Raw genomic sequence first — 187,321 nt, forward strand, 5'->3', positions numbered from 1 at the left:
CGCGTGCTCCTGGGAGTTGTACGTCTGCGCCGTCACCGTGACGTCGAGGTCACCCGGTCGTCGTGCTCAACCCGTCCAATGCGACAACGAGGACGTGGTCGCGCTGCTCGGAGCGCGGGAAGTGCCCGGAGGCGATGGCGCTGGAGAGCCGCATCACGTCGTCGATCGTCACGTCGGCACGCACCTCGTGCGCCAGCTGCGCGCGCTCCAGCAGCGGTCCGCCCGCCGCGTAGAGCGCCCGCCGACACTCCTGGTACGCGGCGGACTCCCGGTTGAGGCCGGCGGCCAGAGGCTGCTTCGCTCCGATGTATTCCACGAAGCGCCGCAGCCACGCGTACAGGGCGGCACGGGGGGCCAGGGAGCCGACGTCTTCGGCCGCCTCGCACACCGCCTCGACCTCGGTGACGTAGACGTTCTCGATCAGCACCTCGCGGGTCGGGAAGTTCCGGTAGAGCGTCGCGATGCCCACGCCAGCGCGCCGGGCGATCTCCTCGAGGGGAGCGTCGGCGCCCTGCTCAGCGAAGGCGACACGGGCCGCCGCGAGGATCGCGTCGTAGTTGCGCGCCGCGTCCGCCCGGTGTGGGCGGGCCACGCGCAGGTGGGTGAGGGCCGTCACGGTGCCGATGTCTCCCAGTGCCAGCAAACGGAGGCCGCCTATCACTATAGTGATAAGTCGCCTCCACTTATCCGGAGGTCGCCTATCAGTCTAGCCCGAAAGAAGGCAGACCATGTCCCCGACTCCCGCCTCCCGCCGCGGGATCGCCCTGTCGCTCATCCTCGGCTCGCAGCTGATGATGACGCTTGACACCTCGATCATCACGACCGCGCTGCCACACGTGCAGCGGCAGTTCGGTTTCACCCAGTCCGGACTCTCCTGGGTGCAGAACGCCTACGTGCTGGCATTCGGCGGCCTGCTCCTGCTCGGCGCCCGGGCCGGCGACCTCCTCGGCCGCCGCCGCGTCTTCGTCGTGGGGATCGTCCTGTTCACCGCGGCATCCCTCGCCGCCGGTCTCGCGCTGAACGGAAGCTGGCTGATCACCGCCCGTGTTGCGCAGGGGCTCGCCGCCGCGCTCGCGGTGCCCTCCACGCTCGCCCTGCTGGTCGCCGACCACCCCGAGCCGGGGGCCCGCGCCAAGGTGATCGCCCTCTACAGCGCGGTCATCGGCGCCGGCGGCAGCGTCGGGATCGTGATCGGTGGAGTCTTCACCGACCTGCTGTCCTGGCGCTGGGGAATGCTCGTCAATGTCCCGATCGGCATCGCCATCGCGCTCCTCGCCCCGCGGTTCCTGGTCGAGACCGAACGCCGCCCCGGCACCTTCGACCTCGGCGGCGCGCTGACCTCCACCGCCGGCATGACCGCCCTCGTGTACGGCTTCATCCAGGCCGCAGCGGCCGGTTGGAGTGCGCCCACCACCGTGGTCTCGCTGGGCCTCGGCGCCGTCCTCCTGATCGCCTTCGTGCTGATCGAGCACCGGGCGCCGCAACCCATCACCCCGCTGCGGCTCTTCCGCAGCATGGAGCGTTCCGGGGCGTACGCCGGGCGGATCCTCATCGTCGGCGCGACCTTCTCCACCTTCTACTTCCTCAGCCAGTACCTCCAAGAGGTGCTGCACCTCAGCGCCCTGCAGACCGGCTTCGCGTACGTGCCCATCACCGGCATGTTCTTCGCCATGGTCTACGTCATCCGGCCCCTGCAGAACCGGCTCGGCCGTCCCATCCTGCTGGTGGCGTCTCTCGCCATCGCACTGATCGGCATGGCGTGGCTGTCCCGGATCTCGACCGAGTCCAGCTACTTCCCGGACGTGCTGCTGCCGCTTCTGGTGATCGGAATCGGTCAGGGCATCGCGATCATCCTGATGACCCAGGGCGGTGTCGTCGGGGTCGAGCCGCAGGACGCCGGCGCCGCATCCGGGCTGGTAAACGTCGCCCACCAGCTCGGCGGCTCGCTCGGCATCGCGGTCCTGACCATCGCGTACACCCGGGCCAGTGCGACGACCGACCCGACCGCCGGCTTCCACGCGGCCTTCACCGGCGCGGACGTCTTCTTCCTGATCGCACTGGCCTTGGCGGTCGTCGTGGCCATCGCGGGACGTCGTGCCCGGCAGCTCGCGGTTCTCCCCGCTGGCTGAGCGCGCGCGGGCTGTCGGGGCGGTCAGCCCGACAGCCCGCCCTCGCGCCGCCCGGGAGGCCGAGGGTGGTACTCGGGGCAGAGCTTCGCGCTGGCGAACGCCCCCTTCACCGCCGCGGAGAGCGCGGCCATGTCGTACGCGCCGTGGTGCCGCCGGCCGTTGATGAAGAACGTCGGGGTGCCGGTGACGCCGCTGAGGTCGGCGGAGTCGACGTCCTCGGCGACCCGGTCGACGCCCATCCGCTTCACCATGTGCTCCCGGAACTGGTCCGGGTCCAGGCCGAGCTGTACGGCGTAGCCGAGCACGTCGGCAGGGTCGAGTGCGTGCTGGTGCGTGAGGAGCAGGTCGTGCATCTCCCAGAACGCGCCCTGCGCCCCCGCCGCCTCGGCGGCCTCGGCCGCGAGTTGGGCGTGTGAGTGGACGTCGGTGAGCGGCAGGTGCCGCCACACGTACCGGATGTTGGCGAAGTCGGCCAGCAGTTCCCGGACCACCGGCTCGGCCTGCCCGCAGTAGGGGCACTCGAAGTCGCCGTACTCCACGACCGTCACCGGCGCCTCGACCGGCCCCCGCATGTGGTCGCGCTGCTCGTCGACCGGCAGCATCAGGTCGACGATCCCCTCGGTGACGCCCAGCAGAGCCCGGGTGCGCCGTGCCGGCGACAGTCGCCCGGCCGAGCGGAACACCAGCCAGGTGACGAGGGACGCGCCGAGCGTCGCGACGAGGATGCCGAGTTTCGCCTCGTCCAGGGCGGGACCGTTGAGCGCGTGGGTGGCGATCAGGAGGGCGACGGTGAACCCGATGCCGGAGACCGTGCCGACCCCCGCGACGGCGAGCCAGCCCACCGGCGGGCGGAACCGGTTGCCGCTCAGCCGGGCCACCAGCCACGACGTGGTCAGGATCCCGGCCGGCTTGCCGACGACGTACGCGACCACGACGCCGAGCGTGACCGGGGAGGTCACGGCCCGGGCCAGCAGCTCGCCGTCGACCACGATTCCGGCGTTCGCCAGTGCGAAGAGCGGCACGACCACATAGCTCGCCCACGGATGGAAGAGAGTCTGCAGCCGCTCGTTCGGCGACACCGCCGAGGTGAGCCCGGCTCGGGCCATCCGGGCGAGCTGCGGGGTGGGCTGTTCCCGGAAGAGGCGGAACTGGTCGGTTGCCCGCTGCAGGTCGCCGCGACCGGGGGCATAGGCGTAGGTCAGCAACCCCATCACCAGACCCACCGCGACCGGGTCGACACCGGATTTCGAGACGGCGACCCAGGCCGCCACCCCCAGCAGCGCGTAGATCGGCCCGAACCGCACGCCGCTCCCCCGTACCAGCAGGACGACGGCGAAGATGCCCACCGCGACGAGCAGCGCCATCGGCGAAGGATGCTTCGGGTAGGCGATCGCGAGCACCACGATGGCCAGCACGTCGTCGACGACCGCGACGGTCAGCAGGAAACCCCGCAGCCGGTCGGAGAAGCGCGGCCCGAAGACGGCCAGCGCGCCGAGCGCGAGCGCCGTGTCCGTGGCCATCACCGCCCCCCAACCCGCGGCGGTGGTGTGCCCGGAGTTGATCGCGAGATAGATCCCGATCGGCAGGAGCATGCCGCCGAAGCCGGCCAGCATCGGCAACGCCAGTCGACGCCGCTCCCGCAACTCGCCGATGTCGAACTCGCGGCGCAACTCCAACCCGGCCACCAGGAAGAAGAAGGTCATGAGGCCGCTGTTGACCCAGGTACGCAGGTCGTGTGACAGGGACCAGTCGCCGAGCTGGACCGACAACGACGTGTTCCAGAGCGACTCGTACGACCGGACGTGCAGATTGGTCCACGCGAGAGCCACCACCGCGGCGACCAGCACCAGCCGGGCACCCCCGGTCTCGGTACGCAGGAACGCGCGCAGCGGAGCGTTGAACCGCCCCTCCCAGGCGGTTCGGCTGCTCCATCCCCGGTGCGTGTCGTCGCTCGTCACGGAGACAATCCTTGTCGAACTGATCTCGACGCGGCGGTGAATCGTCCACCGCGTACGGCGTCGGTGGGGAGGGACCAACCACGCGATCATCGCGACCCGGCTCATGGTGTGGCTCGCCCAGGGCGGTGTCCCGGCGGAACACATCGCCCAAGCAGTCGGGCTACGCATACCGGGTCGTGACGGCGGCGTCGGTGGACGGATTCCAGACCTGGTCGTCTGGAGCAAGGCTCAGGCAGACGGCGTGTGGCTGCCGGTCGCCGACGTGCTCCTCGTGATCGAGATCGTCTCCCCCGGCTCCGAGGGGGTCCTCAACACGCGTCCGGAGGAGCACGGTCTCGGCTGAACGTGTCGTGACCCTCGTCAGGCGCGGGTGAGACGACCGTCCTGGTCGACGCGGAGGCGACCGCTGGTCACGGCGACGTGCAGCCCGTACCGGAGCAGTTTGTCGATCTTTTCGGTGCGGCGGCGATAGCCGAGCCGTTCCAGGCCGGCGCGCAGCAACCGCTCCTCGTCCATGCTCGGTACGCCCTGGAGTACGTGCACGAGGGCGTTGGCCACCTCCTCGGGTGGCACCTCCTCGAACGCGCGGTCGTTGCTCGCCTGCGTGACCCGGTACGCGCGGTACGTCCGCGGGTCGGCGTCCTCGGGCCAGGCGTACCGGCTCACGGTCGGGTGAGCGTGCAGGCGGCGGGAGTCGACGAGCGACAGGACGGCGACACGCCGGTCCTCCCGGGTCCGGAGGAAACCGAACCGGGCGAGGGCGAGGCGGGCGAGGCGGTGCTGCTCGATGGGTCCCTCCGCCTCGATGATCTCGCGGAGCGCGTTCCGCATCAACTCACGTACCCGCCGGTCGGTGGCCAGGAGGTCGAGGTCGGCCTGGTCGCCGAGCGGCGTGGGCACGTACGGCACGAACGGGCTCACCGTGCTGGTGTCCCCATCGGAGGCCGCCGTGACCTGGGGTGCGGTGGTCGCGGGTGCGGTGGCTGCGGCGGCGAGCGCGTTGACCGGCGGCGCCGAGACATCCGGGACGGGCTCGTCGTCCACGGCGAGGCGCGGCTGGGGCAGCTCGGCCGTCGCGGTCTGGTGCGGCGGCTCCACGTCCGCCTCGGAGCGCGGCTGCGGCAGCGCGATGGCCCCGGGCGGCGCGGCAGCCGCCGACGAGTCGGTTTCCGGTTCGGCGGTCGCGGGGGCGTCGGCCCGGGTGACCGCCTCGCCGACCCGGTCGAGCAGCGCCGACCGGTCGTGGATCCACGCCGGCAGCCAGAACCGCACGACCTCCGGCCAGCCCATGATCGAGCGCAGGAGCGCGGGCGCCGAGTCCCGGTCGGCCACCGTCGGGCGTGCGCTCCAGTCCGGGCCGTCGAGCATGACGGCGACCTGCCACCGTGGTGCGCCTGGTCGGCGTACCGCGATGTCCACGGTGAAGTCGGAAAGGCCGTGCGAGGTACGGACCTCGTGGCCGCGGTCGCGCAGCGCCGCGGCCACCTCGTCGCGGATCCGACTGCGCCGCTCGGTGCGGTCGGTGGCGAGGTCGCCCAGGCGCTCCGCGCCGGCGGCGGCCATCTCGCAGTACGCGCGCAGGTGCTGGGTGCCCAGCGCGGACGTGCGGGACAGGTCGATGTCGGACGGGTCGAAGGACGAGTAGAGGACGACCTGGCGGCGGGCGCGGGTGATGGCCACGTTGAGCCGCCGTTCGCCGCCGGCCTGGCTCAGCGGGCCGAAGTTCAGCGGAAGCTGACCGGTCTCCGGGCTGGTGGAGAAGGCCAGGGAGAACAGGACGACGTCCCGCTCGTCGCCCTGCACGTTCTCCAGGTTCTTCACGAAGATCGGCTCCGCGACCGCGCCGGACAGGTGCTCGCGGATGATCGGATCGGCGCTCTCCTCCAGCAGGTTGAGGATGAGGTCGCGCTGCTGGATGTTGAAGGTGACCACGCCGACGGACTGGGTGGCGGTCGCCGGGTCGTGCAGCCGCCGGGTGATGTCCCCGAGGATCGCCCGCGCCTCGACCTCGTTGGTGCGGGATCCGCCCCGGTCGTACCGGCCGTCGACGCGCCGCCAGCTGACGCCCGCCTCGCTGGCGGCACCGGGCGACGGGAGGCTGGACAGTTTGTTGTCGTAGTAGTAGCGGTTGGAGAAGGCGATGAGTGACTCGTCGTGACTGCGGTAGTGCCAGGAGAGCCACCGTTGCGGCAGTCCCGACTCGACGGCCTCGCCGAGAATGCTCTCCAGGTCCTCCGGCACGGGACCGTCACCCTCGTCGACCTCGTCCGGGCTGTGGCTGGCCTGCATGATGCTGCTCGGTGGCATCTGCCGGGAGTCGCCGACCACCACCACGGCGCTGCCCCGACCCATCGCGCCGATCGCCTCCGCCACGCGGATCTGCGAGGCCTCGTCGAAGATGACCAGGTCGAAACGTTGGCTCCCCGGTGCCAGGAAGTTCGCCGCGGACGCGGGGCTGACCAGAACGCACGGGGTCAGTGCGAGCACCGCGTCCGGGTACTGCTCGAACAGTTCCCGGAAGGACCGCCCGCCGCGCTTGCGGCGAAGCTCCGCCGCGAAGTCGGCGAAGCGGCCCCGCCGGTCGGTCGGGCTGAAGGGGCGGCGACGGACCAGCACCGACGGCAGCTGCGTGGGCAGCGCGGACCGCAGCTCACCGGCGGCCGCCTCGAACTGGCTGATCTCGTCGTCGTGCAGTTCCGCGTCGAAGTACTGCAGGCCGCCGGCCCGGACCCGCTCGGCGAGGGACGCCGTCGCGACTCCCCGCCGGTAGACCTCCTCGGCGAGACGCGCGGGCACCTCGGCACGCAGCAGTTGGTCCCGATAGTCGGTGAGACCGGCGGAGGCGAGCACGTCGGCGTGGGCCAGGACGGTCGCCCACCGGCGCAGCGGGAACAACTCCTCGCTCCGCAACTCGTGCAGCCAGGTCGCGCCGTCGCGCTGCCAGGCGTCCACCCAGTGCGCACCGGCGGCCCACCGGGCCAGCTCGGCCGCACCGGAGCGCAACACCCCGCGCCAGGCCCGCCACCGCGAGGCGAAGCGGTCGAGCACCACCGCGTCGGCATCGGTGCACCCGCCGTCGAACAGCTCCCAGGCTCGCGGGTGCCGGGTCAGGAGCGTGCGGCCCACCCGGGTCGCCTCGATCGCCTCGGTCAGCCGCTCCTGCGCGGCGGGGTCGGTGGGCTGCCACCGCGACAGCCGCAGCCCGCCCACCGCGCCGACATGCTGGTGGAGGGCCGCCGCCTGCGCCTGGGCGGCGACCAGCCGACCGGTGGTGACCTCCACCCGATCCACGTCGAGCGTCGCACCGGCGACCAGGTGCACCGCCAGCAGATCCGCGACGGCCTGCCGCCGCTTGCGCTTGCCGAACAGCTTCTTCGCCGCCTCCTGGGCCGCCGCGTGCCAGGCGGCCAGCTCCGGTCGAGCGAACACGTCCGGCCGGAAGGTGGCCAGCTCACCGGCGAAGCCCTGCCGGAAGGCCGCCAGGTCCGCCTGGAGCCGGGCCACCGCCTCGTCCCACCGTCGGTCGCCGGCGTGCAGGGTGGTCTGCCGGTCCGGCAGCAGTCCGCGTACGGCGAGCCAGGCGCCCGCCTGTAGCTCGCTCACCGTTTCCGGGGCGGGCAACGTCCGCAGCAGCTCGACCAGGTGCGGGTGGGCGGCGAGGTCGGCACGGAGGCGTTCGAGCTCACCGGCGATCTCGGTGACCGCGTCGCCGTGCAGCCCGTCGAGAGTGCGGCAGCCGCTGAGCGCCCACGGGTGCGCCGCCCGGAGTCGCGCCGATCGTGCGGCCGCCGGGAACTCCCGCAGGGTCGTCTCGACCTGTACGCGTGCCGGGGCGGGTGCGTGCAGGTAGGCCACCGGGATCGGGGCGACCGGGCCGTCGCCGTACGCCAGGGTCTGCTCGTAGGCCGACCAGAGCGACAGCCCGACGGGGTTGGCGGTGTGCACCTGGGCCGGGTAGTCGGCCAGTGGCGCGAGCCGCGTCCGGTAGGCCGTCTCGACGGCCGTCCACGTGCCGTCGCCGCCCTGGTCGTACTGGTCCAGTGCGTCGCGCAACTGCTGGCGGATCGCGTTGAGGGACTGCTTACGCCCGTGCAGGTCCAGCGCGAACGGCCCGAGGCCGACCTGCTTGAGGCGGCGCTTCACCACCTCCAGTGCGGCCTGCTTCTCGGCGACGAAGAGCACCGACCGGCCCGCGCCGACCGCCTGGGCGATCATGTTGGTGATGGTCTGGGACTTGCCGGTGCCCGGCGGACCCTCCAGGACGAAGGAGTGGCCGCGCTCGGCGCGCACGATGGCCTGCATCTGCGACCCGTCGGCGGGGATGGGCAGGTGCAGGTCGGCCTCGTCGACGGCGATCTCGACGTCGTGCTCCGGGCGGGCAGGATCGTCGAACGTGGCGCCGGAGGACTCGACCAGGTGCCGGACGACCGGGTTCTCCAGAAAGCGGGGCCAGTGGTCGGTGAGGTCCCGCCACATCTGGAAGGTGGAGAACTGCAACAGTCGAAGGCTGGCGGTCTCGTCGATGCGGTAGTTGAGCCGGTTGTCGAGCAGCCCGGCGTTGATCGCCGCGAGGGTCTTGGCGATGTCGATGCCGTGCTCGTCGAGGACCGGTCGCTCCAGCTCCGGGATCCGCACGCTGTGCCTGACCCGCAACCACTCGACCAGGCAGTGGTTCGGACTGGCGACCTCGGTGCCGTCGATGACCATCGCGTACGGGCGACGGCCGCTGCCGCCCTCGATGCGCACCGGCAGGAGGAACAGCGGCGCGTACGCCTCTCCCCCGGTCGTCTTCGTGTGCACCAGGGTGCCGATGGTCAGGTAGAGGTAGTTGCTGCCGGTCTCCTGCTCCATCGTGCGCGCCTCGCGTTGCAGCGCGCGCATCGCGGTCTTGTAGCGGGCGTCGGTGACCGCGCCGTAGACCCGCCGGTCGGTACGCAGCTCCCGGGTGAGGATCTCGGCGTCGAGGTCCTGCGCCCGACGCGTCCCGGCCAACTCGTGGACGTGACTGATGGCGTCCTGCGGGATGACCTGCACCTGGCGGCCGTCGTGGATGAGGTCGTCGAGCAGGGCCAACGCACCCGCCGGCACGTGCAGGTCCAGACCACGGCCCCGCTTGGGCAGGTTGAGCAGCGGATTACGCAGGCTCAGGTCGAGCAGCGACTTCTTCCACTGCTGGACGCGCGCCGGCGACCCGTCGGACTGCTGCGGCACCTCCTCGCCCTCGTCGGCGAACTGGCGCAGCCGCGCGGCGGCGACGCCGGGAGGCAGGTCGAGGGACGCTGTTGTCGCGGGCGTCGCCTCGGCTGTCTTCGGCGTCGCCTCGCTGTCTACCGCGGCGGGCAGGGGGCGGATCCCCGAGCGATGGGCCAGGTGCACGTCGACGACGCCCTGCACGCGCTCGCCGTCGCCGCGGAAGTGGCCGAGCCCGACGCGTACCGCCTCGGTGAAGGTCGCCGACTGCGCGCCCGGCCCGATGCGGGTCAGCTCGACCGGCACGGCCCGGCCCGAGTCCACCATGGAAACCAGCAGGTTGGTTTCGGTCACCGCGGCCGAGCCCAGCCGCTCCTCCTCCAGCAGGAAACCGCCGAACGCGTGCCCCGCGCCGATGAAGACGAGCGGGTGCAGCCCCGCCGCCTCCAGACACGCGGCGTACGTGACGGACAGGTCGAGGCAGTTGCCGAGCCGACCGTCGAGCACCGCCGCCGTCGTGCGCACCTTCTGGCCGGTGTTCTCGAAGGACGCCGGCAGGGTCTGGTAGGTGATCTCGAGTTGGCGCAGCGCCTCGTACACCGCGCCGGCGATCAGCGCCGCCCGCTCGGAGCCCTCCTGGTAGCCCTGCAGCGAGCCGGAGCCGGTCTTTGCGAGCAGGAGTTGGGCGGCGGCCCGTAGCACCGCCTCCACCGCCCTGGTGTTCGGCTGCACGAAAGCCGCCAGGCTGTCGTACAGGGCGGGGCTGTTGAACCACTCGTTGTGCGCCAACACCCTGGACGGGGCGACAAGCGTCAGTGCCTGCTCCTGCGCCTGCACCTGGAGGGTGTAGTCGACCGGGAACGCCTCGTCGGTGCGGTACAGCAGCGTGCGGTCGGGTGTGAAGTCGCGGAAGTCGTCCCAGCTCGTGCTCGCCCCGGGCCGTAACGGCTGGGTCAGCGTCCGTACCCACGGCTCGGTCAGCGCGCCGTCCGGACCGCGCAGTTCCAGCGTCAGTGTGACGTCGGTCAGCGGCACCACGCCTCGGTTGACGAGCGTGAGGTGACGGACCAGCGGCACCCGGTTGTGCACCAGGGCGGCGTTGATCGCCGGCTGCACGAGCAGCCCGACCTCGAGCTGGTCGTCGTCGGCGGTGAACTGCGCGAAGACGCTGTCGGACATGGCGTTTCTCCAGGTGGGGAGACCAGGTGGGCCAGCCTAGCGGCCACCTTGGCCGCCTGGGGGGATCCCCTCTTCGCGCCCGCTTTCAGAGGCGAGGCCGCGTCAGAGCCCAACTCGACGTCGGCCGCAATCTCTGTCAGCTCCTTCGGCCAGGCTGACGCACTGCAGAGAAAAGGACGGAGCTGACCACTCCACGAGTAACCCCCCTTCGCCAAGGCACTGCCCGTGCCATGGCCCCCGGGCCACGAACAGCGGGGATAGGCCGCGGGTCAGGCCTCTGGTTGTACGGCCTGCCCGTAGAACCAGCGGAGATGCTCGATGAGCGCCTCGCGAGCCTTAACGTTGACGAGGATGTCCAGAGGGAACCCGGGGCGGAGCGCGAGCTTGGCTGCCGCGATATTCACGCCCTCCAACTCGTTCAACCGCTCGCGGAATTGCTTCCGCAACTCGATGTCGTCGAACGGTGGCCGGGTGCTCAGGTGCTGGAACACTATCTCGAACTTACCGCTCGGGTAGATCGTCGCGGGCCAGATGTTGCCCAACTCGTGGTCCTTGCCACGCGCCATGAGGAAGCACGAGGTCTCGCCGCCGGTGCCATAGAACAACATGCCGCCCATCCCGGCCCAGGCTTCGAGCACCGCGACCGTGCCGTGCGCGACCTGCGCATGCTGAAGGTCCCTCAGCTGTTCGAGGAAGCGGTCGTCCAGCGGATTGTTATGTCGGGACCGTGGACGCAGGAGTTGGCCGGGCCCGTCCTGCTGCGGCATCCCGGCAAGTTGGGCCAGTTCCTCGACACCGATCCGCTGAGCCTGGCTGGCCCGACCATACGTGTCGAAGTCGACACCCTCCTCGCGCAGCAGGTCGTGCGGGTCGTCGGTGCGGGACGGCTCAAGCCAGCGGAAGTTCGGGGCTAGCACGCCCTCGGCCTGGAGCACCCGGTGTGCGTTCGGTGCGGCATGGTGGGCGAGCCGGGCACCGACAGAGACAGGGTGACTGCCGATCAGCGCGGCCAGATCACCGTACGCGGTCCACGAGCCGGCGGGCAGCGCGGCGAGCGCCGTCTTCATGACGTCCCAGGGCACCTCGGACTTGTTGCCCGCCTCCTCGGTGGGCCCGGGCCAGGTGGCGATGATCCGTTCGGCGAGCCCGTCGGCGCGCGCGTGGATCTCGGGGCGTCCCCAACGCTTCTGGTCGGCGATCTCCCGGCTGAGCGCGATCCCACTCTTGCCGAGTTGGGTCCGCTTGACAAGGAAAGAGCTGTTGCTCAGTTCCGAGTTGTAGCCGGTCAGGGTGAGGTTGCCCAACGTGTGCACAAGGGCCTCGTGCACCTCGGCGAAGCTCTCTTCGCCCTGCAGGTCCTCGCTCAGCATCTGCCGCCACTCCGCGGTCGGGCTCTGCGGCATGACGTGTTCGATGGTGAGCGACTGCGGCGCGACCGGCTCCTTGCTGCCGTACGACTCCTCCAGCCACTGAAGCACCAACTTGCGCTGGGTCGCCCGCCCGTTGAGGTAGAACGGGATGGACCGTACCGCCTCGCGCAGGCTGACGTCGGTGGCGTAGTACTTGCGGCCCACCGACAAGAACGCCCGGACCGCCTCGTCGACGGGCAGATCCTTACGCATGTCGGTCACGATGCGCAGCAGGACCCGGTTGATGCTCGCGGTGGCGCGACCGATGAGCAGACGGCGAATGAAGTAGCTCTCGACGTACAGCATCGCCGAGGCAATCTGCTCCGACGTCGCCGTTCCCTGCTTGCGGCGGTCCAGCAGGTGCAGCAGGAGCGGCAGGACGGTGGTGGTGTCCCAGGCGTTGAGCCGGGCCAACCGCCGCCGTACCTCCGGGTCCGGCTCCTCCTCGGGATGCAGGATGATCCGCAGGAGGGCGCCGAGGCGGCAGAATCGGCGCACCTCGGCTTCGATCTCCGCCTCGGTGTGCAGGCCGTTCAGCCTCGCCTGCTGCCCGACGTAGGTGTCGGTCTGTTTGACCTCGGGGTTGCGGTGCACCATGTCGAGCCAGAACAACTGCTCCATTTCCCCGGCGTCCAACTGCTTCTGCAGGGGGAACCACAGCGAGTCGTAGACCGCCTCGCCACGGTTGGGCAGGCGCATGAACAGGTAGTTGCGCAGCAGGTCAGCCTGGGTGAGTTTCAGGCCGGTGTTGTTGAGCGACTCGAAGATCCGATAGACGTTGTCGCCGGACTGCGCAACAACCGAGACCAGCGCCATCCCCGAGATGACCGCGTCCTCAATGCGTTCGATATCCAGCGGGTCGTCCGGGTCGTCGACGGCGACGAGTTGGGCCGCGAAGAACCGGTACGCCGCACCCACCTGGTCGCTGCCGCCGGCCTGAGGCGTCGCTTCGAGGCAGGCCTCGTAGGCGGTGCGGTCGGCCTGGGTGGGAACGAGCTTCAACCGATGAGTCGGCTTGTACTTGTTGATCAGGTATTCCTGGTTGATGCGGTCTCGGTGGTCTGGACCCTCATGTGTGGCGCGGTGGTCGCGGATGGCGCAGAGCAGAATGGACAGCGTGGTGAGACGTTGCTGACCATCCACCACAAGGAATTCGGAGACCGCCGGGCCTAGGGTGGGGCTGGGCGCGAGCACAAGCGAGCCGATGAAGTGCGTGAGGTTATGGTTTTCGACTCGCTCCTCGGCCAACTTACGGATGTCGTCCCAGAGTCGTCTGAGTTGCGAGTCCGTCCACGAGTAGGTCCGTTGGTACAGCGGCACCCGATACTGCTTCGCGCCTTCGAGCAACTCCCGCAGCGTCGTCTCGTGTGCCGCAACCATGTGCGCTCCCCTCGTCCCTGGCGTAATCCGGCCAGCCAACCAGACACCCGAATCGGATCAACGCCTCAGTCAAAAACGCGACTTCTCTGTTCGGCCACGGCAAGTCGGCGCGGTACCGAGTTCGCCGCACAGATGCTGACCAGCCTCAGCATCGCCGCCGGTCAGCGGGGGAGCTCCGCCTCGTCGGCGAGGACGCCTAGCCGGGAGCAACACCCGCACGTCTCTTCATCTCGGCACAGAGTTCAGTTCGCGCGATCGACCACCGGGAACGCCGGTCAACCCGCCCGGTAGGAGAGGTAGTAGCCCTCGTACGGCCAGCTGTGGAAGTTGTTGAGCTCGGACGCAGCGCCGGTGCAGTCGGAGGTCCGGTAGCCAGAGACGGATCCGAAGCCGTTCCAGCCGATCGCCCAGATCGCCTCGGCCGGGACCGGGCGGCAGATACCGTCGGGCGTGGCCTGCCTGCCGACGATGATCTGCGTGTAGGCCTGGTAGAAGACGAGGCCGGTGTCGGGAACCTTGAGCGTCTCGGCAGCGGCTGCGGGCGACGCCGGCATCGTCACGGCCAGTGTGGTGATCAAGGCGGCGGCGAGACCCGCAGCGATTCGGCTGGTAAATCTGCGCATGGGCTTCCCTTCCTAGCGGTGTTCAGGGACGGGACCGGAGCTCGATCAGCTCAGGGAGATATTTACTTGCATCGATTATGTTCCCCGTGTCAAGCAACCTGCCGCTGAGCGCTGTCGCTGAGCGTCCCGAACGCAGGGCTGGCTGCGAACTGGTCGCCTGCCATCCGAGCCGCGGGGGCGCTCGGAGGCGGCCGGGTCGGCCGGCGGCCGGTTCTTGACGATGCAACTTTCCCGCGGTAGCGTAAGTTAATTCATTCCCATCAATGGAAGTGGGTAGCTGTGCTGTTGAAACCCTTCGCCATCGCCGGGGTCATCGCAGGTGTGCTGGCCGTTGCACCCCCCGCCTCGGCGGCACCCCAGTCGGGGGCCGGCGTCTACCCGCCCGGGAACTGCCAGCCGGGCACATTCTGCGTCTGGCCCCACTGGGATCACCCGAACGGGGTTCCTACGGCGACTCCGTCCCTGGTGACCACCACGGAGTGGAGCGGCAATATCACGGGTTTCAACTACTACAACTACACGAACCGGAACGCCGAGATTAGCTGGTCGTTCACCACCCAAGGGAGGACCTTCACCGGCACGGACTGTGCTCCTCCTGGTGACGGATTCTTCTACGTTCCCATGACCGTGACGAAGGTGAGTTGGCGGACGCACGTCTGCTGAATCCCGCCGTCTTCTGCGTCGCCCGGGGTGCTCGTCCCGTCGCGTGTGCTCGACATTGACCCACCGTCGCCCCGCATCTCGTGCGGGTAGGGTCCCAATCATGACGATTCCCCACCTCACGGCAGCTGACGGGACCACCCTGCCGGCGATCGGGCTCGGCACGTACCGACTGAACGGCTCGGCCGGTGTCGACGCGATCGGGCAGGCGATCCGGGCGGGTTACCGGTTGATCGACTCGGCGGTGAACTACGAGAACGAGGGCGCGGTCGGCCGGGCCGCCCGGTCGGCGGGTGACGTGCGGGACGAGCTGGTCGTCACCTCGAAGCTGCCGGGGCGGCACCACCGCTACGACGAGGCGCTGACCACCATTGAGGAGAGTGTGTTCCGCACCGGTCTCGACCACGTCGACCTGTACCTCATCCACTGGCCGAACCCCAAGACCGACCTGTACGTGCAGGCGTGGCGGGCGCTGATCGAGGCGCGTGAGCGTGGCCTGGTCCGGCACATCGGGCTGTCCAACTTCCTGCCGGAGCACATCGAGCGGCTGGTGGCCGAGACCGGGGTCGCCCCGGTGGTCAACCAGATCGAGGTGCACCCGTACTTTCCGCAGCAGGAGGCGATCGACTACCACCGCGAGCACGGGATTTTGGTGCAGGGTTGGAGCCCGCTCGGCCACGGCAACGACCTGCAGGAGCATCCCGTCGTCGTGGAGATCGCGACGGCACACGGTGTCAGCCCGGCACAGACGATCCTCGCCTGGCACGTGGCTCGTCAGGTGATTCCGCTGCCCAAGGCCGCTTCCCCGCAGCGGCAGGTCGAGAACCTGGACGTCTTCGACATCAAGCTCACCGACGCGCAGGTCGAGGCCATCACCGCGCTGGGCCGCCCGGACGGGCGGCTCGCGGACCAGGACCCGGCGGTGTACGAGGAGTTCTGATCGCCCCGACCACGCTCGGCCTGGACCACGGAACGTGACGTCTGAGGGATCGGACGCGGTGGTGAGCGTGATGACTCACAGGCATCTTGATGCCGCACAGTCATCACGCTCGTCACCACATTGCCCGGCTGTTCCAGGGCGCTCGGATGTCGGCGGGACGAACGCTCAGACGAGCCCGCCGAGCGCCGGGTCGCTGATGCTGTCCTTGCCGTTTTCGACATGACCCGCGCAGCGGTACGCGAAGTCGGCGTCGCCCGCGACGGAGACCGTCAGGTCGTACCAGCCGTGGGTGCGGGCGAGCGCCCACGTCGCGCGCTCGGTCTCGCCGGGGCGCAGGGACAGCTTCACCGGGCGGGAGTTGTATCCGTCCCGGACGGTCACCTCGACCCGCTTCGACCCGCGGTTCTTGAGGGTGAGGGCGAGCTTGTAGTCCCGCTCGTCGTAGGCGGGGGCGACGTCGAGGTGGGACCGGCCGTCGGTGAACCGGCGGAAGAACCCGTTCGGCCCGTGCACCGACAGGTCGTAGCCGGAGGTGACCGGCCAGGTGTCGGTCAGGTGCTTGCCCGCCTCGACGGTGTAGCTGCGCGGGGCGTCCGCGCTGCCGGCCAGGCGGACCTGGAAGACCGCGGCGACCTTGCCGGAGTTGCGGAAGTCGATCCGGAGCGCGCCGTCGTCGACCCGGGCGTCGGCGTGCAGGGTGTACGGGATCGCGCGCGCCGGACGTACCCCGTGCTCCTGCTTCGGTAGCCGCTGGTCGGCCGGCGGGACCGGCACCTCGTCGGGGTGCCGGATCAGCTCCTCGGGCTTGAAGTCGTCGGTGTCGGGCAACCTGACCTCGCGCGAGCGGTTCGGGTGCCGGAAGTCGAAGGCCGTGGTCAGGTCACCGACGACGGCGCGCCGCCACGGGGTGATGTTCTGCTCGATCAGGTCCGGGCGGCCGTGCCCGAACCGCGCCTCCAGGAACTTGATCAGTGAGGTGTGGTCGAAGAGCTGCGAGTTCACGTAGCCGCCCCGCGTCCACGGCGAGACGATGACCATCGGCACCCGGATACCGAGGCCGTACGGCCCGGCCGGGTGGTCGGCGTCGCCCGGGAAGATCTCGTTGGTGGTGGGGACCGTCGACTGCCCGTGCTCGCGGGTCTGCGGGGGCGTCGGCGGGACCACGTGGTCGAAGAAGCCGCCCTCCTCGTCGTACGTGACGAAGAGCGCCATCTTGCTCCACACCTCGGGGTTCGAGGCGAGGATGTCGATGACCTGCGAGATGTACCAGGCGCCGAAGGCCGGCCCCCAGTTCGGGTGCTCGGTGTACGCCTCGGGCGCGGTGATCCAGGAGACCTCCGGCAGGCGTCCCGCCTCGACGTCGGCGCGGAAGTCGGCAAGCAGCGCCTCCGGGTCGCGACCCTGGGTCCTGATCTCCGTGCCGGTCTTCGCCTTCTCGGCCAGCGGCGTCCCGGGCTGCGCGTTCTGGTACTGGTGGAAGTAGAGCAGCGAGTTGTCGCCGTAGTTGCCGATGTACGGGTCGTTCGTCCAGCCCCACGACCCGGCGGCGTTGAGGCCGGTGCCGACGTCCTGGTAGATCTTCCAGGAGATGCCGTTGCGCTCCAGCCGCTCCGGGTACGTCGACCAGTCGTAGCCGGCCTCCGCGTTGGTGATGACCGGGCCGCCGCCCTTGCCGTCGTTGCCGACCCAGCCGCTCCACAGGTGATAGCGGTTCGGGTCGGTCGGCCCCATCAGCGAGCAGTGGTAGCTGTCGCAGACGGTGAACGCGTCGGCGAGCGCGTAGTGGTAGGGCAGGTCCTGGCGGGTGTGGTAGGTCATCGCCGTGACGCCCTTGTTCGGCACCCACCCGTCGAACCGGCCGTCGTTCCAGGCGGCGTGGCCGTCGTTCCAGCCGTGCGGCGGGTCCGGCAGGAAGGTCTGACCGAGATCCTTCACCTCGGGGCGGAACGGCAGCAACTCGTCGTCGCCGTTGGGTTGGTGCCAGACGTCCTTGCCGGACGGCAGTGTCGCCGGATGGGGGTCACCGAACCCGCGTACGCCGCGCATGGTGCCGAAGTAGTGGTCGAAGGAGCGGTTCTCCTGCATCAGGATGATGACGTGCTCGACGTCCTTGATCGAGCCGGTCCGGTTGTTCGCCGGGATGGCGAGCGCCTTGCTGAGGTCCAGCGGGAGCGCCGCGCCGATCGCGGGTGCGCCCATCGCCTTGAGGAAGGTACGTCGATCTACCGTGCCCATAACTCCGCCTTTGTGCGACCTGTCGAGAAACTGGCGACCGGACGCTATCGTCGACGGGTTGACGGCAGATGACAGTAGTTAGTTCGTTTTACGACCATTCGACGACCGGCTCCGCGCCGCGCTCGGGCTCATCCCGTGCACCCGCTTGAAGGCGGCGCTGAAGCCGAAGGCGTCCGCGTACCCGAGGTGTCTCGCCACGGCGGCGACCGTCGCCGTGGAGTCGGCAAGCATGTCGGCCGCCAGGGTCATGCGCCAGTCGGTCAGGTAGGTCAGCGGCGGTTCGCCGACCAACGCGGTGAACCGCGTGGCCAGTGTGGACCGGGAGACTCCCGCCTGCGCGGCCAGACTGGCCAGCGTCCACGGCCGGCCCGGCGCGTCGTGCATGGCGCGCAGCACCGGACCGACGGTGTCGTCGCCCAACGCCCGGTACCAGCCGGGAGCCTCGGCCTCCGGTTGGTCGAACCAGTCCCGCACCGTGCACACCAACAACCAGTCCAGGAGACGGTCCAGCACGACCTGCCGGCCGGGCCGACAGGCGTCGAGCTGCGCGTCCAGGTAGTCGCGTAGCGCGGCACAGTCCTGGTCGTCCGGGACGACAAGCACCGGCGGCAGCGCGCTCAGCAGTCGCTGGGGCACCAGAGCGCGCACGTGGTACACCCCGACCAGCAGCACCAGACGGTCGGCGGGATCCGTGCCCGCCGGCGCGGACGTGCCGGTGTGACCGCGCCGCACGTCCCGCAGCTCCCCCGGCTCGAAGCTCGACCGTGGCTCGGCGGAGAAGACGAACGGCGCCGGGCCGCGCACGGTGGCGGCCTCCCCGACCCGGACCAGGCGAGGCTTGTCGCTCTCGGGGTGGGAGATCCACCCCTCGCCGCGCATGGGCACACAGAGCGTCAGTGGGGCGCCGTCGGTGAACCGCAGCGCTCCCGGCGGAGTCAGCACCGACCGGCCGAAGGCCGCACCTTCGGCGTGCACGCCCCGCAGCAGACTGTCGAACGGGTCCATGACATCGACGATAGGTCGCCGACGACCGGGCTCGGACGATCGGACATGCGCGGCGTACGACAGCACATGGACCGGTGCGCGGCGGCCGAGTTGACTGGTAGCCATGACGACAGACGCGGGTTCGATCCTCGTGCTGGCCGGGACCGGCAAGACCGGTCGCCGGCTGGTGCGGACGCTGCGGGCGGCGGGTCAGCAGGTCCGGGCCGCCTCCCGCTCCGGTGAGGTGCGGTTCGACTGGTCGCGGCAGGCCACCTGGGGACCGGCCCTGGACGGAGTCTCGGGGGTCTATCTGCTGGCTCCGGAGGACCCCGCGTTGGCCCCCGGCTTCGTGGCACAGGCGGTCGACTCGGGTGTCGGCCGTTTCGTGGCGCTGTCCGGGCGCGGGATCGACCGGGTCAGCGACTTCTCCCCGGGCATGGTCGCCGCGGAGGAGGCGGTGCGGAAGTCCGGCGTCCGGTGGACGATCATCCGGCCGAACAACTTCAGCCAGAACTTCAGCGAGGACCTGTTTCGCCAACCGCTGCTCGACGGTCGGCTGGCCCTGCCGATCGGTGACACCCCGGAACCGTTCGTCGATGCCCAGGACATCGCCGACGTGGCCGCGACGCTGTTGACGTCACCCGGTCACCACGAACAGGTGTACGACCTGTCCGGTCCGCGTGCGCTCACCTTCGCCGAGGCGGTGGCGACGATCGCCAGGGAGTCCGGGCGTTCGATGCGCTACGTGGAGCTCACGGCGGAGCAGTACCAGGCCGAACTGCTCGCCGAGGGTTACCCGGAGGAGACCGCCACGGCGCTGAACGCCCTGTTCGCCGGGATGCGGGCGGGACATCTCGCCGAGCCGGCCGACGGGGTGCGTCGGGTTCTCGGACGTGATCCGCTCGACTTCGACAGCTACGCCGCTCGGGCCGCGGCGGCCGGAGCCTGGTCGTAGCTCCGGGAGCGTGCGAGCGGGGTAACGGGTGATCTGCCCGCATACCGGGAGCACCCCGACGTACGGTGAGATCGTGCCGACAAGAGACGTACTCACCAAGGCTGACCTGGCTGAGCTGCGCCGCTCGGCGCTCGGGACGGCCGACCCGCTGGGTGTCGCCGCCGACGTCGCCGAGGCGGCGGAGCAGGGTCGGCTGGAGGATCCGGACGACGCCGGGGACGCCCTGACCCTGGCCGCCGAGATCGCCGAGATCCGGGCGAGACCCGAGGCCGCCCTGCGCTACGCGGAGCAGGCCCTGGCGGCGTACCCGTCCGGGGACGACCCGCGCGCCGGGGTCGCCCGGACGCTGCGGGCCCGGGCGCTGTTCCGGGCCGGCGGTCGCGACGACGAGGCGATGGCCGAGTTGACCGCGCTGCGCCCGTCGCTGCTCACGCAGCCCGACGCCCCCGCCTACGTGAGCGCCGCGCTGGACGCGGGTGGTCGTTCGGCGACCGCCGAGACCTGGCTGAGTGAGGCGGTCGACACCCTGCTCAACGAACGCGCGAGCGCCGCGTCCGGACCGGCCAGCACCACGATCGACCCGGTGGTCGATCTGGGTCCGCCGGACGCGCCCGGTGTCGTCTTCTTCCTGCTGCAACAGCGGCACCGGGTACGCCGGAACCTGAACCTGCCGCACGATCGGCAGGACGACCTGGCGGACCGGTTGGAGGCCCAGCTGGTGCGCCGGGCCGGAGAGCGTCGGGACGCGGAGTCGGACCTGCTCTTCTGGCCTCGGGCCGAACTCGATCGGCTGCTCGCCGAGCACGCGACGCTCAGCGACGTGTACGGGCCGGACTGGGACGCGCATCGGGGCCGGCTGGAGAAGGAGCTGGTCCGGCTGAGGGACGCCGGTCAGGCCGGGCTGGGCGTGTTCCGCGCCACCGTGGACGGACTGAACGCGTTCGCCGGTCGACGGGACGGTGACCCGGGCGACGCGGCGGTCCGGGCGGGGTACGCGGCCGAGGTGCAGGCGCGACCCAGCGCGCGGATCGCCTGGCCGCCGGAGCGCAACGACGCGTGCTGGTGCGGCTCGGGCCTGAAGTACAAGAAGGACTGCCTGCCGCGCTCCCGGTAGCCGGGGGCGTCGGTGTCGTCCGCTGCGACATAATCCCGTCTGCGGCCGGGGTCCGGCTCCGGTGGCGAGTCGCGACCAGCAGCACTTCACGGTCACCTGGGCCGCCAGTGCCGAGCGGGTGGGCGTCCATCGAACGACAGGGGCATGCGGGCGATGGCTGAGGCTGTCGACCTGGCCGTACTGCGCTGCGACCGCTGAAGCCGATACTGCGCGGCGACCGCTGAACCGCTACGGTCCATCTCTGGACGATCGACGTCCACCTGACGCCTCCGGAGGAGACGCCGATGTTCGAGGAGTTCATGGGCATCCCCGCCCACCCTCTGGTGCTGCACGCCGCGGTCGTGTTCGTCCCGCTGCTGGCCCTCCTGACGGTCGGCTACGCGCTCGTCGCGCCGATCCGGCCGCACACCCGGTGGGTGCTGGGGCTACTCGCCGTGGGTGCGCCGGTCGCCGCCCTGCTGGCGAAGCTCTCCGGGGAAGCCTTCTTCGAGCGCATGCAGAAGGCCAACCGGATCACCCCGGAGTTCCTCCCGAAGATCGAGGCGCACCAGGAGTTCGGCGACATCACGTTCTGGGCGACCCTCCTGTTGGCGATCGTGACGCTGGCACTGGTCCGGTTCGTCCCGCCGCGCTCCGCCGACCCGAGCGCCACCGACGACCGGCGGCCCGGCCGCGCGCTGATGGTGGCGTTGCAGGTGCTGTCGGTGGTGGCCGCCGGCATCGCCGTGTACTACGTGGTCCGCACCGGCGACTCCGGCGCGAAGGCGGTCTGGGAGGGACAGTGACCCCTCAGGCCACCTCGTCGCGTACCCGCCAGGACACCGCGACGAGCCAGCCGGAGATGAGCACCGCTCCGACGGCGAAGCGGATGCTCGCACTCTCCTCGCTCCAGGGCAGGGCGGTGAGCACGAACGCGACGGCACCGCTGGCCGCGCTGTAGAGCGCCCATCCCCGGTGGCCCTGGCCCGCGAAGCGTCGGGCGATCAGCAGCCCGGCCGCGATGAGCGACAGGAACGCGGCCGCGCCGCACACCACGTGCAGGATGCTGCCCGTGCTGGCCTGCTCGGGCAACCCACGCGGGGCACCGGGCGGCCAGCCGAGCGCGGGATCGGGGACGAAGAATCCGCCGCCGACCATCGCCACCCCGTAGACGCCGACCAGCACCGGCACCACCGTTCCGGCCGGACCCGGGCGCAGTGCCCGCCACAGGCCCACCGCGAAGGCGACGGCCAGCACGCCGGTGCCCGCGAACGCGAGGACCTGCAACCAGCCGAGGTCACCGAGGGTGAGCGCGCTCAGCGCGTGCCGGCGCAGATCGAATCCGGATCGGGTGAACGCCTGCCCGAACGACAGGGCGGGGAAGAGAACGCCGGCGATCGTGCCGCAGCCCAGCAGGAGCCGGGTTGGACGAAGACGGGTCTCGGGGACGGTCGTCCGGGACGTCATGGGCGTACCTCTCGGATCGGCGTCACGTTTCACCGTCACGACGAACGGGGCCACCCCGGATCGACACTGCCCGGCGGCGAATCCGGCGGGGTGCTGGTGCGGCCCGGCCGTGAGCTCGGGCCGCACCAGCAGCGGTGACCGTCAGCCGGCGTGGTACGCCCGGATGATGGTCTGGTCGATGCCGCTACCTCCGTTCGCGGCGGCCTTCACCCGCAGCGAGACGGCCTGCCCGGCGCTGGCCTTCGGCAGGGCGACCCGGTAACTGTCGCCGCTCGCGGTGACCCGGGCCGACGTCCAGGTGGCGCCGTCGTCGGTCGAGGTCCAGACCTGGAACGACGTCACCCTCTGCGCCTTGACGCCGTGCGCCTGCCGGACGGCCAACTCGGCGGTCGCGCCGGTGACGTGGTTGGTGGTGTCCATGGGCAACGCGTAGTCCAGCGCGAGCAGCGGCAACGGCACGCTCCCCGTCCCGTCCGGCCCGGCGGACCGGAACGTCCAGGAGGTGTTGACCTTCGTCGAGATCGGCAGGATCAGGCTCGTGTCGACGTCGAGGTCCAGTCGGTAGTCCGCCATCCGCTGCGGCACGGTGAAGTCGGCGAGTGGCCGGTTCCGCTCGTCGACGAGCTTGCCGTCGCGGTACAACGACAGGGTGCGGTTCACGCCGATCGAGTCGCCCTGCAGGCAGTCGGCCCGCTGGTGCTGGTCGGTGAGGGTCACCAGGTCGATGTGCAGGTTGCCCCGGGTCCGCGACGGCGCGGTGGCGCAGCTGTGGCCGGCGCCGGCCGGGTCGTCGTACCAGCCGGAGTGCAGCGGCTGCCGCGCCCAGACCTTGGCCTGCCGGCTGCCCGGCTGGTAGCTGCGGGGCGCCTCCTGGGCCGACAGACCACCGTAGACGCCCTCGTCGGCCCAGAGGTAGCCGGGCGACAGGTAGTCGGTGCGGTACGGCGGCAGGTTGCCCTCGTGGGTCTCCGTCACCGGCACCCCGTCGGGTGTGAAGCCGCTGCGGATGAGCTGGGTGACCATCCCCTCCGAGTCGGCCTGGTGGAACCGTTCCTCGATCCGGGCGAGTTTCGCCTGCTCCGCCGCGTTCACCCGGTACGCCGGATCGGCCGGCACACCGTTCGGGTACTCGTGTACGAGGTTGTAGCGATACGGCTTCGCCGTGCCGGCCGGTGCGCCGAGGTTGACAGCGGCCCAGCTGCGCAGCGATCCGACACCGGGCTTCGGCAGTGCGGAACTTCGCACGGCCGTCGCGGTCCCGTATCCGCTGATCTGGTTCCACCAGGACAGACCGTTCGACGCAGTTTGCACGTTCGTGAAATCAATCTTGGTGGCCGTGGTGGCGACGCCGTCGACGGTGGCCGTCACCGGCTTGGCGCGCGCCGGGTCGAGCGTCACGCTCCGGTTGCCGGTGACGGTCAGGTCGGTCTCGCCGACGAGCGTCGTCTCCAGCACGTCGCTGTCCACGTAGTAGGCGACCGAGGCGCCGAGCACCGCGTACCGGCCGGCCGGGACCCGCAGCGTGAAGTCGTCGCCGGGCACACCGCCCGCCCCGCCGGCGAAGATCACCGGGTCGGTGAGGTTGGTGATCGCGAGATTGATCCAGCTCTCCGCGCCGTCCTTCAGACCGGACAACGGCTTCGTGTGGATCGTCAGGTCATAGCTGGGCGGCTCGACGTAGAAGCTCACCGGCGTGGTCGCGACCACCTTGCGGCCGGTGCGGGCGGTGACGGTGGCGAGGTAGAAGCCCGGCCGGGTGGCCAGCGCCGCGCGGTTGACCCGCAGGGTCGCCCCGGCGGTGCTGCCGCGCCTGACCGTCACCCGGTTCGTCGACAGCGACGCCGCGCCGCGCGGCACCGGCTGGCCGTCGTGGTTGACGACCGCCACGTCGAGGTCGAGGACCGTCGTCGCCGGGGTGGCCGCGCCGGTCCAGCTCAGCGTCGCATCGCTGGTCCCGGACTGCGGGTACGCGAACGTGCCGAGATTGACCACCGGCTGGTTGCTGGTCGGGCCACCGAGGGCGCGGACCGCGTTGAGCCGGCCGGCGCCGACGGCGTACGCGTCGATGCCGGTCAGCGGGTCGGCGGCGCCGACCAGGGCCGCCTTGAGCTGCGCACCGGTCCAGTCCGGGTGCCGCTGGGCGAGCAGCGCGGCGGCGCCCGCGACGTGTGGGCTGGCCATCGAGGTGCCGCTGATCGCCTCGTAGTGCTTGTCGATCGGGTCCTGCAGGTTGGTGCCGGCGGCCCGCGCGGCGACAATGTCGACACCGGGCGCGACCAGCTCGGGCTTGGCCACGTTGCTGGTGACCAGCGGCCCGCGGCTGGAGAAGTCGGCGAGCTTGTCGTTGCGGTCCACAGCGCCGACGGTCAGGGCGCTGGCGGCGGAGCCGGGCGACGAGATGGCCCCGCCACTGTTGCCCGCGGCGATGACGAACAGCGCGCCGGTCTGCTTGCTCAGACCGTCCACGGCGAGCGACAGCGGGTCGTTGCCGTCGTCCGGGTCAGTGCCACCGAGACTCATGTTGATGACGTCGGCTCGGGCGGCGGCCCACTCCATGCCGGCGATGATCCCGGAGTCCGCGCCGGAGCCGTGGTCGTCGAGGACCTTGCCGATCACCAGCTTGGCGTCCGGCGCCACGCCGCGACGCTGCCCGTGCGCGGCCGCGCCGGTGCCCGCGATCGTCGACGCGACGTGCGTACCGTGGCCGTTGTGGTCGACGGCGTCACCGCCCTCGGCGGTGAAGTCGGACCGGTCGGTGACCCGGCCGACCAGGTCCGGGTGGGTGAAGTCGGCGCCGGTGTCGAGCACCGCGACCCGGACGCCGACGCCGGTGTAGCCGGACTTCCAGGCCTCGGGTGCGGAGATCTGGCCCAGGTTGTGGTCGAGGTCCCGCTGCTGCCCGCCGCCGGTCAGCGCGGTGGCGCGGACCTTGCGGTCGAGCCAGACCTTCTTCGCGCCGGCGGTCAGCGAGTTGGTCGCCAGCTTCGCGGTGGCCGGGCTCTTCTTGGGTACGCGGCCGGCCACCGCGCCGATGCTGGGCAGCGGCAGTACGTCACCGAGCGCGGCGACCCGGGCGGTCGCGGTGGCGGGCTGCACGATGAGCGGCAGCTCCGAGGCGTTGTCGTCGTCGTACCCGTCGGCGATCAGCGTGGTGACGTCGAAGAGGTCGGGGTCGAGGACCGCGCCGATCTGGGACGCGACCCGGGCGGGGATGACGTGCAGGTGACCGTCGGGGCCACAGGTCTGGCGGATCACCGCGTTCTCGTCGGCCGGTCGGACGGTGGCGTGCGGGCATCCCGAGCCGGTGCTGCGGACGGTCACCACGTCACCGGTCAGCAGGGTGACGGTGTGGGTCTTGCCGTCGATCGAGGTGGCGGGTGGGCCGGTCCGGCCGATGCCGCTGGGTCCCGCCGTGGCCGTGCCGCCCGGTAGGGCGGTCAGCGTCGTGGCCGTGACGGCGACGGCCAACAGCCACCGTGTTGTCCTGAGCATGCTGCTCCTCGTCTAATGTGGACGAAAGCGCCTCTTCGGGCGACTTCCCGCAAGATCATATGCACGAGTACGTGATCTTCGAAGGTTCCCGACGACAGGTTTTTCCGCTGGTGGGGCCCGGATTTCCGCAGCGTGTCACCGTCCGGCTCGGTTCGATGACGTTTCGATTGCCGCCCACCTCGTCCAGAACAGCACATTGTGAATAAAGCGCACATCCCCCTCCGAAGGCATCGACGGGGTCCGAGCCCGGACCTAGCATGACCACGAATGGATCTTCGAGACAGCTTCCTGCCGAGACCCGGCACCCAGCCCAACCGAAGGGAGACGCGGATGCGTCGACCCCGCCATCTGGCACTACTGAGCGTCGGCGTGTCCGGCGCACTGGTCCTGACCGCAGCCGCCACCGCGACCGCGGCCCCGCCCACGACCACCACGCCCACCGGCATCGTGGTCAGCGATGGCATGACCCAACCGGTGTTCTCGCTCGCCGACGCGATCGAGGAGCGGGTGTTCGTCCAGACCCCGGTCGACACCGATCACGACGGTCGGCTCGACCGGGTGGCGATCGACATCTCCCGCCCCCGGGAGACCGCCACCCAGGGCTTCAAGGTGCCGGTCATCTTCGAGCACAGCCCGTACCGCAAGGGCACCTGGGGCGACGTGCCGTACCCGAGCGTGCTGGTCGACGACCTGCCGCAGAACGGTCTGGTCGACCGGTCCGGGCGGCGGGCGCTCGACGCGGGCACCCAGCGCGCCCAGGCGAAGGCCAACCTGCCCGGCTCGCTCGACGACTACTACGTGCCCCGCGGCTACGCGGTGGTGCTCGGTCAGAGCGTCGGCACCGGCGACTCCGACGGCTGCCCCACCAGCGGCGACCAGGCCGAGACGCTCGGCACCAAGGCGGTCATCGACTGGCTCAACGGCCGGGCGAAGGGGTACGACGCCAACGGCGCCCCGATCACCGCCGGCTGGACCACCGGCGCCGTCGGCATGACCGGCGTCTCCTACAACGGGACGCTGCCCAACCAGGTGGCCACCACCGGGGTCAAGGGACTCAAGACCATCGTGCCGGTCTCCGCCATCAGCAGCTGGTACGACTACTACCGGGCCAACGGTCTGGTCGTCGCCCCCGGGACGTTCCAGGGTGAGGACCTCGACATCCTCGCCCAGTACACCGCCGGGCAGGCCCGGGCCGAGGGTCCGTGCGCCGACGAGCTGGCCACCATCACCGCGGAGCAGGACCGGGTCACCGGCGACTACTCGAAGTTCTGGCGCGACCGCGACTATCTCGACGCCCGTAACGTCAAGGCCAGCGTCTTCGTCGTGCACGGCCTCAACGACTGGAACGTCAAGACCGAGCACTTCGCCGGCTGGTGGGACCAGCTCGCCAAGCGCGACGTCCCGCGCAAGATCTGGCTGCACCAGGGCGGGCACGGCGGGCCGGGCAGCAGCGCGTCGGTGACCCTGCCGAGCGGGCAGACGTGGACCTACAAGCAGACCGAGAACCGCTGGTTCGACTTCTGGCTGTGGAACGTGCGCAACGGCATCATGGACGAGCCGACCGCGGTGCTCCAGCGCGAGGACCGCGTCTACACCACGTACGCCAACTGGCCCGACCCGGCCGCGCGTACGGTCGGGTTGCGGTTCGCCGCCACCGACGCCACCGCCCCGGGCGCGCTCACCACGGGCAAGCCACCGAAGGCCACAATCGAGCAGAGCTTCGTCGACGAGGGCCGCACCATCCACCCGGACACCCTGGTCGCCAACCCCGACACGGCGAGCGCCAACCGGCTCGCCTACCGCTCCCCCGCACTGACGCAGGACGTCCGCATCTCCGGACGCCCGGAGATGCGGCTACGGATGGCGATCGACAACAAGCCGGACGCGAACCTCACCGCGTACCTGGTCGACTACGGCCCCACCGGGTCGACCGTCGCGCCGACCGTCGTGACCCGGGGCTGGATGGACCCGCAGAACCGCAAGAGCGCCGCCCGCACCGAGCCGGTCAAGCAGGGCAAGCTGTACGACTACCGGTGGACCCTGGAGCCGAAGGACTACATCTTCCCGGCCGGGCACCGGATCGGTGTGGTCGTCTTCTCCAGCGACCAGGAGTACACCCTGCTGCCGTTGGGTGGCACCGAACTGCGGGTCGCACCGAACGACAGCGAACTGCGGCTGCCGGTGGTCGGCGGGCGGAGCGTCCTGGGGTTCTGATCCCGTCCTCGCACCCAGGTGGGGCAGTCCGAAGCGTTCGGGCTGCCCCCTGCCGTTGCGCCGTTGCGCCGTGCGCCCCCGCGCCGCGCGCCCCGGCGCCGTCGCCGGTCGCGGCGACAGGCCGTTCCCTTGCATGATCGTGCTCGATCCTGGTTGTAGTGGTCTCGTCCGCACGGCGAGGGGCCTGTTTCCGGGATCGAGCACGATCATGGGGTGGGTGTCGTTGCTGCCCGGCTGCGATCTGAGGCAGCAGTCTCCCGGATCGTGCGCGCGTCGTGGCTTGCGTGGGGTGGGGGTGCCGGGGACCTGATGTCCGGTTCCGGGGGTGTCGGGGTGAGGTGGTTGTCTGGTTTCGCCCCCCGCGTCCTGAGGTCGGGGTCACCCGCACGGCGGAATCGGTGGCCGGGCGGGGTCGTTATACCTGGCAGCCCACCGCAGCAGTCAGGGTCGCGGAGCGCGGCAGCCGGCGGGAACATCCGGCAGGCCGCCCCGGTTACATCCCCCGCACGGCCGAGCACCACCACCGGCCAACCCCCGGGCAGGCGGAATGCGCCACCCCCGGTGGGAGGCGGAATGACCCGCCACCGCGAACGGTTACACCCTGTCCCGACGCCGACCCCTGCGGGTCGCCGGGCAAGAACCCCCCTCGCACTTCCCGCACGATCACCCACCCCCCGGGTGTGGTGTGGGCACCCCCGATGCAGAGGAGCACGCCATCATGCGTACCGATCTGATCCGTAAGACCGCCCTGACCGCCGCCGGCCTCGCCTTCACCGGCGGCGCCATCGCCGGACCCGTCACCACCGCGTTCGCCGCGCCCAGCACCGACAAGCCCACCACCCAGACCCAGAACGACCGTAAGGGTCACGGTGAGCGCGAACTGGGCGTGCGCTACGAGGCGCAGCCGAACTTCTACTACTGCGGCCCCGCCGCCACCCGAAACGCCCTGAGTGTGCAGGGCAAGAACATCAACGTCGACGACATGGCCAAGGAAATGGGCACCACCGAGGCCGGCACCAACAGCATCAACGACATCACCCCGGTCCTGAACAAGGAAACCGGCAAGACCGACGCCTACCACAGCGTGGAGATCAGCAGCCCCGACGCCAACGCCGCACAGACCGACCGGCTACGCGCCGACATCGTCACGACCGTCGACGACGGCCGCGCCGTGGTCGCGAACATCGCCGGCACCAGCACCGACACCGACGGCGGTGTGCACTCCTACGAGGGCGGGCACTACATCAGCGTCGTCGGCTACCGCGACAACGGCACCACCGTCAAGATCGCCGACTCCGCCGACCCGAACACCGCCTCCTACTGGATCAGCATCGAGCACCTCGCGGACTGGATCGCCACCCGCGGCTACGCCACCAGCTGACCCACACACCACCACCGCTTACACCGAAGGGCCGGACCCCACCACCGGGGACCGGCCCTTCGGCGTCGTCATTTCCGCCAACTGCGGTACGTATTGACAAGTTTCGACGCAGAGGTAAGGCTTGGGCGGCCGGTGAGAGCGCTCTCTCTTCCACGCTCCGCCGGTCATCACCAGTCCGGCCAGGGCAATCTCCGACGTCTTCGGCGGCGGCGCCGGAGCTACCCTGACCCGTTCCCCGACAGGAGTCACGAGATGGACAGGGCCGCACCCCTCTCCGGCAACCGCCGCCGACTGCGCCTCGCCACGGCGATCGGCGCTCTACTGGTGCTACTCGGCACGTACGTCGTCTCCACCACCGCACGGGCCGACGCCGCTCCGGTCGCCAACGCCATCCGGGTTGCCGAGTTCCCCGCCGACTGCACCTACAGCCACCGGCTGCCGGACGACCCGATCGTCTTCCCCGGCCTGCCCGGGGCGTCGCACATGCACAGCTTCTTCGGCAGCACGGTGACGAACGCCAACACCACCCTGCCCGACCTGGTCAACTCCCAGACCACCTGCAACCCCCGGGTGGATGTCTCGTCCTACTGGGTGCCGACCCTCTACCGTGACAACGTCCCGGTGGAGCCGGCGATCGCCACGTTCTACTACCTGGGCGAGGGCGTACGCTCCGACGTCGTCGCGAACACCCAGCCGTTCCCGCTCGGGCTGCGACTCGTCGCCGGCAACGCGAAAGCAACCGGGTCGAACGACAGCATCGCCCGGTGGTCGTGTCTGCACGCGGGACAGGTGGCGCCGTCGAAGAACTTCGTCAACTGCCCGTCCGGCACGATGCTGGAGTCGTACCTGGACTTCCCGCAATGCTGGAACGGCCGCGACCTGGACTCGTCGGACCACAAGAGCCACCTGGCGTACCCGGTGAACCAGGCCTGCCCGAGCACCCACCCGGTGCACGTGCCGAAGTTGCGGCAGGTGCTGCGGTACCCGGTCAACGGCGACCCGTCGCGGTTCCGGCTGGCCTCCGGGCCGGGCTACACGATGCACGGCGACTTCTTCAACGCCTGGCCGGTTGCGGAGATGGCCCGGCGGGTCCAGGACTGCATCCGTCCCGTCATCAAGTGCGGTGCCGACGGGCGACCGCTCTGAGCCGACAGGCGCATCCCGCGGCGGCGGGTCCGGTCACGCCGGGCCCGCCGTCCCGGGCGGGAGGAGGCCGGATGCGAGGAATCCCCGGGCGGGCGACCGGGTGCCTGCTCCTCGCGGCGCTACTGCTCGTCACCGCCTGCACCGGCGGGTCACCGACCGAGCCCGCGACAGCAACCACCACCACCGGGCCGACCACCACCACCGCGTCAACCACCGCGACGACCGCTACCGCACCCGTCGGCTCGGCGGGTCCGTTCAGCGCCACCGACATCGCGTGGCTTCAGCTGACGGTGGCGATGAACGAACGACTCCTGCCGGTGCTGGACCTGGTGTCGAGCCGGACCACCGACCCGGCATGGCGAACGTTCGCCGCTCGGCTCGGTACGGGACATCACGCCGACCTGAGTACGGCTCGACGGCTGCTTGCCGAGTCCGGCGCCCCGGCGACCAGTCCGCACGAGGGCCACGACATGCCGGGCATGGTCACCGACGAGGAGTTGACCGCGTTGCGGTCGGCCACCGGCGTCGCGTTTCAGCGGCGGGCCGGCCAGCACGTCCGAGCGCACCTGGACCAGGCGATCCGGATCGCCGCCGCCGAGCAGCGAGTCGGCACCCACCCCGCGACCACGGCGTTGGCCTCGGCGGTCATCCGGACGGGAAACACCGACCTCGCCGGACTCGGACGGCTCGACCGGCCGTGATGGCGGCTCGGGAGCGCCATGGAACCCATAGCGGTACGCAGCCCGCGACGTGGCACCGGAATGGTTTCTGTCATCCGGCCCGGCGTGTCGTGACGCAAACCTCTTGATCACCGGTGAAGGGGTGGGGTGCGGTGAGGGGGAGCTTGCGGCCTTGCCAGCGGGAGCGGAGCCGCCGGTCGTGGCTTGCGACGACGACGGCGCCCGGTCCGGTGCCGAGGGCCTCTTCCAGCTCGTCGCAGAGTCGCGGCGAGAGATGGTTGGTCGGCTCATCCAGCAGCAGCAACTCCGGCGGGTCGGCGACGAGCACGGCGAGATCGAGCCGACGACGCTGCCCGGCGGACAGGTCGGCAACCGGGCGGTCGAGGTCCGATGCGGCGAGCAGACCGAGTGACGACAGCGGCACGGCTTCGGCCCGTTCTTCCCCGACCGCGCGGGCGAAGATCTCCCTGGCTGTCCGGTGCGGATCCTCGAAGACGCTGTCCTGACCGAGCAGGCCGACGCGTAGACCCGGTCGCCGCCAAACGACTCCGGCACCGGTCAGGTGACCGGCCAGGACGGCGAGCAGAGTGGACTTGCCCGCTCCGTTGGGACCACTGACCAGAAGCCGGTCACGGGCCGCGAGGTCAAGGTGCGCCACTTCGAGCCGGCCGGGGACCTCCAGCCCGGTCACCGTGACGATGGGCTCGTCGCCGTTGCCGTTGGCGAGAACGGGCGCGTGGAAACGCAACGGCTCCGGCGGCGCGGGGACCTGGTCGCGTTCCAGCGTCTCCAGTCGGCGGGCGGCAGCGCGGACCCGGCGGGAGATCTGGTTCTGCACGCGGCCGGCCGTGTGCCCGTATCCCATCTTCTCGCTGTCGCGAGGGCCGCGGCCGTGGGCGACCTGGTGCCCGGTCACGGCGGCGGCATCGCGCAGCTCGGCCAGGAGCGCCTGTTCGTCGTCGTAGCGCCGACGCCACCGTTGCGCCTCGGCGCGCTTGGCCGCCAGGTATTCGGTGTAGCCGCCGCCATGGCGGACCGGCCCGTCGACCGCCGGGTCCAGATCGATGACGTCGGTGCAGACCGCGTCCAGGAAGGCCCGGTCGTGACTGGCCACCACGACCACCCCGGGCATGGCCCGAAGCTGGTCCTCGCAGAACGCCGCCGCCCCGTCGTCCAGGTGGTTGGTGGGCTCGTCGAGGAGCAGCGCGGCCGGCCGACGGATCAGCATCGCCGCGAGGGCGAGGCGGCCGCGTTGCCCGCCGGAGAGCGCGGCCAGCGTCCGGTCGTGCGGCATCCCGTCGAGACCGAGGCCGGCGAGCACCGTCCGGGCCCGTCGGTCGGCGTCCCAGGCGTCGCGGTCCTGCGCCCGCTCCAGAACTTCGCCGTACGCGGCCAGCAACCGGTCGTGCTCCGCGCCGCCCCCCGGCGAGTCGGCGAGCGCGACACCGATCCGGTTCAGCTCGGCGAGGTCCGCCCGGGCCTCGCGAAGCGCGTCGTCGAGGACCGTGGCGATGGTCGTTGACGGGGTGAAGGGCATCTCCTGGTGCAGGAAGCCGCACTCCGCCGGCCGGGAGACGGCGCCGGAGTCGGGTTCGTCGACACCGGCCAGGACCCGCAACAGGGTCGTTTTGCCGGTGCCGTTCTCACCGATCAGGCCGATCCGGTGACCGGGCGCGGTGGTCAGGGAGACGCCGTCGAGCACCCGACGGGTGCCGCGGATCCGCACCAGGTCACGGGCGATGAGAGCAGGTCGAACAGACATGGGGACCTCGGAGAAGGCAGATCCGGGCGCACACGGGTGGCCCGGCGGGAGCAGGGCATGACGACGGGGCCGCGGCGACGGTGGCGCGTTCACGCGCCTGTCGGCGGCCGGTCCGGGCTCTCACCCGGAGATGTCGTCGTCACCTGCCACGCCTGCTCCGATCTCTGGCAACTGGAGTCCGAGATTAGCTCACCGTCAGCGGCCCCGGCCACGGCTGGCGTTCGCCCGATCGTCCTCTCAGCCGGTCGCCAGCAGCCGGGCGATCGTCGCCGGCTCCGCCAGGTGCGGGAAGTGGCTACCGGGTAGCACCGTCACCGCGACCTCCGGCAGGGCATCCGTCAGCCAGGTCAGATAGCGGGGCGGTGGCTCGGACGAGGTCACCCACCGGTAGGGAACCCTCCGCTCGCCGATGGACCGCAGAGCGCGCTGCCGCTCGGTGGAGATCCCCTCGTCGGACCCGCTCAGGATCTCACCCCAGTAACCCAGCAGCAGGTCCGGTCGGGGATCGGTCGCGGTGGTGACGATCTCGCGTGCCTCGGCCGGCAGCGCCTCGATGCCCATCCCCGCCAGCATGCCGTCCCACACCTGCCGCCAGTCCGGGCCGCGCAGTGCGGGCTCGGCCTGGCGTACGGCCACGCCGAATGGGCCGGGCAACAGGATCTGGTCCAGATTCACCACACCGCGCACCGGGTGCCGGGCCGCGTACGTCGTGGCGACCACCGCACCGACCGAATGTCCCACCACGATCGGCTGGGCGAGGCCCGCCTCGGTCACCTGCTCGTGCACGACGTCGGCCACCTCCGCCATCCCGTAGGACTGCCGCCGGGGTGCGTCACCGTGCCCGGGCAGGTCGAGGGCGAGGACCTGCCGGGCAGGATCGATCACCGCGAGCTCGCGCCGGACCGGGTCCCACTGTCGCCGGTCGAAGGTGAGGCCGTGCAGCAGCACCAGAGGTGCGCGGTCGTCATCCGTCATGACCTCACCCTTCTACGTCCGGGCGCTCGCCCGCAGCGAGTCGATGGTGAGGTCGAGAACCGCCTCCAGGTGATCGATCTTGCCGGTGGAGAGGAGCAGCAGCACGCCGCCCTGGATGCCGGCCAGCAGCGCCGCGGCGGCGCGCTCGGCGTCCACGTCCGCGGCGATGTCGCCGGTCGACTGCATGTGCCGGATCCCCTCGGTGATCGCCCCCTGCCAGCGCCACATGAGCCCGGTCACGATCGCCTGCGCGCCCGGCGCGCGTCGGCCGGTCTGCCCGAGCAACCCGTTGAGCGGGCACTTCACGCCCTGCGCGAGGTACCGCTCGACGAGCCGGTCGCGCCACGCCAGCCAGGCCGGCCAGGAGGTCAGGTTGCTGAGCATCGGCTCCTGGTCGATGAGCACCTGGTCGGCCTCGTGCTGGGCCACCGCGAGCAGCAACTCCTCCTTGCCGTCGGGGAAGTAGTGGAAGAGCTGGCCCTTGCTGGTGCCGGTGCGGGCCAGCACGTCCTCCAGGCGTACCTCGTCGACGCCACGCTCGCGGACCTCGGCGGCGGCGCCGGTGACGATCCGCGCGCGGGTCGCCTCGCCCTTGCGGGTCAACGCCCGTGTCATGGGACCTCCTGGTCTGGACCTGCGGACCCAACCCTACTCAACTTTTGGACTTGCGGGTCCAAATTTGGCGAGCAAGGGTCTGGAGCGCGGTCCGATCCGGGCCGACACCACGATCGGGAGGGCACCACCGTGAACCACTACTACCTGCTCGGGCGGTCCGGCCTGCGGGTGAGCCGGCTGGCGCTGGGCACCATGAACTTCGGCGTCGACGGGTTCCACGCCCCGTACGGCAAGACCGAGGAGGAGGCAGAGCCGATCTTCCGCCAGTACCTGGAGGCGGGCGGCAACCTCATCGACACGGCGGACTTCTACACCGCCGGGCAGAGCGAGAGGATCCTCGGTCGTCTGATCGATCGCGCCGGCGTCCGTGACCGGCTCGTGCTCACCAGCAAGGCCACCAACACCGTCGACCCGACCGACCCGAACGCCAGCGGCAACGGCCGCAAGCACCTCACGCGGGCCGTGGAAGGGTCACTGGGCCGGCTCGGCACCGACTACATCGACCTGTACCTGGTGCACACCTGGGACCGGATCACCCCGGTCGAGGAGGTCGTGCACACCCTCGACGACCTGGTCCGCGCCGGCAAGATCCGGTACGCCGGGCTCTCCGACGTGCCGGCCTGGTACGCGGCCCGCGCACAGAGCTACGCCGAGGCACACGGACTGGCCCCGATGATCAACGTGCAGCTTCCGTACTCCCTGGTGACCCGGGGTGTCGAGGCGGAGTTCGTGTCGATGGCGCAGAGCCTGGGGATGGGGCTCACCGCGTGGAGTCCGATCGGCGGCGGGCTGCTCAGCGGCAAGTACCGGCGGACCGGCGAGGGCCTGAGCGGGACCGGGCGGTTGACCAACCCCGACGCCGCGGGTCGGGAGATCAGCCCCGGCGACTGGAAGGTCATCGAGGCGCTGGAGAGCGTGGCCGCCGACCTGGGTCGCAGCATGGCCCAGGTCGCGATCAACTGGGTGGCCACCCAGCCCGCCGTCGCCTCGGTGATCGTCGGGGCGAGCAGCTCCGAGCAGCTCGCCAGCAACGTCGGCGCGCTCGACTTCGAGATCCCGGCCGACGCTCGTCGCCGACTCGACGAGGCCAGCGCCCCGGACCTCGGGCTGCCGTACGGCATGTTCACGGCGCAGTACCAGTCCTGGGTGGTGAGCCCCGGCCTCGGCATCGGCGACAAGCCGGCGGGTTACGCCCCGCCGGTGTTCAACGGGGCCACCCAGCCCACCACGTGAGAGACCTGCGGACCGCGCGGAGCACCGGCACGGGCGACCGCCCGCGCCGGTGTCACCGCACGGCGACGGTCACGGCCGGCTCTGCTCGGGAAGCTGGTTGCCGTAGTAGGCGCCGGCGCCGTGCTTGCGGGTGAAGTGGCGGTCCAGCAGCCACTGGGGCGCGGCCGCCGCGGCGTTCAGCGACAGCGTCTTCATGGCCATCTCCGCGACCGCCTCGCAGACGATCGCGTTCTCCACCGACTTGAGCGGGTCCTTCGCCCAGGTGAAGGGGCCGTGGTTGGCGGCGAGGGCGACGGGGTTGGCCAGCGCCTCGGCCTCTCCCCCGATCAGTTCGATGATCGCCCGGGCGGTGTTGAACTCGTAGTCGTGGGCGCACTCCTCGGCCGTCAGGTCGCGGGTCACCCGGATCGGGCCGGCAAAGGTGTCGGCATGCGTGGTGCCGAGCACCGGCACGTCCCGTCCGGCCTGGGCGAAGGCGACGGCGTTCGTCGAGTGGGTGTGGGTCACCCCGCCGACGGACGGCCAGTGCAGGTAGAACGCGCGGTGCGTCTCGCTGTCGACGGAGGGCCGCAGCTCTCCGGCGACGACCTGCCCGGTCTCCAGATCCACCGGGACCAGGAGGTCGGCCGTGAGGTCCTGGTACGCCACGCCGGAGGGCTTGATGACGTAGATGCCTGCCTCGCGGTCGACCCCGCTCACGTTGCCCCAGGTCAGCGCGGCCAGGCCGGCCGAGGCGATGAGGCGGTTCGCGGCGAGGACTGCGGCGCGCAAGTCGGTTGATCCGGCCGTACTCATTGCAGGTGACGCCTTTCGGGTGGGGGTGGCATCCGCCGCCACGCGATGCGGTAGCGCGGCACGTTAGCGCTAACATCCTGCCCGGTCAATAGCGGGAGCGCCATGCCGGGTAGGGGTGACGCGCCCGCACGGGGCACGACACGGGCGCAGTTTAGACGCCGGCGCGACAGCGCGCGGGGGACGTCACTCGTCGACGCGGGCCGCCGGGGTGAGTCCGGGCGTCGGCGCCGGATCGTCCTCGTAGAGCGCGACGTACCGCCGGCGCAGCTCGGATCCCTCCGTGCCCAGCGCGGCGAGGTCGAGGATGTTGTGGCCGACGCCCAGCGCCTCGGGCAGGGTGCAGACCCGCAGCGGAATCGCGTTCGCGTCGGCGATCCGGCGGGGCACGGTCACCGCCCTGGCGAGGTCCACCACACCGTCGAGCGGACTGACGGCGACCGCGGCGGTCCGCAGACCGGTCCGGCGCGGCGGATTCGGGAGACTACGCGCGATCGTCAGGTACTGGGTGACGGCGGAGAGCGAGTAGCCGCGTGACGTGACGCGATCCGGGAGGAGGCGCCGCCCGTACAGCGTGATGAGCGGTCGGACCGCGAAGGCCGGCGCCTGACGCGGGTCCGGGCCGAAGAAAGGCGACAGCAACAGCAGATGCCGTACGACGTCGCCCGGCACCTGGGCCAGCCAGGCAGCCAGCACCGCGCCGCCGGAGATCCCCACGATGCCCACCTCGTCGCCGAGGCCCGCCGCGACGGCCAGCGCCCGGGCGGCGTACGTCGTCAGCTCGTCGGCCTCGACCCGGTGGTGGGCCCGCTCGTCGACGGTCCCGTGGCGCGGAGCCCGCGGAATCCAGACGTTGTACCCGCGGTCGAAGAACTCCTCGGCCAGCCCGTCGTACTGCTCGGGCGCGAGGGTGTATCCGTGCAGCAGCAGAACGACCCGGCCGGTACGGGAGCCGTGGCTCAGCAGGCGGCTCCGCGATTCCGGCCGGACCGCTGGATCCGCCGTCTCGGCGGCGATGATGGCCTCGGCGGCGCGGATGGCGGTGTCGAAGTCGAGCGGTGGCGACGGTGCGACGCGCAGCCCACGGCGGCGCGGTGGCCAGAGATACAGCCCGGCGACCAGCGCCAACCCACCGAGGGCGAGGGCGATGATCTCCGGCATGCCCCGATGCTGACAGGGGGGTGGGTCGGGGTCTGCCGAGGGGTGCGCCCCGGTGACAGGGCGCACCCCGGTCGGCTACTCCGGAGCGTCCCCTGGTGCGAAGACGATCCGGGAGCGCAACTGCCGGAACCCGGTTCGTTCCAGTTCCGCGAGCACCGCGACCTGGTGGGAGTCCACGTCGGCGATGATCTCCCGGGCACCGCCGGCGGCCAGCACCCGGACCGCCTCGACCAACAGCTCGGGTCGGGCCGCGTCGTCGAGCAGGCCGAGGTAGGCCAGCAGCGGGTAGCAGGCGTCTCCGGCCGTGCCGACCAGACCCACCGCCTCCCCGGCGTCCAGCGCGATCCGCCATTCCTCGGTCGCGTCGCCGAGCCAGGCCAGCGGGTCGGTGGCCAGGTCGACGCCGGCGACCGCTCGCGCGATCTCGACGCCGGTCAGCACGTCCGGCTCGGCGATCCGGGCCACCAGGGCGTTGATCTCCGCCGCGTCGGCGGGCCGCCGGAAGTCGTAGCGCCCGGAGGACGCCGGCAGCGGGGTGCCCGCCCAGGAACACCTGAGCCGCTCCCCCCGCTCGACCAGCCCGGCGAGCCGGGCCGCCGCCATCGGCGCCCGCACCACGGCCAGCACCTCGGGCCGACGCCGCCAGTGCGCCGGCAGCGCGGCGTAGTACCGGCCGGGGCCGCCGAGCGCCTCGTGGGCGGCGTGCAGCAACTCGGCACCCACCTCCGGCTCGGCGTCCAGATCGACGGCGCCTGGCGGGAGCAACCAGGCGGCCCGGCCGACCACCCGGCCGGCGCGCAGGGCGACCCAGGTGGTCTCGGGCCGGTAGCCGCCGCCGGCGATCCCGTCGGCGTAGGCGACCTGGCGCAGTTGGGGCAGCGGATCAGGCATGGAGTCGAACAGATTTTCCTCGCCCGCGACGAGCGGACGGATGACCAGATCAGTCATGGGTGGAACCTCCGGGAAGCGCGCGCCCCGGATCAGATCCGCGCGGACGCCGGAGCGCGGAGGGGGCGCAGAACATCGGACATTGTTCTGACCTCCTTCCAGCTCGACGGCGTGCCAGAGCACCATACGCGCGGCAGCCGTCGAACCGCAACGATGTGTCACAGGGTCGGGTTGGTCTCCGACCCACGCCGGTGGGCGCGCTGGTCGAACACGGCGATGCCGGCCAGGATCACCGCCGCCGAGGCCGCCACGGCGACCGGCGGGAGCAGCACCATCGGCAGCGCCGCCACGACCAGCGCCGCCGCACCGACGTACAGCATCCGGCAGCGTGGCGCGTATCGGTTCTCCTTCTCCAGGAAGCTCCGCCCGAACAGGAACAGCACCGGGCCACCGAACAGGATGACCACCAGGGCCCAGTCGATCGGCGGGTGCGGGTGCTCGATGATCTGCCCGAAGCCGACCGCCGTACAGATGATGCCCCCGACGATGATCAGCAGGCTGTAGCTCGCCCACCGGGACAGCTGAATCCCCTGCCCGCCCGGGGTCGCGGCCTGACCGGACCGGACGTGGTAGAAGTAGATCCGCCAGAACGAGACGGCCGTCACGAAGGCGGCGACGAGGGTGATGATCCCCGCCATCGTGAAGCCGGGAAAGCTGACGGCGGCACCGGCTTCGAGCACCACCTCGGCGAGGGCGATCATGAAGAACTGGTTGTACCGCTCCGCGAGGTGGACGTGGGAGACCGCGACCCCCGCCCGGTGGAACCACCCCGTGCCGAGCCACGGCACGGGCCAGGCCGTGGCGGTGCCGGTGAGCTCGATGGCGAGGGCGAGGGTCCAGAAGACGCCCCGACCGAGGCCGCCGCTGATACCGCCACTGATCCACAGCACGGCGGAGGCCGTGTGCCAGGTCAGCACCCGGGCCGCGAGCGTCCGACCGGGGTGGCCACGCAGGGCGAACGTCAGGAAGAGCGGTCGGCCGATCTGGATGATGACGTACGTGCAGGCGAAGACCACGCCGCGCCTGCCGAACGCCTCCGGCAACGAGACGGCCAGCACCAGCGTGCCGAACATCGTCGCCAGCAGCACGGCCTGCAGGTCCGCCCGGCGAGGGTCGTAGGTGCTCGCCAGCAGTGCGTTGAGCGACCAGATCATCCACATCGCCGCGAAGAACAGCACCGTCTGGCCGGCCTCCGACAGCAGCGTGTGCCGGACGATTGTCAGATCGTCCGCCACCCGCCCGGCGAGGCGGGCGAGCGCGAAGACGTAGACGATGTCGAACAGCAGTTCCAGGACGGTCGCGGAGTCGGGGCTCCTGCTGTCGCCGAGCCCGCGCAGCATCCTGGGGCGCGTCAGCACGGACGGCGGGACAGCTCAGCCGACCACAGCCGCCGGCACGGGAACGCCGGGGCGGTGACGGTGTTCGGCGACCTGCTCCGCTGCCATCGTCCCGGGCCCTCCCGCTGGCCGTACCGCCTGCTTCCTGTCTGCGTACTTTATCCGGATACGTGAGACTCTTCGTGGTTATGCCGGATCCCCCCGTGCGCGGACCGGGCCGATGCGGCCTCGCCCGTCGTGCCGCCATCGGCGGTACGGGCGATCATTCGCGCCGTCACGCCCCGGTAGGAGCGCGGGTCCACGGGGAGCAGCCACTGCCGTGCCCGGGTCAGCGGGCCGAGGTTGAGCCCCATCTCGTCGAGCACCTCGTCGATGTTGTGCATCGAGAACGGGATGATGTTCGTCCCGCGGGCGTGCCGCCCGTTGGTGCGCGCCGCCATCCAGGCCAGGCGGGTGCGGACCTCGTCGCGCATCCGGTCCTCGGCGGGCAGGGTGATCCCACCCCGCAGGTACGCGGCCGTCCACACCGCCGCCATCTCCGCGCTGAGCGGGCTGAAGAACGACGAGTTGTAGCCGGCGAACGTCAGCCGTGGCACGCCGAGGGGCAGGATCTGGCGGTAGAGCTGGAAGTTGCCCGCCTCGTCCTGCAACCGCGTGTGCAGCGCGTCGTCGAAGAACGGCACGTGCTGGCGGAAGCCGGTGCCGCAGATCACCAGGTCGGCGGGGAGCACCGTGCCGTCGGCCAGGCGGGCGGCGGGCCGACCGTCGTGGACAAGCAGTTCGGTGATCACCTGGTCGCGGTGCACGGCGATGCGGCCGTCGGCGACGCGCTCGAAGAAGCCCTCCGTGACGAGGCTGACCGTGCTGCGGGCGATGTCTGCGAAGCTGCCATTCGGCACCAGACCCAACTCACGCAGCTTGAGCTGCCTGGTCGCGACCGAGCCGACGCTGTCGACCATCCGTTGGCGCAGACCGTTGCCCGGACCGTGCAGGAACCGCTCGAAGCCCCTCAGGTGGAGGTAGCGGAACAGTGCCTCACCCATCCGGGTGAGCAGCAGGTACTTGTAGTTGAGCGCCCCGCCGAGCTTGCGGGGCATCTTCCAGAGCAATCCCCGGGCCACCACGTGGGTCTGGGCGGCGAGGTCGCTCAGCGGAACCGCCACGTCGCAGGACGACTTGCCGTACCCGACGACGAGGACGTTGCGGCCCCGGGCCGCCTCGACGTCGTGGAACTCCCCCGTGGCCAGGACCCGCCCGCCGGCGGCGGCGAAGGCCGCGTGCCCGTCGAACGACGGCACGACCGGGTCGGAGAAGATGCCGTTGGCGACGATCAGGTGGTCGTACCGCTGCACCGTCACCGGCTCCGATGCGCCCGCCGGCCGTGACGTGACAAGCCACCCGGTGTCGTCGTTGATGAGCTCGGCGGTGACGACCTCCGTGGACAGACGCAGCACGCCGGTGAGTCCGAACTTCTCCACGTAGCTCTCGAGGTACCGCTGGACCTGCTCGCCCGAGGGCCACTGCGGATAGTCGGTGGGCATCGGCAGGTCGGACAGGTGGTAGGTGCCCTTGTTGTTCTGCGTGTGCAGACCGGGATAACGCCGGGTGCGGCTCCACACCCCACCGACGTCGGGGGCCTTCTCGAACACGGTGACGTCGAACCCGCTCTGCCGCAGCACCTTCGCTGCGCTCAGACCGGCGAATCCGGCGCCGACGACGGCAATTCTCATGGCATCCTCCGAAGCGGGTCCACCACTGCGGTAGCGGTGGTGAGCGCACGCTAACGAGCGGGCCGGGACCGTCGCTATCCGCTGCGCGCGAGGTGTGTCCACTCCGCGCAGCCGGCCGGCCCGTGTCGGGTGTACGGCTTTGCGGCACTGCCGTTCCTAGTCCCGCCTTATGGTCAGCGCACCGAGACGCCCGGGAGGGGTCGGATGGATGCGGTGACGGTCCGGACGGACGACATCGACCAGGCCCGCGCCGAGGTCGGCAAGATCTTCTGTCCGCACCGACTCACCCCGCAGGCGGGCGTGCGCGCCGTTCAGTTGCGGATGGCGGCACGCCGGGTGGGCGGGGTCGGTGTCGTCGACCTGGACTACGGGCAGGAGGTCCGGATCCAACCCCCCGCCCTGGAGAGCTTCTATCTCGTCCAGATCCCCCGGGCCGGCAGCACGGTGGTCCGACACTCCGGCCACACCGTGACCTCGACACCCGACGTCGCCTCCGTCCTGTCCCCGTACGATCCCTCGGACATGCGGTGGTCCGAGGGGTCGCCGCATCGGATCTTCTACGCCGACCGGCGCGCCGTCGACCGGGAACTCACCCGTCTCCTGGGCCGCCCGGTGGACGACCCGGTCCGCTTGGACATCGGCATGGTCATGACCACGCCGAGGGCGCAGGCGTGGGCGCGTGGGGTGACGTTCCTCGCCGACGAGCTGGCACAGCCGACGGACGCGTCCCTGTTCGACCATCCGCAGGTCGCCGCCCGTTTCGAGCAGGGGCTCATCGGCCAGTTGTTGCTGGCCCACCGGCACAGCCATTCCGACCTGCTCGCCGAGCCGGGCCACCACGCCAACCCCGGGCGGCTGGTCCGCCGGGCCTGCACGCTGATCGCCGACCACCACGGCGAGGCACTGACCGTCGGTGATGTCGCCGAGGCGCTGCGGGTGAGCGTACGGACGTTGCAGGACTGCTTCCGGCGGGAGTTGCGGACCACCCCGACGGCGTACCTGCGTGCCTGTCGCCTCGACGCGGCGCACCGATCGCTGCGGGCGGCCGAGCCGGGGGTCTCGGTGACGACCGTCGCGCTGCGGCACGGGTTCGTGCACCTCGGTCGGTTCGCGACCGAGTATCGGAGCCGGTTCGGTGAGTCGCCGTCGGCGACCCTCCGTCGCTGACGATCGTCCGGCCGACCACCTTCGAAACTGTTATCCGGTCGCGTCTGGCAAGTCTCCTGAGGTGAGGTGTTGGCGGGATTCCCGCCAGCGGAGCATCGATCAGCGGTGCGATCACACGAAGGAGTCGAGACGATGCGCGCAACCGGCCCGGGTGAAGCGGACACCCCGAAAGGGTCCCGGGGAGTCCACGCGGAGCCCCGACGCCTGATGGTCCGTCGCCTTCCGATCGGCGTCTGGCGCCTGCGGTGGCCCCTCGCCGTGGCGGCCGCGGTCGCCGTACTGGTGACCGGGGTGGCCGTCGTGGCGCAACCGACCGCGCCGACGCCCGCTCCCGCTGCCACGCAGGCGCTCGACACGCCACCGTCGACGACGAGCCCGGAGTCCGGCGCACCCACCGCGACCACGCCCGCCGCGACGGCCAGCCCGGCCGGGGTGACCCCGACCCCCACGCCGACGACCAAGCCGACGGCGACGGCGACGCCGACGACCAGGCGTCCGGCCGCCCCGGCGGCGACCGCCGTGACCTCGAAGCGCAAGGGTGTCGGGGTGTGGACCTTCGACGGGGTCAGTCAGGCACTGGCCAGTTCCGGGGCGAGCTGGTACTACACCTGGGACGTCGCCCACCAGGGCGTCACCAGCCCGAAGAACGCCGAGTTCGTCCCGATGATCTGGGGCGCCAAGAGCGTCACCGCCAGCAACCTGGAGAAGGCCAAGCAGAACGGCCGCTACCTGCTCGGGTTCAACGAGCCAGACCTGAAGGGTCAGGCGGAGATGAGCGTGGAGCAGGCGTTGGAGCTGTGGCCGCAGCTGGAAGCGACGGGTCTGCCGCTGGGCAGCCCGGCGGTGGCCTGGGGCGGTGACCGGCCGGGCGAGTGGCTCGACCGCTTCATGGCCGGCGCGAAGCAGCGCGGTTACCGGGTCGACTTCATCGCCCTGCACTGGTACGGCGGTGACTTCACCACCGCCAACGCGGTCAACCAGCTCAGGTCGTACCTCCAGGCGGTGCACGACCGCTACCAGCTGCCGATCTGGCTCACCGAGTTCGCCCTGATCGACTTCTCCAACGGTGTTCGCTTCCCGACCCAGGCCGAGCAGGCCGCGTTCCTCAGCGCGGCGACCCGGATGCTGGCCGGCCAGTCCTGGCTGCACCGGTACGCGTGGTTCGGCCTGCCCGCCACCGACAAGGACCAGAGCGGCCTCTTCCGCACCGGCAGCGAGGCGACCGCCGTCGGTCGCGCCTACCAGGCCGCGCGCTGAACCGGATTCGCGTGGTCTCGCCAGGAGTGGCGCGGCTCGTAGCCCAGCACCCGTCGTGCCTTGTCGATGCTGAGGAGCGTCTCGTGCTCGCCAAGCTCCTTGCGGATCTCCACACCCGGGTAGACCTCCGCCATCAGGCTGGCGCTGGACCTGGTCATGACGGTGTCGGCGTTGGCGATGATGAAGACGTCGGCGCCGGGCCGGTCGTGGGCGAGCGCACGCTCGACCGCCTGGGCCCCGTCGCGGGCGTCGATGTAGCCCCACAGGTTCCACCGCCGCGCCTGGGGGTCGGCGTCGAAGGAGGGGAACGGCGCGTAGTCCTCGACGTCCATCACGTTGGAGAAGCGCAGACCCACCATGACCAGCTCCGGGTCCCAGCGGCAGAAGTGCCGGGCCATCTCCTCCTCAAGGGCCTTGTTCAGCGAGTACGTCGACTCGGGCCGCGGCGCGTACTCCTCGTCGACGGGCGCGTACGGCGGCGGGGTGTCGAACGGCAGCCCGAGCACCGTTTCGCTGGACGCCCACACCACCCGCTTGATCCCGGCCGCCCGCGCCGCGGCGAAGACGTTGTACGTGGCGGCGGAGTTGTTCGCGAACGTGGTCGCGTTGGACCTCAGCCCGGGGGCCGGGACCGCCGCCAGGTGCACGATCGCGTCGACCCCGCCGGCGTGCTCGTCGGCGCCCCCGGTGAACGCCTCCACCACCTGCCCGTAGTCGGTCAGGTCGGCCAGGAGGAACTCACCGGCCACGTCGCGCGGGTCGCGGCCGCCGGCGCGGTCCACCGCGAGCACGTCGACGCCCACGGCGCGCAGGTGGGCGACCACGGCCCGGCCGAGCTTTCCGGTGGCCCCGGTGACGACGACACGCCTGGGCAGTGCGGGGTTGCTCATCACCACATCCTCGCCCAAAGCGACCGCAGGCCCGCACGCGCCCCACCAACCTAGCCGCCGGGCGTGATGAGCCCGCTCTCGTACGCCAGGACCACGAGCTGGGTACGGTCTCGGACGCCGAGCTTGGTGATGATGCGGCTGACGTGGGTCTTCACCGTCAGGGGACTCATCCGCAGCGCCTGGGCGATCTCCGCGTTGCTCAGCCCGGTGGCGACCGAGGCCAGCACCTCCCGCTCGCGGGCCGTCAACGGGGCCAACCGTTCGGGTGAGCGCTGCGGCGGGCGTGGGCGGCGGGCCAGCTCGGCGATCACGGTGCGGGTCACGCTCGGGCTCAGCAGGGCCTCCCCCTCCGCCACCACGTGGACGGCCCGACACAGCTCCTCCCGGCTCGCGGTCTTGGCGAGAAACCCACTCGCGCCGGCCTGCAACGCCTCGAAGATGTACGCGTCGATGTCGTAGGTGGTGAGCACGACGACACGTACTCCTGCGGTGGCCGGGTCCTCGGCGAGCCGCCGCGTGACGGCGAGGCCGTCCAGGTGCGGCATCCGGATGTCGAGGAGGGCGACGTCGGGTCGGGTCTGTCGGGCGAGCCGCAGCGCCTCCGCGCCGTCCTGCGCCTCCGCGACGACGGTGATGTCGCCGTCGCGTTCGAGCAGACCCCGCAGACCGCTGCGGACCAGCGGCTGGTCGTCGGCGAGAAGCACCCGTACGCTCACCGGGCGCTCGCCGCCGTCGACTCCTCGGCCGGGGCGGACGGCAGGCTGGCGCGCACGCTGAAGCCACCGTCGGGTCGCGGCCCGGCGGTCAGGCTCCCGCCGACGCTGGCGGCCCGTTCGCGCATGCCGGTGAGCCCGTGGCCGGGCCGATGGTCCGCCACCGTCGCCTGCGGGCCGTCGTCGACGATGTCGAGGCGCACGTCCTCGTCGCCGTAGCGCAACGTCACCGTGACGGCCGCGTCGTCGGCGTGCCGCAGCACGTTCGTCACCGACTCCTGGGCGATCCGGTAGAGGGCCAACCCGACCGCCGGTGGCAGCGGCCGTGGGGTGCCCTCGCGGTGGAACTCGACGCGCAGGCCACCGTCGGCCGCACGGGCCAGCAGAGCCTCGATCATGGTCTCGTCGGGCACGGGGTGGCGGTCCGTCGCCGCCGCGTCGGAGGGGTCCCGCAACAGGCGTACGGCGGTCTCCAGCTCACCGATCGCGTCGGTGTTGACGCGGCGCGCGGTGTCGAGCAGCTCGCGGGTCGCGGCGGGATCGTCCTCGACCAGTTCCCGGGCCAGGTTGATCTGAATGCCGACGACCGCGACGGTGTGCGCGGTGACGTCGTGCAGCTCCCGGGCGATGCGCAGGCGTTCCTCCAGGACCTGCCGCGCCGACTCGCGCTCCTGCTGGTGGCGCTCGGCGGCGAGGCGGGCGCTGAACTCCTGGGCGAACAGCTCCCGGTGGCGGACCGCCGTGCCGGCGACGAGGGCGAGAGCGAGCAGGGCCGCCTCGCGGAACACCCCGTCGAACAGTTCGAGCAGCGGTACGCCGGCGTTGAGCACCCAACCGGCGGAGACGAGCAGCGTGGCACCTCCGATCGCCGCGCCGATCGTCGCCTGCCCGGCCCTCGCGACGGTGTAGAGGGGCAGCAGGAGTGGCCAGATCGGCGAGACGCTCGGCAGCTCGGTGAGGTTGTAACCCATGATCGCGATCAGCGACAGGACGAGCACGGTGACGGGTCGACGACGCCGGAAGAGCAGCAGACCGCCCAGCACCGCCCCGAGCGCGTACGCGGCGACGGCCGACGACGCGCTGGCCGGCTCGGCCGCCACCGAGGTCGCGATCGTGATGGCGGCGGCGCTGGCCAACGCGAGGAGGAGGTCGGCGGCACGCATGCGGTTCATCCTCCGTGGTGGGTGTGACCGCCGTCGAGGGTGACCGGTACGGAGGGTTCGTCCTGCGGCGACACGGTCAGGAACTGACCCATCATCCCGGCGTCCTCGTGGGCCAGCACATGACAGTGGAACATGTACGGCGTCCGGACGTCGGAGTGTTGCAGGAAGCGCACGGCCAGCCGGACGACGCTGCCGGGTGGCACGTAGACGGTGTCCTTCTCCCCACGCGACTCGGCGGCGGGCGGTTCGCCGTCGACGTCGAGCACGTGGAACGACGCGCCGTGCACGTGGATGTTGTGCGGGATCGACTGCCCGTTGACGACCTCCCACGCCTCCACCGAACCGGTCCGCGTCACGCGGTCGATCCGGGCGGGGTCCATCGTCGCGCCGTTGAGGAGGAAGTCGCCCATCTCCAGGCGGAAGGGCGCCGGCCGGGTCACCGTCGGCGCGGGCGCGGCCGGGGTCAGCTCGGCCGGCACCGGCGGGCTCGGCCGCAGCGGCTCGGCCGCCGTCATCTTGATCAGGTCGTGGGTGTCGCTGCCGCCCGCCAGCCGGCCGTAGAGCGGGTTCGCCCGCAGCGGCGCCGGGAAGCTGCGCAGGATGACCGACTCGCCGGCCCGGAACTCCACCACGATCTCGGCGCGCTCACCGGGTGAGAGGAGGAGCCGGCGCAGTGGCTGCGGCGAGCTGAGCAGCCCGGCGTCGGTCGCCACGAGTGTGAACTCACGGTCGTCGGTGAACCCGACGTACAGCATCCGGGCGTTGCAGCCGTTGAGCAGCCGCAGCCGTACCCGCTCGGTCACCACCTCGACGTACGGGTCGTAGGTGCCGTTGACCAGGATCTTGTCGCCGAGCAGGCCGGTGATGGTCAGGCCGCCGAACGTGAGGTCGGACTCGTCCAGGGTGCCGTCGTCGGCGATCTTGCGGTCCTGCACGATCAGCGGGACGTCGTCGACGCCGTACTCCTTCGGCAACCGCACGGCCGTGTCGTCGTCGACGATGAACAGCCCGGCGACACCCCGGTAGACGTGCGCGGCGGTGCTGTGGTGCAGGTGCGGGTGGTACCAGAGGGTCGCGGCCCGCTGCTCGATCGTCCAGCTCGGCCGCCAGGTGGCACGCGGCTCGATGGGCTGGTGCGGCCCGCCGTCCATCCGGGCGGGCAGGTGCATGCCGTGCCAGTGCAGCGACGTCATCTCCGGCAGGTGGTTCCGCACGTCCACGCTGACCCGGTCACCCCGGCTCGCCCGCAGCGTCGGGCCGAGGATCGGCCCGTTGGTACCCCAGGTGCTGGTGGTCGTGCCGGGCAGCAGTTCGGTGCGACCCGGGGCGAGCGTGAGCTGGAATCGTCGGACCCCGTCCGCCGCCAGCGACGGAGGCAGTATCGGCGGGATCCGGAGCCGGTTTCGGAACGTCAACGTGCCGACGTTGCTCCGCCCCGAGTCCGCCCACAGGTATCCGGCGAACCCGGCGGCGGGCAGGACGACCAGCCCGCCCACCGCGCCGAGCCAGCCGAGCACCCGGCGGCGGGTGCTCACCGGCGGACTCGGCGCAGGATGGCCCAGGCGACGAGCGCGAGGCCGATGATGATCACCCACCAGCCCAGGAGCACCTCGGGCATCGGCACGAATCCGGGGTCGTCCAGCCACACCTGTGGGGGGACGAAGAACCACCCGAGGTTGAAGACGACCCCGACGAGGACGATGGCCAGCCCGGCCCAGAGGCGGCGGCTGACGAGCAGCGGAGCAGGTTTCCCGTTCATGACGCCGACCGTACGAACCACCGGGTGGGGGTCACATCCGCTGCACGAGGTACTCCCTGCGATGTACCTGCCGGTCCACGCGTGATCGGAGCCCGCGGGTGCGTAACGTGCAGGGGTAAACGCCGACCCGACGAGGAGACTGCATGTCCAAGCCACCGCTTCCCGAGGCCGCGATCGCGATGCTCCGGAAGCCGAACCCGGCCGTGATGACCACGCTTCGCAACGGTGGTCAGCCGGTGTCCGCCGCCACCTGGTACCTGTGGGAGGACGGCCGGATCCTGGTGAACCTGGACGAGAGCCGCCGCCGGTTGCAGCACATCCGCAACGACCCGCGGGTGTCCCTGACCGTGCTCGACGAGGCCGGCTGGTACACCCATGTCAGCATCGTCGGGCACGTCGCCGAGCTGCGCGCCGACGAGGACCTGGCGGACATCGACCGGTTGTCGCTGCACTACACCGGCAACGCGTACCCGCGACGTGAGCGCGCCCGGGTCAGTGCCCTGATCGAGATCGACAGGTGGCACGGTTGGGGTTCGCTCAAGGACAACGACCAGGTCGGCTGACGGCTGATGCCGCTGGTCAGGGTGTGAGGCTGGCGGTGGACCGGGTGCCGGCGCGGGTCACCAGGTAGCCGAAGGCCGCCGCGGTGAAGAACATGACGATGCCGTAGACGGCACCCGGGATCGCCATCTGGGTGCTGTCGAGCAGCGCGGGGCTGAGCGCGATCGTGATGGCCAGGGTGCTGTTGTGGATGCCGATCTCGAACCCGGCGGCGGTCGCGGCGCGCCGGTCCACCCCGGCGAGCCGCGGCACCCCGTACCCGATCGCGAGGCTCAGCAGGTTGAACGCGAGCACGGCCAGGCCGACGGAGACGAAGTAGTCGGCGATGTTCTCCCGCTCGCCGAGGACGGCGCCGGCGATGACGGCGACGAGGACGACGACGGAGAGGATCCGGATCGGACGGTTCAGCCGTTCGGCGGCGTGCGGCACCCGGGCGCGGATCAGCATGCCGATCGCGACCGGGACGAGCACGATGGCGAAGACCTGCACCACCTTGTCGAACTGCAGTCCGATGCTGCGGCCGTCCGGCAGGAAGTACGCGGCCGACAGGTTGACCAGGATCGGCAGGGTGACCACGGCGAGCACCGAGTTGATGGCGGTCAGGGTGATGTTCAGGGCCACGTGACCACCGAACAGGTGGCTGTAGAGGTTGGCCGTCGTGCCGCCCGGTGAGGCGGCCAGCAACATCATGCCGACGGCCAACTCCGGTGCCAGGTCGAACGCGAGGACCAGTCCGAAGCAGAGCGCCGGCAGCACCAGCACCTGGCACACCAGCGCGATGACGGCGGCGCGTGGGTGCTGGGCCACCCGGCGGAAGTCCGTGCTGGTCAGGCCGAGACCCAGACCGAGCATGATGATGCCGAGGGCGATGGGCAGACCGATCAGGGTCAGGGCGGAGTCCATGGCACAACATCGTTACCAGCCGGTAACGCGTTAACAATCCCCCGTGTGGCCGGTCGACTCTTGACCGTGGAGTGTGATCGGCTTAACTTCATCAATCAGATAAGTGTCTTTACTAATTGTGCGTCAACCGTCGTGGGAGTGTGCCGATGCGACCATTCCGCCACCGCCGTGTCACCGCCGTCGTCGCCCTGGCGACCCTGCTGATCACCGCCACCCCGCCCCCCGCCGCCAGCGCCGGCGACCACCAGCAGCGCCGCGCCGGCTACCACCGGGTCGGCTACTTCACCCAGTGGGGCATCTACGGGCGAGCCTTCCCGGTCAAGAAGCTCGACACCTCCGGGGCGGCGAGCCGCCTCACCCACGTCAACTACGCCTTCGGCAACGTCAGTGAGGACGGCCGCTGCTACCTGGACGGCGGGCCGGGCGAGGGCGACGCCTGGGCCGACTACCAGCGTCCCGTCCCTGCGGAGGAGAGCGTCGACGGTGTCGCGGACGCCCCGGGGCAGGCGCTCAACGGCAACTTCGGCCAGCTCGCCAAGCTGAAGGCCAAGCACCCCAAGCTCCAGGTGCTGATCTCGCTGGGCGGCTGGAGCTGGTCGACGTACTTCTCCAACGCCGCCCGCACCGACGCCTCCCGCAAGGCGTTCGTCGCGTCCTGCGTCGACCTCTACCTCAAGGGCAACCTGCCGGGTGCCCCGGGCGCCGCCGCCGGCGTCTTCGACGGCATCGACCTCGACTGGGAGTGGCCCAACTGGGCGGGTGAGCCGGGCAACGTCATCCGCCCGGAGGACCGGGAGAACTTCACCAAGCTGCTGGCCGAGTTCCGCCGGCAGCTCGACGCGTACGGCCGCACGACCCGGACGCACCACCCGCTGACCGCGTTCCTGCCGGCCAACCCGGCCACCATGGACGCCGGCTACGAGGGCCGCAAGATCTTCAAGTACCTGGACTTCGCCACCGTGCAGGGCTACGACTTCCACGGCGGCTGGGAGGCGGTGGCCAACCAGCAGTCGGCGCTGCGCGTACCGGCGGGATCGCCGGACAACCCGGACTTCTCCGTCGAGGTGGCCATCGACGGCTGGATCGCCCGGGGCGCGCCGCGCGACAAGCTCGTGCTCGGCATCCCGTACTACGGTCGCGGTTGGACCGGCGTCACCGGCGGCGGCAACGGCCTCTTCGGGCCGGCCACCGGGCCGGCACCGGCCACCTTCGAGGCCGGCTACGAGGACTACAAGAACCTCAAGACCCTGGCCGGCAACGGCTACGCCGTGCACCGCGACTTGCGCGCCGGGCACGCCTGGCTCTTCGACGGTACGACGTTCTGGACGTACGACGATCCGGCGGTCGTCTTGCAGAAGACGCTCTACATCCGCCGGGCCGGCCTGGCCGGCGCGATGATCTGGTCGCTGGACGGAGACGACGACAACGCCACGTTGACCAGGACCATCGGCCTCGGCCTCACGACCTGGTAGGGGTATTCGATCCACCCGGCCCGCCGCCGGCCGACTCCTCGGCTGGCGGCGGGCCGGCGGGACCGTGCCGGGAACTGCCGCTGCGTCACGCCGTCGGGCCGCTGATACCCGACGTGCCGAGGTGGATGTCGATGTCGGCGGGCTCGGTCATCTGGTCGTACGCCTTGGTGCCGATGACCGAATGCCCGCTTTCCCTAGAATCGGGGCATGGCTCTGCGACCGGCTCATGTGAACATCAAGGCAGTCGATCCCGTCGCGGTCGGCGAGTTCTGGGCTCAGGCGCTCGGCTGGAACGCGTTCCACCCCGGCGTCACCACGTACGTCGGGCCCCGAGCCGAGCTCGTCTGGCCGGACCCGGACTTTCTGGGCATCGACATCGTCCCGGTCCCCGAGCCGAAGACAGCGACAACGAACCGCATGCGTCTCGAACTCGCCAGCAGCTCGCCCGGACACCGGGCCGAGCTGCTGGCCCGGTTGGAGAGGCTTGGCGCGAAACCCGCCGGCGCCGATCGGCTCGGCGCGTCCTGCGCCCTGCTGGCCGATCCGGAGGGCAACGAGTTCTGCGTACCAGGACCGCAGGAGACCGGCCGGGACACCGGCCCTATTTCCGCGGTGGTCATGGACTGCACCGACCCGCCCGCCATGGCTCGCTTCTGGAGCGCGGCGATCGACTGGCCCGTGGTTGCCGTCACCGGCGAGCGGGCCACCCTGCGGTCCGGCCGCGGCACCGGACCGGACCTCACCTTCGTCCGCGTCCCCGGCACCACGCCCACACTCGACCGGCTGCACCTCGACCTGCGGCCCGACACGGGCGACGACCAGGCCGCCCAGGCCGTTCGCCTGCGCGCGCTCGGTGCCGCCGATCTCGACGTGGGCCAGGGCGGCGACGTCTCCTGGATCTGCCTGACCGACCCAGACGGACATGAGCTCTGCGTCCTCGCCGCTCCCGGGGGCGAGTCCGGCTGATCAGGCCGGAACACCCGGGCGGTAGCGCTGGGTCGAGAACCCGACATCACTCCACTTCGGAGCGGTCTGCCGGATGTCCGCGCAGGGACCGATATCGGTCAGCGTGGTCCGGCGGACCGTCGACCCGTGAACGATCCTGGGGTACGGGCGGCGCGGTCGACCGGGTCGGGCGGCTCAGCTGTCGCTCGTCATGGCGGACGGTTGGCGATCGGGCAGCGCGCGCACGGCGGCCTCGATGAGCGCGGTCACCTGGTCCATGTCCCGCGCCTGACGGACGTCCACGTCGGCTGTCCACCCGTCGGGCCGGGCCAGCCGCACCGTCACGTCGTCCCGGCGGTGGATGAGCCAGCCGGCGACCGCCTGCACCAACACCATGGTGGCGCCCGCGTCGTCGACAGCGACCCGCAGCGGGTCCGTGCCGTCGGCCGGCGCCGCACCGGCCGGTGGCTGACTGGCCGGCGGCGACGTCACACCCTCGCGCAGCCGGTCCTCGGCGCGCAGCCAGGACGCCAGCGACCGCCGCGCATCGGCGGACGGAGAATCCGGATGGACCGAGAGCGCGATCATCTCCGACACGGCCTGCTCCTTCCAGACGACGATGAATCCACCCGTCATCCTGCCAGTCCGCATCCGGTCCGGCACGCCGAGTAGTGAACAGTGTCGATCAACCCTTGACCGTCGTGTCGGCCCGTTCATAGGCTCCGGCCACTGCGAGGCTGTTCCCGAGAAGGGAAACACGACACATGTCCCCATCGACGCGCCCGTTCTGGACGGTCCCCCCGAAGCGGCTGGCGAGTGCCGCCACGATCGCGCTCCTGCTCGGCCTGACTCCCCTGCTCGGCGGCACCTCGGCCGCGAGCGCCGCCCGCCCGTCCACCTGCAGCGACGACCCGACCGCACACCTGGGCACCGTGCCCGCACCGGAGGCCGTGTTCGGCTTCCCGCTCGGCGTGGGCCAGGAGCGGGTCGTCACCAACGAGGAGGTCCGCACCTACCTCGGGGCGGTGGACAGCGCCTCCGACCGGGTCGTCACCGGGGTGCTGGCCACCAGCGTGGCCGGGCAACCCCTGCCGTACGCGGTGGTGTCCAACGAACGCCACGTGCGGCCCGCCGCCCTGCGCCGGATCGCCGACGACGTACGGGACCTGCGTGATCCCCGTCGGACCAGCGCGCGGACGGCCGCCCGCACGGCGAAGGACAGCCCGGCGATCGTCTGGGTCACCGCGAACGTGCACGGCGGCGAGAAGAGCGGCACCGACGCGGCGCTCAAGACCCTGTACGAGTTGGCGGCGGGCCTGTCCTGCGAGGTCGCCCGGCGCAACGACAACCTGGTCACCATCATCGTGCCGACGCAGAACCCGGACGGCCGCGACGCGACCCGCCGGCAGAACGAGTTCGGCTTCGACCTGAACCGGGACTGGTTCGCCCGCACCCAGCAGGAGACCGACGGCAAGCTCGAACTGCTGCGCCGCTACCCGCCGCAGGTCTTCGTCGACGCCCACGAGATGGGTGGCAAGCAGTACTTCTTCCCGCCCAACGCCGACCCGATCCACCACGAGATCGCCGGCGAGGCGGTGGACTGGATCAACCGGATCGGCGAGGCCAACAAGGCCGGCTTCGGCTACAACGGCGCCTGCGACGACACCGCCTTCACCGAGTGCTATTTCAACTACGACACGTACGACATGTTCTTCATGGGTTACGGCGACACCGTGCCGACCACCGGCTTCGGCGCGGCCGGCATGACGTACGAGAAGGGCAGCGCGTCGGCCGTGGCCGACCGGGTGCAGCAGCAGTTCCACACCCAGTGGTCGACGTTGGGCTGGGCCGCCGCCAACAAGCGCGAGGTGCTCGACGGCTACTTCGACATCTGGACCGACGCCCTCGCCCAGGGCCGGACGGGCACCCTCGAACCGAACGAGGTGGTGCAGCCCACCAACGAGGTCCAGTTCCCGGTGCCCGACATCACGATCCGCTCGTATTTCCTGCTGCCCGACCGGCAACTCGCCGACGTCCGCCAACTCGTCGAGCGGCTGCGCCGGATGGACGTCGAGGTGTACGAGGTGCAGCAGGCGACCCGGGTCCCCACCGCACGGGTCTTCGGCGGGCGCAGCGCCACGAACGTGACAGTGCCCAAGGGCGCGTACTGGATCCCGATGGACCAGCCGCAGAAGCACTGGATCCAGGCCGTCATGGGCGAGGATCCCTACACGCCGTTCCCCTACTTCTACGACGTGTCGTCCTGGAGCAACCCGCTGCTGATGGGTGTCTCCACCATCTACACCGGCGACGCCGTCCGACCGAAGGCCCAGCTCGTCCGCGCGATCTCCGGCGGCCGGACCGCCCCGGCGTGGCCGTGGGGCTCGTACACGTACCCGCTCGACTCGGCGGCCGCCGCGGAGCTGACGTTCAGCCTGCTCGGTCGCGGCGTGCCGCTGGTTCGCGACCTGACGACCAGCCGGGTCGCCATCCCGGCGACCAAGCTGAGCCGCACTGTCGACGAGCTGGCCGAGTCGTTCGGGGTGACCCTCACCCCGGGCGGGCGGCCCACCGGCACCAGCCTGGCCCTGCCCGATGTCGGGCTCTTCCAGGGCACCGGCATCTCCACCACCGCAGGCTCGCACGGCGAGGCCCGCTACGTGCTCGGCAAGCGGTGGGGGCTCGACCTCACCCCGGTCACCACTGCCGACATCAACGACAACACCGAGGCGTTCACCGGTCGTACGGTGCTGCTGGTCCCGGACGGCAGCAGCGCGACCGGCGGTCTGACCGCCGCCGGCCAGGCCAACCTGCGCGCCTGGATCGCCCAGGGCCACACCTACGTGGGGCTGCGCAACGAGGGCACCCGGCTGGCCCGCGCCGCCGGGCTCACCTCCACCACCGAGAAGACCAAGCCGGCCGACTACCTGGTGATCGGCTCGCACCTGCGGGTCGACGTGGACACCGACAACCCGGTCGCCCTGGGCCGTCCGGCGGAGGACTTCGAGTTCAACAACAGCGACCCGGTCCTCAACCCGAGCACCACCGGCACGAACGTGCTCAGCTACCCGACGGGTGACACGTTCTGGGCCAACGGCTACACCGTCGGCGCGGACACCCTGAAGGGCACGGCCGCAGTGGTCGACGAGCCCACCGGCGCCGGTCGGGCGGTGCTGTTCGCGTTCAACCCGCTCTTCCGGGCGTACAACGAGAGTGGCCTGCACCTGGTGGCCAACGCGTTGCTCTACCCGGCGGGCGCGCCGGACGGCCGGCGCACGGCCGGTCTCGACCCGGCGCGCGCCAGCGCCGCCGCCGCGCCGGTCACCCCGGACCTCGGCGGCGGGTGGCGGCCGATCACCGTCGAGGTCGCGGCGAGCGACCTGCCGCGCGCCCGGGCCATCGTCGAACGCTTCACCACCGACGCGAGGACGTCCGCGAAGGGCACCTCGGTGTACGTCGTGATCCCCAACCCGCAGGGCCTCCAGGTCGACGAACACCCGTTCGCGAGCGATCTGGTACGCGCGCTCCGCGACGCCAAGGTGCCGCTGCGGTCGGTGGTCGGCTGACGAACCCGCACAGCGGAAGCGCCCGTCCCCGTGGTCTCGGGGGCGGGCCGCTTCGGTGTGTGTGCAGGGGTCGGTTACGACCGCCGGGCGACCTCGGTGACGAACGCCCGCCAGGCCACCGGCCCGAAGAGCAGAGCCGGCCCGGCGGGGTCCTTGGAGTCCCGCACACCGACGATGCCCGGCAGGTTGTCCGCAACCTCGACGCAGTCGCCACCGCTGGAGCCGCTTCGACTGGACTTTCGCCACGTAGCGCCGGTCAGGTCCATGACGTCACCACTTCCTTCATCAGCTCAGTTGACTGCCGCCGAGGTAGGGCCTCGTTCCGTACGGTCTCCCACTTCGATAGAAGCGTAGCCATGTCATCGTCGTTGTTGATGACCGCCCCGCCAAGCTGGTTCTCCAACTGGCCGACCCATTTGCCATCGGCGGCCCGCGCCAGGATGAACGGACCGGTGAGCCCGGCATGCATGCTCACGTCGCCCGGCACGACGTGGACACTGATGTTCGGACGCTCGACCAAGGTCAACAAGTGCGTGATCTGTCCGACCATGATCCCCCGAAAGTCCTCGCCCGCCCGTCGCAGCACCTCCTCGCCGATGACCGCAACGAATTGCGGTGCCTTCGGCTGGGTGAGGATCGACTGCCGGTCGAGCCGAGCCGCAAGTCGCTTATCGACATCCTCGTCACCTAGCGTGTCGTCGCAGCGAATGACCGCTCGGGCGTAGTGCTCGGTCTGGAGTAGGCCAGGAATCAGAGACGGTTGCCAGGACCGAAGCTGAGTCGCGACGCGCTCGGCGTCCAACCACGGCAGAAACCAGGATGGCGCCCCCAGGTTCGCCACCATGCGCTCGAAGAGGCCGCCGTTCTTGAGTGCCCGGTCCGCGCCCTTGATGAAGTCCATCGTCAGCGCCCGCGTCTCGCTCTCCACGGCACTGACGTGGGAGGCGCTGAAACCCGCGCCTCGGCCGAACGACTCCTGCGTCATCCCGGCGGTCCCTCGTGCCCGGCGGATCTCGGTCACGATGAACGCGGCGAGCGTGTGCGGTAAGTCGGCCATTCAGCACTCCCCAAACCAGAAGATCGACTACTCGTGCCAGTGCCCGGCGTAGACCGTCTCGTCAGCGCGGCCCGAGGCTGGCGACCGGGAATTCACCGTCCGAGCGTAGTGGTCTCCACAGCGGAGCGTCACCACCGGCGCGGCCGGAAGTTGGTTGATCCACTCGACTTTCCGGAAGTCGGGGTGTCCAAGGGCCGCCGACACCCCGACTTCCGGAAAGTCGAGTGGACCTTGCCGATTTTGCGCCACAGGGGGCGCCACCAGTGCCGGGTTGTGGCGGCTCGGTCGGTCCTAGGGCGCGGCCACCTGCACCAGCACCGGCGTACGGCCGGCCGCGAGGTAGCCCCGACCGGGCGGGCCGGTGAGGTACTGGTCGGGTTCGAGAGTGATGTTGTGGGCCACCGCCGCCGACCGGTTGGGCGGGACCAGCACGAGACGAGTTCCCGCCATCACGATCGCGTTGACCAGACGGGTGAGCGGGCTGGGGAAACCGGTCAGCAGGGGGGCGGCGTCCGCGGTGACGACAAGTGCCCGCCGTCCGCGAGCCGCGGGGCTGCTGATGTCGTCCAGCAACGTGGGGCTGCTCGCGAAGCCCTGTTCGCTGGGGAGCACGGCGATCCGGTCGACGTCGTCGACGACCACCGCGTACGGCTCGTCGCCGAACCCGGCGACGGCCTCGCGCAGGTCGCTGTCCTTGAACGTCGCACCGGTGAGCACCCGAAGCCCGGCGTCGTCGGGGAGCAGCTTCGGCAGCGGGGACTGGAGTGGGGCGACGGCGAGTACGCCGATCCCCCGCTGCCGTAGCGCGTGCACCATCGTGGCCGCCGCGGTGGTGCGGCCCGTGCCAGCAGCACCGGAGATCAGCAACAGGTGGGAGTCGGCGTGGAACAGGTCGGTGCCCACGGTGGTGTTGTCCGGCCCGCCGACGCCCAGCGGTATCCAGGTGGACAGCCCCCCGGTGTCGGCGCTCGACCCGAGTGCGGCCAGGTCGACGCGCGCGGGCAGAGCCGGGAACCGCCGGGGCAGCCGGTGCGCGGGTGCGTCGTGCGGTTCGACGGCGTCGGCGTTGCCGGATCGCGTCGGCAGGCACACCTGCACGTGCCGGCCGCTGCCGGCGTCGATGGCCCGTCCGGGGAGGGCGGGCGGGCTGGCCATGCCGGTCTGCAACTGCATCCGCCGGGTCTCTTCCTTGGGAAACGGCAGGAGCAGCCTCCGGTTGTAGAGGGTCGGCAGCCGGTGGTTGAGCATGTCCTGACCACCGAACGGCACGACGTGCACCCCGAGCGGAGCGCCCGCGGTGATGACGCCGCGCAGGGTGGCGAGCAGGGACGTCTCGACGAAGGCCGGGTCGCTGTGATCCTCGAAGTGCTCCCAACCGTCGACGACGACCACGATGTGCGGCCGTGCCTCGTCCGCCGGGGGCGCGCTGCCGGCACGGCGTTGGACCTCCTCGGCCAGCCAGGTGACCAGGCGACGGATCCGGTCGGGCTCCGCCGCGGAGAAGACCCCGCCGCAGTGCGGCAACGCCGCGTACTCGGCCAGGCCGGCCGGGTGCCGTTCCACGACGTACAGGTGTGCCTGGTCGGGTCGGAAGCGGGCGGCCAGGCCGGTGATCAGGGTGCGGGCCATCGTCGTTCGGCCGGACTGCGGGCCACCGGCGACGAGCAGGCGGTCGACTCCGGCCAGGTCGAGGAAGTCCGCCGGTTGCGCCTGGCGCGCCGGGTCGTCGGCCAGGCCGAAGGGTACGGCGGTCGCCGGCGCGGCGGCGGTCCACCGCGCCGGCAGCTCGTCCACCGTCAGGGTGGCCGGCAGTGGGGGCAGAATCGGCCGGAAGGGCGCCGACAGCCCGGACCGATCCGCGGCGTCCTCGATCGCGGCGATGGTGAGGTCCTGGTCGGTGGGTCCCGCTCCCCCGGTGGGTGCGGCGCGCGGGCGAGGGGTGCCGAGGTCCGTCGGGTTCAGGGCGCGGACGACGGCCGGGGTGGCCCCACCGGTCGGCGGGGGGTCGCCGAGGTAGCCGGATTGGAACGGTTGCGGGATCCGGGACTCCGCAGTGGTGCACAGGATCAGGCCACGGCCGCGCAACGCGCCCGGGATGGTGGCGGCGTCGGGGACTCCGAGCACCTCCGTGCTGTCCGCCGGCTCGTTCTGGCGAAGGCTGATCCGCAGCGACACGTTGTTCTTCAACTCGGGCGAAAGCTTGCCCTGCAACGACTGCGTGGCCAGCACGAGGTGCATCCCGAGCGACCGCCCCTTCGCGGCGACGTTGACCAACTCCTTGACGAAGTCGGGCGCGGCGTCCAGGACCCGACCGAACTCGTCGAAGATCATCACCAGTCGGGGCAGCGGCGGCAGGTCCGCCCCCGCCAGGCGCTTCTGCCAGTACCTGTCGATCTCCCCGTCGTATCGGGCCAGCAGGGACTCCCGGCGGCTCACCTCCGCTCGGATCGAGGCGAGCACCCGGGCCGCCGCCGCGTCGTCGAACACGTCGGCGGCAGTCTCGCCGGTGGAGCGGATGAGCGCGACGACGTGCGGGCACCGTTCGAAGGGCAGAAAGGCGCTGCCGCCCTTGAAGTCGACGAGCACCAGGTTGAGTTCGTCCGGCCGGTTCGCCAACAGCAACGACGTGACCAGGGTCTGCAACAGGATGCTCTTGCCCGCGCCGGTCGCGCCGCCCAACATGGTGTGCGGTCCCTGGTCGGCGAGATCGACGTACACCGGTCCGGTCGCGTCCGCACCGAGCACGACGCGAGTCCGTGGACCCCGCCCCCGCTCCCAGAGCGCCCGCACATCGTCGCCGCTGGGCGCACCGAGGTCCAGGAGGTCGAGCAGGCGCACCGCACCGGGGATGGCCTGCTGGGCCGCCCCGAGTGTCGCCCGGTCCCGCATCGGGGCCAGTGCCCGCGCCAACCGCTCGGCGGTCATCGCGTCGAGCGTGTCGGCCCGGACCGTCACCGGCGGGCCGTCCGGGCTGCGAGTCACCCGTGCCGACTCCTCCGCCATCTCGATCAGACCCCGGCACTCGTTCATGCTGTGCCGATCGGCGCAGATGAGGTGCACCCCGACCGCCGGACCGTCCCGCAGCACCTCGTCCATGCCCGGCAGGTCCCGCAGCGCCAACGCGCCGTCGAGGACGACGACCACGTCGTCGAACTGCTGCGGGCCGCGTTCGGCCCGCCGCGTCGCGATGAGGATACGCAGCTCCCGTACCCGGTCGGCCCGGGTCGCGGTCGTGTTGCCGACCCGGCAGGAGTACGTCGCCGTGTCCCCCGCGTCGACGTGCGGCAGCCAACGCGCCCAGGCCAGACGGCCCCCCTCATCGGCGCTGAGCAGCACCATCCGCAGGTCGTCCGGGCCACGCAGGGTGGCGAGCTGGACCAGCAGCCACCGCAGGACGGCCTGCACCGACTGCTCGGCGCCGGTCACCCCGAGCACGCCGATGGTGCGCAGGTCCACGGTGACCGGGACGGCCGACAGCCGCGGGGGGCGGAAGCCGGTCCAGGGCTCCCCGCGTACCGTCACCGATGCCGGCTCGTCGGCGACGCCGACCCGTAGTGCCAGCGAGTGCGGTGCGGACGCCCGACGCGTCCACAGATCGACGCGGGCACCTCGGGCGATGTCGACGATCTCGGCCGGGCTCGGGGCGAGCGCCCGGCGAACCCGCTGCTCGGCGTCCACCTGGGTGGCGATCGTCGCGTCGACGACCTTCCGCGCCGCGGTGAACTCGGCCTCGCGCTCCGCATCCTGCTTGTTCTGCGCGTGCTGGTGCAGCAGCAACCCCCCGATGGAGACCGCAGCGCCGAGCAACAGGACGGGTGACTGCGTGAGCAGCGCGGCCCCCACGGATCCCGCGGCGCCCAGCAGGTACGCGGCCGCGACCGGGCCTCGGGTCACGCTCGGCTGAAACGGCAGGGTCACCTCGACGGCGGGGATCACCGGGGCGTGGCCGAACGCGCGGTCGAAGTCGAGTCGACCGTCCGGGGCTCGGACGAGTCGGCGCGCCCCAGCCGGCACCGGGGTCCACCGCAGCTCGTTGCCGCCGATCTGGAGCACGGTGTTCGGCGCGACGACGGCCCGCTCGGCGATCCGCACGCCATCGACGTACGTACCGTTGCTCGATCCGCCGTCGGTGACCGTGGCCGTGCCATCCGGGGCGACCTCCAGCAGCGCGTGCGTGTCCCGGGAGACGTCGGTGTCCCGCAGTGGCAACGCCGCCGCGGAGCGACGAGCTATCGGGTGGATCCCGGCGCGCAGGGCGACGGCCAGGCCGGCGTCCGGGCCGCCCACCACCTCCAGCACACCCGCTGCGCCATCGGTGGCCAGGCGGCCGACCGGCCCGGGTCCGCCCACGCTGAGCACCGAGCCGCGCAGCAGTGGACTGTTGCCCAGGCTCGCGGCCGGGTCCAACGCGACGGCTCCGACGAAGCAGCGCCGGCCCGCCACGGAGACGGGCAGCCCCGCGAGCACGGACCGCACGCTGCTGGTGGGCGCGGCGATCACCTCGACATCGTGTGCGGTCCCGGTACTGCGGTCCCACACGGTCAGACGCAGGATCATGATTGTGCCCTCACCTGTCCGAGCCGTACGTCCACAACCGCAGCCCCTCATTCCCGCCCAGCACGGCAGCGCCGGCCGCGCTCAGCGCCACCACGTCGGAGGCCAGGTCGGGGCCGGTGAAGGGTCCCGGCCGGTACACGTGCGCGGTCCGGCCGGTCGTGGTGTGCCAAACTCTGATCTCGTCTCGGCGAGCGGTGACGAAGAGGTCGTCCGGGCCGAATGCCGTGGCACTGGGCGTGCCCGCGTCGCTGACCAGGGTGGCCAGTATCGTGTTGGAGCCCGTGGCGCGGATCAGCACCTCCCCGTCGGTGGTGAGGTCCGCCCAGGGCGCGACTGGCCCGTCGATGCGGCCCCCGTTCTGTCCGGTGGCGGTCTGCCAGGCGCGCAGGGCACCCCGCTGGTCGAGGGTCATGAGCACCTGACCGTCCTGGCTGAAGCGGATGGTCGTGACGTCCGTCTGCTGGGTGACCAGGTCGATGCGGCTGTCCGGAGACAACAGGGGCCACACTTTGACGTCGCCGTGACCGAGGGCCGCCAGGCTGGTCCCCTGCGGCGTGAACAGCACGCTGGAGACGCCGTGTCCGACGGTCAGCGTGGTCGTGTTCCGCAGGCTGGCGACGTCCCAGAGCTTGACGACGCCGTCCTCCCCGCCGCTGGCCAGCGTCTTCCCGTCCGGGCTGAAAGCCATGACGTTGATCGTGTTGGCATGCCCCGGAATGACGGCCGTGGCCCTGCGGTCGGCGACGTCCCACAGCGTGATGCCGAACGTCCCGGTGTGCGCACTGGCGAGGGTCGCGCCGTCCGGGCTGAACGCCACCGCGCTGACGGGCTCGTCGCGCAGAGCCACCAGCGCCGCCTGCCGCCGGTGGAGGAACAGGTGACCGCTAACGATCAGGCCCGCCACCACCACGACGCACAGCACCGCCCACGGCCGCCGCGACCCGAGTGGTCGGAGGGCACGCGGTGACCAGCCCGGCACCTCGCGCGACCGATCGGCGATCCGGACGTGGCCGGGCGCTGCGACACGCAGTTTGTCGACCATCTGCGCCGGGCTGACCCCGACGACATCGGCGATGATCCAGACCGGGCTCCTGCCGTCCTCTTCGTGGAGGACTCCAGTAATCCTCCACGGGTCGGAGGTGGACACCGGTACCCCGTCCGTCAGCTCGAGGCCGATTCGGCTGCGCCTGGTGGACACGTCAGCTCCCGGCCACACCATGATGCCGAGGATGTTTCTCCACAGCACCTCCTGCGGCGGCCCGCCACCAGCGCTGAATCGCACAGAACGGCTGCCCACACTCATCGTGCCGTGCGGAGGATCCACGATGCTCGACAGCAGCCAGACCCCCAGCACCGGTGGCAGGAGGACGGCGGGGAACACCGTCCATCCGGGTAGACCCAGGCTCGACACCACGTTGACGGCCAGGAAGGTTACCCAGAGCACGCCGCCGAGAAGAGCCAGCCGAGCGGCGACGTTGATCCTGCGGATCCGCCTGGGCACCGCGACCACGAAGCCGGTGGCCGACGGGGCGGGCGGGTGGGCCGCCGCCGGTCGCTGACGAGTCGGTGGAGGGCCGGCCGGCTGCACGGTCGTGGCCTGCCGCTCCCAGGACTCACCCTCCGGCTCGGGGTCGCTGTCCGCGGGATCGGGTCGTTCGGGCTCCTGGGCTGCTGGGCTGTCCCGCCCGCCGGTGACGCTCGCGCTGACCGGGACGTCGAGAAGGCCACGAGCCTGCTCGACGGTGAGCCGTTGCGCCACGTCGCGGGTGAGCAGGCCGGCGATCACGGTGGACAGCGGCTCCCCGCACCGGATGACCGGCAGGTCGTCGTACAGGACGGCGTGCAGGGTGGCCGCGGTGGAGACACCCTCGAACGGAAGCTCGCCGGTGACGGCCTGGGCGAGGGTCACACCCGCCGACCACAGGTCGCTCGCCGGCGTGGGATCGCTGCCGTGGAACAGCTCCGGAGCGAGGTAACCGGTCGAGCCCATCATTCCGTGGCGGGTCAGGCGGGCATCACCCGCGGCGCGCGCGATGCCGAAGTCGAGCAGCTTCACCTGGTCACCGGCCAGCACCATGATGTTGCCGGGTTTGACGTCCCGGTGCACCACACCGACCGCGTGCGCGGCCTTCAGCGCGTCCAGCACGCGTACGGCGACGGCCCGTACCCGATCGGGTGGCAACGCCCCCTCCCGATCGAGGAGATCGGCGAGCGTCGGAGCGTCCACCAACTCCGTCACGATGTAGGCGGCCTCGTCGTCGGCGGTCGCCGGCACGAGATCGTAGACCGCGACGACGGCCGGATGGTTGATCAGCCCGGCGGTACGCGCCTCGCGCAGCGCCCGCTCCCCGAACAACCGGCGATCCTCGCCGGGCAGGCCGACGGGAGCGCGGATCTCCTTGACCGCGACGGTGCGCCCGATCAGCTCGTCGGTCGCCCGCCAGACCACACCCATGCCACCCCGGCCGAGGACGCTCTCCAGCCGGTAACGCTTTGCAACGAGCCGCTGCGCCGGCCGGGGATCTGACACCCTCGTGCTCCTCGCCATCGACCACTACAGTCGGTGCGAACGATACCCCGACCACTGGCGCGACGATGTCCGTCCATTATGGAGCCGGGCCTGACATCGTGGCTGGTGCGGACCCGGCTGGATGTCAGCTGGCCGAGCCGTACGTCCACAGCCAGAGACCCTCGGTGCCGGCGAACGCGGCAATGCCGGCGGGGCTCATCGCCACGGCGTCGGACGACACCTCCTGGGCGGGGAAGATGCCCGGCTTGTAGAGGTGCGCGGTGCGGCCCGTCGACGTGTGCCAGATCCGGATCTCGTCCAGGCTGGCGCCGATGAAGAGGTCCTTCGGGCCGAAGGCGGTGGCATCGAACGTCGCGCTCGAATCGCCGACCAGGGTGGCCACGATCTGGTTGGAGCCGGGTGTACGGAGCAGCACCTTCGAGTCACGGGTGGCCTCAACCCAGGGTGTGACAGCCCCGTCGACGCGAGTGGTCGGAAGGCCGCTGGCGGTCTCCCACGCGCGCGGGACTCCCTTCGGGCCGAGGGCGATGAGCACCTGCCCGTCCGAGGTGAAGCGGATCGCCTCAGCCTCGATCGGCCCGGCCGCCGGGTCGGATGACAGCTCGACGGGCCTGTCCGGGGAGGACAGTCGCCACAACTTGACATCGCTGTAGCCGAGCGCGCCGATGAGGTCCCCCGAGGGGGAGAACAGCACGTCTTCGACGGTGCCGCCTTGGTTGAAGGTGAGCGTTCCGGTGTTCTGCCGGCTGGCGACGTCCCAGAGTTTGACGGCACCGTCGTCCCCACCGCTGGCAAGCGTCTTGCCGTCCGGACTGAACCGGAGAACGTTGATCTCCTTGGTGTGCCCGGGGATGGTGGCCACGGCCCGACGGGCGGCGACGTCCCAGAACGTGATGCTGAACGTGTCGCTGTTGGCGGTCACGAGCGTGGTGCTGTCCCCGCTGAACGCCAACGCGCTGGCCGGCTGGCGGTCGAGCTCCACCATGGCCGAGCGATGGTGCCGGAGATAGAGGTGACCGGTCACGATCAGGGCGGTCAGCAGCACGAAAGACACCACCGCAAAGGGCCACCGCCGGCCGAGCGGCAGGAAGGCGCGGGTCGAGCCGTCCGGCGTGTCCTCGGTCGGACCGACGACCCGCACGTGACCGGGAGCGACGGCACCCAGTTCGTCGACGAGGACCGTGGGACTGACCTCCAGGTCACCGACGGTCCAGACGGGACCACGGCCGTCCTGCTCGTGCAGCACCCCGCGGGCTTTCCACCGCGTCGTCGTCTCCGGCGGCGCATCCGGCGTCAGCTCGACGCCGATCCTGGAGCGCTTGGCGGACCGGCCGGCACCGGGACCGACCGTGATGGCGGCGATGTGCGCCCAGAGCACATGCATCGGGGTCCCACGCCAGAAGTGCGTCCGGATGGAGCGGGCGCTCAGGTGGAGCCAGCCGTGCGGCGGGTTGACGACGGTCACCAGCAGGCCGACCCCCACCACCAGCCCGATGAGGACGACCGGGATCAGGGTCCAGTCGGGTCGACCCTGCACCAGCAGCAGGGTGGCAAGCAGGCCGGTCACCCACAGGGCGGCGCCGAGCAGGACGATCCGGGCGCCGATGTTGGCGATGAGGGTCGCCCTCGGCACCACGGCCAGGAAGTTGACTGCCGGCTGCTCCGCCGCCGACGCGGGTGACTCGTCCGGGCCGGGCCGCTGGCGAGGTGGCGGAGGCCCGGCCGGCTGCACGGTCGTGGCATGCCGCTCCCAGGCTTCGTCCACCGGTGTGGGGCCGCGGCCGGCGGGAGCGGGCTCCGCGGCTGCGCGGCTGTCGCGCCGCCCGGGTGCGCCCGCGCTCACCGGGGCGTCCAGGAGGTCACGGGCCTGCTCGACGGTCAACCGTTGGGCCACGTCACGGGTGAGCAGACCGGCGATCACCGTGGCCAGCGGCTCCCCGCACTCGATGGCCGGCAGGTCGTCGTAGAGAACCGCGTGCAGGGTGGCCGCTGTCGACGCCCCCTCGAACGGGAGCTCACCGGTCACGGCCTGGGCGAGCGTCACGCCCACCGACCACAGATCAGCGGCCGGCGTGGGGTCGTCGCCGTGGAACAGCTCCGGAGCGAGGTAACCGGTCGACCCCATCATCCCCTGGCGGGTCAGGCGGGTGTCCCCCGCCGCGTGCGCGATGCCGAAGTCGAGCAGCTTCACCTCGTCACCCGGAAGCACCATGATGTTGCCCGGTTTGACGTCCCGGTGCACCACACCGACCGCGTGCGCGGCCTTCAACGCGTCCAGCACACGAACGGCGATGGTGGTCACCCGATCCGGCGGCAAGGCCCCATCCCGATCGAGGAGATCGGCAAGCGTCGGGGCGTCCACCAGCTCCGTCACGATGTAGACGGCCTCGTCGTCACCGCTGGCCGGCACCACGTCGTGGATCGCCACGACCGCCGGATGGTTGATGCGCCCCGCGCTGCGGGCCTCGCGCAGCGCCCGCTCCGCGAACCGCTGACGCTCCTCGGTCGGAAGCCCGAGAGGTACGCGGACCTCCTTGACCGCGACCGCGCGCCCCATCAGCTCGTCGGTCGCCCGCCAGACCACCCCCATCCCGCCGCGGCCGAGGACACTCTCCAACCGGTAACGCCCCGCGATGAGCTGGTGCGGCGACTGCGGATTCGGCACCTTCGCGCTCCTTGCCATCGGGCATTACAGTCGGTGCGAACCATACTCCGGCCGATCGCACCGTGTTGTCCGTCCACATAGGAGCGGATCGACGTCTCGCGCCTGGTGCGGCGGGCGATGGGGCTGGGTTCGACCGGGGCAGGCGCGACTCTCAGGAGGGCACGGGGCGATGGCGACCGGGTTCGGTTTCGACAGGGACGCGGTCCTCCAGGCCGTACAGCAACTGACCGGAGTGCGGTCCGGGCTGGAGTCGACCCGCCAGCAGGCCCGACAACTGTCCGCGACCGGCTCCCGCGACGTCGACCTGGCCCTCCACGATTTCACCAACGCCGCGATCCAGCATCAGGCCGGCCTGGTGGCCGCGGTGTCAGCCGCCGCGGACCGGCTCGACGACGTGGTCACCGGCCACGCCCAGCTCGACAGCGCACTGGGCAGTCAGCTGTCGACCAACCAACAAGCAAAGGGGAAAGTCAATGAGTGACGTCAGCGTCGGTTACGAGGGTCTCCAGTCGGCGGCCCGCACCCTGACCACGGGGCAGGAGGAGATGACCCAGAAGTTGAACGCCCTGAAGTCGATGATCGACCAACTGGTCAACAGCGAGTTCCGCACCCAACTGGCCTCGGGTCGTTTCCAGGACTCCTACCAGCAGTGGACCACCGGTGCGCAGAACATGATCGGCGGCCTGGAGGGCATGTCCACGTTCCTGGTCGGCGTCGTCCGCGAGCACCAGGACCTGGACGCCAGGCTGGCCGGGGGCATCAACGGCTGATCACCGGCCGACATGGAACAGTGGCAGGTCCTCAGCATCTACGACGGCGATCCGACCCCGGGCTCGCCAGCCTCGATCAACGCCATGGTGACCGCCTTCAGGCGCCGCGCGGCGGAGTTCAGCGGGCACACCGCACGGCTCAGGTCCGTCGCGGCCAACAGTGGCGCCATGAGCTTGCGGGGCGACTATGCCGCGACCATCGATCGTGAGCTCGGGCGACTACCCGGCGATGCGAAGGTCCTGTCCGACGCGTATCTGGCCTGCGCGACGGCCCTGTCGGCGTTCGCGGACGATCTCATTCGGCTGCAAGTGCAGTCGCGCGACGCACTGCGCATCGGGATGACGGCAGACAGCCAGTACCGGGCCATGCTCCAGCAGTTCTGCGGCCTGACCGGTATGCGCACCTACGGGCCGGGGGTCTGGCGTGGACTGAACGAGTCGTACGCGGCACGGGCGCCGGAACAGGTGCGCCCGCAGGCCTTCGTCATTGCCCGCAACGCGGCGCTCTGCGAGACCGAGCGCGAACGCGCGAGAGTTTCCGCGCTTCAGGCGGGAAGCCGCTACGAGGCTGCCGCAGCTCGCTGTGCCCAGGCCATCAGGTCCGTCGGACTGCGACCGACGTCGGCGGGCGCGCAGCGGGTGACGGCGGGATCCGGAGCCTCCCAGGCCATGCCGACCCCGACGTCCACGCCACCCACCCGGCGTGTCGCCGGTATCGCCGGCAAGATACCCCTCAAGCCGGTTCATGACCGGCACTACCTCAACCGCATCAGGCCGAATAATCCGGTCAAGCCGTTCAACACGGTGGTCCTGCCCGGCACGGACGTCGCGCAGGATCTGGCCGACATCGCCGCTGGCCTCGCCACCTGGGTGGCGGACCGCAGTCGTTACGTGGTGAACGGTCGCACCTACGGCGTCGAGGACAAGGGTACGGTCTTTCCGGAGAGCGGGCCTGGCCTGGAGCGGTTGGAGCGGTTGGAGTACAAGGCGTTGAAGACGTACATCAAGTTCGGCGGCGACCTCGATGCGGCAAATGTCGAGTTGGTCAAGGATCCATACATCACACCTGCCCACCGGGAGCGCGCGATGGAGGTCTTCCGCCTGCACAAGAAATACCGGGGGTAGGTGTTGGTCTACCAGATTCAGTTCGAGGGTGAGATCCCCGCAGCCGATCTGCGGCGGTTCCTCGCGGACAGCTATGGCATCGCGCCGGAGTCGATCTATGTCGGTCGGATCGAGGACCGATCGCCTGGCGACCCCCGACCGGTCGCCATGTTCACTCCTCCCGACGACGACGAGGAGTTCGGCTGGGCGCTGATCGGCGACACCGAGCTCGTCGACGCCACCGGCCTGGGGGAACGGGAGCTGGCCGTTGCCCTGGCCCGCGCCTTCCGGGTTCGGGCGCTTGTCGACGACGGCAGCCACTATCCCGACAGGTGGCTCCTGGTCAGCACCGATGGCAGCAGTGGCCGGGTGCTCACGGACGAGGACGCCGCAGCCGACGGTGACCTGCGGATCGTGCACGCACTCGAACCGATCAGTGGCGAGCCCCAGCTCGCCGTCGTGCCGCCGCGGGACTGGTCCCGCGACGACGACTGACCAGACGGTGACCACCGGTGCCGGCTGGCCCGAGCGCACGGGCCAGCCGGACCACGGCCGTGTCAGCCGGTCGTGCAGACGGTGCCGTTGAGGGTGAACGCCGTGGGCAGCACGTTCGGCCCGCCGTACGCCCCGACGAAGCCGGCGCTCACGCTGCCGCCGGCGGCGATCTGCCGGTTGTCGACGGTGGGCGTGACCCGCACGGCGGTGCCGGTCTGCTCCCAGGTGGCGCTCCAACCGCTGCTCACCTGCTGCCAGCCGGTCGGCCACGTCCAGGTGAGCGTCCAGCCGTTGATCGGGCTGGTCCCGTTGTTGCTGATCTCGACGCCGCCGATGTAGCCGTTGCCCCAGTCGTTGTTCGTGGTGAAGCGGACGGTGCACGCACCCTCGGCGGGGCTGCCGGTGGCGAAGGTGAGCGGTGGTGAGGCCCAGGACACCCGGCCGGCGGTGTCGCGGGCCAGCACGTTGACCGTGTATCTGCTGCCCGGCACCAGGTTGCCGACCGTGAAAGAGGTGCTCGTCGTCTCGCCGAGCTGCTCGCTGACCGCGCCGTACTGCCGGTGCACCTCGTACTTGGCGATCGGGCTGCGGCCCGGCGTGGCCGCCGGCCAGGAGATCGTCGCGGCGCGGTCGGTGATCTCGCCGGCGGTGGGCTGGCCCGGCGCCGACGGGCGGCCGACGGCCGCGTCGGCCGGGCGCAGCACGAGCGTCGTCAACGAGTACGCCGGCAGCGTCCGACTGGTCGCGGAGCCGGACTGGCTGGTGGCGATGCCGGTGGCGCCGTTGGTGAGGGTGGCGACGGTCGGCGCGGCGGCGGACGGGGTGAACCCGGCGTAGTCGATGGCGACCTCGTGCGCCGCGTCCGGGTCCTTGTTGACCAGCAGTACCGCGAGATCGCCGTTGCTCCGGCGCACGGCGTGCGCGCTGACCAGCGGCTCGTCGGTGCCGGCGCGGATGAACTGGTCGCCGGCCTTGGCGAACAGCTTCATCATGCCCAGCCCGTGGTACGGGGCGAACGGTGTGTTCAGTGGTGGCTCGCAGACCGAGCCGTCCGCCGTGCAGGTGCCGCTGGAGAGCATTCCGAAGTCGTTGTAGTCGGTCTGGCCGGCCACCTCCGACACGGCGCCGATGCCGTTGTGCACGTTCCACCAGTGCACGGTGAAGACGCCGTTCGCCAGCAGTTCGCTGTAGGCGTCGGCCAGGAAGAGCGCGGCCGGTTGGGTGGTCCGGCCGGCGTCGACGTTCAGCTCGGTGAGGCTGATGCCGATGCGGTCGGCGTTCGGGCCGGCGTACCTGCTGATCTGCTGCCGCAGCAGGTAGGTCGCGTCGGGGATGTGGTTGGTGCGGGCCAGGGACTCGGCGGCGGTGCCGCCCGGGTACCAGTGCACGTCCACGAAGTCGATCTTCGGGCCGGCGAGGGAGAGCACTGTCTGGTTCCACGGGCCGGGGTCGCTGCCGGCGGTGATCCCGTCCGGCCAGTTGCCCGGCATCGTCAGCACCGCCCCGACCTTGACGCTCGGGTCGACCGCCTTCATGGCGTCGGCGTACTCGACGACCAGGCGCGCGTACTGCGCCGCGCTCTTGTCCGGGTGGTCGTCCGCCTCCCACGCGGACCCGTAGTGGCCGTTGCCGTAGTTCTCGTTGCCGACGGTCCAGTACCGCGCGCCGTAGCCCTTCGTCACGTTGGCGTACCGCACCCAGTCGGCCGCCTCGGCCGGGGTCCCGGTGCCGTAGTTCGCGATGATCATTGGCTGTGCGCCGACCCGCTGGGCCGCCGCCATGAACGTGTCGAAGTCGGTTCCCGGCGCGACGTAGCCGCCGGGCGCGGTGTGGTCCTTCCAGTGGTAGATGTCGGCGTACGAGCCGCCGGGGTACCGCATCATCTGCACGCCTGCGTCGCGCAGCAGGTCCGACGTCTCCGTGGTGCCCAGGTTCTGGTCCCAGATGGCGTGGTTGACGCCCAGCGCGGTGTCGGGCACGGTCGCCAGCCCCGCGCGGGCGTTGACTGTCACGGTGACCGGGTCGGGGGCCGCGCTGGCCGCCGGTGGGTTGATGCCGGCGAGCGCGGTCGCGGCGAGCAGCGCGCTCGCCACCAAAGACGCGCGCCTCTTCTGGTTCTGCATGGGCTGGGGTTCCTTTGCGGGAGTGAGTGCACGGATGGCTCTCGGCGGTCCATCGCTCGTCGCACCCGTCCCCCAGCACCCGTATCGGATCCTGGTTGCCCTGGACGGACATCGGCTCCGCGCGCGGGCGGTCATCGACGCACAAGAATGTCACGGCCGGATCGGGAACCTCAAGGCCGGCCGGTCGACTGACGTCATACGTTACAGCTTGACGAACGGCATGTTATCGCTCACAGTCGATGTCGAGGCGAACAGCGTTCGCGGGTTGCCGGGAGAGCCCCCGCTGGTCAGCCTCGGCATCACGACGCCCCCCGGGCATGCGGGGCGTCGCATCAGGACTTCACCGCGGCCGCCGACGACGCGCGGCGGACGACGCGCGTCCGCACCCCCACCCGAGCACTCCGTGCTGCCGCCGAGTCCCCGACCCAGCACCAGAGGAAGCGCCGATGAAATCAAGGATCGCACTGCTGGCCGCCGCGCTCGCGACGGCCCTGGCGACGATGACGGCCGTGGTCACGGTCGCCACCCCAGCGTCGGCCGCGACGCTCACCCAGGTGACCAACTTCGGCACCAACCCGACGAACCTCCAGATGCACCTGTACGTGCCGGACCGGGTCGCCGCCCAGCCGGCCCTCCTCCTCGCCCTGCACTACTGCACCGGCAGTGGCCCGGCGGTGCACTCCGGTTTCGGGCTCAGCACCCTCGCCGACCGCTACGGCTTCATCGTGATCTACCCGTCGGTGACCCGCAGCAGCAAGTGTTGGGACGTCTCCTCCCCGCAGGCGTTGCGGCGCGACGGCGGCAGCGACCCCATCGGCCTCAAGTCCATGGTCGACTATGTCCGGGGCCGCTACCCGGTCGATGCCAACCGGATCGCCGTCGGTGGGTTCTCCTCCGGCGCCATGATGACGAACGTCATGGCCGGCCTCTACCCGGACCTGTTCAACGCCGGGTTCAGTTCCTCCGGGGTTCCGTTCGGCTGCTTCGCCACCACCAACGGCGCCGAGTGGAACAGCGAGTGTTCCGGTGGGCGCATCGTCCGGACCCCGCAGCAGTGGGGCGATCTGGTGCGCAACGCCTACCCCGGCTACACCGGCAAACGCCCCCGGATGCAGATCTGGCACGGCACCACGGACACCACGCTGAGCTACGTCAACTTCGGCGAACAGATCAAGCAGTGGACAAACGTCCAAGGGGTGTCCCAGACCCCCGCCTACACCGACTCCCCGCAGACCAGCGCCACCCGCACCCGGTACGGGGGCACCGGCGGCACGGCACCTGTCGAGGCCATCAGCTTCCAGGGGTACGGCCACTCCATCCCGTTCGACGCCGCGCAGGCCGTCCGGTTCCTCGGTCTCGACACCACGAGTCCCACCACACCGCCGCCGAACCCGACCACGCCGCCGCCGGGCGGCACGGCCGGGCCGCTGCGCAACGTCAACGCCGGTCGCTGCCTGGACGTCCCGTCGAGGTCACAGACGAACGGCACCCAGGTGGCGCTGTGGGACTGCAACGGTGGCACCAACCAGCAGTGGACGCCGACCGCCGCGAGACAACTCCAGGTGTACGGCACGAAGTGCCTGGACGCCGAGGCCGCGGGGACCACGTCGGGCACCCGGGTGATCATCTGGGACTGCAACGGCGGCACCAACCAGCAGTGGAACCTCAACACCGACGGGACGGTCACCGGCGTGCAGTCCGGCCTGTGCCTCGCACCGAACGCCGCCGGCACCGCCAACGGCGCCCAGTTGGTCCTCTCGACCTGCAACGGCGGGAACAGCCAGCGGTGGACCCGCAGTTGAACCGGCGCGCCCTCCGTCGGTCGCGCCGCGAGAGCGCGCCGACGACGTGAGGTCAGCCGGCCGCGAGGCCCGGCTCGGGGACGTTCCCGAGCCGGGCCGCGCGGCCCGTGTGGCGCTGTCTGTTCGACGGTCTGCGGGGGCGTCAGGCGTCGTCTTCGCCCCGACCGCCGCGCCCTGAACGACGCCCGCGGACGCCGACGGCGGCCAGGAGGGTAACGACCGCGGCGACCAATTGCAGCGCGCCGCCGAGCAGATCGACCAGGCTGGAGATGGCGTTAGCGTCTGGGTGCATGAACGGCCTCGGGGTTCGTGCCCACCGTCCGCTTTCTGCGGAAGGCCCTCCCCCGGGCCCAGCGGTGACCGCTTGAGCGCCGCCATCATTGTGGCACCCTCCCCCACCAAGTGGAAGCTGGTGACCCTCGGCGCGGAGCCATGTTCCCGGTGGCACGCCCGCGCGGACCAGAGCGGCAGCGGCGCTCCACGTGTGGAAAGCTCATAGACACAGGCGGATGTGGCGAGCCCCACGATCCGCACGTCCAGTACGAGCACATTGCGAATTGTCAAGTTGGCGACACTTCCGCGACGCCATGGCCGCCGCCACCACCAATACCATAAAGCGCATGTCACCAAAGGTCTCGATTGTCGCCACGGACCGCCACCGGGAGCCCGGCCCACGGCCAGACGCCGACGTGACCTTCCTGCCGATCGCCGACGACGGCGGCGTTCCGGTCTACGACGACTCCGTCCCCGAGCTGATCGAGGAACTACTCGCCGCACGGCTGACAGCAGGCACCTGGCACCCCCTCACGGAGTGCGAGTTCGTCTCGTCCCGGGGTGTGCTGACCGACACCCTGCTCCAGATCGCCGTGGGGATCAGCTCGTCCGCCGGCTGGTACGCGTTGCAGACGCTGTTGCGTCGGCGCGGCGGGCAGCAGCTCCGGGTGGTCGCGATCTTCGACGACGGCACTGAACGTCGGCGCGCCGAGGTAACCGGAGAGGCGGACGACGTGGTGCAGGCACTGACGACGCTCAACCCGTTCGGCTCGGAGCCGACCTGATGACGCCCGCCGCACCGAATCGCCGCCGATCCGGCGACAAGCGACCACCCGAGGCTCGTGCGTGAGGCCCCGCGGCTTCATTCGCCGCCCGTAGCGGAGGAACGCCGCCGACTCGTCGGACAGATCACGACCGTGCTGGAAGCGTCGTCGGTCGTGCAGGACCCGAGCAGTCGACAGTTGCTGTTGCAGGAGTTGCGGCACGCGCTGGGCGGCGCGCTGGACTACCGCGAGGTGGGCGTACTCCGACTCCAGCTCATCGCGCTGGTGACGGCCTGCGTGGACCGACCGGGTGGGCTGCGCTGCCTCGCCGAATGCCTCGAGCTGCTCGAGCCGGAGAGCAAACAGACAGTCGCGTTGCTGCGCCTGGCCGACGACTGGCAGGCGTACGAGTTGCTCTCCGACTACGACGTCGCCTGGTTGCGCGGGGAGCTGTCCACGCTCGACGCGACCCCCGACCTTCGACAGTTCGTCGCCGAGATTCGCGCAACCCCCGCCCCACCCCGGTGCGAGACCGCGTGGGAGCTGTTCGCCCACCTCACGTCGGCGAACGCGCATGGCGAGGTGCCGTCCTGGCTCGTGCTGCTCGACCGGCTGGCGCCGGCCGTGGCACAGGCGTCGCTGCCCCGGCTGCGCCAGCTGCGCAAACAGCTGGCCACGGACTGGGGCGTCGCGGATCAGCTCGACGCCGCTCAGCCGACCGCAGCGGCACCCGCCCGCAGCGCCTACCTGGTGATCCAGTTCGAGAAGTACGGCGGCGACGACGACACGTACATCATGTCCCACTGGTACCAGTGGGCGTCTCCGGAGTGGCAGCCGATCCGCGGCGAGGATCGGCACGTCGCGTACGAGGAACTCGAGGCGGCCGTCGACCGGGTCGTCAACGAGGCCGAACGCCGTTGGGCGGCGCGGGCCGGCGCGGTGACCATCGAGTTCGTGCTGCCCTGGCAGCTGATCAACGAGCCGGTCGACACCTGGCGCAAGGAGCTCCAGTCCGCGCTGCCAAGCCCCCTGACCACGGAATACCCCCTGGTGATCAGGAGCCTGGAGCGCAACCGGGCCAGCCACTGGCACCGGCTCTGGCGCAGCCGCTGGCGACTCGTCAGCGACCACCCCGGCGAGCGCAAGCTGATCCACTGCGCCGCGCGGCACCACGCCGACGTCCAGCTCGAAGCGATCCTCAAACGCGAGAGCGCGGTCGCCGTGCTGGTGCTCAGCGAGACCCCGACCGCCGACAGCATCGGCGAGCGGCAGTTGCTCGTCGGGCTGCGCTCCGGTGTGCCGGCGATCGTGTGGCACCGAGACCCACCGTCCAAAAAGGATCTATGCCAGACTGTTGCGTCGATGGTCGACGGTCGGGCGTCGGACACCGACGTCACAGCCCTTCCGAACCGCGTCGCGCACCTGCGACAGTTGGCGTGGAGCGAAGACCCGGAGGGGCTCGACAAGCACATCGGGCATGGCTTTGTGATGTTGTTCGACGATCCGGATCGGCAGCCCGGAGGGGCGGACTCCGCCGACGGCGACAGGCGAAAGGTCCTGGCATGAGCGGCAACGGCCAGCGGAGCACAGGGAGTGCCGCCAGTCGGCGCACACAACGGTCAGGCACGGGCGCCCACGACCGTCACCGCCCGGTGCCGCCGCCGGCATCGACGACCGGGCCGTGGTGAGCCGAATGATGCCGTCAGCCGTCGACGTCGCGAGCGGCCCTACCAACGGGACGAGGCTCGATCCGGGACACCACCCCCGGGATGTTGTCGTGGTCGTCGACGACGACGCGGTGATGGAGTTCTGGACCGAGGAGATCTCCGCCTTCGTCGCGCAACTGCGCGCCCAGCCGGGCTTCAGCTCGGTCGAGGTCTGGCGGCTGGCCGTCAACGATGGCGCACTCGTGGTGACCGACAGCGCCGACAGCGGCCCCGTCGCCCCCTCGGCACTCGTCGACCCGACCGGGCAGCGCGTCGTTCTCCTGTTGACCCACGGCGGATCCGACGCCTGGCGAGGCGGCCTCGTCCAACCCGTCCTCGTCTCCTGGGCCGCCAGCATGACGATCGCCGTGGTCAACCTGTTGCCCCAACAGCGGTGGCGCGAGCGACGGATGGAGACGACCGAGGTGGCCTGGAGCCCGACCGAGTCGGATTCGGCGACGCACCGGTGGTCGTGGCGGGTGAGCGGTCTGGACCTTCGCCCCACCGACGAGCAGGACGACGCCCGGCTGACAGCGGTTCCGGTCATCGAACGAGGGGCCGACTGGTTGCGACGGTGGAGCGGGCTGCTCTCCGAGACGCCCACCGGGGACGTCCGGCTGCCCGCGCTGCTCCTGCCGCCCGATGGCGAGATCCCCCGCCGGGTGAGCCGTGCGCTCACCGCACACGACCTCGTCGCCCGCTTCCGGGCCACCGTGTCGCCGGCGTCGTTCATCCTCGCGACCCGACTGGCGGCCGCGCCGCTCAACGCCCGGGTGATCCGCGCCCTGCTGAAGACGATGGTGCGGTCGGGGCCGGCGCAGCTGACCGAGGTGCTGACAAGCGACCTGGTCCGACCCGTCCTGCACCGGGCCGCGCCGGCGAACGACACCCGCATCAGGTACGAGTTCGCGCACGGCGTACGCGAGCGGCTCCTCACGCTCGGGTACCGCGACCGCACCGTCGAGGTCCAGCACGTCGTGGAGTACGAACTGGCGCACGACGTCGCGGCGGTGCGCAACCTGACCCTTCGCATCAAGGATCCGCGCCACACCTCGTACGAGCGCGTCACCCCGGCCGCGGAGCCCTATCTGCGGGTCGAGTTGGCTGTTCACCTCTCACTGGGCGGGCCGAACCTCGTCGCGGCCGCGCGGCTGGGCCAGGCGCTCGGCTCACCCATTCCACGGCAGGTACGTCGAGTACTGGAGCCATCTTCCGTTACCGCCCACAGGACCATGGAGTCCGGAATGTCTGACAGAGTGAAATCGCCGGACTCGGCCGCCTCGATCGGCACTGCGCCGCACACCATCCTGGACACCGAGACGGGCATCGAATCGGGCCTGCCGTCGTCGTCCCGTGATCTGCCGCCCACGCAGCGGCTCGACGGTCAGCAATCGGCGCTCGTCGGCAACCTGCCCTTGCGGAACACGAACTTCACCGGTCGACGCGACCTCCTCGACCGGCTGCACCAACGCCTGCGGGCCGGCACGACGGCCGTGCTACCCGAGGCGGTGCACGGCGCCGGCGGCGTCGGCAAGTCGCAGCTCGTCATCGAGTACGTCTACCTGCATCAACAGGACTTCGACCTGATCTGGTGGATCCCGGCCGAGCGCCCCGCGCAGATCCAGTCCGCGCTTGTGGAGTTGGCGACGCGCCTGAACCTGCCCGTGCCCGCGACGGCCAACACGGCCGTACCGGCGGTGCTGGAGGCGTTGCGCGTGGGTCGCCCGTACTCGAACTGGCTCTTGATCTTCGACAACGCCGAGGATCCGGAGAGCGTCGAGCGGTTCTTCCCGAAGGGCGGCCCGGGCAGCATCGTGGTCACCTCTCGCATCAGTGCGTGGCGGCGGATCGCCAACAGCCTCCCGGTCGACATCTTCGAACGCCAGGAGAGCATCGACCTGCTCCGTCGTCGAGACCCGGACCTGGCCGTCACCGACGCCGACCGGCTCGCCACGGCGCTGGGCGACCTCCCGTTGGCCATCGAGCAGGCGGCGGCCTGGCGCGCTGAGACGAAGATGCCGACCGACGAGTACCTCGACCTTCTCGACGCCAGCCGTCCGCTGTTCGACGACGAGACGACGGCGCGGCAGGATTATCCCGAGCTCGTCGCCGCGGCGTGGAACGTGTCGCTCAACTGGTTGCGGGAGCGGGATCCGGCGGCCCTGCGGCTACTCCAGGTGTGCGCGTTCTTCGCGCCCGAGCCGATCGGCAAGGTGCTCCTGTCCAAGCCACGTGCGCTGCGCATCCACCCCGAACTGGATCCCCTCGTCCGCAACCCGATCCACCTCAACCAGGCGATCCGCATGATCGGGCGGCTGTCGCTCGCCCGGATCGATCACCGGACGAACTCGTTCCAGATGCACCGACTCGTGCAACGCGTGCTGATCAACCAGATGGACCGGGAGGAACAGGAGGAGATGCAGCACGGCGCCCACCTGCTGCTCGCCGGCAACGACCCCGACCAGCCCGACAACAGCGACCACTGGCAGCGGTACGCGGACCTGTATCCGCACATCCTCGCCTCGCAGGCTGAGCGGTGCTCGAACGACCTCGTCCGGGACATGGTGTTGAACGAGGCGAAGTACCTGTGGCGATGGGGTGACCACCTGGCGGCCCGGGGCCTCTCCCAACGCGCGTGGGCGGCCTGGACCGACAGCAGCTCGGACGGCGCCGACCCGGACAGCCTCCGGGCGGCGAGCTGGCTCGGCTTCATGCACTTCGTCGTCGGTGACTACGCCGCGGCGGCCCCGCTGAACGCCCGGACACTGAAGCTCTACCGGCAGACCATCGGCGACGACCGGGAGGAGACCCTGGACGCCATCGGCGCCGTGGCCGCCGACCACCGCGTCGCCGGTGACTTCGCCGGCGCGCTGCAACTGTCGCTCACGGTCTACGAGCAGGCCAAGCGGAACTTCGGCGAGGACGAGCCGTTCACGTTGCGCGCCGCGCACAACCTCGCGGTGAGCATGCGACTGTCCGGCCTCTTCGGTCGAGCCCTCCAGCTCGACGAACAGACCTACCAGCGCCTGGTGCAGATCTACGGCACCGACCACCCGGACACTCTCAGCACCTTCGGCGGCATCAACCTCGACCGCCGGGAGCTCGGCGACTACGTGGCGGCGCACGCCGATCAGGAGACCGTCGTGGCGACGGCCCGACGGATGCTGAAGTACGACGATCACCCGTCGATCCTGCGCGGGAGCCGCGCGCTGGCGACGTTCCGGCGCAAGGCCGGCCGCCACAACGACGCCCTGGACCTGTCGGGCTACGTGTTGGCCCGCTTCCGGTCCCGCTACGGCGACAACCATCCGGACACGGTGCTCGCCACGCTGACGTTCGCCATCGACCAGCGGCTGAACGGTGACCTGCGGGCAGCCCGGGAGTCGGCGGAGATCGCGGTGGAGGGGCTACGCCGGCTGTACGGCGACAGCCACCCGCACACCGCGGGGGCTCAGGTGGACCTGGCGGTGACCCTCCGGCTGCTGGGCGAGTGCGCCCAGGCCCGGGATCTCAACCAGACCGCCCTGCACCACCTGACCAGCCGGCTCGGCGAGTCGCACGCGCTGGTGCTGACCGCCCGGGTCAACCTCGCGAGCGACCACTACGAGCTCGGCGAGTACGCCGAAGCCCACGCTCTCGACCTGGAAACGCTCGCGCTGTGTCGGCAGGTGTTCGGCAACAGCCACCCCACCACGCTCGTGTGTGCGCTCAACCTCGCCATGGACTTGCGCGACCTTGGTCGTGAGGCCGAGGCGAGCATGATGTTCGACAAGGGTCTCGAGCAACTGCGGCTGACCCTCGGCGCGCAGCACCCGGCGGTCGCGGCGATCGGTGCCGGCGTCCGCGCCAACTGCGACATCGACCCGCTGCCTCTGTGACGACGGGGTCGACCCGGCGGGATCAGGCGGCCAGCCAACCCGCCGGGTCGACCGTGTCGAGGTCCCGGTCGGGGATCAGACGGCCGACCCAGGTGGCCAGCTCGATCGGGTCCGGACCGACCGTGGTGTCGCCGCGCGAGCGCAGCCCGTCGACGACGGCGAGGACGATCTCCGGGTAACCCAGCAGTGCTCGCGGCACCGGGTCGGCGGGACGGTCGAGGTGGGTGAGGCCAAGACCCACCCAGCCGTGCACGCTGGCGGCGTCCTCGTGCAGTTCGTCGAGGTAGGCGGCCCGCGCCCGGGGCAGGTCACCGGCCACCAGGGCGAGATCGGCCTCGGTGGCGCCGGCCACCGTGGCCCCCACCTCGTCCGGTGCGGCGCACAGCCGACCGAATGCGGCCGGGTCGACAAGCAGGTACCGGCGGAGCACGGCCCGGGCGTCGAGCAGGCCCTCCGGTGGCGCCGCCAGCACCGTGCGACCGAAGCCCGTCTCCGCCGTCGGATCACGGCGCTCCCAGGCTGCCGCCAGCGCGTCCCGGTCGGCGGGTTGGATGCTCATGTTGTGGCCCCGCCACATCGCGCGATGATCGACGGCGACGACACCCGCCGCGTCGAGCGCGACGGCGGGGACCGGGTCCTCCTGGTACGCCTTCAGCTCGGTGTGCAGGGTGTCGACGAACCGCTGGCCGTGCCCGGTCAACCGGCCGGACGCCGCCATCATCCGCAGGACGTCGAGGGTCTGCCGTCGCCACAGGGCGAACTCGAAGTCCGCGGCGGCCCGTTCGTCGAGCGGTGCGTCGTGTCGGTAGGTTCGCCAGAACCGGGTGATGCCGACGAAGGCGTACGCGCCCTGGAGGATGCCGGCGAGTGGCCTGGGGTCGTCCCGCCAGGGGGCGTAGTAGCGGACGTCGCCGCCGCCCTCGACGAGGGTGAGCAGGTGGGACAGCGCACCGAGCTTGTGGTGCTGCGACTCGTGCACCAGGGTGACGGCCAGTTGTGCGGCGTCGTCCGGCTCGGAGAGCAGCACACCCCCGAAGGCCTCGGCACCGGATGCGGACAGTTGACGGAACCGGGCCCGCGGCGGTAGGGGCGCCACGCTGCGCAGGATCCCGGCGATCGCCTGCGCCCCTCCGCGCTGCTGACTGACCAGCAGCCCCCAGGCCTGCGCGAGAAGCGCGCGCCAACGGACGACGTCGGACGCCGACAGCGGTTGGGGCGGCGAGGTGCCCCGCAGGTCGCGGTACACGTCACGGTCGTGCAGTTCCACCCGGAGCTCGACGCCGTACGAGTCGACCGCGACGATGATCGGTGGGTGCCAGTTGGGGTCGTCGGCGGCACCGCATCGCACGGTCCGGGCGGTGCTCACCAGGTCGACCTGCCCGGCGCGGGCCCGCACCCGGACGACCGGCACGGTCGGTGGGATCGAGGCGGCACCCACCGTGGGGAGCACTGCCGCGCCGTCGCGCACGGGAATGTCGACGTCGAAGGAGAGGCCCGCCCGCACGGCGCTCGCCGCCGCCAGGGCGTGCAGGTATCCGACGTCCAGCCACAACGGCACGGTGGGATCGGGATCGTCGTGCAGCCGACGCAGGGTGTGGGCGGCCCAGATGCCGACCTGTGGTTGGGCGAGGACGTCCTCGGTGGCGGCCGGATCAGCACCGTGCGCCTGGGCGAGGAGCTGCCAGGCGTCCGCGACCGGCGCGAGCGGACCGGCCGCGTCGGGCCGAGTGGCGCAGCCGTCCAGGAGCGCCCGCAGCACGATCAGCCGCCAGCTCCGCTCGGACCGCCAGAGCGCCGCGATGGTCTGTCCGTCACCTGCACCGGAGGCAAGGGCCTGGAAATGCTCGGGATCGAGGTACGTCGGCCCCAACGTCACGGGATCAGACGACATGTCCCTCCGAATCCGGCCCGGCAGACCGTATCCGACTCGGGAAGGAGCCGTTGTAGCCGCTGATGCTGCCCCCCGAGTCGGCAACTCTCTCTCGCACCCGCGAGATGGCCGCGGTCAGGCCGGGGCGGTCAACGGATCGTAGAGTAGCAATGTCCACCGTTGACAAATCGAGCAATTCCGACTCGATACCGGTGAGGCTTTCCTCCATGTACGACAACCCTTCCGACGATGGCTCGCAATGGCTCCATCATCGCTTATGTCTGGAGCGCAACGAAAGCGTCACATCGAGCTACGCCCACCGTAACCCGCACTGCGGTGACGTGACGGTCCGACGTGGATCGCCCGCGGCTCGGGTCAGGCGTACGGGGCCAGCCGAGCGGCGCTCTCCTCGACCTGAGCCATCGCGACGTCGTCGCTGGCGAAGAAACGGACCGCCTCCACGAGTTCCGCCAGGGCGCCCGGATACCGCAGACAGGTCCGGACGATGCTGATGGTGTCCGCCCGGGCCGCGCTGCTGCGTCGGATCGCGGCATACACCTGACCCCGAAGAAGGGACAGGATCTCCTCCCGGTCGTTGGGCCGCAGGAACTCCGGCATCGCCAGCAGCGCGTCCACGAGGGGACCGAGCAGGGACGGCGGCGGGGACGCCGAGGTCGGCGGCGCCGGCTGCCCCGCCGGAGGTCGACCGAGCACGAGGCCCTCGTCGCCGAGCGCGTTGCGGTACCAGAGGTACGTGGGGGTCTGCCCGGTGAGCCCGGTCGCACGCAGCTCGGCGAACCGGTCCCGGAGTGCGGCCACCAGCCGAGCCGGGTTGCCGAGCAGGTCCGGGTCGTCGGATTCCAGCAGCCGCAGCACCTCCCGACTGAACAGCCCGGTACGTCGTACCCGCAGGTTGGCCGCGGCCTGTCCGACACCGGCGGCGAACAGCACGTCCTGTGTCCGACCGGCGGCGGGTTCGCCGGCGGGAAAGGTCTCGTTGCCGGGTGTGCGCAGCGCGTGCGGGCGGTCGTGCGACTGGCACGCGTCGACGATCCACAACTGCCGGTCGAACGACCGCACGAGGTCCGAGGCGAACGTGGCGAGCATGGAATCCAGGTCGAGTGAGCCGGCGTCGGTGGCGGTGGCGTCGGCGTAGTAGAGCCGCCGGTGCCGGCCGGTGTCGACATAGCCGTGGCCTCCCCACACCACGTAGAGGGTGGACTGGGGGCGGGTCGGCAACTCCCGGAGCAGCACGTCCCGTACGGTCGCGCGATCGGCGGCTCGCACGACGACTCCCGGCGGGACGGCGCTCGGATCGGGTTCGGGGGCCAACAGCAGGGTCACCTGCTCCGGCGGCACCCCCCAGGCGACGAACCGGCGTGCGAACCGGATGGCGTCGTCGACCGGCCCGACCAGACTCCAGTCGCTCCCACCCTCGTACCTGTCGATGCCGACACCGAGCACCTGGACGTCGCGCGAATCAGGGCCGAGATCCACTGTTCACCCCGTCTCCGGGCTGCGACGGAGTGAGTCAGCACGCATCCGGTAATCATGCCCCCGGGACCGCGTCGACGACGCCCTCCGCGAGGCCTGATCACGGGCCGGACGCCGGGCGCTGACGTCACCGGGGTGGTGCGGCACTGTCGCGGACGACGAGCTCGGTGGCCAGCTCGACCCGAGGGCTCTCGGTCCTCTCACCGGCGGCGAGGCGCAGCACGGTCCGTGCGGCCAGCATGCCCATCTCGGCCAGCGGTTGGCGCACCGTGGTCAGCGGCGGGGAACACCACCGGACCTCGGGCAGGTCGTCGAAGCCCACCACGCTCACGTCGTCGGGCACCCGCAACCCGCGTTTGCGCACCGCCTCGTAGACGCCGAGCGCCATCTGGTCACTGGAGGCGAAGATCGCGGTGGGCGGGTCGGGCAGGGCCAACAACTGGGTGCCGGCGCTGAACCCGCCCTCGTGGTAGAAGTTGCCGGGGCGGATGAGGGCGTCGTCGACGGGGATGTCGGCGGCGCCGAGCGCGGCCCGGTAGCCGTCCATCCGGGCCCGGCTGCACATCAGGTGCGGTGGGCCGGCGATGAAGCCGATGCGGCGGTGGCCGAGGCTGATCAGGTACTGGTTGGCGCTCAGGCTGCCGGCCCAGTTGGTGGCGCCGATGGTGGGCGACTCCTGCGGGTCGACACCGGCCGGGTCGATGATGACCACCGGCAGGTGCAGGCGGCGCAGCTCGGCCTGCAACGGTGGGTTCACCATCGAGGTCACGAAGATGATGCCCTCGGTGGAGCGCGTACGCATGTTGTCGAGCCACTGCTTGGCCGAGGAGATGCGCCAGTGGATGGCCGACACGACGGTGCCGACGCCGCTGCTCTGGCCGACGTCCTCCACCCCACGAATGATCTCCACGGCCCACGGGCTGTCCAGGTCGTTGAAGACCAGGTCGATGAGGGCGGCGTCGGTGCGCCGGGCCGGCGACCGGCGACGGTACCCGTGCCGGTTGAGCAACGCCTCGACGCGTTCCCGGGTGTCCGGGGCGACATCGGATCGCCCGTTGATGACCCGGGAGACCGTGGGCACCGAGACACCGGCCAACCGCGCGATCATCGCGATGGTGACGTTTCGGCCGTTCTCCGCGCCCACGGTCGCTCCTTCGTCTGCCGAGAGGCTTCAGGTCTGCTCGCGGTGCTGCGGTGTCACCCCTTGACGCTGCCGGTCAGGCCCCCGATGAGCTGCCGTTCGGCCACGGCGTAGAAGCCCAGGGCCGGGATCATGGACAGCACGACGTACGCGAGCACCCGTGCGGTGTCGTCGGCGTACTGGCCCTGGAAGGCCTGGACCCCGACGGGGAGCGTCCACCAGCTCTGGTCGCTGAAGACGACGAGCGGCAACATGAAGTTGTTCCAGCTGGTCACGATCGCCAGCACCGAGACGGTGGCCAGGGCGGGACGGGCCATCGGCAGCAGAACCCGCCAGAAGAACCCGAAGGAACTGCACCCGTCCAGGACAGCTGCCTCCTCCACCTCGGCCGGGATGGTGCGGAAGAACTGGCGCAGGATGATGATGGTGATCGGCAGCCCGAAGGCGGCCTGGGGCAGGATGACGCCGAGCGGGTTGTCCAGCAGGCCCATGCCGCGCAGCAGGATGAACAGCGGCAGGATGGCCACCGCGAACGGGAACATCAGGCCGATCGCGAAGAGGGTCACCAGGAACTCGCGGCCCCGGAACGCGTAGCGCGCGAAGACGAACGCGGCCATCGCCGCCGCGCCGACGACGATGACGGTGCTGCTGACGGCGATCAGCACACTGTTGCCGAGCTGTCGCCAGAACAACCCGTTGGCGAGGATGTCGACGTAGTTGCCCACCCAGGGGTCGGGCCAGCCCAGCGGGTTGGTGGACAGTTGACCGTTGTCCTTGAAGCCGCCGAGCACCCCGAACCAGACCGGTACGACGATCAGCGCGCCGACGGCCACGCAGATCAGGTGCAGCACGAGGCTGCGGGTCCGCTGGGCGCGACTGATCCTGGCGGTCATCGCTGGCCTCCCTGGTTGGTGATCGCGCCCGCGGTGTCCCGACGCAGGACCGTTCGCTGGTAGAACAGGGCGAAGACGAGGCTCAGCAGGAACATGATGATGCTGATCGCGCTGGCGTAGCCGACTTCGAAGCGGCGGAAACCGTACTCGTACATCGTCACGGCCATGGTCTCCGAGGAGTGGATCGGGCCACCGCCGGTGAGCACCCAGACCATGTCGAACAGTTGGATGGTGCCGATGACGGACAGGAACACGCTGATCCGGATCGTCGGGCCGAGCAGGGGCAGGGTGACGTGTCGGAACGCCTGCCAGGCGGTGGCGCCGTCGGTGACCGCGGCCTCCGAGAGCTCCTTGGGGATGCCCTGTCGGGCCGCCAGGAACAGCATCATGTAGAGGCCGAAGTACTTCCAGGACACCACCAGGAAGACGGCGAACAGCACGGTGTCCGGGTCGGCGAAGACGGCGCCGGCATCGGCGCTCAGCCACCCGGAGAGCGCCTCGCCCAGGCCCCGGTTGGGTGAGAACACCAGGGTGAACAGGACGGCCGTGGTGACCTCGGACAGCACGTACGGGGCGAAGAAGATCAGCCGGTAGACGGCGCGGCCCCGCAGGGGCTGGTTGAGCAACATGGCCAGGGCCAGCGCGGCGGGCAGTTGAACGGCCAGCGACAGCAGCACCAGCACGAACCCGCGCCACAGGTCGCCCCGGAAGGTCGGGTCCTGGAAAGCGCGTGTGTAGTTGTCCAGCCCGATGAAGTTCTCCGGCAGCCCGAAGCCGTTCCACTTGTAGAGGCTGCCGTAGCCGGCCACCAGGATCGGGGCGATGACCAGCAGCAGGAACAGCACCAGGGCTGGTGTGAGGAAGATGGCGAGGACGCCGCCGCGGCCCGGCCGGGGCTGGCGGCCGCGCTGACGCGCGGTGCCCGGCCCCGGTGCCGGCGGGTCCGTCGCCGTGTCGCCGCGCCTGGTGTCCGACACGGTCGATGGCGTGGTCATGCCTACTCCACTGGGGTTTTGCGGCCGGCTACGGATGGGTGGGAGAGCACGGTCAGACGGTCTTCGCCACCTGCGTGATGTCCTTGACGACCTGCGCGGGCGACTTGTTGCCGGCGATGAGCTCGGCCACGCTGTCGTTGATCTGCGAACCGAGCGCCGGCGCGTACGCCTGGTCGAGGTAGAGCTGGAAGCCGGTGTAGCTGGCGAGAGTGTCCGCGACGGTCTTGGCGTTGGGGTCGGTGATGGCCGACGCGGCTTCCTTCACGGTCGGTAGCACCGCGCCGGTCTTCGTGGCCGTGCGCTGGTTGTCGGCGCTGAGCAGGAACTTCAGGAAGTCGACGGTGGCCCCGGGCGCGTTCTTGCCGACGGCGAAGCCGTTGCCGCCGCCGAACACCTCGGTGGCTGCGCCCTTTCCGCCGTCGACGGCGGGGAACGGGAAGAAGCCGAGCTTGTCGCCGATGCCCTTCTTGCTGGTGGAACTCGTCGCCTGCGTCGCCGGCGCCCACTGCCCCATGAGCTCCATGGCGGCGCCACCGTTGCCCATGGTGGCGGCCTGCCCGTCGGGTGAGCTGTACGAGGCGCCGAGGAACCCCTTCTGGAACGGCTGCAGGTCGACGAGCTCCTTGAGCCGGTCGCCGGCGGCGACGAGGTCGGGACTGTCGAAGTTCTTGTCCGTGACGGCCTTCTGCAGCGCGTCCTTGCCGCCGATTCGCATCGCGAGGTAGGACCAGTAGAAGTGGGCCGGCCACTTGTCCTTGCCCGCCAGGGCGATCGGGGTGATGCCCGCGGCCTTCAGCTTGCGGACCGCGTCGAGCACACCCGTCCAGGTGGTGGGGGCGGCGGTGATTCCGGCACGGGTGAAGAGGTCCTTGTTGTACCAGAAACCGACCATGCCGATGTCGAACGGAACGCCGTAGATCTTGCCGTCGATCGTGTACGGCTCCATGGCGGCGGGCAGCAACCCGCCGATCCACGGCTTCACGTCGTCGGTGAGGTCCTTGACCAGCCCCGCGTCGACCTGCTGCTTGAGCACGCCGCCGCCCCAGGACTGGAAGAGGTCCGGCGGGTCGCCGGCCTGGGTGACGGTGGTGAGCTTGGCCTTGAACGCCTCGTTCTCCAGGGGCTGGATGTCGAAGGTGACGTTGGTGTGTGCCGTCTTGTACTCGTTCGCGATCGCCGCCCAGACGGGCAGCAACGGGTCGGTGTTCTGGATGTGCCACCAGTTGATGGTCTGCGGCGCGTTCGGGTCGCTGGACTTGTCGTCACCGCTACAGGCGCTCAGCAGGTAGGCGCCGGCGCCGGCACCGGCGAGGCCGAGCAGCGTTCGGCGGGAGAGGTGCGTAGTCATGATCCATCCCTTCGGGGACTCACAGGGTGCTCGGACGCCGGCCGAGCCGGCGGGGTGGGACTTATGGATCTCCGGAACTTTCATTGCTTCGCCGGTATTACCGGTCGATGGCCGGCACGCTACGAGCTGTGGCCCCAGCGGTCAAGACCTCTGTCCTATTGCGAAAAGACCGGCTAGCGTAGGCAGGACTTCCAGTGATCCGGGACCGCAAGTTTCCGGAAGTTCCAGACAGTCGTCCAGAGGAGCCCTCGTGTCGACCGACATCGCTAACGTGGTGACCGCTGCCCGGTCGATCCGCAACCCTGTCCTCGCCGGATTCCATCCGGACCCGTCGATCCTTCGCGTCGACGATGACTACTACCTGGCCACCTCGACCTTCGAGTGGTATCCGGGCGTGCGTGTGCACCATTCGCGTGATCTCGTGAACTGGCGCACGCTGGGTGGGATCATCACCGACCGCCGCCTGCTCGACCTGCGCGGCTGCGGTGACTCCAACGGCGTGTGGGCGCCCGACCTGACGTACCACGACGGTCAGTTCCACCTCGTCTACAGCGACGTGGCCAGCTTCGCCAGCGGCTACTGGGACCCACAGAACTTCCTGGTCACCGCCGAGGACATCGCCGGCCCCTGGTCGGATCCGGTGAAGCTGCACGGGCGAGGTTTCGACGCCGCCCTGTTCCACGACGACGACGGCACCACCTGGCTGCTGAGCATGAGCGCGGACTGGCGACCCGGCCGGGACCGCTTCGGCGGCATCGAGATCCAGCAGTACGACCGGGCCGCGCGCCGCCTGGTCGGCCGACCCCGCATCCTGTTCACCGGCACCCCGGTCGGGGTCACCGAGGGCCCGCACCTCTACCGCCACGACGGTTGGTACTGGCTGATCACCGCCGAGGGCGGCACCAGCTGGGAGCACCAGGTCACCGTGGCGCGATCCCGGGAGTTGTTCGGGCCGTACGAGGTGGACCCGGACGGCCCGCTGCTCAGCTCGGTGGGCCGGCCCGACCTGCGGTTGCAGAAGGCCGGTCACGGCAGTCTGGTGCGCACCCAGGGCGGCGAGTGGTATCTGGCCCACCTGGTGGGTCGCCCCTACTCACCGCTGGGCAGTTGCGTGCTGGGCCGGGAGACCGCGATCCAGCGGGTCGAGTGGCCGGCGGATGGCTGGCCCCGGATCCCCGGCGGGGTGCCCGCGGACGAGGTCGTCGCGCCGGACCTGCCCGCGCACCCGTGGCCCGCGGAACCCGACACCGACCACTTCGACGCCTCCGAGCTGGGTTTGTGCTGGTCGACGCTGCGCCGGCCGGCCACCGACGACTGGATCGACCTACGGTCGCGCCCGTCGCACCTGCGCGTGCACGGCGGGCAGTCACCGGTCGGTCGACAGGCCCCCAGCCTGGTCGCGCGACGCGTCGAGGCGACGCACTGCTCCCTGGAGACGGTGGTGGAGTTCGACCCGGTCGACCACCGTCAGCTCGCCGGCATCACCGCCTACTACAACACGCTGAACTGGCACCACCTCTACCTGACCCGGGCCGACGACGGGCGGACGGTGCTGGAGCTGCTCAGCTCCGACAACGGGCGACGCACCCCGTACCCCGAGCTGACCGTCGACGCCAGCGGGGTCACCCGGGTCGGTCTGCGGGCGGTGTTCGACGGGCCGGTGGTGGGCTTCGAGTACGACCTCGGCGCCGGCTGGCGGCGGCTCCCGGTCGACCTGGACGCGACGATCCTGTCCGACGAGCACGCCGCACTGATCATCGACGGCGAGCCGGCCGCGTGGGGCTTCACCGGGGCGTTCGTCGGCCTGTGGGTACAGGATCTCGGCGGCGACGGCGTGTACGCCGACTTCGACCTGGCCACCTACCGCGAGCACTGACCGCGCGGACGGCACCCCCCGGGGTGCCGTCCGTGTCCGTCGTCCTACTTCACCTGGCCGGCGACGGTACGAAGCTGGCCGAGGGTGGTGCGGAAGCCGTGGCCGGACGCCGCCGGGTCCTCGGCGACCAGACCGCTGACGGCCATGGCCTGCGAGCGGGACACCGCGACCGCGTCGTCGCCGGCCCCGGCCACGTCGAACACCCCGAAGTCGCCGCTCAGCGTCCGGAACGTCGGGGCCGCCGGGTCCCTGGCGAGGTAGAGCACCACGACCTGACCCGCCGTGAGCGTGGACATCTGGGCCATGTCGGCCACGCCGCGATCCAGGCTGGCGAGCGTGATCCGCGTCCCGGCCCCCACGGACGATCCGCTCGCCGCGCGCAGCACCTCGTCCACCCGGAACCCGTCCGCCTCGACCGCACCCCGGACCACCAGGTCCGCGGCCTCACTGAGCTGCCGCACCGTGCCGTACCCGCGCAGCTTGCCCTTGACCGTCGGGGCCGCGACGCCGGTGGGCGTGGCCTCGGTCGGCGCGGCCCCGGTCGGCGCGGCGACGCTGGGCGCACCGACCGGGTCGCCGGCGTCCGCGCTGCCGCAGGCGGACACCGCCGCCACGGCGAGGACGGCGGCGGCCGTGACCCACAGAGACCGGGTACGGCGGAGGTGGACTGCCATGGAGCGCTCCTTGCGTGTCGGTGCCGTCCCGGGTCGTCTCGCCCGGGACGCGGCACTGCTCAGGCCATCTAACTGGGTGGTCCGGGGGCCGAGCACCCCGGTAGCCGGCCGGGCGCACAACGCCCGCCGACAACGAGATGAACATGCGTCGTCACGGCCTGCGCTCGTCGATTGACGGCGACCCGACGTACTGATATCTGTTAATACAGTTTCCAGATTCTCGTGGTGCCCGCCGGGGCCGATCGCCGCGCCGGGCATCGACCGGCCGGCGGCATGCCGCCCCTTCCCCGAGGAACACCATGGTGCGCAAGAGAACAGCCGCCTACGTCGTGGGCACCCTGCTGACCGGCGTCGCGGCGGTCGGCTACGGCCTGCCGTCGGCCAGCGCCGCGACCGCCGGCCCGATCACCGGCCTCGGCGGCAAGTGCATCGACGTCGCCGGGGCCAATCCGGCGAACGGCACCGCGGTCCAGCTCTACGACTGCAACGGCAGCGCGGCCCAGACGTGGACCGTCGGCAACACCGACACCTCGATCCGCGCGCTCGGCAAGTGCCTGGACGTCACCGCCGCGTCGACCGCCAACGGCGCCAAGATCCAGCTGTACGACTGCAACAACACCGGTGCGCAGAAGTGGACGGCCAGCAACGGCGCCCTGGTCAACACCGCCTCGGGCAAGTGCCTCGACGTGACCGACCGGAGCACCGCGAACGGCGCCCGGTTGCAGATCTGGACCTGCGGGGGCACCAGCAACCAGCGGTGGACGCTGCCCGGCGGGGGCACACCCACCCCCACGCCGACCGCTACCGTCCCGGCCGGCACCAACCTCGACGACCCGGCGAAGAAGGACGTCGCCATGCAGCTCGTCTCGGCCGCGGAGAACTCGTCGCTCGACTGGCGCGCGCAGTTCTCCTACATCGAGGACATCGGCGACGGTCGCGGCTACACCGCCGGCATCATCGGATTCTGCTCCGGGACCGGCGACATGCTCGAACTGGTGCAGGCGTACACGAACACCAAGCCGGGCAACGTGCTGGCCGGCTACCTGCCGGCGCTGCGCGCAGTCAACGGCACCGCGTCGCACGCCGGCCTCGACCCCAACTTCCCCCGCGACTGGCGGACGGCGGCCAACGACTCGGTGTTCCGGGCGGCCCAAGAGGCCGAGCGGGACCGGGTCTACTTCAACCCTTCGGTACGCGACGGCAAGAACGACCAGGTCCGGGCGCTCGGTCAGTTCGCCTACTACGACGCGGCGGTCATGCACGGGTACGAGGGCATGCGCCAGATCCGCAGCCGCGCCCTCGCCCGCGCGAAGCCCCCGGCGCAGGGCGGCGACGAGCGGACCTGGCTCAACGCCTTCCTCGACGAGCGGGTCATCGAGATGAAGAAGGAGGAAGCCCACTCGGACACGTCCCGCGTCGACACGGCCCAGCGGGTGTTCCTCAACAACGGCAACTTCAACCTGAACACGCCGTTGGCGTTCGCCGTCTACGGCGAACAGTTCCGCATCGGCTAGGCCCTCCGGCACGCGCAGACGCTCAGGGCGCCGCCTCGCGGCGCCCTGAGCCGTCCCCGGGCTCGACCTTGCCTTGACGCTGACGACAAGGTTTAGCCTGGTCGCGACGGGCTGGTCGAGGAGGTCTGATGCTGATCGGCGAGCTGGCGGAACGGGCCGGCACGAGCACCCGGACGTTGCGCTACTACGAGGCCCACGGGTTGGTACGCCCACAGCGCTCGGCCAACGGCTACCGGGTCTACGACGAGGCGGAGCTGCGGGTGGTCCAGGAGATCCGCGCGCTGCTCGACGTCGGCTTCGGCCTCGACGACGTCCGTCCGTTCGTCGCCTGCCTGCGGGCGGGAAACGCATCGGGCGACGTCTGCCCCGATTCCGTGCTGGTGCTGCGACGCAAGCTCGCCGAGGTCGACGACTACCTCGGTCGGCTCGCAGCGGTCCGTCAGCAGTTGCACACCCAGCTCAACCACGCCATCGCGCACCGGGAGGAAACATGCCCCAGGAGACGACAATCGGCTCCCTGACCACCGTCACCGACGACACGTTCGCCGAACTGGTGCTCGCCAGCGATCGGCCTGTCGTCGTCGACTTCTGGGCCGAGTGGTGCCCACCCTGCAAGATGATCGAGAAGAGCCTCGTCGAGCTGGCCGGGGAGTTCGGCGAGCGAATGGTCATCGCCAAGCTCAACTCCGACGACAACCCGCAGGCCACCCGGCGCTACCGGGTCATGTCCCTGCCGACTCTGCTGGTGTTCCGTCGGGGTGAGGTGGTCGGTTCGGTCGTCGGGTCCAGGCCGAAACTGCACCTGCGGCAGAGCCTGACCACGCACGCCGGGCTGTGACCGATCGAAACGCACACCCATCGCTGGCACAATCGTCGACATGGTCGACTGGTACACCCGAGGTGAGGCGGGTAGCGGCGTCATCCGGCTCTCGGAGCCGCACGTCAACGAGCTCCTGTCGGCGAACTTCTGGTGGTTGCGCGGCAACGATCGTGATCTGGTGATCGATGCCGGGCTCGGGGTCGTCGCCCTCCGGGAGGCGATCCCGGCGATGTTCGAGCGCGATCCGATGGTCCTGCTCACCCACGCGCACCTGGATCATGTCGGTGGGGCGGCCGAGTTCGCGGACCGGGCCGCGCACCCCGCCGAGGCGGAACTCCTGACGGCGGGCGTGCCGGCGAGCCTGTACGGCGCGGAACTCTTCGACAAGCTCGGGATCGACGCGGCGGGCGAACCCGTCCCGGAGTTGATGATCGACGTCCTGCCCGATCCCGACTACGACCCGGCCAGCTACCGCATCCCACCCATGACTTTGCACCGCTTGCTCGACGACGGTGACCACGTCGACCTGGGCGGGCGAACACTCACCGTGCTGCACCTTCCCGGCCACACCCCGGGCAGCATCGCCCTGCTGGAGGAGCGCACCGGGACCTTGTACTCCGGCGACATCGTCTACGAGGGCGCGCTGATCGACGACCTGCCGAACTCCGATGTGTCCGCCTATCGGCGCAGCATGGAGTTTCTCGCCGATCTCGACGTGTCCGTCGTCCATCCCGGCCACGGGCGCAGCTTCGACCGGACCCGCCTACGCCAGCTGGCCGAGGCATACCTGCGCAGAGATGTCCAGACGCGTAAGTCCTGACCCGCGGATGGCGAGCGCCCGATCGGGCCAGCGGCTCAGCTCTCGACCCAGCCGTGCGATCTGGCGTGGTCGACCAGCGGCTGCCGGATCGCGGAGATCTGGGCCGCGGTCAGCGTCGGCACCCGCTCGATCAGCAACTCCGTCACCTCGTAGGTGAACTCGCGCGGCGACAGGACGTCGCACATCCCGTCATCCTCGCCGGTCTGCCCGGTCCGCGTCGGCACGACGTCCGGCACCCGTTCCGGGCGGGCGCCCGCGACCGGCTCGACGATCCGCAGGGCCGCCACCTTCAGACCACGGTCGCCGGCCTCCACCTCGTACTCGACACGCATGCCGGGATGCACCAGGTGCCGCTGCTCGCCGAAGTCGTTGGCGTGGACGAAAATGTCCTCGCCACCCTTCGCCGGCGCGATGAAGCCGTAACCACGTGCCTCGTCGAACCGGATGACCTTACCTACCGCCCACACAGCCCCCACCCACTCCCACCACTCAACCAGGATCTCGACAGTGTCCACACACACTGCTCGGCAACGGTACCGAACACGTCGTGACCTGGCGTCCAACGATCACCACGCGCACCATTCCGCGCCGGGAGCGCAGCTGGCATTCTGTTCGTACCATCGCCGAGCAGGTGTGGAGGCCGTCGTGTCGATCGAGGATCGCGCAAAGAAGCCGAGGCTGCCGCCGCGCTGGTTCATCCGGACGGCCTGGTCCGTGCACCGGGGGCTCTATCGGGTGTTTCGCGGCCGAGTCGGGCTCTGGCGACCCCGCCCGGACCGGTGGGGCACCCTGCGGCTGACCACGACCGGTCGCCGCACCGGTCAGCAACGCGGTGTCATCGTCGCGTACCTGGAGGATGGACCCAACCTGTTCACGTTGGCGATGAACGGCTGGGGTGAGGGTGAGCCCGCCTGGTGGCTCAACCTGCGAACCCATCCGGAGGCGACGGTGGACCTGGTTGACGGGCGGCGGCTGGTCCTTGGACGCGCCGCGGCCGGGGACGAGCGGGTCCGCCTGTGGACCCGTTGGCGCGACATCGACACCAACCTGGACGCCCTCGCGGCACTGCGCCCCTCCGAAACCGCGGTGGTGGTTCTCGAGCCCCGCTCCGGCGTCGAGGGCGTCGCCGGCCAGCCGCAGCCCGACGCCTGACGCGGTCCGCTCGCTCCCCCACGCCGCCGCTGGGCCACGTCTCGGGCGACGACGCAGCCACCCTCGACCGGACGATGCCGGTGTCGGGTGAGACATGAGCGCGCGCTTGTCCGGCTGCTTGACCTCGCTCATATTCCGGGTCTATTTTTAGAGCACAACGTTAGAGTTGGACTCTATTTTGGAGGACACGATGAGCCAGCCCCACGCCATCCAGAAGCCAGGGCCGGACCTGGACTCCACGCAGCGGGACACGGAGGAGGAGTCCGTCCACCGCGCACTGGAGCGCTACTACCGCACCGGCAAGCCGCCGTGGGACACCGGCGTGACGCCGCCCGAGCTGGTCGACCTGGTAGAGGGGCCGGGGGCGCTGCCGCCCGGCCGCGCCCTCGAACTTGGTTGCGGCACCGGGACCAACGCCACCTACCTCGCACGGCACGGCTGGGAGGTGGCGGCCGTCGACCTGATCGACCGCGCCGTCGACCAAGCCAGGGAGAAGGCTGCGGCGGCGGGAGTGGCGGTACGGCTGCTGCACGGAGACGCCACCCGCCTCGACGAGCTTGACGTGCCGGGCCCCTTCGACCTGTTCTTCGACCTGAGCTGCTACTGCGGAGTCCCGCTGCACCGCCGCGACGCCTACGCCGCCGGGCTCACGCACCGCGCCGCTCCCGGGGCACGCCTGCTGATGTTCGGGTACGGCCCCGAGCCGCTCGGCAGTCCGATGCCCGAGGTCACGTCGTGGGCGGCAGGCGTCACAGCCGACGAGCTCCGCGCCAGGTTCCGCGGCTGGGACCTCCTCGACGTCACACCGGGCACCAACTCGGTGCCGACCTTCTGGTTCACGCTGCGCCGCGACGCCTAGCAATCTCCGGTCACGGCACCTCCGGTCGCGGGTCGAGGTGGAACGCTCGGCGCGGTGACTTGACCTCAATCTCAGGTGAGGTCCTAACCTCCGTTATCGGAGGTAAGGCATGAGCATGGAATTTGCCGCGTGGACGTCTCTGCACCACGCGATGAACGCGCAGGAAGAACGACCACTGTCCCGTGTCACCCTGAAGCGCATCGTGGAGTTCGCGCGTCCCCACCGGTCCCTGATCGTCAGGTTCCTGCTGTTGAGCGTGGTGACGGCGGTCCTCACGGTGGCGGCACCGGTCCTCGCCGGACGGGTCGTGGAGGCCATCGTGGACGGCGCCGACAGCGCCGTCGTGATCCGGTTGGCGGTGCTGATCGCCGTGATCGCCCTGGCCGAAGCCGGCCTGGGCCTGGTGACGCGGTTCCTGTCCGCCAGCATCGGTGAGGGACTCATCGTCCAGCTGCGCACGGCCGTCTTCGACCACGTGCAGCGCATGCCGGTGGCGTTCTTCACCCGGACGCGCACCGGTGCGCTGGTCAGCCGCCTGAACAACGACGTGATCGGCGCGCAGCGGGCCTTCAGCGACACCCTGTCGGGGGTGGTCGGCAACGCGGTAACCCTGGCACTGACGCTGGCGGTGATGCTCAGCTTCTCGTGGCAGATCACGGTGCTGGCGCTCGTGCTGCTGCCCATCTTCGTCCTCCCGGCGCGCCGGATGGGTTCGAAGCTCGCCCAGTTGCAGCGTGAGGCGGCCGAGCACAACGCGGCCATGAGCACGCGGATGACGGAACGCTTCTCGGCACCCGGCGCGACACTGGTCAAGCTGTACGGGCGGCCGGCCGAGGAGTCGGCGGAGTTCGCTGCGCGGGCGCGTCGGGTGCGGGACATCGGCATCCGCACCGCCATGCTCCAGTGGGTCTTCATCACCGCGCTCACCGTCGTCGGCTCGCTGGCGCTGGCCCTGGTCTACGGGCTGGGCGGTCTCTACGCCCTGCGGGGCAGCCTGGACGCCGGGACCGTGGTCGCCCTCGCGCTGCTGCTGTCGCGTCTCTACGCGCCGCTGACCTCGCTGGCCAGCGCCCGGGTGGAGGTGATGAGCGCGCTGGTGAGCTTCGAGCGGGTGTTCGAGATCCTCGACATCAAGCCGCTGATCCTCGACCGGCCCGATGCCCGGCCGCTCCCCGACGGGCCGGTCGCGGTGGAGTTCGACGGGGTACGGTTCGGCTACCCGTCAGCGGACAAGGTGTCGCTCGCGTCTCTCGAAGATGTGGTGAAGCTCGACGCCCGCGGCGGCGATGAGGTGCTGCACGGGGTGTCGTTCCGCGCCGAGGCGGGGCAGATGGTCGCCCTCGTCGGCTCCTCCGGGGCGGGCAAGTCGACGATCGCGCAGCTCGTCCCCCGCCTGTACGACGTCGAGGACGGCGCGGTGCGGCTCGCCGACGTCGACGTACGCGACCTGTCGGCCGAGTCGATCCGGACGGCGCTGGGCGTCGTCACCCAGGACGGGCACCTCTTCCACGAGAGCATCCGCGCCAACCTGGCGTTCGCTCGGCCGGACGCCACGGAGGCCGAGATGTGGGAGGTGCTCCGGCGTGCCCGCCTCGACGACCTGATCCGCTCCCTTCCCGATGGGCTCGACACGGTCGTCGGTGAACGCGGGTACCGGCTGTCGGGCGGGGAACGGCAACGGCTCACCATCGCGCGCCTGCTGCTGGCCCGTCCGCGCGTGGTCATCCTCGACGAGGCCACCGCGCACCTCGACTCGACCTCCGAGGCCGCGGTTCAGGAGGCCCTCGCCGAAGCTTTGACCGGCCGGACGAGTGTGGTCATCGCGCACCGGCTCTCCACCATTCGGGCGGCAGACCAGATCCTCGTCGTCGAAGACGGCCGAATCGTCGAGCGTGGGCGACACGGCGAACTACTCGCCGCCGGCGGCCGGTATCAGGAGTTGTACCGCACCCAGTTCGACCAGGCCCAGCCGACGGTCCAGGAGCAACGCGTCGCCATCTGAGGCCGCCGCACCGGGCGACCTGCGCCACGACGCGAGCCGCCGCCCGCCCCGGGGGATCCCCGTGCCGGGCGGCGGCAGCGGACGGTCAGTCGTTGTCGTCGTCGGCGTCGTCGGCGTCGGCGTCGTCGTCGTCATCGGCGTCGTCGTCGTCGTTGTCGTCGTTGTCGTCGTTGTCGTCGTTGTCGTCGTTGTCGACCGGCTCCTGCTCGGCCTTCACCACCGAGCCGTTGTCCCGGTCGACGTCCACCTCGTGCTCGGTCTCGCCAGCGACGATCTCGACGCTCCACACCGGCCGGCCGTTCTCCTGCTCGGATTCGACCTCGACGATCTGACCGCCACCGGCCTTGGCGAGTGCGATCTCACCGGCGCGCTTCTCGTCGACCGCGCTGCCCGCCGGCGCGGTGCCGGTGGTCGGCGTACCGCTCGGCGTACCCGACGAGGCGCCCGCCGACGGCGTACCGCTGGTCCCCGGCGCGGCGGTGGTCGCGCCGGCCTCCGGCGCGTCCGTGGCCGTTGGGGCGACGGTGGCCGCGGCGAGTGCCGTGCCGCCGGCCCGCGTGTCGCTCACGGCGTTGACGCCGAGCGCGACCCCGGCCACCGCCAGCACCGCCGACCCGCCGACCGTCGCCAGAAGCAGGTTGGTGCGCTTCATCGTGGTGTCCACCTTTCCTCGGATGTCAACTCCTGGGTTGTCGACTCTGAGGATCGGCTGAACTGGGATAGCACCGCGCTGTCCGAACGCTAAGGCCGGGTTAAGCCGGCGCTGGCGTCGGCCGCGCACCCAGCCCCAAGGGTGCGCCTCGACCGGAAGTGATCAGAGCGCCATTCGCATGAAGACGTCGGCGCGGGCGTACGGCGGCAGCGGGATCTGTTCCGGACTGACGTGCTGGAAGCCGGCAGTCTCGTAGAGGTGTACGGCGTTCGCGAGCTTGGTGCTGCTGCCCAGGAACAGGGTGGTCGCGCCGAGCTGGCGGGCACGCTCGATCGCCGCCCCGATGAGCTGGCGGCCGAGGCCCTTGCCGCGCGCCGCCGGGACCACCGTCATCTTCGACAGTTCGAAGACGTCGTCGGAGTTGCGGACCAGGGCGACACAGCCGACGATCTCCCCGCCGGCACGGACGATCAGCACGTCGCCGCCCGGGTCGACGATGGCGGCGAACGGGTCGCCGAGCGTCTTGCGGTCCGACTCCTCGATGGTGAAGAAGTGGGAGATCCATTCCTCGTTCAGCGTCCGGAAGGCCTCGGCCTCCGCAACGGTCGTCATGGACGTGACGGTGAGCGTGCTCGGGTTCATGGTTCGATTCTCCGGCCACCGCTATTCGAACGTCCAATATCTTGTTCGGGGTCATTCGTATTCTTGACGTATGGAACCCGAGTTGCGCCACCTGCGCTACTTCGTCGCGGTCGCCGAGGAGCTGCACTTCGGCCGGGCCGCGGTGCGGCTGCGGATGGCCCAGCCGCCACTGTCGCAGCAGATCCGCCAGCTCGAGGCGATGATCGGTACGCCGCTGTTCGTTCGCACCTCCCGATCGGTGGCACTGACGCCCGCGGGCGAGGCGTATCTGGGCCGGTGCCGGCGGGTGCTGGCCGCCGTGGCCGACGACGTGCACGAGGCGGGGCGCATCGGGCGCGGGGAGCAGGGGCGCTTCGACATCGGCTTCGTCAGTTCGGCGATCCCGCTCGGGCTGGCCGGGCCGATCCGTCGTTTCCGCGAACGCCATCCGGCCGTCCACCTACGGCTGCACGAGGCGTACACGGCGCACATCGTCGACCGGTTGTTAAACGGCGAGGTCGATCTCGGCGTGGTTCGGGACGCGGACGACCACGACGACCTGGTCGGCACCACGTTCGCCACCGAGTCGTTCGTCGCCGTCCTGCCGCCCGACCACCCGCACGCGGGAAGCCTCGCGATCAACGCCGTGATGCTGCGCGACGACCCGTTCGTCTTCTTCCCACGGGTGGCCGGCGAGCGGGCCTACCAGCGCAATCTCCGGCCGTGCCTGGAAGCCGGCTACACCCCGCGCATCGTCCAGGACGCCACCAGTTGGGCCACTGTGGCGCACCTGGTCGCGGCCGGCCTCGGGGTGACGATCGCGCCGGCGAGCATCTCCGCCGTGGTGCCCGCCTCGGTGGCAGTGCTGCCGTTGACCGACACCGAGGCCAGCACCGAGGTGCAGATCCTGCGCCGGCGAGACGACGACCGGATCACCTCGGCGGGCTTCGAGGCCGCGGGTCAGGCACCCTGACCTGCGCGGTGCGGCACCAGCCGTGCCAGCGCGGCTAGCCGCGCCTGTTGAGTTCCGCTTCGAGCCGCTGGACGAGCGTCTTCCGGTCCTTGCCGGCGTGCTCGTTGCGCAACGCGGTCCTGAGCTGCCGCGTGTCGAGGCCACGGACCAGCTTGGCGGCCTCGGCGACCGACATCTCCGACATCCGGCCGGCCGTGGTGGCGTCTCGACGCGCCCGTTTCGCCGGCCCGGTGTTGGCGACGTACTGCTTGCCGGATCGGGAGGCGGCACGCTTCTTCGTGTCGGTCGCCCGCTTCTGGCTGTCCGACATCTCGTCCCAGGCCTTCTTGGGCAGGTAACGGCTCGTCGTGTCGCCCTTGCGCGCGCGGGTGTCGCCCTCTTTCGTCTGCCACTTCTCGTTGCCCCAGCGCTGGAGCGACTTCTGCCGCTCGTCCTTTTCGCCCAGGAATCCCCCGCCGCGCTTCTTGTACTCCTGAGTCACCAGCTGTGACTTGCGCGCCGACCACTGCCCCGGCCTGCCACCCTTGTCGGAGGCCTTGACCTCTTCCTTGATCTGCTCTCTGAGCTCGGGTTTCGTATACCGCGCCATAGCTGGCAGCTACCCCACGGCACCGCGCCTAACCCTCCCGCCGGGTCGTCGGTGGCCGCAGCCGCAGCAGCACCCGCGCCCCGCCAGTCGGGCCGGCCCGCAACTCCAGGCTGCCGCCGCCGGCCTGCGCGGCGCGCCGGGCGATGTCCAGGCCGAGACCTGTCGACCCGGCCGCGCTGGCGCCCCGCCGCACCGCCCCGACCGGCAGGCCGGGGCCGGCGTCCGCCACGGTGAGGACCACCTCCCCCGCGTCGCGGGTGAGGTGGACGGCGAACGGCGTCCCGTCGGGGGTGTGCGCGAAGACGTTCCCGAGCAGGGCGTCCACGGCCGCCGCCAGGTCGTCGGCGGGCACCCCCACGGGCAGCGGGCCGGGAACCAGGTCGAGGGTGACGGCCCGGCCGGTGTCCTCGGCCAGCACCGACCAGAACGCCACCCGGTCGGCGACGATCGCCGCCGCGTCCGAGGTGGCCGGCTGCGCCGTCGGCGAGTGACGCCACCGGGCCTGCCGGATCAGCCCGGTGACCGCGCGTTCGAGCCCGTCGGCCGCGGTGGTGATCCGGGCGGCGTCGTCCGGGTCGCGCAACGACTCCGCCTCCAGGCGCAACGCCGTCAACGGGGTACGCAGCCGGTGCGACAGGTCGGCGACCTGCTCGCGCTCCTGCACCAGGAGCACCTGGATCCGGGCGGCGAGATGGTTGAGCGCACCGGCCACCTCGCGCAGCTCGGCCGGTCCGGCCGGGGTGACCCGGGCGTCCAGCTCGGCGTTGGCCAACCGGTGCGACACGGCGGACAGGTCGCCGATCGGGCGGACCAGGTTACGGGCCAGCCGGTCGGCGACCAACAGGCCGATCAGCACCAGCAGCACACCGAGCAGGGCCAGCACCAACCAGGCCCGGGTGACCCCGGCGGTCAGCTCGTGTCGCGGCACCACGATCCGGATCACCCCGGTCCCGTCCGTCCGCCCCTGCACGGCGATGACCACCTCCCGGCCGGCCGCCGACTCCCCGGTGAGGCTCTGCCCGCGCGCGGCCAGGGCCACCGCCGGCGTACGGGGGGTCTGCGCGCCGAGCACCGAACCGTCCGGCAGGAAGACGCTCACCGGTCGTCCGGATTCGGCGGCGAGTTGCTCGACGGTGAGTCGGATCGTCGTCGCGTCGGCGGTGCCGACCACCGGCACCAGACTCTGCGCGTCGGCGGTGGCCGCAACTGTGGCCCGGTCCTCCGCGACGGTGCGGACCAGCAGCGCCAACGGCACCAGGAACGCGATCAGGGTGAGCACGCTGACGGCGGCGACCAGCAGGGCGAGCCGGGCCCTCACGGCTGTGCCGCCGGTGCCTCGAGACGCACCCCGACCCCGCGCACGGTGTGCAGGTAGCGCGGCTGTTGGGCGTTCTCCCCCAGCTTGCGGCGCAGCCAGGACAGGTGCACGTCGACGGTCTTGTCGGCGCCGCCGTACGGGATCTGCCAGACCTCGGTGAGCAGTTCACGTTTGGTGACCACCTGGCCGGGGCGGCCGGCCAGGTGGTGCAGCAGGTCGAACTCGCGCGGCGTCAACTCCACCGCCGTCCCGTCCAGGGTGACCTGTCGGGACCGGGGATCGACGCGCAGTCCACCCACGACGAGCGACGGGTCCTGCCCGTCCGTGCCCGCCGGGCCCCGCCGCAGCACCGCCCGGACGCGGGCGTCGAGCTGCGCGGCGGTGAACGGCTTGACCACGTAGTCGTCGGCGCCCGCGTCGAGCACCCGGACGATCTCGGCCTCGTCGTCGCGGGCGGTGGCCACGATGACCGGCACCGAGCTGACCGCGCGCAGCATCCGCAGCAGCTCGCGGCCGTCCAGGTCGGGCAGGCCCAGGTCGAGCACGACGAGGTCGGGCCGATCCTCCAGGGCGTCCCGCAGGCCGGCCATCGCGGTCGAGGCGGCGGCCACCGCGTGGCCGCGTTCCCGCAACGCCCGGATCAGCGGCGTACGGATCGTCAGGTCGTCCTCGATGAGCAGCAGGCGGGCCACAGCTGGCAGGTTAACCGCTACCACCGGCGGCGAGGCCCACGTTAACCACGCCTTAGCGTCGGGATGTGCCAACGACAAGGACGGATCGGGGATAGTCAGGGAATGGGCCGTCGTTCGCTTCTCGTCGCCGCCGGGTGGGTGGCCACGGTCGCCGTGGCCACCCTGATCGGGTTGGGTGCGATCCGATTGGTCGGGGAGAGCATCACCGGCACCCCGGGCGGGGTGCGCAGCGAGGCGGAGATCGAACGGGCGCTCGCCTCGCCGGAGCCCGTGCCCAGCGGCGCGACGGGCACCGGCTCGGCCGCTCCGGGCACGACGGGCGCCGCACCCAGCGCCAGCCCCGGGGTCCGTCGGGGGTTCGCCACCGAGGGCGGCACGGCCGTGGCCGAGTGCGGCGCCGGCGGCGTACGCCTCGTCTCCTGGGCGCCGGCGCAGGGCTACCGGGTCCGGGACGTGGACCGGGGCCCGGACGACGACGTCGAGGTCACCTTCGCGGGGTCGACCCGCGAGTACGAGTTGAAGGTGCGCTGCATCGGCTCGGAGCCGGTGGCCGTCGCCGACGACTAGCCGCGCCGCGCTCCTTCGCGAGTCCCGACACTGCCGGTCCCGACGCGACCGGTAACGATCAAACCGGTCGGAGACGACGGGGCCGGCACGGTACGTCCGTGCCGGCCCGGTCAGCGGTGGTGGTTCAGCTCGTGTACGCCTCCACCTCCCAGAGCGAATGGCCGTATCCGGTGCCCCGGGCGGTGCCGTTGATCCGCAGGTAGCGACCGTTGGCGCCGAGCCCGGCGTGCTCGTCCACGCCACCGTCGGCCCCGGTCACCGTCTTCGCGGTGGTCCAGGTGGTGCCGTCGTTCGAGGTCTGGATCTGGTACGCGCTGCTGTACGCCGCCTCCCAGCTCAGCTTGACCCGGCCGATCGCGGTGGGGCTGCCGAGGTCGACGCGGATCCACTGCGGATCGGAGAACGTGCTCGACCAACGGGTGGTGAGGCTGCCGTCGACCGCCTGGGCGCCGGACACGTCGGCCCCCTCGTTGCTGGACGTCGACGTGGGCTTGTTCAGCAGCAGGTTCCCGCCGGTCGGGCTGCCGGTGCCGCCGTACACCTCGAATTCGAACAGCGAGTAACCCCAGGCGGTGCCCCGGGTGGTGCCGAGCAGCCGGACGTACCGGCCGGAGCCGGTGAGCCCGGTCAGGTCGTCCACGCCGCCGTCGCCGCCGGTCACCGTGCGGATCGTGGTGAAGGTGACCCCGTCCGGTGAGGTCTGGATCTGGTACCCGCTGCCGTACGCCGCCTCCCAGGTCAGCTTGACCCGGTTGATGGCGTACGAGGCACCCAGGTCCACGTCGATCCACTGTGGGTCACCGAACGCGCTGCCCCACCGGGTGCCAGCCGCGCCGTCGAACGCGTTGGCCGCGGTGAACGCGCCCTCGAAGCTGGACGCCCGCGCCGGCTTGCCCCGGGCCAGGTTGGCACCCGGCTCGGGATCCGGGTCCGGGTCGGGTCCTGGTCCACCGGGGCTCGTGGAGAGGGTGAACTCGTCGATGTCGAAGTACGGGCCGGTGCCCTTGAAGACCAGGAACAGGGTCCGGGTGCCGGTCGGTGCGGTGACCCCGCCGGTGACCGTGGCGAAGGTGGCGTACCCGCCGGTGGGGACCACGGTGGCCGAGCCGACCAACGGACCGGTGGGCGAGTCGACCCGCAGTTCGAGGGTGCCACCGCCGCCGGCCGGGGCGCCGACCCGGGCGCTGAACGACTGCACGCCGCTCAGGTTGTACGGACGGAACGAGATCCAGTCGTTGTTGTCGATGTAGCCGACCGCCGCTCCGCCGTGCCCGGCCGCCCCGGCGACGATCTGGACGCCGGACGAGTCACCGAAGTGCTCGGCCTGCCGCACCCGGGGTTGCAGCACCGCCTGGGTGTGCGTGGTCAACGGCGGTTGGCCGCCCCCGCCCAGGTCGGTGTACTCGGCGTCGATGATGCCGAAGATGTTCGCCGCGGTGTCGTGCTCACCGTCGGCGGTGGTCTGGATGACCCCGGTGCAGCCCTGCGCGCTGCCGAGTTGGTGGCCGTGCGAGTCGTGGCCGAGGACGTAGTTCACCTTGACCCGGGCGCAGTTGACCGCACCGTCCTGGGCGTCGGTGACCGTGACGCTGAACGGCACGGCGTCGCCGAAGGAGAACGTCTGCCCGTTCAACGGGGTGTTCACGGTGACCACCGGCGCGCTGTTGCCGACCGTGACGACCACGCTCGCGGTGGCCGTCTTGCCGGTGGTGTCCCGGACCGTCAGCGTCGGGCTGCGGGTCCCGTTCGTGGTGTACGTGAAGCTCGGGTTCGCGGCCGTCGAGTCGGTGGTGCCGTTGTTGTCGAAGTCCCAGGCGTAGGTGAACGGGTCACCGTCCGGGTCGAGGGTGCCGGCCGAGGAGAAGGCCACGGTCAGCGGCGCGCTGCCGCTGGTCGGGGTGGCCGACACCTTGGCGACCGGCGCTCTGCCCTCGCGGGCGTACTCGATGCGGTAGAGCGCCGAGTTGGCGTCGCCGTTGAACCAGCCGGTGCCGTAGTCGAGCACGTAGAGCGCGCCGTCCGGGCCGAACTCCATGTCCATGACCTGTGTGCCGGTCCACGGGAACGGGTTGATCTTCAGTGGTTGGCCGGACGCGTCGAGCTTGATGTTCTTGATCCAGCGACGACCGAACTCACCGGCGAAGTAGGTCCCGTCGTAGTACTCGGGGAACGCCACCGGCGAGGTGTTGTTCGGGTCGTACCGGTAGACCGGGCCGCCCATCGGCGACAGGCCACCGCCGGTGAACTCCGGTGGCGAGCCGGAGCCGCCGTACGGCAACCAGGCCGGGATGGCCGGCGGCAGCTGGGTGATGCCGGTGTTGTTGGGCGAGTTGTTCACCGGCCCACCGGCGCAGTTGAACTTCGCCCCGGACGGCCCGGACGGGAAGGTGTAGTCGTTGTAGGCGTCGTTGCGGGCGGTGCAGTACGGCCAGCCGTAGAAGCCGGGCCGGTCGATGCGGGCGAACTCGACGTTGCCCGCCGGTCCCCGGTTCGGGTCGGCGGTGCCCGCGTCCGGACCGTAGTCGCCGAGGTAGACGATGCCGGTGGCCTTGTCCACGCTCATCCGGAACGGGTTGCGGAAGCCCATCGCGTAGACCTCCGGGCGGGTTCGCGCGGTGCCCGGGGCGAACATGTTGCCGGCCGGGATGGTGTACCCGCCGGCCGCGCTCGGCTTGATCCGGAGCACCTTGCCGCGCAGGTCGTTGCTGTTCGCCGAGGTGCGCTGCGCGTCGGAGGCGGGGTTGCGCCCGGCCCGCTCGTCGATCGGGGTGAACCCGGCCGAGTCGAACGGGTTGGTGTCGTCCCCGGTGGACAGGTAGAGGTTGCCGGCCGCGTCGAAGTCCATGTCGCCGCCGACGTGGCAGCACATGCCCCGACTGGTCGGCACGTTCAGGATCAGCGTCTCGCTGGCCAGGTTGATGGTGTTGTCCGCGTTCACGGTGAACCGGGCCAGCCGGTTGACGCCGTCCCAGGGGGCGAAGTCCGCCGGGGTGCCGGTGGCCGGGGGGCCGCCGCCGGGAGTGTTCAGCGGTGGGGCGTAGTACGCGTACACCCAGCGGTTGGTGGCGAAGTTCGGATCGGCCTTGATGCCCTGCAGGCCCTCCTCGTCGCCGGTGTAGACCGGCAGGGTGGCCGCGATCTTGGTGTTGCCGGCGGCGTCGGTGTGCCGGATCACGCCGTTGCGGGAGGTGTGCAGCACGCCCCGGTCCGGCAGGACGGTCAGGCTCATGGGTTCACCGGTCTCGGCCGCGCCCTTGGCCAGCTCCACCTGCTGGAAGCTGCTGGTGACGGTGGGGCCGCAGTCCGCGTCGAGCGCGCCGGCGGCGGTCTGGATGCCGCCGAGCAGGTGCTGACGGAAGCTCGCCTCGGTGTACGACGCGTCGGTGTGGCCCAGGCCCGTGTACCAGGCTCGGCCGCCGGAGTAGTTCTGGCACCAGGAGATCGGGTGGTCGGCGCCCATGCTCCCGCCGGTGTAGGTGCTCTCGTCCAGGGTGGCCAGCACGTGCGCGGTGCCCCGCGGGTTGGTGCGGTAGTTGTACAGCTCGTCGAACCGGTTCCACCGCTGCGGCAGGGTCGCGGTGGACGGGTGCACCTGGTCGGCGACCTTGACGGTGACGTTCTGCTCGGCCGGGTGCGAGGCGAAGTACGCCCCGACCAGCCCGCCGTACCAGGGCCAGTCGTACTCGGTGTCGGAGGCGGCGTGCACGCCGACGTAGCCGCCGCCGCCGGTGATGTAGCGCTCGAACGCGGCCTGTTGGGCGGCGTTGAGCACGTCGCCGGTGGTGGACAGCCAGATCACCGCGGCGAACCGGTCCAGGTTGGCGTCGGTGAACTGGGCGGCGTCCTCGGTGGCCTCGACGGTGAAGCCGTTGGCGGCGCCGAGTTGCTGGATGGCGGTGATGCCCGGAGTGATGGATCCGTGCCGGAACCCGGCAGTTTTGCTGAAGACCAGCACGGTGAACGGTGCGGCGCTGGCCGTGGGTGGCGCGGCGACGATGCCGCCGGCCACGAGGATCGCGCTCAGGGCGACGCCGAGCCACGATCTCAGGGATCTGCGCACGATTGTCCTTTCGTGGTACGAGGACGGCGTGCGCCGATCACGCCTGGCAGTGAAACGAGGAATGTGAATGCATCGTTGCGTCCGGATCACGGCCGCGTCAAGTCTCTTCCACCATCCGTGAGAGCGTTATCTCCGCAGGTCAGGGACGACCGTGGCGAGCAAGATCGAATAACGGTTTTCGGGGTGCGATCGACGGCGGACACCGTCCGCTCAGCGACCGCCCGCCACCAACTCGGCGATCATCCCCTCGCAACTGCGGACGACGACCTGGGCGCCGCGCCGCTGCGCCAACGGGAGCAGGGGGTCCTCCGCCCGGTCCCGCCACCGCCACTGCGCGTCGGTGGCAACCTCCCAGAGCCGCTGCACGGTCGCCTCGTGCTCGACCCCCAGTCGGGCCGCGAGGCCCACCCCGTCACCCCCGACGAGCCGCTGCGCCTCGGCGGTCAACTCCGCGTCGAAGCCGAGCCGGGCGTTGCGCAGCGCCACCAGCAGGCGTAGCTCCCGAAACTCGTGCGCACCGGCGAGGATCCGCTCGACCGCGCCGGCCAACTCCGTGGAACCCGGGGTCGGCTCGGCCCGCAGCAGCGTCTCGACCGCGGCCAGCGCGGACCGGGCCTTGAGGGCGTCGCCGCGGTCGATGAAACAGCGGGTCACCGACTCACGCAGCTCGGTGAGGCCACTGCGCCGAATGAGTTCCGCCGAGAGCTTCACCCGGCTGTCGAACCCACTGCGCACCAGGGTGGTCGCCAACCGGACGCCGAAGAGCCCGAACCGGTCCAGCAACGCGGCACGCGCCGCCGTTTCCAGCCGTACCGGCAGCTCGCCGTGGAGGAACCGATCGGCGGAGATCAGATGGGCGTCCAGCTCGACCCGGGGCACCTGGGCGATGGCGGCGAGCGCGGCGAAGTCCGACTCGCCGAGCATCCGGCCCGCCAGGCCGAGCATCCCACTGCACGCCACCACGTTCACGCTGAGCGCGCTCACCCGTGGATCGCGGTGGTGCCGACGAGCGAGCTGCCGGGCGGTGAGCAGGCCGTCGATCCGACCTCCGCCGATCTCGTCCGCGCGGGACAACACCATGATGACGTTGACCGGCGCGACCTGCCCCACCACGCTGTCCCAGCCCGACTCCAGCACCCGCAGATCACTGTCGCGGGCGTCGCGGGTCAGATACAACACCGCGTCCGAGTCCCGTAACACCCGCTCCCACACCGGCGCCCGATCCTGCTCGACGGTGCTGGTGACCGCGGGTGTGTCGATGAGCGTGACCTGCCGCAGCGCCCGCGTCGGCCACCGCACCACGATGTCGCGCACGTCGCCCGCGCCCCAGCCGAGATCCACCCGCAGGCCGGTCGCCGACTTGACCACCGTCAACTCCTGCGGAGGCTGACCGGCCGGATACGCGGTCGCGTGCGGCTCGGCGCCATCCTCGTACCAGGTGAACGCCCCGTCCGCCCGCTCGACCGGCGCGACCTCCTCCCCCATCAGGGCGTTGAGCACCGTCGACTTGCCGGAACGCCAGGGGCCGGCGACCGCGATCCGCAGCGGTTGCTCCAACCGGGCGACCTGGTGCCGCAGCTGCCCGACGGCCCGCGGATGGTCCCGGTAGAGGTCGATGGCCTGGTGCAACAACTCCCAGGCCGCCTCGTCCAGGCGCAGACCCACGGTCATGCCTGCGGCTCCAACAGCAGCGGGGCGGCCCGGGTGCCGGTCAACTGCTGAGCCTGTTCGTAGAGCGCGGCCAACCGGGTCATCTTCAGCCGGATCTCACGCTGCCGCTGCTCGCGCAGCGACGCATCCGTGTCGGCCTCCTGCTTGGCGCTGCGGAACGACTGGACGATCGCCTCCTGAAGCTCCTCGGTCAGCCCCGTGAAGTGGTCCCGCAGCATCCGCTGCACCTGCCGGGCGGTGTCCCGGCAGTCCCGGATCATCCGGACGAAGAAGTCGTCGACGTGTCGCTGGATGGCCGTCTTGACGGTCGCCTGACGGCGACGGAGCAACTGCTTGCTCTCGTCGCGGATGCTCTTGCCGCCGAACAGCGCCCCGATGCCGACCGAGACCGGGTTGATCATCGGCATGCCGGCCAGGGTGGTCGCCAGACCAAACATCAGCATGCCGCCGTACGAGCCCTTCATGCCGGTGAACAGCTTCTGGCTCGGGGTGAACCGGTCGATCGTCGGCATCTGCAACTCGGGCAGCCGCTGCCCGATGTCCTCCGGCATGGTCATCGACCAGGGCGGCAGCACGTCGTAGCCGTACCTGTTGAAGTTGGCGGCCACCCGCCGGGCGATCCAGTCACAGCGCTGGATCAGCCACTCGTGGTTCGCCTCCGCGGCCTCCACCAGGCTCCGCTCCAGCCAGTCCTGGAAGGTGTCCCAGGCGACCAGCGGATCGGCCGTGTCGAAGGCCTCGTCGACCGTACGCAGGATCTCCCGGGTCCGGTCGCGCAGGTCGTACTCGATGTCGGACAGCAGGTCGCCGATCTCGTCGCTGAGGGTGTTCTGCCACCGGGTGGAACACCGGCGCAACTCGTCGACCTCACGCTGCGCCGCGTGCAGGCGGGAGATCGGCCCGGACTGCTCCTCGGCCTCCTGGGTCGCCAACTCGGCGCGCAGCGGGGCGGCCAACTGCTCCACCACCGTCCGGGCCACCGTCTGCACCGACGACCGGGCCAGCCGGTCGGCCTTGCCGGCCAGGTCCCGCTGAAGTCTGGCGATCAGCACGGGAAAGCCGGACTCGGCGTTGAGACCCCGGTCGTCGTTCCCGGCGGCGCGCAGTCGCAACGTCGCCGAGACCGGGATCAGCGTCGCCGGGATGCCCGCCTCGGCCAGGTGCTGCCGGTTGCGTTCGGCCACCGCACGCCAGTCCGCCACCAGATCGGTCTTGCTCTGCACCACGACCACGTTGGGGTGTGCACGCATGACGTGCAGCAGCATGTTCAGCTCGGCGACCGACAGGTCCCGGGTGGAGTCGGAGACCAGCAGCACGGTGTCCGCTCGAGCGGGTGCGGCGACCGAGGTCGCGCCGCCGATACCGGAGACCTCGTCGGCGCCGGGAGTGTCCACGAGCACCAACCCGGCGCCGAGCAGGGCGCGGGGCACTCCGATCTCGACGTACGCCGGGCCGCCACCCGGCCGGCGTCCGATCAGGCCGGCCACGCTCTCCGCGACCTGGTTCAGTGCCACCGGGGTCCGCTCGACGGCCACCGCGACGGCGGCGCCGCCCCGGGCGGGTGGCGGCGCCTGGGCGACCGCGACGGTCGGGGCCTCGGCATGCTGCACCACTGTCGGTAGGACCGTGGTGCGGCCGTCGCCGACCGGACAGGCCGGCGCGTTGATGATCGCGTTGATGAGTTGGCTCTTGCCCTGGTTCGGCTCGCCGATGACCAGGACGCGCAGCGTCGGATCCAGCAGTTGGGCACGCTTCTGCCGGACCGTCTGGAGCAGGTCACCACGACCGTGTGCACTGCACGTGCGGGCGATGTCGTCCAGCACGTCCAACCAGATCCCGGCCATCACCGCACCAAGTGTGCTGATTTCAGCTCAATTATCAAGAGGCAGCGGACATGGAAGCGGAGAGGGCCGGACCGCCCGATACGATCCGGCCCTCCGCTCCGCCCGGAGATCCGGGTCAGAGCAGGCCGCCGGTGATACCCAGCAGCCCGTGATCGGACGAGGCGTGTGAGTCGCCGCCGAGCACACCATCGGTGACCCCGCCGGTCACGTCACCGACCGTGTCGGTGACACCGGGGAGGAGGCTGTCCACCTGGTGCGTCACGCCGCCCACCGCCGACGGCACGTCGAGCGGCGGGACCACGCCGCCGACGACACCGTCGCCGTGCCCGAGGCCGAGCCCACCGAGGGTGTCGTCGACACCCAGGGAGCTGACGACCCCGCCGACCTGACCGTGGGCGCCGGAGAGGACGCCGCCGGTCAGGTCGCCGCCGATCAGATTCGGGTCGGTGCCGTCGAGCAGGCCGCTCGCGTCGCCGACGGTGCCGGTGACGTCACCCAGCACCGGGTCCGCGATCGCGTCCACCGGCTGCACCACGTCGGCGTCGAGGGTGTACGCCACGTCGGAGACACCGGCGAAGTCGGTGTCCAGGCCGGCCGGGCCGACGCCCAGGCCGATCCCCGGCAGCACGGTCACCCCGGCGGCGGCCGTCGACGAGTCGACCGCGATCGCACCGAGCACGCCGGCCTTGACGTCCACGCCGGTGGGCGAACTCGTGACGCTGATCTGCTGCGCCACGCTCTGCAACTGACCCACCACATCGGTGCTGTCGGTGAACAGCGGGTCCAGCCCGAGCTGCCCGACCGGCGAGGCCAACGGCGCGAGACCCGCCCCCGGCGCGTAGTCGACGACCAGCGGCACGACGTCCTGCACATCCGCCGCGGTGATGTCGGTGAGCCCCGCGCCCCGCAGCGCGCCCTCGGGGTCGAGGTCGAATGCCGACCGTGCGTCGGGGTTCGTCAGCAGGTCGAGCACGAAGTCGTGGAGGGTCTGGTGCGAGTCCATGTGCCGGGTCTCCTCGGAAGTGGCGGCGGCGGGTGTCGTACGTCGACAGTGACGCTATTGCCGGGGCCCGGTCCCGGGCATCGGGGCTCAACCCGCATCCGGCCCGGTTGAACTAGGGGCTCCGCGACCTCGTACGTTAGGGGGACAGGGGGAAACCGTCCCGGCGAGATTAGGGTCCCGACCAGGGGCGGATCTCTGGTACGAACGTAGGAGCCCGCGGGGTTCGCCGGGGGTGGGTCGTCGGCAGCACCGACACCATCGCCACCGGCCGGCCAACTCACGGGGGGAGAAGAGACGATGCCGTACGTCCTGGGGATAGACATCGGGAGCACCAACACGGCCGCCGCGGTCGCACGGCGTACCGGTGCGTCCTGGACGCGTCCCGAGCCCGTTCCGCTGCACGTCGGGTCCCCTCTCGTACCGTCGGTGCTGTGCCTGGCGGAGGACGGCTCGCTGCACGTCGGCGAGCCCGAGACCGACGACGGCAGCCGCACCACCCGGGACTTCGTCCACCGGATCGGTGATGACGTGCCCCTGCTGCTGGGCGGGGAGGCGTGCACACCGCAGACGCTGACCGCGGAACTCGCGGCCTGGGTGGTGGAGCGGGTGCACGCCCTGGAGGGCGGCCCCGCCGAGGCGGTCGTGCTCAGCCACCCGGCCGGGTGGCGTCCGTACCGGCGGGAGGTGCTGCACCGCGCACTGTCGCACTTCGGCCTGCGGCACGTGACGTTGCTGCCGCGCACGGTCACGGTGGCCGAGAGCCACGCGGCCCGTGGGTTCGCGGGCACCACCGCCGCCGTCTACGCCCTGGGGGGCAACAGCTTCGAGGCCGCGCTGGTGCGTCGCACCCCGCGCGGCACCTACGAGACATTCGGCACGCCGCAGGGGCTCGACTCGGTTGGCGGCGTCGACTTCGACGAGGCGCTGGCCGGACACACCCGTACGATGCTGGCCCGGGAGCTGGCCAGCACCGCACGCCGCGGCACCCAGACCGCGCTGCGCGGGCTGCGCGCGGAGTGTGACCGGGCCAAGCGGGCGCTGACCGTCGACCTGACGGCCGACGTGGTGGTGACCCTGCCGAGCGGCCCGGCACGGATACCGGTGACCCGGGCGCAGTTCGAGCACATGATCCGCCCGATGGTGCAGACCACCGTCGACCTGCTGCTGCGGGCCGTGCGCAGCGCCGACCTGACGTCGGCGCAGCTCGACGGCGTCCTGCTGGCGGGCGGCTCGACCCTCGTGCCGCTCGTCGTCGAGCTGATCAGCGCGGCCCTCCCGGTGCCCGTCGAGGTCGAACCGGACTCGCAACTGACCGCCGCCGCCGGGGCGGCACTGGCCGCCGCCCAGGTGGTGTCGCCGCGCCCTCGCCAGCCGGCACCGGCCCGCGACGCCGGGCGCGGCACCGGGCGGGCCACCGTCCCGGCGCCGCGCCGCCCGCACCACGACACCGTTCCGGGCGATCCGCCACCGCGGCCCCCGGTCCGGGTCCTCCCACTGGACCTGCCGAAACCGTCCCGCCTGGCGCTGGCCCGCGGCCGGGGACGCGAAGGATGACCCCAATGATCATGAATGACATCGCCGTACCAGGGCTGACGCTGGACCGAGGGCCACAGGCCCTGCTGGACACCGTCGCCCAGGACCCGACCGGTCCACTGGCCGTCGGCATCGCCGGTCCCGGCGGGCACGGCAAGACCGCGCTCCTCGCCGAGCTGGCGCGGGTCCACCAGCGGGCCGGGATCACCGTACGCACGGCCACCCCGGCGCCCGACGAGCCGGTCGAACCCGGCACGCTGGTGCTCGTCGACGACGCACACCTGCTCGACGACGCACGGATCGAGGTGCTCCTGCGCCTGCTCGGCGCCCGCCGGCACCGCCTGGTGGTCGCCCATCGCCCGTGGCCCCGGTCGGCGGCGCTCAGCGAGCTTGTCGACTCGCTACGGCGGGACGGGCAGGCCGTGCTCCTCACCCCGTTCACCCGGGAGCAGACCGCCAGCTACCTCACCGCCACGCCGGAGCTGGGCCGCCGCGACGAACTCGTCGACTTCGTCCACACGCAGACCTCCGGCGTACCCCGGGACGTCGAACGGCTGGCCCGCGGCCTGGCCGGCGCGGAGACCCGGACCGGCACGGTGGTCAACCCACCCCGGTCCGTCGTCGCGGAGTTCGGGCCGGACCTGGACGTGCAGCCCGCCGCCGTACGTCGGCTGCTGCTCGCCGTCGCGGCCGGCGGGTCGCTGCCGGCGAACATGCTCGCCGCGCTCCTGGGCGTGGACCCGGCCGCAGTGGACGAACTGATCGCCACCACGCGGGCGGCCGGGCTGCTCGGCGCCGACGGCCGGCTCGCGCCGATCGTCCGGCGTGCGGTCACGACGCTCAGCCCCACCACCGACCGCACCGCGGTCTGGCGCCGGCTCACCGAGGTGCAGCTCGCCCGGGGCGGCGCGGTGCTGCCGCTGGTCCGTTCCCTGCTCGCGGTCGGCGCGCTCGGCGACTGCCCGGCCTCGACCCTGGCCGCCGCGGCGGGCGAGGCCCTGGCCGACGAGCCGGCGTTCGCCGCCGAGCTGTTCGCCGCCGCCACCGCGGCCGGGCAACCGGCCAGCGCGCAGCAGGCGCTCGCCGCCGCGCTCGCCGGCAACCTCGACGACGCCCTGCGGTTGGCGGACCGGCTGCTGGCCACCGCCGCACCCCACGATCGGTCCGAGGCGGCCGTGGTGGCGGCGACCGCCCTGGCGCACCGTGGCCACGTCGGCCGCAGCGTGGAGCTGTACCGGTGGTCGGGCACCGCCTCGGCGCTGGCCTTCGCCGTCGTCGGCGGGCTCGCCAGCGGAGACCCGGACCCCGCCGCCGCGGCACCGGCGGGTGACCCGCTGGGCGAACCGCCGACCCTGCACGCCAGCGCCGCCCGGCTGATGGCCGACGGCGTACGCGAGAGCGTGAGCGGCCCGCCGACCGCCGCGCTCTCCGCGCTCGTGCAGGCCGCCGCGCTGCTGGAACCGGACGGGCGGGCGGCACTCCTCCCGGACAGCCCGGCGGCGCTCGCCGCGCTGACGGCCGTGCACTGTGGTGAGCTGGAGATCGCCGAGCAGGTGCTGCGCCGCGCCCTGGGCGCCGGTGTCGGTGGTCCGCTGATGGCTCGCCGCCACCGGCTGTTGCAGGCGTGGATCCTGATGGTCCGGGGCGAGACACGCGCCGCGAGCGAGCAGCTCGCCGCGGTGACGCTCGACGGGCGGCAGTTGGAGTCCCGCGACGCGCTGTTCGCCGCCGCGATCCGGATGGGCGTCGACCGCCGCACCAGCGACATCGGAGCACTCAAGCGTGGCTGGGGACAGGCGCTGGAAGCGGTGGTCCGCCACCCCGTCGACCTGTTCACGCTCCTGCCGCTGGGTGAGCTGGCCATCGCCGGCGCGCGCCTCGGTGACCTGGCCCGACTCGAACCGTACCTGCGGGAGGCGCGCACGTTGCTCGGCCGGCTCGACGACCCACCACTGTGGAGTGTTCCGCTGCGCTGGAGCGGTCTGCACGCCGCGATCCTCACCGGGGCGCCGGACGTCGCCGACGAACACGTCGCGGCCCTGCTGGCCGCGGCCGACCACAGCCGGTACGCCGCAGTGGTCGCCGCCGCCGCGGAGTGCTGGGTGGAGGTGCTGCGGGGGGTCGTCGACCCGACCCGCGTGGAGGCCGCCGCCCGGGCGCTGCACGACACCGGACTGCGCTGGGACGCTGCTCGCCTCGCCGGCCAGGCCGCCATCCGAACCGCGGACCGGCGGGCGATGACCACCCTGCTGGAGTGTGCGCGGGCACTCCAGGGGCGACCACCCGGCGGCCACGGCGAGCTGGCACCGACGAGCACCACCGAGAGCGCCACGCGGGTCACCGGCCCCGCCCAGCAGGGGCTCAGCGACCGTGAGTACGAGGTGGCCGAGCTGGTGCTGGCCGGGTTGACCTACCGCGAGATCGGCGACCGGCTCTTCATCTCGGCGAAGACCGTGGAACACCACGTGGCGCGGATGCGCAACCGACTGAACTGCGCCAACCGCACCGAGTTGCTGGCACTGCTGCGCACCGTCGTCGCCGACCGGGCCAGCGACACGGCCGGGCAGCCGTGGCCGCAGCGGACGACCTGATGGAGTGCCCCCGCCGGGGACGCCGCCGCACCGAGCGGTGCGGGACGTGACGCCCAGCGAGGTCCGGCTGATCCGGACGAGGCTCGTCGTACTGGCCGCCGTCCTGGTCACACTCTGGTCGTACGCGGCCTATCTGACCAGCCAGGACGCCCTCGACCTGGTGCGGGTGCGGGCCCTGGCGGACACCCTGGGCCAGCCCATCGACCGCCTGATCCTGAGCCTTCAGGTCGAACGTCGGGCCAGCGCCGAGGCGCTCGCCGGAGCCGGGCCGGCGGCGACCCCACTGGGCGGGGCGCGTGAGGTCACCGACCGGGCCGCCGCCGAGCTCCGCAGGTTCCGCGCGGGCCGCGACATTCGGCTGCTCAGCGCCGGCGAGGTGCGCGACCGGGCCGACGAACTCGTCCGCCGGCTCGACGGCCTGAGCACGATCAGGTCCCAGGTGGACGCCGGGCAACTCGACCAGGCCGAGGCGGTCGACGGGTACGACCAGGTCGTCGACGTCGCCTTCCGGGTGTACGGCCCGGAGTGGGGCGCGAACGAGAGCACGTTGGCCGCCGACAGCCGCGCGGTGATCGCGCTGGCCCGCGCCCGGGAGTTGCTCGCGCGGGAGGACACCCTGGTCAGCGCGGCCCTCACCGCCCAACGGCTCGGCCTGGACGACCGCCGCCGGCTGACCGAACTCGTCGACAACCAGCGGTTCGCGCGTACCGAGGCGGCGGCCGGGCTGCCGGCCGACGGCCCGGCGGAGCACCGGCGGATCGCGGGCGGCCCCGCGTTCGCGGGGCTGCTCGCCCTGGAGGACAGGCTGGTGCGGACGGACACCGCAAACGCCCTGGCCGGGACCACCCTGGCGGACTGGCGGGCCGCCGCGGATCCCGCCCTCGGCGCGCTGCAGACCCTGGTGACGAGCACCGCCCGCAGCAGTGTCGAACGGGCCACGCCGGGTGCCGCCGTGCTCGTCGCCCGGACCGGCGCCGTGGTGGGGCTGGGCCTCATCGTCGTGGTCGTGCTCCTGGTGAGCTGGGCGAGCACCGTCCGACGGCTGACCGACCAGCTGACCCGGCCGATCGTCGACGCGCCGGTCCCGACACCGGACGTGGTGGCGGCGCCCGACGGTCCCGACCGGGAGCTGTTCCTGCGGGTCACCCGCCGCAACCAGGTCCTGCTGCGCGATCAGCTCGACCTGCTGGACGGGATGCAACGCCGGGAGCGACCCGCCGAGGAGAGCAGCGAGCTGTTCCAGCTCGACCACCTGACCACCCGCGTCCGGCGCAACGTGGAGAAGCTGATCGCCCTCGCCGGCGCGCGGCCCGCCCGCCGCTGGCGGCGCGCGGTGCCGATGCTCGACGTCGTACGCGGTGCCGTCGCCGAGGTGCCGGACTACCAGCGGGTCCTGATCGCGCCGTACTGGCCGTGGTCGCTCGCCGGCCCGGCCGTCACCGATGTCGTCCACCTGCTGGCGGAGTTGATCGAGAACGCCCTCTCCTTCTCGCCGGCGGACACCACCGTCCGGGTCGGCGGCGAGCAACGGACACCGGGGTGCGCCATCCTGGTCGTCGACGACGGGCCCGGCCTGGACGCCGCCGCGCTGGCCGACGCGAACCACCTGCTCGCCAGCCCGCCCGCGGATCCACCACCGGGTCCCACCGGTCTGTACACCGTCGCCGTGCTGGCCCACCGATGTGGCGCCCACGTCTCGCTGCGTCCCAGCCGGCGCGGCGGGACGGCGGCGGTCGTGCTCCTGCCGGCCCACCTGGTCCCGGCGCCCGACACCGGCCGGAGACCCTCCACCTCGCCGCCACCCGCCCCGTACCCGCCCGCGCACCACGGCACCGACCCGAGCGGCGACGGCGCGCTGCCGACGCGGGTCCGTCAGACCGGGCCACCCGACCCCGAACACGGCAGGGCCGGCCTCGACACGGTCGAGATGCCGGTCGCCAGAACAGCGAGGAGAGACCCATGACCTCCGCAGTGGTCACCGACGACGGCCTGACCGGCGCCCTGGACCGCCTGGTCGACCGAGTGCACGGCGCGGAGTTCGCCGTCGTGCTGTCCCCGGACGGGTTGCTCCTCGGCGGTTCCCGGCAGGTGGAGACGAAGCTCGCCGAGCAGATCTCCGGCGTCGTCGCCGGCCTGATCGCGTTGGGGCTGGCCGCCACCCGGACCTGCGAGGCGGGCGGTCTGCGTCAGGTCGTGGTGCAGATGGCGCGCGCCTTCCTCTTCGTCGCCACCATCGCGAACGGGACCATCCTCACCGTGCGGATCTCCGGTGACGACGTCAAGGTCGGCGACATGGCGTACGAGGTGGCGCTCTTCGTGGGGCAGGCCGAGCAGCACCTGCCGATCACACTGGGTCCGGCCTCCTCCGCGACGATCGGGGACACGTGTGCGCACCAACGGCACCGCTGACGAGGCGTGGTACGACGACGACGCTGGCCCGGTCGCCCGGCCCTACACGATGACCGGCGGGCGTACCTCGCCCGTGGGCGGTCAGTTCGACCTGATCTCGCTCGTCGTCGCCCGGCGGGCGGCCGCGCCTCCCACCCCGCTCTTTCCCGAACAGGCGCGGATCGTCGAGCTGTGCCACCATCCGGTGTCGGTTGCCGAGGTCGGCGCCGAGTTGGACCTCCCGCTCGGGACCGTGCGGGTGCTGCTCGGCGACCTGCTCGCGGCCGGACTGATCGAGACGCACGACCCGCCGGTGCTGTCGGAGCTGCCGACCACGGATCTGCTTGAGGCGATCCTCGTCGGGCTCCGCACCCTGTGACAGGGCAGGGGCCATCCGCGACGGATCGCGGGCGGGCATCCGGCGACGAACTGAAGGGAAGACAGGCAGTGCCGGTGACACCACCCCAGCCACGCCGTACCGTGGCGATCATCCTGCTGGACCGGATCGTGGCCCTCGCCACGACTGCCCGGCGGGTGCTCAGCGGTCGCGACGACGCCTCGCGGGTCACCTGGGTTGCCGCGGTCGCGGTGCTCGGGGTGCTCGGGGTGACGGCGGTTCTCGTCGCCGGAGTGCTCCGCACGCCGGAGAAGATGGCGCCGGTGACTCTCGACCCGCCACTGTCGGTGGATCCGGTGGGCACGACGCCGGGCGGCACTCCCCGAGCGCGGGCACAACCGGCAGCGACCAGCCCGGCGGTGGCCGCTTCCCCGCCCGCCGCCTCGGTCACCGTGGTCCCTCCGCCGACCGTCGGGGCCACGACCAGCCCCGCGCCGACGGGTTCGACCGCCGTACCCACGCCGGCCCCCCTGATCGCCGACTTCGCCGTCGAGGACACCGCACTGCTCAGTTATGGCGCGGCCGTGACCATCACCAACCCGGGGCCGGTTCCGGCACCACAGTGGACGTTGGTGCTCACCCTGCCCCGGGAGTCGCTGCGGGTCAGCGCGGTCGAGGGCGCGCAGGCCAGCCGCGACGGCGCGGTGTGGACGTTCGTGCCGGACGGCAGCGCCGCTGCGGTGCCCGGCAGCTCGTCGGTCCGGGTGACGTTCCGGGTCAACGGCGCACCCACCGGTGCCGCCCCCGAGGCGTGCACCATCGACGGGGTCGCCTGCACCGGGCTGCCGGGTTGACCGGCGCGCGCCTGCCAGAACACGGCCAGGGGTGACCCACCCGAAGGTGGGCCACCCCTGTCAGACATCGGGGCTACTGCTGGTTGAGGTGCAGCGCGAGATCGATGACCAGGTATTTCACGGCGAACGCACCGGTCAGCTGAGCGGTGCCGCTGAGCAGGTCGATCTGGTACACCTGGCTGGGGAAGCCACCGTTGAGGACGGCGTAGGCGTTGTTGCTCACCGCTCGTCCGCTGCGCAGGGTGCTGTGGATGTCGAAGCCGGCCCGCGGGTTGGCGGCCACGCCCAGGCTGCCGGTGGCGACGAGTTGGCCAGCGTTTGCCGGGGACTGCAGCGCGACCTGGTCGAGGTTGGTGTCGATGTCGAACAACGTGGTCGCGGTGCTCGGATCGAGGTCGACGTTCGTGTAGGCCGCCGCGGTCAGCCCGGGGGCCGCGGTGACCGCAGGCGGGTAGGTGAGGGTGCCGTCGGCGAGGGTGCCGCCGCCGACGTTGACGTTGTGCCGCAGATTCTGGCCCACGTCGCTGATGATGCGCAGGCGATCGGCGGCCGGGTTGAAGTCGACGCCGAAGAACGACCCGCTGAGGGGGATGGTCAGCTGGCTGACCTTCGTGGCAGCGGCATCGCTGGTGGACAGCGTGAAGATGCCGCCGCTGTTGCCGACGCCGTAGAGCCGGCCGTCCTGGACCCGGTAGTCGATGCCCACGAGGTTCTCGGCGCCGGGCAGGTCCACCGTGCCGATCACGCAGGCCAACCCCGGTCGGTTGGCGGCGAACTTCAGGAGCTGCTGGTCCTCGGTCAGACCAACCGCCACCCGGCCATTACGGCCACCTGCGTTGAGCAGGTCCCAGAGAATGGTGCAGGAGCCGGCGTTCAACGATGCCGGACCGGCGGATGAGGTAGACCTCGACGAGACGCTGTCGGGCCGGGCTGCCGCGCCCGCCGAGGTCGTCAGCATTCCGATGACGACGGCCGTGCCGGTCAGGAGCAGTCCTCGATGGATCATGCGATGCATGGACGGGCCTTCCTTGCGAGATAGGGAGAATGCCCGGCAGTGGCATCGAAAGAGGGCGTCCCGATCGGTTCATTCGGAACGTTTGCCCAGCTCAGACGCTATATGGCCCGCTCGAAAGTTGCTGTCGGATCACGTACTATCCGAATCGTCCTCACCGGCACGACGGGATGCGGTGCGGTAAACCGTCGCTGTCGCAGCCACGCTGGTCCCCGTCAGCCATTAACGGCGGGGACCAGCGCAGATCAGCGCACGGCCAGGGGCGGCTCGGCACGCTCGCCCTGCTGGCGCAGGGCCGGCAACGCTGGGGCGAGCGCCACCAGCATGGCCAGGCCGGCGACGGGTAGCAGGTCGAGAGTGACCACCGGCAGGACGATGCCGACGATCAGCAGCGGCACGCTCCACCACGGCAGCCGCCGTTTCGCGGCGAGCATGCCCGCGAGGACGACCAGGCCGAGGAAGAAGAACTGGGGTACGACGTCGTAGAAGGCCACCTCGACGCCGGGGATGGCCTTGAAGTCCGCGCCGAGCGCCGACATCTCCGCCCGGTCGGCCGCCAGGAGACCCTCCACGATGTCGGCGCCGAACTGCACCATCGTCGCGGCGAGTCCCACCATCGTGACGGTCACCACCCCGGTTCGCCAGGGGCTGCGGGGCAGGAGGCGAGACAGCGCGAGCACCCCCGGGACGAAGCACACCATGCCGGCGAGCGCGACCAGATGCGCGGCCTGCCAGTCGAACCCCGGGCCGTACACACCATCGGACTTCGCCCAGAGGCGGACCAGGCCGTAGGCGGCGATTCCGATCGGTCCGGCGAGGACATACAGCTCAGCGCGTTTCATGCCGACCATCATCTGATCCTCGGCGTCGCGGCCGGCTCCGGGAAGATCCTCGCCCGGCCCCCGATTTCCGTCTCAGGTTTTCCACCGAGCCAACCCTCGGTCGGGGCTTCGTCGTCAGGCGCGCCAGATCGGTTGAGCGGCGGCCAGCGCGGCCTCCTGGTACGGCGTTCGCGGCGAGTCCGCGGCGACGACCTCCACCGGCCACCTCTGCCCCAGCGCGACCCAGAGCGTCGACAGCACGCCCGAGTACGTCGACGGCTCGTCCGCGCCCTCGGCCACCAGCAGCACGTACGTCCACGCCGCCGCGTCCGGCGCGCCGTCCAGTGGCGTCCGCCAGGCGCGGTGCAGGCTGCGCCCGTGGCGGCGGGGCGCGTCGACGGACAGGAGGGTGTCGGCCGGGGCTGGATCGGGCGCGTCCGGCGGACCGTCGGCGCTGAACCGGTACGACAGTGGCGGCACCTCCGTGACGGCCGGCACGTCGGCCAGGTCGGAGCCGTCGGGCTCACCGACGAGGGCGCGCAGTAGTGCCCGTTCCGCGCTGGTGATCCCGACGCCGTGGAGCGCCAGGCTGAGCAGGAGGGTGGCGTCGGCCAGGTCGAACTCACCCGCGGCGTAGTGCTCCCGCACGGTCCCGAGGACATCGTCGGGGAGCCGGCCCGCGAGCCGCCGGCACACGTCGGCGACCGTCGCGTACGTCTTCGCGTCCATGGCGTTCATTCTCGTGGTGGTCGCCGAACGCGGGTGGTCGCCGAGCGCGGGCGGGTGGCGAGCGTCGCTCATGCTGGAGTGGTGATTCGTTTCGTACTGAATGTGCTGTGGCTCATCTTCGGCGGTGGCATCGTGCTGGCGGTCGGATACGGCGTCGCCGCACTGATCTGCTTCGTCCTGGTCGTGACGATCCCGTTCGGGGTCGCGTCGCTCCGCCTCGCCGTCTACTCGCTGTGGCCCTTCGGCCGCACCCTGGTGCCGAAGCCCGGCGCGGGCGTGGCCTCCGGGTTGGCGAACATCCTCTGGCTGGTGCTGGCGGGCTGGTGGCTCGCGCTGTCCCACATCGTCGCGGGCGTCGCCCTCTGCGTGACGATCATCGGAATCCCGTTCGGCATCGCCAACTTCAAGCTCGTGCCGGCGGCGCTCTGGCCCCTCGGCCGCGAGGTCGTGGACACGCCCTGAACTCGGGAAACGGGGGCACCTGCTCCCCGCCACCTCTAACTTATAGCGCACTGGGGGGCTTGCGGCAAGACCCGGGTCGTGCCGCAAAATCGTCGGCCGAGGCCAGAATCTGCCGAAATGGAAGTCATCATTTGAATTCCCTGCCTACCTCCGTGTTCGATCTCCCCGCGCACCTCTCCCCCAAGGCCGACCCGAGGCTCATCGCCCTGGACGAGCAGCATTTCGCGACGATGGCGCAGAGCCTCGACCAGCTGAACACCGAGCTGTCCGAGCGCCTTGCCGCCGAGCGCCTGGCGCCCGGCGGCAAGGGCCGGCAGGCCATGGACCGGGACGAGGAGATCCGCCGGCTGACCGGCCGCCTGCGTGCGCTGAGTCGCTACGGCCTGGACCTGTGCCTCGGCCACGTGGTCGGCGCGGACGACCCCGAACCCGTGTACGTCGGGCGGCGTGGCCTCACCGACAGCACCGGTCGGCGGCTGCTGCTCGACTGGCGCTCTCCGGCCGCCGAGCCGTTCTTCGGCGCCACCCACGCGAACCCGATGGGTCTGGCCAGCCGTCGCCGTTACCGCTGGACTCGCGGCCGGATCAGCGACTACTGGGACGAGGTGTTCACCCCGGACGGGTTCGTGGGGCACGCCGTCGCGCTCGACGACCAGTCCGCGTTCATCGCCAGCCTGGGCACTGCCCGCTCCGCCCGGATGCGGGACGTGCTCAGCACCATCCAGGCCGACCAGGACGCCATCATCCGGGCGGGATCGGCCGGCACTCTCGTCGTGGACGGCGGTCCGGGCACCGGGAAGACGGTCGTCGCGCTGCACCGCACCGCCTACCTGCTCTACTCCGACCCTCGCCTGGGTCAACGCCGGGGCGGAGTGCTCTTCGTCGGGCCACACCAGCCCTACCTTGCCTACGTCGCCGATGTCCTACCCAGCCTCGGCGAGGAGGACGTGCAGACCTGCACCCTGCGGGACCTCGTCGACGAGGGCGGGGCGGCGACCGTCGAACCCGACCCGGACGTGGCCCGGCTGAAGTCGTCGGCGGACCTGGTCGGGGCGATCGACGCGGCGGTCCGGTTCTACGAGGACCCACCGGTCAAGCCGATGACTGTCACCACCGACGAGGGCGACCTCTGGCTGGGCGCCGACGACTGGGCCGACGCGTTCCAGGCACCGGGGCCGGGCACCCCACACAACGAGGCACGCGACGAGATCTGGGCGGAGTTGCTCACGATCCTCGTCGACAGGTACGACGGCGACGAGCCGGACGACGTGCTGCGCCGGTCGCTGTCGCGCAACCGGGAGCTGCGCACCGCCTTCAACCGCGCCTGGCCGTTGCTCGACGCGGCCGACCTGGTGGGAGACCTGTGGTCGGTGCCCGCGTACCTGCGCACGTGCGCGCCCTGGCTCAGCCGGGAGGAGATCCGGACGCTGCAGCGCGACGAGCCCCGGGCCTGGACCGTGTCCGACCTGCCGCTGCTGGACGCGGCCCGGCGGCGGCTCGGCGTCGCGTCGGGGCGTTCGCAGCGGCACGACCCCGCCGCCGCCGTGGAGCGCGAGCACCGGGACCGGGTCGTCGACGAACTCCTCGCGGCCGACGCCTACGACGACGGCGAGGGTCTGTTGACGATGCTGCGCCAGCCCGACCTGCGCGACGCCCTGGCCGACGAGTCCGGATCGCTCACCGCCGACCCGGACCTGCTGGCCGGCCCGTTCGCGCACATCGTCGTGGACGAGGCCCAGGAGTTGACCGACGCCGAGTGGCAGATGCTGCTGGCCCGGTGCCCGTCGCGCAGTTTCACGATCGTCGGGGACCGCGCCCAGGCCCGACACGGGTTCACCGAGTCGTGGCAGGAACGCCTGGAGCGGATCGGGCTGGACCGGATCACCCTGGCCTCACTGAGCATCAACTACCGGACCCCGGAGGAGGTCATGGCGGAGGCCGAGCCGGTCATCCGGGCCGTGCTCCCGGACGCCAACGTGCCGACCTCCATCCGCGGCAACGGGCTCCCCGTCGTACACGGCTCGACGGCCGAGCTGGGCGCGATCCTCGACGCCTGGCTCACCGAGCACACCGACGGGACCGCCTGTGTGATCGGCGACCCGGCGTTCGCACCGGCGTCGCGCGTCCGATCGCTGAGCCCGGAGCAGGCCAAGGGCCTCGAATTCGACCTGGTCGTCCTGATCGATCCGGACGCGTTCGGCACGGGCATCGAGGGCGCGGTGGACCGGTACGTGGCGATGACCCGGGCGACCCAGCAGCTCGTCATCCTGACGAGGCGCTGAGCCGCCCGGCCCACAGCTGTCAGTTGCCGAGCGTGACGTGCAGGATCCTCTCGTTGCTGTTGTTCGGGGTGCTGTCCTTGTCACCGGTGTTGGTGGTGGTCAACCACAAACCGCCGTCGGGAGCCGGCTCCACCGTCCGCAGGCGGCCGTAGGTGCCGCTGAAGTACGTCTGCACGTTCGTCAGGCTGCTGCCGCTGATCACCGCCCGATACATCCGGGCACCCCGCGCACAGGCCACGTAGAGCGCGTCCCGCACGATCGTGATCCCGGAGCAGGACCCCTCCGCGGTCGGATAGGTACGCGCGGGCGCGATGAACCCGGCCGTGCCGCAGGTGCCGCTGGTGCCCTCGCACGCCGGCCAGCCGTAGTTGCCGCCCTTCGTGATCAGGTTGGTCTCATCCATGATCGAGTTGCCGAATTCCTGCTCCCACAGCCGACCCTGCGAGTCGAACGCCAACCCCTGCGGGTTGCGGTGGCCGTAGCTCCAGACGTAGTTGCCGAACGGGTTGTCCGAGGGGACCGTGCCGTCGGGGTTGAGACGCAGGATCTTGCCTTCGAGGGCCGACCGGTCCTGCGCGTAGTTGCCGTTCTGCGCGTCGCCCGTGCTGGCGTACAGCTTGCCGTCCGGGCCGAAGCGCAGCCGGCCACCGTCGTGGTACTTGTTCCGCCGGATGCCACTGACCAGCACCTGCTCGCTGGAGGTGTTGAGGCGGCCGTTCTCGAACTTGATCCGCACGATCCGGTTGTCGCTGGGCGAGGTGTGCATGATGTACAACCAGCGGTCGCTGGCGAAGCTGGACGACACGGCGAGCCCGAGCAGGCCACCCTCGCCGTCGGTGCTCTGCACGTTCGGCACCGTGCCCAGATTGGTCTTGGCCCCGGTGCTGGGGTTGAGCTGGATGATGTCGTGCGCGTCGCGGCGGTTGTAGAGCACGGTGCCGTCCGACAACGTGACGAGCCCCCACGGGACGTCGGTGTCGGTGGTGACCTGACGCACCCCGCACACCGGGTTGCCACAGCCCGCGCCGGTGGTCACCGTCGTGGTGGCGCTGCGCGACGAGGTGTTGTCCTGCGCATCCCGGGCCACCACGTAGTACTGGTACGCGGTGTTCGCCGCCAGCCCGCTGTCGGTGAAGGTGGTCACCGGCGGCGTGCCGGTGACCATGCCGACCTTCACACCACCCCGGAAGACGTCGTACGCCCGGACGCCGACGTTGTCGGTCGACGCGGTCCAGCGCAGGGTCACCGTGGTGCCCGACGCGGTGCCGGAGAGCTGCTGCGGCGCGGTCGGCGCCTGCGTGTCGGCCTGACACTGCGGGGGCGTGATCGACACGGTGGTGCTCGCCTGGGACACGTTGCCGGCGGCGTCCCGGGCGTTGACGTACAGGCCCCAGGTCGCTCCCGCGACCACCGTGAGGCTGGTGGACAGCGTCGAGCCGCTCACCGACTTCATCAACTGGCCGTCGTGGTAGACGTCGTAGAAGGCCACCGCGACGTTGTCCGTCGAGGCGTTCCACGCGAAGGTCACCGAGTTGCACGTCAGGCCGCTCACCCGCGGGCTGCCGGGAGCCGTGGGCGGCTGGGTGTCGGAGCTGCCCAGCGCCGTCGTCCACCGCTGGTTGGCCTGCCCGTTGCAGGTCCAGAGACCCACCAGGGTGCTGTTGGCGGTGGCACCGCCGTTGACGTCCAGGCACAGGCTGGACTGGACGCCGACGATGGTCCCGTTGGTGTTGATCCGCCAGCGCTGGTTGGCGCCGCCGGTGCAGGAGTTGATCTGCAGGGTGGCCGGCGCGGTGGTGTCCTGGCCGACCACGTCCAGGCACATCGTCTCGTCGTAGACCCGCAGCTCACCGGCCGAGGTGAACGTCCAGGACTGGTTGGCCTGACCGTTGCAGTCGTAGATGTTGATGCCGGCGCCGGCCGTGCGGACGTTGCCGACGACGTCCAGGCAGCGGCCCGATGCCTCACTGACCACCGTAGAGGCCGGCGCGGCCGATGCCGGTACGCCGATGGCGACCGTCAGCAGCGTCACCGCTGCCATCGCCGCCGGCAGTAGCCGTCGTCGTCGTGCGTGACGGGGGTTGGGCCGCGCGAAAGCTGACATCCGTCCTCCAGGATCGGGGCGTCGACCGGACCGATCCGGTGCCGGACGACCGGCACCCGACCAAGTCGAACTATGAACATCGAATATCAAAGATGGGTCGACGTCGCATGTCAAACGATGTCACTCGATCAGCGACAAAACCCCAGATCGATACGATGTCCGGCAGGCCCGCCGCCCTACTCCCCGCCCCGCAACGACTCGCGGACGTGCCGACGGGCGTGATGGATCCGGGACTTCAGCGTGCCGACCGGGATGCCCAGTTGCTCGGCGATCTCCTGGTAGTCCAACTGGCACAGGTCCCGCAACACCAGTGCCGTCACCAACTCCGGCCGGTGGGCCTCCAGCCGGTCCAACGCGTCGAGCAGGTCGAGGCGCGACCCGGCGATGACGCTCGTCGTACGAGGGTCGGCCACCTCGACGGGCAGCAGCGGGCTGGGCTGCTCGGCCGCCCGTCGCCGCAGGGACCGATAGGTCTGGCGGGCACAGTTGGCGACCACGACGTGCAACCAGGTCGAGAAGAGCGACCGGCCCTCGAATCGCTCGATGTGCCTGGCCACCTGCACCAACGCGTCCTGGGCCGCCTCCTCGGCGTCCTGCCGACAGGGCAGGAAACGCCCACACTGCTCAAGGACCCGCGGACCGATCGCCGCCAGCAACGCGTCCCGGGCCGCGCTGTCGCCGGTCGCCGCCCGGCGCGCCAGTTCCTCGATCGACGACCCGTCCACCACCGGCGCTCCCCCCGCTCGTGTGTGACACCCGCAGTTCCGGTTGCCGGATAATACGGCCGTGTCCATCCCGCCACAGGTCGGCCGGTACCGCGTCGCACGCCCCGTCGGCAGCGGGGCGTTCGCCACCGTGTGGCTGGCGCACGACGACGAGTTGCAGGCCCCGGTGGCCGTGAAGGTGCTGGCCGAGAACTGGTCGCAGCGGGCCGACATCCGGGCGCGGTTCCGCCAGGAGGCGCGGTTCATGCGACAGGTCGACTCCGACCACCTGGTCCGCGTGTTGGACATCGGCGAGCTGCCCGACGGTCGGCCGTACCTGGTGATGACGTACGCCGGTGGTGGCACGCTCGCCGATCGGCTGGTCGGCGGGCCGATGCCGGTAGGCGAGGCGGTGCGGGTCGCCGCCGACATCGCCAGGGCGGTGGCCGTCCTGCACGACAACGGTGTGCTGCACCGCGACCTCAAGCCCTCCAACATCCTCTTCGACAGCCCTGCGGCCGGAGGGCGGGTGCTCGTCGCCGACCTGGGGCTGGCCAAGGCGCTCGCGCACGCCTCCGGGTTCACGCTGACCGCCGGCACGCCCGGATACATGGCACCGGAACAGCTCGTCGCGGGCGGCGGGCTGGACGCGCGCGCCGACGTCTACGCGATCGGCGCCCTGACCCAGCACATGCTGACCGGGAAGCCTCCAGGGCAGGCGATGGAGGCGGCCTCGGGCGTACCCGCCGCGGTCGAGCGCGTCGTCCGTCGGGCTCTGCACCGCGACCCGGGCCGCCGCTGGCCAACCGCAGCGACGTACGCCGACGCGCTGGAGGGTCTGCTCGCCGCGCGACGGGTTCCGGCTCGCCCGTGGCTGCGGCGTACCCGTCGGAGCCTCACCGCCGCCGGCACCGTGGCCGCGACGCTGGTCATGGCCGGATCCGCCACCGTTCCCACCGCCGCACTTGGCTGGACCCGGGTGGCCGACGCGACCGGCGCGCTCTCGGTGGCCGTCCCGGACGGCTGGGCGCGGCAACTGCGGGACGCCGGCTGGGACCCGGCCGTGATCGGCCTCGCCGGCGAACGTGGTCCGGGCCTGCTCGTCGGAGCGGACCTCACCGACTGGTCCGACGTCGACAGCGCGACACCGGGGGTCTTCGTCGGGCTGAGCCCTGCTCTCGCGGGAGCCAGGAGGCCGACACTGCCGGATCACAGCGGATGCACGCGTGCCGCCGATCGGGCGATCACCGTCGGTGCCCTCAGCGGGAACGTCGGGCACTGGGCGCGCTGCGGGGGCGCGCAGACGTCCTTCAGCGAGGTCACCCTGGTCGCGGCCGACGGCATCGTCGGCGTGTACGTCCAGGTGAAGCAGAGCGACGGCGCGGACCGTACCGACGAGATCCTCGGCACGTTGCGGGTGGACCCGTCGCTGGTCACCCAACGGTAGTCCGTTCCCATCTTCCGCTGCCGTCGGCCTTGCGCCACTCCCGCTTCTCGGTGCTGCCGTCGAGCTTGCGGACGGTGGCCTGCACGTTCTGGCCCACCACCCGGTACGAGATGAACGTCTCGATCTCGTCGGGCCCGTCGCTGTCGCCCACAATGTACGGCCACGCGGACCGCTTTCCGCCGGTGTCGGAGAGCTGGACGGGCACCAGGGCCTGTGCCCGTCGGGAGCCGGGATTGCCCAGTTCGACGAGGATGAGGGCGTCCTCGGTCGACGGCGCGATCGCGGGCTCCTCGACGATGAACTCGGCGTACACCGGACTCGCGCCGCCCGGCAGGATCTTGCACGGCACGGCGGCGCCGTTGGATCCGTTGCGGAACGTGACCTTGTCGTCGGACCCACCGCAGAATTTCAGGTTGTCGATGACCGCGTTGGGCCAGTCGGTCCGCCTGATCTCGCTCAGCGGCTTGGCCGGCCCGGTGGTGCGGGTGGCCGGGGTGGGGCTGGCCGGAGCAGTCGGGCTGGGGGTGGCCGAGGCCGGATCGCTCGGTGCCGGCGGGCTCGTGCTGGCGGACGGGGAGCCGGCGGGCGCCGCGTCGCCGCCGACCCGGTCGAACGGTGACGTGCAACCGACGACGAACGTAAGGGTGAGCACCACACCGATCAGCAGTCTGCCGCGCATGGACGGTCCTTTCCTCTATCGGGTCTGTCACTGGGTTTGATGCACCCGTACGGGAAGTGGTTCACGCGACCGGGGCGGCGGTGGACGCTCCGCTTCCCACCGTCGGTGCACATGCCCCTCCTCCTCAGGTCGTAGGCGCATTGCCGTCCTGCGCCAGATGGCTGGGTGCGATCGCGCGAACAGGCTTGTCCCAGGGCGTCGGGTGACGCCGTACGGACCTGTTCCGGACACCCGTTCGCCTGGAAAGGCAGTAACCGACGATGCGTTCTCTCTCCTCTTCCCCGTCCCGCTCGGCCCGAATCGCACGGCCGCTCGTCCGCCTCGGCGCGGTGGTGGCGACCGCTGTCGTCATCGCCGTGAGCGCCGCGGGCTGTGGCGCGGGGCAGAGCGCTCCCGCGCCACCCGTCGACGCTCCGGCGGCACCGGCTGCCGCGAGCGGGGCGGCCTCCACCCTGACCGACACCGACGCCAACGCCTGGCTCGACGGTCTGCTGCCGGCGGCCCTCGACCGCACCGGCATCGCCGGGGCCACCGTTGCCGTCGTGGACGACGGCAAGATCATCACCACCCGGGGGTACGGCCACGCCGACACCGGGAACGGTGGCACCGGGGCCGTGCCGGTCGACCCGGACCGGCATCTCTTCCGGATGGGTTCGGTGTCGAAACTCGCCACCGCCACCGCCGTCCTGCAACTCGTGCAGAGCGGCAAACTCGACCTCGACGCCGACGTCGAGACGTACCTCGACTTCGACCTGCCGCGCCACTACGAGCGGGCCGTCACCCTGCGGCACCTGCTGACGCACACCGCCGGTTTCGAGGAGCGCATCGCCGGTCTCATCGGCACCGAGGGTGGCGACGTCGATCTGCGTAAGGCCCTGGTGACCGACCCGCCGGACCAGATCTACGAGCCGGGGACCGTCCCGGCGTACTCGAACTACGGCAACTCGCTCGCGGGCTACATCGTCCAACGCGTCAGTGGGACACGCTTCGAGGAGTACGTCCAGCGCAACATCCTGGACCGGGCGGGCATGCCGTCGTCGAGCTTCGAACAGCCCCTTCCGGCGGCACTGCGCGACCGGATGTCCAAGGGGTACGACACCTCCGCCGCACCCGCCGGACCCTTCGAGATCGTCGGCACTCCCCCGGCCGGCGCGTTGAGCGCCCCGGCGACCGACATGGCGCGGTTCATGCTCGCCCAACTCGGCGAGCCTGTCGGTTTCGGACCCCTGCTCGACAAGCCGACCCGCGAACTGATGCAGCGGCCCGCGCTCGACGCGACGTCGCTCGGCACACTTGCCGACGGACCCCGGATGACGCTCGGCTTCTTCGACGAGAGCCGCAACGGCCACCGGATCCTCGGCCATGGCGGCGACACCACGTACTTCCACACCCACCTGCAGATCTACCCCGACGACCGCGCGGGCATCTTCGTCTCGCTCAACAGCAACGGCTCCGGCGCCCTCGCCAGCCACGACCTTCGTCAGTCGGTCGTGAACGGATTCGCCGACCGCTACTTTCCGGCCCGCGACGGACAGCCGACCGCCGGCGTCGATTCGGCGACCGTGGCCAGGCACGCCGCGCTGGCAGCCGGCACGTACGAGTCCTCGCGAGCGATACGCAGCAACTTCCTGACGACGATCGGCCTGGTCGGTCGTACCACGGTCAGTGTCGCCGACGGCGGCCGACTGCTGTTCGAGCCGGGTCCACTGTCCGACTCGCCGGCCCTCTACGAGGAGGTCGCGCCCTGGGTCTGGCGTGAGGTCGGCGGACAGCGCACGCTTGCCATGCGGGCGACCGACGACCGGGTCGAGGCGATCAGTTTCGACTCCGCGTTCGCGCTGCTGCCGGTCGAGCCCGCACGCGGCTCCGCACTGGCCCTCCCCGTGCTCGTCGGGTCGACAGTCGTGCTGCTGCTCACCGTCCTGTCCTGGCCGATCGGCGCGTACGTCCGCCGTCGGCTCGGCCGCACCCCACGCGAGCGGACCGGGCGCACCGCGCGGATCCTGAGCCGCGTCGCCGTCGCCGGCACGCTCCTCGCCTTCGCCGGTTGGGTGCTGGCCCTCAGCAGCATCATGAGCCTGCGGGACGTCCCCGGTGGGGTGCTGCGCGTCGTGCAGGTGCTGCAACTGGTCGGCCTGCTCGGTGTGCTGCCCGCCGCCGTCCGGCTGGTCGACGACGTCCGACGCCACGTCGGCTGGCGGAGGATCGCCGGCAGCGCCCTGCTCCTGCTCGCCCTCGCCGGTGCGGGCTGGTTCGCCGTGGAGTTCCGGCTGCTCGCGCCTAGCATCTCCTACTGACCCGCCCGACCCGGGACGATCCGGAGCAAGGATGCGCACCGCATGAGGGACCACACCGACACCGAACCCGGCTCACCGCGACTGACGAGATGGCTCGACGGACGACTCACCCGACTCGGCGTGACGGGGGTGTTCCCCCGGGACTGCCTGCTCGCGGTGGCGCTGACCGTAACGACGTTCGTCCTGCTGACAGTGCTCGTGTGGTTCGTGGCACCGGAGGACGGGGTGTCCTTCGACCCGGCGCGGGCGTGGCTGCTCATCGCCCTGTGCTGCGTCCAGGCGATGCTGCTGTGCCTGCGTCGGGTCCGCCCACTGCTCTGCCTCGCGCTCGTCGTCGGCCTTCAACTGCCGGTCATCGGCGCCTCCCTGCCCGAGGCGACCGTCCGGGGTGTCGCTCCGTTCGTCGTGGCGTACACCATCGGGTCGGTGCTGCCGTCTCGGCAGGCGCTGCTGGCCGTCGGCGCGGCCGTGGTGGTGGAGTCGGTCGGGGCGGCCGTCGTGGTGACCCCCAATCTCCTGACGGCCGTCGCGTACGTCTCCGCGAGCGCTCTGACCTACCTCAGCGCGGCCTTCGTCGGCAGGTACGTGGCCACGTCCCGCCGCTACGTCGAGCTGGTCCAACTGCGAGCGGAGGAGACGATCCGGGAACAGCACACGAAGATCCAGGGGGCGATCGGCGCGGAACGCGCCCGGATGGCCCGGGAGCTGCACGACGTGGCGGCGCACCACCTCTCCGGCATGGTCGTCCAGGCGGCGGCGGTCGAGCGGTTGATCGACCGGGACCCGGCCGCCGCGAAGGCCGGGGTGGCCTGGATCCGGAGCCAGGGCAAGGAGACCCTGGACAACCTGCGACTGGTCGTCGGTGTGCTGCGCGGACGCCCGGGGCACGAGGGTGGCGACGGTGGCGCACCGGTGCCGGGCCTGGGCATGCTCGACGACCTGGTCCGCACCGTCGGCACCCTCGCCGGTCCGGTAGAGCTCGTCCGCGAGGGGCAGCAACGCGAGGTGGCGCCGATCGCCGACGTCGCGCTCTACCGGATCGCGCAGGAGTCGCTCAGCAACGCCCGTCAGCACGCCCCGGGCGCGGCGGCGCGGGTGGTGCTCCGCTTCCTGCCCCGCTCGGTGTCCCTGGAGGTGGTGAACGAACCCGCCGCCCGGCGTGCCGTGCCGGCGGCGCGGACCGGCGGTGTCGGCCTGGTCGGGATGCGCGAGCGCGCGCAGCTGATCGGAGCGACGTTCGCGGCCGGCGCGACCGCGGCCGGTGGTTGGTCGGTCACCGCGACGCTACCCACGAACGATCCCGTCGCGTCGCAGCCCAACGGAGAGGCCCCGGCATGATCAGAGTGATGCTCGTCGACGACCAGGCGGTCGTCCGCGCCGGCTTCCGCGTCATCCTCGAGGAGGCCGGCGACATCGGGGTCGTGGCGGAGGCGTCCAGCGGTACGGCCGCCGTCGAGCTGGCCCGTCGGCTGCAACCGGACGTGATCTGCATGGACGTCCGGATGCCGCACGGCGACGGGCTCACCGCGACCCGAGAGATCGTCGCCACGGCAACGCCACCGGCGGTGCTGGTGGTGACGACCTTCGACCTCGACGAGTACGTCTTCGGCGCGCTGGAGGCCGGCGCCAGCGGGTTCATCCTCAAGGACTGCGAGCCGGAGGACCTGATCGAGGCGGTCCGTCGCCTCGCCGACGGGTACGGCCTCGTCGACCAGGCCGTCACCCGCCGGGTGATCTCGGAGTTCGCCAGGCGTACCCCCGCGCCCCGCTCGGACGCCGCGGCGGCCCACCAGCTGACCGCACGGGAGACCGAGATCGTGGAGTTGCTCGCGCAGGGGCTGTCCAATGTCGAGATCGCCGACCGGCTCTTCATCGAGACCAGCACGGTGAAGTCGCACCTCGGGCGTGCCATGGGCAAGATCGGCGCACGGGACCGGTTGCAGACGGTCGTGTGGGCCTACCAGAACGGTGTGGTCCGTCACTGAGAGGCACGCCGCTTCAGTTGATCCATTCCTTGGCGAGCAGCTCGTAGGAGCTGACCCGGTCGGCGTGGGCGTGGGTGATCGTGGTGACGAGCAGCTCGTCGGCGGCGGTGACGTCCCGCAGGGTCCGCAGCCGCTCGGCGACCCCCTGGGGTGATCCGACGAACTGGGTGTCCACCCGGTCGGCGACGAGATCGCGGTCGTCGTCGGTCCACGGCAGCGCGGCGGCCTGCTCCGGGCTCGGGAACGGCATCGCGCCCTCGCCGCTGCGGATGCTGCGCACCCACGGCCCGTACGGTGCGGCCAGCCGGCGGGCCGCGTCGTCGGTCTCGGCCACGACCACGTCGGCGGAGACCACCACGTACGGCTCGGCGAGCGTGGCAGAGGGTTGGAACGCGGCCCGGTAGGCGGCGACCGCGTCGAGGATCGACGAGGGGCTGACGTGGTAGTTGGCGGCGAAGGGCAGGCCCAGCGCACCCGCGAGCTGGGCGCTCTCCCCGCCGCTGCTGCCCAGCAGCCACACCTGAAGGTCGCTGCCCTCCCCCGGTACGGCGTGCGCGTCCAGCCCGTCCGCGTCGCGGTAGTCGCCGCGCAGCAGGGCCAGCACGTCGGCCACCTGCTCCGCGAAGGGTGGCGGCTGTGCGCCCGGCTGGTGCAGCAGGGCGGTGCTCAGAGCGAAGCGTGGTGAGGCGAGCACGCTGGCGTAGGAGAACGGTGGCGGAATGAGCAGCCCGTCGACCAGCCGGGCCGCCACCGGCGGCGGTGCGGGCGCGGCGCTCTCCCGGGCGGCCTCGATGCGCCGCTGACCGGAGCGGCCCAGCCCGAGGTCGATGCGGCCGGGGTACAGGGCGGCGAGGGTGCCGAACTCCTCGACCACCGACAGGGCGGTCCGGTGCCCGACCTGGACGGCACCGGAGCCGACGCGGAGCACGCTGGTGGCGGCGGCGACCTGCCCGATCAGCACGGCCGGCGCGGAGCTGGCGACACCTGCGGCGAGGTGGTGTTCGGCAAGCCAGTACCTGTGGTAACCGGACTGCTCGGCGCGGCGGGCCAGGTCGACGGTGTTGCGGAGGGCGTCGGTGACAGTGCCGCCGGCGGGCACCGGGGAGAGGTCGAGGATTGACAGTGGCGTGGACGGCATGGTGGTCCCCGTTTCTGGTCAGGCCGCCGCGGCGGCGGTCGCCGGCGGTGCGAAGGGGCGGCTGGGGATCTCCCGGCGCAGCACCGGGGCCACCTCGGCCTGGAAGAGTTCCAGGCTCTCCCGGTGCTGCTTGTCGGTCAGCCCGTCGTGGTCGGCCTGGAGGTGGATGACCTCGTGGCCGAACTGCTCGTGGTAGCGCAGCACCTTGTCCACCACCTGCTGCGGGCTGCCGACCAGGATCGAGCTGCGCGCGATGGCGTCCTCCAGGGTGTCGAAGACCGGCGGGATGCCGAGCCGCCGGAACGCGGCCAGCCGGGCGTCGAAGATCGGGCGGTACCGCTCGATGGCCTCCTGCGAGGTGCGGGCCACGTAGAAGCCGGCGGTGCCGGCACCGACGAGGGCGTCGGCCGGGTCGTGCCCGTAGTGGACCCACCGTTCCCGGTAGTGGCGGATGAGCTCGGCGTACGGCTCGATGGGGTTGGTGACGTTGGCGGAGAAGATCGGGTCGCCGTAGCGGGCGGCGAGGTCGACCGAGTCCCTGCTGGTGGCGCTGCCGTGCCAGATCCGGATGGGCTGTTGCAGAGGGCGCGGCCAGGTCTCGGCGTCGGTGAGCGACGGCCGGTACGTCCCGGACCAGGTGACCTTGTCCTCTCGCCAGAGCCGGCGGAACAGCTCGTAGCCCTCCCGGTTGCGGTCCCACTGGTCCTCGGCGGTGACGTGGAACAGTTGCGCCTGCGCCGCGCCGTTTCCCTTGCCGATGATCAGTTCGAGTCGGCCGTTGCTGAGGTGGTCCAGGGTGGCGTAGTCCTCGTAGGCGCGGACCGGGTCGAGCAGGCTGAGCGTGGTGACCGCGGTGAACAGACGGATGGTGGAGGTGCGGGCCGCGATGTGGCTCAGCACCACGGGCGGCGACGACGAGATGAACGGGCGCTCGTGGCGTTCACCGACGCCGTACCCGTCGAAGCCGAGTTCCTCGGCGAGGACTGCCGTGTCGACCACGTCCCGGAACCGGTCGGTGGTGCTCCTGCGCTGGCCGGTGACCGGGTCGGGCAGGTGGGTGATGAGCGTTATCAGCAGGAACTTCACGCCGGGACCGTCACTTTCGTGGGCAGGGTCAGGGTCGGGCGCAGCACCAGGGCGAAGCAGCGGGAGTACGGCAACACGTCGTACGGGGCGAACACCGGGATCGGCCGGTAGCCGGCCACCTCGTAGCGGCGTACCGCGTCGGGTTGGCGGTCACCGGTCTGGAGCACGATCCGCGCCGCGCCGAGCCGACCGGCGGCCTCCCGGAGCGCGTCGAGAAGTGCCTGAGCGACGCCGCGCCCCCGATGGGCGGGCAGCACGTACATCCGTTTGAGCTCCAGGTCGGCGCCGCGCCAGCGCAGCGCGGCGTGCCCGACCGCTGTGGCGTCGGCGGTGTAGGCCACACCGGTCCAGGCGACCGAGGTCGGGGCGATCACCTGCGCGTCCGGCAGATGGATCGGGTCGGCGAGGCGGTCCGCGTACCGCTGGCGCATCTCCGCCGTCATGGCCGCGCGCAGCGCGACGGCGTCCGGATCGTTCCACCGTCGCTGACACACGAGGGCCGGCGGGGTCACACCGCACCGACCGGGCGGGCGGGGCCGAGGCCGAGGTGGTCGCGCAGGGTGGTGCCGGTGTACTCGCCGCGGAAGACGCCGCGCTCCTGCAACAGCGGCACGACCTGGTCGACGAACTCGTCGAGCCCGCCGGGGGTCAGGTGCGGCACCAGGATGAAGCCGTCGGCGGCGTCCGACTGCACGAAGTGGTTCATCCTGTCGGCGACCTGCCGTGCCGTGCCGACGAACGACTGCCGGCCGGTCACCTCGATGATCAGGTCGCGGATGCCGAGCCCCTTCTCCTCGGCCAGCGCCCGCCACCGCCGCGCGGTGTCGACCGGATCGGGATACATGCCGGCGCGACCCCGGCTGATCGCGTCACCGGAGACGTCCGGGTCCTCGGCGGGCAGTGGACCCTCCGGGTCGTACCCGGACAGGTCCCGGTTCCACAGTTGTTCCAACAACAGGATGGCGGTCTGCGGGCTGACCTGCTGGCGGCGGATGTGGTGGGCGCGTTCCTGCGCCTCGGCGTCGGTGTCGCCGAGCACGAAGGTGACACCGGGGATGACAAGCAGGTCGTCGGGTTGGCGGTCGTACCGGGCCAGCCGGGACTTCACGTCCCGGTAGAAGTCCTGGCCGTCCTCCAGGGTGCCGTGTCGGGAGAAGATCGCGTCGGCGCTGGACGCCGCGAACTCGCGCCCGTCCGGAGAGTCGCCGGCCTGCAGGATCACCGGGTGCACCTGCGGGCTGCGGGGCACCGTGAAGTGCCCCGCGATGTCGAACTGGTCGCCGTGGTGGGCGAACCCGCCGGGGGCGGCCTCGGTGAGGTACCGGCCGGCGTCGCGGTCGCCCACGATCGCGTCCGCCGGCCACGACTCCCACAACTCGCGCGCCGTACGCACGAACTCGGCGGCCCGCTCGTAACGCAGCGAGCGGTCCAGGTAGCCGCCCCGGCGGAAGTTCTCCCCGGTGAACGCGTCGGAGGTGGTGACGACGTTCCAGGCCGCTCGCCCGCCGGAGAGGTGGTCGAGGCTGGCCAACTGCCGGGCCAGCTCGTACGGCTCGCGGAAGGTGGCGTTGAGCGTGCCGGCGAGACCCAGGTGCGTGGTGACCGCCGCGAGGGCGGCGAGCACGGTCAGGGTGTCCGGACGACCGACGACGTCCAGGTCGTGGACGCGGCCCCGCTGCTCGCGCAGGCGCAGCCCCTCGGCGAGGAAGAGGAAGTCGAACTTGCCCCGTTCCGCGGTACGGGCCAGGTGGACGAAGGAGGAGAAGTCGATCTGGCTGCCGGACGCCGGGTCGCTCCACACGGTGGTGTTGTTCACGCCGGGAAAGTGCGCGGCCAGGATGATCTGCTTGGGCATGACGGGTCTCCAGTGCTCAGGCGGTCGCCGTGGCGGCGTACCGGCTGGCCGGTCGGGGCAGGCCGAGCAGGTCACGCAGCGTCCCGGCCGGATAGTCGACGCGGAACAGACCGCGATCCCGCAGCGCGGGCACCACCGCCCGGGTGATCGCGGTCAGGTCGTCGGGAATCACGGCCGGTCGCAGCCGGAAACCGTCCACGCCGGCGCGGTGCCACTCGGTGAGCAGTTCGGCCAACTGCCCCGGGGTGCCGGCGAAAATGGCCGCGTCGGACGTGAACGCCTCGCCGTTCAGCTCGTCGAGACGGGCGCTACGGCGTCGGGCCGATGTCGACGACTCGTCGAGCAGGACGACCACGTCGGCGAGGACGCGCAGTCGCCCGTCGGTCCGGCCGACGGTCGCCTCGGCCGCCCGTACCTCCGCCACGATCGCCGCGGCGTGCCCGGCATCGGTCGGGGTGACGAAGACGACGTCGGCGTGGCGGGCGGCGAACGCGTACGTCACCGCCGAGTGGGCCAGCGCGGCGACGACCGGTTGCCCCTGCGGTGAGCGGGGCACGATGGAGGGACCCCGGACCGAGAACCACCGGCCGGTGAAATCGATGTAGTGCAGCCGCTCCCGGTCGACGAAACGGCCGGTCGGCACATCCCGGATCACGGCGTCGTCCTGCCAGCTGTCCCAGAGCCGGCGGACCACCTCCACCGCGTCGCCGGCCTCGGCGAGGAGGTCGTCGACGAACCGGACCGCCTCCGGTTCGTCGAGCCGGGCCGGGTCCAGCGGCGGGACGTCGCGGCGGCCGAAGTGCCCGGCCTCGGCCCTGCGGGCGGAGACGCGGGGCCGCCAACCGGCCCGACCGCCGCTGACGTGGTCGAGCGTGGCTATCGCCGTGGAGAGGTGGAACGGCTCGCTGTGGGTGGTGCTGGTGGTCGGGATCAGCCCGATGTGCCGGGTCAGCGGGGCGAGCCGGGCGGCGATCTGCACCGCGTCGAGCCGTCCCCGGAGCTGGTCGGTGCGGTCGTCGGGGCCGTCCGGCCGGGACGTCTGGAGGTCGAGGCTGTCCTCGATGGTGAGCAGGTCCAGTGCGCCGTGTTCGGCCTCGCCGGCGAGGGCGTTCCAGTAGCGGGCGGTCAGCGGCGCGGTCGCGTCGGCGCGCGAGAGCCGCCATGCGGCGGGGTGCCAGCCGAGACCGTCGAGCGCCACGGCCAGGTGCAGGCTCTGGTCGGTCATGGTGTTCCTCCTACGGTCGGCCGGCGGTGACCAGCGTGGGCAGCGCGTCCAGCAGGGACCGGGTGTAGTCGTGTCGGGGGTAGCTGAAGACGTCGCCGACCGGGCCCTGCTCGACCACCGCGCCGTCGTGCAGGACCAGCACCCGGTCGCTGAGGTGGTGCACCACACCCAGGTCGTGGGAGATGAACAGCAGGGCGGTGCCGTCGGTGGCCCGCAGGTCGGCCAGCAGGTCGAGGACCTGGGCCTGCACGGAGACGTCGAGGGCGGAGACCGGCTCGTCGCAGACGATCAAGCTGGGTCGGGGAGCGATCGCGCGGGCGATGGCGACCCGCTGCCGTTGGCCGCCGGAGAGTTGCCGGGGATGCCTGTCGACCAGGTCCGCGCCGAGACCGACCCGGCGCAGCAGGTCGACGACGCGGTCGCGCCGGTCCGCGCGGCTGACGTCGTTGCCGAGGTTCTCCGCGACGACCCGCCCGACGGTGTAGCGGGGGTCGAAGGAACTCAGCGGGTCCTGGGAGATCATCTGCAACCGGCGCCGCAGTGGGCGGCGGGTCCGCTCCCGTACGCCGGCCCACGCGGTGCCCTCGAACGTGACGGCGCCCGCGTCGGCGTCGAGCAGGCCGGCGACGATCCGAGCGACGGTGCTCTTGCCGGAGCCGGACTCCCCCACCAGGCCGAGGGTCTCGCCCCGGGCGATGGTGAAGGAGACGTCCCGCACGACCGTCTGCTCGCCGTACGTCTTGGTCAGCCCGGCCGCGTCGAGCACGGTGTCGTCAGCGCGGACCTCGGCACGGGCGGGCAGCGCGGCCCGTGCGGCCCCGGACCGGGGCACCCCGAGCCGGCGTCCCCGCGACGTCGCCGAGGGCACCGTGTCCAGCAACTGCCGGGTGTACGGATGCGTGGGTGCCCGCAGCAGCGTGCCGGTGGGACCCTGCTCGACGATCCGACCGTCGCGCAGCACCAGGACCCGGTCGGCGATCTGGGCGACGACCGCAAGATCGTGGCTGATCAGCAGCAGGCTCACCCCGGCGGCGCGTCGCTCGGCGAGCAGCCGCAGGATCTGCGCCTGCACGGTGACGTCCAGCGCGGTGGTCGGCTCGTCGGCGATCAGCAGGGCTGGTTCCCCAGCGATCGCCGAGGCGATCAGGGCTCGCTGGCGCAGCCCTCCGGAGAGCTGGTGCGGGTACTGCCGGGCGCGGCGCTCCGGCTCCGGAAGGTGCACCTCGTCGAGCAGATGGGTGACCCGGCCGGCCCGTTCCCGGCGGCCGACGATCTCGTGGGTGGCGAGCACCTCGCCGATCTCGGCACCCACCGTCCGCAGTGGGTCGAGGGAGACCAGCGCGTCCTGCAGGACCAGCCCGGCGAGCCGGCCACGGACCCGCCGCCAGTCCCGCGGTCGATGGCCCCGCACGTCCTGGTCGGCCAGTTCCAGCCGAGCGGCGCGGACGCGCGCGCCCGGCCCGGCGAGCCCGACCAGGGTACGAGCGGTGACGCTCTTGCCGGAGCCGGACTCCCCGACGACTGCCACACACTCGCCGCGCTCGACGGTGAAGCTGATCCCCCGCACCGCGGCCACCGGGCCGGTCGGGGTGTCGAAGTCGACGTGCAGGTCCTCGACCGTGACCAGGGGGGCCATCAGCGCCGCCGCCCGTCGAAGCGTGCCTGCCAGTGCCGGCCGACGACGGTCAGCGACACCACGGTTGCGGTGACCGCAAGGCCGGGCAGGATGGTGATCCACCAGGCCACCTGGAGGTAGTTGCGGCCCTCGGAGAGCATCGCGCCCCACTCCGGCGACGGCGGCTGTGGGCCCATGCCGAGGAAGCTGAGCCCGGCGGCGGCCAGGATCGCCTCGCCGAGCCCGATCACCGCGAGCACCGGCACCGGACCGACCACGTTGGGCAGCACGTGCCGCAGCACCAGCCGGGACCGGGACTGACCGAAGGTGACGGCCTGTTCGACGAAGCCTGCGCGGCGGACGACAAGTGTCTGACCACGGACCACGCGGGCGTGGTGCGGCAGGGTGGCGATGCCGATGGCGACGATCAGGCTGGCGGTGCCGGGGCCGGCGATGGCGATGAACAGCAGGGCCAGCAGCAGCATGGGGAATGCCGACAACGCGTCGAACGTGCGGCTGAGCGCCTCGTCGGCGGCCCGGTGCGTGAGACCGGCGAGCAGGCCGAGCAGCACCCCGCCGGTAACGGCGAGCGCGGTGGCGGCGACACCGATGGTGAGCGAGTGGCCGGCGCCGTGCACCACCCGCGCCCAGACGTCGCGGCCGAGGTGGTCGGTGCCGAGCCAGTGCGCCGCGTCGGGCGGGCTGAGCACGCCGAGCGGGTCGGCGGCGAGCGGGTCGCCGGGGGCGAGCGCCGCCGGCCAGGCCGCGGCGACCACCAGCAGGATCAGGTACGCCCCGGCGACGAGCAGGCCGGGTCGCAGCCGGGGCCGTCGGCGTACGGCCGGTTCGGCCGGATCGGCGACTGCCTGCGCCAAGGCGTCGGTGAGCGGTGGGCCCAGGGTGACGGTCATCGGTCAACTCCTTCGCAGTCGCGGGTCGACCAGCAGGTAGGCCAGGTCGGCGGCGGTGTTGACCACCACGTAGACGGCGGCCGAGAGGGTGACGACGGCCAGCACCACAGGCATGTCCCCGCTGGTGACCGCGCTGAGGGTGACCTGGCCGAGACCGGGCCGACCGAAGACCTGTTCGACGATCACGGCACCGCCGAGCAGGATGCCGAAGAGCCAACCGGCCAGGGTCACGGCCGGCAGGAGCGCGTGCCGCAACGCGTGGCGCAGCAGCACCGTGCGTTCCCGTACGCCCCGGGACCGGGCGGTGAGCACGAACGGCTCGTCGAGAGCCCTGTCGATGCCGTCGCGCAGCACCTGCGCCAGCAGCCCGGCGATGGGCAGCGCGAGGGTGACGGCGGGCAGCACCAACGCGGCGATCCCCCGATCACCGGAGACCGGGAAGAGCCCGAACCGGAACGACAGCACACTGAGCAGCAGGAGCCCGATCAGGAACGGCGGGGTGGACACCAGCAGCAGTTCGGTGCCGGAACTGACCCGACGCAGCCACGGTCGCCGGTCCCCGGCGGTGGCCACCGCGATGAGCAGGGCGAGCAGCACCCCGAGCCCGGCGGCGGAGACCGCGAGGGTGAGGGTGGGGGCGAGTTGTTCGCCGATCACCTCGGCGACGGGGCGCTGCAACAGGTACGAGCGACCGAGGTCGCCGCCGCCGAGCCGCCGGAGGTAGTCGAGGTACTGCACGACGGGCGGGCGCTGCAGGCCCCACTCGGTGATGATCTGGGCGCGGATCTGCGGGGTGTCGGCGCCGTCGCCGACGATGTTGTCCACGGTGTCGCCGGGGGCGGCCAGCAGCGCCAGGTAGGCGGCGGTGGCCGCGACCCAGAGGACGACCAGGCCGGCACCGAGCCGGCGGGCCACGGCACGTACGGGTGGGCGGCTCATGTCACTTGCCGATCCACAGGTCGTAGGCGCTGGCGGGAACCCCGGCGGTGGGCTCGAAGCGCACCCCGCCGACGCCGGTGCTGGCGGCGATCTGGTCGGCCGGGGCGTACAGCGGCAGCGCCAGGGCCTGCTCGGCGACGACCTGCTGTTGCACGTCGGCGTAGATGCCGGCGCGCTTCGTCGGGTCGGCGGTGGCCTGACCGGTCTCCAGGAGTTGGTCGATGCGCGGGTCGTTGACCTGGGTGCGGTTGATGCCGCCCTTCGAGTGCAGCAGCAGGTTGAGTGCGGCACCGGCGTCGGTGTCGGCCCGCGAGTTGTCGAAGACCTCGTACTCGTTGCGCTGGAACGAGTCCGTGGCGGTGCCCTGGTCGACAAGCGACACCTTGAGGTCGATGCCGGCGCTCTGCTTGACGGCGGCCTGGACGGCCTGGGCCAGGACGTCACGGCGGTCCCGGACGAAGGGTGCGGACTGCACGAGCCGTACGGTGAGCCGTTTGCCGGCCTTCACCCGGTAGCCGTCGGCGTCTCGGGCCGTCCAGCCGGCCTGGTCGAGCAGGGTGTTCGCCTTGGCGGTGTCGCCGCTGTAGCCGCCTTCGAGGCGCTTGTCGTACAGCGGGCTGGACGGGCTGATCACGCTCCAGGCGCGGGTGACGGTGTCGCGGTAGACCGACGTCAACACGGTGTTCACGTCGACGGCCTCCCGGAACGCCTGCCGGACCCGCAGGTCGTCGAAGGGCGCGTGGGAGGTGTTGAAGTAGTAGGAGTAGGCGGACCCGGAGTTGAGTTCGCGGTTCAGGCGCAGTGTCCGGTTGCCGGTGACCAGCGGCTGGTCGGTGGCCGGCACCCCCTCGATGATCTGCACCTGGTTGGACGTGAGGGCGCCGACGCGTACCGCCGACTCCTTGAGGAAGCGGTAGGTGATCCCGTCGAGGTAGGCCGGCCCGGTGTGCGTCGCGGTGGGCGGTGCCCAGTCGTAGCCGGCGTTGCGCCGATAGCGCAGCTCCTGACCGGGGACGTAGCGGTCCAGCACGAACGGCCCGGTGCCGACCACGTCGGTGCCACCGGCCTTGAGGTTCTTCGCCTGCCGCAGCGACGTCGGGGAGACCTGCGCGCCCTGCGGGGAGGCGAGGAAGTCGAGGATGAGCACGTCCGGCGCGCTGAGGACGAGCCGTACGGTGCGTGGGTCGACGCTCTCGACGGCCTTGAGGTTGCGTAGTTGGACGGCGGCGACGCCCGGGGCGTACCCGGGCTCCCGGAGTTTGTCGAAGTTGGCTTTGACGGCCGCCGAGTCGAAGGGCGTGCCGTCGGAGAAGGTGACCCGGTCGCGCAGCGTCAGGGTGTAGGACAGCCCGTCCGGCGTGACCGTCCAGCCGGTGGCCAGCCAGGGCACGAGTTTGCCCTGCTGGTCGTAGGTGAGGAGCGACTCGAAGGTGTTCCAGACCAGCAGGCGGGCCTTGGCCTGGGCGTACTGGTGCGGGTTGAGGGTGACCGGCTCGGTCTCCACGGCCCAGGTGAGGGTGCCGCCGGAGCGGGGCTGGCCGGCCGCCTCGGCGGCCGGGGTGGTGGCCGTGGAGCAGCCGGCGACGACGACGAGCAGTGCGGCGAGCGCGGCGGCGGCCAGGGTACGCAGACGGTACGCGGGCATGCGGAGATCTCCTGTCCAGGCAGGCGGAAGCGGGGTGCCGACAACGGACCCGACGCGTGGGCGTGGGCCGGTGGCGGTGTCGGTGCGGTGGTGGCGCGGCGGTGCGCCAGACCCCGGCGGGCCGGTGTGGCGGGCCGGGTCACGGGCGAGGGTGCCGGGTCAGGCCAGACAGGAACTCGACCACACGCGACCGAAGTCGATGTGGCCGCGGATCGTCAGCCGCAGCTCGCTGGACATGAGTTGAGTCCACCTTCAGGGCAGTGCTGGTGTCAACGAATCCGTCGCCGGATGTCGGCTATCGCACGGGTGGACGTCGATCCGTTGACGTATACCCTACTAAGACTATAGGGTTTGCAGGGATTGCCTGATCGGAGAATCAGCGGAACCACCTCGGCTCAGTCCAGGTCGAGCAGGACCTTCCCGGCCACCCGGCGCTCTCGCAGCGCATCGGCCGCCTCGTCGAGGCGCTGCCACGAGCCACGCCAACCGATCGGCGCGCGCAGAGCTCCACGCGCCACCAGGTCCGCGAGCAGACCGAGATCCGACCCCGGGGCGGTGGCGTCGCCGAAGGACCGCAGGGTCCGTGCCGCACCCGGCGTGAAGGTGGAGTTCACCGGAAGGACGGCCGACTCGCCGGAGGCCCAGCCGATGCTGTGCAGCACCCCACCCGGGGCCAGCAGGCCCCAGGCGGCCACCAGGTGGGCGCCACCGACCGTCTCCAGCACCACGTCGACCGGGTCGGTGATCGCGTCGAGACCAACCACTACCTCGTCGGCGCCGAGGTCCGTCAGCCCCGCGCCGCGAGCCGGCGAGCCGACCACCGCGACCACGTACGCGCCACCGAGCCTGGCGAGTTGGACGGCGACCCGGCCCACTCCCCCGGACGCACCCGTGATCAGCACCCGACGGCCGAGAAGCGGCCCCGACGTCCGCAGGGTGCGCAGGGCGGTGAGGCCGACGGTGGGCAGCACGGCCAGCTCGGCCAGGTCGACGGCGGCGGACACCACCGCCACACTGTCCACGTCGAACACCGCCAGGCGGGCCCAGGCCCCCGGCCCGAAGGCGACCACCCGGTCACCCTCGCGGGGGCCGGACCCGTCGATGGCGCCGCGCACCACGTGACCCGCGGCGTCATGCCCGAGCACGGCGCCGGCCGGCCAGACGTCGAGGTGACGGATCTCGCCGGCGTTGACGCCGACGTGTCGCACCTCGACGAGAAGCTGCCCCGGTCCCGGAGTGGGATCGGGCACGCCCGTCACTCGGAACCCGGCGTGGGTGTCCGGAGCGGCGACGATCGCTTGCACGGCATCCTCCTGCGTACGGTTGGGGCGGGCGGGCACCCGGTCAGGCGGCTGGACGGCGGGACAGTCCGGGCTGGTCGCCGGCGAGACCGGCGTAGCGCCCCCGGTGGTAGAGCAGCGGCGAGCCGACGTCGGTGTGCCGAAGCACCTCCGGTTCGGCCAGCACGACGGCGTGATCCCCGACGGTCACCCGGTCGACGACCCGGCAGAGCAACCAGGCCAGGGTGTCGTCCAGGATCGGCACCTCCTCCGGACCGGTCCGCCAGCGGGTGGGTGCGGCGAACCGGTCGATGCCGCTCGTCGCGAAGGTCCGGGCCAGTTGTTGCTGGTGGTGGGCGAGCAGATGCACGGCCACGTGCCGGGCACGGGCCACCGCGGGCCAGCTCGACGACCCGAGGTTCAGGCAGAACGAGACGATCGGCGGCGCCAGCGACACCGAGGTGAACGACGTGGCGGTGAAGCCGACCGCGGGCGAGCCGGGAGCGGTGACCACCGTGACGGTACTGGCCTGGTGACGCAGCAAGGTCCGCAGCGCGTCGCTGTCGGCGTCGATCGGGGCGTCGGTGGACTGGGTCATGACGATCCTCCCGCAGGGGTGGGTGCGCAGGGGCTACGAACGGTCGGCCGAATCGACAGCCAGCCGCTCGTACGGGGTCTTCTCGCCGGCCTCGACCGCGATCGGCAGCCGGTTCTCCGCCGGGGGCAGCGGGCAGGTCGCGAAGTCGGTGTACGCGCACGGCAGGTTGGTGGCCCGGTTGAAGTCGAGCGTCACCAGACCCTGCTCGTCGGGTGCGGCGACGGCCAGGGACCGGTTGGCCGGATAGGTCGTGACGCCGGAGGTGGCGTCGGTGAACAGCACCGACAGGCTCCCGGGGGCGGCGCCGTTGAACGCGGTCAGGCGCAGCGGCACCCCGTCGACGGCGAACTCGATCTGACCGGGAGCGTCGTAGACGTGCGTGAGCCCCTCCACTGCCGCGCCGACAGTGGTGGGCCGAGGGCTGTCAAAGGGTACGAAGCGCCCGCTCAGGACCCACCGGTGATCGGGCGGATAGGTGGCGGTGCCCCGGTAGGCGACACGGAGAGGGTGATCCGGGCGCCGGGGACGGAGGATGTCGCGCCCACCCCGGCGGGCCACCTCCAGCACCCCACCCTCGAGGCCCACGGTGATGCCGCCACGCTCGGCGATCGGCCCGAACTCATGCCGATCCTGAACCTGGCGGCCGTCGACGACGAGTCGCTCGCCCGCACCGAGAGCCACCACGGGTCCCTCCTCGCCGGTGTGCCACTCCCCCGGCACGTCGGGGAACCGCTGCGGCCCCGGGGTCAGCCAGTGCAGATCGGTGACGGCAAGGAAGCCGTGGGGGTCGGCCCGAGCCTCCTCGTGGAGTCGATGCCACTCCCGCCAGGCCGCCTCGAAGTCGAGCCGGGGGTCCAAGGTCGTCGCTGATACGCCGTCGATGCTCATGGCAGGGTCCTCCTCGACGAGATGCACCGCCACGCGGGCGGGATGCGGGGTGCCGGGCGCGACAGTGCGCCGCGAACGAGAAAAGGGGCCGGCGAGGGCTGGGCAGCCGGTCAGGCCGGAATGGGCGCGCCGGGACAGAGCTGCGCGGCGACCCGCATCAGGTCGACGACCCGGCGGGAGGTGAACAACCGAAGCAGCGGCATGCCATCGAGTTTCCTACCAATGAAGTAGGAATTCAAGACCCCGGATCGAGTGAGGCACCGCGGCTCACCCCGTCCAGCGTCGACAGTGGACGGCAGCGGAGTACGATCCCGCTGCGCACCGCAGTGGTGATCTCCCGCCGACGACCCCTCGATAGGAGCCTGGCATGGCCGGTCCGGATGCCGAACTCGCCGCGAAACTCCAGCCCGACGTGCCGCACGCGGCTCGGATCTGGAACTACTGGATGGGCGGCAAGGACAACTTCCAGTCCGACCGGGCGGCCGGCGACGCGGTCGCCGAGGTCTACCCGGAGATCGTCCTCATGGCGCAGCAGTCGCGCGTGTTCCTGGTGCGGACCGTGCGTCACCTCGCGGCCGAGGCGGGCATCCGGCAGTTCCTGGACATCGGTACCGGCCTGCCCACCATGCAGAACACGCACGCGGTCGCGCAGAGCGTCGCGCCCGAGTCGCGGATCGTCTACGTCGACAACGACCCGATGGTGCTGGTGCACGCTCGGGCACTGCTGGCCAGCACGACCTCGGAGGGTGTCACCACCTACGTCCCGGCCGACTACCACGACCCGGAGAAGATCCTCGCCGAGGCGGCGCAGACGCTCGACTTCGACAAGCCCATCGCCGTCATGTACATGGGTGTGCTCGGCTACGAGCCGGACCTGGACGTGGTGCGTTCCATCGTCGGCCGGACGATGGACGCGATGCCCTCCGGGTCGCACCTGGTGCTCTGGGACGGCACGAACACCAGCCCGGCGGTGGTCTCCGGCGCGGAGCGGCTGGCGCAGAGCGGCGGGGTCCCGTACATCCTGCGCAGCCCGGAAGATCTCGCCACTTGCTTCGACGGGCTGACGATGGTGGAGCCCGGCCTGGTGCCGATCCCCCTCTGGCGACCGGAAGATTCCGACGCTGTCGGGATCGACGCCTACGGCGCGGTGGCACGCAAGCCCTGACCGACCTGACGTCCGTCCCGCCGCCGCCGTGGTGACCGCGACAGCGGGACGGACGTCGCTCACCCGTTACACGTCAGCGTCAACCCGTCGGGCACGGCGCTTGTCGACACGAGCAGGCCGAACCTCGCCACACCACCCGGCGCCAGCGTCCCGTTGTACGTGGCGTTGCGGACCGTCTGGTCGACGCCGACTGTCTCCAGCACCCCACCCCAGACGTTCTCGACCCGCTCGTCTCCGGACCACCGCCAGGAGACGCGCCACCGGTCCAGCGGCTGGCTTCCGATGTTCTGCACGGTGGCCGTGACGACGAAACCGCTGCCCCACCGGGCGTCGATCGAGGCCGTCGCACGGCACGAGGTCAGCGCCGCGGTCCGGGCCGATCCGAAGATGAACGGATCCCGCTTGCCGTCGGGGGCGGTGAACCGGTACCAGTACTCGGTGTTGGGCGTCAGCCCGTCGACTGTCACCGCGCCGGTCCGCTCCGGCCCGGAGACGGCCGTCGCCACCGGCGCCCTCCACTGCTGGGCGTCCTCGCGGCTGGCGAAGAGGCTGAGGGTCAGCGGCGGGTCGTAGCCGCAGGGCGGGCGGAAGAAGATCGAGTACGAGATGGTCACGCTCGTGGTGGTGACAGCGGTGACGCCGGCGCCGATCGGCAGGGCCGGCGGGCAGGCGAACGTGGGAGTGGGTATCGGCGTGGGCGTGGGTGCCGCAGTGGGCGTGGGCGTGGCTATCGGAGTGGGCGTGGGCGCCGCCGTGGGTGCCGACGTGGCCGACGGTGTCGGTTCTGGTGCCGCCTCCGCGACGGCGGTCCCGGCCCAGGCGGCCAGCGCCATGGTCGTGACGGCGAGGAACGTGCGAAGCATCGGTGCCTCCGTGGTCTAGCAGGCACCGAGGACCGAGGTGGTGGCCGGTGCCGCGCTCGGGTGTCCGACCGCCGACGAGGGCTGCCCGGCACGGGTGACCCAGCCACCTCGTGCGCCCTGCGGGCCGGAGAAGATGCGGTGCGCGCCGGCTCCCGAGCACGACCGAACCCCAGCATGGCAGTCGGCGAGCATCGATACAACCCGATCCCGATCTCGTCGAGCATCGTCCGCTTTCTCGTCGCCGTAGGGACACCCGCCGGGTGCCCGAACCCCGAATGATCCATTGCGGTCTATTCCTTCGGACACGGGAGCACACCATGCTCGACGCAAGCAGCACAACCCGGCGACCCCGGGTGGTGCGGGCACTGATCGCGGCCGGCGCTGCGGCAGCGCTGGCCGCTGCCGCGCTGGCCGCACCGACCCCCGCCGTCGCCGCCGTCAGCCGAGCCGAGTTGGCCCTCCGCTGGGCGCCCATCCACTACCAGGACGTCGATGCCACCGGCAGCCACGCCCTGAGTGGCCAGTCGGACTACCTGACCTCTGTCGACTTCGACGGCGACCTGGCCGGACGCAACAACTGGGACCGGGCTGGCCAGGCCGGCACCGCACATGCCGCGCACGTGTACTACTCCGTCGTGGAGACGAGCACCCACTGGTACATCACGTACTTCTTCTTCCACCCCCGCGACTGGACCGACCATCCGTTCTTCGAGACCGAGCACGAGAACGACGGTGAGGGCGCGCTGTTCGCGATCGAGCGCGACGGTTCCACGTACGGCGTTCTCCGCTCGGCCGTCACGGTCGCGCACAGTGACTTCTTCTCCTACACGCCGACCGGCAGCACCTGGACCAACGGCGGGGAGAGCATCGACGGCACCCTGCGGTTCCAGGCGTCGCCGCACGACACGTTCCAGCACCCGGTGACGGCGCAGGAGGCGCAGGGCCACGGACTCAAGGCGCACCCGCAGTACGACATCAACGGCGACGGCCTGGTCTACTACCCGTCGACCGTCGCCGAGACGCCGAGCAGCAGCAACGACCGCGACGTGCGCTATCGGCTGATCGACATCTTCGCCGCCGGCGGCCTGTGGGCGCAGCGGTCCAACGCGAGCCTGTTCGCCAGCCTGGGCACGTTCGCCGGTGACACGTCCGGCGACTGCGGCGTCGGCACCTGGAGCTGTTCGACCAACTCGGCAAACGCGCCCTGGGGCTGGGACGACGGCAACGACGCCCCCGCGCGTGGCGAGATCGCCAGCGACCCGGCGAAACTGTCGGCCGCGTACTTCACGGTGCCGGCTGGCCAGGCTCGCACCTACAGCTACAACCCGTACGCCGGCGCGGCGGCGGCCCTCGCCGAGGCGGCGAGGACGGTGCCACCGACCGTCGACTGATCTTCTCGTCTCCCCGGGGTCGGGCCGTCCTGGCCCGTCACCGGGGAGACGAACCGACCCGCACCCGGTCGCTCCCGTCGTCGGAGAGGAAGGACGCCAGCGCCTGTCCCTGCTCGGTCACCGCGACCCGATCCGCTCGGGAAAGGCCGCGTAGTGGACTGACGGTCACCGTGCCCGAATCGACGGTCCAGGTCGCCGCGACCCGTCCGTCGACGAGCACCACACGTTCGCCGGCTACCGAGAGGCCACGGTGGGCGTCGTCGATGATGCGGCTGCGGTCGTCGTAGCCGAGGATCGCGTTGTCGAACGCCGGCAGGAACCGTACCGGGGCGGCTGTCTCCGGGTCGGGGCGCGGCGCGTCGGGAAGGTCGATCAGCTTGCGGCCACGGTCGTCGCGGAAGGTCACCAGCTCGTCCCGCATCGCGGCAACCGTCGCCGGCAGCCCGGCGAGGCCGCACCAGGCCCGCAGGTCGGCCGTGGCCGCCGGGCCGAACGCGGCCAGATAGCGGCGTACGAGCAGTTGGCCGACCGGATCGGTGCCCTCCGCCGCCGGCGGCGCGATCTCCCGGCCGAGCCACGCGGAGAGCAGGACGTGGCGCGCGCCCGCCTTCGACCGCCACACCCCGCGCGGCGGCAGTTGTGTCATCGGAAGCAGCGCGATCGCCATCTCACCCAGTGCCCGCATCCCCGCCGTCGGCCAGCGCTCGCCGAGCGCACGCCCGATCTCGGGCATCGAGCGGGGCTCGCCGTCGGCCACCAACGCCCGCGCGGCAGCGGCGAGTTCGTCGAGGTCCACCCCGTCGAGCTCGGCACGGTAGACCCCGAGCACGCGCTGGCGCAGCATGGCGTCGTGCCGGGGACGCCAGGCCACGGCGTCGTCGGCGACGACCAGGTGGACCGTGCGACGCATGAGGTGGGTACGCACCACGTGTCGCTCGATCAGCAGGGTGGAGAGAACCGTCGGGTCGAACGCGCGCAGCCGCGACCACAGCCCGACGAACGGCTCCTGCGGCTCCTGCGCCTGGAGGCCACCGAGGTGGGCGACGGCGTCGAGCGCCGGCAGGTCGCTGCGGTCGAGCAGCAACTGCCGGGCGAGCGTCGCGCGGTTGAGCGCCCGGGTGTCGAGAACGGTCATCGGATCCCTTCGGTCGACCTCATTGTCCGACCGAGGGTGACAGTTTCGGGCGAGGGCGGATCACCCGCTCCGGGCAGGACGCGAATGCGCCCCGTCCGGCGGTACCGGTGGGAAGCGGGCCAGGCCTCGTCACGGTGGGGGGCCAGGCCTGGTCACGGTCGGGGCGGACCGGTGTCTGGGCGCGGAAGGGCTGGCCGGGGCCTCGGGACGGCACGGCGTGATCTGGCGATGTAGGACTAGATCGTTGCCCGGGGAAGTAGGCGGATCTGGCTTCCAACGCGGCGGATTCCGTTTCGGCATATGTGTGGGTGCCGGTGTTCACTCGCGTCGGTGGTAGTGGTTGCGGCGGGGGATCTGGTTGGGGTCGAGCCAGGCGGGTGGAATGAATTCGGGGTGACCGTCGCCGCCGAGTTGCACGGCCCAGTTGCTGTGGTGCAGGTGTCGGTGGTGGTGGCCGCAGAGCAGGACGGCGTTGGTGAGGTTGGTGGCGCCGCCGTCGGCCCAGTGGTGGATGTGGTGGGCGTCGCACCACCGGGGTGGGCGGTCGCAGCCGGGGAAGGCGCAGCCGCGGTCGCGCAGGACGAGGGCGCGGCGCAGCGCGCCGGTGACGAGTCGCCGTTGTCGGCCCAGGTCGAGCGGTTGACCGGTGCTGTCGAGGACGGCCGGGAGGATCGCCGCGTCGCAGGCGAGCCGGCGGATCGTCTCGGGCGTGAGCTGGAGGCCGGTGTCGAGGGTGCCGGCACCGAGGTGCCCCGCGAGGGCGTCGAAGCTGGTGGTGACGACGAGTTGCGCGGGGTCGCCGCCGTGCTCGGGTAGGTCGCTGGTGCGCAGGGTGAGGCGGCAGAGTTCGGCGAGGGCGTCGTGGCGGCGTTGCCCGGGGGCGCGGTGGTCGTCGGGGCCAGACGGTGCGGTCAGTGGGTCGATCGCGGCGCGAAGCAGGCCGGCGGTTTCGCTGTCGAGGACGCCGGTGAGGCGCAGGCGGCCGTCGGTCAGTGTGGAGAGGGTGAGGTGGCGGTCGCGGGCGGCGCGGCAGGCGTCGGCTTCGAGGGCGGCTCGGGCAGCGGCGTCGGCGATGTCGGGGGCGACGTGCTCGAGGATGCGGGTGCCGAGTGTGCGCAGCAGGGTGGGGTCGAACTGGCCAGCCCAGTCGACCAGAACGCCGACGGCCTTGTCGGCTGCCTGCGCACCGGCCGCGGTGTGCACGGTGGCGACGGTGTCGGCGATGACCCGGGCCTGTTCGACGGTGATGTCCCCGTGGGCCAGCGCGGCGCGTATCCCGGGGTTGGCGGTGTCCAGGGCGGCGGCGAGGTCGACGAGGCGGCGGGCGGCGGGGACGGTGAGGTGAAGTCGCTCGCGCAGCCACACCGCGGTGCTGGAAGCGCCCCGCGCGTGGGCGGTGCCGCGACCGTCGATCTCACGGACCAGGGCGAGCGTGACGGCGGCGAGGCGTCGCTCCAGGCGGTGCGCGGCGTCGAGCGCCGCGACCAGCTCACCGTCGGTGAGGGGCCAGGTGGCGTCGTCGACGCAGGCGGCGACCACGTCGTCCGCCTGCGCCAACTCCTCGACCATGACCAAACACTAGAACACCCGTACGACAGCTTCACTTATCAAGATCGATTGATCGGGGGCTCCGCTGGCGCTGTCAGGTTCGCGGGCTGACCGCCCGCACGCCAGGCCGTGGCGAATCGAGCATCGGGCGGGCGAACTCGAGGGGCAACGATTAGTGCTTGCCCACGAAGATCCCGATGCCGTTGGCGACCAGACGCTCCGTACCGTCGGACGGGCTGTTGCGGGCGGTGGCCGCGGCCTGGCCCGGCTCGCGGACGGCGATCGTGCTCGAACCGCCGCCGTCCAGGTTCACCGCGTCGTGGGCGCCGAGCGAGCGCATCAGATCGGCGAGCTCGGCGATCGTGAAGCCGGCGCTGGCCGGGGCACGCCCGGCCAGGACGACGAGGTAGACCGTCCGGCCGTCCGGGCTGACACCGGCCGAGCTGCGGACCGCGGCGGTCTTGGTGTCCAGGCCGGCCAGCGGCGCACCGTCGCGCAGGATCGGCGCGCCGCCGACCGCGAACGTCAGCTTCGGTTCGCCGGTGGAGTCGAGCTTCTCCCGCACCTGCACGTGGTCGCCGACGGCGAGGTCGTCGAGCGTGTCCGCGCCACCCTCGCGGCCGACCAGCACCTGGGTGTCGGCCGGGATCGCGCCCGCGCCGGGCGTCGAGCCCACGGCGGTCACCACGCCACGACGTACGGTCACCTCGTAGGTGTGGGCGCTGCACGGGTCGCTGCGGCTGGTGTCGGTGCCACAGGTCGACCGGATTCGGGAGGCGGCACGCCACTCGGAGGTGAACAGGCCGACCCCGCCGACCGGCAGCGCGTACTGGTTGAGCCCGCTGAGGGCGATCGTGCCCTTGGTGCTACGCACCTCGCCGTTCAGGCTCAGGGTGTCGACGCGCGCCTTGCCGTTGACGCCCACGCCGAACACGTCCCGGGTCGAGGTGCCGGGGGCGAGACCGGGACCGAAGCGCTGCGCGGTCGGGACCGCGAACTTCAACCCCTCGCCGTCGGCGATCTCCGGACCGGACGACGAGTAGGTGGGCGTGACGCCGGCGTGGGTCTCGCTGTTGTTGAAGAAGTCGCCGTTCACGCCGGCGATGGCGCCCTGGTCGTTGGCCATCGATGAGATGACCTTGCGTTGCGCGACCGCGTCGGGGTGCAGCAGGTCCAGGGAGACCTTGTTCTTCTTCAGGTCGGCCGTGAGCAGGTAGCCGACGGTGACGCCCCGGGGCGTGGTGACCTGGAACGACTCGTACGTGACGCCCGGGGCGAGTTGCTCGGTCGAGGTGACGGTGATCGGCGTGCCGGATACGGTTGCCGCCGAGGCGGGGGCCGCGCCGGCGGGCGTCACGAGCGCGCTCAGCCCTGCGGCGAGCAGCAGGGCCAGACTCGGGCGCACGAGGTTGAAGGGCCGCACTGCGCTCCTCTCTTGGTGCGTTTTCCTGGCCTACGCCGGGATGGTCGAGCCGGACCGGCGCTTGACCGGACCGGCGATGATCGTCTCGACCAGCCGATCAGGCGAGGGTGAACAGCGGAGGCGGGCGACGTGAACCCAGCACACCGCCTTGATCAACTGCGGGCGCCGGCCCGGGGCGCCAAAAACTTTTGTGCACTTCCTACAACTGAGCGACGGTGGGTTCGGTGGTTGCGCCATAGCGCTGGCCGCCGCCAGCCGGAAGGGTGATCACTACTGGGAGCCGTCGTCTCGCGGCACCCGGTTCGAGGTCTAGCTAAGGGGTCAGTCGGGTGTTCAACCGTGTCGCCATCGTCAACCGAGGTGAAGCCGCCATGCGGCTCATCCACGCGGTCCACGAGCTGGCTGCGGAAACCGGCAGACGGCTCGAAACCGTTGCTCTTTACACCGACGTCGACCGTACCGCCACCTTCGTCCGCGAAGCGGACATCGCCTACGATCTCGGTCCGGCATCCGCCCGCCCATACCTCGACCTGGCGGTGCTCGAACGCGCGCTGATCGAGACCGGGGCCGACGCCGCCTGGGTCGGCTGGGGTTTCGTCGCCGAGGATCCGGCCTTCGCGGAGCTGTGCGAGAAGATCGGCGTCACGTTCGTCGGGCCGAGCGCGGACGCGATGCGCCAACTCGGCGACAAGATCGGCTCGAAGCTGATCGCGGAGAAGGTCGGTGTGCCGGTCGCGCCGTGGAGCCGTGGAGCCGTCGAGACCCTGGACGCCGCACGCGCCTCGGCGGCCCAGGTCGGCTACCCGCTGATGCTGAAGGCGACCGCGGGCGGCGGTGGACGCGGCATCCGCGTGATCCGCAACGAGGCCGAACTCGACGACGCGTACGAGCGCACCAGCCAGGAAGCGGCGCGGGCGTTCGGCAGCGGCATCGTGTTCCTGGAGCGCCTGGTCACCGGAGCCCGGCACGTCGAGGTCCAAGTGATCGCCGATGGGCAGGGCACGGCATGGGCGCTCGGTGTCCGCGACTGCTCGGTGCAGCGACGCAACCAGAAGGTCATCGAGGAGTCGGCCTCGCCCGTGCTCGACGCGGCACAGGCGGCCGAGCTCAAGTCGTCGGCCGAGCGACTGGCCATCGCGGTCGGTTACCGGGGCGCGGCGACCGTCGAGTTCCTGTACCACCCCGGCGATCGACTGTTCGCGTTCCTCGAGGTCAACACCCGCCTCCAGGTCGAGCACCCGATCACCGAGTTGACCACCGGGTTCGACCTGGTCAAGGCGCAACTGCACGTCGCCTCCGGTGGGCGCCTCGACGGCACGCCGCCGGCCGAGCGCGGGCACGCCATCGAGGCGCGGCTGAACGCCGAGGATCCCGACCGTGACTTCGCGCCGTCGCCCGGCCGCATCGCGCGGCTGGACCTGCCCAGCGGCCCGGGCATCCGGGTGGACACCGGCGTCAGCGAGGGCGACACCATCCCGGCCGACTTCGACTCGATGATCGCGAAGATCATCGCGTACGGCCGCGACCGCGACGAGGCGCTCGGCAAGCTGCGTCGGGCGATGGCGAAAACCACGGTGATCATCGAGGGCGGCGCGACGAACAAGAGCTTCGTGCTCGACCTGCTCGACCAGCCCGAGGTGATCGACGCCAGCGCGGACACCGGCTGGATCGACCGCGTCCGCGGTGAGGGCCGGCTGGTCACGCACCGCCACTCCGCGGTCGCGCTGGCGGCAGCCGCCATCGAGTCGTACGAGGAGGAGGAGCGCGTAGAACGGCAGCGTCTGCTGTCGACGGCGTCCGGTGGACGGCCGCAGGTGCAGCACGCCAGCGGCCGGCCGTTGGACCTCAAACTGCGTGGCGTCAGCTACCGCACGCGCGTCGCGCGGATCGGTGCGCACCGGTTCCGGGTCGGCATCGAGGCGGGCACCGCCGTGCGCACCGCCGACGTCGAGCTGGACCGCTTCGACCGGCACACCGGTCAGATCGTCGTCAACGGCATCCGGTACCGCCTGCTCACCGGCACCCACGGGCCGACCCACCTGGTCGAGGTGGACGGTGTGACGCACCGGGTCAGCCGTGACGAGGGCGGCGTCCTGCGCTCCCCGATGCCGGCGCTCGTCGTCGCCACGCCGCTGGAGGTCGGCGCCGAGGTCGAGGCGGGCGCACCGGTACTGGTGCTGGAAGCCATGAAGATGGAGACGGTGCTGCGGGCGCCGTTCAAGGCGCGGTTGAAGGAGTGCGCCGTCTCGGTGGGCAACCAGGTGGAGGCGGGTGCGCCCCTGCTGCGCCTGGAGCCGCTCGCGGACGAGGCCGACGACACCACGGCCGACCCGACCGGCGAGGCCGTCGAGCTGGACCTGCCCACCGCCGCCGAGGACGTTCCGGCGTCCACGCACAGCAGGCGCGGTCAGGAGGACCTGCGCGGCCTGCTCCTCGGCTACGACGTCGACCCGCACGACGACCGTCGGGTGCTCGACGACTACCTCACGGCCCGCCGGGCCGCCGCCGAGGCCGGTACGCGGCCGCTGGCCGCGGAACTCGATCTCATCGAGGTGTTCGCCGACCTCGCCGAGTTGAGCCGTAACCGGCCGACGGGCGAGGACGGCGGCGCCGCGCACGTGCACAGCGCCCGGGAGTACTTCCACACCTACCTGCAGAGCCTCGACGTCGAGCGGGCCGGGCTGCCGGACGCCTTCCAGACCAAGCTCGCCAAGGCGCTCGGCCACTACGGTGTCACCGATCTGGAGCGCTCCCCCGCACTCGAGGCCGCCGTCTTCCGGATCTTCCTCGCCCAGCAGCGGGCGTCCGCCGACGCCACGGTCGTCGCGACGCTGCTTCGCGCGTGGCTGGAGGAAACCCCGCCGAACGAGGCGCTTCGCGAGCCCGTCGGCCTCGCGCTGGAACGGCTGATCGCCGCCACGCAGGTCCGCTTCCCCGTGATCGCCGACCTCGCCCGGGGCGTGGTGTTCGCCTGGTTCGCCCAGCCGTTGCTGCGTCGCAACCGCGCCCGCGTCTACGCCGGGGTCCGGGGGCACCTGCGGCACCTGGACGCCCACCCGGACGCGCCGGACCGCGCCGAGCGCATCGCCGAGATGGTCCGCAGCACCGAACCACTGGTCCGGCTGCTCGGCCAGCGGCTCGTCCGCGACCACCTCGACAACGCGGTCATGCTGGAGGTGCTGACCCGGCGGTACTACGGCAACCGGGCTCTCACCAGTGTGCGTACCCAGGAGGCCGCGGGCTGCACGTTCGTGGTGGCCGAGCGCGCCGATTCGAGCGTCGTCTCCGCCGCGGTGCGCTTCGACGCGCTGGGCGGCGCGCTGCGCGGCCTGGCCGAGCTGGCCAGCGACGAGGACTCCGTCGACGCCGACATCTACCTCGGCTGGGAGAACCAGCCGGAGGACTTCGACGCGATGGCGGCCGCGCTGGCCGAGGCCGTCGCCGCGCACCCGCTGCCGCCGCAGGTCCGTCGGGTGACCACCACCGTCGCGGGTCGCGGCGGGGCGGTCATGCACCACCACTTCACCTTCCGCCCGTCGGACGACGCGATGGCCGAGGACCGGTTGATCCGGGGCCTGCACCCCTACATCGCGCAGCGGATGCATCTGGAGCGGCTGCACAAGTTCGACCTGACCCGGCTGCCGTCGTCCGACGAGGAGGTCTACCTCTTCCAGTGCGTGGCGCGGGACAACCGGGCGGACGAACGCCTGGTCGCGTTCGCGCAGGTCCGTGACCTGACCGAGCTTCGCGAGCAGGACGGCCGCCTGGTGGCGCTGCCGACGGCCGAGGACGCCATCGCGGCGTGCCTCGACTCGATCCGCCGCGCCCAGTCGCTGCGACCGTCGAAGACCCGCTTCAACACCAACCGGATCGTGCTCTACGTCTGGCCGCCGAGCGAGCTGACCCGCGAGGAGATGGAGATGATCGCCGGGCGCGTCCGCCCGACGACCGTCGGCGCCGGCCTGGAGGAGATCCTGTTCGTCGCGCGGCAGCGGGACCGCCGGACCGGCGAGCTGAGCAAGATCGCCGTACGGATCTCGTTCGACGCCGCGGGCGGCGCGGAGCTGGCCGTCGGTGAGCCGCCGGTCGAGCCGATCGAGCCGCTCGACGAGTACCGGCTGAAGGTGCTGCGGGCGAGCAGCCGTAACACCGTGTACCCGTACGAGTTGACCGGTCGCCTCGGTGACTTCGTCGAGCACGACCTCGACGACGAGCACGTGTTGGTGCCGGTGGACCGGCCGAAGGGGCGCAACAGCGCCGCCATCGTCGCCGGGGTGGTCACCACGCCGACCGAGCGGCACCCGCAGGGCGTCACCCGGGTGGTCCTGCTCGGCGACCCGACCAAGGCGCTGGGCGCCCTGTCCGAGCCGGAGTGCCGGCGCGTGATCGCCGCACTGGACCTCGCGGAGCGGATGAACGTGCCCCTGGAGTGGTGGGCGCTGTCCGCCGGGGCGCGCATCTCGATGACCACCGGTACGGAGAACATGGACTGGGTGGCCGCGGCCCTGAAGCGGATCGTCGAGTTCACCCAGGCCGGCGGTGAGATCAACATCGTGGTCGCGGGCATCAACGTCGGCGCCCAGCCGTACTGGAACGCCGAGGCGACGATGCTCATGCACACCAAGGGCATCCTGGTGATGACGCCCGACTCGGCGATGGTGCTCACCGGCAAGCAGTCGCTCGACTTCTCCGGTGGCGTGTCCGCCGAGGACAACTTCGGCATCGGCGGCTACGACCGGGTGATGGGGCCGAACGGGCAGGCGCAGTACTGGGCGCCGAACCTGACGGCCGCGCGGGACGTGGTGATGTCGCACTACGACCACACGTACGTCGCGCCCGGTGAGGACGCGCCCCGACGGGCAGCCACCACCGACCCGACCGACCGCGACATCTCCGACTTCCCCCACGACGTGGCGGGCAGTGCCTTCCGCACCGTCGGGGAGATCTTCTCCGTCGAGCACAACCCGGACCGCAAGAAGCCGTTCGACATCCGTACGGTGATGCGCGCCCTCTCCGACCAGGACCACCCGGCGCTGGAGCGGTGGGCGGGCATGGCCGACGCGGACACCGCCGTCGTACAGGACATCCACCTCGGTGGCATCCCGGTGTGCCTGCTCGGCATCGAGTCCCGGTCGGTGCCTCGGCACGGCTTCCCGCCCACCGACGGCCCGGACACCTACACCGCGGGCACGCTGTTCCCCCGCTCGTCGAAGAAGGCGGCGCGGGCGATCAACACGGCCAGCGGCAACCGACCCCTCGTGGTGCTGGCGAACCTGTCCGGCTTCGACGGCTCACCGGAGTCGATGCGCAAGCTGCAACTGGAGTACGGCGCCGAGATCGGCCGGGCGATCGTCAACTTCCAGGGGCCGATCGTCTTCTGTGTGATCTCGCGCTACCACGGCGGCGCGTTCGTGGTGTTCTCGAAGGCACTGAACCCGAACATGACGGTGCTCGCCCTGGAGGGTTCGTTCGCGTCGGTGCTCGGTGGCGCACCCGCGGCCGCGGTGGTGTTCGCCGCCGACGTCAACGCCCGCACGGCGGCCGACCCCCGGGTGCGGGACCTGGAGGCGCGCGCCGCCGCCGTGGCCGGCACCGAACGCGCCGCGCTGACCGCGGAACTCGACGAGCTGCGTTCGTCGGTGCGCGCGGAGAAGCTCGGCGAGGTGGCCACGGAGTTCGACCGGGTGCACAACATCCAGCGCGCCGTCGAGGTCGGCTCGGTGGACGCGGTCGTCCGCGCCGCCGAACTGCGTCCGCGCATCATCGAGGCCATCAAGGCCCGTCTGGGCTGACGCCACGGGTGGCGCCGACCGGGGACCGGCCTGATCAGGCTGGTCCCCGGTCGAGCACCGCGAATCCGGTGACGCGGGCATCGTTGGCGGGGTCCTGGACGTGCAGCCCGTCGCGCGAGTCGAAGGTGACGGGACCGGACGCGCTCTCGATCCGGTAGGTGCGGCGGCCCTCGCTGTCCCGTTGGTCGGTCTCAACGAAGCGGAAGAGCTGCCCCTCCGCCTCCGGGGCGCAGACGGCGACCACGAGGGTCGGCGGCCCGCCCGTGTCGCGGCGTACCCCCACGCACGAGTTGTCGGCGAAGGCGGTCCTGATCTGGTGACGGGCACCGGCCGGGACGGGGACGAAGACGCTGCGCTCGGTCAGCCGCACGTTACCGACGACCTTCCCGTCCGCCCCGACCACGAGGTACGCCGGTGGACCCGACTCCATCGCGATGGCGACCTTGCGCGTACCCGAGAAGACGCCGTCGCCCGACGGCGACGCCTCCTCCGCGGACGGTGACGCCGACGGGCTCGACGGCGACGACGGTGGCACCGTCGGGTTCGCGGCGGGCGTGCTGGGGACGTCCTGCGTCGGCGCCGCGCACGCCGATACGCCGAGCGTGAGGGCGGTGACGGTCGTGATGAGGCCGGTACGCAACACGAGTTCCTCCAGGGTGGTCGGTGGGAATGCTCTACCTGGGACACACCGCTGTGGTCCCGCCGATTGCACCCGGGTCAGGTGCAATCCGCGGCCGGCCCCGGGTGTGTCTGTGGTGGAGGACCCGCGACCACAGGAGGTGCCGTGCGAGGCGACCAGCCGGACGACCGTGCCGCCTTCGACCGGTTCTTCCAGACCTGCTACGGCCGGATCAGCGCGCAGATCCACGCGTATCTCGGCGACCGGGCCGAGGCCGAGGACGTGAGCCAGGAGGCGTTCCTGCGGGCCTGGCAGAAGTGGCGCGACATCTCCTCGTACGACGATCCGGTCGCGTGGGTGCGCCGGGTGGCCTGGAACCTCGCCACCAACCGGCTGCGTCGGCTCACCGTCGCGGCCCGCGCGTTACGCCGCCAGCCCGTCGTGCCGCCCGTACCGGCGGTCCAGCCGGACCACGTGGCGCTTGTCGCCGCCCTGCGTACGCTGCCCGAGCGGCAGCGCCGGGTGATCGTGCTGCACTACATCGCCGACCTGCCGACCGCCGAGATAGCCGCCAGCCTCGGCGTACCGCAGGGCACGGTGGTGTCGTGGCTGCACCGCGGCCGGGCGAAACTGGCGGAGCATCTGAGCGAAACGTCGAGCGGAGAGGCGGTCACGTCGTGACACCCCCGGAGCCGGATCCCGGTCGAGACGCCGTCGCCGGTTTCATGCTGCGGTCGTACGCCGACAGCGGCCACCTGTCGTTCGCCGCGCCCTCGGCCGACGTGATCGTGCGCCGGGCCCGGCGTCGTACCAGGACGAAGGTCGCGCTGTCCTTCGCCGCGGTGGTGGCGGTCGCCGCCGGGAGCATCGCGACGATCACCCGACTGGGTCCCGATCCGGACCGGGACCCACCGATCATCGGGCCCACCCCGACGCCGTCGGTGAGCGTCTCCCCCACGCCGGCGCCACCGCCCACACCGGCGACGACGTCGCCCTCGACACCACCACCCGACCGGCGGACCCCGTCGCGGTCGTCGTCACCGACCGGCACACCGAGCGCGACCGGCAGCGCTCCGACGCCGCTGAGCGTGCGCGGCGTCGACTGGGCGAACGCCACGATCACCATGACGGCGTCGGCGGGCGACGAGTGCCTGACCGGCAGGATCCGCTTCGTCGACGGCAGGGGCGGCCAGCCGGGCGACGCTCCGCACATCAGGATCTCGTCCTCGTACGACGAGGGCGGCGCGACGTTCGGCGACCTGAACGGTGACGGCCGCGACGAGGCGGTCGTGTACGGGTCCTGTCTGGCCGGCGCCGGCGACGAGGACGCCTCCGGTCAGGTCCTGGTCGTCACCGGGCGCAGCGGCCAACTGGTCGGCAGTTGGGTCGGGCCGGTGGCCGAGGTGGTCGACGACGTGGAGGTCACCGGCGGGCGGCTGGTCATCTCCTCGACCAAGAAGTACGCCGAGCCCGAGGTGCCGGTGGATCGCACCTATCGCTGGACGGGCACCCGCTACGCCCAGAGTTGAGCGACGGCGCCCACCCACGCCGAACAGGTCAGCCGGTTCGTTTCCCGCTGGTCTGGTCACTGTCGGTCTGCCAGGCCGCGGCGAGGTCCTCGCGGGCCCGGGCGACGCGGGAGCGGATGGTGCCGACCGGGCACTGGCAGACTTCTGCGGCCTCCGCGTAGGACAGGCCGAGCATCTGGGTGGCGACGAACGCCTCGCGCCGCTCCCGGCTCAGACCGGAGATCACCTGTTGGAGGGTGACACCCTCGTCGGCGCCGGCCGTGATCGCACCGGCCGCCTCGGCTGCCGCCTGCCAGTCCGGCACCGAGGCCAATCGTGGCCGGGCGACCGCCGCCCGGACGTGATCCACGGCGACGCGCCGCGCGATCGTGAACACCCAGGTACGTGCCGAGGAGCGGCCGGCGAAGCCGGGCAGGTTGCGAAATGCGCGCAGGAACGTCTCCTGGGTCAGATCGTCGGCCTCACCCGGCCCCGCCAGGTGCGACAGGAACCGCCAGACCTGGTCCTGCAGTGCCCGGACGAACGCCGTGGCGGCCTGCCGGTCGCCGCGGCCCGCCTCCTGCGCCCAGCGGGTCACCTGATCGTCGTCAGCGCCGCCGTTGCGCACAGACCACCGTCCTGGGTGCCACGGGCGCTCCTCCATACCGAAAGCCGTCGTCGGATCGCGCCGCTGAGCCGCGCACTCTGGTGGTCGGCGGCCGGTCCCGGAAAGTTCCCGGCACTCCCCGTTCGGCTGACACCGTCGCCCCCGCGGCGGGCGGGGGCCACGGCCGGCTGACGCGCGCCCCCGTCGGCCGCTCAGCCTCGGACCGGCTGGTCGCGGGTCTGCTCGGTGCTCTCCCGCCCGCGCGGCACCAGGTCCGGCATGCTCCAGGAACGCCAGAGCCGGCTGTACCCGCCGCCGGCCTCAAGCAACTCGGCATGCGTACCCTGTTCGGCGATGCGGCCGTGGTCCAGGACGACGATGCGGTCCGCGGTGGCCGCCTGGCTGAGTCGGTGGGCGACGATGAGCGTGGTCCGGCCCTCGGTGGCCGCGACGGCGGCGCGGTCGAGGTCGCGTGCGCCCGCGCTGCCCGCCTCCGCGGTGGCCTCGTCGAGGATCGCGACGGCGGGGTCGGCGAGGACGAGGCGGGCCAACGCGAGCTGCTGGGCCTGGGCCGAGGTGAGGCGTCGTCCGCCCTCCCCCACCAAGGTGGCGAGGCCCTCCGGCAGGGTACGCAGCCAGTCGGTGACACCGACCCGGTCGAGGGCGGCGGTCAACTCCGCGTCGGTGGCGTCCGGATCGGCCAGGCGCAGGTCGTCGGCGAGCGGCCCCGCGAAGACGTGCACCTCCTGGCTGATCAGCGCGATCTCGCGGCGGAGGCGGTGCTCACCGAGGTCCGCCAGCGGCACGCCGCGGAGGCGCACCGCGCCGTGGGTCGGCGCGATGATGCCGGCGACGATGCCGGCGAGCGTGCTCTTACCCGCCCCGCTCGCGCCGACGAGGGCGACGCGCTCACCGGGTGCCAGCCGCAGGGTGACGTCGCGCAGTACGACGGGTCCGTCGTCGTATCGGTGCTGCTCGACGACCACCTCCAGCGCGGCCGGCTCGGGTCTGGCTCGCTCGGGACGCTCGGGAGACGTGGTGGCCGGCAGGGTGGTGACGCCGACGAGGCGGGCGAGGCTCGCCCCGGCCTGCAGGACGGAGTCCGACTCGAACAGCAGCAGCCCGATGGGGTTGAAGAGGCGGTGGAAGTAGAGCGCTGCGGTGGTGGCGGCACCCACCGTGACGAGGTCGTCGCGGACCAGGAGGAACCCGGCGAGCAGCACGGCGGCGAGCCCCACGAACTCCGACCGGTTGATGCGCAGCCCGAACCGCGTGAACAGTCCGAAGATCTCCAGCGACAGGTCACGGGCCACGGCGGAGCGGCCCGCGATCCGTGCGACGTGGTCGTCCTCCATCCGGTAGGCGCGCACGGTCGCCGCGCCGCGCAGCGCCTCGGCCGTCGCCTGTGCGCGCTCGCCCGTCGCCACCCGTTCCCGGGCGTAGTACGGGATCGACCGCTTCAGGTACCAGCGCAGCGCCACCGCGTACGCCGGGGCGGCGGCCAGCCCGGCGATGCCGAGTCGCCAGTCGAGGGCGAAGAGCCCCAACGCGGTCAGCACGACGGACAGCAGCGCGCCGAGGAAGGCGGGACCACTGGTGGCGATCACGTTCGTCACGACGGCCACGTCGTCGCCGGCACGTGCCACCAGGTCCCCGGTCCCGGCCCGTTCCAGGGTGGCCGACGGCAGGTGCAGGGCACGGTCGAGCACCCGTTCCCGCAGCCGGGCCAGCACGGTCTCGCCGAGTCGGGCGGCGACCGCCGCTCCGACCGCGGTGAGGAGCCCCGCGAGCACCGCCGCGCCCGCGATCACACCCGCCCAGGCGACGATCCGCGGTGTGTCGGATCCGGCGATGACGTCGTCGACGAGGCGACCGAGCACCCAGGGGGCGACGAGCCCGGTCGCGGCGGCGGCGACCAGCAACGTGCCGGCGGTGACGCTGAGCCCCGGCAGGCGGCCCACCTCGCTATGGAGGGCCACCCAGGTCTGCCGAGCGGTGGCCGTCGGCAGCAGTTGCCGGCTTTCGATTGACGCGTCGGTCACCGCAGGACCTCCTCGCGGTAGCGGGTGTCGGTGGCGAGCAGCCTCTCGTGCGGACCCTCGGCGACGATCCGCCCCCGGTCGAGCACGGCGACCCGGTGCGTGGCGCGCAGCAGCGCCGGACTGGTGGTGATCAGCACGGTGCCGCGGTCCGCCGCGCCGCGAGCCGCGGCCAGGCCCTCGGCGAGCAGCCCCTCGGTCACCGCGTCAACGGCCGTGGTGGGGTTGTGCAGCACCAGCACCGGCGGGTCGGCGACGAGTGCCCTGGCCAGCCCGATCCGTTGCCGCTGCCCGCCGGACAGGTTCGCCCCCCGTTCGGTGAGCAGGCGGTCGAGCCCGTGCGGGTGCGCGGCGAGCACGTCCTCGGCGGCGGCGGCACGCACAGCCGACCGCAGGAGCGTGTCGTCGACGTGTGCCCCGGCGCTGAGGTTGGCGCGCAGGGTCCCCTCGAACAGTGCCACGTCGTGCTGCTCGACCAGGACGGCGGCGCGTACGGCGTCGATGTGCAGTTCGTCGGCGGGCACACCGTCGACGCACAGCGAGCCCTGGTAGTCCGGGCGGGACACACCGCCGGACAGGAGCGTGACAAGCGCCTCGGCGTCGCCCGGATCGTAGGCGAGCACGCCGAGAACCTCACCGGCGCGGACGTGCAGGCTGACGTCGTGCAGGCCGGCGTAGCGGACCCCGTCGAGGGTCAGCCGCGACGGGCTCGGGGCCGGCGGCCCGCCGCTACCCGGGCGGGTGGCCGGCGCGGCACCGAGAACCCGGGCGACCCGACCGGCGGAGGCCCGGGCCATGGCGAACAACTGCACGCAGTACCCGAGCGTCTGCACCGGTTCGGCGATGAACTGGGCCAGCCCGACGACGGCGACGAGTTCGCCGATGGTGAGCCGGCCCTGGAGCGCGAGCCAGCCCGCGACACCGGCGACCGCCGCGAGGAAGAGACCGTTGACCATGGTGGTGAGCCCGAGGTGCAGTCCCTTGGTGGTCGCGGCACGCAGGGTGACGTCGAGCGCGTGGCGGCTGGCGCCCGCGTACCGGCGTGCGGCATGGTCCTGGGCGCCGATGCCGCGCAGCACGCGCAGGCCGGTGACGAGGTCGACGGCGAGCGCGGTCGTGGCCGCGAGGGCTTCCTGCTGCGCGGTGCTGCGCCGGGTGAGCAGCGGCGCCATCCGTTGCAGGGCGACGACCAGCAGGGGTACGCCGATGAGCACCCCGAGCCCGAGTGGGATGTCGACGACGAGCAGCGCGACGGCCGCGACCACGATGGCGGTGAACGCCGCGGCGGTGAGCCCGGCGACCCGGACGACAAGCGCGCTCAGCTCGGCGTCGGAGGCCGTGACGGAGAGCAGCTCTCCGTCCCGCATGCCGGAACCGTGTCCGCGCGGGTCGAGGGCGCTGCGGACGATGTCGACGCGCGTGGCGTGCGCCTCGTGTTCGACCGCGGCGTACGCCAGCCGAGCGCCGGTGCGGTAGGCGAAGGCGAGGACGGTGAACAGGGCGGCCAGGCCGGCGAGCGAGAGCAGTAGCGCGCCGCCGTCCCCGGTGGCGACCGCACGATCGATGACGACGCCGATGGCGACCGGCACGAGGGCCTCGGCGGCCTGGTGTGTGCACAGCAGCGCGACGCCGAGAACGACCCGATTGCGCTGTCGACGGAGCGCGCGACGGAGCACCACACCACCGGTGATCTCGGCGGCTGTCATCGGCGGCTGTCCCGCTGTCGGGTCGGTGCGGTCATGGGCAACTCCGGGACGGCGGATTAGGGCAGGCTAACCTAACACGTCATCAACGTGGGCTTACCGGATGGCCCTCGAAACCGGTGTGCGCACCTAACGAATAGCTGACATGTGGCGACCAGGCTGACCGTCATGCGAAATGCGAACGTGAAGATGGTCGGCCTGGCGGTCCTGTTGCTGTCACTCGCGGCCTGCGGCGGCGACGCGGAGGGGCCGGGGCCGCAGGTGGCCGCGATCCCGGGCGCGACCGGGTCGGCGAGCGCCGGCCCGGCCGGTTCGACCGGCGGCGCTGACCGCCAGCTCCCCCTCGGCGCGAGCAAGCAGGAGATCGACCGCCTGTACGGCGCCTACTACGCCTGCTGGACGCAGCACGGCGTGCCCTCGGCTCCGGCGAAGGACGGAAACGGCGGCCCGCTCCTCAGCTACAAGATGGACGAGAAGAAGTACCAGCCGGCCGTGGACGCGTGTGCCGACAAGGAACCGCTGGGCGCTCCGGAACTCGACCCGCACCAGAACCCGAACTACGCCGACGACCTCCGCGAGCAACTGCAGTGCGTCCGGGACCACGGCCTGTCGATGGAGATCCGGCAGGGGGGCACCGACAACGCCAAGATCTGGGTCGCGCCGGAGACGAAGGCCAACCTCGAGAAGGCGAACAGCGACGAGGGCATGGAGATCCAGCGTCAGTGCGAGATCTCGGCCTTCACGCAGAAGTAGCCGACCGTGCGGACGAAACCCCTCATCATCACCATCACCTGCGGCGTGCTCGCGCTGGGCGGCGTGGTCTACGCCGTCCACGCCAGCGGCGACCGGGACTCCCCCGCCGCCCAGCCGGCCGCGTCCAGGGTGGCCACGGCCGAGGTGGTCCGGACCGACCTCTCCGACTACTGGACCGAGAGCGGCACGGTCGGCTACCGCAAGCAGCGCACCCTGCGCGGCGTCGCGCCCGGGGTGCTCACCTGGCTGCCCCAGCCGGGCAGCACCATCGCCCGAGGCGACATCCTGTATCGGGCCGGCGACCGACCGGTGACCCTCTTCTACGGGTCGTCGCCGATGTTCCGCGACATCGACGTGGTCGGCATGGTCGGCCGCGACGTCAAGGTGCTGGCCGACAACCTCCGGGCGCTCGACTACCGGATCGGGCCGCAACCCGCACCGGGAACCCGGGTCACCGTCCAGGGCGGGCCGACACCGGCCGCGAACGACCCGGGTGCGACCGGGGAGGCCACCACGCCGGATTCGACGCCGACAGCCTCCGGCACGAAGGCGTACCAGACCGTGTTGACCAGCCAGGACGCCGTGTTCACCGCATCGCTGAAGGACGCCGTACGGCGCTGGCAGGCGGCCAAGGGGATCCGTCCGGCCACCGGCACCGTGACACTCGGCGACATCCTGGTGCTGCCCGGCGCGGTGCGGGTGGGCGCGGCTTCGGCGCAGCTCGGCGACGACGCCACCGGCAACCTGATGGCGATCAGCGACAAGACCAAGGCGGTCACCGTCGAGATCGACGCGAGCCGGGCCGACGACCTCCGGGCGGGGCAGAAGGTGCAGATCACTCTCCCGGACAGCTCGCACGCCGGCGGCACCATCACCTCGGTGAGCAGCAACGTCCAGGCCAGCTCGTCGGACGGCGACAACCCGGGCGCGGAGGGTCCGAAGGTGCAGGTCGTCATCGCGGTGGACGATGCCTCGGCGATCCAGGACATCAGCTCGGCCGCCGTCGTGGTCCGGTTCACCGGCACCACCGCGCACGACGTACTCGCCGTCCCGGTCGGCGCCCTGCTCGCGCTCAGCGGCGGCGGCTACGGCGTCCAGATCTCCGACGGCGCCCTGACCGCGGTGAAGGTGGGCCTGTTCGCCGACGGCATGGTGCAGATCACCGGTACGGGCATCGCCGCCGGCACCCGGGTGGTGACGACGTCGTGAGCGCGGTGCTGGAGATCGACGGCGCCACCCGGCGCTACGGCGAGGACGTGACGGCGCTGCGCGACGTCTCGTTGCGGATCGACGCGGGCGAGTTCGTGGCCATCCTGGGGCCGTCCGGCTCGGGAAAGTCCACTCTCCTCAACATCATGGGCACGCTGGACCGGCCCACCGAGGGCCGGGTGCTGCTCGGCGGGCGGGACGTCACCACCATGTCCGACCGACAGCTGTCCAGCCTGCGCGGCCGCTGGCTGGGCTTCGTGTTCCAACAGTTCCATCTCACCGATGGGCTGAGCGCGACCGAGAACGTCGCGACCGGCCTGCTCTACGCCGGCGTGCACCGCCGGCACCGCCGGGCGCTGGCCCGGGCGGCACTGGAGCGGGTCGGTCTGGCCCACCGCGCCGACCACCACCCGCAGGCGCTCTCCGGCGGCGAACGCCAACGGGTGGCGATCGCCCGGGCGCTCGTCAACCGGCCCGCGCTGGTGTTGGCCGACGAGCCGACCGGGGCGCTCGACCTGGCCACCGGCTCGGCCGTGCTCGACCTGCTGACCGAGCTGAACCGGGAGGGGACCACGATCGCGCTGATCACCCACGATCACGAGGTGGCCGCCCGGGTGCCCCGACAGCTCCGCATCCTCGACGGCCGCCTGGTGTCCGACTCCGCGGCGGGCGGTGCGCCGGTATGAGGCGTACCCGTCACGCGGCGCGAGTGGACCGGGACGCCGCACCGGTACGGCTGGCCCCGGCCGACCTGATCGGTCTGGGCCTGCTCGGCATTCGGACGCGCACGGCGCGCGCCGCGCTGTCGGCGCTCGGCATCGCCATCGGCATCGCCACCCTGGTCCTGGTCACCGGAATTCCCGCGTCGAGCCAGCGGGCGCTCGAGGAGGAGCTGGCCGCCCTGGGCACCAACCGACTGCAGGTCACGCCGGCGCCCAACCGCGAACCACCGGTCCAGCTGCCCGTCGAGTCGGTGGACATGGTGTCCCGGATCGGGCCGGTGACGGTGGCGAGCGCGACCGCCGACTTCGGGCTGAACGTCGCCCGATCCGACCGGACCGGCCCGGGCGACTACAACGCGATCGCGGTCGTCGCCACCAGGACGAACCTGCTCGCGGCGATCGACGGCCGGGTACGCTCCGGCCGTTTCCTGGATTCCGCGATGGAACGCCTGCCGACCGTGGTCCTCGGCGCGGTCGCCGCCCAGCGGCTCGGCTTCACCGCCGTCGACCTCTCCCAGCCGATCCAGGTTCACCTCGGCGGGCAGCGGTTCAGCGTGATCGGCATCCTCGACCCGGTGCCACTCGCGCCCGAGATCGACCGTTCCGCGATGGTCGGCTGGGAGGCGGCCAACCACTGGCTGCGCTTCGACGGGCACCCGACCCGCATCTATGTGCAGACCACCGACGCCCAGGTGGTGGCGGTGCGCTCGGTCCTGGCCGCCACGGCCAACCCGGAGCATCCGAGCGACGTGCTGGTCAGTCGTCCCTCGGACGGGCTCGCCGCCAAGCAGGCGGTGCGGCAGACCTTCAGCTCGCTGCTGCTCGGGCTCGCCGGGATCGCGTTGCTCGTCGGCGGCATCGGGGTGGCGAACACGATGTACATCTCGGTGCTGGAGCGGCGCCGCGAAATCGGTCTACGCCGGGCCCTGGGCGCGAACCGGGGCCAGGTACGCATCCAGTTCGTGACCGAGTCGATCGTGCTCTCGGCCCTTGGCGGAGCAGCCGGGGTGGTGACCGGCACGGTGGCCGTCGCGGGCTATGCCACCCTCCAGCACTGGCCGGTGACCATCCCGACGGCAGCGGCCGCCGCCGGACTGGGAGGTGCGCTGGTCATCGGGGTGTTGGCGGGGGTCTATCCGGCGATGCGGGCGGCCTCGCTCGACCCCACCGAGTCACTGTCCAGCGTCTGAGCTGCCGTTAGGAATCTGTCAGGTCGGGCCGGAAATCGGTGCGGTGCCGCACCGGCGACCTATCATCGCCGGCATGTGTGCGATGGTCCTGGTCGCTGACGACGATCTGCGGCACGCGGAGGGAATCCGCCGCTATCTCGTGGCCGCCGGGCACGAGACGACCGTGGTGCACGACGGGCGCGCCGCGCTGGACGCCGCCCGCCGGGACCGGCCCGACCTGCTGATCCTGGACGTGATGATGCCGGGACTGGACGGCTTACAGGTGTGTCGCACGCTGCGACAGGAATCGGACGTACTGGTGCTCATGCTCACCGCGCGCAGCGCCGAGAGTGACCTGCTGCTCGGACTGGAACTCGGCGCCGACGACTACCTGGCCAAGCCGTTCAGCCCCCGGGAACTGGTGGCCCGCACCCGCACCCTGCTGCGCCGCGCGTCCCGCGGCACACCCGAGCCCACCGCCCGGAGCATCCGGCAGACCGGTCGGATCACCGTCGATCCGGTCGGGCACCACGTGACGGTCGACGGCGAGCGGATCGAGTGCACCCGCGGCGAGTTCGCCATCCTGGCCGCCATGTCCGAGCAGCCGGACCGGGTCTTCAGCCGCGCACAACTGCTGCACCACACCCGCGGCCTCGACCGCAGCTCGACCGAACGCACCATCGACGTCCACGTGATGAACCTGCGCCGCAAGATCGAAGACGACCCGAGACGTCCCCAGCAGTTGCTCACCGTGCACGGTGTGGGCTACAAGCTGGCTCCGGGTCCGACGCCGTGAGCAAGGACAGGGTGCCGCTGCGGCACAGTCTGGTGACCCGGCTGCTGGTCGCCTCCGTGGTGATCGCGCTGGCCGCGATCTCGGCCACCGCCTGGCTGGCGGCGACGACCACCACCCGCGCGATCAACTACGAGCAGGGCGGCGCCGTCGCCGACGAGAGGGCCGTCTACCAGGCGCTTGTCGGTTACGCGGCCACCCACGACGACTGGTCCGGCGCCGCCGACCTGGTGCACTCGCGCGCCGCCGAGCTGGGCCGGCGCATCACGCTGACCACCGACGACCACAAGATCATCCTTGACTCGCAGGCCGGCCCAGCGCTGGGCAACATCCGTCCTTCGGCCGTGGTGGATCCGCTCCAGGTCGACCTGGGCCTGACCGGCGGCGCCGAACACATCGACGAGCGAGCCGTCGGACCGTACATCGTGCCGCCCGAAGACCGGTACGTGCTCAGCGAGGTGGCCAAGAACGCCCTGAGCTGCTTCCACAAGGTGGGCTACGACGGTGTCATCCGGACCGCGAAGACCGGCCGCCCGAGCGTCGTCCTCACCACCGTCCGCGCCGAGGCCGAGCGGCCACTGACCCGGTCCGTGACGGAGGGCTGCGGGTTCGAACTCGACAGCCTGGTCAGTGCCGCCGAGAAGAAGGCACTCGAGACGCTGACCACGTTGACCGCCCGCTGTCTCAGCCTGGGCGACCGTGCCTCGCAGTTGCGCATCACGCCGTCCTTCACGGCGTACCTCGGCGATTCGGCGGTGGTCCGGACCGCGCACGAGGACACCGAGGTGAAGCCGCCGTCGCTGCTCACGCCGGCCGGGCCGGCCGGCGTCGTGCAGGGGTGCGTCGAATCAGGGCGCAGAACCCAACTCCGACCGTACGTGGCACCCCGCGCGCTGCTGTTCGTCACCGCGCCCGGCACCGGCCGCACCACGCTGAGCCTGTCCGGCGGCAGCATCGGACGGATCGTGGCGGTCACCGGTGCGGTCCTGCTCGCCACCGTCGCGGCGACCGTACTCGTCGGGCGGCGCCTGGTGCGGCCGCTGCGCGACCTCGCCGTCGCGGCCGAACTGCGCACACCCGCCCCGGTGTCCGGGCGCGACGAGATCGGCCGGTTGGCGCGCGCGTTGAACGACTCCGCGCAACGCCGGGAACGGGCCGAGGCGCAACGCCGCACCATGGTCAACGACGTGGCGCACGAGCTGCGGACCCCGCTCAGCAACATCCGCATCTGGCTGGAGGCGGCGCAGGACAACCTGGCGCCGACCGACGCCCAACTGCTGGCGCTGCTGCACGAGGAGGCGCTGCTGCTCCAGCACGTCATCGACGACCTCGGCGACCTGGCGGCCGCCGACGCGGGCACGCTGCGGATCGACCTGCGGCCGGCGGACCTGCGGGACGTGCTCACGCACGTGGTCGACAGCCATCGGGGCAGCGCGTTCGCGGCCGGGGTGCGCCTGGACCTCAGCGTCGTGGGAGATCCGGTCGTGCACGCCGATCAGGTGCGCCTACGACAGGTGGTCGGCAACCTGATCTCGAACGCCATCCGGCACACCCCGTCCGGCGGCTCGGTGACTGTCGACGCGAACGGCTCGACCATCTCCGTCCGGGACACCGGCAGCGGCATCGCCCCGGCCGACCTACCGAAGATCTTCGACCGGTTCTGGCGGGCCGACGAGTCGCGCAGCCGGGTGACGGGCGGCAGCGGGCTCGGTCTGGCGATCGCACGCCACCTGACCGAGGCACACGGCGGCACGATCGAGGTGCGGAGCGAGCCGGGCCGGGGCACACACGTCACCATCCGGCTGCCGGGCCTCGGCGGTTGAAGCGGCGGTTCCGCCGCCAACCGCCAAGGCCACAGCACTGACCGGGGTTCGGGTCAGCGGACCACCCCGATACCGGTGAACGACCTGTCGTACGCGGTGAACGACTGGTTGTTGTGCGGCGCGTAGATCCAGGTCCGCAGCGAGTTGGCGGCGGTGTCGACCTCGACCAGGCGGACCGGGTTGGTGCTGTTGGAGTGGAACGTCTGGAGGAACGAGTAGATCTTGTTGCCGTGGACTCCGGTGTCGACCCGGTTGCCGGCGATGCCGGTGTGACCGGAGAAGACGAACCGGATGTTGGCGTACTGCTTGACCAGGTTGTCGAAGAGATACTGCGGGCTGGTCTCGCCGTAGCCGGCGCTCTGCTCGATATTGCCGTTGCCGTCGATGTAGTCGTGGGTGACGACGATGACGTTGTGCCGGGGATTGGCGGCGACGACGCTTCTGGCCCAGTTCACGGCCGCGACCCGGGGCCACAGCTCCAGGGTCAGCACCATCCACTGCACGCCGCCGGCCTCGAAGGTCGAGTAGGAGTTGTCGACCTTGCCAGCCTCGAACTGTCCCCGGACCGCCCGGTACTGGCTGACCGTGAAGTACTGGTTGAACACGGTGGTGTCGCGCAGCAGTTCGCGGGTGTGGGCGGGGTCGCGGGCGGAGCCGCCGACGCCGGTGGCCTGGGTGTCGTGGTTGCCCAGTGCCAGCGCGTACGGGATGGCGGCGTTCTCGATCGGCCGCATCGCGGTGCGGGCGATGACGTACTGCGAGTGGTCGGGGGTGTCCCAGTTGACCACGTCACCGGAGGAGGTCACGAAGCGAAGGTCCAGCGCGGACCGGTTCTGCACCAGCCAGTTCGTGCGGTTGAGGAAGCGGGTGTCGCTACCGTTGAGCACCTCCTGCTGGGTGTCCGGCAGGACGGCGAAGCTGAACGTCGTGTCGGTGGCGCCGGCGGTCTCCATCCGCGCGTACGCGATGTGGACGTTGCGGTCGCAGGCGTCGTCCCGGAAGTCGTTGACGAACTGGACCTGCACGGTGTGCTGGCCGGCGCCGACCGCCGCGCCGACCGGGTACGTGCCGTAACTCGTCGCGCTGACGATCGTGGTCTGGCCGACACTGACGCCGTCGACGCTCACCCGTACGGTCGGCCAGCCCTGGCAGTTGTCACCGATGGCCCCGATCAGTACCCGCCCGGAGCCGTTGACGCTCGTGGTGGCGTAATGGGAATTGCTCCACAGCGACGCGTGCGTTCCGGAGGCGGGCACCGGGGTGCCGGTCGCCGGTCGGATCGCACCGCCCACGACGCTGAACTGGGAGGGCGCGGCGGCGTGTGCCGTACCGCCGACGAATGGTCCCCCCGCCACGGCGACCGCCACCGCCGCGGCCATCGCCACGAACCTTGACCTGAATCTTCTGATACGCACCGCTGGTCCTCTCCTGCCGACATACGCCCAAAAACTGGACATTCGCAGCCTAGAGAGGATCGGGACGACACATGTGAATGTTTGGAAACCATCCTGAGTACAGGTGCTGCACTCTGCGAGGCCGGCGCCGCCCTACCGCGACGTGCCGCCGCGACGGCCCGCGCCGGCCGTGGAGGGCCGGTGCGCGATGCGGGGAGCCCGGACCGCCGAGGAGGTGCCGGACCCCGGGCGGAAGTCGCGGGCCGCGCTGGCCACCATCTCGTCGGGGTCGCGGGCGAGCGCCTGCCGGATGTGCGGCGGAACGAGCTCGCTCGTGGCCATGGCCAGGCGTACCTGAACCGAGCGGTCGTCGAGCAGCAGCGCCAGGTCCGCCTCACCCAGCTCGACGGCACGCACCAGCGCGGCGCGGACGTCGACCACCGGGTCCGCGGCGAGCGCGCTGCGCTGCGCGGCGGTGGTCCGCGGGTTGCGGGCAACCCCCTTGCGTACGCGTGCGGTGCGATCGGCCAACAGGGCGGTGATCACATCGGGGTCGTGGGTGTGCGTGGCGAGGCGTTCGCGTACCTCGGGTGACACGTCGTCGATCAGCCGGGCGGCCAACTCCGGCTCCAGCTCACGACTCTCCGCGAGGAGACCGCGAAGCTCCTTGTCCGACGCCTCGGACATGACCCGGCGGATCGACTCGTCACAGGCGGGGTTGCCGGCGACCGCCCAGCGGATCCACCGGTCGGCGTCCTTGACCAGACGCATGAGGTTGGCGATCGAGGCGGAGGGGTTCCTCGCCACGGCCTCCCGTACCTGACGATCATGGTCTCGGGTCAGCGGACGCAGGGCCTGTGCGGGCGCGTCGGCCCGAGCGGCGACCGCCTTGCGGACCACGGCCGACGGATCGGACGCCAGGTCGATAAGCGTCATCTGCGGCGTGTTGGGGTCCTGAGCGAGGGCGAGCCGTGCGTCCGCGCTGCCACCGATCGGACGGTGGTCGGCGACGTCGGACCCGCTGTGACGGTCGGGCTCGCCGACGTCCTGCTGTTTCCCCATGGCGCAATCATGTCACGCGCCCCCGGACCCCTCAGGAGCCGACCGCGTCCGGTCCGGCGGGGGCGGGCGCGGAGGTGACCCGAGCGGGTAGTCGCAGGCCGGACATGCCGCCATCCACCGGGAGCGACGACCCGGTCACCGACCCGGTCGCCGGCGAAGCGAGGTAGACGACGGCGGCGGCCACCTCCTCGGCGGTCACCAGCCGCCCCGTTGGCTGGCGGGACGCGAGGTGCCGCTTCTCCGCCGTCGGGTCGGCCGCGCCGGCGAGCAGGCGGGCCACCCAGGGCGTGTCCACGGTGCCGGGGGCGACACAGTTGACCCGGACCCCCTCGGTCACCAGGTCGGCGGCCATGGCGAGGGTGAGGGCGTGCACGGCGCCCTTCGACGCCGAGTACAGGGCGCGTTGGGGCAGGCCGACGGTCGCCGCGATCGAGGAGATGTTGACGATCGCCGCGGCCGACGACCGGCGCAGGTACGGCAGCGCGACGGCGCTCGTCCGGGCCACGCCGGTGACGTTGACGTCGAGCACCCGGCTCCACCGCTCGTCGTCGTCGTCCTCCACCGTGCCCACGGCGGAGATGGCGGCGTTGTTGACCAGGATGTCGATGCCGCCGAAGGTGTCGGCGACCGAGGCGACGGCCGCGTCGAGGGAGGACCGGTCGGCCACGTCCGCGCGGACGCCGTGCACGCGAGGGTCCTCGGGGAGACCCGACAGATCCAGATCCAGCACGCCCACCCGGGCGCCGGCGGCCAGGAACGCCCGCACGCAGGCGTGGCCGATCCCCGAACCACCTCCGGTCACCACCGCCACCAGACCGTCACACCGCATGCCGCTCTCCCCTCCCGAATAGTCCTCCGCGTCGACAGGCACCGCCATCAGGCAGCTCTCAGCGTGCTGCGCTGCCGGCCGAGGCCCTCGATCTCGACCTCCATCACGTCGCCGCCGGCCAGGTACGGGAACCGGCCGGAGAGCGCCACGCCCTGCGGGGTACCGGTGTTGATGACGTCGCCCGGGTCCAGGACGGTGTACTGGGACAGGTGCCAGACCAGGTACGCCACGTCGAAGATCATGTCCTTCGTGCTGGAGTCCTGGCGGGGCTCACCGTTGACCCAGGAGCGCAGCCGCAACGCCTGCGGGTCGTCGATCTCGTCGGCGGTGACCAGCCACGGGCCGAGCGGTTGGAACGTCTCGCAGGACTTGCCCTTCGACCACTGACCCCCCGAGACGGCGAGCTGGAAGTCCCGCTCGGAGACGTCGTTGGACAGCACGTACCCGGCGATGTGCCCGAGAGCGTCGGCCGGCGAGGCGAGGTAGCGGGCCTGCCGACCGATCACCACCGCCAACTCCACCTCCCAGTCGGTCTTCGTCGAGCCACGCGGAATCAGAACGTCGTCGTGGGGGCCGACGACCGTGTTGGGCGCCTTGTAGAAGATGATCGGGTCGGTGGGTGGCTCGGCACCCGACTCGGCGGCGTGCGCGGCGTAGTTCTGGCCGACGCAGAGGACCACACCGGGACGGGCGATCGGCGCGCCGACCCGCTGACCGGAGACGTCGATCTCGGGCAGGTCGGTGGCCTCGCGGACGCGCCGGATGCCGTCGCCGCCGAGGAACTCCGCATCGATGTCGGCGGTCAGCGACGAGAGGTCGAGGTGCCGCCCGTCGACGTACAGGACAGGGCGTTCCCGCCCGACGGGCCCGACTCGCATGAATCTCACGAACCATCCTCCGGTGCCTGGTGGCGGCAGAGCCGTTTCCGATAGGATCTTGCTCGCCAGTGTGTACTCGCTCACACCAACACAGTCAAGGCGGGTCGACACCGCCATGCGGATAGCCCTCTTCATCACCTGCGTCAACGACATCGCCTATCCCGCCACCGGCATCGCGGTCACCCGCATCCTGCGCCGGCTCGGCCACACCGTCGACTTCCCGACGGGCCAGACCTGTTGCGGGCAGATGCACGCCAACACGGGCTACCGGGCCGAGGCGATGCCGATGGTGCGCAACTACGTCGACGTCTTCGACGCGTACGACGCCGTCGTCGTGCCGTCCGGTTCGTGCACCGCGATGATCCGCGACCAGTACCCGCGGCTGCACCCGCCGGCCACGTCGGTGGCCGCCCGCACCTACGAGCTGTCCGAGCTGCTCGTCGACGTCCTCGGCGTCACCGACGTCGGCGCCGAGTTCCCGGAAACGGTGACCTACCACCCCACCTGCCACGGCCTGCGGCTGCTCCGGCTGGGTGACCGGCCCCTGCGACTCCTGCGTCAGGTGCGCGGGATCCGGCTGGTCGAGCTGGCCGACGCCGAGGAGTGCTGCGGTTTCGGCGGCACCTTCGCCCTGAAGAACCCGGACGTGTCCACCGCGATGCTCACCGACAAGTGCGCCCGGGTCGGCGAGACCGGAGCACGGGTGCTCGCCGCCGCCGACAACTCCTGCCTGGCGCACATCGGGGGCGGCCTCGACCGCCACCGCTCCGGCGTACGGGCCCTGCACTACGCCGAGATCCTCGCCGCGACGGGGGCCAACTCGTGACCAGGCCGGTCGCACCGGCCACCGGCGACGGGCGGATCCGCACGCCGCTGCCCTTTCCCACCGCGGCGAAGCCGGCCGTCGCCGACACGCAACTGCGGGCCAACCTGCACCGGGCCACCCGCACCATCCGCGGCAAGCGCGCCCGGGTCGTCGACGAGGTGCCCGACTGGGAGGCTCTGCGCGACGCCGGCGCCGCGATCAAGGCGGACGTCCAACGGCGATTGCCGGAGTTGCTGGAGCAGTTCGAGGCGTCCGCCACCGCCGCCGGCGCCACCGTGCACTGGGCCCGGGACGCGGCCGAGGCCTGCCGGATCGTGGTCGAGCTGACCCGGGCCACCGGGGCCGACGAGGTCGTGAAGGTCAAGTCGATGGCCACCCAGGAGATCGAGCTCAACGAGGCCCTGGAGGCGGCCGGGATCACCGCGTACGAGACCGACCTGGCGGAGCTGATCGTGCAGCTCGGCGACGACACCCCCTCGCACATCCTGGTGCCGGCGATCCACTACAACCGGACACAGATCCGGGAGATCTTCCAGCGTCGCATGCCCGACGCGCCGGCCGACCTCAGCGACGAGCCGGCCGCCCTGGCCGAGGTGGCGCGCGCCCACCTGCGGCGACGGTTCCTCTCGGCCCGGGTCGCCGTGTCCGGCGCCAACTTCGCCATTGCCGACACCGGCACGCTCGTGGTGGTGGAGTCCGAGGGCAACGGGCGGATGTGCCTCACCCTCCCGGAGACGCTGATCAGCGTTGTGGGCGTCGAGAAGCTGCTGCCGACCTTCACCGACCTGGAGGTCTTCCTGCAACTGCTCCCGCGGTCCTCGACCGGTGAGCGGATGAACCCGTACACCTCGATGTGGACGGGCGTCGCCCCCGGCGACGGCCCGCAGGCCGTACACGTCGTCCTTGTCGACAATGGCCGGTCCGCGGTGCTCGCCGACCCGGTCGGGCGGCCGGCGCTGTCCTGCATCCGCTGCTCCGCGTGCCTCAACGTCTGCCCGGTGTACGAGCGGGCCGGCGGGCACGCGTACGGCTCGGTGTACCCGGGGCCGATCGGCGCGATCCTGTCGCCCCAGTTGACCGGGGTGGCCGACAACGCGTCCCTGCCGTACGCGTCGACGCTCTGCGGCGCCTGTTACGACGTGTGCCCCGTGAAGATCAACATTCCGGAGATCCTGGTCCACCTCCGCCAGCAGGCGCCGCACCCACTCGCGGAACGGGCCGCCATGCGCGTCCTGTCCTGGGTGATGCGCAGCCCTCGACGCTGGGCCGCCGCCCTGCGGCTGGCCCGCACGGGCGCGGGTCCACTCGGCGCGTACCGCGAACGACGCACCGGCGCTCGAACGCTGCGCCGGCTGCCCTGGCCCGCCTCGGCGTGGACCCGTTCGCGGGACCTGCCGCTGCCCGCACCGCAGACCTTCCGGGAGTGGTGGGAGCAGCAGTGAACGCGCGCGACGAGATCCTGGCGCGGCTCCGGACGGCCCTGGCCGACAACCCGCCACCGGTGGCGGTGCCCCGCCGATACCGTCGGACCGACGACCGCTCCGACCTGGTCGAGGTTTTCGTCGACCGGCTGGAGGACTACCGGGCGACGGTCCACCGGGGCCTCGGCGCCCTGGCCGGGCTGCTGGCCGAGGTGGACCGGCTCGCCGTCCCCACCGATGTGCCCGCCGACTGGTTGGCCGGCTGTGCCGGGCAGGTGCGGCGCGACGCTCCCCCACTCGCACCGGCCGAGCTCGACGCCATGGACGCGGTCCTGACCGGTTGCGCAGTGGCGGTCGCCGACACGGGCACCATCATCCTCGACGCCGGCCCGACGCAGGGGCGGCGAGCGCTCACCCTGGTGCCCGACCGGCACATCTGTGTCGTCCGCGCTGACCAGGTCGTCGGCCTGCTACCGGAGGCGCTGACCCGCCTCGACGCACGCGCACCCCAGACCTGGATCTCCGGCCCGTCCGCGACCAGCGACATCGAGCTCAACCGGGTGGAGGGGGTGCACGGCCCCCGCCGACTGGAGGTCGTGCTGGTCGGTGTCGACGACGACCTCCCGGAGCACTGACGTCCTCGGCCGGGTCAGCATCGACGGCACCCCGGTCGACACCGTGCCGGTCGGGCGCGGCAGTGTCAACCGACGTCGAGGGGGACCTGTCGAGCGCGGGAGTCGGGACGGCCAGCGAGGATGCCGGCAAGGATCTCCGCGCCGTCGACCACCCTCGGGCCGGGGCGGTTGAAGTAGGCAGGCCCGTCGACCACCCACACCTGCCCCTGACGAACCGCGGGCAGGTCCGCCCAGGCGGGTTGCGCGGCCGCCACCGACAGCTCGTCGAAGGTGCGCTCGGGCGTGAACCCGCACGGCCCGAACACCACCACCTCGGGAGCCAGGTCGGCGACCACCGACCACCGCTGCGGGGTGCTGTGCGCGCCCGGCCCGAGCAGCAGCGACCGCCCACCCGCATAGGCGATCTGCTCCGGCACCCAGTGCCCGCCGGGCATCAACGGGTCGAGCCACTCGACGAACAGCACCGTCGGCGCGCCGGTCACCGGTCCCGGCAACGCGGCGAGGCGACGCCCGGCGTCGGCTCGGATCTCCACCGCCCTGCCCTCGGTGTCCGTCAGCGCGGCCACGGCATCAACCGTGTCCAGGATCCCGTCGATGGTCCGCGCCTCCAGGGACACCACCCTGGTGTCGAGATCGATCAGGCGAACCGCGTCGTTGACCCGCTCGTAGGAGACCGCGCACACATCGCACAGATCCTGGGTCAGGATCAGATCCGGTTTCAGGGCCTCCAGCATCGCGACGTCGAGCTGGTACAGCGATGATCCCCGGTGCGCGTCACCAGCGATCGCCGCCGAGATCTCCCGGCTCGTCAGGGCCTCCGGCAGGGAGGTCGCCGTCACCGCCGGGATGTCGGCCAGGGTCCCCGGCGGCCAGTCACACTCGTGGGTACGCCCGACCAGATGCCCGGTCAGGCCGAGCATGGCCACGATGTCCGTGGCCGCCGGCAGCAGGGAGACGATGCGCACACCCGCCTGCCTACCAGGCGCGACGTGCCACGTCCACTTCCCGGCAGCGAGGCCACGGCGGCCAGCAGCGGCCCCGCCATTCCGCGACCACCTGCCCGGCAGCCATGCTTGAGGTGTCGGGTACAGCTGGTTTATCGTCGTCGCGAGGTGTCATCGCGTCTGGCCGCAACGACGTTGTGGTGATGGAGGTGGCACGACATCAAGGAACGACAATGCCCGCGTCCCTGCACCACCTGATCATCCCCGTGTCTGATCGCGACGCTGCCGCCCACTACTTCAAGGGCCTGCTCGACCTCCGCGAACCCTGGGAGAACGGCTTCTTCCAATCGGTGCAACTCGATGATTCGGTTGTCATCAACTTCGCGGCCCCGCCGGTCGAGGTGCAGCCCCAGCACTACGCCTTCCTGGTGACCGACGAACTTTTCGACCGCATCAAGGCCCGCTTCGACCGCGAAGGTACGCCGTACACCGCCGACCCACCCGGAAAGCGGCCGTCGGAGGTCGGCGAGGTCAATCGTGACGGAACCGGCCGGCGACTGTATTTTCTTGGACCGGACAAGCACATGCTCGAAGTGCTGACCGCTCGCTACAACGATGTGCCACAGCGATCTCGGCCGCTGTAGTCGCGCCGGTAGTCGCACCTGAGCCGTTGGGCTGACTCGGCGTCTCACGCAAGCCGCTTCTCGCGAACAGCCCTGGCGGCCCTGCCAGCACGAGATGCTGTGCGGGGCCGCCAGCTCGGCAGCGACCCCATTCCGTCACGGCTGCGGCCGCCAACAACAACCTTCCCCGTCCAGGACGGGCGGTCAGGCCGAGTCGGAATACGCGAGGTGACTGCCGCAGTGCCGGCAGCGGAAGAGATAGGCGGTGACCGGGCCGGCCTTGCTCAGCGTTCGCAGATACCAGTCGCTGTCACCGGCCGACCAGCCAGACCCGGCCGACGTCAGCCGGAGGTGTTCCAGCGCGTCCGGGGTGGTCGCCAACTCGTTCGCCCCGACCGCGCCATGGAACTCCGCCGCGTCTCGGCAATGGTGCAACCACTGCTCCTGCTGCCACCCCACCATCCTCGTCAGCCAGCACCCGCCGATCCTAGGTCGCCGCGAGCGGCCCACCTGAGCGCCGAACACCTGCCGCGTCAGCGGTCCCGGGGACGTCGTTCAGCTCTTTCGGTTCGGGTCGGTGAGAGCGTCCCAGTCGTCAGCGCTCGTGGGGAACGGCCCCCAGTGCGGCAGATAGAATGGTCGCCGTGGTGGATCGGCCACCGTGAACGGCTTGAACTCCGGATCCGCGATCACCCGATAGACGAACTCGGCCGTCGACATGTCGAATTGGTGCCACGGGTCGGTTTCCCGACGCGCGATCACCTGCCACCGGTCGGGCTCCACTGAGCGGTCCGCCAACCAGTAGTACTCTCCCTCGGTCTGATCACTGCCCCACTGGATCAGCCCCGACCCCTTGTCGGGCTCGTACATCTCGTAGGGTGCCCACAGCCGCACGGACTCGTGCCCGGCCGCCCACTGCCGGAGAGAGGCCCACGTCGGAAGCAGCGGCTGCGCATAGTCGTCCGTGGGCCCTAGAAGGTCCAGGTACGCAGAGAACGCCCCCGGTACGAACCGTCGACACAGCTCCTTGAAGTCCGAAGGCAGCACCACGCCCAGCTCCGACTCCACCTGCTCCCAGCCAGCACCGTCCGCGGGCTCCTGGTGCCATCCGGTCACGTCGATGATTCGGTCGATCCACGTCAGCTGATCATCCACGGCCGGCAAAGTAACAGCACCCGGCCGGCGTCCTCCATCACCCGGTCAACGGATGGCGGTCGGCGACCTTGGCGGTCCTCGGCGCTGCGCGCCCGCCATGACACCACCCCGTAGCGACCGACCCGGCAGAAGCGGATTCACGAGGGCGACCTATTCGGCGATCATCCGGCGGGTGGCGATGGCGGCAGCGTGCAGCCTTTCGTCCGCGCGCATCTCGGCGTCAAAGTCGCCGATGTTCATGCCGACTCGGTGCCGGGAGGCCACGAATCGATCCAGCCGGTCGAGCACCGGTCGCGCGTGCGACCCCATCGCGGCGAAGACCCGCAGCCCATTGTGCTCGGCCAGCCAGGTCAGCACCGCTGGCGCGATCTGGTCTCGGCGGCCAGGTTGTTCGGGCCGGCCGGCGAGATACTGGTCGGCCACGGCCCGGTCCGATGTGACGCTGAGAAGGGCAAGCGTCGCGCACTGCGTCGGGTACCGCCGAAGCAGCGCTGCTGCGGCTGCGGCGGCTGGCCCGATCTGTCCGAGAACGTGGATCGCCCAGTCCGGGGTGTCGTTCTCGGCCCCTTCGAGTCGGTCAATGAGTTCCGGCACTGCGGCAGCGGCGGCCGGCCCGAACGCGGCCAGGACCCGCATCGGCAGGTCCGGCGTGCACGAATCCGGTAGCACGGCCAAGATCTGCCGGGCGGCGGCCACCGGGATCTGTGCATCGGCACCCGTCCGGGCAACCGCCTTGAACGCCTCAGCCAGACGCGGCTCGTCGCTGTTGGACAGCATCAGCCGGACCAGATGCGGCACCGCCCGGTGGTCGCCGACGCTGCCCAGCGCGGTAGCGGCCACCGCGCCGAACTCAGGATCGTCCAGCAGCCCCGCGAGCTCGTCGGCGGCCAGACGGGACGCGGTCAATGAAGCCGCCAACGTGTGCAGCGCCGCCGACCGCACCTCGGAGCTGTCGTCCCGCAGGAGGCCGGTCAGCATCGGCGTCAGCCGTGCGGGCGCGGCGCGCCACTCACGCATCGCCGCGAGCGCCATCCGTACGCCTTCGAGCCTGACCTGTGGGCGCTCGGACCGGTTTGCCAGCCGTTCCGCCCAGGCGTAGCGGTCCAGCTCTCGATCGAGGCCGGTCAGCACGCGCGCCCAGCGCTCGCCGCCGGTCTCACTCTGCGAGGCGCGCGGCGCCTTTCCGGTGAGTCATGAACCTGATCTTCCCCCACGACCATCGCAGGGCGCAACGCCTGGTCCTGATCCGGGCCTACACCTGACCGACGGCCTCAGCGATGGCGAGGGTGTGCTGGTACTCGCGCCAGTGGGCCAGTTTGCCGTCCCGGGTCCGCAGCACCCCGATGAACGGCGCCGAGGCGGTTGTCCCCGTCTCTGTGTGAGTGCCGACCAGTTCATACTCGACCACGATCACCTCGGGGTCCGCGGTCTCGTGCACGACCACGTTACGACAGTCGTCGAACCGGACCGGGAACACCGCCTGGCTCCCTTGTGTGTACGCAAGCACCCGCTGCTTTCCCTCGGTACGTGTAGGGCGCCCGGGTGCGGCGAACGGTGTCTCGATCACCACGTCGTCGGTGAGCAGGTCGGCCTCGAAGGTGGGCTGGTTCGCGAGCCACTGGGCGCACATGCTTTCGAAGATCGCTCTTGGTGTCACGGTCGTCCTCCCTGATAATGAGTCAGCACTCGACTTGTGCCGAGAATAGTGAGTGGAGACTCATTTTGGTAGAGGGTCCGCCGTTGCGCGTCGACGCGCAGCGCAACCGCGCACGCATCCTGGACGCCGCGGAGGCAGTCTTCGCCGAGTTCGGTCCCCGAGCCTCCACCGAGGAGGTGGCCCGGCGCGCCGGTGTCGCCATCGGTACGGTCTTCCGCCACTTCCCCACCAAGGACGACCTGCTCGCCGCGATCATGAAGCGACTGCTCGCACAGCTCGTCGAAGACGCCGCCCAGCGAGACCTGTTCGCCTTCTTTGCCCACCTGGTGGCACAGGCCGCGGCGAAGAAGACGGTCGTCGACCTTCTCGCCGGGTCCGGGGTGAACATCCGGCTGCCCGACGCGGTCGGTCACCTCGAGAAGGCGGTGGCCCGGCTGTTGGAACAGGCCCAGGCCGCCGGCTCCGTCGCCGCCCCGGTACGGCTACCCGAAGTGATGGCGCTCCTCGCCAGCGTCTGCCAAGGGGCCCTGCACGGTGGGTGGGACGAGCCTCTGCAGGCCCGTACGCTCGCGGTCGTCTTCGCTGGCCTGAAAGGCGCCTGACCGGCCGGCTGGTGGATCAGCACCCGGCGTGAGCGCCGGGCCGGGCCGGCGTACGCGTCGGTCGCCTCGTGTCAGCCCACGGGCGTCCCGTCCAGGATGCGCTGCATCTGATCGACCGGCAGGGCCGGGTTGGCCGCGGCGGCCTCGGCCAGTTCGGGATCATCGAGAAGCGCGACGATCCGCGGTGCGGGGAGCCGTGGGCTGCTGGCCATCGCCTGTCGCACGGAGGCGCTCGGGTCGGTGCTCAATCGATCGACGACTTCCGGGTCGGCGTGCGGATCGAGGGCGACGAGCCGTCGTACCGTCGGGTCGGGGTCGTCGGAGAAGCGGGCCAACCCGTTGGTGGGAAACTGCGGAAGCTCGCTCAACCGGTCCCGGCCGCAGCAGTGGTACTCGAGGAAGCAGCGCAGCAGCAGCGCGGGCGGCGCGGCCGGGTGATGCTGAGCGAGCAGGACCCGTACGCCCAGGTCGGGGTCCTCGGCGAGGATGTCGACGAGGTCCGGCGGCAACTCGGAGTTTCGGGCCGCGCGGCGGCGGACCAGCGGGTTGACCGAGCGTGCCCAGCGCAGCGCATCGGTGAGTTCCGGCGCGGCGCCGTCGGTATAGGGGATCTCACGGCAACGCACGTCCGCGGAGCCAAAGTGGCCGTCGTCCGGCACCGTGGTCACGTCGATGTCGATGCTGGCCCGCTGCGGTTCGCTGAGGCCGGGATGGGTGGAGACCGCGGTTCGGACCTTGACCGTCGGGTCGGTGGAGAGCCGGACAAGCTGGTCGCCGCTCAGGTCAACGCGGCCGGCCACTCCCTGCCGAACCGACGGGTCGGGGTGGCGCAACAGCGTCTCGACCACGTCCGGTGGGACGCTCGGGTTCTCGGCCATCACCCGCAGCGTGGCCGCGTCGCCGCTGGCGAGCACCTGATCGACAAGCGCCGGGGACAGTGGACGCTGAAGCACGTACCAGAATGCGTGACAGTGCTGGTCCGGCAGATCCGCAGGCTCCATCACCTGGTGGCGGCGCGCGTCGGACGCCACGGCGACCGCCCGCACCTCGGGCGCCTCATCCTCCAGCAGCGCCCGGCGCGACCGCTCGTCCAGCCAGATCGCGGAGCCGGCCACGTACCGGCGCACACCCGGCCGAGGGTGCACGGCGGCCAGCCGGATCAGACGTCGGTCGTACCCCATCGCGCCGAACAACTCGTCGATCAACTCCTCGCGGCTGAACGGCACGTCGGAGGGGGGATCGTCGAGTCCGGTCAACAACCTGACCAGCACGTCGTCCGGCAGCGGTGCCTGACCGGGTCGGCCGAACGCGCGAAGTCTCACCCGCCACGCCGGGTCGGCCAGCAGGTGGGCACGCGCCAGGGGGTCGACCTGCGGGTGGCTGGCGAGCGCGCCGCGGATCGTGGGTGAGGGATGACGCAGCATCGCGTCCCGCACCGGCGGCAGCAGCTCGCGGCGGCGTCGCAGCCCCTCGCATGCCTGCTCCGGCCACATCTCCACCAGCCGCAGCAGCACGTCGATCGGCGCTGCCGGATTCCTCGCCAGCCCGGCCAACAGCGACGAGGGAGACGAAAACCGATCCGAAGAAGCAGCACCGACCATCAACCGCACGCTACGCCCACGTCCATCGTCGCGGCATCCGCTCATCGGGAGAGCAGGCGCCGCCCGACCGCTCAGGTATAGGCACCGTGCCCATACTCGTCGCGGGTGACCTGGAAGTCATCGGGCCTCGTCCGCCGGAGAAGCTCGTACCGGTCCCCGAAGAGGTCAATCGCTTGCCGGAGGCTGCATTCCTCGGCCCGACAGATCGCCTGCAACGCCAGGATGATCCGTTGTTGCACGATGAGGTCGTCGATCGACTGCCAGGCGTCCACGCGGCCATCCTGCGGGACGACCATCAGCGTGGCAATCGGCGGATGGAGGATCCCTGATTCCACAAGCGACGTGAGTTCGCCGGGCCGGGTGGGAGCCTAGGTGCCGTCTTCTTCTTCTGGACTTCCTGCCTGATCGAGTAGGGCCGTCAGCGTCTGCAACGATTGTTCGTCGAAGATGGGGGTGACGATGTCGCCAAATCTGCGTTCGCCAAGCTTCCCGCGGAGGTCACGGAGTCGAGCGATATCGAAACCGGCCTGGGGAACGCCGATTTCGAGCCGTATCGCGAGGGCCTGGCAATGCAAGGTCACTGCCTCGGCGAATCCACCTGCTTCGGTACGCAGGGTCGCGAGCTCGCTGATTGAGCTCGCCATGCCAGCCCGATTGCCTAGTTCCTCGTCGATGGTCAGCGATTGCTGATAGCGGCGATCGGCCTCGGCGTAGTCGCCCCGAAGGTGGGCGAGAATGCCGAGCTGACCGTGGCTGCTGGCCATGCCAGCCCGATTACCCAGCTCCTCCGT

Annotated in this window: 149 protein-coding genes; 63 read left to right on the top strand and 86 right to left on the bottom strand. The window is 71.3% G+C overall.

Annotated features, from left to right (window positions below):
- Positions 1–49 precede the first annotated feature (49 nt).
- Positions 50–616 carry a helix-turn-helix domain-containing protein gene (locus AB0C01_RS11830; RefSeq protein ID WP_357249874.1) on the bottom strand — a complete coding sequence of 189 codons (567 nt, stop codon included), beginning with the start codon at positions 614–616 and terminating at the stop codon, positions 50–52.
- A 112-nt stretch (positions 617–728) separates the two neighbouring features.
- Between AB0C01_RS11830 and AB0C01_RS11835 the strand changes: the two genes are divergently transcribed.
- Positions 729–2,129: an MFS transporter gene (locus AB0C01_RS11835; RefSeq protein ID WP_357249877.1), complete on the top strand. Its 1,401-nt coding sequence runs from the start codon at positions 729–731 to the stop codon at positions 2,127–2,129.
- 23 nt (positions 2,130–2,152) lie between these two features.
- Here the strand turns inward: AB0C01_RS11835 and nhaA are convergent, their stop codons facing one another.
- The gene (gene nhaA, locus AB0C01_RS11840; protein ID WP_357249880.1) at positions 2,153–4,087 is read right to left on the bottom strand and encodes a Na+/H+ antiporter NhaA; all 1,935 of its coding nucleotides are present in this window, start codon (positions 4,085–4,087) and stop codon (positions 2,153–2,155) included.
- Between the two features lie 103 nt (positions 4,088–4,190).
- Between nhaA and AB0C01_RS11845 the strand changes: the two genes are divergently transcribed.
- Positions 4,191–4,430, top strand: coding sequence for a hypothetical protein (locus AB0C01_RS11845; RefSeq protein ID WP_357249883.1), 240 nt, complete (start codon positions 4,191–4,193; stop codon positions 4,428–4,430).
- Between the two features lie 17 nt (positions 4,431–4,447).
- On the opposite strand, the gene AB0C01_RS11850 is transcribed toward AB0C01_RS11845, so the two are convergent.
- The 3 genes from AB0C01_RS11850 to AB0C01_RS11860 all read right to left on the bottom strand — a co-directional run bounded on the left by AB0C01_RS11850 (position 4,448) and on the right by AB0C01_RS11860 (position 13,868).
- Positions 4,448–10,456, bottom strand: coding sequence for a DUF4011 domain-containing protein (locus AB0C01_RS11850; RefSeq protein WP_357571006.1), 6,009 nt, complete (start codon positions 10,454–10,456; stop codon positions 4,448–4,450).
- A 269-nt stretch (positions 10,457–10,725) separates the two neighbouring features.
- Positions 10,726–13,245 (bottom strand): DUF262 domain-containing protein, encoded by a 2,520-nt coding sequence (locus tag AB0C01_RS11855; protein ID WP_357571007.1) that lies wholly within the window; start codon positions 13,243–13,245, stop codon positions 10,726–10,728.
- A gap of 275 nt (positions 13,246–13,520) precedes the next feature.
- Positions 13,521–13,868: a hypothetical protein gene (locus AB0C01_RS11860; protein ID WP_357249892.1), complete on the bottom strand. Its 348-nt coding sequence runs from the start codon at positions 13,866–13,868 to the stop codon at positions 13,521–13,523.
- A 763-nt stretch (positions 13,869–14,631) separates the two neighbouring features.
- On the opposite strand from AB0C01_RS11860, the gene AB0C01_RS11865 reads away from it, so the two are divergent.
- Positions 14,632–15,468 (top strand): aldo/keto reductase, encoded by an 837-nt coding sequence (locus AB0C01_RS11865; protein WP_357571008.1) that lies wholly within the window; start codon positions 14,632–14,634, stop codon positions 15,466–15,468.
- A 165-nt stretch (positions 15,469–15,633) separates the two neighbouring features.
- Here AB0C01_RS11865 and AB0C01_RS11870 read toward each other — a convergent pair whose 3' ends face one another.
- Together AB0C01_RS11870 and AB0C01_RS11875 are read right to left on the bottom strand one after the other, a co-directional pair.
- Positions 15,634–17,703, bottom strand: coding sequence for a phosphocholine-specific phospholipase C (locus AB0C01_RS11870; protein ID WP_357571009.1), 2,070 nt, complete (start codon positions 17,701–17,703; stop codon positions 15,634–15,636).
- A 78-nt stretch (positions 17,704–17,781) separates the two neighbouring features.
- The gene (locus tag AB0C01_RS11875) at positions 17,782–18,708 is read right to left on the bottom strand and encodes an AraC family transcriptional regulator (RefSeq protein WP_357571010.1); all 927 of its coding nucleotides are present in this window, start codon (positions 18,706–18,708) and stop codon (positions 17,782–17,784) included.
- 103 nt (positions 18,709–18,811) lie between these two features.
- Here AB0C01_RS11875 and AB0C01_RS11880 point away from each other — a divergent pair, with 103 nt between their 5' ends.
- From AB0C01_RS11880 to AB0C01_RS11890, 3 genes are all read left to right on the top strand, one after another.
- On the top strand, positions 18,812–19,642 hold the full coding sequence (locus AB0C01_RS11880; protein ID WP_357571011.1) for an NAD(P)H-binding protein: 831 nt from the start codon (positions 18,812–18,814) through the stop codon (positions 19,640–19,642).
- Positions 19,643–19,715: 73 nt separating this feature from the next.
- The gene (locus AB0C01_RS11885; RefSeq protein WP_357249906.1) at positions 19,716–20,756 is read left to right on the top strand and encodes an SEC-C domain-containing protein; all 1,041 of its coding nucleotides are present in this window, start codon (positions 19,716–19,718) and stop codon (positions 20,754–20,756) included.
- 284 nt (positions 20,757–21,040) lie between these two features.
- Complete coding sequence (locus AB0C01_RS11890; RefSeq protein ID WP_357571012.1) at positions 21,041–21,541, top strand: DUF2231 domain-containing protein; 501 nt, start codon at positions 21,041–21,043, stop codon at positions 21,539–21,541.
- Between the two features lie 4 nt (positions 21,542–21,545).
- Here AB0C01_RS11890 and AB0C01_RS11895 read toward each other — a convergent pair whose 3' ends face one another.
- Positions 21,546–22,202, bottom strand: coding sequence for a DUF998 domain-containing protein (locus tag AB0C01_RS11895; protein WP_357571013.1), 657 nt, complete (start codon positions 22,200–22,202; stop codon positions 21,546–21,548).
- A 141-nt stretch (positions 22,203–22,343) separates the two neighbouring features.
- Positions 22,344–25,694: a S8 family peptidase gene (locus AB0C01_RS11900; protein WP_357571014.1), complete on the bottom strand. Its 3,351-nt coding sequence runs from the start codon at positions 25,692–25,694 to the stop codon at positions 22,344–22,346.
- Positions 25,695–26,024: 330 nt separating this feature from the next.
- Between AB0C01_RS11900 and AB0C01_RS11905 the strand changes: the two genes are divergently transcribed.
- The 4 genes from AB0C01_RS11905 to AB0C01_RS11920 all read left to right on the top strand — a co-directional run bounded on the left by AB0C01_RS11905 (position 26,025) and on the right by AB0C01_RS11920 (position 31,136).
- The gene (locus AB0C01_RS11905; protein ID WP_357571015.1) at positions 26,025–27,908 is read left to right on the top strand and encodes a Xaa-Pro dipeptidyl-peptidase; all 1,884 of its coding nucleotides are present in this window, start codon (positions 26,025–26,027) and stop codon (positions 27,906–27,908) included.
- Positions 27,909–28,626: 718 nt separating this feature from the next.
- Positions 28,627–29,289 (top strand): C39 family peptidase, encoded by a 663-nt coding sequence (locus AB0C01_RS11910; RefSeq protein WP_357571016.1) that lies wholly within the window; start codon positions 28,627–28,629, stop codon positions 29,287–29,289.
- A 252-nt stretch (positions 29,290–29,541) separates the two neighbouring features.
- Complete coding sequence (locus AB0C01_RS11915) at positions 29,542–30,435, top strand: DUF1996 domain-containing protein (protein ID WP_357249924.1); 894 nt, start codon at positions 29,542–29,544, stop codon at positions 30,433–30,435.
- A 71-nt stretch (positions 30,436–30,506) separates the two neighbouring features.
- Positions 30,507–31,136 (top strand): DUF305 domain-containing protein, encoded by a 630-nt coding sequence (locus AB0C01_RS11920; RefSeq protein WP_357571017.1) that lies wholly within the window; start codon positions 30,507–30,509, stop codon positions 31,134–31,136.
- A gap of 70 nt (positions 31,137–31,206) precedes the next feature.
- On the opposite strand, the gene AB0C01_RS11925 is transcribed toward AB0C01_RS11920, so the two are convergent.
- The 3 genes from AB0C01_RS11925 to AB0C01_RS11935 all read right to left on the bottom strand — a co-directional run bounded on the left by AB0C01_RS11925 (position 31,207) and on the right by AB0C01_RS11935 (position 34,467).
- Positions 31,207–32,877 (bottom strand): ABC-F family ATP-binding cassette domain-containing protein, encoded by a 1,671-nt coding sequence (locus AB0C01_RS11925; protein ID WP_357571019.1) that lies wholly within the window; start codon positions 32,875–32,877, stop codon positions 31,207–31,209.
- A 237-nt stretch (positions 32,878–33,114) separates the two neighbouring features.
- Entirely contained in the window at positions 33,115–33,852 is a 738-nt protein-coding gene (locus AB0C01_RS11930) for an alpha/beta hydrolase (protein ID WP_357571021.1), read from the bottom strand.
- Positions 33,853–33,864: 12 nt separating this feature from the next.
- Complete coding sequence (locus tag AB0C01_RS11935; RefSeq protein ID WP_357571022.1) at positions 33,865–34,467, bottom strand: TetR/AcrR family transcriptional regulator; 603 nt, start codon at positions 34,465–34,467, stop codon at positions 33,865–33,867.
- Between the two features lie 129 nt (positions 34,468–34,596).
- On the opposite strand from AB0C01_RS11935, the gene AB0C01_RS11940 reads away from it, so the two are divergent.
- A complete protein-coding gene (locus AB0C01_RS11940) occupies positions 34,597–35,700 on the top strand; it encodes an aldo/keto reductase (RefSeq protein ID WP_357249939.1) in 1,104 nt (367 codons plus the stop codon).
- A gap of 69 nt (positions 35,701–35,769) precedes the next feature.
- Here the strand turns inward: AB0C01_RS11940 and araD are convergent, their stop codons facing one another.
- From araD to AB0C01_RS11965, 5 genes are all read right to left on the bottom strand, one after another.
- The gene (gene araD / locus AB0C01_RS11945; protein WP_357571023.1) at positions 35,770–36,471 is read right to left on the bottom strand and encodes an L-ribulose-5-phosphate 4-epimerase AraD; all 702 of its coding nucleotides are present in this window, start codon (positions 36,469–36,471) and stop codon (positions 35,770–35,772) included.
- A gap of 207 nt (positions 36,472–36,678) precedes the next feature.
- Entirely contained in the window at positions 36,679–37,653 is a 975-nt protein-coding gene (locus AB0C01_RS11950; RefSeq protein ID WP_357571024.1) for an alpha/beta fold hydrolase, read from the bottom strand.
- A 75-nt stretch (positions 37,654–37,728) separates the two neighbouring features.
- On the bottom strand, positions 37,729–38,601 hold the full coding sequence (locus AB0C01_RS11955; RefSeq protein ID WP_357571025.1) for an acetyltransferase: 873 nt from the start codon (positions 38,599–38,601) through the stop codon (positions 37,729–37,731).
- 158 nt (positions 38,602–38,759) lie between these two features.
- The gene (locus AB0C01_RS11960; protein WP_357571026.1) at positions 38,760–39,959 is read right to left on the bottom strand and encodes a low temperature requirement protein A; all 1,200 of its coding nucleotides are present in this window, start codon (positions 39,957–39,959) and stop codon (positions 38,760–38,762) included.
- 137 nt (positions 39,960–40,096) lie between these two features.
- Complete coding sequence (locus tag AB0C01_RS11965; protein WP_357571027.1) at positions 40,097–41,668, bottom strand: NAD(P)/FAD-dependent oxidoreductase; 1,572 nt, start codon at positions 41,666–41,668, stop codon at positions 40,097–40,099.
- Between the two features lie 204 nt (positions 41,669–41,872).
- On the opposite strand from AB0C01_RS11965, the gene AB0C01_RS11970 reads away from it, so the two are divergent.
- Both AB0C01_RS11970 and AB0C01_RS11975 read left to right on the top strand, forming a co-directional pair.
- Positions 41,873–42,835, top strand: a complete 963-nt coding sequence (locus AB0C01_RS11970; protein WP_357571028.1) for an AraC family transcriptional regulator — start codon at positions 41,873–41,875, stop codon at positions 42,833–42,835.
- A gap of 132 nt (positions 42,836–42,967) precedes the next feature.
- A complete protein-coding gene (locus tag AB0C01_RS11975; RefSeq protein ID WP_357249958.1) occupies positions 42,968–44,092 on the top strand; it encodes a glycoside hydrolase family protein in 1,125 nt (374 codons plus the stop codon).
- Here AB0C01_RS11975 and AB0C01_RS11980 read toward each other — a convergent pair.
- The 5 genes from AB0C01_RS11980 to AB0C01_RS12000 are packed head-to-tail and all read right to left on the bottom strand — an operon-like array spanning position 44,074 to position 48,617.
- Complete coding sequence (locus AB0C01_RS11980) at positions 44,074–44,982, bottom strand: NAD(P)-dependent oxidoreductase (RefSeq protein ID WP_357249961.1); 909 nt, start codon at positions 44,980–44,982, stop codon at positions 44,074–44,076. The two genes, AB0C01_RS11975 and AB0C01_RS11980, sit on opposite strands and share 19 nt — an antisense overlap.
- Before the next feature lie 50 nt (positions 44,983–45,032).
- The gene (locus AB0C01_RS11985) at positions 45,033–45,698 is read right to left on the bottom strand and encodes a response regulator transcription factor (protein ID WP_357571029.1); all 666 of its coding nucleotides are present in this window, start codon (positions 45,696–45,698) and stop codon (positions 45,033–45,035) included.
- A complete protein-coding gene (locus AB0C01_RS11990) occupies positions 45,695–46,858 on the bottom strand; it encodes a sensor histidine kinase (protein ID WP_357571031.1) in 1,164 nt (387 codons plus the stop codon). Before AB0C01_RS11990 ends, AB0C01_RS11985 begins: the two co-directional genes overlap by 4 nt.
- Before the next feature lie 5 nt (positions 46,859–46,863).
- Entirely contained in the window at positions 46,864–48,393 is a 1,530-nt protein-coding gene (locus AB0C01_RS11995; protein WP_357571032.1) for a multicopper oxidase domain-containing protein, read from the bottom strand.
- The gene (locus tag AB0C01_RS12000; protein WP_357249973.1) at positions 48,390–48,617 is read right to left on the bottom strand and encodes a hypothetical protein; all 228 of its coding nucleotides are present in this window, start codon (positions 48,615–48,617) and stop codon (positions 48,390–48,392) included. The genes AB0C01_RS11995 and AB0C01_RS12000 overlap by 4 nt, the downstream gene beginning before the upstream one ends.
- A gap of 143 nt (positions 48,618–48,760) precedes the next feature.
- On the opposite strand from AB0C01_RS12000, the gene AB0C01_RS12005 reads away from it, so the two are divergent.
- Complete coding sequence (locus AB0C01_RS12005) at positions 48,761–49,180, top strand: PPOX class F420-dependent oxidoreductase (protein ID WP_357249976.1); 420 nt, start codon at positions 48,761–48,763, stop codon at positions 49,178–49,180.
- Between the two features lie 16 nt (positions 49,181–49,196).
- Here the strand turns inward: AB0C01_RS12005 and AB0C01_RS12010 are convergent, their stop codons facing one another.
- Complete coding sequence (locus tag AB0C01_RS12010) at positions 49,197–50,081, bottom strand: bile acid:sodium symporter family protein (protein ID WP_357249979.1); 885 nt, start codon at positions 50,079–50,081, stop codon at positions 49,197–49,199.
- 146 nt (positions 50,082–50,227) lie between these two features.
- Between AB0C01_RS12010 and AB0C01_RS12015 the strand changes: the two genes are divergently transcribed.
- A complete protein-coding gene (locus tag AB0C01_RS12015) occupies positions 50,228–51,553 on the top strand; it encodes a glycoside hydrolase family 18 protein (RefSeq protein WP_357249982.1) in 1,326 nt (441 codons plus the stop codon).
- Positions 51,554–51,760: 207 nt separating this feature from the next.
- Positions 51,761–52,519 (top strand): VOC family protein, encoded by a 759-nt coding sequence (locus AB0C01_RS12020; protein ID WP_357249984.1) that lies wholly within the window; start codon positions 51,761–51,763, stop codon positions 52,517–52,519.
- 174 nt (positions 52,520–52,693) lie between these two features.
- Here AB0C01_RS12020 and AB0C01_RS12025 read toward each other — a convergent pair whose 3' ends face one another.
- Positions 52,694–53,134 carry a hypothetical protein gene (locus AB0C01_RS12025; protein ID WP_357249987.1) on the bottom strand — a complete coding sequence of 147 codons (441 nt, stop codon included), beginning with the start codon at positions 53,132–53,134 and terminating at the stop codon, positions 52,694–52,696.
- A gap of 128 nt (positions 53,135–53,262) precedes the next feature.
- On the opposite strand from AB0C01_RS12025, the gene AB0C01_RS12030 reads away from it, so the two are divergent.
- A complete protein-coding gene (locus AB0C01_RS12030) occupies positions 53,263–56,064 on the top strand; it encodes a M14 family zinc carboxypeptidase (protein ID WP_357571034.1) in 2,802 nt (933 codons plus the stop codon).
- 74 nt (positions 56,065–56,138) lie between these two features.
- Here the strand turns inward: AB0C01_RS12030 and AB0C01_RS12035 are convergent, their stop codons facing one another.
- From AB0C01_RS12035 to AB0C01_RS12055, 5 genes are all read right to left on the bottom strand, one after another.
- The gene (locus AB0C01_RS12035) at positions 56,139–56,330 is read right to left on the bottom strand and encodes a DUF397 domain-containing protein (protein ID WP_357249992.1); all 192 of its coding nucleotides are present in this window, start codon (positions 56,328–56,330) and stop codon (positions 56,139–56,141) included.
- Entirely contained in the window at positions 56,321–57,121 is an 801-nt protein-coding gene (locus tag AB0C01_RS12040; RefSeq protein ID WP_357571035.1) for a helix-turn-helix transcriptional regulator, read from the bottom strand. The genes AB0C01_RS12035 and AB0C01_RS12040 overlap by 10 nt, the downstream gene beginning before the upstream one ends.
- A gap of 291 nt (positions 57,122–57,412) precedes the next feature.
- On the bottom strand, positions 57,413–61,678 hold the full coding sequence (locus tag AB0C01_RS12045) for an FtsK/SpoIIIE domain-containing protein (protein WP_357571037.1): 4,266 nt from the start codon (positions 61,676–61,678) through the stop codon (positions 57,413–57,415).
- A gap of 10 nt (positions 61,679–61,688) precedes the next feature.
- A complete protein-coding gene (locus tag AB0C01_RS12050; RefSeq protein WP_357571038.1) occupies positions 61,689–64,208 on the bottom strand; it encodes a serine/threonine-protein kinase in 2,520 nt (839 codons plus the stop codon).
- A 124-nt stretch (positions 64,209–64,332) separates the two neighbouring features.
- Positions 64,333–66,873 (bottom strand): serine/threonine-protein kinase, encoded by a 2,541-nt coding sequence (locus AB0C01_RS12055; protein WP_357250003.1) that lies wholly within the window; start codon positions 66,871–66,873, stop codon positions 64,333–64,335.
- A 169-nt stretch (positions 66,874–67,042) separates the two neighbouring features.
- Here AB0C01_RS12055 and AB0C01_RS12060 point away from each other — a divergent pair, with 169 nt between their 5' ends.
- Genes AB0C01_RS12060 through AB0C01_RS12075 form a run of 4 tightly spaced genes read left to right on the top strand, consistent with a single transcriptional unit; the run spans position 67,043 to position 69,242 of the window.
- Positions 67,043–67,354 carry a hypothetical protein gene (locus tag AB0C01_RS12060; protein WP_357250006.1) on the top strand — a complete coding sequence of 104 codons (312 nt, stop codon included), beginning with the start codon at positions 67,043–67,045 and terminating at the stop codon, positions 67,352–67,354.
- Entirely contained in the window at positions 67,347–67,643 is a 297-nt protein-coding gene (locus tag AB0C01_RS12065) for a WXG100 family type VII secretion target (protein WP_357250008.1), read from the top strand. Before AB0C01_RS12060 ends, AB0C01_RS12065 begins: the two co-directional genes overlap by 8 nt.
- A 12-nt stretch (positions 67,644–67,655) precedes the next feature.
- Entirely contained in the window at positions 67,656–68,768 is a 1,113-nt protein-coding gene (locus tag AB0C01_RS12070; RefSeq protein ID WP_357250011.1) for a hypothetical protein, read from the top strand.
- Complete coding sequence (locus AB0C01_RS12075) at positions 68,769–69,242, top strand: hypothetical protein (RefSeq protein WP_357571039.1); 474 nt, start codon at positions 68,769–68,771, stop codon at positions 69,240–69,242.
- A gap of 62 nt (positions 69,243–69,304) precedes the next feature.
- Here AB0C01_RS12075 and AB0C01_RS12080 read toward each other — a convergent pair whose 3' ends face one another.
- Positions 69,305–71,365: a cellulose binding domain-containing protein gene (locus AB0C01_RS12080; RefSeq protein ID WP_357571040.1), complete on the bottom strand. Its 2,061-nt coding sequence runs from the start codon at positions 71,363–71,365 to the stop codon at positions 69,305–69,307.
- Positions 71,366–71,811: 446 nt separating this feature from the next.
- On the opposite strand from AB0C01_RS12080, the gene AB0C01_RS12085 reads away from it, so the two are divergent.
- Positions 71,812–73,167, top strand: a complete 1,356-nt coding sequence (locus AB0C01_RS12085; RefSeq protein ID WP_357250019.1) for a PHB depolymerase family esterase — start codon at positions 71,812–71,814, stop codon at positions 73,165–73,167.
- Between the two features lie 142 nt (positions 73,168–73,309).
- Here the strand turns inward: AB0C01_RS12085 and AB0C01_RS12090 are convergent, their stop codons facing one another.
- Complete coding sequence (locus tag AB0C01_RS12090; RefSeq protein WP_357250022.1) at positions 73,310–73,459, bottom strand: hypothetical protein; 150 nt, start codon at positions 73,457–73,459, stop codon at positions 73,310–73,312.
- Positions 73,460–73,787: 328 nt separating this feature from the next.
- Between AB0C01_RS12090 and AB0C01_RS12095 the strand changes: the two genes are divergently transcribed.
- The 3 genes from AB0C01_RS12095 to fxsT all read left to right on the top strand — a co-directional run bounded on the left by AB0C01_RS12095 (position 73,788) and on the right by fxsT (position 79,788).
- Positions 73,788–74,225: a hypothetical protein gene (locus tag AB0C01_RS12095; RefSeq protein WP_357571041.1), complete on the top strand. Its 438-nt coding sequence runs from the start codon at positions 73,788–73,790 to the stop codon at positions 74,223–74,225.
- Between the two features lie 57 nt (positions 74,226–74,282).
- The gene (locus AB0C01_RS12100; RefSeq protein WP_357571042.1) at positions 74,283–75,770 is read left to right on the top strand and encodes a hypothetical protein; all 1,488 of its coding nucleotides are present in this window, start codon (positions 74,283–74,285) and stop codon (positions 75,768–75,770) included.
- Positions 75,771–75,981: 211 nt separating this feature from the next.
- A complete protein-coding gene (fxsT, locus tag AB0C01_RS12105) occupies positions 75,982–79,788 on the top strand; it encodes an FxSxx-COOH system tetratricopeptide repeat protein (RefSeq protein ID WP_357571043.1) in 3,807 nt (1,268 codons plus the stop codon).
- Positions 79,789–79,810: 22 nt separating this feature from the next.
- Here fxsT and AB0C01_RS12110 read toward each other — a convergent pair whose 3' ends face one another.
- From AB0C01_RS12110 to AB0C01_RS12135, 6 genes are all read right to left on the bottom strand, one after another.
- Positions 79,811–81,679, bottom strand: coding sequence for an HEXXH motif domain-containing protein (locus AB0C01_RS12110; protein WP_357571044.1), 1,869 nt, complete (start codon positions 81,677–81,679; stop codon positions 79,811–79,813).
- A 354-nt stretch (positions 81,680–82,033) separates the two neighbouring features.
- Entirely contained in the window at positions 82,034–83,155 is a 1,122-nt protein-coding gene (locus tag AB0C01_RS12115; protein ID WP_357571046.1) for a hypothetical protein, read from the bottom strand.
- Between the two features lie 124 nt (positions 83,156–83,279).
- Positions 83,280–84,296 (bottom strand): LacI family DNA-binding transcriptional regulator, encoded by a 1,017-nt coding sequence (locus AB0C01_RS12120; RefSeq protein WP_357250038.1) that lies wholly within the window; start codon positions 84,294–84,296, stop codon positions 83,280–83,282.
- Positions 84,297–84,349: 53 nt separating this feature from the next.
- Positions 84,350–85,186: a carbohydrate ABC transporter permease gene (locus AB0C01_RS12125; RefSeq protein ID WP_357250041.1), complete on the bottom strand. Its 837-nt coding sequence runs from the start codon at positions 85,184–85,186 to the stop codon at positions 84,350–84,352.
- Entirely contained in the window at positions 85,183–86,181 is a 999-nt protein-coding gene (locus tag AB0C01_RS12130; protein WP_357571047.1) for a sugar ABC transporter permease, read from the bottom strand. The genes AB0C01_RS12125 and AB0C01_RS12130 overlap by 4 nt, the downstream gene beginning before the upstream one ends.
- Before the next feature lie 52 nt (positions 86,182–86,233).
- Positions 86,234–87,529 (bottom strand): extracellular solute-binding protein, encoded by a 1,296-nt coding sequence (locus AB0C01_RS12135; RefSeq protein WP_357571048.1) that lies wholly within the window; start codon positions 87,527–87,529, stop codon positions 86,234–86,236.
- Between the two features lie 250 nt (positions 87,530–87,779).
- On the opposite strand from AB0C01_RS12135, the gene AB0C01_RS12140 reads away from it, so the two are divergent.
- On the top strand, positions 87,780–89,405 hold the full coding sequence (locus tag AB0C01_RS12140) for a glycoside hydrolase family 43 protein (protein ID WP_357250050.1): 1,626 nt from the start codon (positions 87,780–87,782) through the stop codon (positions 89,403–89,405).
- A 44-nt stretch (positions 89,406–89,449) separates the two neighbouring features.
- Here AB0C01_RS12140 and AB0C01_RS12145 read toward each other — a convergent pair whose 3' ends face one another.
- A complete protein-coding gene (locus tag AB0C01_RS12145) occupies positions 89,450–90,079 on the bottom strand; it encodes a hypothetical protein (RefSeq protein ID WP_357571049.1) in 630 nt (209 codons plus the stop codon).
- Positions 90,080–90,378: 299 nt separating this feature from the next.
- Here AB0C01_RS12145 and AB0C01_RS12150 point away from each other — a divergent pair, with 299 nt between their 5' ends.
- From AB0C01_RS12150 to AB0C01_RS12165, 4 genes are all read left to right on the top strand, one after another.
- Positions 90,379–91,593, top strand: coding sequence for a chitosanase (locus tag AB0C01_RS12150; protein ID WP_357250056.1), 1,215 nt, complete (start codon positions 90,379–90,381; stop codon positions 91,591–91,593).
- Between the two features lie 128 nt (positions 91,594–91,721).
- Positions 91,722–92,114 (top strand): MerR family transcriptional regulator, encoded by a 393-nt coding sequence (locus AB0C01_RS12155; protein ID WP_357250060.1) that lies wholly within the window; start codon positions 91,722–91,724, stop codon positions 92,112–92,114.
- A complete protein-coding gene (gene trxA / locus AB0C01_RS12160; protein WP_357250300.1) occupies positions 92,102–92,431 on the top strand; it encodes a thioredoxin in 330 nt (109 codons plus the stop codon). The genes AB0C01_RS12155 and trxA overlap by 13 nt, the downstream gene beginning before the upstream one ends.
- A 40-nt stretch (positions 92,432–92,471) precedes the next feature.
- Positions 92,472–93,233, top strand: coding sequence for an MBL fold metallo-hydrolase (locus tag AB0C01_RS12165; protein WP_357571051.1), 762 nt, complete (start codon positions 92,472–92,474; stop codon positions 93,231–93,233).
- A gap of 35 nt (positions 93,234–93,268) precedes the next feature.
- Here AB0C01_RS12165 and AB0C01_RS12170 read toward each other — a convergent pair whose 3' ends face one another.
- Positions 93,269–93,700 (bottom strand): cold shock domain-containing protein, encoded by a 432-nt coding sequence (locus tag AB0C01_RS12170; protein ID WP_357571332.1) that lies wholly within the window; start codon positions 93,698–93,700, stop codon positions 93,269–93,271.
- Positions 93,701–93,878: 178 nt separating this feature from the next.
- On the opposite strand from AB0C01_RS12170, the gene AB0C01_RS12175 reads away from it, so the two are divergent.
- From AB0C01_RS12175 to AB0C01_RS12185, 3 genes are all read left to right on the top strand, one after another.
- Entirely contained in the window at positions 93,879–94,385 is a 507-nt protein-coding gene (locus tag AB0C01_RS12175; RefSeq protein ID WP_357250066.1) for a nitroreductase/quinone reductase family protein, read from the top strand.
- Between the two features lie 190 nt (positions 94,386–94,575).
- Positions 94,576–95,244 (top strand): class I SAM-dependent methyltransferase, encoded by a 669-nt coding sequence (locus tag AB0C01_RS12180; RefSeq protein ID WP_357571053.1) that lies wholly within the window; start codon positions 94,576–94,578, stop codon positions 95,242–95,244.
- A 109-nt stretch (positions 95,245–95,353) separates the two neighbouring features.
- Positions 95,354–97,246 (top strand): ABC transporter ATP-binding protein, encoded by a 1,893-nt coding sequence (locus tag AB0C01_RS12185; protein ID WP_357571054.1) that lies wholly within the window; start codon positions 95,354–95,356, stop codon positions 97,244–97,246.
- A gap of 85 nt (positions 97,247–97,331) precedes the next feature.
- Here AB0C01_RS12185 and AB0C01_RS12190 read toward each other — a convergent pair whose 3' ends face one another.
- Both AB0C01_RS12190 and AB0C01_RS12195 read right to left on the bottom strand, forming a co-directional pair.
- Positions 97,332–97,898, bottom strand: coding sequence for a PepSY domain-containing protein (locus AB0C01_RS12190; protein WP_357571055.1), 567 nt, complete (start codon positions 97,896–97,898; stop codon positions 97,332–97,334).
- Positions 97,899–98,060: 162 nt separating this feature from the next.
- The gene (locus AB0C01_RS12195; RefSeq protein WP_357571056.1) at positions 98,061–98,510 is read right to left on the bottom strand and encodes a GNAT family N-acetyltransferase; all 450 of its coding nucleotides are present in this window, start codon (positions 98,508–98,510) and stop codon (positions 98,061–98,063) included.
- Between the two features lie 100 nt (positions 98,511–98,610).
- Between AB0C01_RS12195 and AB0C01_RS12200 the strand changes: the two genes are divergently transcribed.
- On the top strand, positions 98,611–99,492 hold the full coding sequence (locus tag AB0C01_RS12200) for a LysR substrate-binding domain-containing protein (protein WP_357250080.1): 882 nt from the start codon (positions 98,611–98,613) through the stop codon (positions 99,490–99,492).
- A gap of 34 nt (positions 99,493–99,526) precedes the next feature.
- Here AB0C01_RS12200 and AB0C01_RS12205 read toward each other — a convergent pair whose 3' ends face one another.
- The 3 genes from AB0C01_RS12205 to AB0C01_RS12215 are packed head-to-tail and all read right to left on the bottom strand — an operon-like array spanning position 99,527 to position 102,091.
- Complete coding sequence (locus AB0C01_RS12205; protein ID WP_357250082.1) at positions 99,527–100,081, bottom strand: DUF5872 domain-containing protein; 555 nt, start codon at positions 100,079–100,081, stop codon at positions 99,527–99,529.
- Positions 100,082–100,109: 28 nt separating this feature from the next.
- The gene (locus AB0C01_RS12210; RefSeq protein WP_357571057.1) at positions 100,110–101,399 is read right to left on the bottom strand and encodes a HAMP domain-containing sensor histidine kinase; all 1,290 of its coding nucleotides are present in this window, start codon (positions 101,397–101,399) and stop codon (positions 100,110–100,112) included.
- Positions 101,396–102,091 (bottom strand): response regulator transcription factor, encoded by a 696-nt coding sequence (locus tag AB0C01_RS12215; protein ID WP_357250088.1) that lies wholly within the window; start codon positions 102,089–102,091, stop codon positions 101,396–101,398. Before AB0C01_RS12215 ends, AB0C01_RS12210 begins: the two co-directional genes overlap by 4 nt.
- A gap of 102 nt (positions 102,092–102,193) precedes the next feature.
- Between AB0C01_RS12215 and AB0C01_RS12220 the strand changes: the two genes are divergently transcribed.
- Positions 102,194–102,658 carry a septum formation initiator gene (locus AB0C01_RS12220; protein ID WP_357571059.1) on the top strand — a complete coding sequence of 155 codons (465 nt, stop codon included), beginning with the start codon at positions 102,194–102,196 and terminating at the stop codon, positions 102,656–102,658.
- 124 nt (positions 102,659–102,782) lie between these two features.
- Here AB0C01_RS12220 and AB0C01_RS12225 read toward each other — a convergent pair whose 3' ends face one another.
- The 4 genes from AB0C01_RS12225 to AB0C01_RS12240 all read right to left on the bottom strand — a co-directional run bounded on the left by AB0C01_RS12225 (position 102,783) and on the right by AB0C01_RS12240 (position 111,236).
- The gene (locus AB0C01_RS12225; protein ID WP_357571060.1) at positions 102,783–106,718 is read right to left on the bottom strand and encodes a ThuA domain-containing protein; all 3,936 of its coding nucleotides are present in this window, start codon (positions 106,716–106,718) and stop codon (positions 102,783–102,785) included.
- A 210-nt stretch (positions 106,719–106,928) separates the two neighbouring features.
- Entirely contained in the window at positions 106,929–108,389 is a 1,461-nt protein-coding gene (locus AB0C01_RS12230) for a hypothetical protein (RefSeq protein ID WP_357571062.1), read from the bottom strand.
- Positions 108,386–110,233 carry a dynamin family protein gene (locus AB0C01_RS12235; RefSeq protein ID WP_357571333.1) on the bottom strand — a complete coding sequence of 616 codons (1,848 nt, stop codon included), beginning with the start codon at positions 110,231–110,233 and terminating at the stop codon, positions 108,386–108,388. Before AB0C01_RS12235 ends, AB0C01_RS12230 begins: the two co-directional genes overlap by 4 nt.
- A 115-nt stretch (positions 110,234–110,348) precedes the next feature.
- A complete protein-coding gene (locus AB0C01_RS12240) occupies positions 110,349–111,236 on the bottom strand; it encodes an IniB N-terminal domain-containing protein (RefSeq protein ID WP_357571063.1) in 888 nt (295 codons plus the stop codon).
- A gap of 297 nt (positions 111,237–111,533) precedes the next feature.
- Between AB0C01_RS12240 and AB0C01_RS12245 the strand changes: the two genes are divergently transcribed.
- From AB0C01_RS12245 to AB0C01_RS12270, 6 genes are all read left to right on the top strand, one after another.
- Positions 111,534–112,790: an Hsp70 family protein gene (locus AB0C01_RS12245; RefSeq protein WP_357571064.1), complete on the top strand. Its 1,257-nt coding sequence runs from the start codon at positions 111,534–111,536 to the stop codon at positions 112,788–112,790.
- 5 nt (positions 112,791–112,795) lie between these two features.
- Positions 112,796–115,360 (top strand): LuxR C-terminal-related transcriptional regulator, encoded by a 2,565-nt coding sequence (locus tag AB0C01_RS12250; protein WP_357571065.1) that lies wholly within the window; start codon positions 112,796–112,798, stop codon positions 115,358–115,360.
- A 46-nt stretch (positions 115,361–115,406) separates the two neighbouring features.
- Positions 115,407–117,323, top strand: coding sequence for a nitrate- and nitrite sensing domain-containing protein (locus tag AB0C01_RS12255; protein WP_357571067.1), 1,917 nt, complete (start codon positions 115,407–115,409; stop codon positions 117,321–117,323).
- Positions 117,320–117,769, top strand: coding sequence for a roadblock/LC7 domain-containing protein (locus AB0C01_RS12260; RefSeq protein ID WP_357250108.1), 450 nt, complete (start codon positions 117,320–117,322; stop codon positions 117,767–117,769). Before AB0C01_RS12255 ends, AB0C01_RS12260 begins: the two co-directional genes overlap by 4 nt.
- Positions 117,747–118,127, top strand: a complete 381-nt coding sequence (locus AB0C01_RS12265) for a DUF742 domain-containing protein (protein ID WP_357250111.1) — start codon at positions 117,747–117,749, stop codon at positions 118,125–118,127. The genes AB0C01_RS12260 and AB0C01_RS12265 overlap by 23 nt, the downstream gene beginning before the upstream one ends.
- Positions 118,128–118,201: 74 nt before the next feature.
- A complete protein-coding gene (locus tag AB0C01_RS12270) occupies positions 118,202–118,939 on the top strand; it encodes a cellulose binding domain-containing protein (RefSeq protein ID WP_357571068.1) in 738 nt (245 codons plus the stop codon).
- A gap of 73 nt (positions 118,940–119,012) precedes the next feature.
- Here AB0C01_RS12270 and AB0C01_RS12275 read toward each other — a convergent pair whose 3' ends face one another.
- The 3 genes from AB0C01_RS12275 to AB0C01_RS12285 form a co-directional block, all read right to left on the bottom strand.
- Positions 119,013–119,945 (bottom strand): DUF4394 domain-containing protein, encoded by a 933-nt coding sequence (locus AB0C01_RS12275; RefSeq protein WP_357571069.1) that lies wholly within the window; start codon positions 119,943–119,945, stop codon positions 119,013–119,015.
- A 251-nt stretch (positions 119,946–120,196) separates the two neighbouring features.
- Positions 120,197–120,793, bottom strand: a complete 597-nt coding sequence (locus tag AB0C01_RS12280) for a hypothetical protein (RefSeq protein WP_357250118.1) — start codon at positions 120,791–120,793, stop codon at positions 120,197–120,199.
- 114 nt (positions 120,794–120,907) lie between these two features.
- Positions 120,908–121,573 (bottom strand): hypothetical protein, encoded by a 666-nt coding sequence (locus AB0C01_RS12285; protein ID WP_357571070.1) that lies wholly within the window; start codon positions 121,571–121,573, stop codon positions 120,908–120,910.
- Positions 121,574–121,582: 9 nt separating this feature from the next.
- Here AB0C01_RS12285 and AB0C01_RS12290 point away from each other — a divergent pair, with 9 nt between their 5' ends.
- A complete protein-coding gene (locus AB0C01_RS12290) occupies positions 121,583–121,963 on the top strand; it encodes a YccF domain-containing protein (RefSeq protein ID WP_357571071.1) in 381 nt (126 codons plus the stop codon).
- Between the two features lie 152 nt (positions 121,964–122,115).
- Positions 122,116–124,245, top strand: a complete 2,130-nt coding sequence (gene helR / locus AB0C01_RS12295; RefSeq protein ID WP_357571073.1) for an RNA polymerase recycling motor ATPase HelR — start codon at positions 122,116–122,118, stop codon at positions 124,243–124,245.
- Positions 124,246–124,264: 19 nt separating this feature from the next.
- Here helR and AB0C01_RS12300 read toward each other — a convergent pair whose 3' ends face one another.
- Together AB0C01_RS12300 and AB0C01_RS12305 are read right to left on the bottom strand one after the other, a co-directional pair.
- Positions 124,265–126,349: a PQQ-dependent sugar dehydrogenase gene (locus AB0C01_RS12300; RefSeq protein ID WP_357571074.1), complete on the bottom strand. Its 2,085-nt coding sequence runs from the start codon at positions 126,347–126,349 to the stop codon at positions 124,265–124,267.
- 176 nt (positions 126,350–126,525) lie between these two features.
- Positions 126,526–127,077: an RNA polymerase sigma factor gene (locus tag AB0C01_RS12305; RefSeq protein ID WP_357250131.1), complete on the bottom strand. Its 552-nt coding sequence runs from the start codon at positions 127,075–127,077 to the stop codon at positions 126,526–126,528.
- Between the two features lie 58 nt (positions 127,078–127,135).
- Between AB0C01_RS12305 and AB0C01_RS12310 the strand changes: the two genes are divergently transcribed.
- Complete coding sequence (locus tag AB0C01_RS12310; protein ID WP_357571076.1) at positions 127,136–128,500, top strand: serine/threonine-protein kinase; 1,365 nt, start codon at positions 127,136–127,138, stop codon at positions 128,498–128,500.
- Here the strand turns inward: AB0C01_RS12310 and AB0C01_RS12315 are convergent.
- The gene (locus tag AB0C01_RS12315; protein WP_357250138.1) at positions 128,487–129,179 is read right to left on the bottom strand and encodes a hypothetical protein; all 693 of its coding nucleotides are present in this window, start codon (positions 129,177–129,179) and stop codon (positions 128,487–128,489) included. The two genes, AB0C01_RS12310 and AB0C01_RS12315, sit on opposite strands and share 14 nt — an antisense overlap.
- Before the next feature lie 260 nt (positions 129,180–129,439).
- Here AB0C01_RS12315 and AB0C01_RS12320 point away from each other — a divergent pair, with 260 nt between their 5' ends.
- Genes AB0C01_RS12320 through AB0C01_RS12330 form a run of 3 tightly spaced genes read left to right on the top strand, consistent with a single transcriptional unit; the run spans position 129,440 to position 133,461 of the window.
- Positions 129,440–131,476 carry a serine hydrolase domain-containing protein gene (locus tag AB0C01_RS12320; protein WP_357571077.1) on the top strand — a complete coding sequence of 679 codons (2,037 nt, stop codon included), beginning with the start codon at positions 129,440–129,442 and terminating at the stop codon, positions 131,474–131,476.
- Between the two features lie 42 nt (positions 131,477–131,518).
- Positions 131,519–132,814, top strand: a complete 1,296-nt coding sequence (locus AB0C01_RS12325; RefSeq protein WP_357571078.1) for a histidine kinase — start codon at positions 131,519–131,521, stop codon at positions 132,812–132,814.
- Positions 132,811–133,461, top strand: coding sequence for a response regulator transcription factor (locus tag AB0C01_RS12330; RefSeq protein ID WP_357571079.1), 651 nt, complete (start codon positions 132,811–132,813; stop codon positions 133,459–133,461). The genes AB0C01_RS12325 and AB0C01_RS12330 overlap by 4 nt, the downstream gene beginning before the upstream one ends.
- A 13-nt stretch (positions 133,462–133,474) precedes the next feature.
- Here AB0C01_RS12330 and AB0C01_RS12335 read toward each other — a convergent pair whose 3' ends face one another.
- The 12 genes from AB0C01_RS12335 to AB0C01_RS12390 form a co-directional block, all read right to left on the bottom strand.
- Positions 133,475–134,599 (bottom strand): LLM class flavin-dependent oxidoreductase, encoded by a 1,125-nt coding sequence (locus AB0C01_RS12335; RefSeq protein ID WP_357250149.1) that lies wholly within the window; start codon positions 134,597–134,599, stop codon positions 133,475–133,477.
- A gap of 18 nt (positions 134,600–134,617) precedes the next feature.
- Positions 134,618–135,685, bottom strand: a complete 1,068-nt coding sequence (locus AB0C01_RS12340) for an LLM class flavin-dependent oxidoreductase (protein WP_357571080.1) — start codon at positions 135,683–135,685, stop codon at positions 134,618–134,620.
- On the bottom strand, positions 135,682–136,197 hold the full coding sequence (locus AB0C01_RS12345; protein WP_357250154.1) for a GNAT family N-acetyltransferase: 516 nt from the start codon (positions 136,195–136,197) through the stop codon (positions 135,682–135,684). Before AB0C01_RS12345 ends, AB0C01_RS12340 begins: the two co-directional genes overlap by 4 nt.
- The gene (locus AB0C01_RS12350) at positions 136,194–137,540 is read right to left on the bottom strand and encodes an NtaA/DmoA family FMN-dependent monooxygenase (RefSeq protein WP_357571081.1); all 1,347 of its coding nucleotides are present in this window, start codon (positions 137,538–137,540) and stop codon (positions 136,194–136,196) included. Before AB0C01_RS12350 ends, AB0C01_RS12345 begins: the two co-directional genes overlap by 4 nt.
- Before the next feature lie 16 nt (positions 137,541–137,556).
- Positions 137,557–138,765 carry an LLM class flavin-dependent oxidoreductase gene (locus AB0C01_RS12355; protein WP_357571083.1) on the bottom strand — a complete coding sequence of 403 codons (1,209 nt, stop codon included), beginning with the start codon at positions 138,763–138,765 and terminating at the stop codon, positions 137,557–137,559.
- A 10-nt stretch (positions 138,766–138,775) separates the two neighbouring features.
- Entirely contained in the window at positions 138,776–140,401 is a 1,626-nt protein-coding gene (locus AB0C01_RS12360; protein WP_357571084.1) for an ABC transporter ATP-binding protein, read from the bottom strand.
- Positions 140,401–141,291: an ABC transporter permease gene (locus tag AB0C01_RS12365; protein ID WP_357571085.1), complete on the bottom strand. Its 891-nt coding sequence runs from the start codon at positions 141,289–141,291 to the stop codon at positions 140,401–140,403. Before AB0C01_RS12365 ends, AB0C01_RS12360 begins: the two co-directional genes overlap by 1 nt.
- 3 nt (positions 141,292–141,294) lie before the next feature.
- The gene (locus tag AB0C01_RS12370; protein WP_357571086.1) at positions 141,295–142,230 is read right to left on the bottom strand and encodes an ABC transporter permease; all 936 of its coding nucleotides are present in this window, start codon (positions 142,228–142,230) and stop codon (positions 141,295–141,297) included.
- 1 nt (position 142,231) lies between these two features.
- Positions 142,232–143,875, bottom strand: coding sequence for an ABC transporter substrate-binding protein (locus tag AB0C01_RS12375; protein ID WP_357571087.1), 1,644 nt, complete (start codon positions 143,873–143,875; stop codon positions 142,232–142,234).
- A 395-nt stretch (positions 143,876–144,270) separates the two neighbouring features.
- Positions 144,271–145,179, bottom strand: coding sequence for a zinc-binding dehydrogenase (locus AB0C01_RS12380; RefSeq protein ID WP_357571088.1), 909 nt, complete (start codon positions 145,177–145,179; stop codon positions 144,271–144,273).
- A gap of 40 nt (positions 145,180–145,219) precedes the next feature.
- Positions 145,220–145,753, bottom strand: coding sequence for a flavin reductase family protein (locus AB0C01_RS12385; RefSeq protein ID WP_357250178.1), 534 nt, complete (start codon positions 145,751–145,753; stop codon positions 145,220–145,222).
- A gap of 33 nt (positions 145,754–145,786) precedes the next feature.
- Positions 145,787–146,641: a DUF1684 domain-containing protein gene (locus AB0C01_RS12390; protein ID WP_357571089.1), complete on the bottom strand. Its 855-nt coding sequence runs from the start codon at positions 146,639–146,641 to the stop codon at positions 145,787–145,789.
- Positions 146,642–147,008: 367 nt separating this feature from the next.
- Here AB0C01_RS12390 and AB0C01_RS12395 point away from each other — a divergent pair, with 367 nt between their 5' ends.
- Positions 147,009–147,806 carry an SAM-dependent methyltransferase gene (locus AB0C01_RS12395; RefSeq protein WP_357571090.1) on the top strand — a complete coding sequence of 266 codons (798 nt, stop codon included), beginning with the start codon at positions 147,009–147,011 and terminating at the stop codon, positions 147,804–147,806.
- Between the two features lie 59 nt (positions 147,807–147,865).
- Here the strand turns inward: AB0C01_RS12395 and AB0C01_RS12400 are convergent, their stop codons facing one another.
- Positions 147,866–148,669 (bottom strand): cellulose binding domain-containing protein, encoded by an 804-nt coding sequence (locus AB0C01_RS12400; protein WP_357571092.1) that lies wholly within the window; start codon positions 148,667–148,669, stop codon positions 147,866–147,868.
- A 317-nt stretch (positions 148,670–148,986) separates the two neighbouring features.
- On the opposite strand from AB0C01_RS12400, the gene AB0C01_RS12405 reads away from it, so the two are divergent.
- On the top strand, positions 148,987–150,060 hold the full coding sequence (locus AB0C01_RS12405) for a hypothetical protein (RefSeq protein ID WP_357571094.1): 1,074 nt from the start codon (positions 148,987–148,989) through the stop codon (positions 150,058–150,060).
- A 37-nt stretch (positions 150,061–150,097) separates the two neighbouring features.
- Here AB0C01_RS12405 and AB0C01_RS12410 read toward each other — a convergent pair whose 3' ends face one another.
- The 3 genes from AB0C01_RS12410 to AB0C01_RS12420 form a co-directional block, all read right to left on the bottom strand.
- Entirely contained in the window at positions 150,098–151,195 is a 1,098-nt protein-coding gene (locus tag AB0C01_RS12410; RefSeq protein WP_357571095.1) for a winged helix DNA-binding domain-containing protein, read from the bottom strand.
- 318 nt (positions 151,196–151,513) lie between these two features.
- Positions 151,514–152,764, bottom strand: a complete 1,251-nt coding sequence (locus tag AB0C01_RS12415) for a DUF222 domain-containing protein (RefSeq protein ID WP_357571096.1) — start codon at positions 152,762–152,764, stop codon at positions 151,514–151,516.
- A gap of 151 nt (positions 152,765–152,915) precedes the next feature.
- On the bottom strand, positions 152,916–154,166 hold the full coding sequence (locus AB0C01_RS12420) for a phosphodiester glycosidase family protein (protein WP_357571097.1): 1,251 nt from the start codon (positions 154,164–154,166) through the stop codon (positions 152,916–152,918).
- A gap of 329 nt (positions 154,167–154,495) precedes the next feature.
- Here AB0C01_RS12420 and AB0C01_RS12425 point away from each other — a divergent pair, with 329 nt between their 5' ends.
- Complete coding sequence (locus tag AB0C01_RS12425) at positions 154,496–159,958, top strand: carboxyl transferase domain-containing protein (RefSeq protein WP_357571098.1); 5,463 nt, start codon at positions 154,496–154,498, stop codon at positions 159,956–159,958.
- A gap of 34 nt (positions 159,959–159,992) precedes the next feature.
- Here AB0C01_RS12425 and AB0C01_RS12430 read toward each other — a convergent pair whose 3' ends face one another.
- On the bottom strand, positions 159,993–160,601 hold the full coding sequence (locus tag AB0C01_RS12430) for a hypothetical protein (protein WP_357571099.1): 609 nt from the start codon (positions 160,599–160,601) through the stop codon (positions 159,993–159,995).
- A gap of 141 nt (positions 160,602–160,742) precedes the next feature.
- Between AB0C01_RS12430 and AB0C01_RS12435 the strand changes: the two genes are divergently transcribed.
- Positions 160,743–161,258: a SigE family RNA polymerase sigma factor gene (locus AB0C01_RS12435; protein WP_357250206.1), complete on the top strand. Its 516-nt coding sequence runs from the start codon at positions 160,743–160,745 to the stop codon at positions 161,256–161,258.
- Entirely contained in the window at positions 161,255–162,106 is an 852-nt protein-coding gene (locus AB0C01_RS12440; protein WP_357571101.1) for a hypothetical protein, read from the top strand. Before AB0C01_RS12435 ends, AB0C01_RS12440 begins: the two co-directional genes overlap by 4 nt.
- A gap of 28 nt (positions 162,107–162,134) precedes the next feature.
- Here AB0C01_RS12440 and AB0C01_RS12445 read toward each other — a convergent pair whose 3' ends face one another.
- From AB0C01_RS12445 to AB0C01_RS12455, 3 genes are all read right to left on the bottom strand, one after another.
- Entirely contained in the window at positions 162,135–162,713 is a 579-nt protein-coding gene (locus AB0C01_RS12445) for a sigma-70 family RNA polymerase sigma factor (RefSeq protein WP_357571102.1), read from the bottom strand.
- A gap of 191 nt (positions 162,714–162,904) precedes the next feature.
- Positions 162,905–164,734 carry an ABC transporter ATP-binding protein gene (locus AB0C01_RS12450; RefSeq protein ID WP_357571104.1) on the bottom strand — a complete coding sequence of 610 codons (1,830 nt, stop codon included), beginning with the start codon at positions 164,732–164,734 and terminating at the stop codon, positions 162,905–162,907.
- Positions 164,731–166,437, bottom strand: a complete 1,707-nt coding sequence (locus AB0C01_RS12455; protein ID WP_357571105.1) for an ABC transporter ATP-binding protein — start codon at positions 166,435–166,437, stop codon at positions 164,731–164,733. Before AB0C01_RS12455 ends, AB0C01_RS12450 begins: the two co-directional genes overlap by 4 nt.
- Positions 166,438–166,602: 165 nt before the next feature.
- On the opposite strand from AB0C01_RS12455, the gene AB0C01_RS12460 reads away from it, so the two are divergent.
- The 6 genes from AB0C01_RS12460 to AB0C01_RS12485 all read left to right on the top strand — a co-directional run bounded on the left by AB0C01_RS12460 (position 166,603) and on the right by AB0C01_RS12485 (position 172,903).
- Positions 166,603–167,187 carry a hypothetical protein gene (locus AB0C01_RS12460; protein ID WP_357250219.1) on the top strand — a complete coding sequence of 195 codons (585 nt, stop codon included), beginning with the start codon at positions 166,603–166,605 and terminating at the stop codon, positions 167,185–167,187.
- A 6-nt stretch (positions 167,188–167,193) separates the two neighbouring features.
- Positions 167,194–168,396, top strand: coding sequence for an efflux RND transporter periplasmic adaptor subunit (locus AB0C01_RS12465; RefSeq protein ID WP_357250222.1), 1,203 nt, complete (start codon positions 167,194–167,196; stop codon positions 168,394–168,396).
- Positions 168,393–169,082: an ABC transporter ATP-binding protein gene (locus tag AB0C01_RS12470; RefSeq protein ID WP_357250224.1), complete on the top strand. Its 690-nt coding sequence runs from the start codon at positions 168,393–168,395 to the stop codon at positions 169,080–169,082. The genes AB0C01_RS12465 and AB0C01_RS12470 overlap by 4 nt, the downstream gene beginning before the upstream one ends.
- Positions 169,079–170,308, top strand: coding sequence for an ABC transporter permease (locus tag AB0C01_RS12475; protein WP_357571106.1), 1,230 nt, complete (start codon positions 169,079–169,081; stop codon positions 170,306–170,308). Before AB0C01_RS12470 ends, AB0C01_RS12475 begins: the two co-directional genes overlap by 4 nt.
- Before the next feature lie 73 nt (positions 170,309–170,381).
- Positions 170,382–171,083 carry a response regulator transcription factor gene (locus tag AB0C01_RS12480; protein ID WP_357571107.1) on the top strand — a complete coding sequence of 234 codons (702 nt, stop codon included), beginning with the start codon at positions 170,382–170,384 and terminating at the stop codon, positions 171,081–171,083.
- Positions 171,080–172,903, top strand: a complete 1,824-nt coding sequence (locus AB0C01_RS12485; protein WP_357250233.1) for a HAMP domain-containing sensor histidine kinase — start codon at positions 171,080–171,082, stop codon at positions 172,901–172,903. Before AB0C01_RS12480 ends, AB0C01_RS12485 begins: the two co-directional genes overlap by 4 nt.
- 53 nt (positions 172,904–172,956) lie before the next feature.
- Here AB0C01_RS12485 and AB0C01_RS12490 read toward each other — a convergent pair whose 3' ends face one another.
- The 4 genes from AB0C01_RS12490 to AB0C01_RS12505 form a co-directional block, all read right to left on the bottom strand.
- A complete protein-coding gene (locus AB0C01_RS12490; protein WP_357250236.1) occupies positions 172,957–174,282 on the bottom strand; it encodes a carbohydrate-binding domain-containing protein in 1,326 nt (441 codons plus the stop codon).
- Positions 174,283–174,450: 168 nt separating this feature from the next.
- Positions 174,451–175,359: a hypothetical protein gene (locus AB0C01_RS12495; RefSeq protein ID WP_357250239.1), complete on the bottom strand. Its 909-nt coding sequence runs from the start codon at positions 175,357–175,359 to the stop codon at positions 174,451–174,453.
- A gap of 31 nt (positions 175,360–175,390) precedes the next feature.
- On the bottom strand, positions 175,391–176,236 hold the full coding sequence (locus AB0C01_RS12500; protein ID WP_357250241.1) for an SDR family oxidoreductase: 846 nt from the start codon (positions 176,234–176,236) through the stop codon (positions 175,391–175,393).
- Complete coding sequence (locus AB0C01_RS12505; protein WP_357250244.1) at positions 176,236–177,075, bottom strand: fumarylacetoacetate hydrolase family protein; 840 nt, start codon at positions 177,073–177,075, stop codon at positions 176,236–176,238. Before AB0C01_RS12505 ends, AB0C01_RS12500 begins: the two co-directional genes overlap by 1 nt.
- Positions 177,076–177,181: 106 nt before the next feature.
- Here AB0C01_RS12505 and AB0C01_RS12510 point away from each other — a divergent pair, with 106 nt between their 5' ends.
- The 3 genes from AB0C01_RS12510 to AB0C01_RS12520 are packed head-to-tail and all read left to right on the top strand — an operon-like array spanning position 177,182 to position 179,948.
- Positions 177,182–177,892 carry a (Fe-S)-binding protein gene (locus AB0C01_RS12510; RefSeq protein ID WP_357250247.1) on the top strand — a complete coding sequence of 237 codons (711 nt, stop codon included), beginning with the start codon at positions 177,182–177,184 and terminating at the stop codon, positions 177,890–177,892.
- On the top strand, positions 177,889–179,334 hold the full coding sequence (locus tag AB0C01_RS12515) for a LutB/LldF family L-lactate oxidation iron-sulfur protein (RefSeq protein ID WP_357250250.1): 1,446 nt from the start codon (positions 177,889–177,891) through the stop codon (positions 179,332–179,334). The genes AB0C01_RS12510 and AB0C01_RS12515 overlap by 4 nt, the downstream gene beginning before the upstream one ends.
- A complete protein-coding gene (locus AB0C01_RS12520; protein WP_357250253.1) occupies positions 179,331–179,948 on the top strand; it encodes an LUD domain-containing protein in 618 nt (205 codons plus the stop codon). The genes AB0C01_RS12515 and AB0C01_RS12520 overlap by 4 nt, the downstream gene beginning before the upstream one ends.
- 65 nt (positions 179,949–180,013) lie before the next feature.
- Here AB0C01_RS12520 and AB0C01_RS12525 read toward each other — a convergent pair whose 3' ends face one another.
- A complete protein-coding gene (locus AB0C01_RS12525; protein WP_357250256.1) occupies positions 180,014–180,913 on the bottom strand; it encodes an ABC transporter substrate-binding protein in 900 nt (299 codons plus the stop codon).
- A gap of 212 nt (positions 180,914–181,125) precedes the next feature.
- Here AB0C01_RS12525 and AB0C01_RS12530 point away from each other — a divergent pair, with 212 nt between their 5' ends.
- Entirely contained in the window at positions 181,126–181,536 is a 411-nt protein-coding gene (locus AB0C01_RS12530) for a VOC family protein (protein ID WP_357250259.1), read from the top strand.
- Positions 181,537–181,719: 183 nt separating this feature from the next.
- Here AB0C01_RS12530 and AB0C01_RS12535 read toward each other — a convergent pair whose 3' ends face one another.
- From AB0C01_RS12535 to AB0C01_RS12550, 4 genes are all read right to left on the bottom strand, one after another.
- Positions 181,720–181,977 carry a CbrC family protein gene (locus AB0C01_RS12535; protein WP_357571109.1) on the bottom strand — a complete coding sequence of 86 codons (258 nt, stop codon included), beginning with the start codon at positions 181,975–181,977 and terminating at the stop codon, positions 181,720–181,722.
- 93 nt (positions 181,978–182,070) lie between these two features.
- Entirely contained in the window at positions 182,071–182,670 is a 600-nt protein-coding gene (locus tag AB0C01_RS12540) for a hypothetical protein (protein WP_357571110.1), read from the bottom strand.
- A 150-nt stretch (positions 182,671–182,820) separates the two neighbouring features.
- The gene (locus AB0C01_RS12545) at positions 182,821–183,801 is read right to left on the bottom strand and encodes a HEAT repeat domain-containing protein (protein ID WP_357571111.1); all 981 of its coding nucleotides are present in this window, start codon (positions 183,799–183,801) and stop codon (positions 182,821–182,823) included.
- Between the two features lie 121 nt (positions 183,802–183,922).
- Positions 183,923–184,327 carry a nuclear transport factor 2 family protein gene (locus tag AB0C01_RS12550; RefSeq protein WP_357571113.1) on the bottom strand — a complete coding sequence of 135 codons (405 nt, stop codon included), beginning with the start codon at positions 184,325–184,327 and terminating at the stop codon, positions 183,923–183,925.
- A gap of 83 nt (positions 184,328–184,410) precedes the next feature.
- On the opposite strand from AB0C01_RS12550, the gene AB0C01_RS12555 reads away from it, so the two are divergent.
- Positions 184,411–184,929, top strand: a complete 519-nt coding sequence (locus tag AB0C01_RS12555) for a helix-turn-helix domain-containing protein (protein WP_357250271.1) — start codon at positions 184,411–184,413, stop codon at positions 184,927–184,929.
- A 71-nt stretch (positions 184,930–185,000) separates the two neighbouring features.
- Here AB0C01_RS12555 and AB0C01_RS12560 read toward each other — a convergent pair whose 3' ends face one another.
- The 3 genes from AB0C01_RS12560 to AB0C01_RS12570 form a co-directional block, all read right to left on the bottom strand.
- On the bottom strand, positions 185,001–186,482 hold the full coding sequence (locus tag AB0C01_RS12560; protein WP_357571114.1) for a hypothetical protein: 1,482 nt from the start codon (positions 186,480–186,482) through the stop codon (positions 185,001–185,003).
- Positions 186,483–186,601: 119 nt separating this feature from the next.
- The gene (locus AB0C01_RS12565) at positions 186,602–186,802 is read right to left on the bottom strand and encodes a hypothetical protein (protein WP_357250276.1); all 201 of its coding nucleotides are present in this window, start codon (positions 186,800–186,802) and stop codon (positions 186,602–186,604) included.
- A gap of 96 nt (positions 186,803–186,898) precedes the next feature.
- A partial coding sequence (locus tag AB0C01_RS12570) for a tetratricopeptide repeat protein (protein ID WP_357571115.1) occupies positions 186,899–187,321 on the bottom strand: 423 nt, incomplete at its 5' end.

This window comes from Micromonospora sp. NPDC048905 (assembly GCF_040649655.1).
Taxonomy (GTDB): Bacteria; Actinomycetota; Actinomycetes; order Mycobacteriales; family Micromonosporaceae; genus Micromonospora.

Coding starts and splice junctions, on each gene's coding strand:
- AB0C01_RS12510 (WP_357250247.1), top strand. CDS start 177,182: ATGCGGATAGCCCTCTTCATCACCTGCGTCAACGACATCGCCTATCCC.
- AB0C01_RS12030 (WP_357571034.1), top strand. CDS start 53,263: ATGTCCCCATCGACGCGCCCGTTCTGGACGGTCCCCCCGAAGCGGCTG.
- AB0C01_RS12245 (WP_357571064.1), top strand. CDS start 111,534: ATGCCGTACGTCCTGGGGATAGACATCGGGAGCACCAACACGGCCGCC.
- AB0C01_RS12385 (WP_357250178.1), bottom strand. CDS start 145,753: ATGACCCAGTCCACCGACGCCCCGATCGACGCCGACAGCGACGCGCTG.
- AB0C01_RS12240 (WP_357571063.1), bottom strand. CDS start 111,236: ATGGACTCGCACCAGACCCTCCACGACTTCGTGCTCGACCTGCTGACG.
- AB0C01_RS11835 (WP_357249877.1), top strand. CDS start 729: ATGTCCCCGACTCCCGCCTCCCGCCGCGGGATCGCCCTGTCGCTCATC.
- AB0C01_RS12530 (WP_357250259.1), top strand. CDS start 181,126: ATGCCCGCGTCCCTGCACCACCTGATCATCCCCGTGTCTGATCGCGAC.
- AB0C01_RS12195 (WP_357571056.1), bottom strand. CDS start 98,510: ATGACGACCGTTGCGGAGGCCGAGGCCTTCCGGACGCTGAACGAGGAA.
- AB0C01_RS12415 (WP_357571096.1), bottom strand. CDS start 152,764: ATGGTCGAGGAGTTGGCGCAGGCGGACGACGTGGTCGCCGCCTGCGTC.
- AB0C01_RS12490 (WP_357250236.1), bottom strand. CDS start 174,282: ATGGCCGCGGCGGTGGCGGTCGCCGTGGCGGGGGGACCATTCGTCGGC.
- AB0C01_RS11925 (WP_357571019.1), bottom strand. CDS start 32,877: ATGTCTGTTCGACCTGCTCTCATCGCCCGTGACCTGGTGCGGATCCGC.
- AB0C01_RS12280 (WP_357250118.1), bottom strand. CDS start 120,793: ATGAAACGCGCTGAGCTGTATGTCCTCGCCGGACCGATCGGAATCGCC.
- AB0C01_RS12360 (WP_357571084.1), bottom strand. CDS start 140,401: ATGGCCCCCCTGGTCACGGTCGAGGACCTGCACGTCGACTTCGACACC.
- AB0C01_RS11970 (WP_357571028.1), top strand. CDS start 41,873: ATGGATGCGGTGACGGTCCGGACGGACGACATCGACCAGGCCCGCGCC.
- AB0C01_RS11910 (WP_357571016.1), top strand. CDS start 28,627: ATGCGTACCGATCTGATCCGTAAGACCGCCCTGACCGCCGCCGGCCTC.
- AB0C01_RS12095 (WP_357571041.1), top strand. CDS start 73,788: ATGTCACCAAAGGTCTCGATTGTCGCCACGGACCGCCACCGGGAGCCC.
- AB0C01_RS12130 (WP_357571047.1), bottom strand. CDS start 86,181: ATGACCACGCCATCGACCGTGTCGGACACCAGGCGCGGCGACACGGCG.
- AB0C01_RS12495 (WP_357250239.1), bottom strand. CDS start 175,359: ATGGGGAAACAGCAGGACGTCGGCGAGCCCGACCGTCACAGCGGGTCC.
- AB0C01_RS12390 (WP_357571089.1), bottom strand. CDS start 146,641: ATGAGCATCGACGGCGTATCAGCGACGACCTTGGACCCCCGGCTCGAC.
- AB0C01_RS11990 (WP_357571031.1), bottom strand. CDS start 46,858: ATGCGTGCCGCCGACCTCCTCCTCGCGTTGGCCAGCGCCGCCGCCATC.
- AB0C01_RS12330 (WP_357571079.1), top strand. CDS start 132,811: ATGATCAGAGTGATGCTCGTCGACGACCAGGCGGTCGTCCGCGCCGGC.
- AB0C01_RS12250 (WP_357571065.1), top strand. CDS start 112,796: ATGATCATGAATGACATCGCCGTACCAGGGCTGACGCTGGACCGAGGG.
- AB0C01_RS12135 (WP_357571048.1), bottom strand. CDS start 87,529: ATGACTACGCACCTCTCCCGCCGAACGCTGCTCGGCCTCGCCGGTGCC.
- AB0C01_RS12045 (WP_357571037.1), bottom strand. CDS start 61,678: ATGATCCTGCGTCTGACCGTGTGGGACCGCAGTACCGGGACCGCACAC.
- AB0C01_RS11920 (WP_357571017.1), top strand. CDS start 30,507: ATGCGAGGAATCCCCGGGCGGGCGACCGGGTGCCTGCTCCTCGCGGCG.
- AB0C01_RS12010 (WP_357249979.1), bottom strand. CDS start 50,081: ATGGACTCCGCCCTGACCCTGATCGGTCTGCCCATCGCCCTCGGCATC.
- AB0C01_RS12480 (WP_357571107.1), top strand. CDS start 170,382: ATGTGTGCGATGGTCCTGGTCGCTGACGACGATCTGCGGCACGCGGAG.
- AB0C01_RS11900 (WP_357571014.1), bottom strand. CDS start 25,694: ATGCTCAGGACAACACGGTGGCTGTTGGCCGTCGCCGTCACGGCCACG.
- AB0C01_RS12125 (WP_357250041.1), bottom strand. CDS start 85,186: ATGACCGCCAGGATCAGTCGCGCCCAGCGGACCCGCAGCCTCGTGCTG.
- AB0C01_RS11980 (WP_357249961.1), bottom strand. CDS start 44,982: ATGAGCAACCCCGCACTGCCCAGGCGTGTCGTCGTCACCGGGGCCACC.
- AB0C01_RS12350 (WP_357571081.1), bottom strand. CDS start 137,540: ATGCCCAAGCAGATCATCCTGGCCGCGCACTTTCCCGGCGTGAACAAC.
- AB0C01_RS12035 (WP_357249992.1), bottom strand. CDS start 56,330: ATGGACCTGACCGGCGCTACGTGGCGAAAGTCCAGTCGAAGCGGCTCC.
- AB0C01_RS12260 (WP_357250108.1), top strand. CDS start 117,320: ATGACCTCCGCAGTGGTCACCGACGACGGCCTGACCGGCGCCCTGGAC.
- AB0C01_RS11880 (WP_357571011.1), top strand. CDS start 18,812: ATGACGACAGACGCGGGTTCGATCCTCGTGCTGGCCGGGACCGGCAAG.
- AB0C01_RS12020 (WP_357249984.1), top strand. CDS start 51,761: ATGGCTCTGCGACCGGCTCATGTGAACATCAAGGCAGTCGATCCCGTC.
- AB0C01_RS12065 (WP_357250008.1), top strand. CDS start 67,347: ATGAGTGACGTCAGCGTCGGTTACGAGGGTCTCCAGTCGGCGGCCCGC.
- AB0C01_RS12090 (WP_357250022.1), bottom strand. CDS start 73,459: ATGCACCCAGACGCTAACGCCATCTCCAGCCTGGTCGATCTGCTCGGC.
- AB0C01_RS11845 (WP_357249883.1), top strand. CDS start 4,191: ATGGTGTGGCTCGCCCAGGGCGGTGTCCCGGCGGAACACATCGCCCAA.
- AB0C01_RS12200 (WP_357250080.1), top strand. CDS start 98,611: ATGGAACCCGAGTTGCGCCACCTGCGCTACTTCGTCGCGGTCGCCGAG.
- AB0C01_RS11905 (WP_357571015.1), top strand. CDS start 26,025: ATGCGTCGACCCCGCCATCTGGCACTACTGAGCGTCGGCGTGTCCGGC.
- AB0C01_RS11865 (WP_357571008.1), top strand. CDS start 14,632: ATGACGATTCCCCACCTCACGGCAGCTGACGGGACCACCCTGCCGGCG.
- AB0C01_RS12395 (WP_357571090.1), top strand. CDS start 147,009: ATGGCCGGTCCGGATGCCGAACTCGCCGCGAAACTCCAGCCCGACGTG.
- AB0C01_RS12165 (WP_357571051.1), top strand. CDS start 92,472: ATGGTCGACTGGTACACCCGAGGTGAGGCGGGTAGCGGCGTCATCCGG.
- AB0C01_RS11965 (WP_357571027.1), bottom strand. CDS start 41,668: ATGAGAATTGCCGTCGTCGGCGCCGGATTCGCCGGTCTGAGCGCAGCG.
- AB0C01_RS12370 (WP_357571086.1), bottom strand. CDS start 142,230: ATGAGCCGCCCACCCGTACGTGCCGTGGCCCGCCGGCTCGGTGCCGGC.
- AB0C01_RS11870 (WP_357571009.1), bottom strand. CDS start 17,703: ATGGGCACGGTAGATCGACGTACCTTCCTCAAGGCGATGGGCGCACCC.
- AB0C01_RS12060 (WP_357250006.1), top strand. CDS start 67,043: ATGGCGACCGGGTTCGGTTTCGACAGGGACGCGGTCCTCCAGGCCGTA.
- AB0C01_RS12285 (WP_357571070.1), bottom strand. CDS start 121,573: ATGAGCGACGCTCGCCACCCGCCCGCGCTCGGCGACCACCCGCGTTCG.
- AB0C01_RS12460 (WP_357250219.1), top strand. CDS start 166,603: ATGCGAAATGCGAACGTGAAGATGGTCGGCCTGGCGGTCCTGTTGCTG.
- AB0C01_RS12145 (WP_357571049.1), bottom strand. CDS start 90,079: ATGGCAGTCCACCTCCGCCGTACCCGGTCTCTGTGGGTCACGGCCGCC.
- AB0C01_RS12315 (WP_357250138.1), bottom strand. CDS start 129,179: ATGCGCGGCAGACTGCTGATCGGTGTGGTGCTCACCCTTACGTTCGTC.
- AB0C01_RS12155 (WP_357250060.1), top strand. CDS start 91,722: ATGCTGATCGGCGAGCTGGCGGAACGGGCCGGCACGAGCACCCGGACG.
- AB0C01_RS12320 (WP_357571077.1), top strand. CDS start 129,440: ATGCGTTCTCTCTCCTCTTCCCCGTCCCGCTCGGCCCGAATCGCACGG.
- AB0C01_RS11875 (WP_357571010.1), bottom strand. CDS start 18,708: ATGGACCCGTTCGACAGTCTGCTGCGGGGCGTGCACGCCGAAGGTGCG.
- AB0C01_RS12535 (WP_357571109.1), bottom strand. CDS start 181,977: ATGGTGGGGTGGCAGCAGGAGCAGTGGTTGCACCATTGCCGAGACGCG.
- AB0C01_RS12150 (WP_357250056.1), top strand. CDS start 90,379: ATGGTGCGCAAGAGAACAGCCGCCTACGTCGTGGGCACCCTGCTGACC.
- AB0C01_RS12405 (WP_357571094.1), top strand. CDS start 148,987: ATGCTCGACGCAAGCAGCACAACCCGGCGACCCCGGGTGGTGCGGGCA.
- AB0C01_RS11950 (WP_357571024.1), bottom strand. CDS start 37,653: ATGCCGGAGATCATCGCCCTCGCCCTCGGTGGGTTGGCGCTGGTCGCC.
- AB0C01_RS12275 (WP_357571069.1), bottom strand. CDS start 119,945: ATGATCCATCGAGGACTGCTCCTGACCGGCACGGCCGTCGTCATCGGA.
- AB0C01_RS12015 (WP_357249982.1), top strand. CDS start 50,228: ATGCGACCATTCCGCCACCGCCGTGTCACCGCCGTCGTCGCCCTGGCG.
- AB0C01_RS12000 (WP_357249973.1), bottom strand. CDS start 48,617: ATGAACGGGAAACCTGCTCCGCTGCTCGTCAGCCGCCGCCTCTGGGCC.
- AB0C01_RS12325 (WP_357571078.1), top strand. CDS start 131,519: ATGAGGGACCACACCGACACCGAACCCGGCTCACCGCGACTGACGAGA.
- AB0C01_RS12365 (WP_357571085.1), bottom strand. CDS start 141,291: ATGACCGTCACCCTGGGCCCACCGCTCACCGACGCCTTGGCGCAGGCA.
- AB0C01_RS11935 (WP_357571022.1), bottom strand. CDS start 34,467: ATGACACGGGCGTTGACCCGCAAGGGCGAGGCGACCCGCGCGCGGATC.
- AB0C01_RS11850 (WP_357571006.1), bottom strand. CDS start 10,456: ATGTCCGACAGCGTCTTCGCGCAGTTCACCGCCGACGACGACCAGCTC.
- AB0C01_RS12205 (WP_357250082.1), bottom strand. CDS start 100,081: ATGGCGCGGTATACGAAACCCGAGCTCAGAGAGCAGATCAAGGAAGAG.
- AB0C01_RS12220 (WP_357571059.1), top strand. CDS start 102,194: ATGGGCCGTCGTTCGCTTCTCGTCGCCGCCGGGTGGGTGGCCACGGTC.
- AB0C01_RS12005 (WP_357249976.1), top strand. CDS start 48,761: ATGTCCAAGCCACCGCTTCCCGAGGCCGCGATCGCGATGCTCCGGAAG.
- AB0C01_RS12230 (WP_357571062.1), bottom strand. CDS start 108,389: ATGACCGTGGGTCTGCGCCTGGACGAGGCGGCCTGGGAGTTGTTGCAC.
- AB0C01_RS11955 (WP_357571025.1), bottom strand. CDS start 38,601: ATGACTGATCTGGTCATCCGTCCGCTCGTCGCGGGCGAGGAAAATCTG.
- AB0C01_RS12335 (WP_357250149.1), bottom strand. CDS start 134,599: ATGCCGTCCACGCCACTGTCAATCCTCGACCTCTCCCCGGTGCCCGCC.
- AB0C01_RS12180 (WP_357571053.1), top strand. CDS start 94,576: ATGAGCCAGCCCCACGCCATCCAGAAGCCAGGGCCGGACCTGGACTCC.
- AB0C01_RS12410 (WP_357571095.1), bottom strand. CDS start 151,195: ATGACCGTTCTCGACACCCGGGCGCTCAACCGCGCGACGCTCGCCCGG.
- AB0C01_RS11855 (WP_357571007.1), bottom strand. CDS start 13,245: ATGGTTGCGGCACACGAGACGACGCTGCGGGAGTTGCTCGAAGGCGCG.
- AB0C01_RS12085 (WP_357250019.1), top strand. CDS start 71,812: ATGAAATCAAGGATCGCACTGCTGGCCGCCGCGCTCGCGACGGCCCTG.
- AB0C01_RS12070 (WP_357250011.1), top strand. CDS start 67,656: ATGGAACAGTGGCAGGTCCTCAGCATCTACGACGGCGATCCGACCCCG.
- AB0C01_RS12375 (WP_357571087.1), bottom strand. CDS start 143,875: ATGCCCGCGTACCGTCTGCGTACCCTGGCCGCCGCCGCGCTCGCCGCA.
- AB0C01_RS12235 (WP_357571333.1), bottom strand. CDS start 110,233: ATGGCCGGGATCTGGTTGGACGTGCTGGACGACATCGCCCGCACGTGC.
- AB0C01_RS11915 (WP_357249924.1), top strand. CDS start 29,542: ATGGACAGGGCCGCACCCCTCTCCGGCAACCGCCGCCGACTGCGCCTC.
- AB0C01_RS11890 (WP_357571012.1), top strand. CDS start 21,041: ATGTTCGAGGAGTTCATGGGCATCCCCGCCCACCCTCTGGTGCTGCAC.
- AB0C01_RS12185 (WP_357571054.1), top strand. CDS start 95,354: ATGAGCATGGAATTTGCCGCGTGGACGTCTCTGCACCACGCGATGAAC.
- AB0C01_RS12025 (WP_357249987.1), bottom strand. CDS start 53,134: ATGACGGGTGGATTCATCGTCGTCTGGAAGGAGCAGGCCGTGTCGGAG.
- AB0C01_RS12500 (WP_357250241.1), bottom strand. CDS start 176,236: ATGGCGGTGCCTGTCGACGCGGAGGACTATTCGGGAGGGGAGAGCGGC.
- AB0C01_RS12400 (WP_357571092.1), bottom strand. CDS start 148,669: ATGCTTCGCACGTTCCTCGCCGTCACGACCATGGCGCTGGCCGCCTGG.
- AB0C01_RS12455 (WP_357571105.1), bottom strand. CDS start 166,437: ATGACAGCCGCCGAGATCACCGGTGGTGTGGTGCTCCGTCGCGCGCTC.
- AB0C01_RS11860 (WP_357249892.1), bottom strand. CDS start 13,868: ATGCGCAGATTTACCAGCCGAATCGCTGCGGGTCTCGCCGCCGCCTTG.
- AB0C01_RS11895 (WP_357571013.1), bottom strand. CDS start 22,202: ATGACGTCCCGGACGACCGTCCCCGAGACCCGTCTTCGTCCAACCCGG.
- AB0C01_RS12110 (WP_357571044.1), bottom strand. CDS start 81,679: ATGTCGTCTGATCCCGTGACGTTGGGGCCGACGTACCTCGATCCCGAG.
- AB0C01_RS12040 (WP_357571035.1), bottom strand. CDS start 57,121: ATGGCCGACTTACCGCACACGCTCGCCGCGTTCATCGTGACCGAGATC.
- AB0C01_RS12080 (WP_357571040.1), bottom strand. CDS start 71,365: ATGCAGAACCAGAAGAGGCGCGCGTCTTTGGTGGCGAGCGCGCTGCTC.
- AB0C01_RS11930 (WP_357571021.1), bottom strand. CDS start 33,852: ATGACGGATGACGACCGCGCACCTCTGGTGCTGCTGCACGGCCTCACC.
- AB0C01_RS12475 (WP_357571106.1), top strand. CDS start 169,079: ATGAGGCGTACCCGTCACGCGGCGCGAGTGGACCGGGACGCCGCACCG.
- AB0C01_RS12355 (WP_357571083.1), bottom strand. CDS start 138,765: ATGACCGACCAGAGCCTGCACCTGGCCGTGGCGCTCGACGGTCTCGGC.
- AB0C01_RS11975 (WP_357249958.1), top strand. CDS start 42,968: ATGCGCGCAACCGGCCCGGGTGAAGCGGACACCCCGAAAGGGTCCCGG.
- AB0C01_RS12300 (WP_357571074.1), bottom strand. CDS start 126,349: ATGTCAGCTTTCGCGCGGCCCAACCCCCGTCACGCACGACGACGACGG.
- AB0C01_RS12190 (WP_357571055.1), bottom strand. CDS start 97,898: ATGAAGCGCACCAACCTGCTTCTGGCGACGGTCGGCGGGTCGGCGGTG.